Raw genomic sequence first — 230,686 nt, 5'->3', positions numbered from 1 at the left:
TCGATTCCATCGCCTGTCAGCACTTCGGCTTCCAGGCCATTGGCAGCCAGGGTCAGGCGACTGCTGGCGGTGGCGAAGGCATCGACGTCGAGCATGATCACGTTGTTGTGCGGGTAGCGACGTTTCACCGCCGCGCCGAGCACACCGGCGCCGCAACCGAAGTCCAGCAACTGGCCGCTCGGCAGTTTGTCCAGGTGTTCGAGGAGCAGGGCGCTGCCCCGATCCAGCCGGCCATGGCTGAAGACGCCTGGCAGGCTGACCACCTTCAACGGGCCTTCCGTCAGCGCCAGTTCATAATGCCGGGCCAGGCTTTCCAGCGGCTTGGCCGTCGGTGCCTCGGCCACGCTGACCTGCCACAGTTGGCAATGCCGGGCGCTGTCGAGCTTGCGCGGCTTGCCGAAGGGCGTCAGTTGCTTGGCCGCGCCTTCGATGCCGCTGCGTTTCTCGCCGACCAGGAACACATCGCCGCCGGGCAGCCGCGAGGCGACGGCATTGAGCAGGTAGTCGGTCAGGTCCTTGGACTTGGGCAGGAACACCACGGCGGCGTCGAATGCGGGCTCCGGCAGGTTCACGCCGAAGTGGCTGCGCCCGGCGAAACGGGCGTCCAGCGCCGCCTGGTCGCCGGCGTGCCAGCACCAGCCGTGGGCATTGGGCAGGCGACCGAGCAGATCGTCGGCGGGCAAGCCCACCAGCAGCAGCTTGCCTTGAAAGTATTCAGCCTGACGAAGCAGTACTTCACTGCGCGGATCCATGGTCTGCTCCCTGAAAAAAAGTGCGGCAGTTTATCAACTGACGACCCGCAGCGCTGCACCGCTGAAGAAACCCCGGGCATTTTCCGCGAGCTGGCCGACGATGCGTTGGCGGGCTTCGCGACTGCCCCAGGCGTTGTGCGGTGTGACGATCAGGCGCGGGATGTCGCCGGCCAGCAGGGGGTTGCCGGCACTCGGCGGCTCGACACTCAGCACGTCGGTCGCGGCGCCGCCGAGATGGCCGTTGCGCAGGGCGTCGGCCAGGGCCTGTTCGTCGATCAGCCCGCCGCGCGCGGTGTTGACGACAAATGCCCCGGGCTTGAGCCGGCTCAGTTCGGCGGCACCGATGAAGTGGCGGGTGTGTTCGTTCAGTGGACAGTGCAGGGTCAAGGCATCGACCTGTGGCAGCAGTTCCGCCAGGGGCACACGATCGGCGCGGGCCGGGCGACCGGGAATCTGCCCCAGCAGCACGCGCATGCCGAAGGCTTCGGCCAGTCGCGCCACGGCGCCCCCCAATTCGCCGTGGCCGAGCAGGCCGAGGGTCTTGCCTTCCAGTTCGAAGATGGGGAAATCCAGCAGGCAGAACTGCGTGGCCTGCTGCCAGCGACCTTCGCCGACGGCTTTCTGGTAGTCGCTCAGGCGGGTCGCCAGGGCCAGCAGCAGCATCAGCGTGTGCTGGGCTACCGAGGGGGTGCCGTAACCCTGGCAGTTGCTCACGGTGATGCCCTGGGCCCGGGCGGCCGTCAGATCGACGTTGTTGGTGCCCGTGGCGGAAATCAGGATCAGTTTCAGCTCGGGGCAGGCCGCCAGCGTCTCGGCGTTCAGCGCGATCTTGTTGCTGATCGCGACAGTGGCGCCGGCCAGGTGCTCCACCACGTTCTGTGGTGTGGTCCGGGCACACAGGCGCAGTTCGTCGAAGCAGGCCCGTAGCGGTTCGAGGTCGAGATCGCCGAGGTCCAGGGAAGGGTGATCGAGAAATACCGCGCGGCGAGGGTGGCTCATCAACTGTACCTTTTGTGCTGTCGAATGAAGGCGTAAGGTAGCCAGCCTATCAGATGACATATTTAGTTACCGAGGAGCCCACGGACGTGTCCATGTACCTGACTGAATTCTTGACCGTTGCGCTGATTCACCTGCTGGCGGTGGCCAGTCCCGGCCCGGACTTTGCCGTGGTGGTGCGCGAGAGCGTGACCCATGGTCGTCGTGCCGGCACCTGGACGGCATTGGGGGTCGGTACCGCGATCTTCCTGCATGTGGGCTATTCGCTGCTGGGCATCGGCCTGATCGTGTCGCAGTCGATCATGCTGTTCAATGCCCTGAAGTGGCTGGCGGCGGCGTACCTGCTGTATATCGGCTTCAAGGCGATCCGCGCCAAGCCGGCCCGGCCGACAACGGATGACCTGGCGTTGCAGGTGGGCGAGCGCACGGCGCGCGGGGCCTTTACCTCGGGCTTCGTGACCAATGGCCTGAACCCCAAGGCGACCCTGTTTTTCCTGTCGTTGTTCACCGTGGTGATCAACCCGCATACCCCGCTGATGGTCCAGGCCGGCTACGGCGTGTACCTGGCGGCGGCGACCGCGCTGTGGTTCTGCCTGGTGGCGATGCTGTTCAGCCAGCAGCGGGTGCGCGCCGGTTTCGCCCGCATGGGCCACTGGTTCGATCGGACCATGGGTGCCGTGCTGATCGCCATCGGCGTGAAGCTGGCCTTTACCGAGATGCATTGATACCGCTGAACTGGGTCAGGTTGACGACATAGTCCCGCGGGCTCTCTCCGAGCAGGCGCTGAAACATCGCACTGAACGCCCGGGCACTGCCATAGCCCAGGACCTTGGCCACGTGCTGCACGCTTTCGCCGGCCAGCAGCCGTGGCAAGGCTTCCATCAGGCGTAGCTGCTGGCGCCAGGCATTGAAGTTCATCTGCATTTGCTGCTGGAACAACCGGGCCAGGGTCCGGGTGCTGGCACCGACCTGCAATGCCCAATCCTCCAGGGTGTTGGGGTGATCCGGGGTTTGCAGCAGCGCCAGGCAGATCCTTTGCAGGCGCCGGTCCGTCGGCATCGGAATGTGCAGCGGCAGGTTTTCCAGGGAGGCAAGCTCTTCCAGCATCAATTGCTGGATCAGCGGATTCTTCGCCTGTTTCGGGCCCTGTACCGCCCGTACGATCAGTTCGCGCAACAACGGTGTGACCGCGAGTACGCAACAGCCTTGCAGGTTGGCCGGCGAATGTTCGGCGGCGATGAACAGCGAGCGCATGCGTACCTCGCCACTCATGAAGATCTCATGCTCCACCAGCGGTGGAATCCACACCGCCCGGGTCGGCGGGATGACCCAGGCGCCCTGGCTCGTGACCAGGCGCATCACCCCGCACACCGCGTACAGCAACTGTGCTTCCTCGTGTCGGTGCAGCGCCTGGTGAGCACCGTCGGCATAGTCGCGTGGGTGCGCGCTGACGGGGCCGTGCAGGAAGTGACTGATCAACATGTCCGGTTCTTCCAGTCTGTCTGGTTTGATGAGTTATATGGCAGGAATGCACTTTACCGCCAACTTAGCATAAGGCACCGATAACCCTTCTGAAGCGTGCCGTGATGAATCAACCCAGAAACGTAATCCGCTACATCAATGCCGCCCATGTGATCGATCACATGTTCATGCTGATCTTCCCGGCGGCCGTGCTCGGCATGGGCCAGGCCTTCGGCCTGGATTTCGCCGCCATGATCGGCTTGTCCCTCGGCGGTTTCATTGCCTTCGGCGCCTGTTCGCTACCGGCGGGCTGGTTGGGTGATCGCTGGAGTCGGCGCAGCATGATGCTGCTGTTCTTTTTCGGTATCGGCGCGGCCTCGGTGTTTACCGGGTTGAGCAGCACCGCACCGATGTTGACCCTGGGCCTGACCCTGATCGGTGTCTTTGCCGCGATCTATCACCCGGTGGGCACGGCGATGCTGGTCAGTTATGCCGAGAACCGTGGTCGGGAAATTGGCCTCAACGGTATGTGGGGCAACCTCGGTGTGGCGTTTTCCGCCTTGGTCACCGGGCTGCTGGTGGCACATTTCGGCTGGCGCGCGGCGTTTATCCTGCCGGGGGCGATCTCGCTCCTGCTGGGCGTGCTGTTTGCCTTGCAGGTGCGTGAGGAGCCGATTCCCGTGCGCCCTCATGTGAAACTCAAGGGCGCCAATGGCCAGCAGATTTCCATGGTCATGGTCTTCACCGTCCTCGCCCTGGTGACCGCCACGGGCGGCGTGGTCTTCAACGCCACCACCATGACCTACCCGAAACTGTTCCAGGAACGTCTGCATGAGTTGTTCGCGTCGCCGCAGACCCTGGGCCTGATCGTCAGCCTGGCCTATGCCTTTGGCGCTGTCGCGCAGTTGAGCATCGGCCGGGTGATCGACCGTGTCAGCCTGAAGTGGCCGTTCGTGCTGCTGACCCTGTGCCAGGCTCCGCTGCTGTTCGGCCTGGCCCATGTCGACGGCCTGTCGGTGATGGTCCTGGGGGCGGCCTTGATGTTCGTGGTGTTCGGCCAGGTGACGGTGAATGATGCCATGGTCGCCAACTTCGTCGCCCCGCAATGGCAATCGCGGGTGTTTGCCCTGCGTTACTGCCTGTCGTTCGGTGCCAGCGCCACGGCGATTCCCTTGATCGCCTATGTCGAGCCGCGCCAGGGTTTTGCCGGGTTGTACCTGATTCTGGCAGGGTTCGGCGCCTTGACCTTTATCGCCGCGCTGGTGTTTCCAAGGACCCCTGCCCAGGTACCTGCCGGCCAGGTCGCCTGAAACCGGACAGCTCCGCCGTGGATGCTGGCTCAAAGCTAGCATTCACGTCCGTCTGCAAATCATTCCTTTGGGTGATTTAGCGCGTGCGCGACGGCTCTAGAGTGCCTATCTTTAGCCACGACCGTGCAGTCAGACAAAGGGACGTCCATGTTGCAGACCCGCGTAATTCCACCCGCCGAAGGCGCGTATCAATACCCGCTGTTGATCAAGCGGTTGCTGATGTCCGGCAGCCGCTATGAGAAGACCCGCGAAATCATCTACCGCGACAAGGTGCGCTACAGCTATCCGACCCTCGGCGAGCGTGTCGCCCGGCTGGCCAACGTGCTGACGGCGGCCGGTGTCAAGGCCGGCGATACGGTGGCGGTGATGGACTGGGACAGTCACCGTTACCTGGAATGCATGTTCGCCATTCCGATGATCGGTGCGGTGATCCACACCATCAACGTGCGGCTGTCGCCGGAGCAGATCCTCTACACCATGAACCACGCGGTCGACCGCTTCGTGCTGGTCAACAGCGAGTTCGTCGGGCTGTACCAGGCGATTGCCGCGAACCTGACCACGGTGGAGAAAACCCTGCTGCTGACCGATACCGACGCCACCACCGCCGACCTGCCGAACCTGGTCGGCGAGTACGAGCAATTGCTGGCGGCGGCGAGCCCGGTCTACGACTTCCAGGATTTCGACGAGAACTCGGTCGCCACCACGTTCTACACCACCGGTACCACCGGCAACCCGAAAGGCGTGTACTTCAGCCATCGGCAACTGGTGCTGCACACCATGGGCGTGGCGACGATCATGGGCAGTGTCGACAGCGTGCGCCTGCTGGGTACCAACGACGTGTACATGCCGATCACGCCGATGTTCCACGTGCACGCCTGGGGCCTGCCATATGTGGCGACCATGCTCGGGCTCAAGCAGGTCTACCCGGGGCGTTATGATCCGGAGTTTCTGGTGGAGTTGTGGCGCAAGGAAAAGGTCACGTTCTCCCACTGCGTACCGACCATCCTGCAGATGGTGCTCAATGCCAAGGCGGCCCAGGGTACCGACTTCAAGGGCTGGAAGATGGTGATCGGTGGCAGCGCGCTGAACCGCACGCTGTACGAAGCCGCGAAGAGCCGGGGCATCCAGTTGACCGCGGCCTACGGCATGTCGGAAACCGGCCCGCTGGTGTCCTGTGCGCACCTCAACGAGGAGTTGCTGGCGGGCAGCGAGGACGAACGCACCACCTACCGGATCAAGGCCGGCGTGCCGGGGCCGTTGGTGGAAGCGGCGATCATGGACGCCGAGGGCAACTTCCTGCCGGCCGACGGTGAAAGCCAGGGCGAACTGGTGCTGCGTGCGCCGTGGCTGAGTGAGGGGTATTTCAACGAGCCGCAGAAGGGCGCGGAGCTCTGGGCCGGCGGTTGGCAGCACACGGGCGATGTCGCGACGCTGGACAGCATGGGCGTGATCGATATCCGCGACCGGATCAAGGATGTGATCAAGACCGGCGGCGAGTGGGTATCGTCCCTGGCCTTGGAAGACCTGGTCAGCCGGCATCCGGCGGTACGCGAAGTAGCAGTGGTGGGGATCGCCGACCCGCAATGGGGCGAGCGCCCGTTTGCCCTGCTGGTGCTGCGCGAGGGCCATGAGATCGGCGCCCGGGAGCTCAAGGAGCACCTCAAGCCGTTCGTTGAGCAGGGCCATCTGAGCAAGTGGGCCATCCCGAGCCAGATCGCCCTTGTTACTGAAATTCCCAAGACCAGTGTCGGCAAGCTCGACAAGAAGCGCATCCGCCTCGACATCGTCGAATGGCAGGCGAGCAACAGCACCTTCCTCTCGACTCTTTGAGTCGCCCTCGCCACGCCCGAAAGGGTGTGGCAAGCCCACCAAGCAAGCGCTTGCCTTGCCAAATCGGTTTTTTCAGCCATTCTTGCCGAGCCGGAATCGGCGAGCGTGGCGAAAGGGCTGTGCCAGAGTGGTTGGTGACTGCAAATCACACTTTAGAGGGATCAAGCAGTACTACCTGCTGGCTATAGTCCGCTCAAGGATTTTTAAGAACGGAGCAAGCACGCGATACAGCGATGCCACCTTGGGTGATTCAGGGAGTGATGGCTCCCGTATGCCCCGGGCGTTTTTAGGGATCTGCCATAACAATAAAGCACATGGAGTAGCGTCGATGATCTCAGTAAACCAGTTCTGGCGCCGGGCGAAGTTGCCCTTGGCCGTCAGCCTCGCCTCTACGCTCGCCGGCCCTGCATTCGGCGTCAGTTTCAATATCGGGGAAATCGAGGGGAGTTTCGACTCGTCCTTGTCCCTGGGCGCCAGTTGGTCGACCCAGAATCCGAACAAGGATCTGATCGGCGTCAACAACGGCGGCAAGGGGCTGTCGCAGACCTCCGATGACGGGCACCTGAACTTCAAGGCCGGGCAGACTTTCTCGAAGATCTTCAAGGGCATCCATGACCTGGAACTGAAATACGGCGATACCGGCGTATTCGTGCGCGGCAAGTACTGGTATGACTTCAAGCTGCAGGATGAAGACCTGGATTTCAAGAACGTCAGCAACGACAACCGCAAGGAAGGCGCCAAGTCTTCCGGCGGGCAGATTCTCGACGCCTTCGTGTACCACAACTACGCCATCGCCGATCAACCGGGTTCCGTACGCTTCGGCAAGCAGGTGGTGAGCTGGGGTGAAAGTACCTTCATTGGCGGCGGCATCAACTCCATCAACCCGATCGACGTGTCGGCCTTCCGCCGTCCGGGTGCCGAGATCAAGGAAGGCCTGATCCCGGTCAACATGTTCTATGTGTCCCAGACCCTGACCGACAATCTGTCGGCCGAGGCGTTCTATCAGTTGGAATGGGATCAGACCGTGGTTGATAACTGCGGCACCTTCTTCTCGCAGCCGGATGTGGTTGCCGACGGTTGTTCGGACAATCTGCGCTTGCTGTCCAAGCGCTCAACCCTAGCCGCGACTCCTGGTGCCCTGGCGGGATTGGCCCGATTTGGGCTCGATATCAATGAGGAAGGGGTACTGGTCAAGCGCGGTGCGGATCGCGATGCACGAGACAGCGGCCAGTTTGGTGTTGCTTTTCACTATAACTTCGAGCCGCTGGACACCGAGTTTGGTGCCTATTTCATGAATTACCACAGCCGGGCGCCAATTTTCAGCGCTACAGGAGCACCGGCTTCCGTTTACTCGAGTGCCGTCACATTCCTGCCAGGGGCGGCAGCGGCGTTGCGTCCTCTGGCCATCGCGGGTAACTCCAAATACTTTATTGAGTATCCGGAAGACATACGCCTGTACGGGTTGAGCTTTTCCACAACCTTGCCTACCGGTACGGCCTGGAGTGGTGAACTCAGCTACCGTCCAAATGCGCCTGTGCAACTCAACACCACCGATATTCTCTATGCCGGCGTCACCCCGTTACCGAACCTGAGTGCTGCCTCACCGCTCAAAGGCGTGCCGGACCAGGACCTGCATGGTTATCGTCGCAAGGAAATTACCCAGTTCCAGACAACCTTCACGCACTTTTTTGATCAAGTCATGGGCGCCAGTCGCCTTACGCTGGTCGGTGAAGTGGGCGTGACTCATGTCGGTGGCCTGGAAAGCAGTTCGAAGGCGCGTTACGGACGTGATCCGGTATTTGGTCCTGGCGCAGGTCCGCTTTGTGCGACTCTCAACGCAGGCACCATCCAGGGAGCAGGTCCCGGCGCGAGTGCGGACAACCGCACGGCCAATTGCAATAACGACGGCTTCACCACCGCCACCTCCTGGGGCTATCGCGCCCGGGCCATCTGGGAATATCCGGATGTCTTCGCCGGTGTGAACCTCAAGCCGAACGTGGCCTGGTCTCATGACGTCAACGGTTACTCGCCAGGTCCTGGCGGCAACTTCGAGGAAGGCCGCAAGGCCGTCAGCCTGGGCCTCGATGCCGAATACCAGAACACCTACACGGCGAGCCTGGCGTACACCAACTTCTTCGGTGGCGACTACAGCACGGTGGATGACCGTGACTTCGTGGCGCTGAGCGTCGGTGTGAACTTCTAAGTACGCTGAATTTCAGGAAGAACAAGAACATGAAGATAACCAAGAATCTGTTGCAGGTCGGCGTACTCGGATTGTCGTTGCTGGCGACCGGCGTGATGGCGGCGGTGTCCGCCGATGAAGCGGCGAAGCTGGGTACCACCCTGACCCCGATGGGCGCGGAAAAGGCCGGTAACGCGGCAGGCACCATCCCGGCCTGGACGCCGATGGCGAAGAACATTGGCACGGTGGACAGCAAGGGCTTCCTGTCCGACCCCTATGCCAGTGAGAAACCGCTGTTCACCATCACCGCGCAGAACGTCGAGCAGTACAAGAACCAGTTGGCGCCGGGCCAATACGCGATGTTCAAGCGTTACCCGGACACCTTCAAGATGCCGGTCTATCCGTCCCATCGCGGTGCCACCGTACCGGATGACGTGTTCGCCGCCATCAAGGAAAACGCCACCAAGACCAACCTGGTCAGCGGCGGCAACGGCCTGGAGAACTTCAAGACCGCCGTGCCGTTCCCTATCCCGAAAAGCGGCGTGGAAGTGATCTGGAACCACATCACCCGCTATCGCGGCGGCAGCGTGACCCGCCTGGTGACCCAGGCCACGCCGCAAGCCAACGGCTCGTTCAGCCTGGTGTACTTCCAGGACCAGTTCGTCTTCCGCGACAAGATGAAGGACTACGATCCGGCCAACCCGGGCAACATCCTGTTCTACTTCAAGCAGAAAGTGACCGCGCCAGCGCGCCTGGCCGGTGGTGTGCTGCTGGTCCATGAAACCCTCGACCAGGTCAAGGAACCGCGTTCGGCGTGGGTCTACAACGCCGGCCAGCGTCGTGTACGTCGCGCCCCGCAAGTCTCCTATGACGGCCCGGGTACCGCCGCCGACGGCCTGCGCACTTCCGACAACCTGGACATGTACAACGGTGCGCCGGATCGCTACGACTGGAAGCTCGAAGGCAAGAAAGAGATGTACATCGCCTCCGACAGCTACAAGCTCGACGATCCGAAACTCAAGTACGCCGACATCATCAAGGCCGGCCATATCAACCAGGACCTGGCTCGCTACGAGTTGCGTCGTGTCTGGCACGTGGTTGCGACCCTGAAGGAAGGTCAGCGGCACATCTACGCCAAGCGTGACTTCTACATCGACGAAGACACCTGGCAGGCGGCCGTGATCGACCACTACGACGGTCGTGGCCAACTGTGGCGCGTAGCCGAGGCCCATGCCGAGAACTACTACGACAAGCAAGTGCCGTGGTACGCCCTGGAAACCCTCTACGACCTGCAGTCCGGCCGCTACCTGGCGCTGGGCATGAAGAACGAAGAGAAGCAGGCGTATGACTTCGGCTTCACCGCCACCACCAGCGACTTCACCCCGGCTGCCCTGCGTCAGGACGGCGTTCGCTGATACCCGGTTGTAAAGCAGAGGCGCATCCTCTGCCTGAAGGCGCCCCGACTGGTTCGGGGCGTTTTTTTGTCCGGCGGGAAACTGTGGCGAGATATTTCCAGATAAAGGCATTTCGACACAATTGCGATAAAAAGCCTTCAGTGCGGCGATGTTTACCGCTAGTCTGCGCTGATGCGCCCCGCCGATAACAGCCTTCAACAAGAGCCGGCCATGACTGATCTGTCCCGTATGCAAGGGCCCATGGGCCCTGTCATACCTGCACTCGAAGGACGCTTCTACCGACCGCCATTGCCTGAGGGGTATGTGTTGCGGCCGCGCCTGTGCGAACGCTTGAGTGCCGGGCTGGATGGTCGCCTGCTGCTGGTCAGTGCCCCCGCCGGTTTCGGCAAGAGCTCGCTGGCGGTGGAGTTTTGCCAGAGCCTGCCCGATCACTGGCAGAGCCTGTGGCTGGGGCTCAGTTCACGGGACAGCGACCCCGGGCGCTTTCTCGAACGCCTGCTCGACGGTCTTCAGCAGTACTTTCCGAATCTGGGCAGTCAGGCGCTGGGCTTGTTGAAAATGCGCCAGCGGCACCAGCCGTTTGCCTTCGAAGAGTGGCTGGACGGGCTGCTCGATGAGCTGGCGGTGCACCTGTCGGGCAGCACGCCGTTGCTGCTGGTGCTCGATGATTACCATCTGGCCCAGGGCCCGGTCCTGGATCGTTGCCTGCAGTTTTTCCTCAATCACCTGCCGGCCGGATTGCTGGTGCTGGTCACCAGTCGCCAGCGCCCGGAATGGCACTTGGCGCGCTTGCGCCTGTCGCGGCAATTACTTGAATTGAACGAGCAGGACCTGCGCCTGACGCTCTGCGAGTCCATGACCCTGTTCGACCGCCACAGCAGTTCGTTGCGTGGCGAGGCCCTGCAGACCCTGATCGAGCGCAGCGAAGGCTGGGTCGCCGGGTTGCGTTTCTGGTTGCTGGCGGCGGCGCAGGCCACTGACGACAACACCTTGCCCCAGGTCTTGCACGGCGGTGAAGGGTTGATTCGTGATTATTTGCTGGAGGAGGTGATCGACTTCCTGCCGGCGCATGTCCAGGCCTTCCTCTATGACACCGCCCCCCAGGAGCGGTTTTGCAGTGAGCTGTGCGACGCCATCCGCGAATCCCACGACAGCGCGCAGATCCTCGATTACCTGCAATCCCATCAGGTTTTCCTGGTGCCGCTGGATGAGCACGGCCGCTGGTTCCGCTACCACCACCTGTTCTCCGATCTGCTGCGCACCCGTCCCGCCGCCAATCCCCTGGTGCCGACCGCCAGCCTGCATTTGCGTGCCTGCCGCTGGTTCAGCGCCCAGGGCCTGCTGGATGAAGCGGTGGAGCAGGCGTTGCGTGCCGGTCATCTGGATGTGGCGGCCAACCTGGTGCAGAACCTTTCCGAAGAGCAACTGCTGGCCGAACAGAATGTCGGCATGTTGCTGCGTTGGAAAATGGACCTGCCCGACAGCCTGCTGATCAGCTCTCCACGGTTGATCGTGCTGTATGCCTGGGCGCTGGGCCTGGCCTGCCAGTTGGATGCGGCGCAAGAGCTGGCCAGCCACCTGAGCAATTTCCTGCCGGCGCCCTCGGCGACGGCGCAGAAATCCATGCTGGCCCAGTGGCTGGCATTGAGCGGCATCATTGCCCGGGGGCGTGGCGACCGCGAGCTGACCCTGACCTATTGCAGCGAAGCCCTGCTCAGCCTGCCCCACAAGCGCTACGGCCAGCGCCTGGTATGCCTGTCGACGTTGTCCAACCTGGCGATTGCCGAGGGTGACCTGTGGCGTGCACGGGCGCTGAACCGTGAGTCCCTGGAACTGGCCCAGCGGGTCGGCAACCCGCTGTTTGAAGCCTTGGCCCATTACGATCGGGCGCGAGTGCTGCAGGCGCGCGGCGAGGTTTTGCGGGCGCTGGATGAAGTACGCCAGGGCTTGCAGCGCCTGCAGGGCCTGCCCGCGCAACGCCTGTATGCGGCCAGGGCACGCTTGACGCTGTATGAAGGTTATCTGCTGAACCTGCGCCTGCAGCCGGAAGCGGGGCGCCAGCGCCTGCTGGCCGGACTGCATGAAGCGCGGGCCTGCCGTGATATCAGCGTCCTGGTGGGGCATTGCGTGATTGCCACCCAGGAAGGCCGCAATGGCGAGTTCGCCAAGGCCTTTGCCGAGCTCGCCGAAGCCGAACGGCTGATGCATATCTGGGATGTACCGCCGATCTATTACCTGGCGATGATCACCCTGGTGAAATGCGAGCTGTGGTTGGCACAGGGCCGTGTCGATCTGGCCGAAGCCTGGCTCGGACGCCTGGGGCAGACCTACAACGGCGAGCAAGCGGCCGCCGCCCCGGAGTTCCATCCACAACTGCCGGCGCATATCGAGTTGCAGCAGGCGCAACTCGAAGTCCTCCAGGGCAGGCCCGAGGCGGCCCGGCAACGCTTGCTGAAGCTGGTGGAGCAGGGCCAGGCCAGCGGCGGGCAGTTGCTGAGCATGCTGGCCTGGAACCAGTTGGTCATGCTGGAACTGGCCGGATCAAGGGAGGTCCAGGCCCGGGCGCTGTTTGCCCGAGCCGTGGAAGCCACTACCGGTGGCGCCCTGTTGCCGTTCCAGGCCATGGCCACGGCACATCCGGACTGGATGCGCGAGCAACTGCTGCTGGGGCCCGATACGCCGTTGCGCCAGAGCCTGTTGCAGTTGCTGCCGGTACAAGCGGTGCGCGAGCCGGTGGAAAGCCTGCATCACAGTGAGCACCTGAGTACCCGTGAGCTGGCTGTCCTGCACCTGATCGCCCAGGGTTGTTCGAACCAGGAAATCAGCGACCAGCTGTTTATTTCGCTGCACACCGTAAAAACCCACGCCAGCCATATCAACAGCAAGCTGGGGGTGGAGCGCCGCACACAGGCCGTGGCACGAGCACAGGAACTGGGGCTGCTGGGCGAGCCGCGCTGAACAAAGAATCCCGCCCTACAGGGGTGGCTATATGCCTTGTCTGCGCTATAACCAATACACGCCTGAGTTCCTTTGTTGGGCCTTGAGCGCGCTGCACATTCTGCGTCGGCTTGAGGGCTAGGGAGCTTCTCAGCGCTCTTTGATCGTGAGTCACAAGGGAATTGCCTGGGAGCAAGGAATGCGCGAGACCACCTTCAGCCCCGCTCCGGTCGTCCTGATCGTCGATGACCAGAAGACGGATGCGCTCATTCTCAGCGAATCGGTTCGGGACCTGGCGCAGGTGTATGTCGCCACCAGTGGCGAAGAGGCCTTGCGCGTGGCCCGCCAGTGTCGCCCGGATGTGGTCCTGCTCGATATCGAGATGCCCGGCATGAACGGCTTCGAGGTCTGCAAGGCGCTCAAGGCCGACCCCAAGCTGTCCGAGGCGGCGGTGATTTTCGTCACCTCCCATGCCCAGGCCGACTATGAGCTCCAGGCCCTGGGCCATGGCGGCATCGACTTTATCCAGAAACCCCTGAACCTGCCGGTGGCCAGGGCCCATATCAACGCCCATATCACCCTGCGCAACGAAGCCAAGCGCCTGGCCAATCATGACGCCCTGACCGGCCTGCCCAACCGCATGCTGTTGCAGGACCGCGCCGAGCAGGCCTTGAAAATGGCCCGGCGCAATCACGGGCGGCTGGCAATGCTGTTGCTGGATCTGGACAACTTCAAGGCCATCAACGACTCCATGGGCCATTCGGTCGGCGACCAGATGCTCAAGTATGTCGCCACGCGCCTGTCGATGATCCTGCGCGGCATGGACACACTGAGTCGCCAGGGCGGCGACGAGTTCATCATCCTGCTGTCGGAAGTGGACGGTTTCGAGGCCGTGGGCGATTTTGCCGAGCAGGTGCTGAGCACCATTTCCAGCCCGTTCTCGCTGCAGGGCAATCGCTACGACCTGAGCGCGAGTATCGGTATCGGGGTCTTCCCGGAGGACAGCGACGACCTCGAGTCACTGTACCGTCACGCCGATGCCGCGATGTATCAGGCCAAGCAGGCCGGACGTAACTGCTACCAGTTCTTTTCACCCGCCATCGAAAGCGGCATGCGCGCCCGGCACCTGCTTGAACGGCATATGCGTACGGCGATTGAAGAGGGGGTGTTCGAGGTCTTCTACCAGGCCAAGGTCGATGCCCGCGAGCACCGCATCGTCGGCATGGAGGCGTTGATCCGCTGGCACGACGGCAATGGCAACCTGGTGCCGCCGGCGGATTTCATTCCCCTGGCCGAAGAAACCGGCCTGATCATTCCCATCGGCAAGTACGTGCTGCTCCAGGCCTGCAAGGACACCTGCAAGCTCCACGAACTGGGCTATCCGATCTGCGTCAGCGTGAACATCAGCGTCGTGCAGTTTCGCGAAGAGTCGTTCCTCGGGATGGTCAAGGGCATCCTGCTCGACTCCGGCCTGGCGCCGCAATGGCTGGAACTGGAGATTACCGAAGGGGTGCTGGCCCGGGATATCGACAACGCCCGCGAAACCCTGGTGGCGCTCAAGGCCTTGGGTGTGCACGTGGCGATCGACGATTTCGGCACGGGATATTCGAGCCTGGCCTATCTCAAGCGCTTTCCCATCGATGTCCTGAAGATCGACCAGAGCTTCGTGCGCGACATGCTCGCCGACAAGAGCGACCTGGCCATCGTCGAGGCGATCATCAAGCTGGGGCAGGCGCTGGGCCTGGAACTCGTCGCCGAAGGCGTGGAGACCCAGGAGCAGGCCGATCTGCTGCTGGAGCACGGTTGCCGGATCATGCAGGGCTATCTCTACTGTCGGCCGGTGCCCTTCATCCGGATCTGCAGCGTGTTGTCCGCATGGCCGCAAACGCCATGAGCGCGTTGGTAGCGGTTGTCGATAAGCGATGTCCCGGCGTTCGGGACAGTCGTGGTAGCCAAGGGAGCCTGCGTTGAAACGAACCAGCCTGTATGCCCTGAATGGACGTGTCGTGCTGCTCCTGGCCCTCGGGCTGGTGGCGACTATCGTCGGATGCCTGATCCTGCAGCACAGCAACGAACAGCGCACCCGCGAGGCCCTTGGCGCCGCCGCCGAAAGCGCGGTGCAGTCGGTGGCCATGCGACTGCAACTGTACCAGTACGGCTTGCGAGGGACGCGTGGTGCGGTAGTCACCGCCGGCGAGGATGGTATTACCCGGGAGACGTTCCACCGCTACAGTCAGATGCGCGACGTGCCACGGGAGTTTCCCGGTGCCCGCGGCTTCGGTTTTATCCGCCGGGTGCCGGTCCAGGACCTGGATGAGTTCCTGCGACGTGCTCGGGCTGATGGCGCCCCCGATTTCCATATTCGCCAGTTCGCCCCCCACGAGGGCGACCTGTATGTCATCCAGTACCTGGAGCCCCGCAGTGGGCAGGCGCCGGCGTTCGGCCTGGATATCGCCTCGCAGCCTGACCGGGCCGAAGCGGCGCGCATGGCCGCGCGTACCGGGGAGGTGCGACTGACCTCGCCGATTACGCTGGTGCAGGCGGTGGGCAAGCCACAACAATCCTTCCTGATTCTGCTACCGGTCTACAAAAGTGGTGTCGTACCGCAAACCGAGTCGGAGAGGGAGGCTACGCTGGTCGGCTGGAGCTATGCGCCGTTGCTGATCGAAAGTGTCCTCGCCGGCCTGATACCGGAAAGCGAGGCAGTGAACCTGCGGCTCAGGGACATCACCGGACCGGGGCCGGCGGTGCAGTTCTACCAGACGATTCATGAGTCGGACGTGCCGCCGACGGGCTTGCTCACCCACACCGTGGAACGGGACGTTTACGGGCGGCGCTGGCAGATCGAACTGGAAGCCCTGCCTCTGTTCGTGCAGCGCCTGCATCTGCTGTCGCCGACGATGGTGTTTGCCCTCGGTGTACTGGCAAGCCTGCTGGTGGCGGCGCTGGCGGCCATCGCCGGGGTCAGTTCCCAGCGCCGCCTGCAGGTGATAGCCGAACAGGCCCGGTTGGCCTCGATCGTCGAGAGCTCGGCCGACGCGATCATCGGCACGACCCTGCAGGGCGTGGTGACCAGCTGGAACCGGGGGGCGCAAATGCTCTTGGGGTATACCGCCGAGGAAGCGGTTGGCCAGCCGCTGGTGGAACTGATCGTTCCTCCCGAGTTGGCCTCGGAAGAAGTCGAGATCCTCGCGCGCATCGCCCAGGGCGAGACGATCACCAACTTCGATACCCTGCGTCGCTGCAAGGACGATCGCCGCCTCAATGTCTCGGTGAATGTTTCGCCGATCTGCGATGCCGGCGGCCGGGTGAGCGGCGTCTCGAAGATTCTGCGCGACATCACTGCGCAGAAGGCCGCCGAGGTACGGATTCTCGAACTCAACTCCAACCTCGAGGAACAGGTGGCGACACGGACCGCGGAGTTGCGGCGGATCAACCTGCTGTTCAGCAGCGTGCTGCGTTCGGCCTCCGAGGTGTCGATCATCGCCACCGACCTGGACGGTGTGATCAGCGTGTTCAACGAGGGCGCCGAGCAGATGCTTGGCTATCGTGCCGAAGAAGTGCTGGGCAAGACTACCCCGGCAATCCTCCATGTGGCGCAGGAAGTCATCGACCGTGGCGCCGAGCTCAGTGCCGAATATGCGCAGGTGATCGAGGGCTTCCGGGTGTTTGCCCACAAGCCGGAGTTCGAACACTCGGAAATCCGCGAGTGGACCTATGTGCGCAAGGATGGCTCCCATGTACCGGTGACCCTGGTGGTGACTTCCCTGCGCGACGACGAGGGGCAACTGACCGGCTACCTGGGCATCGCCGTCGATATCACCCAGCGCAAGGCCGCCGAGCACCAGCTGGAACTGAGCCTGCAGGCGACCCGGGTCATTCGCGACCAGTTGCTGATGGCCGCCGATGTGGCCGAGCTGGGCATCTGGACCTGGACCCTGGCGGACAACGCGCTGCTGTGGAACGATCGGATGTTCGAGTTCTACAGCCAGCCGACGAGTTTGCGTGACAACGGGTTGAACTATGCCCACTGGTATGAGCGGGTCCACCCCGCGGATGTCGAGGCAGTGGCCGCGCAGTTGGCGGCGGCGGTGGCCGGGGAAAGGATCTATGACCCGATCTTCCGGCTGCTGGGGCCGGACGGTCGGATACGCTACATCCAGGCCGGCGCGCAGATCGAGCGTGATGAACAGGGGCGTGCACTGCGGGTAACCGGTATCAATCGTGATATCACCACCCAGCGCGAGCTGGAGTCGCACCTGTTGCGGGCCAAGGATCGGGCCGACAGCGCCAGTGCGGCCAAGTCGTTCTTCCTGGCCAATATGAGTCATGAGATCCGTACACCGATGAACGCGGTGCTGGGAATGCTGCAACTGGTGCAGCACACCGATCTCAATGCCCGTCAGCGCGACTACGTGGTCAAGGCCCAGACGGCGGCCAAGTCGTTGCTGGGTCTGCTCAACGACATTCTCGACTACTCCAAGATCGAGGCCGGCAAATTGCGCCTGGATCCACATCCGTTCGAACTCGAACCGCTGATGCGCGACCTGGCGGTGGTGCTGGCGGGCAACCAGGGCAGCAAGGAAGTCGAGGTGATGTTCGACCTCGATTCCGACCTGCCCGGCAGCCTGGTGGGCGACAGCCTGCGCCTGCAACAAGTACTGATCAACCTGGCGGGCAACGCCCTGAAGTTCACCCAGCAGGGCCAGGTGGTGGTCAGTGTCCAGCAACTGAGACGGTATGAGGACATGGTCAAGCTGCGGGTCGAGGTGTGCGATACCGGTATCGGTATCAGTGCCGAGCAGTTGCAGCGCGTCTTCGACGGTTTTACCCAGGCCGAAGCCTCGACCACTCGCCGCTTCGGTGGCACCGGGCTGGGCCTGGTGATCTGCAAGCGGCTGGTTGGGCTGATGGGTGGCGAGTTGCTGGTCGAGAGCGAAGTGGGTGTTGGCAGCCGGTTCTGGTTCGATATCAGCCTGGAAGTCGCCCGTGAGGAGCCGCTGCGGCTGTCGTGCCCCGGTGTCGATTCGGCGATGCGCCTGCTGGTGGCCGATGACAACTCCATGGCCTGTGAATTGTTACTGCGTACCGTGCGTTCCCTGGGCTGGACGGCGGACACGGTGAGTGGCGGTACGCTGGCGGTCGAAGGCGTGCGCAAGGCGCAATTGCGTGGTGAACCCTACGACGTGGTGCTGATGGACTGGCGCATGCCGGACATGGACGGCCTCAGCGCCGCCCGCTTGATCAGCCTGCAGGAACAGGCCGTGCCGCCGCCGATGGTGATCATGATCACCGCCTATGGGCGTGAAGTCCTGGCCGATGTGCACCATGAGGGTGACGCACCGTTTGTTGGCTTTCTCACCAAACCGGTGACGCCGCGACAGTTGGCCGATGCGGTCCAGCGGGCCTTCAGCGTGAATGAGGTACCTGCGCAAGACGCGCCTGTGGCCCGTTCCCGACGCTTGGCCGGCATGCGCTTGCTGGTGGTGGAAGACAACACCCTCAATCGCCAGGTCGCCGACGAGCTGCTGGCGGGCGAGGGCGCGCAGGTCAGCCTGGCGGAAGGTGGGCTGGAGGGGGTCAGCATGGTCCTGTCGGCTTCGACGCCGTTCGATGCGGTGCTGATGGATATCCAGATGCCGGATATCGACGGCATGGAGGCCACGCGGCACATCCGCCGGCACCCACAGTTCGCCCTGTTGCCGATCCTGGCGATGACCGCCAACGCCTCCAACAGCGACCGCGAGGCCTGCCTGGCGGCGGGGATGAACGACCACGTGAGCAAACCCATCGACCTGGAAGAATTGGTGCTGGCCTTGCGTATCCAGACCGGACGCGAGACTCCCCGGCCGCTGACGATGAGCGAAACGCAGGAGACTTCGACGGAGACGGTGATCGAAGCGCGTCATTCGATCATGAGCCGCTTCGGCGGCAACTTCGAACTGATCTGCACCGTCTTGTACAGTTTTGGCACGGAGCTGGAAAAGCAGCTGGCGTTGCTCCCCGCGCACCTGCATGACCGTGACGGACCGGCGGTGGCGGCGGTGTTGCATGCGATCAAGGGCAGCTCGGGGACCATGGGCGCGCAGGCACTGTCGGTACGCGCCGGAGCCCTGGAGCGCGAGCTGTTGTATGGCGATGCCGAGGCCGTTGCCCGGGTACTCGGCGATCCGCAATGGCTGCCCGAACTCAAGGAACTGCTGACGCGCAGTGTCGAGCAGTTGCAGGCGGCGTTCGGTGCCGGGGGGCGTGGGGAGTCGCCGCGGGATGCGGCTGCCGGGCCGTTTTCTTGATGGGGCCGGGAGTGGCCCTTATACTTTTCGCGACATGGCCCTTGTCGGTCCATACGCTGCGGCGCCTGGATCGCCCAAGGGCTTTTTATTGCCTGACGAGCCTGTTGCAGGAACCCCTTATGGACCTGGCAAAACCCGCGCTTATCCGCGAAACCTTCCCTGTAGGCCCTTTGCAGTGCAACTGCACGATCATCGGCGATCCGATCACGAAAAAGGCCATCGTCGTCGATCCGGGCGGCAATCACGAGTTGATCCTGGCCCGGCTCGACGCCCTGGGCCTGAAGGTGGTCAGCATCATCCACACCCATGCGCACCTGGATCACTTCCTGGCTTCCGGCCAGTTGAAGGAGAAGACCGGCGCCACCCTGCATCTGCACAAGGATGACCAGTTCCTGTGGGACAACCTGGAGATGCAATGCAGCATGTTCGGCGTGCCCTACACGCCGGTACCAGCGCCGGACCGATGGCTGGCCGATGACGAGGCACTGGCCTGCGGCTGTGGCGTGGCCCTGCATACGCCGGGACACACGCCCGGTTCCATGAGCTTCTGGTTTTCCGAGGCTAGACTGTTGATTGTCGGCGACACGCTGTTTCGTCGCGGTGTCGGACGCACGGACTTGTGGGGCGGTGACCAGGCGACCATCGTGCGGTCGATCAAGCAGCGCCTGTATACCCTGGACGAGGAGGCGACGGTGGTCACCGGACATGGTCCCGACACCCGGCTGGGTGACGAGATGCGGGAAAACCCATTCGTTCGCGCCTGAAAAGTTTCATGGAATTTTTGTCGTCGGTCGTGTTCCAACGCCCGCACAGGTCTATTGCCAACGGCCTCTGCACCCCAAATGAGTAGGAGCTAGATCCATGTTCACCTCGCGTCGTTTGATTATCGTCGCTACCGCCGTTGCCATGCTGTCCGGCTGTGCATCGCAAAACCCGTATGACAACCAGGGACAGGCGGAGCAAGGCTCCTCGGGTATGAGTAAAACCGCCAAGTACGGTGGTCTTGGGGCCCTGGCCGGTGCTGTCGCGGGCGCCGCCATCGATCACAACAACCGTGGCAAGGGCGCGCTGATCGGTGCCCTGGTGGGCGGCGCGGGTGCTGCCGGCTACGGCTACTACGCCGACAAGCAGGAAGCCAAGCTGCGTGCGAGCATGGCCAACACCGGCGTGCAGGTGCAGCGCCAGGGTGACCAGATCAAGCTGATCATGCCCGGCAATATCACGTTCGCGACCAACTCCGATGCGATCGCCAGCAGCTTCTATCAGCCGCTGAACAACCTGGCCAACTCCCTCAAGGAGTTCAACCAGAACCAGATCGAGATCGTCGGCTACACCGACAGCACCGGCAGCCGCCAGCTGAACATGGACCTGTCCCAGCGCCGTGCCCAGAGCGTCGCCAACTACCTGACCTCCCAGGGTGTGAGCGGGGCCAACCTGTCGGCCCGTGGTGCAGGTCCCGATAATCCGGTCGCCAGCAACGCCGATGTCAACGGCCGGGCGCAGAACCGCCGGGTGGAAGTCAACCTGCGGGCCATTCCGGGCCAGCAGTATGGCCAGCCACAAGGCCAGCAGCAGTATCAGCAACAAGGCCAGCCGCAGTACCAGCAGGGCCAGCAATACGGCCAGCCCGTCCAGCAATACCCATGACCCCTGACTGAACCCCAGGTGTGAAAAAGCCCGCCCGATCAATGATCGGGCGGGCTTTTTTATACCGCTCGAAGCCGGGTTACTTCTTCAGGCCGTAATGTTCGTCGAGCATGCCGGGTGCGTTCGGCGCCTTGGGGGCGTAGTCACGCGGCGGTTCCTGGTTGCCGCGAGGCGGTGTCAGTCGTTCCCGTGGTGTCTGCGCCGCATCGGCGTGCAGGGCGGCGAGCAGGCGTTGGCGAGTCAACTCGTCCAGGGCCAGGCGGTTGGCACCCTCGGCGAGGTGGTCTTGAACTTCCTGATAGCTCTGGGTGAGTTTCTTGACCAGTGCGGCGGTGCTGTTGAAGTGGGTGACCACCTCGTTCTGGTAACTGTCAAAACGTTCCTGGATATCGTCCAGCTGACGCTGCGTGCTGCTGGGCGCGGCACTCGGCACCAGACGGGCGACCAGGAAACCAATGGCGACACCGGCAACCAGGGCAAGAGTCGGCAACAACCAAACTAAGAGCGAGTGTTCCACGAGTCCTTCCTCTATAAACGGCTTTGCTTTACGTTAACGGCTCGGACCTGCGCTGTATACCGCGATCTTAAGGTCGCGATGATGTCAGGCAGAGACTTTTAGCTAGACGAGTCGACCCCTTGGGAGGTCACGGAGTTCATTCCTTGCTTATGCGCGAAACCCCTTTGTTCATCGATGGCCCGGTCGGCCAACTGGAAGCCTTGTACCTGGATACCCCCGAGCCCCGTGGGCTGGCGCTGATCTGCCACCCCAATCCGGTGCAGGGCGGGACCATGCTCAATAAAGTCGTGTCGACCCTGCAACGCACCGCCCGCGATGCCGGGTTGATCACCCTGCGTTTCAACTATCGGGGCGTCGGCGCCAGTGCCGGCAGCCATGACATGGGCACCGGCGAAGTCGACGATGCCGAAACCGTCGCGCGGTGGCTGCTGGCGAAACACCCGGACCTGCCGTTGACGCTGTTTGGTTTCTCCTTCGGCGGTTTTGTCGCGGCAACCCTCGGCGGCCGCCTGGAAACCAGCGGTCAGTCGCTCAAGCACCTGTTCCTGGTGGCCGCGGCGGTGATGCGCCTGCGTGCCGTGGATCGACTGCCGGAAGGCTGCCCGCTGACCCTGATCCAGCCGGAAACCGACGAAGTGATCGATCCGCAACTGGTCTACGACTGGTCCGATGCCCTTGAGCGTCCCCATGAGCTGCTGAAAGTGGCAGAATGCGGACACTTTTTTCATGGCAAGTTGACCGATCTGAAGGATCTGATCCTGCCGCGCCTCCTGAATTGATAGCAGTCTGACTAAGCGATTACCCATGACGACTCGTACGCGTATCCTCACCGGCATCACCACCACGGGCACCCCGCACCTGGGCAACTACGCCGGCGCCATCCGCCCGGCGATCCTTGCCAGTCGTGACAGCAATGCCGATTCCTTCTATTTCCTGGCCGACTATCACGCGCTGATCAAGTGCGACGACCCGTTGCGCATCCAGCGCTCGCGCCTGGAAATCGCCGCGACCTGGCTGGCCGGTGGCCTGGATGTGGAGCGTGTGACTTTCTATCGCCAGTCGGACATCCCGGAAATCCCCGAACTGACCTGGCTGCTGACCTGTGTCGCGGCCAAGGGGCTGCTCAACCGTGCCCACGCCTACAAAGCCTCGGTGGACAAGAACGTCGAGTCGGGTGAAGACCCGGATGCGGGGATCACCATGGGCCTCTACAGCTATCCGGTGCTGATGGCGGCGGACATCCTGATGTTCAATGCGCACAAGGTGCCGGTCGGCCGTGACCAGATCCAGCACGTGGAAATGGCCCGGGATATCGGCCAGCGCTTCAACCACCTGTTCGGCCAGGGCAAGGAGTTCTTTGCCATGCCCGAAGCGCTGATCGAGGAAAGTGTCGCCACATTGCCGGGCCTCGACGGTCGGAAAATGTCCAAGAGCTACGACAACACCATCCCGTTGTTCACCAGCGCCAAGGATATGAAGGACGCGATTTCGCGGATCGTTACCGACTCCCGCGCACCGGGCGAAGCCAAGGATCCGGATAACTCGCACCTGTTCACCCTGTTTCAGGCCTTCGCCACGCCTGCGCAAGCCGCCGGATTCCGCGAGGAACTGCTGGGTGGACTGGGTTGGGGCGAGGCCAAGGGCCGCCTGTTCCAGTTGCTGGACGGCGAGTTGGCGGAAAAGCGCGAGCGTTATCACGAACTGATTTCCCGTCCATCGGACCTGGAAGACATTCTCCAGGCCGGCGCGAAGAAGGCCCGTAGCGTCGCCACCCCGTTCCTCGCCCAGTTGCGCGAGGCGGTTGGCTTGCGTTCGTTCGTCAACCAGGTGCAGGTCGCCGAGACCACGAAGAAGAAAGCCGCCAAAGCCGCGCGTTTTGTCAGCTTCCGTGAAGACGACAGCTTCCGTTTCCGTCTGCTGGCGGCCGATGGCGAGCAGTTGCTGCTGTCGCGCAATTTTGCCGATGGCAAGGCCGCCGGTGGCGTGACCAAGCAACTGCAGTCGGGCCAGGCCCTGGATATCCGCAGCGAGGCAAATAGTTTCAGTGTCTGGCTGGAAGGCGAGTGCGTCGCCGACAGTCCTGAGTTCGCCGACGAAACGGCCCGTGACGCGGCCATCGAGGCTTTGCGGATTGCCTTGACCCCGGTTCAAGACTAATCGACCGTCGGCCCGACCAAGGGCCGATTGCCATTCCCACGGGCCGTCGCTAAAGTGACCGCCCGTTTTTGTTACCTTGCTAACGAAATTATGACGCCCCTAGAACGATATCAAGCTGATCTGAAACGCCCCGAGTTCTTTCACGACGCGGCCCAGGAAACGGCAGTGCGCCATTTGCAGCGCCTGTATGACGATCTGGTCGCGGCTTCGCAGAACAAGCCGGGCCTGCTCGGCAAACTGTTCGGCAAGAAAGACCAGGCTCCGGTCAAGGGCCTGTATTTCTGGGGTGGCGTTGGCCGTGGCAAGACCTACCTGGTCGACACCTTCTTCGAAGCGTTGCCGTTCAAGGAAAAGACTCGCACGCACTTCCACCGCTTCATGAAGCGGGTGCACGAGGAAATGAAAACCCTGCACGGTGAGAAAAATCCGTTGGTGCTCATCGCCAAGCGCTTTGCCGCCGAGACTCGGGTGATCTGTTTCGATGAATTCTTCGTCTCCGACATCACCGATGCGATGATTCTCGGCACCTTGATGGAAGAGTTGTTCAAGAACGGCGTGACCCTGGTGGCAACCTCGAACATCGTGCCGGACGGCCTGTACAAGGATGGCCTGCAGCGCGCGCGTTTCCTCCCGGCGATTGCGCTGATCAAGCAGAACACCGAGATCGTCAACGTCGACAGTGGCGTCGACTATCGCCTGCGTCATCTGGAGCAGGCCGAACTGTTCCACTTCCCGCTCAACGAAGCCGCTCACGAGAGCCTGCGTAAAAGCTTCCGTGCCTTGACGCCGGAGTGCACCCAGGCGGTCGAGAACGATGTGCTGATGATCGAGAATCGCGAGATCCGGGCGATCCGTACCTGTGACGATGTGGCCTGGTTCGACTTCCGCGAACTGTGCGACGGCCCGCGCAGCCAGAACGACTACATCGAACTGGGCAAGATCTTTCATGCCGTGTTGCTCAGCGGTGTCGAGCAGATGAGTGTGACCACCGATGATATCGCCCGACGCTTTATCAACATGGTCGACGAATTCTACGACCGCAACGTCAAGCTGATCATTTCGGCGGAAGTCGAGCTCAAGGACCTGTACACCGGTGGTCGCCTGAATTTCGAGTTCCAGCGCACCCTGAGCCGCCTGCTGGAAATGCAATCCCACGAGTTCCTCTCGCGGGCGCACAAGCCGTAAGGTCGTGTTCGTGGCGCCTGCAGGCGCCACGCTCCACCAGCTTTCCCATTCCCGAAGAAACCTACGACGCTGCTGCCATTCAGCCAGCGCCGGGCGTCAGGCCGCCTGCTGGAACTGTTGTCGATACTGGTTCGGCGACAGCTCGGTGTGCTGGCGGAACAGCCGGGCAAAGAAGCTGGCATCGTCGTAGCCGACTTCATAGCTGATGGTCTTGATGCTCTTGCGCGTACCGGACAGCAGGCCCTTGGCGGTCTCGATGCGCAAGCGCTGCAGGTAGTGCAGTGGCTTGTCACCGGTGGCGGTCTGGAAGCGGCGCATGAAGTTGCGGATGCTCATGCCGTGTTCGCGCGCCACGTCCTCGAAACGGAACTTGTCGGCGAAATGTTCCTCCAGCCATTGCTGGATCTGCAGGATGATCACGTCCTGGTGCAGCTTCTGGCCGCCGAAACCGATGCGTCCCGGCGCGTAGCTGCGCTGCACTTCATAAAGGATGTCGCGGGCCACGGCCTGGGCGACGTTGGCCCCGCAAAAGCGTTCGATCAGGTAGATATAGAGATCGCAGGCCGAGGTGGTACCGCCGGCGCAGTACAGGTTGTCGGCGTCGGTCAGGTGCTTGTCCTGGTTCAGTTGGACGTTGGGGAAACGTTCGCTGAAGGCATTGAAGAAGCGCCAGTAGGTAGTGGCCTCCTTGCCGTCGAGCAGGCCGGCTTCAGCGAGCCAGAAGACGCCGGTCGCTTCGCCGCAGAGCACCGCACCGCGGGCGTGCTGTTCGCGCAGCCAGGGCAGGACCTGCGGATAGCGCTGGCAGAGTGTGTCGAAGTCGTCCCAGAAGGCCGGGAGGACGATCACATCGGCATTTTCCAGGCCGCCGTCCACGGGCAGGATGACGTCGCTGAAGCTGCGCACGGAGTTGCCGTCGGGGCTGACCAGGCGCGTCTCGAAGACCGGGGTGAGGCCCTGGCCGAGCTGCTTGCCGTAGCGCAGGCTGGCGAGGTGGAAAAAGTCCTTGGCCTGCATGAGGGTCGATGCGAATACCCGGTCGATAGCCAGGATGCTGACGCGCCGCAAGGGCGTCGAGAGTGGATTAGCCATAATTCCATTGTTCTTATTAGTGGAAAGTTCTTATAGGGGAAAGTGGTCAACAGACGGCTGGATCGTCTTATTTTTTGTCGTATGTGTCCAGTGGTTCCAGGTAAAACACTGGCATAGGCTCAGTGGGCCAATCCCGGCTTCAGCGTGTTTGCAAGGTGCCCGCATGATTCCCAGAACTCTGTTCAGTTCCGAGCACGAGCTTTTTCGCAGCAGCGTGCGCAAGTTTCTCGAGCAGGAGGCGGTGCCTTTCCATGCTCAATGGGAGAAACGCGGCTACATCGACCGTGAGCTGTGGAACAAGGCGGGGGAGGCGGGGATGCTCTGCTCCCACCTGCCGGAAGCCTACGGTGGCATGGCCGCGGACTTTCTCTACAGCGCGGTGGTGATCGAGGAGATCAGCCGCCTGGGTTTGAGCGGGATCGGTTTCTCGCTGCACTCGGATATTGTCGCGCCCTACATCCTGCATTACGGCAGTGAAGCGCTGAAGCTCAAGTACCTGCCGCGACTGGTCAGCGGCGAGATGGTCACGGCCATCGCGATGACCGAGCCGGGTGCCGGTTCCGACCTGCAGGGGGTGAAGACCACGGCGGTGCTGGATGGCGACGAATACGTCCTCAATGGTTCGAAGACCTTTATTACCAACGGCTTTCTCGCCGACCTGGTGATCGTGGTCGCCAAGACCGATCCGAAGGCAGGGGCCAAGGGCACCAGTCTGTTTCTGGTGGAGGCCGATACACCGGGCTTCGCCAAGGGCAAGCGCCTGGAGAAGGTCGGGATGAAGGCTCAGGACACCTCGGAGCTGTTCTTCCAGGATGTCCGGGTGCCGAAGGAGAACCTGCTGGGCCAGGCCGGCATGGGCTTCGCCTACCTGATGCAGGAGTTGCCCCAGGAGCGCCTGACAGTGGCCGTGGGTGGCCTGGCGTCGGCCGAGGCGGCGTTGCAGTGGACGCTGGAATACACCCGTGAGCGCAAGGCCTTCGGCAAGTCGATCGCGGACTTCCAGAACACCCGCTTCAAGCTGGCGGAAATGGCCACCGAGATCCAGATCGGCCGGGTCTTCGTCGACCGCTGCCTGGAGCTGCATCTGCAAGGCAAGCTCGATGTGCCGACGGCGGCCATGGCCAAGTACTGGGGCACGGACCTGCAATGCAAGGTGCTCGACGAGTGCGTGCAGTTGCATGGCGGTTACGGCTTCATGTGGGAATACCCGGTGGCCCGGGCCTGGGCGGATGCGCGGGTGCAGCGGATCTACGCGGGGACCAATGAGATCATGAAGGAGATCATTGCCCGTTCGCTGTGACAGGTGGAGGGCGCAATCCCTGTAGGAGCGAGCTTGCTCGCGAAGAGGTCCTTGAGAGCGATAGGCACTTCGGGGGCAAGCCCCCTCCCACAGTCATCTGGCATCGGTGGGAGGGGGCCTGCCCCGAGCGGCACGGGCGGTCGCTTACGGCGCGGGGTTCGGATGATCCTTGTGGATCGCCTCGATCCCGGCCAGCACTTCATCAGACAATTTCAACTCGGCGCTGGCGATGTTGCTGTCCAGCTGTTCGAGGGTGGTTGCGCCGATGATATTGCTGGTCACGAACGGCTGCTGGGTCACGAACGCCAACGCCATCTGCGCCGGATCCAGGCCGTGTTCACGGGCCAGGGCAACGTAGCGGCTGCACGCGGCTTCCGACTGCGGGTTGAAGTAGCGGCTGAAGCGACTGTACAGGCTCAGGCGAGCATTGTCCGGACGCGCGCCGCCTTCGTATTTACCCGACAGGAAGCCGAACGCCATCGGCGAATAGGCCAGCAGGCCGCACTGTTCGCGCAGGGCGACTTCCGCCAGGCCCACTTCGAAGCTGCGGTTGAGCAGGTTGTAGGGGTTCTGGATCGACACCGCCCGCGGCCAGCCGCGACGTTCGGCTTCCAGCAGGAACTTCATGGTGCCCCATGGCGTTTCGTTGGACAGGCCGATATGGCGGATCTTGCCGGCCTTGACCTGCTCGTCCAGCACTTCGAGGATTTCCTCGATCGGCGTGAAGTCCTCGTCGGCCTTGTGCTTGTAGCCCAGTTGCCCGAAGAAGTTGGTGCTGCGCTCCGGCCAGTGCAACTGGTAGAGGTCGATCCAGTCGGTCTGCAGGCGCTTGAGACTGGCGTCGAGGGCTTCAACGATATGCTGGCGGTTGTGCTTGAGGTTGCCGTCGCGAATGTAGCCGATGCCGTTGCCCGGTCCGGCGATCTTGCTCGCCAGGATCCAGTCGGCACGATCACCGCGCTGCTTGAACCAGTTGCCGATCATGCGTTCGGTACTGGCGTAGGTTTCGGCCTTGGGCGGCACCGGGTACATCTCCGCGGTGTCCATGAAGTTGATGCCGGCGGCCTTGGCGCGCTCGATCTGGGCAAAGGCTTGATCCTGGGTGTTCTGCTCGCCCCAGGTCATGGTCCCCAGGCAAATTGCGCTCACGTTCAGATCGGTCCGGCCTAGCTGACGGTATTCCATTGGCTGCTCCTGTGGGAAAACGATCATAAAAGCAGGTTGAAATTTTTTTCGCAATCTGCATAATTACGCACCTCTTTATGCAGTGGAAGTGATGCGCCGCCGCCAAAGAATCTTGCCGTTGAACGGACGCGCCGACCCGAGCCCCCGAAAGCGTCTGTATCCGGCTGCCTTTGACCTTGTCAAAGTACGCACTATTCAGTAAGATCCGCCGTCTTATTTACAGGCGGCCCCTGAGGCTATAAAGAATGAAAACTTTTACTGCTAAACCGGAAACAGTTAAGCGCGACTGGTTTATCGTCGACGCTGCTGGTCAGACCCTGGGTCGTCTGGCCACCGAAATCGCGAGCCGCCTGCGTGGCAAGCACAAAGCCGAATACACTCCGCACGTTGACACCGGTGACTACATCGTTGTTATCAATGCCGAGCAAGTTCGTGTTACCGGTGCCAAAACCACCGATAAAATGTACTACTCCCACTCCGGTTTCCCGGGCGGCATCAAGTCGATCAACTTCGAAAAGCTGATCGCCAAGGCGCCAGAGCGCGTGATCGAGACCGCGGTCAAAGGCATGCTGCCTAAGAACCCGCTGGGTCGCGACATGTACCGTAAGCTGAAAGTCTATGCGGGCGCTGTGCACCCTCATACCGCTCAGCAGCCTCAAGAACTGAAGATTTAACGGAGTAGTTCAATATGTCGGCGACTCAAAATTACGGTACTGGCCGTCGCAAGACCGCAACTGCGCGCGTCTTCCTGCGTCCGGGTACTGGTAACATCTCCATCAACAACCGCACCCTGGACACGTTCTTCGGTCGCGAAACTGCCCGCATGGTAGTTCGCCAGCCGCTGGAACTGACCGAGACCACCGAGAAATTCGACATCTACGTCACTGTCATCGGTGGTGGTGTGAGTGGCCAGGCTGGCGCAATCCGCCACGGTATCACTCGTGCCCTGATGGACTACGACGAGACTCTGCGCGGTGCTCTGCGTAAAGCCGGCTTCGTAACCCGCGATGCCCGTGAAGTTGAACGTAAGAAAGTCGGTCTGCGTAAAGCGCGTAAGCGTCCGCAGTACTCGAAGCGTTAATTCGCTTTCGGCTTCAGAAAAAGCCCGGTTCCCTTGTGGAGCCGGGCTTTTTTTATGGGCGAAATATTTGCTGTGACAACTTGCCACATCCGTAGACCCCCTATACTACAAGGCTTGGGGCAGTGTGGGTCCGGTAATTACCTTGTCAGAGGTGGGGCTTTTCATTACCATTCGGCAAAATTTTTATAAGTACAAAGTTTTTACTTAGTAGACGCCTGATTTAACAGGCCACAAAGCTGATGGGAGAGGACTGAATGAGCAATGACGGCGTGAATGCAGGCCGACGTCGCTTCCTCGTAGCAGCCACGTCCGTGGTAGGGGCTGCAGGAGCGGTGGGGGCTGCGGTCCCGTTCGTGGGGTCATGGTTTCCCAGTGCCAAGGCGAAAGCCGCAGGCGCACCGGTGAAAGTGAATGTCAGCAAGATCGAGCCAGGACAGCAGATGATTGCTGAATGGCGTGGCCAGCCGGTATTCATCGTTCGCCGAACCCCGGAAATCATGGGTAATCTGAAGAAGATCGAAGATCAACTTTCCGATCCCCAGTCCAAGAACTCGACACAACCAACCTACGTTGACCCGGAGACGCGTTCGATCAAGCCGGAAATTCTCCTGCTGATCGGTATCTGTACGCACCTGGGTTGCTCACCGACATTCCGTCCGGAAGTGGCACCTGCCGATCTGGGGCCCAAGTGGGTAGGTGGCTATTTCTGCCCTTGCCACGGCTCCCACTACGATCTGGCGGGGCGCGTCTACAAGTCCCAGCCCGCGCCTTTGAACCTGCCGGTTCCGCCGCATTCCTATGAGACCGAAGAGCTTATCGTCATCGGCGTCGACAAGGAGAACGCGCAATGAGCAAGTTCATGGATTGGGTGGATGCGCGCTTCCCCGCGACCAAGATGTGGGAAGACCATCTCAGCAAGTATTACGCGCCAAAAAACTTCAACTTCTTCTACTTCTTCGGCTCCCTGGCACTCCTGGTGCTGGTCAACCAGATCGTTACCGGTGTCTGGCTGACCATGAGCTACACCCCTTCGGCGGAAGAGGCATTCGCCTCCGTCGAATACATCATGCGTGACGTCGAGTACGGCTCGATCCTGCGCCTGCTGCACTCCACCGGCGCTTCGGCGTTCTTTATCGTGGTCTACCTGCACATGTTCCGTGGCCTGCTCTACGGTTCGTACCAGAAGCCGCGCGAGCTGGTGTGGCTGTTCGGCATGCTGATCTACCTGGCGCTGATGGCCGAGGCCTTCATGGGCTACCTGCTGCCGTGGGGCCAGATGTCCTACTGGGGCGCGCAGGTGATCATCTCGCTGTTCGGTGCGATCCCGGTCATCGGCAACGACCTGACCCAGTGGATCCGTGGTGACTACCTGATTTCCGGGATCACCCTGAACCGCTTCTTCGCCCTGCACGTGGTGGCCCTGCCGATCGTGATCCTCGGCCTGGTGGTGCTGCACGTACTGGCGCTGCACGAAGTCGGTTCGAACAACCCGGACGGCGTCGACATCAAGAAGCACAAGGACGAGAACGGCGTACCGCTGGACGGCATCGCCTTCCATCCGTACTACACCGTGAAGGATATCGTCGGCGTGGTGGTGTTCCTGTTCATCTTCTGTTCCATCGTGTTCTTCTTCCCGGAAATGGGGGGGTATTTCCTCGAAAAACCGAACTTCGAACAGGCCAACGCCTTCAAGACGCCGGAGCACATTGCCCCTGTCTGGTACTTCACGCCGTTCTACGCGATCCTGCGAGCGATTCCCGACAAACTCATGGGCGTGATCGCCATGGGGGCCGCGATTGCCGTGTTGTTCGTCCTGCCATGGCTCGATCGCAGTCCGGTCAAGTCCATGCGCTACAAGGGCTGGATGAGCAAGATCTGGCTGGTGGTGTTCTGTATTTCGTTCGTGATCCTGGGCGTGCTGGGCGTTCTGGCGCCGACCCCCGAGCGTACGTTGCTGTCGCAGGTCTGTACCTTCCTGTACTTCGCCTACTTCATTCTGATGCCGTTCTATACCCGGCTCGAGAAGACCAAACCGGTTCCGGAAAGGGTGACTGGCTGATGAAAAAACTATTTGCTGTTTTGTTGCTTGCGGCGCTGCCGGTACTGTCTTTTGCCGCCGAACATGGTGGTCCGGAACTGGAAAAAGTCGATATCGACGTTTCCGACAAGGCTGCCATGCAGGATGGTGCGCGGACCTTCGCCAACTATTGCATGGGTTGCCATAGTGCCAAGTTCCAGCGCTATGAGCGTGTGGCCGATGACCTGGGGATTCCCCATGACCTGATGCTCAAGAACCTGGTGTTCACCGGCGCCAAGATCGGCGACCACATGAACATCGGCATGCAGCCGGCGGATGCCAAGGCCTGGTTCGGTGCGGCTCCCCCCGACCTGACCCTGGTGGCGCGGGTGCGGGGTACCGACTGGCTCTACGGCTACCTGCGCTCGTTCTACGAAGATCCGGCACGCCCGTGGGGTGTGAACAACAAGGTCTTCCCGAATGTCGGCATGCCGAACGTGCTGGTGGGCCTGCAAGGTCGCCAGGTCGTCGGTTGCAAGCAGGTCCAGATCGTCGAGGACGGCAAGAAGCAGTATGATCCGTTGACCGGTACGCCATTGACCCATGAGGCGTGCGACCAACTGACCATCGTGCCGAAAAGTGGCAGCCTGACCGACGAGCAGTTCGATGAGAAGGTCAAGAACCTGGTGACCTTCCTGGCCTACTCGGCCAACCCGGTGAAGCTGGAGCATCAGCGCATCGGTACCTACGTCTTGCTGTACCTGGCCTTCTTCTTCGTGTTCGCTTATCTGCTCAAGCGCGAATACTGGAAGGATGTGCACTGATAACGTTGTAATATAGCTGTCAATCGTGCGCGCCCAAGGGTGCCTCTGAAGATGTAGCAAGTGGGACAAGCAGGATGCGGCCGGCAACGGTTGCATTCACTGCCGGTTCTGCCGCTACGGGAGGCTTCCCTTGGGCGCGCGCGTTTTCCGTTTCCGATAATTTCAACAAGCGAGGAGGACCGCCATGGGCGTGACCAACCGGTTGGCCTGTTACTCCGACCCCGCCGACCACTATTCCCATCGAGTGCGCATCGTGCTGGCGGAGAAGGGTGTCAGCGCCGAGATCATCAGTGTCGAGGCGGGTCGTCAGCCGCCGAAGCTGATCGAAGTGAACCCTTACGGCAGCCTGCCAACCCTGGTCGATCGTGACCTGGCGTTGTGGGAGTCGACGGTGGTGATGGAATATCTGGATGAGCGCTACCCGCATCCGCCGTTGCTGCCGGTTTATCCTGTAGCGCGGGCCAATAGCCGCCTGCTGATGCACCGCATCCAGCGCGACTGGTGCGGGCTGGTGGATCTGATCCTGGATTCGCGGACCAAGGAGCCGGCGCGCGTGCAGGCTCGCAAGGAATTGCGCGAGAGCCTCACCGGCGTTTCGCCGCTATTCGCCGACAAGCCATTCTTCCTCAGTGAGGAGCAAAGTCTGGTGGATTGTTGTCTATTACCGATACTCTGGCGTCTACCGATTCTGGGTATTGAATTGCCGCGGCCGGCCAAGCCGTTGCTCGATTATATGGAGCGCCAGTTTGCGCGTGAGGCTTTCCAGGCGAGTCTGTCTGGTGTCGAACGCGATATGCGCTAAGGAGCAGTTTAATGAATTCCAGTCGTCCTTATTTGGTTCGTGCCCTGTACGAATGGATAGTGGATAACGATTGCACCCCGCACATACTGGTCAACTCCGAGTACCCCTCGGTCCAGGTGCCGCAGGGTTTCGCCAGTGACGGCCAGATCGTGTTGAATGTCTCGCCGAGTGCCGTGCGTCACTTGCATATGGATAACGAAGCGATCAGTTTCGAAGGGCGTTTTGGCGGTGTGCCGCATACGCTGTACGTGCCCATTGGTGCCATTCTCGGGATCTACGCCCGGGAGAATGGCCAGGGCATGGTGTTCGACCTCGAGTCGCCCCTGGAGGACGATGAAGAAGTCGAGCCGGATGATGACGGTCCGCCGTCGGGGTCGGAGCCGCCGCGTCCCAGCGGTCGGCCGAGCCTGAAGGTAGTGAAGTAACAAGCAGTAGCAAAGTAATAAAAAAGGCGCCTCATCCGAGGCGCCTTTTTTGCGTCCGGAGGTGTCGGGTCAGTCGATGTACTCGAAGAGCTTGACGATCTTCTGCACGCCACCAACGCCCTGCACCAGGTTGGTGGCGCGCGTCGCTTCCTGTTGGGTGACCAGGCCCAGCAGGTAGACGATGCCGTTCTCGGTCACCACCTTGATGCGTGAGCCGGGGATGGTGTTGTCGGTCAGCATCTGTGTCTTGATCTTGCTGGTCAGCCAGGTGTCGCTGCTGCGGGCGGCGAACGAAGAGGGCTGGAGGACCTGCAGTTCGTTGTTCACTTTCTTCACGCGTTGAACCGCGGCGGCGGCTTGCTCGGCCTTGGCCTTGAGTTCTTCGCTGGGGGTCTGGCCGGCCAGCAGGACGATGCCGTTGAAGCTGGTCACGACGATATGAGAAGACACTTCCAGGGCCGGATCGGCCTTGGCCACGTTGACCTCGACCTTGGTCTGGATCAGCGAATCGTCGATCTTGCTACCGAAGGTGCGGGTTCCCCGATCGTCATTGATCGGCTCGTCGCGGGTTGCGGTCAGTACCGAGCTGCAACCACTGAGGCCCAGGCACAGGGTCAAGGCCAGCAGGCTAAGGCGATTAACGGTCATTCTTCACTCCCGAACAGTTGGCTGTCGATCAGATCGCACAGGCAGTGGATCGCCAGCAGGTGGACTTCCTGGATACGTGCGGTGACGTTGGCGGGGACGCGGATTTCCACGTCCTCGGGCAGCAGCAGCGAAGCCATGCCGCCACCGTCACGTCCCGTCAAGGCTACGACAACCATTTCGCGATCATGTGCGGCCTGGATTGCCTGAATAATGTTGGCGGAGTTGCCGCTGGTGGAAATCGCCAGCAGCACGTCGCCGGGTTGACCGAGCGCGCGGATCTGCTTGGAGAAGACTTCGTTGTAGCTGTAGTCGTTGGCGATCGAGGTGATGGTCGAGCTGTCGGTGGTCAGGGCGATGGCCGGCAGGCTCGGTCGCTCGCGCTCGAAGCGGTTGAGCAGTTCCGAGGAAAAGTGCTGGGCATCACCCGCCGAGCCGCCATTGCCACAGGAAAGCATTTTGCCTTCGTTGAGCAGGGCGTTGACCATGATCTGGCTGGCTTGCTCGATGTGAGGTGCAAGAACGTCCATCGCCTGTTGCTTGGTGTCGATACTGGCCTGGAAAAGCTGGCGAATTCGGGATTGCATGTCCATCTATGTGACCTTAAGTAGGGCGGCTGGTCGAGCGCTGTCCGGGTTTTCCCGGAGGCTGCCCGGCACAAGAATGTGCAGCCCGCAAAGCAAAGAGCAAAATCAGTGAATGAAAAGTAACCGGCTCGACAACCGGGAGTCAGCTGTCGAAGGCATTCCGTAGCCAGTTCAGCTGGGGTGCTGCTTCCAGGTCGCCCTCTATGGCGATCACATCGAAACGGCAGGGGCGACTGGCCCAGCGTGACTCGCGTTGCAGGAAATACTGCGCCGCGAATATTAACTTCTTGCGCTTGCGGGCATCGATGCTGCCCACGGCGCCACCCCATTGGGTGTTTTTTCTATAACGAACTTCGACGAATACTACTGTATCGCCGTCGAGCATGACCAGATCAAGCTCGCCGCGTTTGCATAACCAGTTCTGCGCCAGCAGGCGCAGCCCTTGCTGTTCGAGATGCCGGAGCGCGAGGCTCTCGGCATCCTTGCCGCTTTTCAGGTGCAGGCCATCCGGCATCAGCGCGGAGTGTCCGGCAGGCGCTGGACCTGGCCGCTGACGAACTGGGCCCATGGCAACTGGCGCTCGACCCGTTGTCCCTGATCCATGCTCAGGCTGCCGGAGAGGCCTTCGATGCGGCTGTCCGGCAGGGCCTTGAGTTGACCCAGGCGCGGGGCCAGGCGATAAGCATCGACACCCATGGCGTACAGGCGTCCCAGGCTGCCGCCGGCTTGCGGCCATTGGGCGGTGACCTGTTTGCGCAGTGGGTCGTTGGCATCCAGCAGCCATGGGGTTTCGCAGAAGCGAATACCGTTCATGTCGTTGTACTGGTTGATATCGCCCGTGGCGCTGAACAGGTGGGAAGTGGCATACACCGGCACATCACCGGCGTACTGGAAGTTCAGTGTCGGTTTGATCTGCTGGGCTTGCTGCGGTGTCGCGGCCAGGAAGATGAACTCGATGTCCTGACGGCGCGAAGGCTGGGCGGCTACCTGGCCGCCTACCGTGCTTTGCAGGCTCTTGGCGCGGCCCTCGCTCTGGCGCAACTGGAACAGGTCGGCAATCTGTTGGGCCAGGGCAACCGGCTGATCGACGTGCTCGACGCCGACCACGGTGCCGCCGTTGGCTTCCCAATCCTGGCGGAAGGCTTTCAGTACGCGATCGCCCCATTCGCCCTTCGGCACCATGGCCGCGGCGCGGTGCAGGCCGTCGGCACGGGCGCGACGGGAGACTTCGCGGGCTTCGTCTTCGGCAGCCAGGCCGAACTGGAACAGTTGCGGCGGGTTCTGCGTGCTTTCGCTGTAGTTCAGCGCCAGGGTGGTGATCGGCAGTTGCGGGCGGGCACTGAGTTGTTTGACCAGCGGTTTTTCCAATGGCCCGATCACCAGTTGCACGCCGGCGGCCTGGGCCTTGCGATAGAAATCATCCAGGGAGCCCAGGCGCGAGCTGTCGTAGAACTCGATGGCTGGCGGCTTCTGCCCGGCCTGCTGGGCCTGGTAGTGGGCGGCCATGAAGCCTTCACGCAGGGCCTTGCCGACGGAAGCCAGCGGGCCGTCGTTCGGCAGCAGCAGGGCGATCTTGTTCAGTGGCTGGCTGGCCAGTTCCTTGAGCTTGACCAGTGGCTGCGGCAGTTGCAGGGCGGCCGGGTGTTTCGGGTTCTGCGCGCGCCAGGTATCGATGGCGGCCTGCTGTTGTTCCAGGGTGCCGGAAGTCTTGACCGCCAGGGCCAGGCTGAGCCAGCCGCTGAGGTCATCGCTGCCGGTCGGCTGCAGTTGATCGGTCGGCAGTGCCGCGATCAATGCCCAGATCGCTTCGTGGTTGGCACGGGCGGCGTCACCGCTGAGCAATGGCGCGATGAAGATACGCTCGCGAGCGGCGGCCAGGGTCTGACCATCGGCCTCGAAGGCGCGGGCGCGAACGGTCTGGGTGCGGATCTGTTGGTCCACCGGCAGTTCGCCAAGGCGTTCCAGGCTCGGGTGGCTCAAGGCGGCGAGGGCGGCCTTGGGCTGGTTACGGGTCATCGCCAGTTCGGCGGCCAGGGTGCTGGCAAAGACCTGCTGGGCCGGCTTGAGCTGGTCCAGCGGCACCTGGGCAAGGATCTGCGAGGCGCGACCGGTGTCTTTCTGGCGGTAGGCCAGGTCGGCAGCGGTCAGTCGCAGCAATGCGGCCTTGTCTGGTGTTTTGCTGGCGGAGGCTTGTTCGAGCAGTTGCTCGATGCTGGCATCCGGGGTCCGTGGAAGTTCGCCAAGGCTGGAGGAGGGCGAGCTGGCGCATGCCGCCAACAAGGCAGCAAGGCAGAGGGCAGAGAACAGCCGCAGGCAAGCGATCATGTAAGTGTTCCTGATACTCGATCAAATTAGCGTGGAATTGTACCCAAGCACTGGCCGGGGCGCGATGTTGCTGGCGTGAAACCGTCAAATTAGGTCGTACAAAGCGTGTCCGGGACTGCAAATTCCCCGGTCGGAAGAGCCGGGCCTGCAGCTGTGGAGCATATCGGCAGGGCCTCTACGCGCTACAATGGGTTTTTCGTTCTTCTTGAGGTGTGCGCTTTGACTGCTCCAGGTGCTTTGAATTCCGCGATGGGCTCGCTTTATGTGGTGGCGACACCCATCGGTAACCTGGATGACATCAGTGCGCGTGCCATGAAAGTGCTGCGCGATGTGTCGCTGATCGCGGCGGAAGATACCCGGCACTCGCTGCGGCTCTTGCAGCACTTCGGTATTTCGACGCCGCTGGCTGCCTGCCATGAGCACAACGAACGTGATGAGGGTAGCCGCTTTATCGCCAAGCTGTTGGCCGGCGAGGATGTGGCATTGATCTCCGACGCCGGTACGCCGCTGATTTCCGATCCCGGCTACCACCTGGTGCGCCAGGCCCGTGCCGCGGGAGTCAAGGTGGTGCCGGTGCCCGGTGCCTGTGCGTTGATCGCGGCGCTGTCGGCGGCGGGGCTGCCGTCCGACCGGTTTATCTTCGAGGGGTTCCTGCCGGCCAAGGCGGTCGGTCGCCGCTCGCGCCTGGAGCTGTTGAAGGAAGAACCACGGACCCTGATCTTCTATGAGGCGCCGCACCGGATCCTTGAATGCCTGGAGGACATGGAACTGGTGTTCGGGCCGGAGCGTCCGGCGTTGCTGGGGCGTGAACTGACCAAGACCTTCGAGACGCTCAAGGGCTTGCCGTTGGGTGAGTTGCGCGGTTTTGTCGAGGCCGACAGCAATCAGCAGCGTGGTGAATGCGTGGTGCTGGTCGCCGGCTGGACGGCGCCTGAAAGTGACGATGCGGTCGGTGCCGAGGCCATGCGGATCCTCGACCTGCTGCTCAAGGAGATGCCACTCAAGCGTGCTGCGGCCCTGGCGGCGGAAATCACCGGTGTGCGCAAGAATGTGCTGTATCAGGTCGCGCTTGAGAAACAGAAAAACGACTGATTTATTTTGATGTGGGTCTAGTCTCTTGCAGATGTCGGATTTTTCCCTGATGGCACAACCGGAGGCTGTGTGGCCGGGCTTGTCGGGACAGTGGCGGCTTTAAAGCTTGTCCTTCGTGTCATGTGCCGGTAACCTGCGCGGCGGAGAGTCGATTGGACAGTCGCTGCCCTCTATGAAAATTAGGGGGGGGAGGAAAGTCCGGGCTCCATAGGGCGGAGTGCCAGGTAATGCCTGGGAGGCGTGAGCCTACGGAAAGTGCCACAGAAAATAACCGCCTAAGCACTTCGGTGCCGGTAAGGGTGAAAAGGTGCGGTAAGAGCGCACCGCACGTCTGGCAACAGTTCGTGGCTAGGTAAACCCCACTCGGAGCAAGACCAAATAGGGTTCCTAGGCGTGGCCCGCGCTGGAACCGGGTAGGTTGCTAAAGATGTCCAGTGATGGCCATCGTAGAGGAATGACTGTCCTCGACAGAACCCGGCTTACAGATCGACTCTCCACCTCTTTCCTTCCCTGCTCGCAATCGCTGGCAGAAGCGCATTTGTAATACCGAAAAAATCTTACTCTTAACAAATCACTTTAACTTCAGATCTCAAATTTTTGAGTCGCATGAAGTTTGTCTGGCAAAACCCTCTCCGAATTGCCCCAAAGTCTCCTTTTATGCTCCTAAATCTCCGTTCTGTAAGGCTTTTCCTTAGGACCGCGCCTTGACGGTGTGGTGGGCGCATTCCTATAGTGTGCACAAGTGGCGGAAAGTGGCATGAAGTGGGTTTTTTGAGCGTAAAACGCTAATATTTGGAGAAACGCATCTGTGTTTCGCGGAGCTAACGCTATCAGTCTCGACGCAAAGGGCCGTCTCGCCATGCCGAGCCGGTACCGTGACGAGCTCGATTCGCGTAGTTCCGGACAATTGATCGTCACCATTGATGCGGTAGATCCCTGCTTGTGCGTGTACCCGCTCGACGAGTGGGAACTGATTGAAACCAAGTTGCGTGCGTTGCCGTCGCTGCGGGAAGAGAACCGCCGTCTGCAACGTTTGCTGATTGGTAATGCCGTCGACCTCGAACTCGACGGCAGCGGCCGTTTCCTGGTGCCACCGCGCCTGCGCGAGTACGCGAAGCTGGACAAGCGCGCGATGCTGGTGGGTCAACTGAACAAGTTTCAACTGTGGGACGAGGACGCCTGGAATGCTGTATCTGCAGCTGACCTGGCAGCCATTCAACAACCGGGCGCGATGCCTGATGAACTGCGTGATCTGATCCTGTGACTATTGATAGCGGCTTTAACCACATCACCGTACTGCTTGACGAAGCCGTCGAGGCTCTCGCCGTACGCCCTGATGGCTGCTATCTGGATGGCACCTTCGGTCGAGGCGGGCATAGCCGCCTGATTCTCAGCAAGCTCGGGCCCGATGGCCGACTTCTCGGTTTCGACAAGGATCCACAGGCGATTGCCACCGGGCAAGCGCTAGCGGCCGAAGACGGCCGCTTTGTCGTTGTGCAGCGCAGCTTTGCCGAGCTGGGTTCGGCGATCGTCGAACGCGATATGGCCGGCAAGGTCAACGGTATCCTGCTCGACCTCGGCGTGTCCTCGCCGCAACTGGATGATCCGGAACGCGGCTTCAGTTTCATGAACGACGGCCCGCTGGACATGCGCATGGATCCGTCGCGCGGGATCAGTGCCGCCGAGTTCATCGCCACGGCTCCGGCGGAGGAAATCGCACGCGTCTTCAAGGAGTATGGCGAAGAGCGCTTCTCCGGCCGCATGGCCCGGGCCGTGGTCGAGCGTCGTGAAATCAAGCCTTTCGAGCGTACCGCCGATCTGGCCGAAGTGCTCAAGATCGCCAACCCGGCCTGGGAAAAGGGCAAGAACCCGGCGACCCGGGCTTTCCAGGGCCTGCGCATCCACGTCAACAACGAATTGGGCGATCTTGAAACCGGCCTCGAAGCGGCGCTCGACGCCCTGGAAATCGGTGGGCGCCTGGTGGTGATCAGCTTCCACTCGCTTGAAGACCGCATCGTCAAACTGTTCATGCGGCGCCTGGTCAAGGGCGAGGGCGACAACCTTCCGCGCAATCTGCCGGTACGCCATCAGGCATTCGAGCCGCGTATCAAGGTGCACGGCAAGGCGCAGTTCGCCTCCGAAGCCGAGCTCAAGGCCAACCCGCGTGCGCGCAGCGCCGTCATGCGGGTCGCGGAGAAGTTGCGGTGAGCAAGCTCTACGCCAAGCCACTCCCGGGCGGGAGCTTTTTCATGTTCCTGCTGTTTATCGCCGTGCTGGTGTCCGCCATCGGCGTAGCGTACAGCGCGCACTGGAATCGTCAGTTGCTCAACTCGCTGTATGGCGAGCTGAGCGTGCGTGACAAGGCCCAGGCCGAATGGGGCCGCCTGATCCTCGAACAGAGTACCTGGACGGCCCACAGCCGGATCGAGACCCTGGCCACCGAACAACTGAAGATGCGCATCCCCAGCCCGTCCGAAGTCAGGATGGTGGCGCCATGATGAAACTCGAGGGCGCACTCTATCCGTGGCGCTTCCGCGTGGTCCTCGGCGCGCTGGCGATCATGGTCGGCTATATCAGCTGGAAGATCGTCGACCTGCAGGTCATCGACCGGGCGTTCCTGATCGGCCAGGGCGATGCGCGCAGCATGCGGCATATCCCGATTCCGGCGCACCGCGGCCTGATCACCGACCGTAATGGCGAGCCCCTGGCCGTGAGTACGCCGGTGACCACGTTGTGGGCCAATGCCAAGGAAATGCAACTGGCCAAGGACCGCTGGCCGGCGCTGGCGATGGCGCTCGGGCAGGATCCGAAGCTGCTGACCGAACGCCTGGAACAACAGGCGAACAAGGAATTCATCTACCTGGTCCGGGGCCTGACCCCGGAGCAGGGCCAGGCCGTCCTCGACCTCAAGGTTCCCGGTGTCTATGGCATCGAGGAGTTCCGGCGGTTTTACCCGGCCGGTGAAGTGGCGGCCCATATGGTCGGCTTTACCGACATCGACGACCACGGTCGCGAAGGGGTGGAGCTGGCCTACGACGAATGGCTGGCCGGGGTGCCCGGCAAGCGACAGGTGATCAAGGACCGGCGCGGCCGGTTGATCAAGGATGTCCAGGTAACCAAGAACGCCAAGGCCGGCAAGCCCTTGGCGTTGTCGATTGACCTGCGCCTGCAATACCTGGCCAACCGCGAACTGCGCAACGCCCTGGTGGAAAACGGCGCCAAGGCCGGCAGCCTGGTGATCATGGACGTGAAGACCGGTGAGATCCTCGCCATGGTCAACCAGCCGACCTACAACCCTAACAACCGTCGCAACCTGCAGCCGGCGATGATGCGCAACCGCGCGATGATCGACGTGTTCGAGCCGGGTTCGACCATGAAGCCCATCTCCATGAGTGCCGCCCTGGAAACCGGGCGCTGGAAGCCCACCGACACGGTCGAGGTCTATCCGGGCACCCTGCAGCTGGGCAAATACACCATTCGTGACGTGTCCAAGACCGAAGGCCCGGTCCTCGACCTGACCGGCATCCTGATCAACTCCAGTAACGTGGGGATGAGCAAGGTCGCCTTCGATATCGGTGGCGAGGCTATTTTCCGCGTGATGCAGAAAGTCGGCCTGGGTCAGGACACCGGCCTCGGCTTCCCCGGCGAGCGTGTCGGCAACCTGCCGAACTACCGTGAGTGGCGCAAGGCCGAGACGGCGACCCTGTCCTACGGCTACGGCCTGTCGGTGACCGCCATCCAGCTGGTGCACGCGTTCTCGGCCCTGGCCAACAACGGCAAGATCGTGCCGCTGACCCTGATCAAGACCGACAAGATGCCCGAGGGTACCCAGGTCATCCCGGAAAATGTCGCCAAGACCATGCAAGGCATGCTGCAACAGGTGATCGAGGCGCCGCGTGGTGTCTGGCGCGCCAAAGTCCCGGCCTATCATGTCGCCGGCAAGTCCGGTACCGCTCGCAAGACTTCGGTCGGCACCAAGGGCTATGCCGAGAACTCCTACCGCTCGCTGTTTGCCGGTTTCGGCCCGATGAGCGATCCGCGCTACGCCATCGTGGTGGTGATCGACGAACCGAGCAAGGCCGGTTACTTCGGTGGCCTGGTATCGGCTCCGGTCTTCAGCAAAGTGATGTCCGGCACGCTGCGGCTGATGAACGTCAGCCCGGATGACCTGTCGAGCATTCCTCAGCAGCAAGCCATTGCCGCACCCGTACCTGTCAAAGGAGGGCGTGGTTAATGTCCTTGAGCCTGAACAAGATCTTTCCTCACGCCGGCCGCGATCTGCTGATTCGCGAGTTGGCGCTCGACAGCCGTAAAGTGCGTGCCGGTGACCTGTTCCTGGCGGTGCCGGGCGGCAAGGTCGATGGCCGCAGCCATATCGCCGATGCCTTGCAGCGTGGCGCGGCGGCGGTGGCCTATGAAGTGGAAGGCGCCACCGTCCTGCCGATCACTGATATCCCGTTGATCCCGGTCAAGGGCCTGGCGGCACAGTTGTCGGATATCGCCGGGCGTTTCTATGGCGACCCTAGCCGTCAGTTGAACCTGCTGGGCGTCACCGGGACCAACGGCAAGACCAGTGTCACCCAACTGGTTGCCCAGGCCCTGGACCTGCTCGGCCAGCACTGCGGGATCGTCGGTACCCTGGGTACCGGTTTCCATGGTGCCCTGCACAGCGGGTTGCACACCACGCCGGACCCGATTGCCGTACAGGCGACCCTGGCTGACCTGAAGAAAGCCGGTGCCAAGGCGATCGCCATGGAAGTGTCCTCCCACGGCCTGCATCAGGGGCGTGTCAGCGCACTGGCGTTCGACGTGGCGGTGCTGACCAACCTGTCTCGCGATCACCTCGATTACCACGGCACCATGGAAGCCTATGGTGCCGAGAAGGCCAAGCTGTTCAGCTGGACCGACCTGAGCTGCCGGGTGATCAACCTCGATGATGATTTTGGTCGTCGGTTGGCGGCACATGAGCATGAGTCCCGGTTGATCACCTATAGCCTGGAAGACAGCAGCGCCTACCTGTATTGCCGCGACGCGCAGTTTGGCGACGAAGGCGTGCGTGCCACGCTGGTCACCCCGCAAGGCGAGCATCATCTGCGCAGCGCACTGCTCGGTCGTTTCAACCTGAGCAACGTGCTGGCGGCAGTGGGCGCATTGCTGGGACTGGATTACGCGCTGGATGAAATTCTCCGGGTGCTGCCACAGCTCGAAGGCCCGGCCGGTCGCATGCAGCGCCTGGGCGGCGGCGCCCGTCCCCTGGTGGTGGTGGATTACGCCCACACCCCGGATGCCCTGGAAAAAGTCCTGCTGGCCCTGCGCCCGCATGCCAAGGGGCAGTTGCGCTGCCTGTTCGGCTGTGGCGGCGACCGTGATCGCGGCAAGCGCCCGCTGATGGCGGAAGTGGTCGAGCGCCTGGCCGATAGCGTACTGGTAACCGACGACAACCCCCGGACCGAAGATGCCCTGCGGATTTTCGACGATATCCGTGCCGGTTTTGTCGCTGCCGATGCCGTGCGCTTCGTGGCCGGTCGCGGCCTGGCCATTGCCGAGCTGATCGCCGCGGCCAAGGCCGACGACGTGATCGTCCTGGCCGGCAAGGGCCATGAGGATTACCAGGAAATCAATGGCGAACGCCATGCCTTCTCCGACCTGGTAGAGGCATCGAAGGCACTGGATGCCTGGGAGGCCGCGCATGCTTGAAGCGATGAAGTTGAGTAACGTCGCCAATGATCTGTCGGGCCGTCTGGTCTCGGCCGATGCGAGTTTCTCCGGGGTAAGCATCGACAGCCGGGCGATCCAGCCGGGCCAGCTGTTTGTCGCCCTGACCGGCCCGCGTTTCGACGGGCACGATTACCTGAACGATGTCGCGGCCAAGGGCGCTGTCGCGGCACTGGTCGAGCGGGAAGTGCCGGGTAGCGGGCTGCCGCAGTTGCTGGTGCGTGATACCCGCCTGGCGCTGGGTCAGTTGGGCGCCTTGAACCGTGCCCGGTTTACCCGGCCGGTGGCGGCGATCACCGGATCCAGCGGCAAGACCACGGTCAAGGAGCTTCTCGCGAGCATCCTGCGTACCCGTGGGCTGGTGCTGGCGACCAGGGGCAACCTGAACAACGAACTGGGTGTGCCGTTGACCCTGCTCGAACTGGCGCCGGAACACAGTGCGGCGGTGATCGAACTGGGTGCTTCGCGCATTGGCGAAATCGCCTACACCGTCGCCATGACCAAGCCCCATGTGGCCATCTTGAACAATGCGGGAACCGCCCATGTCGGTGAGTTCGGCGGTCCCGACAAGATCGTCGAGGCCAAGGGCGAGATCATCGAAGGGTTGCAGGCTGATGGCGTGGCCGTGCTCAATCTGGACGACAAGGCCTTTGCCATCTGGAAAGCCCGAGCCGGTGCGCGCAAGGTGCTGAGTTTTGCCCTGGGCAACAGCGCCGCCGATTTCCACGGCAGTGATATTTCCCGCGATGCGCGTGGCTGTCCGCAGTTCGTACTGCACGGTCCCGACGGCGCGGCCCCAGTACAACTGAACCTGTTGGGCAGCCATAACGTTGCCAATGCCCTGGCCGCCGCCGCGGCTGCCCATGCGCTGGGGATTTCCCTGCCGGGCATCGTCGCCGGGCTGGAAGCTGTCCAGCCGGTCAAGGGCCGGGCGGTCGCGCAACTGGCCAGCAATGGCCTGCGGGTCATCGATGACACTTACAACGCGAACCCCACCTCAATGTGTGCGGCCGTTGATATACTCGCCGGCTTTTCCGGCCGCACCGTTCTGGTGCTCGGAGATATCGGCGAGTTGGGCGAGTGGGCGGAGCAGGGACATCATGAAGTAGGGGCTTACGCTTCAGGCAAGGTTTCAGCGCTTTACGCGGTGGGACCGATGATGGTCCACGCCGTCAACGCATTCGGCCAGCACGCTCGTCATTTCGCCAGCCAGGCCGATCTGATCGAGGCGCTTGGCGCCGAGCAAGACACCAATACCACCATTTTGATCAAGGGTTCGCGCAGCGCGGCGATGGAAAACATCGTCGCGGCTTTGTGCGGACCTGTGCCTCATGTGCATAAGGGAGAGACGCATTAATGCTGCTGCTGCTAGCGGAGTATCTGCAACAGTTCTACAAAGGCTTCGCGGTCTTTCAGTACCTGACCCTGCGCGGGATTCTCGGGGTGCTGACCGCGTTGTCTCTGTCGCTGTTTCTCGGCCCATGGATGATTCGTACCCTCCAGAGCCTGCAGATCGGTCAGTCGGTTCGCAACGACGGCCCGCAATCGCACCTTTCCAAGTCCGGCACGCCGACCATGGGTGGCGCGCTGATCCTGTCGTCCATCGGTATCAGCACCCTGCTGTGGGCCGATCTGCATAACCGCTATGTCTGGGTGGTGCTGCTGGTCACCCTGCTGTTCGGGGCCGTCGGCTGGGTCGACGATTACCGCAAGGTAATCGAAAAGAACTCCCGTGGCTTGCCCAGTCGCTGGAAGTATTTCTGGCAGTCGGTGTTCGGTCTGGGCGCGGCGATTTTCCTGTTCATGACCGCCCAGACCCCGGTGGAAACCACCCTGATCGTGCCCATGCTCAAGGATGTGAGCATCCCGCTGGGCGTGGGCTTCGTGATCCTGACCTATTTCGTGATCGTCGGTTCGAGCAACGCGGTCAACCTCACCGATGGCCTCGATGGCCTGGCGATCATGCCGACAGTGATGGTCGGCGGCGCGCTGGGGATCTTCTGCTACCTGTCGGGTAACGTGAAGTTCGCCGAATACCTGCTGATTCCCTATGTGCCGGGCGCGGGCGAACTGATCGTGTTCTGTGGCGCGCTGATCGGTGCCGGCCTGGGCTTCCTCTGGTTCAACACCTATCCGGCCCAGGTCTTCATGGGTGACGTTGGCGCACTGGCGCTGGGCGCTGCCCTGGGCACCATCGCGGTGATCGTCCGGCAGGAAATCGTCCTGTTCATCATGGGCGGCGTGTTCGTGATGGAAACCCTGTCGGTGGTGATCCAGGTGGCCTCTTTCAAGCTGACCGGTCGCCGCGTATTCCGTATGGCACCGATTCACCACCACTTTGAACTCAAGGGCTGGCCCGAGCCGCGCGTGATCGTCCGTTTCTGGATCATCACCGTGATTCTCGTGTTGATCGGCCTTGCCACCCTGAAGCTGAGGTAGAACACGTGTCGCTGATCGCTTCTGACCACTTCCGCATCATTGTCGGCCTCGGCAAGAGCGGCATGTCCCTGGTTCGCTTCCTGGCGAACCGGGGCGTTGCCTTTGCGGTGGCCGACACGCGGGACAATCCACCGGAGCTGGCCACGTTGCGCCGTGACTATCCGCAGGTGGAAGTGCGTTGTGGCGAGCTGGACGTGGAATTCCTCTGCCGTGCCGACGAGCTCTACGTGAGCCCCGGCCTGGCCCTGGCGACCCCGGCCCTGCAGGCGGCCGCGGCCCGTGGCGTGAAGCTGTCCGGCGATATCGAGCTGTTCGCGCGTAACGCGAAGGCGCCGATCGTCGCCATCAGCGGTTCCAATGCCAAGAGCACCGTGACCACCCTGGTCGGCGAGATGGCCGCGGCGGCCGGCAAGCGCGTGGCGGTCGGCGGCAACCTCGGGACCCCGGCGCTGGACCTGCTCAGTGACGATGTCGAGCTGTACGTGATGGAACTGTCGAGCTTCCAGTTGGAAACCACCGATCAGCTGGGCGCCGAAGTGGCGACCGTGCTCAATGTCAGTGAAGACCACATGGACCGCTACAGTGGCCTGCCGGCTTATCACCTGGCCAAGCACCGGATCTTCCGGGGCGCGAAACAGGTGGTGGTCAACCGCCAGGACGCGCTGTCCCGTCCGCTGATGAGTGAAGGCCTGCCGTGCTGGACCTTCGGCCTCGGCAAACCGGATTTCAAGGCCTTCGGCCTGCGTGAAGAAGATGGCGAGAAATACCTGGCCTTCGAGTTCCAGAACCTGATGCCGGTGCGCGAACTGAAGATCCGTGGTGTCCACAACCAGGCCAATGCCCTCGCGGCGCTGGCACTCGGGCATGCCGTGGGGCTGCCGTTCGACGCCATGCTTTCTAGCCTGAGGACTTTCGCCGGTCTTGAGCACCGCTGCCAATGGGTGCGCGAACTGCACGGCGTGAATTACTACAACGATTCCAAGGCCACCAATGTCGGTGCTGCCCTGGCCGCGATCGAAGGCCTGGGCGGCGATATTACCGGCAAGCTGGTGTTGATCGCCGGTGGCGATGGCAAGGGCGCTGACTTCAGCGGTCTGCGCGGCCCGGTCGCGGCCAATTGCCGGGCGGTGGTCCTGCTCGGCCGGGATGGCGAGCTACTGGCCAAGGCCCTCGGCGATGATGTGCCGCTGGTCCGTGCACAGACCCTGGACGAGGCTGTACAGCGCTGTGCCGAACTGGCCGAGTCGGGTGACGCGGTATTGCTGTCGCCGGCTTGCGCCAGTTTCGACATGTTCAAGAACTACGAAGAACGCGGGCGCCTGTTCGCCCAGGCCGTGGAGGGGTTGGTATGAATTTCAACATCATCAAACCTTATCCATCGCCGCTCATTACCGGACGTGGCGTCGACGTCGACTTCCCCATGCTCGCCGGTTGCCTGGCGCTGCTCGGGCTCGGACTGGTAATGATCACCTCGGCCTCGTCCGAAGTCGCAGCCGTGCAGTCGGGCAACGCGCTGTATCACATGATTCGCCACCTGATCTATCTGGTCATCGGCCTGGGCGCCTGTATCGCCACGATGATGGTGCCGATCGCCACCTGGCAGCGCATGGGCTTCATGATGCTGGTGGGTGCGTTCGGTTTGCTGGTGATGGTGCTGCTGCCGGGCATCGGCCGCGAAGTGAACGGCTCGATGCGCTGGATCGGCTTCAGTTTCTTCAACGTGCAGCCTTCGGAAATCGCCAAGGTCTTCGTGGTGATCTACCTCGCCGGTTATCTGGTGCGGCGGCAGAAGGAAGTGCGGGAAAGCTGGATGGGCTTCTTCAAGCCGTTCATCGTATTGCTGCCGATGGCCGGCCTGTTGCTGATGGAGCCGGACTTCGGCGCCACCGTGGTGATGATGGGTGCGGCCGCGGCGATGTTGTTCCTCGGCGGCGTGGGCTTGTTGCGCTTCGGTCTGATGGTCCTGCTGGCGGTGGTCGCGGTGGTGGTGCTGATCAAGGCGCAACCTTACCGGATGGCGCGTCTGACCACCTTTACCGACCCCTGGGCCGACCAGTTCGGTTCCGGTTACCAGTTGACCCAGGCGCTGATCGCCTTCGGTCGTGGGGAGTGGCTGGGTGTCGGCCTGGGCAACAGCGTGCAGAAACAATTCTACCTGCCGGAAGCCCATACCGACTTCGTGTTCTCCGTGCTGGCGGAAGAGCTGGGCGCCGTCGGCTCCCTGTGCACCGTCGCGCTGTTCGTGTTCGTCAGCGTGCGGGCGATGTACATCGGCTTGTGGGCCGAGAAGGCCAAGCAGTTCTTCGCCGCTTATATGGCCTATGGCCTGGCATTCCTGTGGATCGGTCAGTTCCTGATCAATATCGGCGTGAACGTCGGTCTGCTGCCGACCAAGGGCCTGACCTTGCCGTTCCTCAGTTATGGCGGCAGCTCGCTGGTGATCTGCTGTGCCTGTCTCGGCCTGTTGCTGCGTATCGAGTGGGAGAGTCGGACCCACCTGGGCAGCGAAGAGATGGAATTCGATGAAAGCGACTTTGCGGAGGACACTCCCCATGGGCGCTAACGTACTGATCATGGCCGGCGGTACCGGCGGCCACGTGTTCCCGGCGCTGGCCTGTGCCCGTGAGTTCCAGGCGCGGGGCTACACCGTGCACTGGCTGGGCACGCCACGGGGCATCGAAAACGAGCTGGTGCCGAATGCCGGCTTGCCGCTGCACCTGATCAATGTCGCGGGGCTGCGGGGCAAGGGCAAGCTGTCGCTGCTCAAGGCACCGTTTGTCCTGCTGAAAGCCGTCTGGCAGGCGCGCAAGGTGATTCGCCAACTGCAACCGGTCTGCGTGCTGGGCTTCGGTGGTTATGTCACCGGTCCCGGTGGCGTTGCCGCGCGGTTGGCCGGGGTGCCGGTGATCGTGCATGAGCAGAATGCCGTGGCGGGTACCGCCAATCGGCTGCTGGTGCCCTTGGCGGCCCGGGTCTGCGAAGCTTTTCCGAATACCTTCGGCGCCTCTGGAAAACGTCGGACCACCGGTAATCCGGTGCGTACCGAACTGTTCCTGGAAACCCCGCGCCAGGCCCTCGCCGGACGTCGCGCGCGCCTCCTGATCCTTGGCGGCAGCCTCGGTGCCGAGCCGTTGAACAAGTTGCTGCCGGAGGCCCTGGCCCAGGTGCCGGCCGAGTACCGCCCGGAAGTGTTCCACCAGGCCGGGCGCAATCATGACGAAGTCACCGCCGAACGCTACAAGGCGGCTGGCGTCGAGGCGCAGGTGGCACCGTTTATCAAAGACATGGCCCAAGCCTATGGCTGGGCCGACCTGGTGGTCTGTCGCGCAGGCGCCTTGACCGTCAGTGAACTGGCTGCGGCCGGTCTGCCTTCGTTGCTGGTGCCCTTGCCCCATGCGATCGATGACCACCAGACCCGCAATGCCGAATATTTGGCCGGGGAGGGCGCCGCCTTCCTGCTGCCGCAAAGAACGACTGGCGCCGCCGACCTGGCGGCACGCCTGACAGAGGTTTTGATGCAACCGGAACGACTGAACACCATGGCGAGCACCGCACGCCGCCTGGCCAAGCCCGATGCAACCCGCACCGTCGTCGAGATCTGCCTGGAGGTGGCCCATGGTTGAGAATCAGAAAGCCATGCCGCAACCGGAAATGCGCCGTATCCGCCGTATCCACTTCGTCGGTATCGGCGGCGTGGGCATGTGCGGGATCGCCGAAGTGTTGTTGAACCTGGGCTATGAAGTGTCCGGTTCCGACCTGAAAACCTCGCCGGTCACTGACCGGCTCGAATCGTTTGGCGCGCAGATCTTTATCGGTCACCGCTCCGAGAACGCCGCCAGCGCCGATGTGCTGGTGGTTTCCAGCGCCGTGAACAAGTCCAACCCGGAAGTCGCGACCGCCCTGGAGCGGCGTATCCCGGTGGTGCCACGGGCCGAGATGCTCGCCGAGCTGATGCGTTATCGCCACGGGATTGCCGTTGCCGGTACCCACGGCAAGACCACCACCACCAGCCTGATCGCCTCGGTGTTCGCCGCCGGCGGCCTGGACCCGACCTTCGTCATCGGTGGCCGCCTGAATGCCGCGGGTACCAATGCCCAGCTCGGCACCAGCCGCTACCTGATCGCCGAAGCCGATGAAAGCGACGCCAGCTTCCTGCACCTGCAGCCGCTGGTCGCGGTGGTCACCAACATCGACGCCGACCATATGGACACCTACGAGGGGGACTTCAACAAGCTGAAGAAGACCTTCGTCGAGTTCCTCCACAACCTGCCGTTCTACGGTCTGGCAGTGGTCTGCCTGGACGATCCGGTGGTGCGCGAGATTCTTCCGCAGATCGCCCGTCCGACCGTGACCTACGGGGTTCACGAAGACGCTGACGTGCGCGCGATCAATATCCGCCAGGCCGGCATGCAGACCCACTTCACCGTGTTGCGTCGCGACCGCGAGCCGCTGAACGTCTCGGTGAACATGCCGGGCAACCACAACGTGCTCAACTCCCTGGCGACCATCGCCATCGCCACTGACGAGGGCATCAGCGATGAAGCCATCGTCCAGGGCCTGTCGGGCTTCCAGGGCGTCGGTCGACGCTTCCAGGTCTACGGCGAATTGCCGGTGGACGGCGGCAGCGTGATGCTGGTCGACGACTACGGCCACCACCCGACCGAAGTCGCGGCGGTGATCAAGGCCGTGCGCGGTGGCTGGCCGGAACGCCGCCTGGTGATGGTCTACCAGCCGCACCGCTACACCCGTACCCGCGACCTGTATGACGATTTCGTCCAGGTGCTGGCCGACGCCAATGTACTGTTGCTGATGGAAGTCTACCCGGCTGGTGAAGAGCCGATCCCGGGGGCGGACAGCCGTCAGCTGTGCCGCAGTATCCGTCAGCGTGGCCAGCTCGACCCGATCTACATCGAGCGTGGCGTGGAACTGGCCCCGCTGGTCAAACCGCTGTTGCTGCCGGGCGACATCCTGCTGTGCCAGGGCGCCGGTGATATCGGTGGGCTCGCCCCGCAGTTGCTCAAGAGTGCGTTGTTCGCCGGCGCCGTTGCAGCAGTCAGCCCGGGGAAAACGAAATGACCGCTGCCTACGCCAACCTGTTCTCGACCCTCGAACCGAAAACTTTCGGCCGGGTCGCCGTGTTGTTCGGTGGCAAGAGCGCCGAGCGTGAAGTCTCGCTGAAGTCCGGTAACGCAGTGCTCGAAGCCCTGCAGAGCGGCGGTGTCGATGCGTTCGGCATCGACGTGGGCGACGACTTCCTGCAGCGCCTGCTGCACGAAAAAATCGACCGCGCCTTTATCATTCTTCATGGCCGCGGTGGCGAAGACGGCAGCATGCAGGGCCTGCTGGAGTGCCTGGGCATTCCTTACACCGGCAGCGGCATTCTCGCTTCGGCCCTGGCCATGGACAAGCTGCGCACCAAGCAGGTCTGGCACAGCCTGGGGATTCCGACGCCGCGTCATGCCGTGTTGAGTTCGGAGGCCGACTGTATTTGCGCCGGCGCGGAACTGGGTTTCCCTTTGATCGTCAAACCTGCTCATGAAGGCTCCAGTATTGGCATGGCCAAGGTGACCGGCGTCGATGAACTGATCGTCGCCTGGAAAGCCGCCGCCACCTACGACTCGCAAGTGTTGGTCGAACAATGGATCCAGGGTCCGGAGTTCACCATCGCCACCCTGCGCGGGCAGATCCTGCCACCGATCGCCCTCGGCACCCCGCATTCGTTCTATGACTACGACGCCAAGTACCTGGCTTCCGATACCCAGTACCGGATTCCGTGTGGCCTCGACAGCGACAAGGAAAAAGAACTGATGGACCTCACGGCGAAAGCCTGTGAGGCGCTCGGTATTGCCGGTTGGGCGCGTGCCGACGTGATGCAGGATGCCGATGGGCAGTTCTGGTTCCTGGAAGTCAACACCGCCCCGGGCATGACTGACCACAGTCTGGTGCCCATGGCGGCACGGGCGGCCGGTCTCGATTTCCAGCAGTTGGTGCTGGCGATCCTGGCGGAAAGTGTCGCCAGTCACGTAGAGCCGCGAGGTTAAACCATGCACGGCGCGCAGATTCGTCATCAGCCACCCGCACCCGGCCGTAACAAGCCGGTGCCGCGGGGTGCCAGCCGAATGGTGGCTAAAGAGCCGATGTCGGTGCGCCTGCCAAAAGCCAACTTCGGCTTTTTGAAGCGCCTGATGTGGCCGGTGTTGCTGGTGGCCCTGGGCTTCGGCACTTATGAAGGCGCCCAGCGCCTGTTGCCCTATGCGGATCGGCCGATCAGCAAGATCAACGTCCAGGGCGACCTCAGCTACATCAGCCAGCAGGCGGTGCAGCAGCGGATCGCGCCGTACGTCGCGGCGAGCTTCTTCACCATCGACCTGGCGAGCATGCGCGCCGAGCTGGAGACCATGCCGTGGATTGCCCACGCCGAGGTCCGGCGTGTGTGGCCGGACCAGGTGGTGATCCGCCTGGAAGAACAGCTGCCCGTGGCGCGCTGGGGCGACGAAGCGCTGTTGAACAACCAGGGCCAGGCGTTCGCGCCACGGGAACTGGCGAACTACGAACATCTGCCGCAGCTGTTCGGCCCGCAGCGGGCTCAACAGCAGGTGATGCAGCAGTACCAGGTCCTGAGTCAGATGTTGCGCCCGCTGGGCTTCTCCATCGCCCGGCTGGAACTGCGTGAGCGGGGCAGCTGGTTCCTGACCACCGGCGCAGGAAGCGCGGGGCCGGGTATCCAGTTGTTGTTGGGCCGCGACCATCTGGTCGAGAAGATGCGCCGTTTCATTGCCATTTATGAAAAAACGTTGAAAGAACAGATTACGAACATTGCCAGCATCGATCTGCGTTACTCCAACGGCCTGGCCGTCGGATGGCGGGAACCTGTGGCGCCCGTGACGGCCAAACCCGCCGTTGCGAAGAATTAAGAAGAGGCAGGACCATGGCAAACGTGCAAAGCGGCAAAATGATCGTCGGACTGGATATCGGTACCTCCAAGGTGGTGGCGCTGGTAGGCGAGGTCGCGGCCGATGGCACGCTGGAAATCGTCGGTATCGGTACCCATCCTTCGCGCGGCCTGAAGAAGGGCGTGGTGGTGAATATCGAGTCCACCGTGCAGTCGATCCAGCGCGCGGTAGAAGAAGCGCAACTGATGGCCGGTTGCCGGATCCACTCGGCGTTCGTCGGCGTGGCGGGCAATCACATCCGTAGCCTGAATTCCCACGGCATCGTCGCGATCCGTGATCGCGAAGTCAGCTCGGCGGATCTCGAGCGTGTACTGGACGCGGCCCAGGCCGTGGCGATCCCGGCTGACCAGCGGGTCCTGCACACCCTGCCGCAGGACTACGTGATCGATAACCAGGAAGGTGTTCGCGAGCCTCTGGGCATGTCCGGCGTACGCCTGGAAGCCAAGGTCCACGTGGTCACCTGCGCGGTGAACGCGGCACAGAACATCGAGAAGTGCGTGCGTCGCTGCGGCCTGGAAATCGACGACATCATCCTCGAGCAACTGGCCTCCGCCTACTCGGTGCTGACCGACGACGAGAAAGAGCTGGGCGTCTGCCTGGTGGACATCGGCGGCGGTACCACCGACATCGCGATTTTCACCGAAGGCGCCATCCGCCACACCGCCGTGATCCCGATTGCCGGTGACCAGGTGACCAACGACATCGCCATGGCGCTGCGCACCCCGACCCAGTACGCCGAAGAGATCAAGATCCGCTACGCCTGCGCCCTGGCCAAGCTGGCCGGTGCCGGTGAGACCATCAAGGTCCCGAGCGTCGGCGATCGTCCGCCGCGCGAGCTGTCCCGCCAGGCCCTGGCCGAAGTGGTCGAGCCGCGCTACGACGAGTTGTTCACCCTGATCCAGGCCGAGCTGCGTCGCAGCGGCTACGAAGACCTGATCCCGGCCGGCATCGTCCTGACCGGCGGTACTTCGAAGATGGAAGGCGCGGTCGAACTGGCCGAGGAAATTTTCCACATGCCGGTGCGTCTGGGCGTGCCGCACACCGTCAAGGGGCTGTCGGACGTGGTCCGCAACCCGATCTATTCAACTGGGGTAGGGCTGTTGCTGTACGGGCTGCAAAAGCAGTCGGACGGCATTTCCCTGTCCGGCTACAACGGCGGCAACAGAAACGACTATCGCGATGAAGAACAGAAAGCACCGGTGCTGGAGCGTTTGAAACGCTGGGTACAGGGCAACTTTTAAAGTTTCAAAGCAGTAGAAGTAGGCGAAAAAACTAGAGAATGAAAGGAGAGGGAACATGTTCGAACTCGTAGACAACGTCCCACAAAGTCCGGTAATCAAGGTTATCGGCGTCGGCGGTGGCGGCGGCAACGCTGTCAACCACATGGTCAAGAGCAACATTGAAGGCGTCGAGTTCATCTGCGCCAACACCGATGCCCAGGCGCTGAAGAACATCGGCGCGCGGACCATCCTGCAACTGGGCACCGGCGTGACCAAGGGCCTTGGCGCTGGCGCCAACCCGGAAGTCGGTCGTCAGGCCGCCCTGGAAGACCGCGAGCGTATCGCTGAAGTGCTGCAAGGCACCAACATGGTCTTCATCACCACCGGCATGGGTGGCGGTACCGGTACCGGTGCGGCCCCGATCATCGCCGAAGTGGCCAAGGAAATGGGCATCCTCACCGTTGCGGTGGTGACCCGTCCGTTCCCGTTCGAAGGCCGCAAGCGCATGCAGATCGCCGATGAGGGCATCCGCGCGCTGAGCGAAAGCGTCGACTCGTTGATCACCATTCCCAACGAGAAGCTGCTGACCATCCTGGGTAAGGACGCCAGCCTGCTGTCGGCTTTCGCCAAGGCGGACGATGTACTGGCCGGTGCCGTTCGCGGTATCTCCGACATCATCAAGCGTCCGGGCATGATCAACGTCGACTTTGCCGACGTACGCACCGTGATGAGTGAAATGGGCATGGCGATGATGGGCACTGGCTGTGCCAGCGGTCCGAACCGTGCACGTGAAGCCACCGAAGCGGCGATCCGCAACCCGTTGCTCGAAGACGTGAACCTGCAAGGTGCACGCGGCATCCTGGTGAATATCACCGCCGGTCCTGACCTGTCCCTGGGTGAGTACTCCGACGTCGGTAGCATCATCGAAGCCTTCGCTTCCGAGCACGCCATGGTCAAGGTCGGTACCGTTATCGATCCGGACATGCGCGACGAGCTGCACGTGACCGTGGTCGCCACCGGCCTGGGCGCGAAAATAGAGAAGCCGGTCAAGGTGATCGACAATACCCTGCAGACCACTCAGTCCGCCGCCGCACCAGCACCTGCCCGTCAGGAACTGCCGTCGGTGAACTACCGTGACCTGGATCGTCCGACCGTCATGCGCAACCAGGCCCAGGCCGGTGCTGCGACTGCCGCGAAGATGAACCCGCAAGACGACCTGGACTATCTGGACATCCCGGCTTTCCTGCGTCGCCAGGCCGATTGATGGAATGTATCAGGAGTATTAGGGTGATTGGTGTTCAGCAAAGGCCTGGTCTGCTATCATCGCCAGCCTTTGTTGATACCTGTTCGCAATTTGCGCTGAAGCGGCCCATGCCATGATTAAACAACGCACCCTGAAAAATATTATCCGTGCTACAGGTGTCGGCCTGCACTCCGGCGAGAAGGTCTACCTGACCCTCAAGCCAGCGCCTGTGGACACCGGCATCGTGTTTTGTCGCGCCGACCTCGACCCTGTGGTGCAGATCCCTGCGCGCGCGGAAAACGTTGGCGAAACCACTATGTCGACCACGTTGGTCAACGGTGACGTCAAGGTGGACACGGTGGAGCACTTGCTCTCGGCCATGGCCGGCCTGGGCATCGATAACGCCTACGTCGAGCTCTCCGCGTCCGAAGTCCCGATCATGGATGGTAGCGCCGGACCCTTCGTATTCCTGATTCAATCTGCCGGCCTGGAAGAACAGGACGCAGCCAAGAAGTTCATCCGCATCCTGCGTGAAGTCACAGTGGAAGACGGCGACAAGCGCGCCACTTTCGTGCCTTTCGAAGGTTTCAAGGTGAGCTTCGAGATCGATTTCGATCACCCGGTGTTCCGTGACCGCACCCAGAGTGCCAGCGTGGATTTTTCCAGCACTTCGTTCGTAAAAGAAGTCAGCCGCGCCCGGACCTTTGGTTTCATGAGTGATATCGAGTACCTGCGCAAGCACAACCTCGCACTCGGCGGTAGCGTGGAAAACGCCATCGTGGTCGATGCAGACGGTGTTCTGAACGAAGACGGCCTTCGTTATGAAGACGAATTCGTGAAGCACAAGATCCTGGACGCCATTGGTGACCTCTACCTGCTGGGCAATAGCCTGATTGGTGAGTTCAAGGGCTTCAAGTCGGGCCACGCACTGAACAACCAGCTCCTGCGCAAGTTGATTGAGCAGACCGATGCCTGGGAAGTCGTGACCTTCGAAGACGCCAGCACCGCGCCGATCTCTTACATGCGTCCTGTTGCGGCCGTGTAACGACTCTCTCCTTTTGTTGTTTTTAAAAGCCGCCTTCGGGCGGTTTTTTTTATCCGCCGACAGGGATATGCAACGCCCGGTCGCGTTTCAGGCAGGATCACGGAAAACTCTTCGCCGCCATAATGCGCCGCGATGTCGCCAGGGCGGCGAATGCCGTCGCTGATCACCCGTGCCAGGCGTTTCAGCGCTTCATCACCGAGCGGATGACAAGGTTTATTGACGCATACATAGATTCCACGCAAGAAAAAGGCCAGTTCCAAGGTGCCGGCCCTCTGAGTTTTCGGGGAGCATTGTTCAGGCCGGCAGGTAGATCCCGAAGGTATTGATGCCGTCGCCGCTGCGCACGAACACATCGCCGCCATGCATCAGTGCGATCGCCTTGACGATAGCCAGGCCCAGACCGTGGTTGGCGCCGCTGTTGCTGCGCGAGGCGTCGACCCTATAGAAACGCTCGAACAGGCGTGACAGGTGTTCGCTGGCGATGGTTTCCCCGGGGTTGGACACGGCGATTGCCACCTGCTCGCCCTCCTGGCTGATACGCACCACGATCACCTGTCCAGGCGCGGTGTGTTGCACCGCATTGCTCAACAGGTTGATCAGGGCCCGGCGCAGGTGGGCGATCTCGATCTGCACCTGGGCATCGCCGCTGACCTCGACCCTCACCTGGGCGTCTTCGAGGATGAAGTCCAGGTAATCCAGGGTCGTCGCGACTTCCCCGGCCAGGGACGTGGTGATCAGCTTGGTGGCCTTGCTGCCCTGGTCGGCGCTGGCGAGGAACAGCATGTCATTGATGATCGAGCGCAGCCGCTCCAGCTCTTCGAGGTTCGATTGCAGCACTTCGAAATAATGCTCCGCGGAACGTCCGCGGGTCAGCGCCACCTGGGTCTGGCCGATCAGGTTGGTCAGTGGCGAGCGCAGTTCGTGAGCGACATCGGCATTGAACGATTCCAGTCGCGAATAGGCCTGCTCCACCCGTTCCAGGGTCGAGTTGAAGGAGTTGACGAACTGGCTGAGTTCCGGCGGCAGCGGCGACAGTTGCAGGCGTCCGGTCAAGCGTGGCGGTGCCAGCTTGCGGGCTTCCTGGGACAGCTTGATCAGCGGCTTCAGGCCGATCCGCGCCACCCAGTACCCCAGGGCCGAAGCCAGCAGAACGCCGACGATGGCCAGGCCGATCAGAGCGATCAGCAACTGATGCTGGGTCTGCCAGAACGTCTCGGTATCGATGGCGATCAGGAACTGCAGCGGCGGCCGTTGATCCTTGGCCGGCATGGTGTTGAGCAAGACCTTGAACGGGTAGGCGTGTCCCGGCAGGCGCAGGTCGCGCATGCCCTTGGGGCCGGCGGCGAAGGCGCGGATCTGCGCATCGGGATTACCGTATTCATAGTTGGGATCACTGCTGACCACCCAGAAGCGGATGCGCTTGTCTTCTTCGCCCAACTGCTTGAGCTTGGCGTTGATCTTCACCCAGTGGTCCGGGGTGCCGAAGCGATTGACCGAGGATTCGAGCACGCTGTAGCGCGCATCCAGTTCGGCCTCGGGCAACAGGCCCAGGCCCTTGTCGACCTGCTGGTACAGGGCCCCGCCGATCAGCAGGAACACCAGCATCGCCACCAGGCTGAACAGCCCGCTCAGGCGCAGGGCGATGGAGTTAGTCGACACTGCGACTCTCCAGCACATAGCCCATGCCCCGGATGGTGTGCAGCAGTTTCTGTTCGAACGGCCCGTCGAGCTTGGCCCGCAGGCGCTTGATCGCCACCTCGACGACGTTCGCGTCGCTGTCGAAATTGATGTCCCAGACCATTTCGGCAATCGCCGTCTTCGACAGGATTTCGCCCTGGCGCCGGGCCAGCACGCTGAGCAGCGAGAACTCCTTGGCGGTCAGGTCCAGGCGGCTGCCGGCACGGCTGGCCTTGCGGCTGATCAGGTCGACCCACAGATCGGCGACGCTGATCTGCACGGGCTCGTGGCCGCCGCCACTGCGCCGGGTCAGGGCCTGCAGGCGCGCCACCAGTTCAAGAAAGGAAAACGGCTTGCCCAGGTAATCGTCGGCGCCGTCGCGCAGGCCGCGGATACGATCCTCGACACGCTCGCGGGCGGTGAGCATGATCACCGGCGTCTGCTTGCGCGCCCGCAGTGCCTTGAGTACGCCGAAACCGTCGAGCTCCGGCAGCATCACGTCGAGGATGATCACCGCGTAGTCGCTTTCCAGCGCCAGGTGCAGCCCACCGACACCGTCACGCGCCAGGTCGACGGTATAACCCTGCTCCGTCAGGCCGCGATGCAGGTAGTCGGCGGTCTTCTCTTCATCTTCGATAATCAGAACACGCATGACCCAGCCTCAATGAGTGATCGCCGGCACGCTTGCCGGTTGGGGCCGATGGAATAGCCGCTCGAGCCACAAGTATATGACGGGTGTGGTGAACAGCGTCAGCGCCTGGCTTACCAGCAGGCCACCGACCACGGCGATACCCAGGGGTTGGCGCAGCTCGGCACCGGTACCGTGGCCGAGCATCAGCGGCAGGGCGCCGAGCAGGGCGGCCAGGGTGGTCATGATGATCGGTCGGAACCGGGTGATACAGGCCTTGTAGATCGCTTCCTCCGGTGACAGGCCGCCACGCTGGGCTTCCAGGGCGAAGTCGATCATCAGGATGCCGTTCTTCTTCACGATACCGATCAGCAGCACCAGGCCGATCAGCGCCATGATCGAGAAGTCCTGGCCCAGCAGCCACAGCATGATCAGCGCGCCGAGACCGGCGGACGGCAGGGTGGAGATGATCGTCAGCGGGTGCACGAAACTCTCGTAGAGCACCCCGAGAATGATGTAGACCGCCACCAGCGCGGCGAGGATCAGCCACGGCTGGCTCGCCAGGGAACTCTGGAAGGCCTGGGCCGCGCCCTGGAAACTGCCGCTGATGGAAGCCGGCATGCCGATCTCGTTCTTCGCCTGGTTGAGCATCAGCACCGCGTCGCCCAGGGCTATGCCGGGCGACAGGTTGAACGACAGGTTGGCGGCCGGGAACATGCCGTCATGGGCGATGGACAGCGGGCCGCTGGTGGGTACGTCGAAACGCGCCAGGGCCGACAGCGGGACCATTTCGCCGGTCAGTGGCGAACGCAGGTAGAAGTAGTTCAGGCTTTCGGCCTTGCCGCGCTGGGCCGCATCCAGTTCGAGGATCACGTTGTACTGGTTGGTCTCGGTCTGGTACTCGTTGATCTGGCGCTGGCCGAAGGCATCGTAGAGGGCTTCGTCGACATCGCTGGCGGTCAGGCCGAAACGCGCGGCGGCACTGCGGTCGATATTGATATGGGTGATGCTGCCGCCCAGTTGCAGGTCGTTGGACAGGTCGCGGAACGCCGGGTTGGCCCGCAGTTTCTCGGTCAGACGCTGGGTCCAGGTGTTGAGCGTGTCACCGTCGTTGCTCTTGAGCACGTACTGGTACTGGGCCCGGCTCGGTCCGGAACTGAGGTTGATGTCCTGGCCGGCCCGCAGGTAGAGGACGATGCCGGGGATCCTCATCAGTTGCGGACGGATCCGGTCGATAAAGGCGCTGGCGGAGACATCCCGCTGGTCCTGTGGCTTGAGGGCGATCCAGAAGCGACCGTTGGCGATGGTCTGGTTACTGCCCGAGACACCCACCGAATGGGAGAACGCCTGCACCGCCGGGTCGGCCGCGACGATCTCGGCGAGGGCCTTGTGCTTGGCGACCATATCGGTGAAGGACACATCGGCGGCGGCCTCGGTGGTGCCGAGGACGAAGCCGGTGTCCTGGACCGGGAAGAAACCCTTGGGAATGAACACATAGCCGGCAATCGCCAGGCACAGGGTGACGCAGAACAGCCCGAACATGGTTTTCTGGCGCGCCAGGGCGCGACGCAGGTTGCGCTCGTAGGCGGCCAGCAGGCGTTCGCCGAAGGTCGCTTTCGAATGTTCGTGGTGCACCGGCGCGCGCATGAACAGCGCGGCCAGGGTCGGTGCCAGCGTCAGCGAGACCACCACCGAAATCAGGATGGTCGAGGTGGCGGTCAGGGCGAACTCCTTGAACAACCGGCCGACCACACCGCCCATGAACAGCAGCGGAATGAACGCGGCGATCAGTGAGAAGCTGATGGACACCACGGTAAAGCCGATTTCCCCGGCGCCCTTGATCGCCGCCTCGCGCATGCCGTCACCGGCCTCGAGGTGACGGTGGATGTTTTCCACGACGACGATGGCATCGTCCACCACGAAACCCACGGCGATGACGATCGCCACCAGGGTCAGGTTATTCAGGCTGAAGCCCATCACGTACATCAAGGCAAAGCTGGCCACCAGCGAGACACCGAGCACCGAGGAGACGATCAGGGTTGCCGACAACTGGCGCAGGAACAACGCCATCACCGCCACCACCAGCATGATGGCGATCAGCAGGGTCATTTCCACTTCATGCAGCGAGGCACGGATGGTCTGGGTGCGGTCGATCAGTACCTTGACCTGCACCGAGGCCGGCAGCATGGCTTCCAGGCCGGGCAGGGCGGCCTGGACGCGGTCCACGGTCTCGACAATGTTGGCCCCCGGCTGGCGGAAAACCACCAGGTTCACCCCTGGCTCGCTACCGGACCAGGCTTGCACGTAGGCGTCCTCGGACCCGCGGATGACCCGGGCGACATCCTTGAGCTGGACCGGTGCACCGTTCTTGTAGGAGACGATCAACTGGCCGTACTCCTCCGGCTGGAACAACTGGTCGTTGGTCGACAGGGTGGAAATGCTCGACTTGCCGTAGAGCGCGCCCTTGGCCAGGTTGAGGCTGGTCTGCTGGATCGCCAGGCGCACGTCCGCCAGGGTCAGGCCCACGGCCGCCAGCTTGTCGGCCGACGCCTGGACGCGGATCGCCGGGCGCTGCTGGCCGGTAATGGAAATCTGGCCGACGCCGTCGATCTGGCTGAGCTGGCGCGCCAGCAGGGTTTCAGCGTAGTCACTGAGCTCGGTGCCGGGAATCTGGCTGGAACTGACGCTGAAAATCAGCACCGGGCTGTCCGCCGGATTGACCTTGCGCCAGGTGGGCAGGGTCGGCATGTCCTTGGGCAGCTTGCCCGAGGCGGTGTTGATCGCCGCCTGGACTTCCTGGGCGGCGGTATCGATGCTCTTGCTGAGGGTGAACTGCAGCGTCAGGGTGGTCGACCCCAGGGCGCTGCTGGAGGTCATCTGGGTCATGCCCGGGATGGCGCTGAACTGCACTTCCAAGGGTGTTGCCACCGAGGACGCCATGGTCTGCGGGCTGGCACCGGGCAACTGGGCCGAGACCTGGATGGTCGGGAACTCAGCCTCCGGCAATGGCGCCAGGGGCAGGCGCGGGAAGGCGATCAGCCCGAGCAGGACCAGGGCGAAGGTGAGCAGGATGGTCGCCACCGGATGATCGATGCACCAGGCGGAAACGCCGCGACTTTCCTTGATCATGGCTTGGGCTCCACCGCCACGGCCTGTTCAGCCAACTTGGGTTCGCCGAGGATTTCGACCTGGGAGCTGGGCTTGAGCCGCGACTGGCCATCGCTGACCAGCACATCGCCGGCCTGCACGCCCTTGATGATATTCAGGTCGCTGTCCTGGTAGGGCATTTCCACCGGGACGATTTCCACGCCCTTGTCCTTGACCCGGTAGACGTAGTAACCGTCCAGCCCGCGCTGTACCACTGAGGGCGGAACGACCAGGGCGCCATGGTCGAGGGCGGTCTGGATCTTGATGTTCACCAGTTGGCCCGGCCAGAGCTTCTGGGCCTCGTTGCTGAATTCGGCCTTGGCCTTGATGGTGCCGGTGGTGGCCGCGACCTGGTTGTCGATCAGCGTCAGGTGACCCGCGCCGAGCAGCGTTCCGGTGTGCCCGTCGTCACCCAGGTAGGCATCTACCGTGGCCGGCTTGGCTGTACCGAGCAGGCCTTGCAGGGTCGGCAGCATCTGCTGGGGGAGGGAGAACTCCACGGCGATCGGATCGATCTGGGTCACGGAGAACAGGCCCTGGGCATCGCTCATGCGCAGGAAGTTGCCTTCGTCCACGGCGCGGATACCGACCCGGCCGGTGACCGGCGAATGAATCTGGGTGTAGGAGAGCTGTACCTGGGCAGCGGCAATCGCTGCCTGGTTGCCCTGGGCGGTGGCCTTGAGCTGATTGACCAGGGCCTGTTGCTGATCGTAGGTCTGTTTCGAAATGCCGTTGTCGACGGTCAGCAGCTTGTAGCGCTTGAGATCGATTTCCGCGACCTGCAACTGCGCCTGGCTTTGCGCCAGCTGGGCCTTGGCCTGGGACAGGCTGGCCTGGATCGAACGGTCGTCGAGGGTCGCCAGCAGGTCACCTTCCTTGACCAGCTGCCCTTCCTTGACCAGCAGCCGGGTGAGGATGCCGTCGATCTGCGGACGGATCACCACGCTGTGCAGCGACAGCACCGTGCCGATACCAGTGGCGTAGCGCGGCACATCCCGTTGCGCGACGTTGATCACCTTGACCGGTATCGCCAGGTTGCCGGCCTGTTTGGTATGGGCCGGACGGGTCAGTGCCCAGGCCGCCCCGGCGGCCACGACCAGAATCACGACAAGGCCCAACACGGTTTTTTTCTGGATGTGCATGCTGTCAAAACGCCGGGACAAGGAATGGGAAGGTGAATGCTGGCAGAACAGTAGCCTCTTTATAACCCCATGACCCGGTCAGCACGGTGACGGCTAACTGACACGGCTGTCAGCCAGGGGCTCGCGGCAAGCCCGGTACGAAGTGGCGAGGGAGACCATTAAAGGAATGGTGGGCATGGACGATAACCGGATAAGTACCCCAGCTTATTCAATAGCCTGTTTTCCAAAGATATGTATTTCGCGGAGCAGTGCTATCAAGGTACTGGCGTGTTTAATCGAATATAAAAAGTCCTACGGATATTCCCCGTTTTTCAGTGGAGTGCTTTCAAGTGGGCTTTACTTGATAAGGGGTTCCCCAGGTTTGGGAGTACTGGATATGAAATACACATTGTCGTTGTTCGGTATCTTGCTGTTGATGGGAGTTTGCTCCACGGTACAGGCGGCCGCGCTCAATAGCGGGCAGATCCGATTTACCGGACAGATCGTCGAGGCCGCCTGCGAAGTGTCGTCGTCGGGTTCGGCAAATGCCCACGGTGTTTTACAACGCATCCAGGTAGCGCCGGGTGTCGTAGTGTCGGTCGACACTGCGGACAATGCCTGCAGCGGCGGTGCCCGGCCCTTCAATGCAAGTTACCAACCCTTGTCGAACGGGGCTTCCAGCATCACCACGGTCTCCCCCAAGGGCATTGTGGTGATCACGTACTTGTAGAACTGTACGTGTGGCGAAGCATAAGCGCTGCCTGGACCGTATACAGTCGGGCGGCGTGCCCTGAAATATCCGGCGTGAAGTTGACTCTTCGCAGTGATGTCGCTGATCAGCAAGAGCAACTTGTTGATCGGTATAATTAAAGTGGCTCCGGGAAGTTTCGGTGATTTATGGATATTTCGTTTAATTTCGACGATTTTCATCTTTTTGTTTTTAATCTTAAACACTGCTCTGGTCATTTTTCTGTGTCCGCCGAATGACATGTTTCTCTGACAGAGGCAGATGTCCTGCTTTCGCGTTAAATCGGCTGCCTGAATCAGGCCCGGTCTGATAGTTCGATTCACGATCCACGACTATATTGGCCGCCACCCAAGTGATGGGTGCAAACGATTAACTCGAAGGATTGTGTTCGCATGAAAAAGATTTCCCTGACGTTGGCTTTATTGGGTGCCGCCCTGGGCGTGACCGGCTCCGCCCACGCCGCCAACGGTGGCACGCTGAACTTTACCGGTGCACTGACCAATACCAGTTGCGATGTGTCGTCCGGCGGCGGGTCCGCCGACAATATTCCGGTCGACCTCGGGCGTGTTTCCTTTGCCGATATCGGCAACCGCACCGAATCCCGTCTGGGCACGGCCAAGGACATCGATCTGTTGGTGACCTGCCTGCAACCGGCGGCGGAAAACACGGTGCACATGTCATTCCGCCCGGCCCAGGTCGACCAGAATGACGCTTACCTGCTGACCACCGCCGGTGCGGCCAAGGGCGTGGGTATCGGCCTGATACGCCGGGACAACGATAACTTCCTGAATATCCAGGACCCCACCGACACCATCGACGGCATTCTCCAGCCCAGCGGCAGCGGTTCCAGCGGCACCCTGGCCTTGCGGGCGGTGTTCGTGAAGAACGGCGTGGCCACGGTGCCGGGCGCGGCCACCGGTACAGTGCCTTTCGTACTGACCTACAACTGAGTGGTTGTTTCGAACGGAGCTGCAAAGCTCCGTTTTTTTATTGGCTATAGATGGGTCGCAACATGTGCAAGTTGATGACGTCGATGATCGGCATGGCGTTGGTCGTGTGGACAGGAGTCCATGCGCAGGCGGGGATTGTGCTCAATGCCACTCGGCTGGTGTACCCGGCACAGCACAAGGAAGCCGTGCTCAGTGTCTTGAACAAGAATCGCTCGACGATCCTCCTGCAGTCCTGGCTGGAGGCCGAGGATCCCGCGGATGGAGAGTTGCCCTTTGCCGTTGTGCCACCCCTGGTGCCGCTGTCCGGAGGCGGGCGGCAAACGGTACGGATCATTCACTCGGGTGCCGAGATGCCGACCGACCGGGAATCGCTGTTCTGGCTGAATGTCCAGGAAGTACCGCAGGCGAGCGAACAGGAGAACGTGCTGCAGATCGGCATTCGCCAGCGGATCAAGGTGCTCTATCGTCCTCGCCAGATTATGGCCGATCCGGAACAGGCGCCCCGGCAATTGCGTTGGCGCCTCAAGCCCGACGGCACGCTGGTGGTGAGCAATACGGGGCCGTTCCACGTCAGCCTGGTGGATATCGAACTGTTCGGTGTCGCTGGCCGTTTGATACACCGCAAGAACGCGATGCTGGCTCCCGGGCAGGCGCAGGTGTTCGAACTGCCTGCCCCGGTGACGGAGCAGCAGGCGCGGCTGAGCTTCAAGAGCATCAATGACCACGGTGCCGTCGTGCCTTATCAGCTTTCCAGCCGCGACTGGAAAACCGGCCAGGCCTTGTGGGTCGAGAATTAGCGCGCTCGCGCTGAGCATCTCTTTCAATTTCAAGTTCGCCGCACCCTCGCAAGAGCCCGTGCGCGAAGGCGTTCGCCTTTGACAAATACCTCGAGACATTGAGTGAAGGTTACAAATGGACTGGCTTTATCGAAGAACAAAGGAAGTTCTGGTGTCATCGTGTCGTGGGAAAAGGGAGGCCGCGACACGCCCTCTGTTGCAACACATGAATCGCCAGGCGGTCATCCCCCTGGGCCTGTGCCTGCTGGTGCCGGACCTGACCTTGGCGGACCCGGCCGTTGCGGACTCGGGCGGCGAGTCGGTCAGGTTCAATACCGCCTTTATCCATGGCGGCGAGCAGCCGGCGGATATCAAGGCGTTCCTGGAGGGCAACAGCGTCTTGCCCGGCCTCTACCGGGTGGATATCTACCTGAACCGCGTACTCAGTGCCCGCCGGGATGTGCGTTTCAGTCGCGATACCCTCACAGGAAGGGTGGAGCCGTGCCTGACCCTGGCCCTGCTGCAGGACCTCGGGCTTGATCCCGAGCGGCTCAAGGCCCTGGCCGAACTGCCGGAGCAGGCGGCCCCCGAACACTGTTTCGACCTCGGCAAGCTGGACCAGGCCAGCGTCGACTACCAACCCAATACCCTGGCGCTCAACCTCAGCGTGCCGCAGATCGCACTGCGCCGCAGCGCCCGTGGCTACCTGTCGCCGGAGTTGTGGGACGAAGGGGTCGGCAGCGGCTTTATCAGCTACAGCTTCAGCGGCAATCGCCGCGAACTCGATCGACAGAAAACCGACAGCTATTACTTGGGCCTGCGCAATGGCCTGAACCTCGGCGCCTGGCGTTTGCGCAACGAGTCCTCGCTGGTGCGCTCGGACCGGCAATCCTCGCGCTTCACCAGCAACCAAACCTATGCCCAGCGCGACCTCACCGCCTGGAAAGGCCAACTGACCCTCGGCGAGACCTACAGCGATTCACGGGTGTTCGACAGCATACGTTTCCGCGGCGCCCAGGTGGCCTCGGACGACGGCATGCTGCCCGACAGCGCACGGGTCTATGCGCCGACCATCCGTGGCGTGGCGGAAAGCAACGCGACGGTGGAGATTCGCCAGAACGGCTACCTGCTGTACAGCTCGAACGTACCGCCCGGACCGTTCGAGATCAGTGACTTCTACCCCAGCGGCTCCAATGGCGACCTGCTGGTGACGGTGATCGAGGCGGACGGTCGCCGTCGCACCTTTATCCAGGCATTCGCCTCGCTGCCCTTGATGCTGCCCAAGGGCACTTTCAGCTACAGCGTCGAAGCCGGGCAATACGACAGCAACGACGACCGCGACGAGAATCCGGGCTTTGCCAGCACCACGCTGATCTACGGCCTGAGTGAACTGATCACCGGCTTCGGTGGCGTACAACTGGCCGAGGATTTCCAGGCCAGCAACCTTGGCCTGGGGGTCAATACCGGCCTGGGCGCGGTGTCGGCGGACCTGACCCATTCGGTCAGCCGCCAGGCCACCACCGATATCGGCGGGCAGAGCGTGCGCCTGCGTTATGCCAACACCCTGAATGCCACGCGGACCACCTTTGCCCTGGCGGGCTATCGCTACTCCAGCGAGCACTACCGCAGCTTCGACCAGCATGTCGACGAGCGCAGCAACCTGGTACAGAACCAAGTCGGCCGGGCCCGCGATCGTTTCGATATCACCCTGAGCCAGCCCGTGGCGACCGGGACCTTCAGCTTTACCGCGCTCGAACAGCGGTTCTGGAACCTGCCCGGCAAGTCGCGCCAGTTCAACGCGACCTATGGCGGGTACTGGCGCGACCTCAGTTACAGCCTGTCGGTGGATCGAACCCAGGCCATGGCTATCAATGGCCGGGTCGACACCGATCATCAGTTCACCTTGACGCTGTCATTGCCCCTGGGACGTCATGAAAGCTCGACCCGTGCCTCGCTGACGGCGGTGCGCGACAGCCAGGGCGACTCCAGTGCCATGGCCGGCCTGAGCGGGCGCGTGCTGGAGCAGAATGCGTTCTATTCGGTGCTGGCCGGCAATGACGGTTCCGGTGCCCGTGCCGGTTCCGCCAGTGTCAACGCCACGACCTCGGTCGGGCGTTTCGAGGCCGGCTACAGCCATGGCGAGGACTTCAACAGCTGGAACATCGGTGCCCGTGGCTCGCTGGTCGCCCACGGTGGTGGCGTGAACCTCGGGCAATCCCTGGGCGACACCTTCGCGCTGGTTGAGGTGCCGGGTGTGCGTGGGGCGCGTTTCAACAACTTCAGCGGGGTCGAGACGGGGCGCAATGGTTATGCCGTGCTGCCTTATGCACAGCCTTACCGCGCCAACTGGATCAGTCTGGATACCCGCGACCTGGGCGCGGACGTGGAGGTCGAGAACGCCATCGCCCAGGTGGTGCCGCGCCGTGGTTCATCGACCCTGGTGCGCTTCAACGCCAGTGCCGGTCGCCGGGTGCAGTTCGAGCTGAGCCTGGCCGATGGCAGTGCGCTGCCGTTGGGGGCCAGTGTCCAGGATGCCGACGGCAAGCAACTGGCGGTGGTCGACCCGACCAGCCGGGCGCTGGTGCTCAGTGACCGGGAGGAGGGGACGTTGCAGGTGAAAGGGTCGGGACAGAGTTGCCAGTTCCATTTCCGCCTGCCACCGCGAGACCCGCAACTGGCCTATGACCGGGTCAAGGGGGTCTGCCAATGAAGCTCGTGCAGGTATTGCTTCTGATGTTGAGCCTGGCTGCGTCGGGGGCGGTCCAGGCAACGGTATCCCTGAGCGGCACGCGACTGGTGTTCGACGGACGCTTCACCGATGTGAGCATCGAGGCGCGCAACCAGGGGCGCCAGGAGGTGTTGCTGCAAGCCTGGCTGGAGGCGCGGGACGACTCGGGGGCACGTTCGAACGACTTGCCCTTTGTGCTGACCCCGCCGATTTCGCGGCTGGCGCCCGACGGTCGGCAAGCCCTGCGGCTGATGTACGAGGGGCGGGGGATGCCGACGGACCATGAGTCGCTGCTGCACCTCTATGTCATGGAAATCCCCCGGACCCGCCCCGGTGACGGCCAGTTGAGCATCGCCATCCGCCAGCGGATCAACGTGCTGTTCCGCCCGCCGGGGCTGGCCGGTGATCCGGCGCTCACCCCGGAGCGCCTGCGCTGGGTCCTGGAGCCGGACGCCAGCGGCGTGCCCCGGCTGAAGGTGGAGAACCCGACGACCTTTCATGCGGCGTTGTTGAGTCTTGAGCTGGCCGGCGAGCAAGGTAGCCAGCCACTGGGCGACGACCTGCTGGTGCCGCCGGGAGAGCACCGGGAAGTACTGCTGGCCACCCGCACCCTGGCGACCCGCCAACGCCTGCTGCGGTTCAATGCCCTGACCGATTACGGCGGCCAGCGCGTCTACAGCGCGCGTTTCGATGTCGGCATCCCTTTCAGTGCGTCGCTGGTGGGCGACGCTTCCTCCCTTGCAGAACGGACTTCCCCATGACCAGGACGCTTCATCTCGCATTGCTGCTCGGGCTGCTGAGCCCCGCCAGTTGTTTTGCCCTCAGTTGTACCTTGCAAGGCAGCGGTTCGCTGATTGCCAACGCCGACCTCGGCAGTACCGTGGCGATTCCCGCGTCGGCCCCCAACGGCACGGTGGTCTGGCGTTCGGAGCCGATCAACCTGGCGGTCGACTGTGCCAGGTCAGGCGTGCCGGGTCCCCAGGAAGAGGTCTATATCCACCTGAACCCGGCCCATCAGGTGGTCGGCCAGGGGATTCGCGTCGGCTTGAGCCACGAGGGGATCGATCATCGCCAGAGCAACGGTCGCATCGCCACCGGCCGCAGCGTGCCGCCCTGTGTCGACGCGCAGGCCTGTGGAACCCTGAGCTTCAACCTGGGTTTTTCGGTGTTTATCGAGAAGTTCGGGCCGACGCCGCCGTCGGGAGTGGCCAGCCGCTTGCAGGATTACCGCCTGTTCCAGCTCGACGGCAGCAGCGGGCCGGGCACCGTCGGCGACTCGCTCAACTATGTGATCAACAACCTCAGTGGCTTGCGCTTCGTGGCCTGTGATGCGCAATTGCAGGTGATCCCCGACACCGTCGATTTCGGCCGGATCGCCATCCAGAACGTGGTGGTGGGACAGGTGGCCGAGCGCCGGCCGTTCGCCCTGCACACCAGTCGTACCTGCGACAGCGCCTTCAGCCTGGACGCGCGGCTGAAGCCCGTGTCGGGCAGCCTGGCCGGCGAGTTGCTGATTCCCAGCGGCAATGACGGTGTCGGTATCCGCATCGTCAGGGCGGGCGGCGGGGTGATCCCGTACAACCGTTCCTTCCACCTGGCCGAACTGCTAGGCGATACCCATGCCGCCATGGCCCAGTTCGACGCCGAACTGTTGTGGCACAGCGACCGGCCCAGGGCGGGGCCGTTCTCGGCCGGGGTGGTGATCGATTTGTTCTATAAATGACCGTCGGCGGCGGCGCGGGCGGGGCGCTCGCAGGTATACTGCGGTCTTTCGGTTCGACCTGATCCGTCCCGTCTTTCGGAGCTTCCATGACTTCCCCTGAACAACCGTCCGTTTCCGCCAACCCGGATCAAGCGCCTGTGGTCGAGGCTGAGCTGGCGGTCGGCGAAAAGCCGGTCATCCCGGCCTTCAGCTTTCCGTTCAAGCCCGCCGAATTCGCCGCCGCGAAAAAAACCGGCCAGGCCTGGCACCAGAAAAATGGCAAGGACGGCCATCACGAGAGACCGGGTCGCGCACCTAATGGTACGCGTCGCTCCATGGGCAAGCGCTGAGTTCCGTGCCTGTCCCTGTCGGCGCGCTCACCGGCTGACAGGGATGCCCGTCATCAGGTTCATGGCTAAATGCCAAGAACCTGAGCTGGATCAGTGTTTCGCTTTTCCGTGCGCTTAGAGTCGACGCCCTGCCGACTCCTCTCAACTCTCCGAGCGCGCTTTCCATGAAGATCAATCTCCCGATTACCGGGCGAAATGTCGACGTCGCCTTTGATGCCAACATCCTTTCGACCACCGATCTGGACAGCACGATTACTTACGCCAATGCCGACTTCATCAGGATCAGCGGCTACAGCCGCGAGGAACTGATGGGGTCGCCGCATAACCTGCTGCGTCATCCGGACATGCCCGGCGAGGCGTTCGCGCATATGTGGCAAACCCTCAGGGACGGGCGCTCATGGATGGGCCTGGTGAAGAATCGCTGCAAGAACGGCGATCACTACTGGGTCACTGCCTATGCCACGCCGGTGACCCGCGACGGCCAGACGGTGGAATACCAGTCGGTGCGGACCCGGCCCGACGCCGCGCAGGTCGAGGCGGCCGAGCGCTGGTACGCTTGGTTGCGCAGCGGGCGTTTGCCCTGGCGCCAGCGTTTGCCCGGCCTGCGCTTGCCGACCCGGCTATGGGCACAGGCCAGCGCCGCGTTTGCGCTGGTCCTGGCGCTGGGACACGCGGCTGGCGGGCAGTCGCTGGAGGTTGAGTTGGGACTCTGGGCGCTGGGGAGCGTATTGGTCGGCATCCTGACCCACCTGTCCCTGCGCCCGCTTTCCCGGCTGACGGCGCGGGCCCGGGAGATAGCCGACAACCCCTTGAGCCAGGCGATCTACACCGGTCGTAGCGATGAGTTCGGCCAGATCGGGTTTGCCCTGAACATGCTGGAGGCGCAGGTCGGAGCCGTGGTTGGGCGAATAGACGATGCCTCGCAGCGCTTGTCCGGGCATGCCCAGGCGCTGGCCCGGCATATCCAGAGCAGTCACGGCAGTACCCTGGATCAGCAGGCCGAAACCGATCAGGTGGCGGCCGCCATTCAGCAGATGAGCGCCAGCGTCGCCCAGGTCGCCAGCAATGCCCAGCAGGCCTCCGAAGCGGCCGACCAGGTCGGCAACGAAACCCGCGACGGGCATCAACTGGTGGGCGAAAGCCGTAGCGCGGTGCTGCGCCTGGCCAACGAACTGGCACGCGCCACCGAGGTGATCATGCACCTGGAAAGCCATAGCACCGAAATTTCCACGGTACTGGAGGTGATCCGCGGGATTGCCGACCAGACCAATCTGCTGGCGCTCAATGCCGCCATCGAGGCCGCCCGCGCCGGAGAACAGGGCCGCGGCTTCGCGGTGGTGGCCGACGAGGTGCGCGGGCTGGCCCAGCGCACGCAGCAGTCGACCAACGAAATCCAGCGGATGATCAGTAACCTGCAAGACGGTGCGCGCAATGCGGTGGAGGTGATGCAGCACAGCAGCCAGCAGGCCGAGGACAGTGTGCAGCAGGTTCAGCAGGCGGCCGATGCCCTCGCCGGGATCAGCCAGCGGGTCAGCCGGATTACCGCGATGAGCCAGCAGATCGCTTCAGCGGTGGAGGAGCAGAGCACTGTCAGCGAGGACATCAGCCGTAATATCGTCAGCATTCGCAATGCCTGCGAGGCGCTGGTCAATGTCGGCCAGCAGAGCCATCTCAATTCGGGCGATGTGGCGGGGCTGGCGGACGACCTGCGTTCGCTGTCCCGGGAGTTCTGGCGCAAGCGTTGTTGAACAAGCCTTGACCCCTGTAGGAGCTGGCAAGCCGGCTCCTGCATCAGGTAGGTAGTGCGTCTCTCATGATCAGGCCGCCTGCAAGGCGATAAAGGTGTAGGTCGTCGGTACGTCACTGACCACCCGGGCTCCTGCCGCCTGCAACTGTTCGGTGATGGTCGGCCCCGAGACATGAAAGCTCCATTCGCTCGCCGCCGGCCAGGACGTCAGCTGTTGCACCTGGTCGACGGCCGCCGCGAACGCCGGCATCTGTGGCAGGTAGGCGGTGAAACCGTCGCCCTTGAGCGCCGTGGTGCGAATGCCCAGCCGTTCGCAGATCAGCGCCTTGGCCTGGATATCGTCACGGTCGGCCTGGCGCGAGTCTTCGATTATCCGCGCCAGCTCGGTATCCACCAATTGTCCGCCGCTGATCAGCAACGGCTGGCCGGCCTGCCACGCCTGCGGCGGACAATCCTTGGCTTCGGGCCGCAGCGGGATATGTGGATTGATTTCCATCGGGTAGATGCGGCACACCAGCGGTCGGCGCTCGTAGATCCGGCAGCGCTGTTCTTCGTCAAGATTCCGGCAGGGGCCGACGTTGTAGGCAGCGAAGGTGATCGCCACGCGGGCTTCGGTGCTGCCACTGGGAACGCCCCAGGAGCGGCGTTGCGCGTGTTCGCGCTGGGCCTGCGGCAGGCCGAGGCCGCCCGGCAGGAAGGCTTCAACCAGCACGATCACTTGGCCGCCGTCCGCCGCCCACTGGCGGGCTTCGACCAGGGTCAGCGGCACATGGTGATCGGTGCAGCATTTGCCGCACCCTACGCAGGAAAAATGGGTGTTCATGGACCGACCGACGGCAAGGGAAAGGCTGGGGCGGTGACACAAATCCGACAGGCAGGCACCGCATGAGCCTGGAGCGAAGCAAGTTGTGCGCCAGTCCCTCAGTTGGTGCGTGCTGGCATCACCGAGTCCCACTCGGTCACGGCGGCGGTCTTGCTCTTCTTGTTGTACAGGCACAGCTCGGTGCCCGGCTGGTTTTTCATGTGGGCCTGCGGGTAGCGGCCATGCAGCAGCACGGCGGTGTAGCCGACCTTGTCATCGAACTGCGCCGGGTTGCCCACCGGCTTCACGCTCTTGAGGCTGCTGGCCTTGGTGCAACTGGCGAGCACGGCCTTGTTGTAGGCAATCCAGGCATCGGGACTGGAGGCCTGGGCCTGGGTCGCCAACGCGGCGAGGCTGATGAAAATCAGGGTAGAGGCTTTCATGGCAGGTCTCCTGAAGGTGCATCCGGCAAAAAACGGATTATGCCTGAGCCGGGCTGACTTCATAGCGCTGGATAAAGCGCATGCCGGCGCTGTCGTACAGGCGCCGGGCAGGCAGGTTGTTTTCCATCACCTTGAGGTCGACGAAGGCTTCGCCCCGCGAGGAGAAAACCTGGAAGGCATGGCGCAGCAACGCCAGGCCCAGGCCCTGGCCGCGAAGGCGTGGATGCACGACCAGGTCCTTGATATAGGCGCTGGTCCAGCACTGGGCGACGCCCGCAAGGCCCCGGTCGTCCATGGCGATCAGGCACAGCGTCGGATCGAACTCGGCATCCGTGGTGAACTGCTCGCGCCAACCGGCGAAGTCCGCAACCGGGATGCCGCCGTCCCGGTAGCCGAGCACCAGCAGGTCGTGCACGGCCTTCATCAGCTCCGGCCGCAGCACACCCAGGCGAATCCCGGACGGCCATTGCGGCACCTCCAGCAGATCGTCGAGGTCCTTGCGCAGCAGCAGGCAATGACGGTCGGACATCTCAGATACCTTGGGCGGCCACGGTCCTGGCCGCCTGGATCAGGCATTTGGTCAGTTCCGGTGAAGAGAACTTGGTCAGTACCGCGTTGGCCCCGGCCAGGCGGGCCTTCTCGCTGTTCATGGCGCTGTCCAGCGAGGTGTGCAGGAGAATGTAGAGGTCCTGGAAGTCGGGGGTTTCGCGAACGGTGCGGGTAAAGGCGTAGCCGTCCATTTCCGACATCTCGATATCCGAGACCACCACGTTGATCTGCTCGGCGGTGCCTTGCAGGTCCAGCAGGCAGCCGATGGCGTCCTTGGCACTGCGGGCGGTGTGGCAGGTCAGGCCGAGGTTGCGCAGGGTGTGTACCGATTGCTGCAACGCTACCTGGCTGTCATCGACCACCAGGATGCGCGCGTGACCGAGGATTTCCGCTTCTTCCATGGTCAACTCGGTCGGTGCGACTTCGATCTGCGTCGGGGCGATGACATGGATGACCTTTTCGATGTCCAGCACCTGCACCAGCGTGCCGTCGACCTGGGTCACCCCGGTGATAAAGGAGCGCACCCCGCCGGAGCCGAAGGGCGGCGGACGGATATCGGTGGTCAGGCAATGGACGATCTTGCTCACGGCCTGGACATGCAGGCCCTGTTTGGAGCGACTGACATCGGTGACGATCAGGCAACCGCCGTCGGGGTCCACCAGGGGACGTTCGCCGATGGCCCGGCTCAGGTCGATCACCGACAGCGAGGCGCCGCGCAGGGTGGCGATGCCTTTTACATGAGGGTGGGACTCCGGCAGCTTGGTCAGCGGCGGGCAGGGAATGATTTCGCTGACTTTCAGCAGGTTGATCGCCATCAGCTTGCCGCTGCGCAAGGTAAAGAGCAGAAGTGACAGTGAGTCTGCGCGGGCTTTGTTGGAAGACATAAAAACCTTCTGTGGGAAAAGCTGCTTCAGGGCAGGTTAGCCCGGAACAGGTATCGATGACGGGTTATCGACCTGAGCCGGGCGGGCTTTAGGTGAATCTCCAGATGATGATCGTTCCCACGCTCTGTAAGACGATCGTGCCGATCGTTCCCACGCTCTGCGTGGGAATGTCTCTCTGGACGCTCTGCGTCCGCTGTAGACCTGTGACGCGGAGCGTCACGGGTTGCATGCCCACGCGGAGCGGGGGAACGATCAGAAGCTTCGTGGCGGTGCGGCGATCCGACAAGCCCGCTCCTACATAGCCTTGGCTCACTTCAAGCCCAGGCGCTTGGCCATCCGGCCCAGGTTCGCCCGGTCCAGGCCCAGTTCCCGGGCGGCGCTGGCCCAGTTGTTCTGGTGTTTTTCCAGGCAGTTGCCGATCAGTTGCCGCTGGTAGTGCTCGGTGGCCTGGCGCAGGTCGACTCCGCTTTCCAGGTGCGGCAAGGTAATGGCCTGCGCTGGCGGAGCTTCGGCTGTCGCCGCCGGCAGGTCCAGGTCGGCAGCACCCAGGCTGAGGATCTTCGGCCGTTCCCGGCAATTGCCCAGGGCCTTCAAGGCGCTGCGACCGATCAGGTGTTCCAGTTCACGGACATTGCCCGGCCAGTTGTACGCCAGCAGCGCCGCCTGGGCATCGGGACTCAGGCGCAAACTGCCAAGGCCCATGCGCGAGCGGTTCTGCTCGAGGAAAAAGCCGCTCAGCAACAAGACATCGCGTCCGCGCTCGCGCAGCGCTGGCACTTGCAGTGGATAGACGCTCAGGCGGTGGTAGAAGTCGGCCCGATAGCGTCCGCTGCGCACCTCTTCGGCGAGGTCGCGGTTGGTGGCGGCGATCAGCCGTACGTCCACCTGATGCTCGCGGTCCGAGCCGAGTCGCTGTAGCTGGCCGCTTTGCAGCACCCGTAGCAGCTTGGCCTGGACGCTCAGCGACAGCTCGCCGACTTCGTCGAGAAACAGCGTGCCGCCATTGGCCAGCTCGAACTTGCCGCGCCGATCGTTCACCGCGCCGGTGAAGGCGCCGCGTACGTGACCGAACAGCTCGCTCTCCACCAGGGTATCCGGCAGGGCGGCGCAGTTGAGGCTGATGATGGGCTTTTCCGCGCGGGGGGACGCGGCATGAATCGCCTGAGCCACCAGCTCCTTGCCGACCCCGGTTTCACCGGTGATCAGTACTGTCAGGTCGCTGCCGCCGACCAGGTTGATCTCTTCCACCAGACGCTTGTGGGCCTTGCTCTGGCCGATCATTTCGCGATTCTGCGGGTTGCTGGCCTGGCGATAGAGCTCGGCACGCTGATGCTCGTCCTCGACGCGCAAGGCCAGGCGCTCGATGCGTTCGGCGGCGCTGACGGTGGCCGCCGCAAGGCTGGCGAAGGCTTGCAGCGCGTCCAGTTCGATTCGCTCGAAGCGTTCCGGATCGAGGGCGTCGAGGGTCAGCAGGCCCCAGGGGCGTTCGTCGATAAATAGCGGGCAGCCCAGGCAGTCATGGACTTCCAGGTGCTCGGTCAGACCATCCACCAGGCCGTCATAAGGGTCCGGCAATTCACTGTCGCTGTCGAAACGGGTCGGTCCGTGGCTGCCCAGGAGGATCTGGAAGCGCGGATGCTCGCTGACCTTGAAGCGTCGGCCGAGGGTATCGGTGCTCAGGCCATCGACGGCGAGCGGCACCAGCCACTCGCCGTCCAGGCGCAGCAGCGCGGCGGCATCACAGGGCAGCAGGGCGCGCATGGCTTCGAGCAGGCGTCGATAACGTTCGCTTTCCGGCAACTCCCGCGAGAGATCCGATACCAGCGGCAGCAGGGTGGTCAGCAAGGATTTTGCAGTCATATTGACTCCTGTGGTGTCAGACTGACTATAAAGTGGCTGTAGTCTTTGTGACTAATATTATTTTAATTTATTGATTTATAAGGTTTTTTATTTTGGCATGGCGCGTGAATAGTCAAAGTCAATCCAGGCAATACCTCAAATCCAGGAGTTGACCCCATGCTGAGCGTTCAAGACCGTGCCATCGTCAAGTCGACTGTCCCGCTGCTGGAAAGCGGTGGCGAAGCGCTGATCACCCATTTCTACCGGATGATGCTGTCCGAGTATCCGCAAGTGCGTCCGCTGTTCAACCAGGCCCACCAGTCCAGCGGCGACCAGCCCCGGGCTCTGGCCAACGGCGTGCTGATGTACGCCCGGCATATCGATCAGCTCGACCAGTTGGGTGACCTGGTGGCGAAGATCATCAACAAGCACGTCGCGCTGCAGATTCTGCCGGAGCACTACCCGATCGTCGGCACCTGCCTGCTGCGGGCCATTCACGAAGTGCTCGGCGAGGAGATCGCCACGCCCGAGGTGATGAATGCCTGGGGCGCGGCCTATAACCAGTTGGCCGATATCCTGATCGGCGCCGAGACCGCAATCTATGACGAAAAGGCCCAGGCGCCGGGCGGCTGGCGTGGTGCCCGGCCGTTCAAGGTCGCGGCCAGGGTCGAGGAGAGCGCGGAAATCACTTCGTTCTATTTCGAACCGGTGGACGGCCAGGCCATCCTCGCGTTCGAGCCGGGGCAGTATATCGGCCTGAAGCTGGTCGTCGACGGCGAAGAGCTGCGCCGCAATTACTCCCTGTCGGCCCTGGCGAAGGCCGGGCAGTATCGCATCAGCGTCAAGCGCGAGGCCGGCGGCCGCGCATCGAACTACCTGCACGACCAACTGGCGGTCGGCCAGACCCTGGACCTGTTCCCTCCCTCGGGAGAGTTCATCCTGACCGCCAGCGACAAGCCGCTGGTGCTGATCAGTGGCGGTGTCGGCATCACCCCGACCTTGCCGATGCTCGAAGCGGCACTGGCTACCGAACGGCCGGTGCATTTCATTCACTGCGCACGCAACGGCGGCGTGCATGCTTTCCGTGACTGGGTCGATGATCTGGCCGAGCAGCATCCGCAGCTCAAGCGCTTCTACTGCTACGCCGAGGATGACGGCGTGAGCCCGGCGGCGCACAAGGTCGGGTTGTTGAGCCAGGAACAGTTGGCCGAGTGGCTGCCGGAGCAGCGTGACCTGGACGCCTACTTCCTCGGGCCCAAGGGCTTCATGGGCGCGATCAAGCGCCATCTGAAGGCGCTGGGCGTGCCGGAGAAGCAGAGCCGCTATGAATTCTTCGGCCCGGCTGCCGCCCTGGAGTAAAGCACCTTTTATGATCGTTCCCACGCTCCGCGTGGGAATGCAGCCCGTGACGCTCCGCGTCACAAAGCGGACGCAGAGCGTCCAGTGAGGCATTCCCACGCTGGAGCGTGGGAATGATCAATCGGTACGGGAGCGATCACTCGATCAGCACTGCTCCCCATAATCCGAAAATTCCTTCAACGGTTAATCCGCCTTTAATCAGCCTGTCGTTAATTCCCCAGGGCTGATTCCAACAACAGGTTCCGAGCTTGCGGCACTTGCGGGAGCACTTTGCCGCGTGCTCAATACATTCAAAGGTCATGACCTGCGTGTAGACTTCCCGGCCACGGATATTGATCGGATCGACCACGTTCGGATGATGGCCAAAGCGGCCTGTCGAAGACAACCTCGGCTTGATGCAGCCGCTGCCCGCGCTGCCCTCCGGCTGATCCAATAACGAGTCAAAGGAAAACGGGATGAATGACGAAATGATGCGGCTGGGACGGGAACGGCGCTTTCTCGTCCTGCTCGGGGTGATCTGCCTGGCCCTGATCGGCGGTGCACTCTATATGCAGGTGGTGCTGGGCGAGGCGCCTTGCCCGCTGTGTATCCTGCAGCGCTATGCCTTGCTGTTCATCGCCATCTTCGCTTTCATCGGCGCCAGCATGCGCACTCCGCGCAGTCTCACGGTGCTGGAAGTGCTGACGTGGTTGAGCGCGCTCGCCGGTTTGGCCGTGGCGGGTCGGCATGTGTATATCCAGGCGTTTCCGCAGGTCAGTTGCGGGATCGACGTGCTGCAACCGATCGTCGACAGCTTGCCGCTGGCCAAGCTCTTCCCGCTGGGGTTTCAGGTCGACGGTTTCTGCGAGACCCCGTACCCGCCGGTCCTGGGCCTGTCCCTGGCGCAATGGGCGCTGGTGGCCTTTGTGCTGACCGCGGTGCTGGTGCCGCTGGGTATCTACCGCAATCGCCAGAAGAACCGCTGATCCCGGTCAGCCTTTTCAGTAGGGCATGACCGACAAAAACGCCCCGGCTTCCTGCATGAAGGCCGGGACGTTTTTGTGTCCGTGCACCCTGTAAAAGTACTGTGATGGGCGGCAGTAAAACGTGCGAAAAAAGTGCGACATATTGTCACGTCGCGGCTGTCGCAGGGGCACGTTGCAAGCATTGACTGACCCTGCAATCGACAACAATTCTCAGGAAAGTTCCCTTGTCACCTTTCCCTTCCGAGGCCACGGGCGGAGCGCCTTGCAGCGTGGCAAATACCTGCTATAAGCCCCGTTTTTCTTGGGGCAAGGCCGCCGGAGTCGCGTATTTTCAGCGTCCCGGGGGCGTATCAGGTTGTCCGGCAGAAGGGCGTATCAGAGCTTTTTGTTGAGAATGAAAAGCGATACGATTAAGGATCGTTGCAAAAACGGTGAATCATTGTTGCGCGTTTGGATAAAAAATATTTCAGGATGAGACATGGTTTATAAAACGCTACCTAACTACAATCGCCCGCACTGAATGTCCGGCGCTGCTCATCCCTGAGCGCACGAGGGCGATCGAGGGGCTGAAAGGTGCCATGCGATCCCGGGTGCTGGCAACCTCCAAGTATCCGCACCAAATGGAATTGGTCTGTAACAAGGCCTTTGACCGACAAAATCGAATAAGAACTCACTGCCAGCTCCAGATGTGCCGATCAGCGATTAGCGCGAACAGGGCAGGCCCTTATTCAATTGAAGAAAAAATGCCAACCCTTGGCAGGGTGAAGTGTTGGCGATCAAAACCCAACTGCATTGCGCAAGCTGCTTTAGAGGTCGTGAGATGAGTAAAACAAGGTACCCCAGATTCCTAGGCTTATTGCCGCTGCTCGGCACGTTGTTGCTGGGAGGGTGCAACATGACCTTGCTCGACCCGAAGGGTCAGGTGGCACTGGACGAACGTAACCTGATCATCACTGCCACGCTGCTGATGCTGTTGGTCGTGGTGCCGGTCATCCTGATGACCTTTGCCTTCGCCTGGAAATACCGCGCGTCCAACAAGGACGCCACCTATGCGCCGAAATGGAGTCACTCGACCAAGATCGAAATCGTGATCTGGGCCGTCCCGGCGATCATCATCCTGTTCCTGGGCATCGTCACCTACAAGTCGACCCACGCCCTGGACCCTTATCGTCCGCTGGAATCCGACGTCAAGCCGATTGAAGTACAAGTCGTCGCGCTGGACTGGAAGTGGCTGTTCATCTACCCGGAACAAGGCATCGCCACCGTCAACAAGCTGGTGTTCCCGGCCAAGACCCCGGTGAACTTCAAGATCACTTCCGACAGCGTGATGAACTCGTTCTTCATCCCGGGCCTGGGCGGTCAGATCTACGCGATGGCCGGCATGCAGACCAAGCTGCACCTGATCTCCAACGAGAATCATGAGTACGAAGGGATTTCCGCCAACTACAGCGGCGCCGGCTTCACCGGTATGAAATTCAAAGCGACCGCAACCAGCCAGGCGGATTTCGATGCCTGGGTAGCTGAGGTCAAGAAGGCACCTAAACAGCTTGAACAAGCTGAATACGCGGACCTTTCCAAGCCGAGCCAGGACAACCCGGTCGAGCTTTATTCCACCGTCACGCCGAACCTGTTCCAGATCATCGTCGACAAGTACGAAGGTATGAAAGCAGGCAAGCCGGTCGAGCACGAGAAGAAAGAAGTCGCCGCAACGGAAGGTTCGCATTCAGCTGCCGGGGCAGAGGAGTAAACGATGTTTGGTAAATTAAGTTGGGAAGCGGTCCCGTTCCACGAGCCGATTGTCATGGTGACCCTTGCCATGATCGCGCTCGGCGGTCTGGCGTTGTTCGCGGCGATCACCTACTTCAAGAAGTGGACCTACCTGTGGACCGAGTGGTTGACCTCCGTCGACCACAAGAAAATCGGTGTCATGTACATCGTCGTCGCCATGGTCATGCTGCTGCGCGGTTTCTCCGACGCCATCATGATGCGTACCCAGCTGGCCATGGCCACCGAGGGTTCGCCGGGCTACCTGCCTCCTCATCACTATGACCAGATCTTCACCGCCCACGGTGTGATCATGATCATCTTCATGGCGATGCCTTTCTTCACCGGCCTGATGAACATCGTCGTGCCGCTGCAGATCGGTGCGCGTGACGTTGCCTACCCGTTCCTGAACTCCCTGAGCTTCTGGCTGCTGGTCTCCGGCGTGGTACTGATCAACGTGTCCCTGGGTGTCGGCGAATTCGCCAAGACCGGTTGGGTTGCCTATCCGCCGCTGTCGGGCCTGCAATACAGTCCGGGCGTGGGGGTCGATTACTACATCTGGGCGCTACAGCTATCAGGGTTGGGTACGACGCTGACCGGGGTGAACTTCCTGGCCACCGTGCTGAAAATGCGTACCCCTGGCATGAAGCTGATGGACATGCCGATCTTCACCTGGACCTGCACCTGGGCCAACGTGCTGATCGTTGCTTCGTTCCCGATCCTCACCGCCACACTCGCTTTGCTGACGCTTGACCGCTACATGGATTTCCACATTTTCACCAATGAACTGGGTGGAAATCCGATGATGTACGTCAACCTGTTCTGGGCCTGGGGTCACCCCGAGGTGTACATCCTGATCCTGCCGGCGTTCGGGGTTTTCTCCGAAGTCATCTCGACCTTCTCCGGCAAGAAACTGTTCGGCCACCACTCGATGATCTACGCCAGTGGCGCGATCTCGGTGCTGGGCTTCATGGTCTGGCTGCACCACTTCTTCACCATGGGTTCGGGTGCCAACGTCAACGCCTTCTTCGGCCTGGCGACCATGCTGATCTCGATCCCGACGGGGGTGAAGCTGTTCAACTGGCTGTTCACCATCTACCGTGGACGTCTGCGCATGACCAGCCAGGTTCTCTGGACCCTGGGCTTCATGGTGACCTTCGCCATCGGCGGCATGACCGGCGTACTGCTGGCCATCCCGGGTGCTGACTTCGTCCTGCACAACAGCCTGTTCGTGATCGCGCACTTCCACAACGTGATCATCGGCGGTGCGGTATTCGGCTACATCGCCGGCTTCAGCTTCTGGTTCCCGAAAGCGTTCGGCTTCAAGCTGCACGAAGGTTGGGGCAAGGCCGCGTTCTGGTTCTGGATCTCGGGCTTCTTCGTCGCGTTCATGCCGCTCTATGCACTGGGCTTCATGGGCATGACCCGTCGCCTGAACTCCAGCACCAACCCTGAGTGGGTGCCTTACCTGTACGTCGCGCTGTTCGGTGCGGTGCTGATCGCCTTCGGTATCGCTTCGCAACTGATCCAGATCTACGTCAGCGTGCGTGATCGCAAGCAGAACCTGGACGTGACCGGCGACCCATGGAACGGCCATACCCTGGAATGGTCGACCTCGTCGCCACCACCGTTCTACAACTTCGCCGAACTGCCGAAAGCCGATGAGGTCGACGCGTTCACCGAAGCCAAGGAAAACGGTACCGCGTACTCGGTTCCAAAGCGCTACCAGCCGATCCACATGCCGAACAACACCGCGACCGGCCTGGTCATGGGCGCGCTGTTGACCGTCTTCGGTTTCGCGATGATCTGGCACATCTGGTGGCTGGCCATCTTCGGCCTGGCCGGTACCGTGATCTATTTCATCATCCATGCCGCCCGTGACGACCAGGGCTACATGGTGCCGGTAGAGACCATCGAACGCATCGAAGCCGAGCAGCACAAGGTGCTGGTAGAGGCCAAGGCAATTGCGGCCAATGCTCGTGTTGAAACCTCGTTGGAAAAGGCTTAAACCATGTCGAATGCAGTGACTCATGCTGGACACGCCCATGGTCATGACCATGGGCACGATGACCATCACCACGACTCGGGCGAGATGACCGTATTCGGTTTCTGGCTCTACCTGATGACCGACTGCATCCTGTTTGCGTCGATCTTCGCAGCGTACGCGGTACTGGTTAACAACGTAGCGGGTGGCCCGTCGGGCCACGACATCTTCGAACTGCCTTACGTGCTGGGCGAAACCGCCTGCCTGTTGCTCAGCTCGATCACCTACGGCTTCGCCATGCTGGCGTTGTTCAAGGGCAAGAAAAGCCAGGTACTGGGCTGGTTGGCGATCACCTTCCTGTTCGGCCTGGGCTTCATCGGCATGGAAATCAACGAATTCCACAAGCTGATCGAAGAAGGCTACGGCCCTAACCGCAGCGGCTTCCTGTCCGGGTTCTTCACCCTGGTCGGGACCCACGGTGTGCACGTCACCAGTGGCCTGATCTGGATGGCCGTGATGATGTACCAGGTCTGGAAAAACGGCCTGACGCCGACCAACATCACTCGCCTGAGCTGCCTGAGCCTGTTCTGGCACTTCCTGGACGTCGTGTGGATCTGCGTATTCACCGTTGTTTACCTGATGGGGACTCTGTAAATGGCTAATGCACACCATTCCAGTGATGCCAACCACGGCAGCGTAAAGTCGTACATGATCGGTTTTGTCCTGTCGATCATCCTGACTGCCATCCCGTTCGGCCTGGTGATGTACCCGTCGCTGCCGAAGGCCGCGACCCTGTGGATCGTGCTGATCTTCGCCGTGATCCAGGTGCTGGTGCACCTGGTGTACTTCCTGCACCTGGACCGTTCCGCCGCGCAGCGTAACAACGTGATTGCGTTTATCTTCGCGGCGCTGGTGATCGTCCTGCTGGTAGGCCTGTCACTGTGGATCATGTTCAGCATCCACGCCGTCATGATGGCGAAGTGAGGTAGACCCGATGTCGCTCAAGCACTTTATCCAAATCACCAAACCGGGGATCATTTTCGGTAACGTGCTTTCTGTGGCGGGTGGCTTCTTCCTGGCCTCCAAGGGGCATGTCGATCTGGCCATCTTCCTGGCGGCCATGATCGGCACTTCGCTGGTGGTGGCGTCCGGTTGCGTGTTCAACAACTGCATCGACCGCGACATCGACCTGAAGATGGAACGCACCAAGAACCGGGTGCTGGTCCAGGGGCTTATCTCCCTGAAACTGGCCCTGGTCTACGCGACCGTCCTCGGCGTCGCCGGCGTGGCTCTGCTATACCGCGTCGCCAACCCGTTGGCGGCGCTGTTCGCGGTGATCGGCTTTGTCATCTACGTCGGCTTCTACAGCCTGTACTTCAAGCGCAAGTCGGTTCACGGCACGCTGATCGGCAGTCTGTCGGGGGCGATGCCTCCGGTGATCGGCTACGTGGCGGTGAGCAACAGCTTCGACATGGCTGCACTGACGCTGCTGGTGATGTTCAGCTTGTGGCAGATGCCGCATTCCTACGCGATCGCGATCTTCCGCTTCAACGACTACCTGGCCGCATCGATTCCGGTGTTGCCGGTGAAGCGCGGGATCCTGGTGGCCAAGAAGCACATCCTGCTCTACATCCTGGCCTTCCTCGGCGCGACGTTGATGCTGACGTTCAGCGGTTATGCCGGCATGAGCTACCTCGCGGTGGCCGCGGCCATGGGCATGTACTGGTTGTACATGGCCTGGACCGGCTACAAGGCGGTGGATGACACGGTCTGGGCACGCAAGCTGTTCGTGTTCTCGATCTTCACCATTACCGCGCTGAGCGTGATGATGTCCCTGGACTTCAAGGTGCCGACCGAGTTGTTGCTGACTTACGCGCACTGAGTGACCCGTCAGACGAAAAAGCCCCGCCTTCGGAAGAAGCGCGGGGCTTTTTTTCGCCTGTCTTCGTGGTGAGACACAAACTTGTGGGAGCCGGCTGGCCGGCGATGACGCCCGGACAGGCAGTGCAAGGCTTGAAGGCCTCTTCGCTGGCAAGCCAGCTCCTACACAAGCCAGCTCCTACGCAGGGCATGGTGGCAACGATATTGTGTGGTGAGGCGCGATCTTGTGGGAGCCGGCTTGCCGGCGATGGCGCCCGGGCAGGCAGTGCAAGGCTTGAAGGCCTCATCGCTGGCAAGCCAGCGCCTACACAAGCCAGATCCTGCATGGATTGTGACACTCAGCTATCCAGCAGGCGCATGAACCTCTCCCGCACACGTGGGTCATCGCTATGGGCGACGTTGAACCGCAGGAAGCTCACCGCATCGTCGGCCGTGCTCAACAGGGTTCCAGGGGCCAGCACGATGTCATTCTCCAGGCCCTTGCGCGCCAGTGTCTCGGCGTTCATCCCGGCGGGCAGGCGGGTCCAGAGAAACAGGCCCTCGCCCGGACAGGATGACAACGCGCAGCCCGCTTCTGCCAGCCATTGCGCGACCCGGTCGTTCGACTCGTACAAACGGTCGACCAGCCGCCGCGCATGCTTGGTGTAGCTGCCGTCGCTGAGCATCCGGTAGGTCATCTGCTCGGCCAGCTCCGAAGTCACGCCGCCGCTCATCATCTTCAGGGCGATCATCCGCGCCGCCAGTTCCGGCGTCAGCACGGCATAACTGACCCGGCTGTTGGCGCTCAGGGTCTTGGTGAAACCCGAGACATAGCTGATGTTTTCCAGCCCGCCGGCCGCCGCCAGCCGCGGTGTGCGCTTCTGCTGGATATCGCAGTACAGGTCGTCTTCGACGATATGGAAACCGTAGCGGTGACTCAACTCCAGCAAGCGATACACCTGGGCTGGCGAGAACGAATGCCCGGTGGGGTTATGCAGGGTGGTGTTGGTCAGGTAAAGCACCGGCCGGTGGCTGTCGAGCAGTTGTTCGAGCCGGGTGAAATCCACGCCTTCGCAGTCGCGGGCGATGCTGATCACCTTGGCGCCATGGAGCAACAGGTTCGAACGCAGGTTGAAGTAGCACGGATCGTCCAGCAGCACCGTATCGCCGGGCTTGATCAGCAGGCGCATCAGCATGTCGATGGCCTGCACGGTGTTGGCGGTGGTCACAATCTGCTCCACCGGGACCTCGATGCCGAAGGTCGCCAGTTTCACCCGCAGGGCCTGGCGCAACGGCAGATAGCCGGCGGGGACACCGGCCTCGCCCATGCGCAGGGTGGTGGAGCGCAGGGTGCCGCGCGCGGCCTTGAGCAGTTCTTCGCCGGGCAACCAGGACGAGGGCAGGAAACCACAGCCGGGCCGTAGGGCACCGTTGTCCAGCAGCAGGGCACGGCGCACCACGCTGAGGGTGTCCTGGGGCAGCAGATCACGGCCGACACCGGCATGCGCCGCCGCGCTGAGACGGGTGACATAGTGCCCCGAACCTTGGCGCGAGGCGACCAGGCCCTTGGCCCGCAGGCGGTCCAGGGCCTCGACCACCGTCGACTTGCCCACCCCCATCAGTTCCGACAGTTCACGGATCGGCGGCAACTTGGCGCCGTGCTGCAGGCCACCCTGGCTGATGGCCGCGGTGAAGCGCTCGACGATCTGCTGTACCAGTGGCGCGCCGGATTCGAACTCGATAGCGGCGATCACGGCTCTTTGCGCCTGCATTTTACTGGTCATCCGAGCAATAAAGTTCGGAGGATTCTAGTCTAACTTGCTCTGATCAAGAAGACCTCCGCTCACTAGTATCGACGCCATCGCCCTGTGCATCGTTCTGATCGAAGAGGTTTTCCATGAGTGTTGAAACAACTGCCGGTATTGCCAAGCCGGCCGTTAACGTCCGGCTGTTCGTCATCCGGATCATTACCGCCGTATCGCTGTTCGCGGTTCTGGGCAAGGCCAACGTCTGGCTCGACACCGCGACCAACAGTATTCTCGCCCTGGGTTACCGCGCGCTGCTGTTGCTCTTGCCTTTGACGCTGCTGTTCCTCGGCCGCCGCTCCCTCAGCGTCACGCTGCTGTGTGCCACGGCCGGCCTGGTGCTGCTGGCACTGACCAAGGACCAGGGCATCGTCATGTTCGGCGCGGCGCTGTTCGCCTACGGGATTGCCATCGCCGGGTACCTGATCAAGAGCGAGGCGGCGCAGACCAAGGAAGGCGCGGCCTACAATCGTGTGGCGATGAACATGGGCAGCCTGATCGCCGGCCTGATCCTGCTGTCGCCGCAGCTGACCCCGACCCTGTTTTTCCTCGGCGCCGCCGGCTTCGTGCTGATGTGCCTGCCGGTCGCCATGGGCGCGACCCTGCAACTGCCGACCATTTCCTCGCCTTCGAAGGCCCAGGGCGGTTCCGGCTGGCTGGGCAAGCTGCCGTGGGTGATCGCCGGGATCATCATGGGCATCAAGCTGTTCGGGGTGTTCTCGATCCTGCCCCAGGCGATCCTGCGGGAAACCGGCGAACTGCCGTCGTGGTACGGCCTGATGCTGATCCTCAACAGCGCCGTGGTGGTGTTCCTGCAAGTGCCGGTCATGCGCGTGATCGAACTGACCGGCCGTTTCAAGATATTTGCCGTGATCGGCATCATCTTCGCCGGGTTCCTCGTGCTGTCCTCGCCGGCCGCCTTCCATGTGGAAACCCTGATCGGCGCATTCATCTGGGTCACCCTGCTGTCCATCGCCGAATGTGCGTTCAGCTACCTGGACTACTTCTCCGTGAAGCAGAACAGCATGTTCGCCAAGGAAGTGTCCCTGGGGGTCGGCGCCGGCCTGACCGTGCTGCTCATGCGGGCGCTGCCCGACCCTTATAACGCCTATGTCCTGGGGGTGATCGGTGCCCTGGGGATCCTGGCCTGGTACTACCTCAATCGCAGGCTCAACGCACCGCTGCATGACTGAGCCCATGGCAGGCGTCCGCGCAAAGAGTGCGTAACAAGAAGGGGATATCCGATATGAGTACAAAACCCTGTGTGATCGTGGTCGGCTACAACGGCAACCGCGTCCGTGACATCGGCAAGCTGCGCGAGCTGTGCCGGTCGCTCTACCAGGCGACGCTGATCCTGCTGGTGGAAAAGGTCCAGCTGGAAGACTACGAAGTGGCGGACTACGTCTGGACCACTTCCCTGGCCGTGGAAAACCTCGATGCGGCGCTGAACGCGGTGTCCAGTTGCCTGGCGGCCGATGAGTGGGACCTGATCGGCGTGTTGCCGTTTTCCGATCGCGGGGTATTGCTCGGTGCCGGCCTGGCGACGCGCCATGGCTTGCCGGGCATCACGCCCGAGCAGGCCCGGGCCGGCCTGGACAAGGAAATCTTCCGTCAACTGGAGGCCGCGGCGCCGACCTCGCCGGCGAGTTATCAACCGGTGTTTTCCTGCCGGGTCGAGAACCTCGACGAACTGCGCCAGCGGGTCGCGGCGCTCGGCGGCAAGGCCTTTATCAAGCCGGCCTGCGAAGGTGCCAGCCGGGGTTGCCGGGTGATCCACTCGCCGGCCGAATGCGAAGAGGCCTGGGTGGGTCTGGAGCAATACCGGGCGGGCGGCATCATTGTCGAAGAACTGGTACAGGAGGCTCGGGAATACAGCTGGGACTGCGTGGCGGGGCGTTCCTGGGTGACCGAGAAGACCACCACCGAAGGGGCTTATCGCGCCGAAATCCAGCAGGTCGTTCCCGCGCCATTGACGGGGACGGCACTGACGGCCATCGCTTCGGCGGGCGAGCACATGCGCCAACTGGTCTCCCTGGACAATGGCGCCTATCACAACGAGGTCTTCTTCAAGCAGGACGGCATGACCTCGGCCGTGGAAACCAATATGCGTCCGGCGGGCATGCATATCTGGGACCTGGCCCGTAAAGCCTTCGCTACATTTGATCCCTGGGAGAGCTGGGTGCGCTGGGCGGTCGAAGGGCGCATGGCCCAGGTCGAGCCGGTCGCGCAGGGCTACTGCGGGATCCGCCTGGTGAGCGCGCCGGCCCACGGCACCTTGCAGCAGCTGCCGGATATCCAGGCCTTGGCCGCCAGCCTGGGTATCGAGGTGATCGAGGGCTGCTACAGCAAGGACGTGGGTGACCGGGTGTCGGCCCTGGTGACCGACAACACCTCGTTCATCGGCCACGTGATTCTCTTCAACCCCGACTACCCGACGCTCAGCCAGCAACTGCTGCAACTGACGCAGGCCATCGAGTCGGCGATCGTGGTTTCGCAGTTCGAGCCGGTACGGCACCTCGAAGAGGCACTGTCGTGAACCCCGAACCGCCCTGGCCTGACGCGTTGCTACCGGTGCTTGCCCATCCACAGAAGGAAGTCATGTTGATGTCGTGTGATGAACGTTTTATCGCCATTGCCCAGGAACTGGGTTATGACATCTACGGCGAAAACACCGCCGGAGGTCATTACTCGCCGGTGATCCGCCTGCATGACCAGGTCTACGTCAGCGGCCTGGTGCCGATGATGAGCGGCAGGGTGATCCTGCCCGGGCGCGTCGGTGCCAACCTGAGCCTGACCGAAGGGCAGAAAGCCGCGCGCATCAGTGCGATGCGCGGGCTGGCGCTGATCCTGCAGACCATCGGTTCGCTGGATCGCATAAAGACCCTGGTGCGGGTGACGGTCTACGTCAAGTCGACGGAAGACTTTCCCGAGCTGAGCGAAGTCGCCAATGGCGCTTCGGATGTGCTCCATCGGGTGCTGGGCGATGCCGGCCGGCATACCCGGACGACCATCGGCGTGTATCAATTGCCGAAGAATGCCGCCATTGAAGTCGATATCATTGCCGCGGTTAGCGAAGGGGCGTTGCGCCAGCTATAAATTCAATGTCTGTGTGGCGAGAACGGTACGCCGCACGAAAAAAATGGAACGACACATGGATACCTTCAAGGGCAGCTTTTTCACCTATCAGGATTTCCGCAACAGCCTGCAAGGGTCATCACCCAAGCCTCAGGTCTGGAAAGGCTCGGACCTGGCGAGCCTGCAACGGGACATGCAGCCCAGCGATACCGATATTGTCGCGCTGTCGAGCGAGTCGAGCATCGGCGGTTGCGAAATCCTGCCCGGCACCGTGATCTCGATGCAGTGGCTGAACCCGGGGACCACCCTGAATGGGCATGCCCATACCTGGTGGCACCTGTTCATCATCCAGTCGGGCCGGGGCGAGTTGACCCTGGGCGATGCCGAGGCGGTAGCGGTCGGCAGTGGCGACGTGATCGTGGTGCCGGCCTGGAACCCGCATGGTTTCGTCAATGGCTCCGTGGACGAGCCGTTGGTGATGCTCAATATCAGCAACATGCCGCAGGTGGCGGCACTGTCGAATTTCGCTGATCAGAACGGGCGGATCGGCGTGGTGAAGTAACCCGTCGCGATCTCTCCCCGCCGATGTTCCTGTCAGGGAGCCAACGTTCGTTGGCTCCCTGATTGCATTTCTGCTGCCGGTTTTTGTGCCTGGTACTTTCCTGCTGCCTCACCTTCGCCTGCTCCAGGGCAATCGGCTGCCTGATGCTACCGATGTATCCGCTTGTCCGTGGGCCATCTGTATCGATGCAAACAGGCATTTTCTGTATCTATCGAAGGGGCTTGCAGTTATCTACGATCCTTTCCGTAGATAACAGCGCTGAATCAATTTGAGTGATGGGCAGTCCGGCATATTGCTGCGCATTGTCCTGTTGTCTATCTGTCAGGCAGTTTTTGCAGTCGAAACATTCGATTGAAACTATTCAACTATTTGAATCTGGAAAGGAACATCCTGTGGCTGATCAATCATTAACCCTGTATGTCGGCGCGGACTTTGTCAGTGCCTTTGCGTTGTCGGCATTTGTTGCCTTGAAAGAAAAGGAACTGCCGTTTGATATTGTCACCGTCGATCTCAAGCAACGGGACAACTACTTGCCGGCTTATCGCGACCTGTCGCTGACCTGCAAGGTGCCGACCCTGGTCCATGACGGTTTTGCCCTGACCGAGTCCTCGGCCATCGCCGAATACCTCGACGAGGCCTTTGCCCATGCCGGTCATAAACAGGTTCTGCCCCGTGGCCTGCAGGAACGTGCCCGCGCTCGTCAACTGCAGGCCTGGTTGCGCAGCGACCTGCTGGTGATTCGCCAGGAGCGTCCGGCCGACCTGATCTATTTCGGCAAGAAAGACCAACCCCTGTCCGATGGGGCAAAGGCTGCCGTAGAGCGCCTGTACCGGGTTGCCAGTACCTTCCTCGGCGACAGCGGCGGGCATCTGTTCGGTGACTGGAGCATTGCCGACACGGACCTGGCAATCATGCTCAATCGCCTGCTGGCCAATGGCGACGAGATGCCCGAGCACCTGGCGGCCTACGTACGTCGGCAATGGAGTCGCGACAGCGTCCAGGCCTGGGTCGGGCAAGAGCGTGTGGCGCCGTTGCCGGCGAAGTGAACACAGCCGTGATCGGTCCGTTGGGGACAATGATCGATTGACCGTGATGAATGATCGAAAAGATTCGAATAAGCACTGTATCGCTGTCAGTGGTTGATAACCATTACTGAACAAGACCGAACTTGCCGCGTTGAACAACGTTAAAGGCAACAGGCTTGCGTTTGTCTGTGATTGCTGAATAAACGCAGTGCGAAACAGTCCGGTTGAAAGCGATATGCAAGGTGAACTCATAACAGAATCGTCAGGAGCGCTGTCATGCAGGGAATGTCCGAACCACAGAAGTACAAGCCTTATAATTCACGCACTATTCGCGATACGGTGTATTGGCAGAAGTTGACCCCGGAGTTGCAGGAAGCAATGACGGTAGTGTCCAAGGTCATGCCGTTTCGTACCAACGATTATGTGCTCAGTACGTTGATCGACTGGAACAACATTCCGGACGATCCGATCTTCCGCATGACCTTTCCTCACCGCGACATGCTGCACGCGCATGAGTACGAGGCCCTGAAGGCGCTGATCGACGGCGATGACAGCGCGGCGGTCAAGCGTCAGGTCGAGGAGGTCTGGCAGCGGATGAACCCGCACCCGGCCGGCCAGTTGACCCACAACACCGTGACCCTGGATGGCAAGCCGTTGTCGGGTATCCAGCACAAGTACCGGGAAACCGTGCTGTTCTTTCCCGGCGCGGGCCAGACCTGCCACGCCTACTGCACCTTCTGCTTCCGCTGGGCCCAGTTCATCGGCGAGGAAGAACTCAAGTTCAACGCCCGTGAATCCCAGGAACTGGCGGCCTACCTGCGGGTACACACCGAGGTGACCGATGTACTGATCACCGGCGGCGACCCGTTGATCATGAACACCCGTTCCCTGGCCGAGTACATCGAGCCGTTGCTGGCGCCGGACATGGCGCACATCAAGAGCATCCGCCTGGGGACCAAGTCGGTGGCTTACTGGCCGCAGCGCTTTGTCACGGACAAGGACGCCGATGCCCTGATCGATCTGTTCAAGCGTGTGGTGGCGACCGGCAAGAACCTCTCGGTGATGGGGCACTACAACCATCCGGTGGAGATCAAGCAGGACATGGCCCGCCAGGCGATCCAGCGGATCCGCTCCTCCGGGGCGACCTTGCGGATCCAGGCGCCGTTGATTCGTCATATCAACGAAGACCCGGCCGACTGGGCGGCGCTGTGGACCGAAGGCGTGCGCCTCGGCGCCATTCCGTACTACTTCTTCGTCGAGCGCGATACCGGCCCCAGCCATTACTTCGCAATGCCGTTGCACCGTGCCTTCGAGATCTACCAGTCGGCCTATCGCACCGTCTCCGGGCTGGCGCGCACGGTCCGCGGGCCATCGATGAGCACCTTCTACGGCAAGGTGGTGATCAACGGGATCGAGACCGTCGGTGGCGAGAAAGTCTTCGTCCTGCAGTTTCTCCAGGCCCGTGATCCGCAGTGGGTATTGCGCACCTTCTACGCCAAGTTCGACCCGCAGGCGACCTGGTTCGACGAACTGGTCCCGGCCTTTGGCGAGGAATTCTTCTTCTTCCAGAACGAAAGCGTCGCGCCGCCGAAACTGATCCCTGTGGTGCTGGAAGCCGTTTGATCTCAACCTATTCGATGGAATGAACACCATGCTCTATCTGAATCCGCACACCGCCCGCCAGGTCTGCGCGCAGGCGGTCAAACGCCGCGGCGTGTCGGCCGAACACGCCAACTGGTTCGCCAATGCCCTGGTCGACACGTCGCTGATGGGCGTCGACACCCATGGCCTGCGCCTGCTGCCGCTGTACCTGCGGGAACTGGACGAAGGCCGCAGCCATGCGATGCCGAACATCAACGTGCAGCGTCGCAACGGCAACGTGATTATCCTCGACGCCGACCAGGCGCTCGGCACCGTGGCCGGCATGTACGCGGCCAGGCTGGCGGTGCAGGAGGCCCGCAACAGTGGTATCGCCGCGGTCGGCGTGGGTAACTCCAACCACTTCGGCGCCGCGTCGGTATACGGCCTGGAAATTGCCAACAGCGGCATGATCGGCATCGTCACCACCAGCGCCGCGGCACGCATGGCGCCGTTCAAGGGTAAGCAGCCGATGTTCGGGACCAACCCGATCTGCTTCGCCGCTCCGGCGGACGGCCAACCTTTCGTGCTCGACATGGCGACCAGCCAGATCTCCTATTCCCAGGTCAAACACTACCGCAAGCTCGGTCTGTCGCTGCCCCTGGGCTGGGCGCTGGACCAGGACGGCAACGACACCGCCGAACCGGATGAAGTGGTGTCGCTGTCACCGTTGGGCGGCTACAAGGGCCAGGGCCTGGCGATGATGGTCCAGGTGCTCAGTTGCCTGCTGACCGGCATGCCGCTGGATCACCAACTGGACCATCTGGACACCGGCTCCTTCAGCAAGGGACGGCAGATCGGCCACTTCATGATCGCCCTGGATATCGCCGCCTTCACCGACCTGGGCGGCTTCCAGAACAGCCTGGCCGGCCTGATGGAAACCATTCGCGCCACCCCGGCCCAGGCGGGCGAGCGTATCAGCGTGGCTGGCGATCCCCAGGCCCATACCCGGCGCAATCGCCTGATTGCCGGTATCCCGGCTTCCGAAGAAGAAGCCGGTGTCCTGATGGCCGAAGCCCGCCTCGGCGGACTGAATGTGGCCAGTGTCCTGATGAACACCGCGGAGGTGAGTGTATGAGCGGCCCGACAGCGATTCCTTTCGATCAGCGCGACGGTTATATCTGGCTCGACGGCGAGTTCGTCGAGTGGAAGGACGCGAAGATCCATGTCCTGACCCACGGGCTGCACTACGCCAGTACCGTCTACGAAGGCGAGCGGGTCTACGACGGGAAGATCTTCCAGTTGCGGGCGCACTCCGAGCGTTTGTACCGCTCCGCGCAGTTGATGGATTTCACCATCCCTTATGACCTGCAAACCCTGGAGGCCGCCAGCCATGCCTTGCTCGAACGCAACGGCGTGACCGATGGCTACCTGCGTCCGGTGGCCTGGCGCGGCAGCGAGATGATCTCGACCTCGGCGCGGTTCAACAGCGTGCACCTGGCGATTGCCTGCTGGCAATGGCCGAGCTACTTCGACCCGGCGGCGCGCATGGCCGGAATCAAGTTGAAGACCGCGACCTGGCGGCGTCCGCCACCGAGCAGCAGCCCGTTCGAGGCCAAGGCGTCGGGGCAGTACATGATCGCCACCCTGAGCAAGCACGATGCGGAAAACAGCGGCTACCACGATGCCCTGATGCTCGACTGGCGCGGCCATGTGGCCGAGGCCACCAGCGCGAATATTTTCTTCGTCAAGGGCCGGCAACTGCACACGCCGGTGCCGGACTGCTTCCTCAACGGCATCACCCGCCAGACCGTGATCCGGCTGGCCCGGGCGCTGGACTACGAGGTGATCGAGCGAACGCTGTTGCCTGATGATCTCGGTGATTTCGACGAGTGCTTCCTGACCGGTACGGCCGCCGAAATCACCCCGGTGCGCAGTATCGATGACCTCCAGTATGAGCCCGGCCGGGCCTGTCGCGACCTGATCGACGCCTATGCCGCCGCCGTCATCGCCTGACCAGACAAAAGGACTTTCGTCATGTTGGAAGAAACCCTTGTAAACGACCCAGCCGCGGCTGCGCGGTACGGTTTGAGCCATCACCGGCGTGAGCTGGCCGAGCAGGGCTGGACCCTGTTGCAGCCGGGTGAACTCAGCACCGACCTGTACGAGACGCTGGCGCCGTTCGGCCGGGTGATCCCGCAGTTCAACGGCCTGGACACCTTCGAAGTCACCCTGAAACCGGGCTTCGACGACCTGCCGTACTCCCAGAGCATGAACGGCATCGGTCCCCACACCGAGGCCCCGGTCTATGACCCGCCGCCGCGTTACCTGGTGCTGCACTGTCATCGCCAGGCGACCTGCGGTGGCGGGCATACACAATTGGCCGACGGCCTGGCCTTCCTCAAGACCCTGCCGGCCGACCTGCAGGCGTGGATCGAGGGCAACCCCGTCGCGTTCAACGCCACGGCCAAGCCCGGTGAAACCACCCGACGCGTGCTTGAGGAATACATCTTCAAACCTGCGGCCGACGGCGACATCTTCCGCTTTAGCTACAACCAGTTTCACTACGGCGATGTGAACCCGTCCCAGGAGGACCTGAGCGCTCCCGAAGGCCGCAACAGCGGCACACCCCTGGGGCGTATCGCGGCTTTGGGCGAGCAGTTCTTCCTGGAGCACTGCACGCCGTTGCTGATCCCCGATGGCTGCGTGCTGATCTGGGACAACTGGCGCCTGATGCATGCCCGCAGCCAGTACCGCGATCCCCAGCGGCACCTGACCCGCTACTGGCTCGCCTGACGCGCGAATGCGTCCCGCGGTTTTCCCCTTTGCACCCGCGCACGGACTCCGTGCGCGTCCTACAGGTATCACGTCATGCAACAAGCCATTGTCATCGCCAAGGTCGACCACAAGCTGGTCGTGCAACTCAACAAGGCCTGGACCAAGCGGGCGACCGTCTGCGCCGGCGACAAATTCCCGCTGACCGACGAGTTCGACCCGAGCAAGCCGGATTACCCGATCGCCATGGTCCCGTTCTTCCACCATCCGAAGTTCCAGGCGCTGAGCGAGGAACTGAAAAGTGCCGTGCTGACCTGGGGCTGGATCGGCTACAACCTGCGCACCGTCACCGCCGAGGAGTGCGTGGTCAATCCGGCCCTGAGCGTCATTGCCAACCAGTACCTGGGCAAGGACGACTGGCACTTTCGCGAAGCCATGCAGCAGACCCTGATCGACGAGCACTACCACACGCTCATGCACTTGCGGGCGATCCAGCGCAGCAAGGCCGATCGCAACCTCGAGCAGGACCTCGACCTGCCGCCCTCGGTCACCTACCTGCGCTTGCAGGCGCTGTGCGCGCAATTGCCCCATGCCTGGCAACGGGACCTGGCCGCGATCACCTTTGCGGTGGTTGCCGAGATCAGCGTCAACGCCTACCTGGACATGCTCGCCGACGACCAGAGCATCCAGCCGCAAAACCGTCGGGTCGCCGAGTTGCACAACCGTGACGAATACGCCCACAGCAAGGTGCTCGCCGAAGTAGCCAAGGTGATGTACGAGCACATGGACGCCGAACAGCGCCGCTTCTTCGTGCAGACCCTGCCCGAGGCGCTGAATGCCTTTGTCGCCCAGGACTATTCGATGTGGGAGGCGATCCTGGCGCAGCTCGGCGTGGCCGATGTCGACGTCATCATCGGCGACACCCGCGAGGCCAGTCGTGGCAGCGCGATCATGCGTGACTACAGCGGCCTGTATCGACTGGCCGAGGACCTGGGGATCACCGCCGACATGGACTTCGATTTCAGTTCCACCGTCAAGGCGGCGCCTGCCGCGCAACCGGCCTGAGGAGCGCAAGCACATGCCGAATCCATCGCTGTCCCCGGTCTATGAAGTCTTTGCCATCCGCGTCGGCGCCAACTCCCAACGCACTGCGCGGGAGAACTTTCTCTATGATGCCTGCTGCGGCGATCCCAATGCGCCGATGCCGCTGGACTACTATTTCTGGGTGATCCGCAACGACCAGCACGTGGTGGTCGTGGACACCTGTTTCCAGCCGGCCACGGCCGACCGACGCAATCGCGAAATGTACCGTTTGCCGGAGGAGTCGTTGCAGCAACTGGGTATCGACCCGGCCCAGGTCGAGACGCTGATCCTGACGCACCTGCACTGGGATCATGCCGGCAACCTGGGGTTGTTTCCCAAGGCCACCATTCACTTGCAGGAAGAAGAGTTGCGCTTCTGCACCGGGCCGAAGATGACCCACCACGCGATCAACAAGACCTACGAAGTGGACGACGTGATGTCGGCGATCCCGCCGTTGTTCGAAGGGCGCCTGCGCCTGCATCGTGGCACCGTGGAGATTGTGCCGGGCGTAACGATTCACGCGGTGGGCGGGCATACGCCGGGCAGCCAGGTGGTGCGCGTGCCGACCCAGCGCGGCTGGGTGGTGCTGGCCTCCGACTCGGCGCACCTGTGGGCCAATATCCGTTTGCGCAGCCCGTTCCCGATTCTCGATGACATGGCCCAGACCCTCGAAGCCTTCGCGACCATCGACGGCCTGGTGGATGGCGAGGACCATGTCATTCCGGGGCACGATCCATTGATTGCCAAGCGTTTCCCCCATTGGCAGAACGACCCGCACATCATCTGCCTGCATGAGCATCCGGTAGACCGGATGTAGTGAGTGCCGGGGAGGTCTCTGGGTGACCAGCAGGCCTCCCCGACACGGTTCGTTCAGCCTTGTCGTGCAATCAATCGCCCCAGGGTCGCCACGGCATTTTCAATGCGCGGTGAATAGGGCGTGCCACAACCGATGCGGATGAAGTGATCGAAGCTTCGCGAGTTGGAGAAGATCATTCCCGGCGAAATGTAGATACCTTGCTGCAACGCCTGGTGAAACAGCTCCAGGGACGAATGCCCCTGGGGCAACTCCACCCACAGCAGGGTCCCGCCCTTGGGGTTGGTGATCTGCGTGCCCGCCGGGAAGTATTGCGCAATCGCCGCGCTCATCTGCTTTCGCTGCATCGTCAACTGTCCTCGCAGCCTGCGCAGGTAACGTTCGTAGGACGGCGTCTTCATAAAGGCATCCACCGCCAGCTGCGGCAGCATTTCGCAGTTGCGTGACTGGGTGTGCTTGAGCATCTCGACCCGGTCGTGCCATTTGCCGGCGGCGATCCAGCCCAGGCGCAGGCCGGGTGCGAGTGTCTTGTTCAGCGATGCGCAATAGATCAGGTTGTCGTTGCGGTCCCAGCTTTTCAGGGCCGACAACGGCTGCTCGGTATCGGCCAGGTCGGAGTAGGTGTCGTCTTCGATCAGTACCGTGTCGTAGTCCGAGCACAGTTGCACCAGCAACGCCTTGTGCGCATCGGGCATCACGCTGCCCAGGGGATTGTGCAGGTTGGGAATGACGATCAACGCCTTGATCCGTTCCGGGCCCTGGAGCAGTTGTTCGAGGGCGAACAGGTTGATCCCGGTCTTGGCGGTCGTGGGTACTTCCAGTACCCGCAGGTTCAGGCTTTCGAGAATCTGCAGGAGGCCGTAGAACGTCGGTGATTCCACCGCGACGATATCACCCGGCTGGGTGACGGCCCGCAGAGCGAGATTGATGGCTTCCGTGGCACCGTTGGTGATGACGATCTTGTCGGCGGTGACGCTGATCTTCGAGCCCAGTGCCCGTCGAGCCAGCAAATCGCGCAGCGGGCGGGCGCCGCTCGCCGGGGACGGGCTGCCGATCAGTTGCGGATCCTGGCGCAGGGCCTTGATCATATGGTCCTGGAGCGCTTTGAGCGGGTAGATCTGCGCGCCGCAGTAGGCACTGGCGAGGTTGACCTGGATCGAGGCCTTCTGGCTGGCCTTGACCACGGCTGACACCTGTTCGTGGATACCGACATAGTGGCTGGTATCCAGGGGCAACAGCGGCTCGCGGTCGGTGGATAGCGCAACGGGTTTGGCAGGCTGGCGAATGAAATTGCCGGAGCGGGGGCGGGCTTCCAGGACACCGTAGTCTTCCAGCTGGCGACAGATCTGGACGGCGGTGGAAAGGCTGATGGCGTGTTTTTCCATCATCAGGCGAATGGATGGGAAACGCTCACCGGTTTTCAGGGTTCCTGCCTGAATCGCGTTGAGGTAGTGATTGGCGAGTTGGCGGTAGAGAGGAGGCGAGTTCATATTGACCATCGAAATCGCATCACTGAAGTCGTGACTGTAAGGCGAACGGCGTGTTTGCAGGCGGACCCGTGATGCTGGGAGGGTGGAGGGAGGTTCTTGGCACACAACCGTGGGGCATCACCTATCCATGGGGCTACCCTCCTGGTCAGGTACGCGGGGAGTTTCTGCGGGGCCGCCAGGCGCAGCAGTCTCGGACTTTACAAGGTCGCAGGCCATCAGGCGCGATGGCCCGTCTCCGACCCGATGATCACCTGTTGTTGGGCCGAGCGGGGGATGGGCGTCAGCCGGTGGGCCGGAGCGTGTGAGCGGGCCGGTCGGGATATGGCGAAAGGCTTACAGACGGACACCGAGATCTCCTCTGTTGCGCTTTTGTCGCAGGGCTTAATCTTTACCCATCGCTGCTGCACAAGGATGTGCACAGAGTCATGGAAGATTGACCCAGGCCAGGACGGTCGACGACAGGGAGTTGTAATGGTCAACAAAAAACCCGCTTCGGCGGGTTTTTTGTGGCCGATGGAAAAGCAATGTTTCACTTAACTCCCGCGCACCTTGGCCTCAAGATCAAATTGTGCCTTGCAGCACAATAGCCTATTGATAGCACCCATCCTCGTTTTTCCGAAAGTCCGTTCAAGTTGTCATACAACTTGCCGATAGCCTGCCAGTTGTCGGTCCCTGCGCCGACGCCCCCCACTTCGGATTCCTACAAGAAAAGGCTGCCGTCATGTTTCTTCGTCAATTGAATATCGCGCCTCGCGCAGCGCTCGGGTTTGCCCTGATTGCCCTGCTGGTGGCCTTGCTCGGGGTGTTCGCGCTGGAGAAGATGTCGAGCATCCGCGACAGCGAAGTGGCGGTGGAAACCCAATGGCTGCCGAGCATTCGTGGCGGTGACGAGATTCGCGAGATCATGCTGCGCATCCGCACCATCTCCCTGCGCATGGCCCTCGATCCGGACCCGAAGAACGTTGCCGTGTACCGTGGCCAGATGGACACCCGGGACAAGGAACTGAGCGACAAGATCAATGCCTACGACAAGCTGGTCACCACTCCCGAAGCCAAGGTGTTGTATGACCAGTTCAAATCGACTTTCGCCGCTTACCGTTCCGGTATCGCCCAGTCGTTCACCCTGGCGGAACAGGGCCGTCGTGACGAGTTGATCAAGCTGCTGCTGGTGGACATGAAAACCGTGGTCGATGGTTCGGGCAAGCAGCTCACCGACCTTGCCGACCTGTTCAGCAAGCAGGTCGCGGCCGAGAGCCTGAAATCCGAAGCGTATTACACGGGCTCGCGAATGATCGTCAGCCTGTTTATCGTGCTGGCGGCCCTGGCTACCGTGGTCCTGGCGATGCTGCTGACCCGCAGTATCGTCAAACCGCTGGGTGAAGCCCTGAACGCGGCGCAGAACGTGGCGCGTGGCGACCTGACCCAACGTATCGAAGCCCATGGCAATGACGAAGTGAGTCGCCTGCTGGAAGCCCTGGCAACCATGCAGCAGACCCTGCGCAACACCTTGCAGGGCATCAGCGGTTCCGCCGCGCAACTGGCGACGGCGGCGGATGAGTTGAACGCGGTGACCCTCGGCAGCACCCGCGATATGCAGCAACAGAACAATGAAATCGAGCAGGCGGCCACCGCCGTCACCGAAATGACTACCGCCGTGGAGGAGGTCGCGCGCAATGCCGTGTCTACCTCCGAGGCCACCCGCGAGTCGAGCGATTCGGCGCGGCTGGGCCAGGAACGGGTCAGCGAGACGGTCGAGGCGATCAATGCCCTGGCCGGTGAAGTGGAGCATACCGGCGAGCTGGTACAGTCACTGGCCGCCCAGTCCCAGGACATCGGCAAGGTGCTCGATGTGATCCGGGCAATTGCCGAACAGACCAACCTGCTGGCGCTCAACGCCGCCATCGAAGCGGCCCGTGCCGGCGAGAGCGGGCGCGGCTTTGCCGTGGTGGCGGACGAAGTGCGGGCCCTGGCGCACCGCACCCAGCAATCGACCCAGGAAATCGAGCAGATGGTGCAGGGCATGCGCAATGGTTCGACCCAGGCTCTGGATTCGATGCAGGCCAGTTCCCGCCGTGCCGCCAGCACCCTGGCCCTGGCCGAGCGGGCCGGCGAGGCCCTGCAGACGATTACCAGCTCGGTGCATCAGATCCATGAGCGCAACCTGGTGATCGCCAGTGCCGCCGAGGAGCAGGCCCAGGTTGCCCGCGAAGTGGATCGCAACCTGGTGAACATTCGCGACCTGTCGTTGCGTTCGGCGACCGGCGCCGACCAGACCAGCGCCTCCAGCCATGAGCTGTCGCTGCTGGCCAACTCACTGCGGGGGATGGTCGGGCAGTTTCGCGTCTGATTGACGGGCCTCATGCTGGCCGCGCAGGTGCCTGATCAGCGCGATGCCCGCCATCAGCAGCACCACGCCGATGATGATGGGTAGGCGATAGGGCTTGAGGTTGCCGAGCATCTGCTCCAGGAACTCGCCGGCCCAGCAGCCGTAGGTGGCGAGCAGGTAGGTGAAGTCGATGTGTTCGAACATAGGTGGCTGTGGGTCCGTATCGCGGTCGCTGGGCTGCGCGGCCTGCACACGGGCTGGTAGGCAAGGCTCTTGTTGGGTCTGATCGACGGGCCGGGCGAAAGTGCCCTAGCGTGCCGGGCGGAGCATCGTGACGAGCAGCGGTACCTGGCCTGCGTTGATCTGGCGGGTGATTTCGAAACCATGATGTTGATAGAAACCGATGTTCTTCGGATTCGACGACCACAGGTACGCCGCCAGATGCTGTTCGTCACAAGCCCGCAGGCCATGCTTGAGCAGGATCGCGCCGTGCCCCCTTCCCTGAAGGGCGGCATCCACGCCAAGGGTCGAGAGGTACCAGTGTGGTTCGTCCGGGCGGTCGAGGTCGGTCTGGCCGAGGGCCGCGCCGATCCGCTCCTGCTGGTCCTGACTGATGCTGCGATCCAGCACCGCCTGGATCGGCGCGGGATCACCGACAACCCCCGGCGGCAGCCAGAGGGCAATCGCCGCGCCGTCCCTTGTACGGTGCGCACCGCCGGCTGCCAGCGAATCGACAGCAACAGCTTCGAACAACTGCGGTGCGTAGCGCAGATAGTCATGACCCCGGGGGTAGATCCAGCGCATGAACGGATCGGCGTCGAAGGCCAGGGCGAGCGTCGCGCCGGCCTGTTGCAGTGCTTCTGTGCCGGTCAATGGCAGGACGTCTTCTGGGTACATGGGCATTCCTGGATTCGAAGGGAGTTGGGGACAGAACGTCCGGGCGGTGGTTTTTATTCAGGCCGACTGTCGTGCCAGCCATTCCCGCGGGCTTTCGCCGATCTTGCGGCGAAACGCCCTCGCCAGTGCCGACGGGCTTTCGTAACCGACCTCATCGGCGATCAACGCGATAGGCCGGCCTTCGCGCAGGCGCTTCTGCGCGAGGCTGACGCGCCAGCTCAGCATATAGTCGGCCGGCGTCTGGCCGACCACTTTGTGAAAGTGCGCGGCGAAACTGGCCCGCGACATATTCGACTCCAGCGCCAGTTCGGCCACGGTCCAGGGCCGCTCGGGGCTGTTGTGCATCATGGTCATGGCCCGGGCCAGGCGCAGATCGGCCAGGCCGGACATCATCCCGGTGGTCATGCTGTGGTAGGCCATCATGTGCCGCAGGAACTGGATCACCATCAATTCGAACAGGCGGTTCATCACCGCTTCCCGGCCACAGTGCTCGGCAAAGGCTTCGCCGAACAGCCACTCCAGCGTGCCTTCGAGCATGGGTACCGCCGCGAGCGGCATGACGATGGTGTCGGACAAGGCCACGGACAAGGGATTGTCGATACCGCCATCGAAACGCAGCGAGGCACACACCAGTTCGGCGGCGTCGGCCTCGCTGGCGATCAGGCGGTGGGGCAGGGGGCGGGGAATCAGGACCAGGCTCGGTTCTTCGATGCGCAGCACCTTGCCCCCTGCCTCCAGGCTGACACGACCGCTTTTGAGCAGATGCACATGGCCGCGCGGTTGCGCTCCGTCGACCTCGGCCTTGCCCCGCAGGACGCCGCTGTGGAAGGTGTCGGCGGCAATGCCGAAGTGAGTGAGCAAGGTCGACAGGCGATCCATGGATTCAATCTCATCAAAATACAGGTTTAGACGATCTGGCGCATATCATCGACAAAAAGGCGCCATTCGTAAATCGGTATTGCCCATCATGGCACCACGTTCAGCGATCTGGACGTCGCCGCTACCGGCGGATCCGCCACTTCAAGCACGAGGAAACACCGATGCAAACGTCCCGTATTTCTGCTGTCTCGAAACTGTTCGCCGCTGTTGCCATCGCCGCCGGTGCCCTGTCGCTGGGCTGGTCGGGGTCAGCCTCGGCCGCCACGGAATCCGCCAGGAAAGCCACCGTGGTCCTGGTGCACGGCGCCTTTGCCGAGTCGTCCAGCTGGAATGGGGTGATTGCCCGTCTGCAAGCCAAAGGCTATCCGGTTATCGCCGTCGCCAACCCGCTGCACAGTGTGAAGAGCGATGCGGACTATGTCGCCGATATCGTCGAGCACACGCCGGGTCCGGTGATTCTGGTAGGGCATTCCTACGGTGGTTCGGTGATTTCCAACGCGGTCCATGGCCAGTCCAACGTCAAGGCCCTGGTCTATGTCGCGGCCTTTGCCCCGGAAAAAGGCGAGACCGCCGTCGAGCTCTCCGGCCGTTACCCGGGCGGCACCCTCGGCCCGACCCTGGCGCCACCGGTGCAGTTGAAAAATGGCACCGTGGACCTGTTTATCCAGCAGGACAAATTCCCTGCCCAGTTCGCCGCCGACGTGCCGGCGAAAGAAGCCGCGCTGATGGCCGCGACCCAACGTCCGATTGCCGAGGCCGCGCTGAAGGAGCCGTCCGGTGATCCGGCGTGGAAAACCCTGCCGTCCTGGTTCATCTACGGTTCGGCGGACAAGAACATTCCCGAGGCGGCACTGAAGTTCATGGCCGATCGTGCCGGCTCGAAGGAGACCGTGGATATCAAGGGGGCGTCCCACGTGGTGATGGTGTCTCATCCGGACAAGGTCGCGGCGATCATCGAAGACGCGGCCAAGGCCACTGCCAAATAATCTCCTCTCTGATCGTTCCCGCGCTCTACGGCTGATCGTTCCAACGCTCCGCGTGGGAATGCAGCCCGTGACGCTCTGCGTCACAAAGCGGACGCAGAGCGTCCTGAGAGGTATTCCCACGCAGAGCGTGGGAACGATCTTGTGTTGGGCGTGGGAATGATCTTAAGGCTTGGCCCACTTCTCCAGCGCGAACTCCACGAAGCTGCGCAGCTTGGGCAGCCGGTAGCGATCCTGGGCATAGAGCAGGTTCATCGGCCGACAGGGCAGTTTGTAGGTCCCCAGGATCGGCACCAGCCGACCCTCGCGCAGATCGTCGCGCAACAGTGCATCCGGCAGCATCACGATACCCATGCCGGCGAGCGCCGCCTGGTACAGCGCCGACGAACTGTTGACGGTCATCGGTCCACTGACTGGCACCAGGATTTCTCCCTCCGGGCCACTCAGGCTCCATTGTTTTTCCACCGTCCGCCAGTCATCTCCCGCCGGGTAGGTGAACGCCAGGCAATCATGTTGTTCGAGATCCTGGGGGATCATCGGTGTCCCGCGCCGTTGCAGGTATGACGGCGATGCACAGACCGTCAGCGCGTAGTTTTCCAGTGGCCGGGCAATCAAAGCGGATGGCTCGGGTACGCCCAGGCGGATCGCCACGTCGAAACCGCTGTCGATCAGGTCTTCACGCTGGTTGCTGAGCATCACATCGAGCTTGATCCGTGGATAACGCGCGACGAACTCACTGAGGGCCGGCGCCAGGCGTTCGGAGCCAAAGGTCAACGGCGCGGTGATCCGCAGGGTGCCGCTCGGCTCGCCCTGGACCTGTTCGGCCAGGCGCTCGGAATCGGCCAGCAGTGCCAGCACTTCGAGGCAGCGCTGATAGTAGGTCGAACCGAACTCGGTCAGGCGCTGGCGCCGGGTCGTGCGGCTGAGCAGGCTGACCCCGAGTCGCTGTTCCAGCGAACGCAGATGATTGCCGACCATGGTGGTGGAAATACCGCATTCCAGGGCGGCCGCGGTCATGCTGCCGCTCTCCACCACCTTCACGTACACCTGCATCGCCTGGAACAGGTCCATTATCAACCCCTGATTTAAAATGATTGAAGTGGCGACGAGTTTATCCAGCTCTGGTGGCTAACGATACTGCCAGCACCACCCTGATGCCTGGAGCTCGATGCCATGACCGCCGCTTGCCTGATGACCACCTATCAACCGCTCGACCTGGGGTTTGTCAAAGGCCTGGGCACGCGACTCTGGGACCAGGGCGGTCGCGAATACCTGGATGCCGTGGCGGGTGTGGCGGTGACCAATGTCGGCCATTCCCATCCCCGGCTGGTCAGTGCGATCAGCGAGCAGGCCGGCCTGCTGCTGCACACCTCGAACCTCTACAGTATCGACTGGCAGCAACGGCTGGCGCGGCAGTTGACCGAGCTGTCCGGCATGGACCGGGTGTTCTTCAACAATTCGGGTGCTGAAGCCAATGAAAGCGCACTGAAGCTGGCGCGCCTGCATGCCTGGCACAAAGGCATCGAGCAGCCGCTGGTGGTGGTCATGGAGAACGCCTTTCACGGGCGCACCCTGGGTACCCTGTCGGCCAGTGACGGCCCGGCGGTGCGCCTGGGTTACCACGCGCTGCCGGGGGATTTCATCAAGGTGCCGTTTGGCGACCTGCCGCTGCTGCACAGCCTGGCCCGCAGCCATGGTCAGCGTATCTGCGCGGTGTTGATGGAGCCGATCCAGGGTGAAAGCGGGGTGCAACTGCCGCCGCCGGGCTATCTCAAGGCCGTGCGCGACCTGTGCAAGCGCCGCTCCTGGTTGCTGATGCTCGATGAAATCCAGACCGGTATCGGCCGTACCGGCCAATGGTTCGCCTTCCAGCATGAAGGCATCGTCCCGGACGTGATGACCCTGGCCAAGGGGCTGGGCAATGGCATTCCCATCGGCGCCTGCCTGGCGCGGGGCAAGGCAGCGGAACTGTTCACGCCGGGCAGCCACGGCAGCACCTTCGGTGGCAATCCACTGGCCTGTCGGGTCGGTTGCACGGTGCTCGATATCATCGAGGAGCAGGCCCTGGTCGCCAATGCCGGGCAACAGGGCGAATACCTGCTGGCGCGTTTGCGCAGCGAACTGAGCAACCACCCGCAGGTCCTGGAGATCCGTGGCCGCGGGCTGATGATCGGCATCGAGCTGCGGCAGCCGATTCGTGACCTGGCGCTGATCGCTGCCCGTGACCATGGCGTGCTGATCAATGTCACGCGGGGCAAGACCATCCGCCTGCTGCCGCCATTGACGATCGATGCGGCCGAAGTGGAGATGATCGTGGCGGGCGTGTGCGGGGTGCTGGCTGCCGCACCCTGCGCGCCGGTCGAGAAAGCCCTGGCCTATGGCTAAAGGCTTACACGCCGTGCCGGTGATCACGTCTTGGCCTGCCACGGCGAGAGGCCTAATCTGAACCTACTTCTGCTGCGCAAGGATGCGTGCAGGATCAAGGACGATCGACCTGGCCAGGATGGCCGCTGACAGGATGTCGGAAGGTCAAAGGAAAAACCCGCTTCGGCGGGTTTTTTTGTGCGTGCAGGAAATGTCCGGGCAATCAGTCCGAGATCATGTTCTTGCCCGCGGCCTTCGACCGGTACAGCGCCTGGTCGGCCCGTCCCATCAGGGCCGCCATCTGTTCACCGTCGAGGCGTTCGACCACGCCAAAACTCATGCTCAGGGAAATCGTGCCCCTGGGCCGCAGTTTCAGGATCATCCGGCGTATCCGCCCGGCCAGGGTCGTCGAGGTCGCCCGGGTGCCGTGGGGCACCACCACGATGAACTCGTCGCCCCCCCAGCGCGCCAATACGTCGACATCGCGCAGGCAGGCCTGGATGCACTCGGCGACCTCGATCAGCACCGCATCGCCGCCGAGATGGCCGTGCCGGTCGTTGATCAACTTGAAGTCGTCGATGTCCATGGCGATCAGCGACAACGGCTGGCGAAAGCGCTGGGCACGTTCACATTCCTTGCGCAGCACCTGTTCCAACCGGTAGCGATTGGCGACGCCGGTCAGTGAGTCGCTGTGGGCCAGCTTGCGGTTTTCCTCGAGCTGCAACTGCAACTGATGATTGACCCGTGACAGCTCGGCGGTCCGCTCGCTGACCAGGGCTTCCAGGGAATGGGTGCGCACCTCGAATTGTTCGAGCAGGCGTCGCTTGTCTTCGATACTGCGGTGCGCACCGATCATGCGGGCCACGGAGCCGTCGTCATTGCGGGCGATCACATAGCCGCGGTCCTCGATCAGGATGTAGTCGCCTTCGCGATTCTTGAGACGATATTCGGCCTGATAACCCTGGGTATGACCATGGAGATGGTTGTCGAAGTGCGTCATGACTTGGGGATAGTCGTCGGGATGGACCAGGTTTTCCCAGGTGAACACGGTATTGGGCAGCGCATGGGGGGCATAGCCGAGCATTTCATACCAGCCGGGATTGCGGTAGACGAAACCGGTATTGGCATTCCAGTCCCAGATGCCATCGCTGATCAGCTCGAGGATCGCGTGCACCACTTCTTCACTGATATCGCTGAGATTGATATTCCAGGGGCCGTTCTTGGGTGCATTGGCCATCATCGCTCACTCCCTTGGCGTTGTTGATCTTGGGCTTTGCAGGCCAACAACAAGGCACGATGTCCTATGGCGAGGTGATACTGTACCGGTTGAGATGAAAGGAGAGAAGAAGGCCTTTTTCATCTTTCAAATCGCAGGGCATAAGGGCTGGGGTGGGCGGCGGATGAGCAGCGAAACGGTGAAACGCATCCTCGTGAGTCTGTTGCTGTTGATGGGGTCATGTGCTCTGGCCGATCAATTCGTCGATTTGCCGGTCTGTGGCGATGCCAGTCTCTATGTTCCACCGATCGCGAGTCCGGGGCCGGCTGCCGCGCCTCGTGCTTGCCCGTTACCGACAGCCAGGACCTACGAGCCCCGCCATCGCGGTCTGGGCTACGAGATCCTGATGCTGGAGTCGCAGGCCTGTTTCGTGCCGGACGAGAGTTTTCGCCTGCTGGACTCGCTGATCGATCAGGCGCGGGATTCGCTGGCTGCCCGGCCCGGCGCAAAGGCCGACTGGCAAGCGCAGGCCCGGGCCACGTTCACGGTGGCAGGGGCCACGCTCGTCGACAACGGCTTCCAGTTGTACGTCCCGACCGAAACCCTGGGCGATGCCCTGGCCTCGCGCACGCTGCCCGGAGGCGGGCGGCATATCGCCGACTGTGACACCAGCGCGTTCCTGTATCTGTCGGTGGCCGAGTCCCTGTCGCTGCCCATGAGCCTGGTGGAAATGCGCCTGCCCGATGGCGAGAGCCACAACTACCTGCGCTGGACGCCCCGCCACGGTCCGGCGATGGACTGGGACACCAATGGCCGCGCCCAATGCCGCACGCCGGCGGGTCTGCCGGCCTGGCAGGGGCGAAGCCTGTCGCGCGACGAAGTGCTGGGGTACGCGACCTTGTTGCGTGGCGAGTCCTGGCACAAACAGGGCAAGCTCGACGAGACCCTGGCGGATTACCGCACGGGTGTGCGGCTCTATCCCCAGTCGCCGAAGGGGCAGAACAACCTGGCCTGGATCATCGCCAGCACGGCCGCCTTCAAGACCCCGACCCTGCTGGCCGAAGCCCAGGTCGCGGCGCAACGGGCCGTGGCGCTGGAACCCGGAGCCAATGCCCTGGATACCCTGGCTTGCGTCAAGGCGCGGTCGGGGGACTTTGTCGGCGCGCTGGCGGCTGAAGAGCAGGCGCTGGCGCTGAAGCCGGGAAGCCCGGATTTCCTTGCGCGCAAAAGTCGATTCAGCGCCGTGCCGGCCCGGGACTGCACGGGGCTTTAACTGTCACGACTCAGTTGCCGTTCAGGCCGCTGTCGCGTGTCAACAGGCGGACTTTCCAGTGATTTTCCTTGTCGCGCATTTCGTCGGCGCCAGTGTGTTTGTCGGCGATTTCCAGGATGGAAAAGTGGAACTTCTCCGAGAAACTGCCACCGCGCACGGCTTCGAGATCCACCAGCCGCACGTTGCCGCCATGACCCGAATGCGCGTAGGTCACCCAGCGTCCCCAGATGCCATCCATGCCGGTGGCACTGCCCACGTAGAGCTGGTTCTGTTCCCGGTCGGAGATCAGGTAGACCCCGGCGACGCTGGACAGCGCCGTGCGCCAGGACTCCAGCTCCTGATTGACGATCAACCGCAGTTCCGGGTAGCTGACATTGACGTCCTTGAAACCGGGGAACGGGCCGATGGTGAGCCGTTCTTCGCGAATTTCCGACAGCTGCAGTTCATGGAGGCAGGTTTCCAGGTTTCGATAGTTGGCCCGGGCCGTCTTCTCATGGTGAATGACCAGTCGCCCCTCCAGTGGCCTGAAGGCTTCGACCTTGCGGTAGCGGTAGTGATACTGCAGGGGCGGATACTCATCGTTGGGAATCGCTTCCAGCGAATCGTAGGCGCCGACAAACAGCCACTTGTTCCAGCGCGGCATCTGCACCAGCGACAGCAACAGCGGTCGTTCGAAATTCTTCTGGCGTTGCCAGGCCTGCCAGTCATCGAACTTACCGGCGAAGTACACGTCCAGTGGATCGTCCGAACCATTGTGCTGGGCGAAATGGATCTTGGTCTGTTCCGGGTCGAAGCCGGGGTAAACGCTGGTCAACAGGGGCTGAAGCATACGAGGTCCGTTTTCGAATGGGATCGGCATGGCAGGGCTGGAGGAAAAGTCGCGTTGTCTGCAGCGCTCATGAAGCAAAAAGGGCGGATCTGTTCCCCGGCACGTCGCACCTCGTAACACATCCACCCTTTCCCACCACGGCTTCGATCAAGCCATCGCGGTTTTACTGCTGAACGATGCTGTAGCCGGAAAACGCCGTCTGCTGCTGGATCGCGGTGACGATGTTCTTGCGTGTCGCCGGTTGTTCGTTGCCTTCGTTGTCCACAAAGGTTTCGCTCAGCAGTTCGGCCAGGTCGCCATGACCGGCAAAGGCGAAGCCCAGGAACTCGTAGGCCTCGCGATCGGCGTTGGCCTTGGCGCGTGGCGTGCGCAGCGGGAAGTTGACGCTGCTGCCGTCCTTGCTGATCACGAACACTTCGGCTTCTTTCTTGGGGCGTGCTGCCTTGCCCTTGCCGGCATTCGGGTTGCTCACCGCCTGATGGGTCTGGTTCAGCACCTTGAGCGCCAGGCCATAGACCAGTTCCTGGAACGCCGGGTCGTCCTTGTAGCTGGAAAGGATCCGGGTGATCGGGAATTTCGTGCTCAGGTCTTCCAGTGCGGCGATATCCGCGGCCTCGGCGTCCTTGAGTTGCTTGAGCTGGCCCATGAGTTCGTAGGCTTTGTCGTCGTCAAAACGGTCGTGCGCCTGGCGGATCGCCATGCGCAACTGGCGAATCTCGTCGCTTTCCTTCGAGGTGTGGAAAGCGTCGAGCACCATTTCACTGATGGTCTTGGCCTGGGCCACATGCTGGGAAAGATTGATCGCGTTTTCGTACTCGTGCTTGGCGGACAAGGAGGTTACGGCTTCATCGGTATGGGAGTCAGGCATCGAAGTTTCGCTATTTCATTTAACAGGGTGTGAGGCGCGAAATGCCTTGGGCATTTCCGGGCGCCTAATCTATTGGACCGACGCGCCGTTGTCACGGATCAACAGGCGAGTGGCTCGCGCAGGAGCAAAGACCTTCCATGCATTCAATAACTTACAGTTTGCTCGCCAAAATATTGGCGATGCTGGCGCGCTCCCTGAATAAAATCAATTAGACTCCAAAATAATGACGCAATCATATTGATATCACCTCTGGGGGGAGGGCAGTCAGGGAACAACGGAGTGTATTACCAGGGTTGGTGCTAGTCCCTTTGGATGCTCGTTTTGAACCTTTTTGCACAAAGGGATACCAAGATGCACCGTTCAGACGATATCGCGAATCTGTTCCAGAGATTCGGCGGGAGCGCGGACAGCTATCGGGAAATCGATCCGTCCTACGACTACGCCGAAGAGACCGTTACACCCTTCACACCCGCCCTGAGCGAACCTCAGCCGCTGGACACGGTGTCCCCGGTCGAGGCCTTGGCGCTGCCTGTCGAGACACCCGCTGTAGTTCAAGCACCGGGCACGCTCCCGGTCGTCGAGTCATCGCCCATTGCCCGGGAGGTTGCCCCGGCAGCTCCCGGCAACTCCACATCCCTGAGTCGCCTGTTGGCGGAAATCGAGCAACAACGTGAAGCGGTTGTCGTTGATGTCCCAGTCCCCAGCGCTACTCATCCTACCCTGAAAGCCAAGGTCATTGCCGTGATCTCGGCCAAGGGCGGTGTCGGCAAGAGCACCCTGGCCGGTGCCCTCGCGAGTGCGATCAAGCGCTCCGGCGGACGCACCCTGGCGCTCGATCTCGATCCGCAAAATGCCCTGTGCCTGTATCTGGGGGGCAACGAGCAATGGCCGGGTATCGCCCAGGATGACCCGCAGCAGCAGGATTGGCGCCAACTGATCCGCGAGGGTTTTGCCGCCAGCCACTGCCTGGCCTACGGAGTGGTCAGCGAAGAGGAGCGCCTGGATTTCGAAAACAGCCTGCGTGCCGATCCCACGTGGCTGGCCCGTCATCTGGTCGACATGGGACTCGGTGAGCGCGATACGGTGATCATCGACACCCCGTCCGGAGCGACGGCCTACCTGGCCCAGGCCCTGGCCATCGCCGATATCGCCCTGGTGGTGACCCACGCCGATGCCGCGTCCTACACCAGCCTCAACCAGATGGAGCGGCTGCTCGCGCCCTACCTGCAACGGGACAAACCGTTGCAATGCAAATACGTCATCAACCAGTTGGATACATCCCGCCAGTTCAGTCTCGACATGTGCGAAGTGCTGAAAAAAACAACAGGCAACCAGCTGCTCGGAGTGATCCGCCAGGATCATTTCCTCAGCGAAGCATTGGCGTACGACCGTAACCCGCTGGCGCACACCCCAAGCACCCGAGGCTGCCAGGACACCCTCGATATCGCAGGCTCGCTGTGCGAACTGCTCATGCAAGGTACGCAAGAGTCCCATTTGTCATGACCCGCGATCCAAACCTCACGTCCCATCTCCCGGGGCGCCCCGAACTGCGCCTCAACGGTTGGCTGGGCCGCTTCAATCAATGGCCGGGCGCGCTGCGTCGGGTGCTGATTTTCGGCGGTGCGCTGGTCGCCGGCCTGTTGCTGGTAAGCATCATCAGCGCGCCGCTGGACCTCTACACCCAATGCCTGTTCGCCGCGCTGTGCTTCGGTTCGGCCTTGCTGATCAAGCGTCTGCCGGGGCGCCTGCCGATCCTGGCGCTGATCGTGCTGTCGCTGGTGGCCTCGTTGCGCTACCTGTACTGGCGCCTGACCGACACCCTCGGTTTCGATGGCTGGTTGGACATCCTTTTCGGCTACGGCCTGGTGCTGGCCGAGATCTATGCGCTGGTGGTGCTGGTCTTCGGTTATGTGCAGACCGCCTGGCCACTGCGTCGCCGCCCGGTGCTGCTGGCGGGCGATCCTGGGGACTGGCCGACGGTGGATGTATTCATCCCCACCTACAACGAAACCCTGAGCATCGTGAAGCTGAGCATCTTCGCCGCCCAGGCGATGGACTGGCCGAAAGACAAGTTGCGGGTGCATGTGCTCGATGACGGTCGCCGTGATGAGTTCCGTCGCTTCTGCCAGAGCATCGGCGTCAACTACATCACCCGCGCCGACAACTTCCACGCCAAGGCCGGCAACCTCAACGAGGCGCTCAAGGTCACCGACGGCGAATACATCGCCATGTTCGACGCCGACCACGTGCCGACCCGGTCCTTCCTGCAGATCGGCATGGGCTGGTTTCTCAAGGATCCACAGTTGGCGATGTTGCAGACGCCGCACTTCTTCTTTTCCCCTGACCCGTTCGAGAAGAACCTCAACACCTTCCGTGCCGTGCCCAACGAGGGCGAGCTCTTCTATGGGTTGGTGCAGGACGGCAATGACCTGTGGAACGCCACGTTCTTCTGTGGCTCCTGCGCCATTCTGCGTCGCAAGCCGCTGGAAGAGATTGGTGGGGTGGCGGTCGAAACCGTGACTGAGGATGCCCACACCGCGCTCAAGCTCAACCGCGCGGGCTACAACACCGCCTACCTGGCGATCCCCCAGGCGGCGGGCCTGGCGACGGAAAGCCTGTCGCGGCATATCAGCCAGCGGATCCGCTGGGCGCGGGGCATGGCGCAGATCTTCCGTCTCGACAATCCGCTGGCGGGCAAGGGCCTGAACCTCGGCCAGCGCATCTGCTATGCCAACGCCATGCTGCACTTTTTCTACGGCCTGCCACGGCTGGTGTTCCTGACCGCGCCGCTGGCCTACCTGATCTTCGGTGCGCAGATCTTCCATGCCTCGGCCCTGATGATCACCGCCTACGCCTTGCCGCACCTGTTCCATTCCAACCTGACCAACTCCTGCATCCAGGGGCGCTTCCGGCATTCGTTCTGGAACGAGGTCTACGAGACGGTCCTGGCCTGGTACATCATGCCGCCGGTGCTGATGGCGCTGGTCAACCCGAAGTTCGGTGGCTTCAACGTCACCGACAAGGGCGGGATCATCGACAAGGAATACTTCGACTGGAAGCTGGCGCGGCCCTACATCGTGCTGCTGGTGCTGAACGTGACCGGCCTCGGTTTCGGTATCCACCAACTGCTCCGGGGTGATCCGGATACGGCCATCACGGTGCTGATCAACTGTGTCTGGACGCTCTACAACCTGATCATCACCAGCGCCGCGGTGGCGGTAGCCAGTGAGACCCGCCAGGTGCGCGCCGAGCCCCGGGTCCGCGCCGAGCTGCCGGTGAGGATCGAGCTGGCCGATGGCACCGAGGTCTATGGCACGACCCAGGATTTCTCCCAGCGTGGCCTGGGCCTCAAGTTGCCGGCGGGAACCACGGTGGCGGCAGGGGAGCGGGTGCGGGTGTCGTTGTTCCGCAACTCGCGCACCAGCCAGTTCGATACCACGGTGGTGTTCAGCAAGGGCCAGTACCTGGGCGCGCTGTTCGATCCGCTGAGCCTGCGCCAGCAAAGCGAACTGGTGCGCATGACCTTCTCCCGCGCCGATACCTGGGCCAGCAGTTGGGGCAGCGGCAAGCTCGACACGCCGCTGTCGGCCCTGCGTGAAGTCAGTGTCATCGGCCTGGTCGGCATGGGCTCGCTGCTCAAGGCCGTTGCCCTGCAAGCCCGTGATCGCCTGGTCGCCAGATCCGCTCCTTCGCAACCGCTCGAACCCCTTATGGACAAGTCATGATCAGCAAATCTTCAGCATGCAGCGCCGCTCGCGGCCCCCGTTATCCGTTCATGCGCCGGCCTTTGGTGCTGGCTTCGACGATAGTGTGCCTGGGCGGCATGGTCCCTATGGCCCATGCCGATACCGCCCCGGCCAGTGCTCCGGTCAGTACGGCGATTGAGCCGGCCGCGGGCAGCTACAACCGCGACCTGACCCTCAAGCAGTTGGGCCGGCTGGACACCATGAACCTGCAAGGCGTCGAAGCGGCCGACGGAGTCAATTTCGATATCCGCGCCGACGAAGTGGTCAACGGTGCGCAACTGGTGCTGCGCTACAGCTACTCGCCGGCATTGCTCGCCGACCTGTCGCAGATCAACGTGCTGGTCAACGACGAAGTCGCCGCCAGCCTGGCGCTGCCCAAGGAAGGCGCCGGCCAGCCGCAACAACAGGTGGTGCAGATCCCGCCGCACCTGATCACCGAATTCAACCGCCTGCGCCTGCAATTTATCGGGCACTACACCCAGCAGTGCGAGGATCCGCAGCACAGCAGCCTGTGGGCCAAGATCAACAACAGTTCGCAGCTCAAGCTCAGCGTTTCGCCGATCCAGCTCAAGGACGACCTGTCGATCCTGCCGCTGCCGTTCTTCGATCGCCGCGACTCGCGCCAGGTCAACCTGCCGGTGGTGTTCGCCCGGCAACCGGATAACGTCGCGCTGGAAGCGGCGGGCGCGCTGTCGTCCTGGCTCGGTGGCCTGGCGGCCTATCGCGGCGCCCGTTTCACCAGCAGCCTGGGCCAGCTTCCGCAGCAGGGCAACGCGATTGTCCTGATCGAAAGCCAGGAAGCCGTGCAATTGGGCAGCCTGCAGGTGCCGGCGCCGAAAGGCGCGACCGTCACACTGCTGACCAATCCCAACGATCCCCACGGCAAGCTGCTGCTGGTCGCCGGCCGCAATGCGGCGGAACTCAAGCTGGCCGCTACCGCGGTGGCGGTGGGCAGCAAGGCGTTGGTGGGCAATAGCGTGGTGATCGATCACCTCGATCCGCTGAGCCCGCGTAAACCCTACGATGCACCGAACTGGCTGCCGTCCGACCGGCCGGTGCGCCTGGGCGAACTGATCGACACCCGGCAACTCAGTGTGTCCGGCTACAACCCCGGCAACATCAATATCCCCGTGCGCCTGCCGCCCGACCTGTTCAACTGGCGCGAAGCGGGTGTGCCGCTGGACCTGAAATACCGCTACACCCCGCAACAGGAATCGGCCAATTCTTCATTGCTGGTGAGCCTGAACAACACCTTCATGAAGTCGATGCCGTTGCCATCGCTCAAGAGCCTGGACGGCGGCGAGAACCTGCTGGCGTTGCTCAAGAAGGATGAAAGCCTGCCCCGCGAGGCGAATGTGCTGCTGCCCCTGGGCGTGGCGTCGCCGCGCTCGCAATTGCAGCTGCGCTTCATGTTCGACTACGTCAAGCAGGGTGAATGCCGCGATATCATCATCGACAACATGCGTGGCCTGATCGACCCGGATTCGAGCCTCGACCTGCGTGGTTTCAACCACTACATCGCCTTGCCCAATCTCGGCGTGTTCAACGACAGCGGCTTCCCGTTCACCCGTCTGGCGGACCTGTCGCAAAGTGCCGTGGTACTGCCCGACGGCAGCGGCCCGCAAGAGTGGGGCGCGTACCTGACCGTGCTCGGCCGCTTCGGCGAGTCCACCGGTTACCCGGCGACGGCAGTGACCGTGGTCCAGGCCAGGGAGGTGCAGACGGTCAGCGACAAGGACCTGCTGGTGTTCGCCTCGGGGGCCAACCAGCCGTTGCTGGAGCAGTGGGCCGATCGCCTGCCCGCCAGCACCAGCGGTAACAGCCATCGTTTCAACCTGTCCGACCTGACCTTGCGCCTGCGCGACTGGATCAGCCCGGATGCCCAGGCCAACCAGCGCAAGCCGCGCTTGCAGGTGACTTACAGCGGTGCCAACAGCAGCACCTACCTGGCCGGTTTCGAATCGCCGCTCAAGCCTGAGCGCAGTGTGGTGGTGATTGCCAGCGGCAAGCCGGAAGGCCTGGCCGATGCGACCGCCGCCCTGATCGGCGGCGACCCGTACAAGGACAGTATCCAGGGCAGCCTGGCGGTGGTGCAGGACACGCGGATCACCTCGCTGGTGGCCGACGAGCAGTACTACGTCGGCGACCTGAGCCTGTTCAAGCGGGTGCAATGGACCCTCTCGCAGAACCTGTTGTGGATGTTGCTGGTGACCGTGGCCGGCCTGGCGCTGGTGAGCGTGCTGCTGTTCCTGTTCCTGCGTTCACGGGCCCGGAAGCGACTGTCATGATGCCGGGCAGGATAAAGATCGCACATTCATGCAGGAGCTGGCTTGCCAGCGATGAGGCCCTCAAGAGCACCACAACGTCATGCGACCTCATCGCCGGCAAGCCGGCTCCTACGGGCCGTGCGTGGCGTCTGCTGGGCGGCTGGCTGTTGTCTCTGTCGCTGTGGGGGCCGACGACGGTGCACGCCGAGGGCTGCACCGTACAGAACTGGCCGCTGTGGAAAAGCTACGCCGAGCGTTTCGTGCAGAAGGACGGGCGCATGCTCGGTTCGAGCATGGACCCCAACCAGAGCAGTTCCGAAGGCCAGTCCTACGGGATGTTCCTGGCGCTGGTGGGCAATGATCCGGTGACCTTCGATGCGCTGTGGCGCTGGACTCGGGACAACATGGCCGGTGCCGATATCGCCCGCAACCTGCCCGGCTGGTTGTGGGGACCGACGCCGGCCGGCACCTGGGGCGTGCTCGACAAGAACTCGGCCAGCGATGCCGACCTGTGGTTCGCCTACGCACTGCTGGAGGCCGACCGCCTGTGGAAAAAGCCGGCGTACCGCAGCGATGCGCAACACATTCTGGACAACGTGGAAAAGACCCTGATCCGCGATATTCCCGGGCTCGGCAAGATGCTCTTGCCCGGGCCGGTGGGCTATGAGCATCCGGATCAACTGTGGCGCTTCAATGCCAGCTACACGCCGATTCCGCTGCTGCGCCGCTTCAGCAGGGAGACGCCGTCCAGCCCCTGGAAAGACGTCGCCGAAAGCACCGCGAAGATGATCGCCGACAAGAACATGAACCGCTTCGGCTTTGTCCCGGACTGGGTCGGTTATCGCGGCACGGACGTCAACAAGGGCCTGTTCGTGGTGGACAAGTTCACCAATGCCCAGGGTAGCTATGACGCCATTCGCACTTACCTGTGGGCCGGCCTGACGTCTCCAGCCGACCCGCTGGCCAAGCCGCTGCTCGACAACCTCGACGGCATGGCGCAGGCCACGGCGTCCACCGGCGTGCCGCCGGAAAAGGTCCAGGTGCTGACCGGTGCCAGCGAAGGTATCGGTCCCTACGGCTTCTCCGCGGCATTGGTGCCATACCTGCGGGCCAAGGGCCTGCCGCTGCTGGCGGACCAGCAGCAGCGCCTGGTCGACCAGGCAATCGCGCACTTCAGCGACCCGGCCGATCCGGCTTATCAACAGCACCAGTATTACCACGTGATGCTGAGCCTGTTTTCCCTCGGCTGGAGCGAGCACCGCTATCAGTTCAATAAAGACGGCACCGTGAAAGTGTCCTGGGAGGCCGCATGCGCCAGCAAACCCTAGCCCTGGCGGTGTGTGCCGCCCTGGCCTCCGGTGCCGGGTTCGCCGCCGACAGCGGTACCCCGCAGTCGTTGCTGATCCAGCAGGGCTATTACTGGCAGGCCAAGGAAAAGCCCGACCGTGCGGCCGAAGCCTGGACCCGGCTGTTGAGCCTGCAGCCCGAGCAACCCGACGCCTTGTATGGCCTGGGCCTGATCGACCTGCAACAACAGCGCCTGGCCGGCGCGCAGAATTACCTGGCCCGGTTGCAGGCGATCAAGCCGTTGCCGCGCCTGGCGTTGCAGCTCGAACAGGACATCTCCCTGAGCCCGCCGGACAAACAGCAACTGCTGGAAAAGGCCCGCGAACTGAGCGATGCCGGCGAGCGCGACAAGGCCGTCGAGGCCTATCGGCAGTTGCTGGCGGGCCATCAACCGCAGGGCCTGATCGCCCGCGAGTACTACAACACCCTGGGCTTTGCCACGGGCGGCTGGCCCGAGGCGCGGACCGGACTGGAGCGGCTGCGCCGCGAGCGCCCGGATGACGCGATCCTCGACCTGTGGCTGGCCTTGCACCTGGCGCGCAACCCCGACAGTCGCCCGGAAGGCATCCGTGCCCTGGCGCGGCTGTCGCATAACCCGGATATCGGCGGCAACGCCGACGAGACCTGGCGCTTCGCCCTGGTCTGGCTCGGCCCGCCGTCGCGGGACCAGGTGTCATTGTTCGAACAGTATCTGCAGGCGCATCCGAACGACACGGAAATCCGTGCGCTGATGGACAAGGGCATCGCCCAGGGCCGCAGCGGTTCCGGCTGGCAGCGTGATGCCCATGTCGCCCGTGGTCTCAAGGCCCTCGATGCCGGTGACCTGAGCACTGCCGAACAGGAATTGCAGGCGCGTCTCAAGGACAAGCCCGGTGACTACGACGCCCTCGGTGGCATGGGCATCCTGCGCCAGCAGCAGAAACGCCTGGGCGAAGCCGAGAACTATCTGCTGCAGGCGACCCGCACCGCCGGCGGCGGGCAATGGAAAAGTGCCCTTGAGGATGTGCGCTACTGGATCCTGCTCGACAAGGCCGGCGAAGCCCAGCGCAACGGGCGGCAGACCCAGGCGCGGGAATTGATCGAGCAGGCCATTGCCAAAGACCCGGTGGAACCCGCCGGCCCGACCGCGCTGGCCGGCTTGCGGGCCCAGGCCGGGCAACTGGACGCCGCCGAAGCCGGTTATCGCCAGGTGCTGGCACGCACGCCGAATTACCCGGATGCCTTGAGCGGATTGATCGCCGTGTTGTCGCGGGCGGGCAAGTCCGATGAGGCGCTGCAACTGATCGACGGCCTGTCGCCGACGGAACAGGCAGGCCTGGCGCCCAGCGTGCACATCCGCGCGCTGCAGGCTATCCAGGTGGCCAAGCTGGCCGAGCGTCGCGGTGACCTCGCAGCCGCGCAGAAAGCCTACAAGGAAGCCCTGGCCGACGACCCGAAAAATCCCTGGACGCGTTTTGCCCTGGCCCGCGTCTACCTGCGCAACGGCCAGGCCCAGGTCGCCCGTGACCTGATCGACGAACTGCTCAAGCAGCAACCCGACCAGCCGGACGCGTTGTACACCAGCACCTTGCTCTCCGCCGAACTGGGCGAGTGGAGCAAGGCCCAGCGCACCCTGTCGCGGATTCCGGCCGCCAGGCGCAGCGCCGACATGAACGAGATGGACCTGGATATCCGTCTGCATATCCAGACCGAACTGGCGGTGGATGTCGCCCGTCGCGGTCAGCGCCAGGAAGCCTGGGCACTGCTGTCGCGCTGCGAACCGCTGGCCCAGGGCAAGCCCGAGCGGCTGGCGGTGCTGGCCAGTGCCTACGCCGAAGCCGGCAACCCGGACCAGGCGGTGAGCCTGATGCGCGGCCTGCTGGATAAATCCCCCTCGACGCCGGACCTGCAACTGCTCTATGCGGGTGTGCTGCTCAAGGCCGACCAGGACGCCGAGGCCAGCGATATCCTGCGCCAGTTGCAGGGCAAGCCACTGAGCGAAACCGCGAGCAAGCGCTATGAAGACCTGGTGTTTCTCTACCGGGTCAAACAGGCCGACGAGCTACGGGAAAAGAATGACCTTGTGGCCGCCTACGACATGTTGTCGCCGGCCCTGCAACAACGTCCGAATGACAACCTGGCGGTCTCCTCGCTGGCACGCATGTATGCCGCCAGCGGCAATGTCGCCAAGGCCCGGCAACTCTATGAGCCGCTGATCAAGGCCGACCCGGGCAATGCCAAGTTGCAATTGGGCCTGGCCGATATCGCCGTGCAGGGTCGGGACTATGCCCTGGCCGAAAGCTCGGTAAAAAAAGCCCTCGAACTGGAACCGGGTGTGCCGCAGACCCTGACCGCTTCCGCGCGGATCTATCGCAGCATGGGCCGCACCGGCGAAGCGAGCCAGCTGTTGCGCAAGGCCATCGAGATCGAAAACAACCAGCGCAGCGACACCTATGTCGTCACCTCCGCCGGCTCGGCCGCTTCGTCCAATCCCTTTGTCGGGCTGGCCGGGCAGCGGCGCCAGACCACCGCGCTGGCCCAGGCAACGCTGATTCCGCCACCGGTGGAGGGGCCGGCGACGGGGCTCAGCGCGGGAGATCCGGAACGGGTTCCGGCACCGGTCGGGCGCAAGGCCCAGGCCGTTCCCGCGGCCAGCGGCAGCGTCAATCCGTTCGACGAAACCTATGCGCGCGACACCGCTCCACAGGCGGGGCTGAGCCCGGCGCAACTGGCCCTCGACGATATCCTCCAGGACCGCAGTGCCTATGTGGTCCAGGGCCTGAGCGTGCGCAGCAACAACAGCGAAAAAGGCCTGGGCAAGCTGACGGATATCGAGACGCCGTTCGAGGCCAGCATTCCCGTGGATAGCGAGACGGCCAGTATGGCGTTACAGATCACCCCGGTGTCGCTGTCTTCGGGCAGTCCGGACAACTTCGCCCAGGCTCGTTTCGGCACCAGCGGCCTGAATCCGGTCGGCTCGCAGAAAGACAGTGGCGTTGGCCTTGCCGTGGCCTATCGCAACAAGGATGAAGGCCTCAAGGCGGATGTCGGGGTCAGCCCGCTGGGCTTTACCTACAGCACGCCCATTGGCGGGGTCAGCCTCAACCGACCGTTCGCCGCCAACTCCAATTTCAGCTACGGCGTCAGCGCGTCGCGGCGGGCGGTGACCGACAGCCTGACCTCGTTCGCCGGCTCCCGCGATCCGCGTACCGGCGAGAAGTGGGGCGGTGTCACCGCCAATGGCGTACGCGGCGAGCTGGGTTACGACAACCAGAAATTCGGCGCCTACGGTTACGGCTCGGCGCACCGGCTGGTGGGCAACAACGTCGATGCCAACGACCGCTTCGAGCTGGGCAGCGGCGTCTACTGGTACCTGCGCAACACCCCGGGCAGCATCCTGACCCTGGGCCTCAGCGGCTCGGCCCTGAGTTACTCGGATAACCAGGACTTCTACACCTACGGCCATGGCGGTTACTTCAGCCCACAGACCTTCTTCGCCCTGGGCGTGCCGGTCAGCTGGTCACAACGCACCGAGCGTTTCACCTACCGGATCAAGAGTTCGGTGGGAGTCCAGCACATCGGCCAGGACAGCGCCGCGATCTTCCCCGGTCACGGTGAGCTGCAACCGAACGCCACGGCGGCCGGGCTGACGCGTTATGAGGGCGAAAACAAGACGGGTATCGGCTACAGCCTCAACGCTGCCGGCGAATACAAGTTCGGTTCGAACTTCTTCCTCGGCGGCTCGCTGGGCGTGGACAACGCCAGCGACTACCGCCAGGTCGTCGGTGGCCTGTACCTGCGTTACACCTTCGAGGACATGACCGGTCCGATGGACTTGCCGGTCAGCCCCTTCGGTTCTCCCTATTCGAATTGATTCAACGAGGAATGGTTCATGGCTTCTTCTGTGCTCGCTGGTTTGACGTTGCTCGTGATTGGCGAAAGCCACATGAGTTTTCCCGACTCACTGATGAACCCGCTGTATGACAACCTTACCCAGCAGGGCGCGCAGGTCCATGCGATCGGTGCCTGTGGTGCCAACCCGGCGGACTGGGTCACGCCGAAACTGAAGCTCGACTGCGGCGCCACCCGCGATCCCGGCGAGAAGATCAAGGTGATGAGCCGTGGCACCCTGGACACCCAGCCAATCAAGGAAGTGATCGCCAAGGACAAGCCGGACCTGGTGGTGCTGATCATGGGTGACACCATGGCCTCCTATAAAACCACGCCGTTTCCCAAGGTCTGGGCCTATCAGAGTGTCACCGCGCTGACCCAGCAGATTGCCGACAGCGGCGCCAGGTGCGTGTGGGTCGGGCCGGCCTGGGGCAAGGCGAATGGCAGCAACACCAATGAAAACACCTACGGCAAGAACCAGGTGCGCACCCAGCTGGTGGCCGGCACCCTGGCGAACATGGTTGCGCCTTGTACCTATATCGACTCCACGAAGTTCTCCAAGCCGGGCGAATGGATCACCTCCGACGGGCAGCACTTCACCATCGCCGGCTACAAGTCCTGGGCGGCGGCCATCGGCAAATCCATCAGTGAACTGCCCGCGAGCGCGGTCAAGGGAGCGAAACAGTGAAGCGGACCTTCAGCCTCGTTGCCGGCCTGCTCGGCGCGACCCTGAGCAGCAGCGCGTTCAGTGCGCAGATTGCCCTGTATCCCACCGGTCCGGCGCAGGACTCGGCCTACCTGCGTTTCGTCAACGTCTCCAGCAGCGCCCTGGAACTGACGCCGGAAGGGGCGAAGACCGGCCTGAAGCTGGAAGGCGACAAGGCGATCAGCGGCTTCATTCCGGTGCCCGGTGGCCGGCCGGTCAAGGGCACGCTGACGCGTGACGGGCAAAGCGTGCCGTTGCAGGTGCAGGTCGCGGCGGGGGACTTCACCACGGTGTTTGCCCTGGACGACGGCCACCAGGGCATCCGCCAGTTGGTGGTCAATGAAGCCTTCGACATCCCCAACCAGCTCAAGGCATCGCTGGCCTTGTTCAACGCCGATGCCGCTTGCGCCGACGCGCGAATCAACCTGGCCGGGCGCGACGTCGACCTGTTCCAGAAGGCCCCGGCGGGTAATCCGCGTCGCCAGGAACTCAATCCGCGGGCTTCGCTGGCGGTGCAACTGCTTTGCGCCGGCAAGGCGGTTGGCGCGGCGGTCGAGTTGGGGGTACTGGAACCGAACAAACGCTACAGCTTGCTGGTGCTGCCTTCGTCGACGGGGCCACGCCTCGTCACCGCCACGGATAGCGTGTCCAACTGAATCGGAAGCACCCGTCGCCATGGTTTTCGCCTCGCTCGAATTTCTGACGCTGTTCCTGCCTGCGTTCCTGCTGGTCTATGCCCTGGCCAGACCGGCCTGGCGCAATGTGATCCTGTTGATCGGCAGCTGGTTGTTCTACGGTTGGCTGAGCCCGTTGTTCCTGTTCCTGCATATGGTGCTGACCGTGCTGGCCTGGGTCGGTGGCCTGCTGGTGGACCGTTCGCGGGAAGACGGGCGCGGACGGATGCGCCTGCTGATTGCGCTGATCGTGATCAACACCGCGGTGCTCTGCTGGTACAAATACGCGAATATCCTCGCGGGTACCTGGAACGACCTGATCATTTATTACGGCGCCATGCCCATGGCCTGGCAGCGGGTGGCGCTGCCGGCGGGCCTGTCGTTCATTGTGCTGCAGGCGATTTCCTATCTGGTCGACGTGCATCGGCACGTGGTGCCGGTGGAGCGCAGCTTCGTCAACTACGCGACCTACATTTCCATGTTCGGCCACTCGATTGCCGGGCCGATCATCCGGTATGACTGGGTCCGCCGCGAGCTCAACCAGCGTTATTTCAACTGGCTGAACTTCTCCCTCGGCGCGCGCCGCTTCATGATCGGCATGTGCATGAAGGTGCTGGTGGCGGATACCCTGTCGCCGCTGGTGGATGTGGCCTTCCACCTGGAGTCGCCGTCCTTTGTCGATGCCTGGATCGGCTGCCTGGCGTACTCGCTGCAACTGTTCTTCGACTTCGCCGGCTATAGCGCCATGGCCATCGGCCTGGGCCTGATGCTGGGCTTTCACTTTCCGGAAAACTTCAACCGACCGTACCTGGCCTACAGCATCCAGGACTTCTGGCGGCGCTGGCACCTGTCGTTGTCCAGCTGGCTGCGCGACTACCTGTATATCGCCCTTGGCGGCAATCGCAAGGGCACCTGGAAAACCTATCGCAACCTGTTCCTGACCATGGCCATCGCCGGTTTGTGGCATGGCGGCGACAGTTGGAATTACCTGCTGTGGGGCTCGGCCCATGGCGTGGCCCTGTGCGTCGATCGCGCCTGGTCGCGCTCCAGCCTGCCGGGGCTGCCGCTGTGGGCTTCGCATACCGCGACGCTGTTGTTCGTATGCCTGGCATGGACGCTGTTCCGCTCGCCGGATTTCGCCACGGCCCTGAGCATGTATGGCGGCCAGTTCGGCTGGCATGGCTTCGCCCTGGGCGATGCGCTGGCGGTGACTCTGCGCCCGGTGCACGGTCTGGCGGCCCTGCTGGGGCTGGTGTGTATCCTCGTGCCCTTGTTGCAGGCGCGTTGTGAAAGACGATTCGCCGACAGTGCGTGGTTCGCACTGGCAGCGGCCCTCTGGCCCGTGCTCGGGTTCATCCTGTCGTTCGCTCTGATCGCCAGTCGTGAAGCCGTGCCCTTTTTGTACTTTCAATTCTGATGACCCAGCCAACGCAATCCCCGTCGACCGCGCCCACGCCTCCCACCGAACTGGCGCTACGCGTCAGCCCGCTGGCCGGGGTGATCTTCACCCTGTTCCTGTCCCTGGGTTTCCTGTCCTGCGTCTGGTTGATGCTCAAGGGCTCGATCGAGTTCGTGCCCAAGGCGGTCACCCAGGACATGCTGTTGCATGGCGATATCACCCATCGTTTCGCCAAGACCCTGTCCGACGCCCCCGCGCCGAAGCAGGCCGCCGACCTGGAGCGGGGCGCCAGTTGGCTGGCGTTTGGCGACCTCGGCCCGCGGGTGCGTGAAGGCTGCCCTGACTGGTTGTTCCTTACCGATGAGCTGCGGGTGAACCACAACGCCACGTTCAATGCCCGGGCCAAGGCCCAGGCGGTGATCGAGCTGCAACAAGGGTTGGCCAGGCGCGGTATCCAACTGGTGGTGGCGGTGGTGCCGGACAAGAGCCGGATTGTCGCGACACAGTTGTGCCAACTGACCCGCCCGGCCTTGCTGGCGCCACGTATCGGTGAGTGGCTGACGCTGTTGCAGGGCGCCGGCGTGCCCGCCCTGGACCTGACGCCGACCTTGCAGGCGGTGGGCGAGGGCGCTTATCTGCGCACCGATACGCACTGGAGCGAGGCCGGCGCCAGGGCGGCGGCGGGGCAGGTTGCCCAGACGGTCACAGGGCTGAAGTTCACGGCGACGCCGCACAAGAACTTTGAGCTGGTGACGCAGGCGAGTGCGCTGCGGCCGGGCGACCTGGTGCGCCTGGCGGGGATCGACTGGTTGCCGCTGATGTTGCAGCCTCGAACCGAAAGCGTGGCGGCGACGCAGGTGAAGGAACAGGCTGAAGAGGCGACAGGCGCCGACAATCTGGACGACCTGTTTGGCGATGACAACCTGCCCAATACGGCGCTGATCGGCACCTCGTTTTCGCGTAACTCGAATTTTCTCGGTTTCCTGGAAGCGGCGGTGGGCGCGCCTGTGGGTAACTTCGCCAGGGATGGCGGCGAGTTTTCCGGGGCGGCCAAGGCCTACTTCGACAGCCCGGCGTTCAGGCAGACACCGCCCAAGCTGGTGGTCTGGGAGATTCCCGAGCGGGATTTGCAGACGCCGTATGGTAACGATATACGGCTACCCTGAGGGTTGATTGAGCGGACCGGCCAGACGCAGCGTGCATGCCAGGGTGCCGGCCGTCTTACCCACCCGGACGAGAGATCCATGTCGATCCACCTGAACATTTCGCCGACCCGGCCATTCATCGCCCTGGCGACCCTGATCGGCCTGTTGCTCAGCCCGCCGGCCCAGGCGGACTTTGCTATTCCGGGTTTCGAGCTGGTGCACAGCGTTCCGCTGGCGACGGACCTCGCCACCCCGGACCTGCGCCAGCCCGGCGAGGTCTGGAGCGAACTGTTCGACGGTGCGCAAAGCCGTATCGATATCGGCCAGTTCTATACCGCCGACCATCCCGGCTCGGTCATGGACAAGGTCCTCGAAAGCCTCGAGGCCGCAGGCCAGCGTGGCGTCAAGATCCGCTTCCTGCTGGAAGAAAAGGGCCTGGCGCTTTCCGATGAAACGACCCTGGCGCGGCTGCGCAAGATTCCCAACCTGACGTTCCGCGTCCTGCCCTACGCGCGCGTGAGCGGCGGCATCATCCACGCCAAGTACCTGGTGGTGGACGGACGCCAGGCCTTTATCGGCAGCCAGAATTTCGACTGGCGTTCGCTCGAACATATCCACGAGACCGGTTTGCGTATCAGTGACGAGACCCTGGTCGGCCAGGTGCAGGCGATCTTCGACCAGGACTGGAAGGCCCAGGCCGCGCTGGCCGAGAACAAGCCGGTGCCGTTGCCCAGGGCCGGGAAGGAGCCGGCGCGTACCGGCAATTACCTGGTCGCCAGTCCGCAACGCTACAACCCGCCTGGCGTCGGCGACTCGCAACTGGAATTGCCGCGCCTGCTGGCCGAGGCGAAACACGAAGTGCGCGTGCAATTGCTCGACTATGCACCGTTGTCATCCGGCCCGGACGACTCCCGTCCGTACTACGCGGTGATCGACAATGCCTTGCGGGCAGCAGCGGCGCGCGGGGTGTCGATCATGCTTTAGCTGACCGGGCGGGCCGAGCCCTTCGCCAGGCGCAGGCGATAGAGGCCGTAGATGAACAGCACCCACACCGGCATCACGTACACCGATACGCTGATGCCCGGGATCATCAGCATCACGCCGAGGATCAGGGCGACAAAGGCCAGGCACAGGTAGTTGCTGAACGGTGTCCAGAACGCCTTGAAGCCCGGCACCACGCCTTGCTGCTCCATGGCCTTGCGGAATTTCAGGTGGGTCAGGCTGATCACGATCCAGTTGATGATCAACGAAGCCACTACGAGCGCCATCAGCAGTTCCAGGGCCTCATGGGGCGCCACGTAGTTAACCACCACACACAGCAATGTCACCAGCGCCGAGACGCCGATGGCCCGCACCGGTACACCCTGCTTGTTCAGCTTCATCAGCGATTTCGGCGCGTCGCCTTGCTCGGCCAGGCCGAACAGCATGCGGCTGTTGCAGTACACGCCGCTGTTGTACACCGACAGGGCGGCGGTCAGCACCACCACGTTGAGGATCTGCGCCGCGGTGTCGCTGCCGATCAGGGCGAAGATCTGCACGAACGGGCTGCCGCTGTAGGCATCGCCGGAGGCGCCGAGGGTGGTCAGCAACTGGTCCCATGGGTATAGCGACAGCAGCACGGTCAGCGCGCCGACGTAGAAGATCAGGATCCGCAACACCACCTGGTTGATCGCCTTGGGGATCACCTTGCGCGGTTCGCTGGCCTCGGCGGCGGTGATGCCTACCAGCTCCAGGCCACCGAAGGAGAACATGATGAAACACAGGGCCATCAGCAGGCCGCTGAGGCCGTTAGGGAAGAACCCGCCGTGGCTCCACAGATTGCTCACCGTGGCCTGCGGGCCGCCGGCGCCGCTGATCAGTAGATAGCAGCCAAGGGCGATCATGCCGATGATCGCCACCACCTTGATGATCGCGAACCAGAACTCGGTTTCACCGAAGGTCTTCACGTTGGTCAGGTTGATCAGGTTGACCAGGACGAAGAACACCGCAGCGCTGACCCAGGACGGCACCTCGGGCCACCAGAACTGCACATACTTGCCCACGGCCGTGAGCTCGGCCATGCCCACCAGCACATAGAGCACCCAGTAGTTCCAGCCGCAGAGAAAACCCGCGTAGCCGCCCCAGTACTTGTGCGCGAAGTGGCTGAAGGAGCCGGCGACGGGCTCTTCGACGATCATCTCGCCCAGCTGGCGCATGATCAGGAACGCGATAAAACCGCAGATCGCGTAGCCGAGGATCATCGCCGGACCGGCCGACTTGAGCACCCCGGCGGAACCGAGGAACAGCCCGGTACCGATCGCCCCGCCCAGGGAAATCAGCTGGATATGGCGGTTCTTCAGGCCGCGCTTGAGCAGACCCGGTGTCAGGTTGTCACCCGTCATTGCTTCACCTTCTCTAGTTTTTCTTCTCAGTGGGGCCCTGAGCGGGTCAGGTGTGCAACCGGTACTGAGTGCTCGACATAAGCGGCGTGGATATTAAATCCCGAAGGTGGGGGGCTCAAGTATTACGCGGGCTCGAGGGCAAATTAGCGGTGGAATCGGAGGTTTCCGACAGGGGCGTGGCTGGAACCTCGAAGCGGTCTATACAGATTTCGCCGGTTTCTCAACGCGCCTTGCGAAAACTGCCCGGTGTCACCCCGACCACCTTCTTGAAGGCCCGGGCCATATGGCTCTGGTCAAAGAAGCCGCAGGCGAAGGACGCTTCGGCGATCCCGGTACCGAGGCGCAGCAGGTGCTGCACCCGGGCGATTCTTCGCTGGATCTGGTACTGGTGCGGGGACACGCCGACAGTGGCGCGGAACACCCGGATCAGGTACAGCGGGTCCATGTCCACCAGCCTGGCCAGTTCTTCCAGGGGAATATTGCACTCGAACTCGTCGTCGAGTTTCTGCTTGATCCGGGTCACCGCGTCTCGTTCGATCGCCGGTGACGGGACCACGCCGACGCCGTTGCGCTGGAACAACTGGCTGACCAGCTCCAGCAGGGTGGTCTCGCGCTCCAGCGTCTGACCGGACTGTTCGATCAACCGGTGGGCCGAGAGAAACACCTGGGCGAAATTCGGGTCGTGGGTGATCGCCTGGTGGAACAGGTGGATATGGTCCGCGGCAAAACGCTGGCCCAGCACGCTCTCGTTCAGCCAGGTCGGGTCGATATACAGCATCCGGTACATCCAGCCCGCGTCGCAGCCGGCCAGGCCGTCATGGATTTCCCCTGGACTGATGGTCACCACGCTGGACTGCCCGCCCAGGTAATACCCGCCGCGGTAGTAGAGCTTCTCCACGCCGCCGCTGATCACGCCGACGGCGTAGCGCTCGTGGGAGTGACGGCCGAACGACTGGCTGCTGTAGCGCGCCGACAACAATTCGCAGTCGCCTTCGCTGATTCGCCAGAAGCGCGAGAAGTCCCGGCCGGCAGGGTCAGGCGTTGCTGGAAGCTGATGCTCGCTCATGACCCTGTCCAGTTTTGTGCAATACGGGGGAAAGAAGGGCCGATAAATTTAGCACCCACTTCATTGCGCAAGCCAGGTAAAAAACAATGTCGACAACGCTCGTTATCGGGGACTACAACAGCTCTTCGTGGTCTTTTCGTGCATGGCTGGTCCTCAAGGTCGCCGGTGTTTCCTTCGAGGTCGTCCAGGTCAAACTGGGCCAGGAAAACACCCGCGCGGCGATTCTCCAGTATTCGCCCTCGGGCAAAGTTCCGGCATTGCTGACCGAGGGCGTGGTCATCAACGATAGCCTGGCGATTGCCGAGTACATCGCGAACCTGCATCCCGAGGCCCAGCTGTGGCCGCAATACCCGATCCCCAAGGCCCTGGCCCGGGCGGCCGTGGCGGAAATGCACTCGGGCTTCACTCATCTGCGCACGCAAATGTCCTTTGGTTTATCCACAGGGGACATCGCGCAAACGCTGACGGTCGAGACGAAGCAGGAGATCCAGCGCATCTTCAGTCTCTGGAGCGACCTGCGGACCCGGAGCGATTCCCATCGCTTCCTCTGCGGCGAGTTCGGCATCGTCGACGCGATGTTCGTGCCGGTGGTGTTCCGCTTCCGTCGTTATGGCGTCGCGGTGCCCGAAGCGCTGCAGGACTATGTGGCGCACGTGCTGGAGCACCCGCTGGTGCAGGAATGGCAGCAACTGGCCGCCAAAGAAGCCTAAGGGTGCAGGGGAAGTCGCATGTCCAATAAACGGGCGGTACTGGAACTGACGGTGGGCGGCTTGATGCTGAGCCTGTCCGCGCTCGCAGTGGCCTTTGCCCATATCGGCGCCGGTGGTGCCGGTTTCTACCGGATGCTGTTCGCCTCGGTGCTGTTCTACCTGTTCCTCAAGGTGCGCAAGGTGCCGGTCTGGCTGAAGGACCCCAAGGCCCGACGCTACACTGCCTGGGCGGGGGTGTTCCTGGCGATCGACCTGATCCTCTGGCACCAGAGCATCTATATCGTCGGGCCGGGCATCGGCTCGATCCTGACCAACTGCCAGGTGTTCTTCATGACTCTGCTGGGCCTGTACCTGCTGAAGGAGCGGCCGTCGGTGTATTTCGTGGTGTCGATCAGCCTGGCGTTTCTCGGCCTGTACCTGCTGTTGTTGCCGGAGATGGCCACCACCGTGGGTATCAAAGGCGTGGTCTACGGCGTGCTTTCCGGGCTGGCCTATGCGGTGTGCGTGTACTTCCTCAAGGTCAACACGACCTTGCCGGAACAGGGCGGGGACAAGATCGCGCAGATGCTCAATCTCAGCCTGTGGGCCGCCCTGGTACTGCTGGCCTATGCCCTGGTCAACGGCGAAAGCCTGGCGATCGTCGACGGCCAGACCCTGGTGATGCTGATCGTCTATGGCGTGCTGGTGCAATTTGTCGGCTGGCTGATGGTCAACCGTTCGATCGGCGCCATCAGCCTCGGGCTGGCGGGCTTGATCCTGCTGCTGGAGCCGGTGATCACCTACTTCATCGACGTGGTGTTCCTGCACAAGGCCACTTCACTGATGCAGATGACCGGCGCGGCGGTGACGGTGGTCGCGGTGTACATCGGTTCGATCAGGCCACCGGAGAAGGCCCCGGTGCTGAACTGACGACAGGTCGGTGGCAAGTGGTGCGGCGACGTGTGGGCTGATATATAGTCTTGCCTGAATCGGCACAAACGTGCGTAATCGGGCATAAACATGCAAAACCTTCACCACGCCTCCGAACTGCCGCACGTGCGGCGGCAGAAGATCCTGTTGTTGCTGGAGCGCGACGGCAAAGTCATGGCCTCGGACCTGGGCCAGCATTTCGCGGTGTCGGAAGACACCATCCGTCGCGACCTGGCGGAACTCGCCCAGGCCGGGCTGTTGCAGCGGGTGCACGGCGGCGCCCTGCCGCGGCCCAAGGACACGGGCAAGGACTACTTCACCCGCATCGCCGAAACCAACGAAGTGAAACGCTACCTGGCGCAACTGGCGGTGCGCCGCATCGAAGACGGCCAGATCGTCCTGTTCGACTCGGGCAGCACCACCTTGCAGATCGCCCAGTCGTTGCCCTCGGGCATGTCCATCACTGCGGTCACCTGTTCACCGATGATCGCCATGACCCTGGCCGAGCACAAAGGCGTCACCGTGATCCTCGCCGGGGGCACGCTGAACCCGCTGACCATGGCGGTGGGCGGGCATGAAGCGGTGCGGCTGATCCAGGGGATCAAGGCTGACCTGCTGTTTACCGGCGTTTGCGCGATTCATCCGGAAGTCGGCATCAGTTGCCTGCGTTACGAAGAACTCGCGGTGAAACAGGCCCTGCTGGACAGCGCCTCCCATGTGGTGGCGGTCACCACCGCCGACAAGCTCGGCGCGGTGGAGCCGTTCGTAGTGGCGCCTTGCTCGCGGCTGCAGACGATGATTACCGAGCATCAGGTGAGCGATGATATCGAGACGTATCGGCGCATGGGGATCGAGGTGGTGCAGGCGCAGGTTTGACGGTTACTTCTCGTCAAGCTGGAGCGTACTGGCACTAATCCGGCAGGCGTCTAGTCTCAGCCCAGTCATGGACGTTGGAGGCTGATGCAATGGACTCGAAAACCCTTTCCGCCGCACGTATTTTTCTCCATTCGATCAATACGGGGGCTAACCGCCGATTGTTTTACCCCGGCTCAGGTAATGACGTGGGCTGTTCGGTGGGGTTGTTCTGGAATATCTGTGACAGCTTCTATCTGATCGATCCCTTTCATGCTCCGGTGGCACAACTGACCTCGGGACTGCTGGCGCAAATGGCGCAAGGCAGCGCCGGATATATGGAGGGTATGCGGGTTGCCCACTCCAGTTACGAGGATGGCTTTATCGAAGGGAGCCAGCCTTGTCGCCGTTACCAGGTATCGCTCCAGGGCGAGCTGGCGCGTAAACGGCTGTGTTTTGTCACCTGTGGCACCAACGAGTGGCTTGAGACGACGCCCAACGTGCGCTACAACGTTGCTATCTGCAAGGATTACGCAGGCATCGAGGAAGGTGTGGATAACGACTATCCCTACGCTGAAATATGGGGGCGCCTCAATCGACATGGCATCTTCGCCGAAACCATCGGTGCCCAGCGCTCCATCGAAGCCTTCAACTTCGCCAAATATCAGTTCTATGGTTTCAGGCCACTGTTCAAGGTCGTCACTGCATCGAACGGGCGCATCGGCTTCGGTGATGGATACTGCCTGTTCCAGAAAGTCGACTCGGCAGACGCCCAGGATTATCGAAATCGACTCGATGCCATGGGCGATCTGGCGGGGCAAATCATCGAGGCGCTGGACCCCTTTTATGGCGCGGACAACTACACGCCTTCGGCCCTGCAGCACAAGGATCATGTCAACGCTCAAAACACCGCGTTGCATAAAATCATGACCGAAGGCGTTATCTCCAATTGGGCGCAGCTGCGGCAATCCCCGCTGTTCATCAACTGGATGAAGGCGCGCATCGACACCCCCATCAGCGATGAACTGTTATTCGAGTTGCTGGCGCCTTTCCGGCTTGAAATGCTTGGAAGTTGGTGAGGCCGCGAAGATCAGGCTTCTGCCCCAGCAACGCCCGTCGCCGCGGGGCTCGATTTTCGCGCGTGGCAGGGTATGCTTGGGCACCGTTCGACAACTTCTCCCGCTTGATTCCCTGACGTTCCCGCGAGCCGACAGCGTTCCATGATCAGCCACCTTGCCCTGTTCCTCTGCACCCTGGTCGCCATGGAGGGAGTCGGCTACCTGGCGCACAGGTACGTCATGCATGGCTGGGGCTGGTTCCTGCACCGTTCGCACCACGAGGAACACCTGGGGGCGTTCGAGAGCAACGACCTCTACCTGCTGGTGCTGGCAGCGGTGGCGATCACCCTGATCGTGCTGGGCAATACGGGGCACGATCCCTTGCAGTGGATCGGCGCCGGCGTCGCGGCGTTCGGGATCATCTACGTGGTGGTGCATGACGGCATCGTGCACCGCTACTGGCCGTTCCGCCCGCGGCCGCGCAATCGCTACCTGAAACGCCTGTACCAGGCGCACCTGCTGCACCACGCGGTGAAAGGGCGCAAGGACAGTGTGTCGTTCGGCTTCCTGTATGCGCCGCCGTTGCGCACGCTGAAGCGCCAGCTGCGCGAATCGCGGCGTGGCGTTGAGTGTCGTGCTGAGGCGGGCGAGCAGGCCTGAGTCGGGACGAAAAAAAACCGCCTTAGTAGGGCGGTTTTTTGCGCAAAGCCAGTATGAAACTGATTTGCTGATCTCATAGAGACCTTCACGTGGACGGTTCAATGTTACTGAGACTCTTAGTGTTGTGCAACGCTCATCCACCGGGAGGGTTGGCTGGAACAAAGACTGGCTCAGTCTGAAATGTCTTGATTGAACTTCGCCGAAAAAAAAGCCTGATGGAAACATCTGACGACTGGCGCTCGGATACGATGTCGGCGCTCTCACGTTAAAGGAGTGTCATGAGGCAGCCAGGCCTGCGCGCGCATTTTCGGACCCCCTGACACGGCTTAGTAACCCGTGCCGGATTCGCTCAGGGGGCCATCCGCCTGGCCGCCTCATGGAGTCCTTCACGTGGACTTGAAGGCGTACGTGTTCCGGTAAGTACGCCGGAGGTTTGGCCCACCTTGGGGGGCCGAAGTATGTCAAAGATCCTGCGACGTACCTGGAGCCTCGTAGTGAACGCATTGCGGGCTTATCGCCTGTATGAGTTTCTACGGGATCACTTCGATAACCAGCGGTAAGGGTTGTTGAGGTGGCCTGCCCCGACTTCGGTCGGGACGGGTTTAGAATTATCGCTGGCTACCAACCGCCATCCCCAATTGCATCGTTCACTGAGCCGCCGCCGGTGTCTCGCTCTGTTCGTCGCCGAAAAGTCGGGGGCGAAAAAAAACCGCCTTAGTAGGGCGGTTTTTTCCGCAAAGCCGGCTTCTTGAAGTCAGTTTGCTTGTCTCATAGAGATCGTTAGCGCGCGGTCGATTTTACGGGGACCACGTGCATCTCGCAATACCTTGCGATATTGCTGCCTTGGCAATCGTTGAGGCACGCGCAACCTCGAAATGTCTTGATTCAGGTTTGCTGCCAAACCGGCCTATTCAGCGGCAGAAGCTTGGATATTATGTCTGCGCTCCCTCACTGCGGTACTTTCAAAGACGGCCAAGCCTGCGCGCGCATTTTCGGACCCCCTGACACGGCTTAGTAACCCGTGCCGGATCTACTCAGGGGGCCACCAGCCTGGCCGCCTCATAGAGCATCGTTAGCGCGAGACTTGAAGGCGTACGTGTTCCGGTAAGTACGCTGGAGGTTTGGCCCACCTTGGGGGCCAAAGTATGTCAAAGATCCTGCGACGTACCTGGAGCCTCGTAGTGAACGCATTGCGGGCTTATCGCCTGTATGAGTTTCTACGGGATCATTTCGATAACCAGCGGTAAGGGTTGTTGAGGTGGCCTGCCCCGGCTCCGGTCGGGGCGGGTTTTAATTCGTACAAAGTTCGCAGAACACTCCTGCAAATACTTTGTAACACTCGGACCTGTAGGAGCCGGGCTTGCCCGCGAAAGCGCCGGCCCAGACGGCGCGGACCTGAAGTGAACACCGAAAAATCCCGACCGTACCCATCCTCCTTTAGTCGTAAACCCCAGCCCGGCCAGTGGACGCGGTAATGCCAAAATAGTAGCGTCGCCCTCAAAGCCCCCGCTACTGGCGTGCCAACGCGCCAATGCCCCAGGCCTTCATGTTCGTTAAGGAAGACGTAGTGAACTGCCTGTCGGGTACTGATCACCTTCAGCCCGCCCCCTGGCAGTCACTTTTCAAGGATGAGTGATGGCTGCCAAATCGCCCCACAACCACCAGCAGAAGCACCTGGCCGTGCTGATCGATGCCGACAACGCCCAGGCGGCGATTGTCGAAGGCCTGTTCGAGGAAATCGCCAAATACGGCATCGCCAGCGTGAAACGCATGTACGGCGACTGGACCTCACCGCAACTGGGCAGTTGGAAAAAGCTGATGCTGGATCACTCCATCCAGCCTATCCAGCAATTCGCCTACACCAAGGGCAAGAACGCCACCGACAGTTCGCTGATCATCGATGCGATGGACCTGCTCTATACGCGTCGGTTTGATGGGTTCTGCCTGGTCTCCAGCGACAGCGACTTCACCCGGCTGGCCGCGCGCTTGCGTGAGGAAGGGATGACGGTCTATGGCTTCGGTGAAGAGAAAACGCCCAAGCCGTTTGTGTCCGCTTGCGACAAGTTTATCTATACCGAGATTTTGCGGGCTGAGGTGGCGGTTGAGCAGGGCGGGCAGGGGGAGAAAATACCTGCGGCGGCTCACCCTGTTGCTGAGGTAGAGAAGCCATCGCCTCCCCCAACCTCGGCCAAACAGCCGAAGGTGCCGGTGGAGTTCATCGCGAAGATCCTGGATGACATTGCCGATGAGGACGGATGGGTGCCTCTCGGAGCGTTGGGTAACAACATCAGCCAGCTACGTTCCGATTTCGACTCTCGGCTGTATGGGCACACCAAACTCAGTGGTTTGATTCGCAGCCAAAGCAAATCGTTTGAACTGGAAAGTCGAGGGGGGCATCAGGTAGTACTGTTTTGTACGTTCGTAATAAGAAAGTTGGTAATGATTGTCCATCTCACTAAATTATAGGTGGCGGCACTATTGTGAGCTGCTCTCTTATATTTTAATTTTTATCTTATGTACAGTTCAATTGGTGGTGCGTGCGAGGTTTATAATGAATTCGTTACAAGAAAATATTGGTGGAGAACTTCATTATGTTTCAAGTTTTGAAGAGGAGATTGAAAGGTTAGGTGGCGGGGTCTTAACAGATAGCGCATTTTCAGATGCTCGTGATGCCCTATGTTCTGCGATTTGCAATATTTGCCACCTGAATGGTCATTACTCAGGCGAAAATATTGAGCGTGTATTAGGTAAGATTGAAACGGCGTCGGAGGGGCACCGCACTGCGGTTTTATTGCTGATTAGAGCTTTGTCAGTGGAGGGGTTGCTTCAGTTGGAGGAGCCTCATAGCCAAATTCCAAGAAAGATAATAAATCTTGTAGAGACACATACTCCTGAGATAAAAAAACAATGCAGGCTTGAAAGGCAGCAAACATTCGAAAAAATACATCTGATAAAAGCATTTCATGGTCGTGCCTGTGATAACTTAAAGATTCTCTCGGGGTTGCCTAATGAATTAGGAGGAATTGGGAATCAGCGAGATTTGATTCTAAAGGCATTAAGGCAGGGACAATTTCAGAGCTATCTCCAGCCATTCAACTATTCAATTATTAAGCCAAGGTTGGAAACTATCTGTGAAAAAATATATTTATTGAATTCTTGTGTTGGTGCAGGTTATAAGGAAATATTTGATGATTTGTGCCTCTTAGTGTCGAATACTCAGGATGCTTTGAGGGTCTATACTTCTTTTTTATCGAGGGATTTTGTAAAGCCATTTTTAGCGTCGGTTTCAATTGCCTTGGATAATATAAAGGATACATCATCTAGCCAGTTTAAGTCAGTTATTGAACCGCTAAGGAACCCACCTAAAGCGGCCGCTAAGCGCTACCCTTTACATCAGGAAGATAAAAGTTTAATTATTTCTATTCCTATGATTAATAAGGGGCCGAGTACTGCAATTGATGTAAGAGTTGAGGTTGATTGTGGGGCGGATAATCAGAGCCTGATTTTTGATAATGAGCAGCTGCACTTGGGGGACGTTCCTGTCGGGGAGTTTTCAATTTCCGTTAGAGCTTGCGTGGTCTCTTCTTCGAAGTTAATAAAGATGACCATTCAGATTAACTGGAGAGAAGTTTTTGATGAGTCTGATGGAACTATTTTTGATGTCCATGTTGAAGGCCAAGATCCAGATGTTGATTGGTCTTCATTAGAACGGCTTGAGCCATATAGCTTGGAGGTTGCGGAAGGGGAGATGTTTGTCGGTCGCACAGTAAAGGTTAGCGCTATTGGTAATAAGCTGCTAAAAAAACCAATGGCTTCAACTTACATAACGGGACAAAAAAGAATCGGAAAAACTTCCTTGGCAAGAGCGGTTTTGAATTATTTGGAGCAGCAGAGTTCTGATTTTAGAACGCTATATCTCGAGTATGGGGAGTATTGTTCGACGTCACCTGAGAAAACCCTTAAGTCATTGGGTGAAAATATTTACGCGTTTTTACATGATTCGTTGCCCGCCGCCGATAGCTTTGATCCGGATTTTACGGAGTCTATTTCAGCCCTTAATCAGTCTGCTCGTCTGCTTGAAAAAAAGCACCCGCAACTTCGTTTTATAATTGTTTTAGATGAGTTTGATGAGATACATCCTGAAATGTATCGAATAGGGCCGTTAGCTGAAACTTTCTTTGCTAATCTCAGAACTTTAGCAGCAAAAAATAATTTGGCGTTTATTCTGGTTGGAGGCGAGCGGATGCCATTTATTATTGGCGCTCAGGGTGATCAGCTTAATAAATTTTCACGTGAGCCGTTAGATTTTTTTTCAAGGGTGAGCGAGTGGAATGAATATGTTGAGTTGGTAACAAAGCCTGTGGAGGGGAAACTGAATTGGGATGATGCAGCCATAAATTTTTTGTTTACGCTTACTAATGGGCATCCCTATTATACAAAGTTGCTGTGTTCAAAAATTGTATCTGATGCGACAGTTGAGAGAGATACGGAAATTATAGTTTCAGATGTTGAGCATGGATTGAGTATTTTGCTGTCTGAGCTGGATACGAATTCTTTTGCTCATATGTGGAAGGATGGGATTAATGCGGAGAGAGAGCAGGCTGAAGTTACTGAGCTGAAACGCCTTAGAGCTTTGGTTTCTATAGGGAGGGCTTTAAGGTCAAAGAATCCAAGTATTTCAGGGGTAAAAGATAATATAGACAGGGTTAGACTTCAAGAGCATGAGGTTCAGCCTTTGATTGATGATTTTTTACGAAGGGACATACTTAGGGAAAGACACGGGGAGCTGTATTTTACAGTTCCAATTTTTCAGCGATGGCTGATGGATTTTGGAGTTTCTAAACTTATCACAAGTACCTACGCTGATGAGCTTGAAGCTGGGATTAAAGAAGCAGAGGATCAGGCCTTCGTCAAATCTGGAGAGATTCAGGAGCTTACCGATACGTGGCCTTTATATAAATCACAAAAAATCAGTAGCGAACATGTGAGGGCTTGGCTTGATCAGGTAGGTGATTTTCAAGATCAAAGATTGCTTTTTAAGATTTTGCAAAACATTCGATTTTTTTCTTCTGCGGAAATAGAAGAAAAGTTTAAAGATGCCCATGATCGCTTTGTTAGGCCAATAATAGGTGCGGCAACAATGACGAGGCGGACGGATAAACGAAGTGATGTTTGGATTTCATATGTTGATGGGGTGGGTAAGAGCGGAGCACAATGTGCTAGAGACTACGCAAAAATAAACTCTATCTCAACAACGCGGATAATTGAACCTGCAAATATTTTCAAGAGGCTTTCTGGAAAAGAAGTATCCCAATATGATGCGCCAAAGGCAGTTATAATAATAGACGACGTTGTTGGGACGGGGAAGACGTTGTCTGATGGGTTGTCAGATTTTACAAGTACTTGCGGCGAGTTTCTTGAGAGATTAAACGTTCCTGTTTTGGTTGTAATGTTGATATCTACTGAGGAGGGGGAGCGGAAAATTGAGAAGGATAATATTTTTTATAATATAAAATATCATGTTTGTGAGTATCTTTCGCACGATGCCTATGCTTTTCCTAATGAAGATAATGGGCTGTGGAGTAGTGATGAGGAGAAATTCAGGGCGAAGGCGCTTTGTTCAAAAATAGGATTGCGGCTTTATAAGTCTCCTTTGGGGTATAAGGATCAGGGGTTGTTGTTGGTGTTGCCATATACTTGTCCAAATAACTCGCTACCAATTCTTTTTAAATCTAGCGTTGATAGCCCTCCTTGGAATGCTTTGTTTCTTAGACCCGTTACTTAAGTGTTGGTGGTTTTTTGGAACTTTAGAATTTTGATTTTAATGTGCCGGCGGTACTTGTCTGGAGGGCGCGTAAGCGGGATTTCAAAGCGATAGCTTTTACCATCGGCTTTGAAATATCTCGCCTCAAACGCTTCCTTGAATGCTCTCGGCATCACGCTACCCTTGAATTGTCGCTGCCAATCCAGCGACCAGGCCTGGAAACCTGTGGAACAATAGGCGCATAGGCGCCACCATTCATCACGACTGCTGGTGCTTTTTTGTGCCAGTATCTCCGTGTTATGGCGGCTGTGCGCGGGAGGCCTTTGGGTCTGCCGGGTTTTCCTATTGGCCCGGTTTCCAGCCTGCGTACAGCTGCCACCCACTCGCCTGGAAACGAACGTGGTAGCTCTCTCACATTAGGAGCCAAGCGTATGAGTGTTTCTTGTCAGTCGAGTTTTCAGGTTGTAACCCCCAGCACCCAGGCATTCGCCGGAGGTGCCCAATGACCACGCAACCCCCCATCAAAACCCTCGGTGCCGTCACCTTTTCTTCCTGCGGTTCCCAAGGCCGTGAGCTGTTTCGCGTGAATGCCGATGTGCCGATCCATGGAGGCCATGGAGCACGCTTCCATCCTGTTGTATTGCGCCAAGGTACTGTCCCTGGATGCTGCTCTGGAAACCGACGGCGAGCGTTATGCCTGGGCCTCGCATTACCTGGGGGAAATGGGTAAGGCGGTAATTGATGATCTGACGCAGGGGATGTTGCGTGAGGCGTCGGTGTAGGCGGGTGATGTCCGTTTGAGATGCAGATTGGCGGTGAGTGTCGGCAGGCTCACCGCGTCATCGTTCTTCGCGAGCAAGCTCGGCTAGTACCGGTGTGTGCGGCAATGGCCGAAATCACCAGTCTTCCGCACGCTCCGTGCGTTGGTGGAGGGCGCGCAATATCTGGACTTCGCCATGAATCACGCGGTACGGGGCGATGAAGGGGAATCTGGATAGAACCAACTCTCTGACACCCGGCTGTTGGGAGGCTCTGCCTAATCCTGTAAAGGTTTCCAGTTGTTCCAATGCCTCAAAAATCTGAGCGACCACGCCATCGGCGAATGCTGCGCCCAAGCGTGATGCGTAGTACTCATGAATCGCCTCTAAATCACTGTCCGCTTTGTCCGTCAACGCGATGTTTGGCACGGTTCACCCACTTGGCCTTGATGGTTTTCAGATCGGTCAGGTGACCCGCGTCTGCGTCGGCGACGCCCTCGGCAATGGCATGGATGTGCCAGGATTCGGCTTCGATGTAACGGGCCAAGGCGCGCTTGAGGTGGTACTGGCGATCTCGATCAGTTGCCGCTGACAACTGATCGAGCTGTTCGACCAACACCTCGTCGACGCGAAATGACAGCACAGGGGAAGCCATGGTTGAGCCCTCGTCAGCTGATGTATACATCGTATACAGATGTTTTGAATGTATACCCTTGGAGGCGTGTATTTCAACCGCTGGCTGAACTGCCGGACGAACGATCTCTTTGTCCCCGATAGTGAATACGAACGGGACTCACAGTCTCAGCCGTAAGGTTTCAAAAAGCTGCCGACATTCCTTTTGCGCCGCAGACGCATGGCGCGAGTGGTCAACGTTGAATACGGCAGGAAAGCCCCTTGGCCGATCTTCAGCCAGCCAAGGAGCAATCCCAGCGGACAGCGCGAACCTAGGCCTCCCACCCCGCGCCACTGACCGCTTCCTGCGCCAGTGGATGCAGGTCCGCGCCTTGATGCGTGGTTTGCCAGGCCAGCAGTTCCTTGCGCATCCCCGGCGTCCAGAACATCTGCAGATGGTTGCGTACGCCCAGCACAGCCTGGTGCTGGTCCGGTTCGCTGGCGAAGTACTGGGCGATCTGGTTGGCCATCTTGATCAGGTTTTCAGTGCTCATCGGCGTACCTCCGCTTTTGCTCCGGCACCGCGCGCATGGCGGCGTTCGTCGAGCAGGCGTTGCTGTTCGTCACTGAAGGCCTGGAAGCGTTTCTGCCACTCGGAAGGGTGATACACGCGGCTGACTTCCACGGCGGTGACCTTGTACTCCGGACAGTTGGTGGCCCAGTCGGAGTTGTCGGTGGTGATGACGTTGGCCCCCGATTCCGGGAAGTGGAAGGTGGTGTACACCACGCCCGGCGCCACTCGTTCGGTGACCCGCGCACGCAGTACGGTCTGGCCCGCGCGGCTGCCGATGCCGACCCAGTCGCCTTCGTTGATGCCCCGGCTCTCGGCGTCGGTCGGGTGGATTTCCAGGCGGTCTTCGTCGTGCCAGGCGACGTTGTCGGTGCGTCGGGTCTGGGCACCGACGTTGTATTGGCTGAGGATGCGTCCAGTGGTCAACAGCAGCGGGTAGCGGTTGTTGACCTTTTCCTCGGTGGGCACGTAGCCGGTGAGCATGAAGCGCCCCTTGCCGCGCACGAATTGCTCGATGTGCATGGTCGGCGTGCCGTCCGGCGCCGCGGCGTTGCACGGCCATTGCAGGCTGCCATGGCTGTCCAGGGCGGCGTAGCTGACGTGGGTGAAGGTCGGCGTCAGGCTGGCGATTTCATCCATGATTTGCGACGGGTGCTGGTAGTTCATCGGATAGCCCAGGGCGTTGGCCAGGGCCACGGTGCCTTCCCAGTCGGCCTTGCCACCCAGCGGTTCCATGACCTTGCGTACCCGCGAGATGCGCCGCTCGGCGTTGGTGAAAGTGCCGTCCTTTTCCAGGAACGAGCTGCCCGGCAGGAACACGTGGGCGAACTTGGCGGTTTCGTTGAGGAAGATGTCCTGCACCACCACGCACTCCATGGCCGACAGCGCCGCAGTGACGTGCTGGGTATTCGGATCGCTCTGGGCGATGTCTTCGCCCTGGCAGTACAGGCCCTTGAAGCTGCCGGCCAGGGCGGACTCGAACATGTTGGGAATGCGCAGACCCGGATCGGGTTGCAGGGTGACGTTCCAGGCCTGTTCGAACTGCGCCCGTACCACTTCGTTGGAGATATGCCGGTAGCCGGGCAGTTCGTGAGGAAAGGAGCCCATGTCGCAGGAACCCTGGACGTTGTTCTGCCCCCGCAGCGGGTTGACGCCGACGCCTTCGCGGCCGATGTTGCCGGTGGCCATGGCCAGGTTGGCGATGCCCATGACCGCGGTGCTGCCCTGGCTGTGTTCGGTGATGCCCAGGCCGTAGTAGATCGCCGCGTTGCCGGCGCCGGCGTAGAGGCGGGCGGCGGCACGGATGTCGGCCGCGTCGACGCCGCAGATCAGGCCAAGGACTTCCGGCGAGTTTTCCGCGCGGCTGACGAACTCGCTCCAGCGGGCGAAGTCGCTGCCTTCGCAACGGGCGTCGATAAAGGCCTGGTCGAGGAGGTTTTCAGTGACGATGACGTGGGCCAGGGCGTTGAGCATGGCGACGTTGGTGCCCGGGCGCAGCGCCAGGTGCAGGTCGGCGCGGGCATGCACCGCGTCCACCAGGTCGATGCGCCGTGGGTCGATGACGATCAGCCGGGCACCCTCGCGCAGGCGACGCTTGAGCTGGGAAGCGAATACCGGGTGGGCGTCGCTGGGGTTGGCACCCATGACCAGGATCACATCGGCCTGCATTACCGAGTCGAAACTCTGGGTGCCGGCGGATTCGCCGAGGGTCTGTTTCAGGCCGTAGCCGGTGGGCGAGTGGCAGACCCGCGCGCAGGTGTCGACGTTGTTGTTGCCGAAGGCCGCGCGCACCAGTTTCTGTACCAGGTAGGTTTCTTCGTTGGTGCAGCGGCTGGAGGTGATGCCGCCGATGGAGTCGCGACCGTATTTCTGTTGCAGGCGGCGGAATTCGCCGGCGGCGTAGGTCACCGCTTCATCCCAGCTGACTTCCTGCCAGGGATCGCTGATGTGCTTGCGGATCATCGGCTTGGTGATGCGATCCGGGTGGGTGGCGTAGCCCCAGGCAAAGCGGCCCTTGACGCAGGAGTGGCCGTGGTTGGCCTGGCCGTTCTTGTCGGGAACCATGCGCACCAGTTGGTCGCCTTTCATTTCGGCGCGGAACGAGCAGCCCACGCCACAGTAGGCGCAGGTGGTGATCACGGCATGCTCGGGCTGACCCAGTTCGACCACGCTTTTTTCCATCAGGGTCGCGGTGGGGCAGGCTTGCACGCAGGCGCCACAGGACACGCATTCCGAGTCGAGGAAATCTTCGCCCCCGGCGGCCGAGACCCGCGATTCGAAACCGCGTCCGGTGATGGTCAGGGCAAAGGTGCCCTGGGTTTCTTCGCAGGCGCGTACGCAGCGGTTGCAGACGATGCACTTGCTCGGGTCGTAGTCGAAGTAGGGATTGGAGGTGTCTTTCTTGTCGGCGAGGTGGTTTTCACCTTCGTAGCCGTAGCGCACCTCCCGCAGGCCGACCTGGCCGGCGACGGTCTGCAACTCGCAGTTGCCGTTGGCCGAGCAGGTCAGGCAGTCCAGCGGGTGATCGGAGATGTACAGTTCCATGACGTTGCGCCGCAGGGTGGCGAGCTTCGGCGTCTGGGTGTGCACGGTCATGCCTTCGCTGACCGGCGTGGTGCAGGACGCCGGGTAGCCGCGCATGCCGTCGATCTCCACCAGGCACATGCGGCAGGAGCCGAAGGCTTCCAGGCTGTCGGTGGCGCACAGTTTCGGAATGCTGGTGCCCAGCAACGCGGCGGCGCGCATGACCGAGGTGCCTTCGGGCACGCTGATGCTGCGGCCATCGATGGTCAGGGTGACCTGCACCTGGCTGTCGCGGGCAGGGGTGCCCAGGTCGATATCGGTTTTCGGGTCGAAGAGAGTGATCATTGGTCGGCCTCCGAGGGCTGCAGACCGAAGTCGGCGGGGAAATGCTTGAGGGCGCTGGCCACCGGATAGGAGGTCATGCCGCCCAACGCACACAGCGAACCGTATTGCAGGGTGTCGCACAGGTCCTTGAGGATGATCGCCTGTTCATCGCGACCACCCTGGTCGGGTGCGGCCAGCAGGCGATCGATGACCTCCACGCCGCGGGTGGAGCCGATGCGGCACGGGGTGCATTTGCCACAGGATTCCTCGGCGCAGAACTGCAGGGCGAAGCGCGCCATGCGGGCCATGTCGAGGCTGTCGTCCGCCACCACCACGCCACCGTGGCCGAGCATGGCACCGATGGCGGCGAAGGCTTCGTACTCCAGCGGCGTGTCGAATTGCCCGGGTGGCACCCAGGCACCGAGAGGGCCACCGACCTGGGCTGCCTTCAGCGGCCGGCCACTGGCGGTGCCGCCGCCATAGTCTTCCACCAGCTCGCGCAGGGTCAGGCCAAAGGCCCTTTCGACCAGGCCGCCGTGACGGATGTTGCCCGCCAGCTGGAAGGGCATGGTGCCCAGGGAGCGGCCCATGCCGTAGTCGCGATAGAACTGCGCGCCCTTGGCCAGGATCAGTGGCACCGAGGCCAGGGTCAGCACGTTGTGTACCAGGGTCGGCTGGCCGAACAGGCCTTGCAGGGCGGGGATCGGCGGCTTGGCGCGGACGATCCCGCGCTTGCCTTCGAGGGAGTCCAGCAGCGCGGTTTCCTCGCCACAGATATAGGCGCCGGCACCGACGCGGACTTCCAGGTCGAAGGCCTGGCCGCTGCCGCTGACATTGGCGCCGAGGTAGCCGGCGGCGCGGGCGATGTCCAGGGCTTCGCGCAAGGTCGCCACGGCCTGGGGATATTCCGAGCGTACATAGATGTAGCCGTAGCTGGCCCCGACGGTGAGGCCGGCAATGGCCATGCCCTCGATCAGCAGGAAGGGGTCGCCTTCCATCAGCATACGGTCGGCGAAGGTGCCGGAGTCGCCTTCGTCGGCGTTGCAGACGATGTACTTTTGCGCAGCCTGGGTACCACGCACCGTGCGCCATTTGATCCCGGCGGGGAAGGCCGCGCCGCCACGACCGCGCAGGCCGGAATCGAACACGGCGGTAGCGGTCTGCTCGTCGCCGAGGGCGATGGCCCGGGTCAGGCCCTCGAAGCCGCCGTGGGCACGGTAATCCTCCAGGGACAGCGGTCGGGTAATCCCGGCGCGGGCGAACAGCAGGCGTTGCTGGGTTTTCAGGTAGGGGAGTTGTTCCACCAGGCCGAGGGCCAGTGGATGGGTGGAGGGATCGCCTTGCAGGGCGTCGAGCAGCGACGGCACATCGGCGGCAGTCAACGGGCCGAAGCCGAGACGGCCTTGCGGGCTGTCGATTTCCAGCAGTGGTTCGAGCCAGTACAGGCCTCGGGAACTGGTGCGTTGCAGATCCAGCGGCAGATGGCGTTCCTTGGCCTGGGCGGCAAGGGCCGCGGCGACGTCATCGGCACCGACGGCGCGGGCCAGGGAGTCGGCGGGCAGGTAGAGGCTGGGCATCATGCATCCTCCCGACAGGCGTCGAGCAGGGCATCCAGGCGTTCGGCGCTGAGCCGTGCATGCACCTGGCCATCCAGTTCGAGGGCGGGGGAGCAGGCGCAGGCACCGAGGCAATAGACCGGGCGCAGGCTGATGCTGCCGTCGGCGCTGCTGCCGTGATCGTCTAGCTGCAGGCGCTCGCGCAGCTGCGCTGCCAATTGCTCGGCCCCGCGGCTCTGGCACGACTCGGCGCGGCACAAGCGCAGGATATGTCGGGCCGGGGGCGCGGTGCGGAAGTCGTGGTAGAAACTGATCACCCCGCGAACTTCGGCCTGGCTCAGGTTGAGGGCGTGGGCAATCTCGGGGATGGCGGCATCGGGGATGTAGCCGATGCCCGCCTGAATCTCATGAAGGATCGGCAACAGCGCGCCGGGGGAGCCTTTGTGGCGCTCCAGCAGGCTGTTGACCATCGGCAGGTGCAGCATCTCATCAGGCATACAGCATTCCTCACGGTCACGGACAAACCACAAGGTCGTCGGTTGTCCGAAAGTGTCGGCTGCGGCATTCACGCCACGTCACGGTATCGTGGCATTGTCGGCCGTTGGCCAGGCACCCTGAGCGGGCATCTTGTTGGGCCCGGTACGGTCTTTGCCGCACCTCTTCAGGGCATAAGGGGCAGCTTGCCACGCCGCCCTGGGTTCATCGGCACCAAAGCGACGTGCACGGTTCTTTCCGCGACTACCGTTGAGTATAGAAGGGTGTTGCCCGGGGCATGGGGCGGGCGGGGGAATCGGCAAAAAAACGAGGCGAAAAAAAACGACTTAGCATGGCTTCCGCCTGATTCATGAGAGGGGACGGTGAGCGCAGCTCATCACTGAATGTCTTTCAGGTAGTCCTTGAGCAAGACGAGCGGAGCATTCATTTCTTCGGTGGTCCGCGCCTGGCTGAAATCCGTTGCCAGTCTGTGCAGTTCGCGCCCCAGGGGCTTGTCCGTTCCACCCACGGCGTCCAGCGCCACCGTTATGCACGCATTCATCTTCCGCTGGATAGCGCCGACATCGCGGTTGCGCACCAGCAAGTCGAACACGTCCCGCTGATAGTCACTCATGACCGGATCGTCGCGCAAAATCGGGCTCTGGCCTTCGCTTTCATAAGCCAGCTTGAGGGCAAAAAGAGCGACTGTTTCCAGTGACGATTCCATGATGCAGGGTCCTCTGTCGTCGTGTGTGGCGGACGATGGCCGCTTTTCTGCAGACGAAAAAAAAGACCTTGAAATTCAAGGTCTTTTTTAATTTTGGTGCCCCGAGGGAGACTCGAACTCCCACTCCTTTCGAAAACGGATTTTGAATCCGCCGCGTCTACCAATTCCGCCATCAGGGCTCAATGGCGGCGAAGTATAGAGACGCGATTACCGTTGGTCAATCGCCTTTCATGGTCAATTTTGGCGAATTCCGCTAAACTTTCCGGCCCTGCTAGACGAACCCCATCATGCGCGTCGCTGACTTTACTTTCGAGCTCCCCGATTCCCTGATCGCTCGCCATCCGCTGGCCGAGCGTCGCAATAGCCGCCTGCTGACCCTGGATGGGCCCAGCGGCGCGCTGGCACACCGTCAATTCACTGATTTGCTTGAGCATTTACGCCCCGGCGACTTGATGGTGTTCAACAATACCCGGGTCATTCCAGCCCGTCTTTTCGGCCAGAAAGCTTCCGGCGGCAAGCTGGAAATCCTTGTGGAGCGGGTGCTCGACAGCCACCGCGTGCTGGCCCATGTGCGCTCCAGCAAGTCGCCCAAACCCGGCTCGAAGATCCTCATCGAAGGCGGTGGCGAGGCCGAGATGCTGGCCCGTCACGACACCCTGTTCGAACTGGGTTTCGCCGAGGAAGTGCTGCCCCTGCTGGAGCGCGTCGGTCATATGCCGTTGCCTCCTTATATAGACCGTCCCGACGAGGGCTCGGACCGCGAGCGTTATCAGACGGTCTATGCCGAACGCCTGGGCGCCGTGGCCGCGCCGACTGCCGGCCTGCATTTCGACCAGCCGCTGCTGGAGGCCATTGCCGCCAAGGGCGTCGAGACCGCGTTCGTGACCCTGCATGTCGGCGCCGGTACCTTCCAGCCGGTGCGCGTGGAGCGGATCGAAGACCACCATATGCACAACGAATGGCTGGAAGTCAGCCAGGACGTGGTGGATGCCGTCGCGGCCTGCCGCGCGCGCGGTGGCCGGGTGGTCGCGGTGGGCACCACCAGCGTGCGCTCGCTGGAAAGCGCCGCCCGTGATGGCGTGCTCAAGCCGTTCAGTGGCGATACCGACATCTTTATCTACCCGGGCCGGCCGTTCCATGTGGTCGACGCCCTGGTCACCAACTTCCACCTGCCCGAATCCACGCTGCTGATGCTGGTTTCGGCCTTCGCCGGTTACCCCGAAGCCATGGCCGCCTACAAGGCCGCCGTGGACAACGGCTACCGCTTCTTCAGTTACGGTGATGCGATGTTCATCACCCGCAACCCCGCGCCGACCGGACCCCAGGAATCGGCACCCGAGGATCAAGCATGAGTCGCACCAGTCGTATGTCGTTCGAGTTGCTCGCCACCGATGGCAAGGCCCGTCGCGGTCGCCTGACCTTCCCGCGCGGCACCGTCGAGACCCCGGCCTTCATGCCGGTGGGCACCTACGGCACGGTCAAGGGCATGCTGCCACGGGATATCGTCGCCACCGGTGCCGAGATCATCCTGGGCAACACCTTCCACCTGTGGCTGCGTCCGGGCACCGAAGTGATCAAGAAACACGGCGACCTGCATGACTTCATGCAGTGGAAAGGCCCGATCCTTACCGATTCCGGCGGTTTCCAGGTGTTCAGCCTGGGCGCCATGCGCAAGATCAAGGAGGAGGGCGTGACCTTCGCCTCGCCGGTGGACGGCGCCAAGGTGTTCATGGGGCCGGAAGAGTCGATGCAGGTCCAGCGCGACCTGGGCTCGGACATCGTGATGATTTTCGACGAGTGCACGCCGTACCCGGCGGATGAAGACGTCGCCCGGGTCTCCATGGAACTGTCGCTGCGCTGGGCCCAGCGTTCGAAGAACGCCCATGGCGACAACACCGCGGCGCTGTTCGGTATCGTCCAGGGCGGCATGCACCAGAACCTGCGCATGCGCTCCCTCGAAGGCCTCGACAAGATCGGTTTCGACGGCCTGGCCATCGGCGGCCTGTCGGTGGGCGAGCCCAAGCACGAGATGATCAAGGTGCTGGATTACCTGCCGGGCCAGATGCCCGCTGACAAACCTCGTTACCTTATGGGCGTTGGCAAGCCGGAAGATCTCGTGGAGGGTGTCCGCCGCGGGGTGGACATGTTCGATTGCGTGATGCCGACCCGTAATGCCCGCAACGGGCATCTGTTCGTCGATACCGGCGTGCTGAAGATCCGTAACGCGTTCCATCGCCATGATGATTCGCCGCTGGATCCGACCTGCGATTGCTACACCTGCCAGAACTTCTCCCGTGCTTATCTGCATCATCTGGACAAGTGCGGCGAAATGCTGGGGAGTATGTTGAATACCATCCACAATTTGCGCCATTACCAACTGCTTATGGCTGGTTTGCGCGAGGCTATTCAACAGGGTACATTGGCCGCCTTTGTCGATGCCTTCTACGCCAAGCGCGGGCTTCCCGTGCCGCCTTTGGACTGAGTTTTCAGACCTTAGAATCAATTTTGCAACTGGAGTGCTACATGAGCTTTTTCATCTCTTCCGCCCTGGCGGACACCGCTGCACCTGCCGCCGCAGGTCCGATGGGCGGTGGTTTCGAATGGATTTTCCTGGTCGGCTTCCTGGTCATCTTCTACCTGATGATCTGGCGTCCACAGGCCAAGCGTGCCAAGGAGCAGAAGAATCTGCTGGGCAACCTGGCCAAGGGTGACGAAGTGGTGACCACCGGTGGTATTGCCGGCAAGATCCTGAAAGTGACCGACGATTTCGTCGTGCTGGAAGTTTCCGACACCGTCGAAATGAAGTTCCAGAAGGGTGCCATCGCGGCCACTCTGCCTAAAGGCACGCTGAAAGCGATCTAAGTTTCAACATTCAACAATCGACGGGGCGCGCAAGGCGCCCCGCGTCATAAGCGGGCGGCGTGATGCTGAACAAATACCCTCTGTGGAAATACGTACTGATCCTGGCGGTGCTGGCGGTCGGTTTTATTTATTCCGCTCCCAATCTCTACCCTGACGATCCGGCGATCCAGGTCAGTGGCGCCAGCACGGCGCTGCAGGTCAACCAGGCCGATCTGGACCGGGTGAGCAAGGCGCTCACCGAAGCCGGCATCGCCGTCAAGGGCGCGACCCTGGCCGCCAACGGCAAGGACGGCCTGCTGCGCCTGACCAGGCAGGAAGACCAACTGCCGGCCAAGGACGTGGTGCGTAAAGCCCTCGGCGACGACTACGTAGTGGCCCTCAACCTGGCACAGACCACCCCGCAATGGCTGCGCAGCCTTGGCGCGCACCCGATGAAGCTGGGTCTGGACTTGTCCGGTGGTGTGCACTTCCTGCTGGAAGTGGACATGGACAAAGCCCTCGATGCCCGCCTGAAAGTCTACGAAGGCGACGTCAAGAGCCTGTTGCGCAAAGAGCGTGTGCGTTATCGCAGCCTGCCGCAGCTCAATGGCGCCATCCAGCTGGGCTTCTCTGACAATGATTCCCGCGAACAGGCCCGTGCCCTGATTCGCAAGAGCTTCAACGATTTCGACATTGTTCCGGCCGACCTGAATGGTCAGGCGGTGCTGCGTCTGGCGATGACCCCGGCCAAGCTGGCGGAAATCCGTGAGTACTCCATCAAGCAGAACTTGACCACGGTCCGTAACCGCGTCAACGAGCTGGGTGTGGCCGAGCCGCTGGTGCAGCGCCAGGGTGCCAATCGCATCGTGGTCGAGCTGCCGGGCGTGCAGGACACGGCTGAAGCCAAGCGTATCCTCGGCAAGACCGCCAACCTCGAGTTCCGCCTGGCCGCCGAGCCGGGTGCGTCGAAGGCGACTTCCGAAGAGTTCGAGTTCCGTGAAGGCAACCGTCCTCCCGCGTTGATCGAGCGCGGGCTGATCATCACCGGCGACCAGGTGACCGATGCCAAGGCCGGTTTCGGCGAGCACGGTACCCCGGAAGTGAACATCCGCCTGGATGGTCATGGTGGCGAGCTGATGAGCCGTGCCACGCGCTCCAACGTCGGTCGCCAGATGGCCGTGATCTTTATCGAGCAGCGTCCGGTCACCACCTACACCAAGCAAGTGGTCAACGGCGTCGAGAAAGACGTGCCGGTGCAGACCTTCAAGGAAGAGAAGAAGATCATCAGCCTGGCGACCATCCAGTCGCCGCTGGGCGCGCAGTTCCGCATCACCGGCCTGAACGGTCAGGGCGAATCCTCGGAACTGGCCCTGCTGCTGCGTGCCGGCGGTCTGGCCGCACCGATGTACTTCGCTGAAGAACGTACCATTGGCCCGAGCCTGGGTGCCGACAACATCACCAAGGGTATCGATGCGTCGCTGTGGGGAATGCTGTTCGTCTCGCTGTTCATCATCGCGATCTACCGCTTCTTCGGCATCATCGCCACCGTGGCACTGGCCTTCAACATGGTCGCGCTGCTGGCCCTGATGTCCTTGCTGGGGGCGACGCTGACCCTGCCGGGTATCGCCGGTATCGTTCTGACCATGGGCATGGCGGTCGACGCCAACGTACTGATCTTCTCGCGGATACGTGAAGAGATCGCGGCGGGCATGACGGTTCAGCGGGCGATCAACGAGGGCTTCAGCCGTGCCTACACGGCGATTGTCGACGCCAACCTGACCACCTTGCTGGTGGGCGGCATCCTGTTCGCCATGGGTACCGGTCCGGTCAAGGGCTTTGCGGTGACCATGTCCCTCGGGATCTTTACCTCGATGTTCACGGCCATCATGGTGACCCGCGCGATGGTCAACCTGATCTTCGGCGGTCGTGACTTCAAGAAGTTGTGGATTTAAGGGGCTGCCATGTTACGTACTATCAACTTCATGGGCGTTCGCAACGTTGCGTTCGGCGTCACCGTGCTCCTTACCGTTCTGGCGTTGTTCAGCTGGTTCCATAAGGGCCTGAACTACGGTCTGGATTTCACCGGCGGTACGCTGATCGAGCTGACCTACGAGCGTCCGGCCGATGTCACCAAGGTTCGTGAGCAACTGGTCACGGCCGGTTATCACGAAGCGATCGTGCAGAGCTTCGGCGCGACCACCGACCTGCTGGTGCGGATGCCGGGCGAAGACCCGCAACTGGGCCACCAGGTGGCGGACGCGCTGCAAAAGACCGGCGGCGACAACCCGGCGCAGGTCAAGCGCGTCGAGTTCGTCGGCCCGCAGGTGGGTGAAGAGCTGCGCGACCAAGGCGGCCTCGGCATGCTGATGGCGCTGGGCGGCGTACTGATCTACCTGGCCTTCCGCTTCCAGTGGAAGTTCGCGGTCGGTGCCATCGTCTCGCTGATCCATGACGTGGTCGTGACCGTGGGTATCCTGTCGTTCTTCCAGATCACCTTCGACCTGACGGTGCTGGCGGCGGTACTGGCGATCATCGGTTACTCACTCAACGACACCATCGTGGTATTCGACCGGGTTCGCGAGAACTTCCGGGTGCTGCGCAAGGCCAGCCTGATCGAGAACATCAACATCTCGACCACCCAGACCCTGCTGCGGACCATGGCGACGTCGATCTCCACCCTGCTGGCGATCGCGGCCTTGCTGTTCTTCGGCGGCGACAACCTGTTCGGTTTCTCCGTTGCGTTGTTCATCGGCGTGCTGGCGGGTACCTACTCGTCGATCTACATCGCCAACGTGGTACTGATCTGGCTGAACCTGAACAGCGAAGACCTGATTCCTCCGGCCAACACCCAGAAGGAAATCGACGACCGTCCTTGACGATCACTTTTCCTCCGGTTGTCACCCTGAAAGGCGCGAGTATTGAACTCGCGCCTTTTTTCATGCTCCAAGGCTAGGAGAGATGCGGATATTTCCCGCTGTGATGGTCAGGAGGTTCACGTGAACAAGTCGTTGCTGGTGGGTGCGGTATTGGGTGCTGTCGGTGTCACCGCCGGAGGTGCTGTTGCGACCTACAGCATGGTGAAGAGCGGCCCTGAGTATGCGCAGGTCTTGGCGGTCGAGCCGGTCAAGACACAGATCAAGACCCCGCGCCAAGTCTGTGAGGACGTGGCGGTGACCCGGCAGAAGCCGGTCCAGGATGAGCATCGCCTGGCGGGTACGGCGCTGGGTGCGGTGGGCGGTGGCCTGCTGGGCAGCCTGGTCGGTGGCGGCAAGGGCAAGACGCTGGCAACGGTGGTCGGTGCGGTCGGTGGTGGTTATGCCGGCAACAAGGTGCAGGAGGGCATGCAGGAGCGTGATACCTACACCACGACCCAGAAGCGCTGCAGCACGGTGAATGATGTCAGCGACAAGCTGGTGGGTTATGACGTGCGTTACCAGCTCGACGGCAAGGAAGGCAAGGTGCGCATGGATCGTGATCCGGGCAATCAGATCCCGGTCGACAAGGAAGGTCGCCTGATCCTCAGTCAGAATCAGCCCGGCCAATAAGCCTGATCGTTCCCACGCTCCGCGTTGATCGTTCCCACGCTCCGCGTGGGAATGCAGCCAGTGACGCTCCGCGTCACATCCCGGGCCAACCCCGCGAGTCGCAGACACAAAAAAAGCACCCCTCGGGGTGCTTTTTCATTGCCGGGCGCTTAGCGCTTCAGCGAAGCCGGCAGGTGCGGCTGGATTGCGGTCAGCACGGCCTTGAAGCACTTGGTGTTGCCGGCGACGATATGGCCTTTCTCAAGGAAATCGTGACCGCCGGTGAAGTCGCTCACCAGGCCGCCCGCTTCCTGGATCAGCAGGGCGCCCGCTGCCATGTCCCACTCGGACAGGCCCGATTCCCAGAAGGCGTCGAAACGACCAGCAGCGACGTAGGCCAGGTCGAGGCTCGCAGCACCGGCGCGGCGAATGCCGGCGGTCTGGCCGACCAGGGCGCGGAACATGCCCAGGTAGTTGTCGATGTTGTCCATCTGGTCGTCGCGGAACGGGAAGCCGGTGCCCAGCAGGGCGCCGTCGAGGCTGGTGCGACCGCTGACGCGCAGGCGACGGCCGTTCAACTGGGCACCGCGGCCACGGCTGGCGGTGAATTCTTCCTGGCGAACCGGGTCCAGAACCACGGCGTGCTCAAGGCGGCCGCGGTATTTGCAGGCAATGCTGACCGCGAAGTGCGGGATGCCGCGCAGGAAGTTGGTGGTGCCATCAAGTGGGTCGATGATCCACAGGTATTCTTCGCCTTCACCGCTGCCGGCATGGAAACCGGTTTCTTCGCCGCGGATGGCGTGGGTCGGATACGCTTTGCGCAGAGCGTCGATGATTTTCTGCTCGGCAGCACGATCAACCTCGGACACGTAGTCCTTGGCGTCTTTTTCGTCGACCTTGATGGTATCCAGGCGCTCGATGGAGCGGAAAATCAATTCACTGGCGCTGCGGGCGGCGCGCAGCGCGATATTCAGCATGGGCTGCATGGACGTTTCACCTAGAGTGTTAAAGAAAGCCGAACATTCTAACAGAAAAGTGTTATCGGTGAAGGATGACATTCAGTTTCGTGGCGCAAACCCGAGTGCTTCTGTAAGATTTGCTCCCCTTTGCCCTGTCCGAGAGCGCCTGCCCGTGCTGCAAAATATTCGAGTCGTTCTGGTCAATACCAGTCATCCGGGCAATATCGGCGGGGCTGCGCGAGCCATGAAGAACATGGGCTTGTTACGCCTGATACTGGTCGAGCCGCGCATTTTCCCCTCCCATGAGGCTGATGCCCGTGCCTCCGGCGCCACCGATATCCTTGAAAACGCCCAGGTCGTCGCCACCTTGGAGGATGCGTTGGTCGGCTGCAACCTGGTGTTCGGCACCAGTGCGCGGGATCGACGGATTCCCTGGCCGCTGCTGGATCCTCGCGAGTCCGGGGTGAAAGTGGTCGAGGAGGCGGCGCAGGATGCACAGATCGCCCTGGTATTCGGTCGGGAAGATTCCGGCCTGACCAACGACGAACTGCAGCGATGTCATTATCACGTGCATATCCCATCGGACCCTGAGTTCAGTTCGCTGAACCTCGGGGCGGCGGTGCAGGTGTTGAGTTATGAGGTGCGTATGGCCTGGTTGGCGGCTGAAGGCCGGCCACACAAGATCGAGAAGGATGAAGTGGCGTCGACCCGCAGTGGCGAGTTGGCGACCATGGATGAGTTGGAGCGATTCTATGAGCACCTGGAGCAGACGCTGGTGGCCATCGAGTTCCTCGATCCGGAAAAACCGCGGCACCTGATGGCGCGCCTGCGTCGCCTTTACGGACGTAGCTCGGTCAGCCGGGCGGAAATGAATATATTGCGTGGCATCCTCACGGAAACCCAGAAAGCGGCCCGTGGCGAGCTTCTTAAGCGGAAGGATTAATGATGTTCGAGCGTTTGCGTGAAGATATCCAGAGCGTATTCCATCGTGACCCGGCGGCGCGCAATGCCTTTGAAGTCCTGACCTGCTACCCCGGCATGCACGCCATCTGGCTGCATCGCCTGAGTCATTCGCTGTGGGGCATGGGCTGGAAGTGGCTGGCGCGCGTGGTGTCGAACTTCGGTCGCTGGCTGACCGGTATCGAGATTCATCCGGGGGCCAAAGTCGGGCGGCGTTTCTTTATCGACCATGGCATGGGCATCGTTATCGGTGAAACCGCCGAGATCGGCAATGACGTGACCCTCTACCAGGGCGTGACCCTGGGGGGAACCAGCTGGAACAAGGGCAAGCGCCATCCGACCCTGGAAGATGGCGTGGTGGTCGGTGCCGGTGCCAAGGTGCTGGGGCCATTCACCGTCGGCGCCGGGGCCAAGGTCGGTTCCAATGCGGTGGTGACCAAGGCGGTGCCGCCGGGGGCAACGGTGGTGGGGATTCCGGGGCGGATCATCATGAAGTCCGACGACCAGCAGGAGGCCAAGCGCAAGGCGATGGCCGAGAAGCTGGGGTTCGATGCCTATGGCGTCAGCGAAGACATGCCGGATCCTGTGGCGCGGGCCATCGGCCAGATGCTCGATCACCTGCAGGCGGTCGATGGGCGCCTGGAAGGTATGTGCGGTGCGCTGAAGGACCTGGGCAGCAGCTACTGCGCCAAGGATCTGCCGGAGCTGCACTGTGAAGGTTTTGTCGAAGTGAAGGATGAGGGTGAGGTCAAGGCGGGTTGAGCCTCGTCGGGCTTGCTGGCCTCATCGCCGGCAAGCCAGCTCCTGCAAGGGATTTGTGGGCGCACTTGGATATTGTGGGAGCCGGCTTGCCGGCGATGGCGTCCTCGGGAGCAGCAGGAAGCCATCGGTCTAGCCCGGTGCCATTACGCCAGGGACTTTGCTACAATACGCGCGCTCTTTTACGGGTAATCCCGACTAAAGTACTAGGTCTTATAGTTGACTTAAATACTCGGGAATAGCATACTCGTCCTCATTCCGTAACTCCGTGGTAATTGTCCATGCGACTGACTACAAAAGGCCGATACGCCGTGACCGCCATGCTCGACCTGGCGTTGCACGCGCAACACGGGCCGGTGTCCCTGGCCGATATCTCCGAGCGCCAAGGCATCTCCCTGTCCTACCTCGAACAGCTTTTCGCCAAATTGCGTCGCAGCAATCTGGTGTCCAGTGTCCGTGGTCCGGGCGGCGGCTACCAGCTGTCGCGCGACATGCAGGGAATCCAGGTTGCCCAGGTGATCGACGCAGTGAATGAATCGGTCGACGCCACCAAGTGCCAGGGGCTCGGTGATTGCCACTCCGGCGACACCTGCCTGACCCACCACTTGTGGTGTGACCTCAGCCTGCAGATCCACGAATTTCTCAGTGGTATCAGCTTGGCGGACCTTGTGACTCGCCGTGAGGTACAAGAAGTCGCCCAGCGTCAGGATCAGCGCCGCTGTAATGGCAAGGCGCCACGCCTGGATAAGATCGAAGCGTCCGCCGTCGAATGACAGCCAAAGAGCCCGCGGTGCGCCAGCCAGCCTGATTTAGGAGATAGTCCATGAAATTGCCGATTTACCTTGATTACTCAGCGACCACCCCGGTTGATCCGCGTGTCGCGCAGAAAATGAGTGAATGCCTGCTGGTCGACGGAAACTTCGGTAACCCGGCTTCGCGTTCCCACGTGTTCGGCTGGAAAGCCGAGGAGTCGGTCGAGAACGCTCGGCGCCAGGTCGCCGACCTGGTCAATGCCGACCCGCGTGAAATCGTCTGGACCTCTGGTGCCACCGAGTCCGACAACCTGGCGATCAAGGGTGTTGCGCATTTCTACCACACCAAGGGCAAGCACCTGATCACCAGCAAGATCGAGCACAAGGCGGTCCTCGACACCACTCGCCAACTGGAGCGTGAAGGTTTCGAAGTCACCTACATCGAGCCGGGTGAAGACGGTCTGATCACGCCGGCCATGGTCGAAGCCGCCCTGCGCGACGACACCATCCTGGTTTCGATCATGCACGTGAACAACGAAATCGGTACCGTCAACGACATCGCTGCCATCGGTGAACTGACCCGTTCGCGTGGCGTGCTGTTCCACGTTGACGCCGCCCAGTCGACCGGCAAGGTCGGTATCGACCTGCAGACGCTGAAGGTCGACCTGATGTCCTTCTCGGCCCACAAGACCTACGGTCCCAAAGGCATCGGCGCGCTGTACGTCAGCCGCAAGCCGCGTGTGCGCCTCGAAGCGACCATGCACGGCGGCGGTCACGAGCGTGGCATGCGTTCCGGCACCCTGGCGACCCACCAGATCGTCGGCATGGGTGAGGCTTTCCGCGTGGCCAAGGAAGACATGGCTGCCGAGAACGTGCGCATCAAGGCCCTGAGCGACCGCTTCTACAAGCAGGTCGAGCACCTGGAAGAGCTGTACATCAACGGCAGCATGACCGCCCGCGTACCGCACAACCTGAACCTGAGCTTCAACTACGTCGAAGGCGAGTCGCTGATCATGGCGCTCAAGGACCTCGCGGTTTCCTCCGGTTCCGCCTGCACCTCGGCTTCACTGGAGCCTTCGTACGTACTGCGCGCCCTGGGCCGCAACGACGAACTGGCACACAGCTCGATCCGCTTCACCTTCGGTCGCTTCACCACCGAGGAAGAAATCGATTACGCCGCGCAGAAAGTCTGCGAGGCCGTGACCAAGCTGCGCGCCCTGTCGCCGCTGTGGGACATGTTCAAAGATGGCGTCGATATCTCGAAGATCGAGTGGGCGGCACACTAACTATAGAAGCCGCCGGATACAGCTCCTGTAGCGACGCGGCGACTGACGCAAGCGCAACTACAGGGGCTCAAGAGCGGCCCTGATGAGTGAGGATTAAGTACCATGGCTTACAGCGAAAAGGTCATCGACCACTACGAAAACCCGCGTAACGTCGGCAAGATGAATGCCGAGGATCCGGATGTCGGTACCGGCATGGTCGGTGCTCCGGCGTGCGGTGACGTGATGCGCCTGCAGATCAAGGTCAACGAGCAAGGCATCATCGAAGACGCCAAGTTCAAGACCTACGGTTGCGGTTCGGCTATCGCCTCCAGCTCCCTGGCGACCGAGTGGATGAAGGGCAAGACTCTGGATGAAGCAGAGACCATCAAGAACACTCAGTTGGCCGAAGAGCTGGCCCTGCCGCCAGTGAAAATCCACTGCTCGGTACTCGCCGAAGACGCCATCAAGGCTGCCGTTCGCGATTACAAGCAGAAGAAAGGCCTGATCTAAACGATCCGGCGTTCAAGCGATTAGTAAGGAGTCACGATGGCTATCAGCATGACAGAAGCGGCTGCTCGACACGTGCGACGCTCCCTTGACGGGCGCGGCAAAGGTGAAGGGATTCGTCTGGGTGTTCGCACCACGGGCTGTTCCGGCCTTGCCTACGTGCTGGAGTTCGTCGATGAGGTGGTAGCGGAAGACCAGGTGTTCGAGAGTCACGGCGAGAAAGTGATCATCGACCCGAAAAGTCTCACGTACCTGGACGGCACCGAGCTGGATTTCGTCAAGGAAGGGTTGAACGAAGGCTTCAAGTTCAACAACCCCAACGTGCGCGGTGAGTGTGGCTGCGGCGAAAGCTTCAACATCTGAGGCTATTCGTGGGTACTCCTTGTCATTTCGCTTTATTCGAGTTGCAGCCGAGTTTCACGCTGGACCTCGAACAGTTGGCCGCGCGCTACCGAGAGTTGGCGCGCGCCGTTCATCCGGACCGCTTTGCCGACGCTTCCGAGCGTGAGCAACGGCTGGCCCTGGAGCAATCCGCGAGCCTCAACGAGGCCTACCAGACGCTCAAGAGCCCTCCCAAGCGTGCGCGCTACCTGCTCGCCATGGGCGGTCGCGAGCTGCCGTCGGAGGTCACGGTGCACGATCCGGACTTCCTGATGCAGCAGATGCAATGGCGCGAAGAGCTGGAAGACCTGCAGGACGATGCCGATCTGCCGGGTATCGCCGCGTTCAAGCGGCGCCTGAAAGCGGCCCAGGATGAATTGAACGACAGCTTCGCAGCCTGCTGGAACGATGCCGCGCAACGCGAACAGGCCGAGCGCCTGATGCGGCGCATGCAGTTCCTCGACAAGCTCACCTACGAAGTGCGCCAGCTAGAAGAGCGCCTCGACGATTAACCCAGTGCTGCCCGTGTTGCACGCCTGATAGACAGATAAGACCTGATTACCATGGCTCTACTGCAGATCGCCGAACCCGGCCAAAGCCCTCAACCGCACCAGCGTCGCCTGGCGGTCGGGATTGACCTGGGCACCACCAATTCCCTGGTTGCTGCCTTGCGCAGCGGCCTTTCCGAGCCTCTGGCCGACACTGACGGGCAGGTGATCCTGCCGTCCGCGGTGCGCTATCACGCCGACCGCGTCGAAGTCGGCCAGTCGGCCAAGCTGGCGGCTGCCAGTGATCCGCTCAATACCGTGCTGTCGGTGAAGCGCCTGATGGGCCGTGGCCTGGCGGACGTCAAGCAACTGGGCGAGCAACTGCCTTATCGCTTTGTCGGCGGTGAATCGCACATGCCGTTCATCGACACTGTGCAGGGTCCGAAAAGCCCGGTTGAAGTCTCCGCCGATATCCTCAAGGTGCTGCGTCAGCGCGCCGAGGCGACCCTGGGTGGCGAACTGGTCGGCGCGGTGATCACCGTGCCGGCCTATTTCGACGATGCCCAGCGCCAGGCGACCAAGGACGCGGCCCGACTGGCCGGCCTGAACGTGTTGCGCCTGCTCAACGAGCCGACCGCCGCGGCCGTGGCCTATGGCCTGGATCAGCATGCCGAAGGTCTGGTGGCGATCTACGACCTGGGCGGCGGTACTTTCGACATTTCTATCCTGCGCCTGACCGGCGGGGTTTTCGAGGTCCTGGCAACCGGCGGCGACAGCGCTCTGGGCGGTGATGACTTCGATCACGCGATCGCCGGCTGGATCATCGAGCAGGCGGGTTTGTCCGCCGACCTCGATCCGGGTGCCCAGCGCAGCCTGTTGCAGGCGGCCTGCGCGGCCAAGGAAGCGCTGACCGATGTGGCTGCGGTCGAGGTGGTCCATGGCGACTGGCGTGCCCAGTTGACCCGTGAGGCCTTTGACGCGCTGATCGAGCCGATGATCGCCCGCAGCCTCAAGGCTTGCCGGCGTGCGGTACGTGACTCGAATGTCGAGCTTGAAGACGTGCATGCGGTGGTCATGGTCGGCGGTTCGACCCGTGTACCCCGCGTACGCGAGGCGGTCGCCGAGATGTTCGGTCGCCAGCCGCTGACCGAAATCGACCCGGATCAGGTGGTGGCCATCGGTGCCGCGATCCAGGCCGATACATTGGCCGGCAACAAGCGCGACGGCGGCGAACTGCTGCTGCTCGACGTGATTCCGCTGTCCCTCGGTCTGGAGACCATGGGCGGGCTGATGGAGAAGGTGATTCCACGCAACACCACCATTCCCGTCGCCCGTGCCCAGGACTTCACCACCTACAAGGACGGCCAGTCGGCCATGGCGATTCACGTGCTGCAAGGTGAGCGTGAACTGATCAGTGACTGCCGTTCCCTGGCGCGCTTCGAACTGCGCGGTATTCCGGCAATGGTCGCCGGTGCGGCGAAGATCCGCGTGACCTTCCAGGTCGATGCCGACGGCCTGCTCAATGTCACGGCCCGCGAGCTGGGTTCGGGTGTGGAGTCGAGTATCCAGGTCAAGCCGTCCTACGGTCTGACCGATGGCGAAATCGCCCGGATGCTCAAGGATTCGTTCCAGTATGCCGGCGACGACAAGGTGGCCCGTGTGCTGCGCGAGCAGCAGGTCGATGCCCAGCGCCTGATCGAAGCGGTGCAGGGCGCTCTCGAAGCCGACGGCGAGCGCCTGCTCGATGCCGAGGAGCGCATGGTCATCGAGCTGCAGATGCAGGAATTGAGTGAATTGATGAAAGGCACCGATGGTTATGCCATCGAGCAGCAGACCAAGCGTCTGTCGCAAGTGACCGATGCCTTTGCCGCCCGCCGCCTGGATTCGACGGTGAAAGCCGCCCTGGCGGGACGCAACCTGAATGAGATTGAGGAATAACGATGCCGCAGGTCATTTTTCTGCCCCACGAGAAGTTTTGCCCGGAAGGGTTGGTAGTAGAGGCTGAGCCCGGTACTTCGATCCTCGATCTGGCGCATGAACACCATATCGAGATGGAAAGCGCCTGTGGCGGCGTCTGCGCCTGCACCACCTGCCATTGCATCATCCGTGAAGGTTTCGATTCGCTGGAAGAGGCCGATGAGCTGGAAGAGGACTTCCTGGATCGTGCCTGGGGATTGGAGGCGCAGTCGCGCCTGGGTTGTCAGGCGATTGTCGGCACCGAAGACCTGACGGTCGAGATTCCCAAGTATTCGCTCAACCACGCCGCGGAAGCCCCACACTGATTTTGAGGAACTACCATGAGTCTGAAGTGGACTGATGTGTTGGAAATCGCCATCCAGCTGGCGGAAAGCAAACCCGATGTCGACCCTATGTCGGTCAATTTCGTCGATCTGCGCAAGTGGGTCATGGAGCTGCCGGAGTTCGACGACAAACCGGAACATTGTGGCGAGAAGATCCTGGAGGCCATTCAGGCTCACTGGATTGAAGAGCGCGACTGATCCCGCGTTGCAAGTTAGGCAATACCCAAGAACCCGCGTATAATTCGCGGGTTTAATTTTTCGCAAATTATCGTTTCTGGAGTTACACCATGGCTGTTCAACGTACTTTCTCCATCATCAAGCCTGACGCTGTTGCAAAAAACGTCATCGGCGAGATCACCACCCGTTTCGAAAAAGCCGGCCTGCGCGTTGTTGCTTCGAAACTCAAGCAACTGTCCAAAGCCGAAGCCGAAGGCTTCTACGCTGAGCACAGCGCTCGTGGTTTCTTCGGCGACCTGGTTGCCTTCATGATCTCCGGTCCTGTTGTTGTCCAGGTTCTGGAAGGCGAAAACGCTATCGCTCTGAACCGTGAGCTGATGGGCGCCACCAACCCTAAAGAAGCCGCTGCCGGCACCATCCGTGCTGACTTCGCCGACTCCATCGACGCCAACGCTGTACACGGTTCGGACTCCGAAGCCGCTGCTGCTCGCGAAATCTCGTACTTCTTCGCAGCTACCGAAGTAACCACTCGCTAAGCAAAGGCTTTCGAGTGAGGGTGAAACCATGACTACATCGATCGGCAAAACAAACCTGTTGGGTCTGACTCAACCGGAAATGGAAAAATTCTTCGACTCAATCGGGGAGAAGCGTTTCCGTGCCGGTCAGGTCATGAAGTGGATTCACCACTTTGGCGTCGATGATTTCGACGCCATGACGAACGTCAGCAAGGCCTTGCGCGAAAAGCTCAAGGCTGTTGCTGAGGTTCGCGGTCCTGAAATCGTCAGCGAGGACATTTCCACCGACGGCACCCGTAAGTGGGTGGTGCGCGTGGCGTCCGGCAGCTGCGTCGAGACCGTCTACATTCCCCAGGGCAAACGCGGCACCTTGTGCGTTTCGTCCCAGGCAGGCTGTGCCCTGGACTGCAGTTTCTGCTCCACCGGCAAGCAAGGCTTCAATAGCAACCTCACCGCCGCCGAAGTCATTGGCCAGGTGTGGATTGCCAACAAATCCTTCGGCAGCGTCCCGGCCACCATCGACCGTGCCATCACCAACGTGGTGATGATGGGCATGGGTGAGCCGCTGCTGAACTTCGACAATGTCATCGCCGCCATGCGCCTGATGATGGACGACCTGGGCTACGGCATCTCCAAGCGCCGCGTGACCCTGTCGACCTCCGGCGTGGTGCCGATGATCGACGTGCTGGCCGAGCACATCGACGTCTCCCTGGCGTTGTCGCTGCACGCACCGAATGACGCATTGCGTAACCAATTGGTGCCGATCAACAAGAAGTATCCGCTTAAGATGCTGCTCGAATCGTGCCGTCGCTATATGTCGACCCTCGGCGAGAAGCGTGTCCTGACCGTCGAATACACCTTGCTCAAGGACATCAACGACCAGGTCGAACACGCGGTCGAGATGATCGAGCTGCTCAAGGATACACCGTGCAAGATCAACCTGATCCCGTTCAACCCGTTCCCGCATTCGGGCTACGAGCGCCCGAGCAACAATGCGATCCGGCGTTTCCAGGATCTGTTGCACCAGGCCGGTTACAACGTCACGGTGCGTACCACCCGTGGTGAAGACATTGATGCTGCCTGCGGGCAGTTGGTCGGGCAGGTGCTGGATCGCACCCGCCGCAGCGAACGTTATATCGCGGTGCGTGAACTGAGCGCCGACGCCGATATGCCGAAAAGCGCTTCGAACTGAACCCGAGAGAGGATCTCCATGACCGTGCGCACTGCGCTCCTTGTACTCTTTGCCGGCCTGCTGGCCGGCTGCGTTTCTTCGGGCAATATCGACCCGATGAGTACCAGCAAGGGGCGTGATGAAGCGCGTACGGCCTATGTGCAACTGGGCATCGGCTACCTGCAGCAGGGGCAGACCGAGCAGGCCAAGGTCCCGCTCAAGAAGGCCCTGGAGTTGAACAGCTCCGATCCCGACGCCAACGCGGCCCTGGCCCTGGTGTTCCAGTCCGAGATGGAGTGGGACCTGGCGGACCAGCATTTTCGCAAGGCGCTGTCGTCCCGTCCGGGCGATGCGCGGATCCTCAACAACTACGGTGGCTTCCTGTACGAGCGCAAGCAGTACAAGGAGGCTTACGAGCGTTTCGAACAGGCGGCTGCCGACAGCCTGTATCCCGAGCGTTCGCGGGTCTACGAGAACCTCGGCCTGACCGCCCTGGCCCTCGGCAATCGCGACGACGCGCGGCAGAACCTGGAAAAATCCCTGCGCCTGAACCGACAACAGCCACGCGCCTTGCTGGAAATGGCTGAGTTGTCTTACGAAGACAGGCATTATGTGCCCGCACGCGATTATTACGATCGCTTTAGCCTGCTGAGCGAGCAGAATGCACGTAGTCTGTTGCTCGGTATTCGACTGGCGAAGATTTATGAAGATCGCGACAAGGTCGCCAGTTACGGCCTGCAATTAAAACGACTCTATCCCGGTACGCCGGAATATCAGCAATACCTGTCGGAGCAATGATGAAAGCGGCGCATCCAGAAGTTGTAGCAGCGACTCGCGTAAACCCCGGTGAGACCCTGCGTCAGGCCCGCGAAAGCAATGGTTGGACGTTGGCCGAGGTGGCCCTGAAGCTCAATCTGACCACGACGTCGTTGAGTAACCTGGAGGCCGGAGCCTTCGACAAGCTGCCGGGGCATACCTTTGCTCGCGGTTACATCCGTGCCTACGCCAAGCTGCTGGGCATGGACCAGACCGTGCTGGTGCAGCAGTTCGACCAGTGCACCGGGACCGACTCCCAGGGTAGCAACGTGCATGCGCTGGGCCGGATCGAAGAGCCGGTGCGGGTTTCCCATACCATTTTGCGGATTGTCAGCCTGTTGCTGCTGATTGCCGTGATCGGCGGCGGTTTTGTCTGGTGGCAGGACCAGGCCAGCCTGCGCTCCAAGGACCAGGCCGCGATCAGCATGGAGCACGTCGAAGTCGAAAGCGCCGACGGCACCACCCAGATTCATCCGATCGACGAGCCGGAAGACCAGGCTGTCGCGCAAAACCAGTCCAACCCTGAAGCGACGCCGGCCGAGCCTTCGAGCGAAACCCAGGCCGAAGCCCCGGCACCGACTGCTCCAGCGGCCCCGGCCACGCCGGCCGTAGTACCGGTTCCGCATGCCGCGCAGTCGCTGGTGGTACCACCGCAGCCTGCGCCGAGCCCGGTTTCGCCGGTGTCGCCGAGCGCACCGGTCAATGGTGCACCGGCCGCCGCACCGGTAGCGGGTGCCGGGCAGATCCATGTGACTTTTGTTGCCGATTGCTGGACCCAGGTCACCGATGGCAGCGGCAAGGTATTGTTCAGCGGCCTCAAGCGCAAGGGCGATACCCTTGAAGCCAGTGGCAAGCCGCCGTTCGCGGTGCGCCTGGGCTACGCCAAGGGTGCACAGATCACGTACAACGGTCAGGCGGTCGATATCGCACCGTTCACCAGTGGCGAGACCGCTCGCCTGAAGCTAGGTCAATAAGTCATGCACGGCGAATCTCCAATCAAGCGTCGCGAATCGCGTAAAATCTGGGTCGGCTCGGTGCCGGTGGGCGGCGATGCGCCCATCGCGGTGCAGAGCATGACCAACAGCGACACCAACGATGTGGCCGCAACCGTGGCCCAGATCAACCGCCTGGAAGCCGCGGGCGTCGACATCGTCCGGGTTTCCGTGCCGGACATGGACGCCGCCGAGGCCTTCGGTCGGATCAAGCAACTGGTCAAGGTGCCGCTGGTCGCCGATATCCACTTCGACTACAAGATCGCCCTGCGCGTGGCCGAACTGGGTGTGGATTGCCTGCGGATCAATCCGGGCAACATCGGTCGTGAAGACCGTGTGCGCGCGGTGGTCGATGCCGCCCGTGATCGCGGGATCCCGATCCGTATCGGCGTCAACGCCGGTTCCCTGGAAAAGGACCTGCAGAAGAAGTACGGTGAGCCGACCCCGGCGGCGCTGGTGGAGTCCGCGCTGCGTCATGTCGAGCACCTGGAGCGCCTGAACTTCCAGGACTTCAAGGTCAGCGTAAAGGCTTCCGACGTGTTCATGGCCGTCGCTGCATACCGCCTGCTGGCCAAGGAAATCGTCCAGCCGTTGCACCTGGGCATCACCGAAGCCGGTGGTTTGCGTTCAGGCACGGTGAAATCGGCGGTTGGCCTCGGTATGCTGCTGGCCGAAGGGATTGGCGATACTATTCGCATCTCGTTGGCGGCCGACCCGGTCGAGGAAGTGAAAGTCGGCTACGACATCCTCAAGTCCCTGCATCTGCGGTCCCGTGGCATCAACTTCATCGCCTGCCCGAGCTGCTCGCGGCAGAACTTCGATGTGGTCAAGACCATGAACGAGCTGGAAGGGCGCCTGGAAGACCTGCTGGTGCCGCTGGATGTCGCGGTGATCGGCTGCGTGGTGAACGGTCCCGGTGAAGCCAAGGAAGCCCATATCGGCTTGACCGGCGGCACACCGAACCTGATCTACATCGACGGCAAGCCGGCGCAGAAACTGACGAATGACAACCTGGTGGATGAGCTGGAAAGGCTGATCCGGCAGAAGGCGGCCGAAAAGGTCGAGGCCGACGCGGCGCTGATCGCCCGCGGCTGAAACGAAGAATTTAAGGAAAATCTGTGAGCAAGTCTTTGCAAGCCATTCGTGGCATGAACGACATCCTGCCCGAGCAGACGCCGCTGTGGCGTTATTTCGAGGGCACCGTCGCGCGTTTGCTGGATAACTACGGTTACAAGCAGATCCGCATGCCGATCGTCGAGTTCACCGAACTGTTCAAGCGTTCCATCGGTGAAGTGACCGACATCGTCGAAAAAGAGATGTACACCTTCGAGGACCGCAACGGCGATTCCCTGACCCTGCGTCCGGAAGGCACCGCGGCCTGTGTGCGTGCAGTGCTGGAGCACGGTATCACCGGTGGTGGCCAGCCACAGAAGCTCTGGTACATCGGCCCGATGTTCCGTCACGAGCGTCCGCAGAAAGGTCGTTATCGCCAGTTCCACCAGATCGGTTGCGAAGTCTTCAATATCGACGGTCCGGACATCGACGCCGAGCTGATCGTGCTGACCTGGCGCCTGTGGGGCCTGCTGGGCATCCGCAACGCGGTCAAGCTCGAACTCAACAGCCTGGGCACCAGCGAGTCCCGTGGCCGTTATCGCGAAGCGCTGGTGGAGTTCCTCTCGGCGCGCCTCGAACAGTTGGACGAAGACAGCCAGCGCCGCTTGAAAACTAACCCGCTGCGCGTGCTCGATACCAAGAACGCCGATACCCAGGCGGTCTTGGTCGATGCACCGAAGCTCGCCGATTACCTCGACGAAGAATCCCGCCTGCACTTCGAAGGCCTCAAGGCCCGCCTGGATGCCGCCGGTATTCCGTACGTGATCAATCCGAAGCTGGTGCGCGGCCTGGATTACTACAGCAAGACCGTTTTCGAATGGGTCACCGACCAGTTGGGCGCCCAGGGCACCGTGTGTGCCGGTGGTCGTTATGACGGCCTGGTGGAACAGATGGGCGGCAAGCCGACCCCCGGCGTGGGTTTTGCCATGGGCATCGAGCGCCTGATCCTGCTGCTGGAAACCCTGGAGCAGGTGCCGCAAGAGATTGCCCGCCAGGTCGATGTCTACCTGTGCGCGTTCGGCGAGGCTGCCGAACTGGCGGCACTGGCCCTGAGCGAGAAAGTCCGCGACCAGTTGCCGAACCTGCGTCTGCAGGTCAATGCCGGCGCCGGTAGCTTCAAGAGCCAGTTCAAGAAAGCTGACAAGAGTGGTGCGCTGTACGCCTTGATTCTCGGAGACGACGAATTGGCTCAGCAAGTGGTAGGTTTCAAACCCCTGCGTGGCCAGGGCGAGCAACAAAGCATTGCCTGGGATGCTCTTTCCGAGCACTTGTCCACCTGCGTCGTGCAGGGTTGAAGCTGTAAAAACAGCCGATTTAGAGAATAAGGAGTATTGGGGTGTCGAGTTCCGAAGATGATCAGCTGGCGGAGTTGAAGGACTGGTGGCAGCGCAACGGCAAACCCCTGGTCACCGGCGGCCTGTTGGCGCTGGTGGTGGTGTTCGGCTGGCAGGCATGGCACAAATATCAGGGCAACCAGTCGCAAGGCGCCTCGGTGCTCTATCAGGAGCTGCTGGAGTCCACGCTGACGCCTGACGGCAAGCCTGACCCTGCGCGCGTCGCGGACCTGGCCGGCAAGCTCAACACCCAGTTCGGTGGCAGCGCCTACGCGCAGTACGGCAGCCTGTTCGTCGCGAAGGTCGCGGTCGACACCGGCAAGCTGGACGATGCCGCCGCCGAGCTCAAGGCCGTGGTCGACAAACCGGTCAATGCCACCCTGGGTGAAGTCGCGCGTCAGCGCCTGGCCCAGGTGATGGCGGCACAGAACAAGGTCGACGACGCACTGAAACTGCTCGACGGCGATGCTGACAAGGCGTTCCTGGCCAGTCGCGAAGAGCTCAAGGGGGACCTGCTGGTTCAACTGGGTCGTACCGATGAAGCCCATGCTGCGTACCAAAAGGCCAAGGCGGCGCTGTCTGATGAAGCGGCGGTCGGTGGCTTACAAATCAAGCTCGACGACTTGGCCAAAGGGGATGCGTGACGTGATCCGTTGGAAACATGCAGCATTGCTGGCTCTGGCCATTCTGGCCGCGGGTTGCAGCAGCAACAGCAAGAAAGAACTGCCACCGGCCGAGCTGACTTCCTTCAAGGAAGAAGTGGTTCTGCAGAAGCAGTGGAGCCGCTCCATCGGTGATGGCCAGGGCAAGATCTACAACATGCTGGTGCCGGCGGTTGACGGCGATACCATCTACGCGGCCGATGCGACCGGCGTGGTGGTCTCGATGGACCGCATGAACGGCGACGTGAAGTGGAAAAAAGACCTGGAACTGCCGGTTTCCGGTGCGATCGGCGTCGGCTACGGCCTGGTGCTGATGGGCACTCTCAAGGGTGAGATCATTGCCCTGGATTCCAGCAGCGGCGAAGAGAAATGGCGCGCTCGCGTGACCAGTGAAGTCCTCGCTCCGCCGGCCACCAACGGTGACGTGGTGGTGGTACAGACCCAGGATGACCGCGTGATCGGCCTCGATGCCGCCACCGGCAACCAGCGCTGGTTGTACGACAGCACCCCGGCGGTACTGACCCTGCGTGGTACCGGTGCGCCGATCGTGACCAACCGCCTCGCGGTGGCTGGTCTGTCGAGCGGCAAGGTGGTCGCGCTGGATACCCAGAACGGCGTGCCGGCCTGGGAAACCCGCGTGGCGATCCCACAAGGTCGTTCGGAACTGGAGCGCGTGGTCGATATCGACGGTGGCCTGCTGTTGTCCGGCGGCACCCTGTATGTCGCCAGCTACCAGGGCCGCATGGCCGCACTGGACCTGGAAAGCGGTCGCGTACTCTGGCAGCGTGATGCTTCCAGCTATGCGGGTGTCGCCCAGGGCTTCGGCAGCGTCTACGTTGCCTTGGCGTCCGGTACCGTGGAAGGTGTCGACGAGCGTTCCACCACCGCGATCTGGAGCAACGACTCCCTGGCTCGCCGTCAGCTGTCGGCTCCGGAAGTGTTTTCCAGCTATGTGGCGGTCGGTGACTTCGAAGGCTACCTGCACCTGCTGAGCCAGGTGGACGGTCGCTTCGTCGGTCGCGAGCGTATCGACAGCGACGGCCTGCGTGCCCGTCCGCTGGTGGTAGGTGACATGATTTACGTGTATGGCAACAGCGGCAAACTGGAAGCCCTGACCATCAAGTAGTTTTTAGCTCCTGAAGTCGCCGAGCGAAGATCAGGCAAGGCGAAGATTAGTGAGCAAGCGGAGTTGACGTCTGTCAATGAGCATTGCGAACTGATCTTCAACGCCGCATGATCGAGCGCAGGCACTTCAGGCGCAAAAACAGGTTTGACTATGCTTGGGGGTAACCCCAGGCGGCCTCGTTTCACGAGGTTTGCGGCACCCTTCGGTGCTGCCCCGAGCACCAGCCGCTGCCTCGCAGCGGCTTTTGTATTTTCTGAAATAACGAAGTGGAGAGCCGCATGGTTCCCGTAATCGCCCTGGTGGGCCGACCGAACGTCGGCAAGTCCACCTTGTTCAACCGCCTGACCAGGACTCGCGATGCCATCGTCGGCGACTTGTCCGGTCTGACCCGTGATCGCCAATACGGTGAGGCAAAGTGGCAAGGGCGCTCCTATATCCTGATCGACACCGGCGGCATCTCCGGCGACGAGCATGGCATGGACGAAAAAATGGCCGAGCAGTCGCTGCTGGCCATTGAAGAAGCCGATGTCGTGCTGTTCCTGGTGGATGCCAAGGCCGGCTTCACCGCCGCCGACCAGATGATCGGCGAGCACCTGCGCAAGCGTAACAAGCGTTCCTACGTGGTCGCCAACAAGGTCGACAACATCGACCCGGACATGGCCCGCGCCGAGTTCAGCCCGATGGGCCTGGGTGATGCGATCCCGATCGCCGGTGCCCACGGTCGCGGTATCACCCAGATGCTGGAAATCGCCCTGCGCGATTTCCCGAAAGACGACGAGGAAGAGCCGGAAGACGGCGAAGCCGAAGAAGTCGCCGAGGGTGAAGAAGCCAAGCGCATTCCTGGTCCGAGCGAGAAGGATGGCATCAAGATCGCCATTATCGGTCGGCCGAACGTCGGCAAGTCGACCCTGGTCAACCGCATGCTCGGTGAAGACCGGGTTATCGTCTACGACCAGCCGGGCACTACCCGCGACAGCATCTACATCCCGTTCGAACGCAACGAGGAGAAGTACACGCTGATCGACACCGCCGGTGTGCGCAAGCGCGGCAAGATCCACGAGGAAGTCGAAAAGTTCTCCGTGGTGAAAACCCTGCAGGCGATCAAGGACGCCAACGTCGTGATCTTCGTCATGGACGCCCGGGAAGGGGTGGTCGACCACGACCTCAACCTGCTCGGTTTCGCCCTGGAGTCCGGTCGTGCGCTGGTCATCGCGCTGAACAAGTGGGACGGCATGACCCCCGGCGAGCGTGATTTCGTCAAGATCGAGCTGGAACGCCGGCTGTTCTTCGTCGACTTCGCCGATATCCACTTTATCTCGGCCTTGCACGGCACGGGCGTGGGCAACCTGTACCAATCGGTGCAGAACTCGTTCAAGTCGGCGGTCACCCGCTGGCCGACCAGCCGCCTGACCCAGATCCTCGAAGATGCGGTGAGCGAACATGCGCCGCCCATGGTCAACAGCCGCCGGATCAAGCTGCGTTACGCGCACTTGGGTGGGGCCAACCCGCCGCTGATCGTGATCCACGGCAACCAGATCGACAAGGTGCCGAAGTCGTACGTGCGTTATCTGGAAAATACCTACCGTCGCGTGCTGAAGCTGGTGGGGACGCCGATCCGCATCGAATTCAAGGGCGGCGATAACCCGTACGAAGGCAACAAGACGGCACTGACCGACCGCCAGGTCAACAAGAAGCGCCGGATGATGTCGCACCACAAGAAGGCCGATAAAAAGCGTCGCGACAAAAAACGCTGATACAGGGCTGGAAAACGGGCGCTCAGGCGCCCTTTTTCATGCCTGGCGGATACGTTATCCTCGAAGCCTCCCGTGCCGTCGTAGAGCCGGGTGTTCAGCAGGGAAAACGGCCCCATGATCACCAGCAAGCTGCCGAATGTCGGCACCACTATCTTTACCCGGATGTCCCAGCTCGCGGTGGAAACCGGCGCGCTGAACCTGTCCCAGGGCTTCCCTGACTTCGATGGTCCGCAAGCCCTGCGCGATGCGGTTGGCCGGCATATCGCCAGTGGCCACAACCAGTATGCGCCAATGACCGGTCTGCCGGCCCTGCGCCAGCAGGTGGCGGCGAAGGTCTCCCGTAGCTACGGCGTCCATGTGAACGCCGATGCGGAGGTGACCATCACCCCCGGCGCGACCCAGGGGATCTTCTGCGCAATCCAGGCGGTGATTCATCCTGGCGATGAAGTGATCGTCTTCGACCCCAGTTATGACAGCTACGAACCTTCGGTGGAATTGGCCGGTGGGCGTTGCGTGCATGTGCAACTCGGGCTGGATGACTTTTCCATCGACTGGCAGAAGCTCACCGATGCGCTGAGCCCGCGCACCCGCATGATCATCCTCAACAGTCCGCACAACCCCAGTGGTGCGCTGATCAGCCATGCCGAGCTGGATCAACTGGCAACGCTGATCGCCGACCGCGATATCTATGTGGTCAGCGACGAGGTCTATGAACACCTGGTGTTCGATGGCGTGCCCCACGCCAGCGTGCTGGCCCATGAGTCCCTGTATCAGCGCGCCTTTGTCGTCAGCTCGTTCGGCAAGACCTATCACGTCACTGGCTGGAAGACCGGCTATGTGATTGCGCCGCCAGCCTTGACCGCCGAGCTGCGCAAGGTGCACCAGTACGTCAGCTTCTGCGGCGTGACCCCGCTGCAATATGCCCTGGCCGATTACATGGAGGCGCATCCCGAGCATGTCGAGCAACTGCCGGCGTTCTATCAGCAGAAGCGTGACCTGTTCTGTGACCTGCTCAGCCAGTCGCGCTTCAGCTTCAAGCGGGTGGCGGGGACCTACTTCCAGTTGGTCGACTACTCGCGGATTCGTCCGGATCTGAACGATGTCGACATGGCGGTATGGATGACCCGCGAGCACGGTGTGGCGGCGATTCCGGTCTCGGTGTTCTATCAGCATCCACCGGAAGGCCAGCGTCTGGTGCGTCTGTGTTTTGCCAAGCGCGAAGAGACGTTGCGTGAAGCTGCGGAGAAGTTATGCGTGATCTGAGTTCATTGCCTGACCTGAAAGTGGCGCTGGTGCAGACCACCCTGGCCTGGCACGACCGCCAGGCCAACCTCGAACATTTCGAGCTGCTGCTGGAGCAGGCCGCGGGGGCGGATCTGGTGATCCTGCCGGAGATGTTCACCACCGGTTTTTCCATGGAGTCGCAGACCCTGGCCGAAGCCGAAAACGGTCCGGCCAGCGACTGGTTGCGCGAGCAGGCACAAAAGCTCGATGCGGTGATCACCGGCAGCGTGATTATCCGCGCCGCCGATGGCAGTCACCGTAACCGCCTGTTGTGGGCGCGGCCGGATGGCGAGGTCTTGCACTACGACAAGCGCCACCTGTTCCGCATGGCTGGCGAGCACAATCATTACACCCCGGGTGAGCGTCAGGTACAGTTCGAGCTCAAGGGCTGGCGGGTTCGTCCGCTGATCTGCTACGACCTGCGTTTCCCGGTCTGGAGCCGGGATGCCCAGGACACTGACCTGTTGCTCTACACTGCCAACTGGCCGGGAGCACGGCGCCTGCACTGGAATCGCCTGCTGCCGGCCCGGGCGATCGAGAACCTGTGCTACGTGGCGGCCGTGAACCGCATAGGCACGGATGGCAAGGGTTTCTCCTATACCGGCGACAGCCAGGTGCTGGATTTCCAGGGTGAATCGTTGCTGGGTACCGGCGAGGCCGACGGGGTCTTCCAGGTGACCTTGAGCGCGGCGGAGTTGGCCGCTTATCGTGAGCGTTTTCCGGCCAACCTGGATGCCGATACCTTTGTGTTGAATCAGTAACGCCGCGTTATCGTTCATTGCCAGCAAGCCGGCTCCCACAAGGGATTCGTGGCGCAGGCTGATCTGCGGTTTGGCATGCTCTCCTGTGGGAGCCGGCTTGCTGGCGATGGCGTTCGAATAGTCGCAGCAGGGCTTGCGGGCCTCATCGCCGGCAAGCCAGCTCCTACAAAGTCCTGGAGGCGCTGGTATTCTGCGGCAAAGCCCCTACCTGTGGGAGCCGGCGATGGCATACTCGAACGCACAAAAAGGCCCCGGGGGTTTTCACCACCGGGGCCTTTTCATTGCAGTCGGCGTTTATGCCGCCTTGGTGGCATCCACCTGACTCAGCGAGCGGTTCAGCGCGCTGAACAGGGCCTTGAAGCTGGCGGTGGTGATGTTTTCATCGATACCCACGCCGTGTACCGCACGTTCGCCGTTCACTCGCAGCTCGATATAGGCCGCTGCCTTGGCATTGGTCCCGGCACCGATGGCGTGCTCGTTATAGTCCATGATTTCCACCGGAACCGGCAGGCCGGCCACCAGGGCTTCCAGGGCGCCGTTGCCTTTGCCGCGCCAGTGCAGGTTGGTTTCGCCCTGGCCCTTGCCGGAGACTTCCACTTCCACGGCGCTGTGACCGTTCTCTTCCTGCAGGCGATGGCTGACCAGCGCGTACGGGGTGTTGGCCTGCAGGTATTCGCTGTGGAGCAGGGCGTGGATCTGCTGCGCGGTCATTTCCAGGCCGAGGCGATCGGTTTCGCGCTGCACCACCTGGCTGAACTCGATCTGCATGCGACGTGGCAGGCTGATGCCGTATTCCTGTTCCAGCAGGTAGGCGATGCCGCCCTTGCCCGACTGGCTGTTGACACGGATCACCGCCTCGTAGCTGCGACCGATGTCGGCCGGGTCGATCGGCAGGTACGGCACTTCCCACAGGCCATCGGCTTTCTGTTGGGCGAAGCCCTTGCGGATCGCGTCCTGGTGGGAGCCGGAGAACGCGGTGTGCACCAGGTCGCCGACATACGGATGACGTGGGTGCACCTGGATCTGGTTGCACTCCTCGACGACCTTGCGCACGCCATCGATATCGGAGAAGTCCAGCTCGGGGTTGAGCCCCTGGGTGTACATGTTCAGGGCCACGGTCACCAGGTCGACGTTACCGGTACGTTCGCCGTTGCCGAACAGGCAGCCTTCGACACGGTCGGCGCCGGCCATCAGGCCCAGCTCGGTGGCGGCTACGCCGGTGCCACGGTCGTTGTGGGTGTGCAGGCTGATGATCACGCTGTCACGACGGCTGATATGGCGACCGAACCACTCGATCTGGTCGGCGTAGATGTTCGGCGTGGCGCATTCGACGGTGGCCGGCAGGTTGAGGATCACCTTGTGCTCGGGCGTCGGGTTCCAGACCTCGATCACCGCGTCACAGACTTCCTTGGCGAACTCCAGTTCGGTGGCGCTGAAGGTTTCCGGCGAGTACTCGAACTGCCACTGGGTTTCCGGCTGCTGGGCGGCGTATTTGACGAACAGCTTGGCCGCGTTCACCGCGATGTCCTTCACGCCTTGCTTGTCCTGGTTGAAGACGATGCGGCGGAACGACGGGCTGGTGGCGTTGTAGAGGTGCACGATGGCCTTCTTGGCACCGCGCAGGGATTCGAAAGTGCGGGCGATCAGGTCTTCACGGGCCTGGGTCAGCACCTGGATGGTGGTGTCGTCCGGGATATGGCCTTCTTCGATCAGCGTACGGACGAAGTCGAAGTCGGTTTGCGAAGCGGCCGGGAAGGAGGCTTCGATTTCCTTGACGCCAACGCTGACCAGGGTTTTCCAGAAGCGCAGCTTCTTCACCGCGTCCATCGGTTCGATCAGCGACTGGTTGCCGTCGCGCAGGTCGGAGCTGCACCAGATCGGTACGCTGGTGATGGTTTTCGACGGCCAGGTGCGATCCGGGAGGTTGATGGTCGGGAACGCGCGGTACTTCGAAGACGGGTCTTTGAGCATGCTCATGGAGAAAATCCTTGTGGTCAGGGCCGAGAAGAGGCGGCCAGCCGGTAAAACGTTGTCAGGGAGAAACCTGGGGATGAGGCACCGCGATTCAGCCCGGCAGTCGTGCACTGACGAGGCAGAGGCTGCGGTGTTGACGGCGCTGAATGAGGGTGTGAGATGTTTTCATGCTTTCAACCCTAACCACTGGGGTGAAAGATGGCAAGCCTGTGAGGAAAATTGAGAGGAATACCTGGAAAATAGACTTATACGAGATTTTATTTTGCGCGAGCGGCGGAAAGTCTAGAACAATTGCGCACTATTTTGGCGCCGCGCAATCTTTCTTGGCGGTGCTGCTGGTCGCAGATGCCGATCTGCGCGGCGAGTACGCTCCTTGTGGGAGCCGGCTTGCCGGCGATGGCCCCCGCAAGATCGATGCAAGGCGCAAGGGCCTCATCGCTGGCAAGCCAGCTCCTACAAAGTCCTGGAGACGCTGAGATTCTGCGGTGAGGCCTCGACCTGTGGGAGCCGGCTTGCTGGCGATAGCGTCCGAATAGTCGCAGCAGGGCTTGCGGGCCTCATCGCTGGCAAGCCAGCTCCTGCAAAGGGGGCGTGGGCCCTTGGGATCAGGGTTGGAACGCGCCGATAAAGATCGCCGGATCGACCCGTGTTTCATTGAGGCTGATATTCCAGTGCAGATGCGGCCCTGTCGCCCGCCCGGTCGCACCGACCAGGCCGACCAGCGCGCCGCGTGCCAGTGACTGGCCTGCTTTGACGTCGATCCTGGAAAGATGGCAGAACATGCTGATAAAGCCCTGGCCGTGGTCGACGAACACGGTGTTGCCATTGAAGAAGTAATTGCCGGTCAGGATCACCTTGCCGGCGGCCGGTGCCTTGATCGGCGTGCCGGTGGGCACGGCGAAATCCAGTCCCGCGTGTGGGTTGCGCTCTTCGCCATTGAAGAAGCGCCGTACGCCGAACTTGCTCGACAGCGGACCGTTCACCGGTTTGTCCAGCAGTAGGTTGCTCGGGACCACGGGACTGAAGGTGCGATAGGCCGCCAGTTGCGCAACCACCTCCGCGTCAATGCGTTTGACATCCTCGGGGTTCGGATTGACTTGGCGCTTGTTTTTCAGGGTGATGTGCTGTTCCTGGTATTTCTTGCTGCCAACGCTGAAGCTCAGGCTGCGATTACCCGAACTGACCTGCTGGGTGCCGGGCTTGACGGTCAGCGGGATACCGACAATCGCCAGCCAGTTGCTCTGTTCCTTGACCACCAGTACCGGCTTGCCCTGGTAGCTGGCCTTGGGCGCCTGGGCCGCCGGGCCGAGATCGACCACGGCCACGCCGCCGGGCACCGGTTTGTTCAGTAGTCGGGTGATATAGCTGTCCGCATGGGCGTTGAAGGCCAGGCCCAGCACCAGCAGGGTGGCAAGAAAACGGGGCATGCTCGGATCCCTTGAAATTTCAGTCCAGTAGCGAAAGAGTGACGGGCGTCAGGTGGTTGTCTTCGACCCGCACCTGCAGTTCGCCTTCCGCCAGTTTCGCCTTCAGGCGCTGGCCAGGGCGGGTCTGTCCGGCACTGCGGATCGCCTGGCCACGCTCGTCCAGCAGGATACTGTAGCCACGGCCCAGGGTTGCCAACGGACTTACTACATGAAGTGTCTGCACCTGGCTTTGCAGTTGCAGGCGCCGGGCCTTGAGGCCTTCGCGCATGGCCCGGGGCAGGCGTTCGGACAGACTCTCCAGGCGCTGGCGCAGCAAGGCCAGCTGGCGTCCCGGATGTTGCCCGGCGAGGCGGGTTTCCAGGCGGATCAGTTTTTCCCGGCGGGTATTGAGCTGGCGTTCGAACGCCCGGCGCAGGCGCATATCCAGGTCATCCAGGCGCTGGGCCTGCTGGCGCAGGCGTTCGCCCGGATGGCGCAGACGCCGGGCGAGACCGTCGAGGCGCAGGCGGTCGCGCATCAGCCGATCGCGGATACGCATCACCAGACGGCGATGCAGGCTCTCGACCCGGCGTTGCAGGTCGCTGGAGTCGGGTGCCAGAAGTTCGGCCGCCGCCGAAGGAGTCGGGGCACGGACGTCGGCCACGAAGTCGCTGATGGACACATCGGTTTCATGGCCGACGGCGCTGACGATGGGCGTTACGCAGGCATCCACGGCGCGGGCCACGGCTTCTTCGTTGAAGCACCAGAGGTCTTCCAGCGAACCGCCGCCGCGGGCCAGGATCAGCGCGTCGAAGCCCTTGGCATCGGCGATCTTCAAGGCGCGGACGATCTGCGTCGTGGCTTCACGGCCCTGGACCGCCGTGGGAATCAACGTCAGTTCGACTTGCGGCGCGCGGCGGCGGAAGACGCTGATGATGTCGCGGATCACCGCGCCGGTGGGTGAGCTGATGATGCCGATCCGCTGCGGATGCGCGGGCAGGGCAACCTTGCGTTCGGCGCTGAACAGGCCTTCGCCGCTGAGCTTTTCCTTGAGCGCATCGAACGCCAGGCGCAGGGCGCCATCGCCGGCGGGTTCCACGGTATCGAGGATCAGTTGGTAGTCGCCGCGCCCCTCGAACAGCGAGACCTTGCCACGCACCTTGACTGCCAGGCCATCCTTCAACGCCTGGCGAACACGGGCGGCGTTCTGCCGGAACAGCGCGCAACGCACCTGGGCGCCGCTGTCCTTGAGGGTGAAATAGATGTGGCCGGAGGCCGGGCGGGCGAGGTTGGAGATTTCGCCTTCGACCCAGATATTGGTGAACACGTCCTCCAGCAACACCCGCGCGCGACCGTTGAGCTGGCTGACAGTAAGGACTTCGCGGTCGAGGCCCAGGCGTGAAAAGGGATCTTTAATCATGGGCCGCATAATAAAGGCATTTGACCGGCAATCACCATTGCTGTGAACACTCCCCGTGTAGGAACCGGCTTGCCGGCGATGGCGTCCGAATGGCCGCTGCCAGGCTTGCGGGCCTTATCGCCGGCAAGCCGGCTCCTACAGGGGACTGTGGTGTTTTCAGGAGCTGTGCAGGTCTTCGCGGAAGCGCTCGACGAATTGCGCCACCAGCGGCGTCGGGGGCTGGCGGCAGGCCAGGGCCAGGGTGCTCTGGCAATCCGGATCCTTGAGGGGCAGGAAATGGATATTGGCCGGGGCGATGTCGCGCATCGACTCGGGCAGCAGGGCGATGCCGAACCCCGCCTGGATCAACTGCAACTGGGTGGTCTTGCGCGACACTACCCGCGCGGCCTGGGGAAAGAAGCCCTGGCGCATGCACAGTTCGGCCGACAGGTAACTCAGGCCGCCGCGCTGAAGCTGCCGGATTCGACAATCTCGACGAAGTAGCGCAGTTGGCGGGTGGAAATCACAAGTCATGCCTTTTTGAGATGGGTGGCTGGCTTTGAATATATTAGTCGCAAGACTCGCGACTGGCTAAAGTCAATCGAACCCCTTGTGGAAGTGTTCTTCATGAGTCTTGTTGCGCTGTTGAACCAATGGCCGTTCAGTGCCACCGATTGGCTGGTGGTGGAACTGGGCATCGCTCTGGCCTATATCGTCTTTGGCGTGGCCGGGTTCGGTACGGCGCTGGTGGCGGGGCCGATCCTGATCCTGTTCATGCCGTTGTCGAAGATCGTGCCGTTGCTGGTGCTGCTGGACTTCGTCGCGGCGTTCGGCAACCTGCTGCCGTCGCGCAAGGATGTCGCCAGGCCCGAGTTGCTGCGGTTGCTGCCGTGCATGGCCGTCGGCTGCACACTGGGCGTGGTTTTTCTGCTGAACCTCCACTCCGATGTATTGCTGCTGTTGATGGGCCTGTTTATCAGCGCCTATGCGATCTATAGCCTGCTGATCAAGGTCCGCCCCGGGCAGTTGGCGGCGGGCTGGGCGGTGCCCATGGGCACGGTGGGCGGAATGTTCGGCGCGCTGTTCGGCAGTGGCGGTTTTCTCTATGCCATTTATCTCAATAGCCGCCTGCCCAAGGACGCGGCACGGGCCACCCAGAGTACGCTGATCAGTTGCAGCACGGTGGTGCGTCTGTCGCTATTCATCATCGCCGGGGTCTATGCCGAGCTACCCTTGTTGCTGTTGGCGGTGTGTTTGTTGCCGGCAATGGCGCTGGGCTTGTGGATCGGCCGACGCCTGACCCGGAGGTTGTCACGCGAAGCCTTCGTGCGCCTGGTGACCTGGCTGGTGCTGGCCAGCGGGATTGCCCTGATCACCCGCTATTTCAGCACTTGACCTGAGAATGGCAGGGATTAAGCTGCCGGGTCGCAAACGCTCCAGGCCGTCCCCATGAACTCGCAAAGCATCATCGTCCCGAAAATTTCCACCTTGCCGGTCCATGAACCAAGGGCTCGGGCCATCGTGCGCTGGCTGGTGCGCAAGAACATCATCGAGCAAGAGCTGACCACCTGCGGTCGCACCGGCAACCGCATGGGCCATGCCATCGCACCCGGCGCCACCGAGGTGGTGCTGCATCCCGAGGCGTTGCCATTTGGCGAGCCGATCAACGGCCTGGAGATCATCACCAAGCGCTGCATCTATACCCCGGCCAAGGGCTTTCTCGAGGAGGCCGGGTGCGCGGAGTGCCGCAAGGAAGTCGGCGAGGCCTTGTTCGACAGCCTGGAAGACTGGATGCCGGGGCGCACCGAAAACTTCATCTGCCCGTTGTGCGGGCATGAAGACGATATCAACGGTTTCCTGTTCCTGCAGGCGTGCGGCTTTTCCAACCTGGGTTTCATCTTCAATAACTGGGCGGAAGCCGGCTTCAAGCAGGCTTTTCTCGATGAGTTCGCCGACTGGCTGGATCAGCCGGTGGCCTGGGTGAAAGTCGAGCTGTAAATAGGCCAAGGTTTACATTGAGCCCAGGGCCTTGTATGAGTATAATGGCGCGCTTCCATTTTCCCGCTCGGGAGCCCCCGCGATGCTGCGTATCAGCCAAGAAGCTCTGACCTTCGACGACATTCTCCTAGTGCCCGGTTATTCCGAGGTGCTTCCTAACGAAGTCAGTCTCAAGACCCGTCTCACCCGTGGCATCGAGCTGAATATTCCGCTGGTTTCCGCCGCCATGGACACCGTGACCGAAGCCCGTCTGGCCATTGCCATGGCCCAGGAAGGCGGTATCGGCATCATCCACAAGAACATGACCATCGAGCAGCAGGCTGCCGAAGTGCGCAAGGTCAAGAAGTTCGAAGCCGGTGTCGTCAAGGACCCGATCACCATCGAGGCGGATGCCTCGGTACGTGACCTGCTCGAACTGACCCGCATGCACAATATCTCCGGTGTGCCGGTGCTGCACGACGGCGACCTGGTCGGCATCGTCACCTCCCGTGACGTGCGTTTCGAAACCCGCATGGATGTCCCGGTTCGCGAAGTGATGACGCCCAAAGAGCGCCTGGTCACTGTCCGCGAAGGCGCCAACAAGCACGAAGTCCGCGAGCTGCTGCACAAGCACCGCCTGGAAAAAGTGCTGATCGTCGACGACAAGTTCGCCCTCAAGGGCATGATGACCGTCAAGGACATCGAGAAATCCAAGGCCTGGCCACTGGCGAGCAAGGACGACCAGGGTCGCCTGCGTGTCGGTGCCGCGGTCGGTACCGGCAAGGACACCGCTGATCGCGTTGCCGCGCTGGTCAACGCCGGTGTCGACGTGGTGGTGGTCGACACCGCCCACGGTCACTCCAAGGGTGTGATCGACCGCGTTCGCTGGGTCAAGGAGAACTTCCCGCAAGTGCAGGTGATCGGCGGCAACATCGCCACCGGCGCTGCCGCCAAGGCCCTGGCCGAAGCGGGCGCGGATGCGGTCAAGGTCGGTATCGGCCCAGGCTCGATCTGCACCACTCGTATCGTCGCCGGTGTCGGCGTGCCGCAGATCAGTGCCATCGCCAACGTCGCCGCCGCCCTCGAAGGCACCGGCGTACCGCTGATCGCCGATGGCGGCATCCGTTTCTCCGGTGACCTGTCCAAGGCCATCGTTGCCGGTGCTTCCTGCGTGATGATGGGCTCGATGTTCGCCGGTACCGAAGAAGCGCCGGGCGAGATCGAGCTGTTCCAGGGCCGTTCCTACAAGGCCTATCGCGGCATGGGTTCGCTGGGGGCGATGTCGCAGTCCCAGGGTTCCTCCGACCGTTACTTCCAGGACTCCTCCGCGGGCGCCGAGAAGCTGGTGCCGGAAGGTATCGAAGGTCGCGTGCCGTACAAGGGCACCCTGACCGCCATCGTCCATCAACTGATGGGCGGCCTGCGTTCCTCGATGGGCTACACCGGCAGCGCCAACATCGAGGAAATGCGCACCAAGCCTGAGTTCGTGCGTATCACCGGCGCCGGCATGGCCGAATCTCACGTCCACGACGTGCAGATCACCAAGGAAGCTCCAAACTATCGCGTAGGTTGATAGTGATCGCCTCCAGGCGCTGGTCTGGAGGCGATTGATGAATTTGAACCGGGGCTGTTGATGACAGCCCCGTGTTGTTTCTGATTTCACAGACGAGAATGACCCATGGCCCTCGACATTCACGCCCACCGCATCCTGATCCTCGACTTCGGTTCCCAATACACCCAACTGATCGCCCGCCGCGTGCGTGAAATCGGCGTGTACTGCGAACTGCATCCGTTCGACATGGACGACGAAGCGATTCGCGAATTCGCTCCCAAAGGCGTCATCCTCGCCGGCGGTCCCGAGTCCGTGCACGAAGCCAACAGTCCGCGCTGCCCGCAAGCGGTGTTCGACCTGGGCGTGCCGGTCTTCGGTATCTGCTACGGCATGCAGACCATGGCCGAGCAGATGGGCGGCAAGGTCGAAGGTTCCGAGCTGCGTGAATTCGGTTATGCCCGTGTCGACGTGGTCGGCAAGAGCCGCCTGCTGGACGGCATCGAAGACCACGTCGACGCCGACGGCCTGTTCGGCCTCGACGTGTGGATGAGCCACGGTGACAAGGTCACCCGGATGCCGGAAGACTTCCACATCCTGGCCAGCACCCCGAGCTGCCCGATTGCCGGCATGTTCAACGACGATCTCGGTTACTACGGCGTGCAGTTCCACCCGGAAGTGACCCACACCAAGCAGGGCGGTCGCATCCTGTCGCGCTTCATCCTCGATATCTGCGGCTGTGAAGCGCTGTGGACCCCGTCGAAAATCGCTGAAGACGCCATCGCCCAGGTGCGTGCCCAGGTCGGTACCGACAACGTTCTGCTGGGGCTGTCCGGCGGCGTCGACTCTTCGGTGGTCGCGGCCCTGCTGCACAAGGCCATCGGCGACCAGTTGACCTGCGTGTTCGTCGACAACGGCCTGTTGCGCCTGCACGAAGGCGAGCAAGTGATGGCCATGTTCGCCGAGAACATGGGCGTCAAGGTGATCCGTGCCAACGCCGAAGAGCAGTTCCTGAACAACCTGGCCGGCGAGTCCGACCCGGAGAAGAAGCGCAAGATCATCGGCCGGACCTTTATCGACGTGTTTGATGCCCAGTCCAACAAACTGGAGAACATCAAGTACCTGGCCCAGGGCACCATCTATCCGGACGTGATCGAGTCGGCTGGCGCGAAAAGCGGCAAGGCCCACGTGATCAAGTCCCACCACAACGTTGGTGGCCTGCCGGAAGAGATGAACCTCAAGCTGGTCGAGCCGCTGCGTGAGCTGTTCAAGGACGAGGTCCGTCGTCTTGGCCTGGAACTCGGCCTGCCGTACGACATGGTCTACCGTCACCCGTTCCCGGGCCCGGGCCTGGGTGTGCGGATCCTGGGTGAAGTGAAAAAGGAATACGCCGACCTGCTGCGTCGCGCCGACCATATCTTCATCGAAGAACTGCGCAAGGCCGACTGGTACCACAAGGTCAGCCAGGCCTTCGTGGTGTTCCAGCCGGTGAAATCGGTGGGTGTAGTGGGTGATGGCCGTCGTTACGCCTGGGTCGTGGCCCTGCGCGCGGTGGAAACCATCGACTTCATGACCGCCCGTTGGGCACACCTGCCGTACGAGTTGCTGGAAACCGTCAGCGGCCGGATCATCAACGAGATCGAAGGCATCTCCCGCGTCACCTACGACGTGTCGAGCAAGCCACCGGCAACCATCGAGTGGGAATGATCCCAGCTTGATGTAGGTCTCAAGCGTTGAAAGCTAAGGCGGTCTATACCTCGGTATTGACCGCCTTTGTCGTTTCGGGCAGTAAGAAAATTCGCCATCCTTGCCCTCGCAATATCCCGCAAACACATTGATCTACCAAGATTTTCTGTCTCCCTACACTCCAGAAGTCGGCGCGGATTGCAGTGCCGTTCGAGTCATTTTTTGTCGATAAATGGACTTGGTTGTCAGTTGACAACTTTTTGTTATGGCGAGAGACTGGAGGCTATGGATGGCTAGAGCAAGACACCCGATCAAGGTGATCGAGAATGTACTGCGTCATGCAGAGGAATGTGGCTGGCGAATCAAGGTCGGCGGTTCCCATGCCTGGGGAAAGATGTACTGCCCATTCAACAGCGAACTGTGCCGCTGCCAGGATCACTGTGCCACCAGCATCTGGAGTACACCGCGCAGCTCGTTCAACCATGCCCGCAACTTGCAGCGGGTAATTGACGGCTGCGTCATGAATCGCGCCGATGCCGATCCCCTGGTCGCACCTCCCAAGGAGTAGAACCGTGGAATATGACTTTACCCTGAGATACCAACTCTCGGAACACAATGATGATCAGGATGCGTTGATCGAGCGTCTATATGAATGCGGCTGTGATGATTCGCTGATCGGCAGTGGCGTTCCTGGGCGGCTGGCGCTGAAATTCTGCCGGGATGCCGAGAGCGCCGTGCAGGCATTGCTCAGCGCTTTGCAGGACGTCAAGCGCGCCATCCCGGATGCCCGGCTCATAGAAGTCGTGCCGGACCTGGTCGGCCTTTCGGATATCGCCGATATCGTCGGTGTTTCGCGGCAGAACATGCGCAAACTCATGCTCAATCATTCGGCGTCCTTTCCGCTGGCCGTCCACGAAGGCAGTTCTTCAGTCTGGCACCTGGCGGAAGTCCTGGGCTGGCTCGAGGGTCGCGGTTATGACCTTGAGCCCCAGATGATCGAAACCGCGCAGGCCGCCCAGGATATCAATCTCACAAAAGCCACCAGCAAGCTCGGCGCGGTAAACCCGGAGTGGCTGGCGCTGGTGCTGTGAGCCGTCGCAAGGCGTTGTTTCAGCGCCTCGCCACATCCGAAAAGTAGAACTTGTCCAGGGTATGCCGCGACTCGGTGTATTCGAATTGCCGGCCGTCCTGCAGGAAGGTCTGGTTCTTCACCACGATCACGTGGCTGGCGCCGTCCAGGTCCAGGTGTTGCTGGTCGTCCTTGCTGCAGCGCGCCGCTTCGATGGTGCGCTGGGCGAAACTGATGCTCAGTTGCAGGGTCTGCTCGATATAGGCGTAGATCGAGTGCTCGGCAATGTCCCGGGTCAGGCCGGGGATCAGGTCGGCCAGGAAGTAGTTGATGTCGAGAATGATCCGCTTGCCGTCGATCCGCCGTACCCGCTTGATGCGGATCACCGGGCTGCCGGGCTCGGCGTGCAGACGCTCCTGCAGGGCGCCCGCCAGCGGGATTTCGCTGAACTCCACCACTTCCGTGCCGATATTGCTGCCCATGCTCGAATGGGCTTCCTGGAAGCTGACGATGCCGCCGAGCTGGAATTCGATCGGGCTGCGTGACAGCACGAAAGTACCCTTGCCATGGATCTTCTGCGCGAAACCACGCTCCTGCAATTGCTCGATGGCCTTGCGCACCGTGCCGCGACTGGCTTGATAGCTGTCCATCAGTTCGGTTTCCGAGGGCAGCCGGGCACCTTTTTCCAACTGCTCGGTGGTGATGCTGGCAAGCAGATCGCTGTAGATCTGGTTGTATTTACTCATGGTGTTCGCTCTGGATCGGAAGTCGCCGACTAACAGCGTAGCCGGGGTGCTGTCCCAAGGCATGGAACCTTAAGGGCAGGTCGAGGGTTTGTCCATTTGTCGGATCATTTACCAAGAAACGCTCAACTCGTACAGACGAGTTGTTGCTTTAACTCGTACAGACGAGTATTTTTTGTTTCTGTGTGCTGCCAACCATTTCCAATAACAAGAAACAGCGGAAGAAAAAGCATGAGCCACGACTATCCGAATATCGCCCGCGAGCTGCTGCAGAGCCTCGGTGGCGCCGAAAACCTCGAGCAGGCCGCTCACTGTGTCACCCGTCTGCGGCTGGCGCTCAAGGACCCGAATAAAGTCGACAAGGCCACCTTGGCCGGTATCGACCTGGTCAAGGGGTCGTTCTTTACCGGTGGCCTGTTCCAGGTCGTCATCGGTCCTGGCGAGGTGGAAAAGGTCTACGCCGCCTTGCGTGAGCTCACCGGCCTGGCGGTCTCGACCATTGCCGACGTCAAGCAGAAGGGCGCCGACAAGACCAACGCCATGCAACGCCTGGTGCGGGTGTTCTCCGATGTGTTCATGCCGATCCTGCCGGCGCTGATCATTGCCGGCCTGTTGATGGGGGTGAACAACCTCATGGGCGCCAAGGGCATGTTCATCGACGGCAAGACGCTGCTCGAGGCCTACCCGTCGCTGGACGGCCTGTGGAGCCTGATCAACCTGATGGCCAACACCTCCTTCGTGTTCCTGCCGGCGCTGGTCGGCTGGTCGGCGGCCAAGCGCTTTGGCGGCAGCGAAATACTCGGCATCGTCCTCGGCCTGATGCTGGTCCACCCCGATCTGCTCAATGCCTGGAACTACGGCAAGGCAGTCGCCGGCCTGGACGGCCAGAGCCTGCCGTACTTCGATATCTTCGGCTGGTTCCGCATCGAGAAAGTCGGCTACCAGGGCCAGATCCTGCCGATCCTGATGGCGGCCTATGTCATGAGCGTGATCGAGAAATGGCTGCGGGCGCGGGTGCCGAATGCCATTCAACTGCTCGTGGTACCGATCACCACCATCGTCGTCACCGGTGTCCTGGCCCTGGCGATCATCGGCCCGGTCACCCGTCACCTGGGCATCCTGATCACCGAAGGCGTGGTCTGGCTGTTCGACGTGGCGCCGGCACTCGGCGGCGCGATCTTCGGCCTGCTCTATGCACCGCTGGTGATCACCGGCATGCACCACATGTTCCTCGCGGTGGACCTGCAACTGATCTCCGGTCATGGCGGCACCTTCATCTGGCCGATGATCGTCATGTCCAACCTGGCCCAGGGCAGTGCGGCCCTCGCGGTGTTCTACATGAGCCGCAATGCCCGCGACCGCAGCATGGCCTCGACCTCGGCGATCTCCGCCTATTTCGGCATCACGGAACCGGCGATGTTCGGTGTGAACCTGCGCTACAAGTTTCCGTTCTATGCCGCGCTGATCGGTTCGGCACTGGCCAGCGTGTTTCTCTCGCTGAACAAGGTGCTGGCCTCGGCCATCGGCGTCGGCGGCCTGCCGGGATTCATCTCGATCATTCCGCAATTCATCCCGATGTTCGTCGTCGGCATGGTCATCGCGATTGTCGTGCCCTTTGTCCTCACCTGCGGGTTGAGCATGAAGATCGTCCGCCCCGGCTATCGCGTCGCCTGATCGCGCCAGCTCGATACAGACTCTACTGATTACAAGGGAATTCCCCATGCAAGACTGGCAACGTTCGGTGATCTACCAGATCTACCCGAAGAGCTTCTACAGCCACGCAGGCCAGGCCACCGGCGATCTGCTGGGGGTAGTCGACAAGCTCGACTACCTGAAGTGGCTGGGCGTCGACTGCCTGTGGATCACCCCGTTCCTGCGTTCGCCGCAGCGTGACAACGGCTACGACATCAGCGACTACTACGCCATCGACCCGAGCTACGGGACCATGGCCGATTGCGAGTTGCTGATCGCCGAAGCCGGCAAGCGCGGCATCACGTTGATGCTCGATATCGTGGTCAACCACACGTCCATCGAGCACGCCTGGTTCCAGCAGGCCCGCAGCAGTCTGGACAACCCGTACCGCGACTTCTACATCTGGCGCGACCAGCCGAACAACTGGCAGTCCAAGTTCGGTGGCAATGCCTGGGAATACGAGGCGCAAACCGGCCAGTATTTCCTGCATCTGTTCGACCACACCCAGGCCGACCTGAACTGGGACAACCCCAAGGTGCGCCAGGAAGTCTTCAAGATGATGCGCTTCTGGCGCGACAAGGGCGTCGGTGGTTTCCGTCTCGACGTGATCAACCTGATCTCCAAGCCGGCGGACTTCCCCGAGGACGCCACGGACGGTCGGCGCTTCTACACCGATGGCCCGAACGTCCATGAGTACCTGCAGGAAATGCACCGGGAAGTGTTTGCCGGCCATGACCTGATCAATGTCGGCGAAATGTCCTCCACCAGCCTGGAGCACTGCATCCGTTATTCGCGTCCGGAGTCGGACGAGCTATCGATGACCTTCAACTTCCATCACTTGAAGGTCGATTACCCGAACATGGAAAAGTGGGTGCACGCCGATTTCGACTTCCTCGAACTCAAGCGCATCCTTTCCGACTGGCAGCTCGGCATGCAGGCCGGTGGCGGCTGGAATGCCCTGTTCTGGTGTAACCACGACCAGCCGCGAGTGGTCTCGCGCTTTGGCGATGACGGCGAGTACCGCGTGGTCTCGGCGAAGATGCTCGCCACCGCGCTGCACTTTCTCCAGGGCACGCCCTACATCTACCAGGGTGAAGAGCTGGGCATGACCGACCCAGGGTTCGACACCATCGACCAGTACCGTGATGTCGAAACCCTGAATATCTACCGCATCAAGCGCGAGGCCGGCGAGTCCGAAGCGCAGAGCATGGCGGCGATCATGCAGAAGTCCCGCGATAACGGTCGGACGCCGATGCACTGGAGCGCGGGCCCGAACGCCGGTTTCAGTTCGGCGCAGCCGTGGATCGACGTGCCGGCGAATGCGGCCCGGATCAACGTCGAGCAACAACTCGATGATCCGGATTCGGTACTGCATCACTACCGCAGCCTGGTGGCCTTGCGTCGCACCGAAACGCTGATGGTCGAAGGGGTCTACCGCCAGTTGCTGCCCGAGCATCCGCAGGTCTGGGCCTATGTGCGTGAAGGGCAGGGCGAGCGCCTGCTGATCGTCAACAACTTCTACGCCGACAGCTGCGAGATCCTGTTGCCTGAAGGGGTGTTCAGCGCGGACCAGGAGCAGCGCGTGGTGATCAGCAACTATCAGGATTGTCCTGCGCGTGGTCGTGAATTGTTCCTGCGGCCTTATGAGTCTTTTGCGCTGTATCTGTCAGAAAAATAGGAAATATCGTTCGTCAAACGCAGTTCGCATCACATCGTGCGCGGGGAGGCTGCGCCCGACAATCGAGCATTGATCACAATAAAAATAATGGGGTGGTTCATGAAAACAATAATAAATCGAAGCCTTGTGGTGTCCTGCGTCTGCATGGGGTTGCCGTTCTCGGCCCAGGCCCTGGAGTTCGCCGGATACCTGCGCAGCGGCTTGGGGAGTTCGGTCAACAGCAGTTCGCAAAGCTGTTTCCAGTTGCCGGGGGCACAGTCCAAATACCGTCTGGGCAACGAGTGCGAGCAATACGCGGAACTGGAACTGCGCCAGGATCTGCTGACCCTCGACGATGGTTCGGTATTCAGTGTCGATGCCATGGCATCGCTCTACAACAAGTACGACCGTGACCTGCGCTTCCAGGGCGATGATCACGGTTCGGCGCGCATGCCGCAGATGTATGCGCAATGGTCGAACCTGCCGTCGCTCAATGGCGGTTCCCTGTGGGCGGGGCGCCGTTACTACAAGCGAAACGATATCCATATCTCCGACTTCTACTACTGGAACCAGAGCGCCACCGGCGGTGGTATCGAGGACGTGCGGATCGGTGACCTGAAGTACAGCTATGCCTTTTCGCGCAAGGACAACCTGTACCAGAAAGACTATATCAATCGTCATGACTTCAACGTCGCGGGCTTCAAGACCAACACCGATGGCGAGCTGGAGTTCGGTTTCAGCTACATCGATGCGCCACAGCGCCGTGATACCCATCAGGGCTGGGCGATCACCGCGCAGCATGTGCAGAAGAACTTCCTCGGCGGCAAGAACAAGTTCGCTCTGCAATACGGCGAGGGGCCGGGCACCGGCCTGGGCTATACCGGCGATCCGCACCTGGATACCAGCAACAAGAGCTACCGCGCCTTGGAGTTTTTCGACTGGCAGGTGACCCCGCGTTTTGGCGGGCAGGTCGAGGCGGTCTATCAGAAGGATATTCGTCCCGATGGCCAGGATCAGACCTGGATGTCCCTCGGCGTGCGTCCCTCCTACGCCATTACCGAACAATTCAAGCTGGTCACCGAACTGGGCCACGACCAGGTCGAGGCACCGGGCGGTACCCGCAAGCTCAGCAAATTTACCTTCGCTCCGACCTGGTCACCCAAGGGCCCGGATTTCTGGGCGCGTCCCGAAGTCCGTCTCTATTACACCTACGCCAGCTGGAACAAGGCGGCGCAGCGGGCGGCCAACGAGTTGGCGGCGGGCTCGGCGCTGTCGGATACCGGCGCTTTCGGCAATGCGCTGAATGGCGCCAACTTTGGCGTGCAGGTCGAGTACTGGTGGAAATAAGTCCATGCTGGCGGGGCAGTTGCTCCGCCGGCGTTTCAAAGAACAACGATAAAAGGTGATGTCATGACCGCAACCCCCTCCCTGGAACTGCTGGCGCCGTTGTCAGGGCTGCTGATGCCGCTGGATCAGGTGCCTGATCCGGTGTTCTCCAGTCGCCTGATCGGTGATGGCCTGTGCATCGATCCGACCTCCAGCGTGCTCTGTGCACCGCTGGCCGGGGTGATCAGCAATGTCCAGGACAGCGGGCATGCCATCAGCATTACCGATGACCGTGGCGTGCAGGTGCTGATGCATATCGGCCTGGACACCGTGAACCTGGCGGGCAAGGGCTTCACCGCGCGGGTTCGCGAGGGCGAGCAGGTCCAGGCGGGACAGGTGCTGATCGAGTTCGATGCGGACTATCTGGCGCTGCATGCCCGCAGTCTGCTGACCCTGGTGCTGGTGGTCAGTGGCGAACCCTTTACCTTGCTGGTGCCCGCTGATGGTCTGGTGGAAAGCGGCCAGCCGCTGCTGAGCCTGAGCCCGGCAGCGACGACCGTTACCGCGCCAGTCGAAGAGGAGGGCGAGGCGCTGTTCTCCCGACCCCTGAGCCTGCCCAATGCCAATGGCCTGCATGCCCGTCCGGCGGCGGTGCTGGCCCAGGCGGCAAAAGGTTTTGCCGCCAGTATCCATCTGCATAAGCGCCAGGACAGCGCCAACGCCAAGTCGCTGGTGGCGATCATGGCCTTGCAGACCGTCCATGGTGATGTGTTGCAACTGAGTGCCGTGGGCGAGGATGCCCAGGCGGCTCTCGATGCGCTGACGGTGCTGATTACCGAAGGTTGTGGTGAAAGCACCACGACCGAGGCCGGCGTGGAAACCTTCGACGCTCCCGAGGAATCGTCCGCGACCCTGCTGCGGGGTGTCTGCGCCTCGCCGGGTTCGGCCTTCGGCAAGGTGGTCCAGGTTGCCGAGCAGGTGCTGAATATCCCGGAGACGGGTGCCGGTGAAGACCACGAACGGGCGATCCTCGCCCGCGCCTTGACGGAGGCGACCCTGGCCCTGCAAGCCTTGCAGGACAATGCGCTGGGTAGCGCCCAGGCGCAGATTTTCCGTGCCCACCAGGAGTTGCTGGAAGACCCGAGCCTGCTGGAGCAGGCCCAGTTGCTGGTCGTTCAAGGCAAGAGCGCGGCCTTTGCCTGGCGCGCGGCCACCGAAGAGACCGCCGCCTTGTTCAAGCGTCTCGGCAGCGAACTGCTCGCCGAGCGCGCCCTCGATCTGATGGATGTCGGCCAGCGTGTCCTGCGCTTGATCCTGGGTGTCCAGGAACAGGCGGCGGAGTTGCCGGACGATGCGATCCTGATCGCCGATCAACTGACCCCTTCGCAAACCGCCGGGCTCGATACCCGCAAGGTGCTCGGTTTTGCCACGGTCGGTGGTGGTGCCACCAGCCATGTCGCGATCCTGGCCCGGGCCTTTGGCCTGCCGGCGTTGTGCGGGCTGCCGGTGCAGATCCTGAACATTGCCAGCGGCACCCAGGTGCTGCTGGACGCCGACCTCGGGCAATTGCACCTCAAACCGGAGGAAGCGGACGTCCAGCAGTTGCTGGTCAAGCGCCAGCAGCAGCGCCAGCGTCGCCAGCGCGAAATCGAACAGTCCCATCAGGTCGCGCGCACCCGCGATGGTCATCATGTCGAGATCACGGCCAACGTCGCTTCGCTGGAAGAAGTGGAGCAATCGCTGACGCTGGGCGGCGAAGGTGTCGGCTTGCTGCGCTCGGAGTTCCTCTATCTCGATCGCAGCAGTGCGCCGACTATCGAGGAGCAGGGTGCCACCTATTCGGCGATTGCCCGGGCCCTGGGGCCGGAGCGCAACCTGGTGGTGCGTACCCTCGATGTCGGTGGTGACAAGCCGCTGGCCTATGTCCCGATGGACAGCGAGGCCAACCCGTTCCTCGGCATGCGCGGCATTCGCCTGTGCCTGCAACGTCCGGAACTGCTGCGCCAGCAATTGCGGGCGATCCTCGCCTGCGCGGGAGAGACGCGACTGCATATCATGCTGCCGATGATCACCCAGCTGTCCGAGCTGCGTCAGGCCCGTCAGTTCCTGGTCGAGGAAACGCGGGCGCTGGGGCTGGACGAACTGCCGAAGCTGGGGATCATGATCGAGGTGCCCTCGGCGGCGCTGATGGCCGATCTGTTTGCCCCGGAAGTGGATTTCTTCTCCGTCGGCACCAACGACCTGACGCAGTACACCCTGGCGATGGACCGTGATCATCCGCAGTTGGCGAGCCAGGCCGACAGCCTGCACCCGGCGGTGCTGCGCCTGATCGCCACCACCGTGAAGGCCGCCCATGCCCATGGCAAGTGGGTGGGCGTCTGCGGCGCGCTGGCCTCCGAGGCGCTGGCGGTGCCGGCCCTGCTGGGGCTGGGGGTGGATGAACTGTCGGTCAGCGTGCCGTTGATCCCGTCGATCAAGGCGGCGGTGCGCGAGGTCAACCTGGATGAATGCCAGGTATTGGCGCAACGGATTCTCGGCCAGGAAAGCGCGGAGCAGGTCCGTGAGCTGCTGCGCCATCATCAACAAGTAACGGCGGCTGCGCCGGTCCTGGAGAACTGAGCATGTTCGATACATTGAAGCGGGCGTTCTGGAAGGCCCTGACGCCGGATCTGGTGCAGGATCAGTCGACGGTCGTCAGTACGGCGGCTGTGGTGGAAGACATTGCCGCGCCGATACTGGCGGCCCTGGGCGGGGCAGCCAACCTCAAGTCCCGGCAGCGGGTGGCGCTGACGCGGTTGCGGGTCGAGTTGCAGGATCCGACCCGCCTCGATCAGCCGGCCCTGAAGGCGGCGGGTGTGCCGGGGGTGATGACGCTGCCCGGTGGCGTGGTCCATTTGCTGGTGGGACTGGGCTGACACCATCGCCGGCAAGCCGGCTCCCACAATGTCCGGGTTGTACTCGAAATTTGTTCACGAGCGCAAACCTGTGGGAGCAGGCTTGCCAGCGAAGAGAGCCTCACTGACACAACCCGCCTGCGGCCCATCGCCACCCCGCCCTTACTGTTTCTCAACTGCGGGTGTATCGTATTCGCCTTTTGTGGCCTATGGGCCCGCGGTTGATTCGGTGAGGTGGTTGGGTTCATGTCTTTTTCCCGTCGGCAAATACTCGGTGGCCTGGTCGGTCTGGCAGTGGTAGGCGTGGGCGCCGGCGGTGCATCGCGGTACTGGCTGGGCAAGATGGCCGATGCCGAAGCCGGTCATGACTACGAACTGATCGCCGCGCCGCTGGATGTCGAGCTGGTGGCCGGACACCAGACCCCGGCCTGGGCCTTCGGTCCCTCGGCACCGGGTACCGAGTTGCGGGTGCGCCAGGGCGAGTGGCTGCGGGTGCGGTTCATCAACCACCTGCCGGTCGCTACCACCATTCACTGGCACGGCATCCGCCTGCCGCTGGAAATGGACGGTGTGCCCTACGTATCGCAACTGCCGGTACTGCCGGGCGAGTATTTCGACTACAAGTTCCGCGTGCCGGATGCCGGCAGCTACTGGTATCACCCTCACGTCAACAGCAGTGAGGAACTGGGGCGCGGGCTGGTCGGTCCGTTGATCATCGAGGAGCGCGAGCCCACCGGTTTTCGCTACGAGCGCACCCTCAGCCTGAAAAGCTGGCATGTCGATGAAGAGGGCGCCTTCGTGCCCTTCAGCATTCCCCGGGAGGCGGCGCGGGGCGGGACGGCGGGACGTCTGGCGACGATCAATGGCACGCCGCAGGCCGTGGTCGACCTGCCGGCCGGGCAGATCACCCGCGTGCGCCTGCTCAATCTCGATAACACCCTGACCTACCGCATCAATATCCCCGGCGCTGAAGCGCAGATCTATGCCCTGGATGGCAATCCCGTGGCGCCACGGCCCCTGGGCAAGGAATACTGGCTCGGGCCGGGCATGCGCATCTGCCTGGCGATCAAGGCACCGGCGGCGGGCGAGGAGTTGTCCCTGCGCAACGGCCCGGTGCGCCTCGGCACCTTCCGTTCGGTGACCAACACCGACGCCCCGACCGACTGGCCGGCGGCCTTGCCGGCCAATCCGATTGCCGAGCCGGACCTGGCGAATGCCGAGAAGCTCAACTTCAATTTCGAGTGGGTTGGCTCGGTCTCGGTGAACGTCGATAATGGCCGCCCGCCGAGCCTCTGGCAGATCAACGGCAAGGCCTGGGACATCACCGACAAGACCTGCGCCGACCGGCCCATCGCCAGGCTGGAGAAGGGCAAGAGCTACATTTTCGAATTGAAGAACATGACCCAGTACCAGCACCCGATCCACTTGCACGGCATGAGCTTCAAGGTCATCGCCTCGAATCGCAGGACGATCACCCCGTATTTCACCGACACCTATCTGCTGGGCAAGAACGAGCGCGCGCGTGTGGCCCTGGTGGCGGATAATCCGGGGGTGTGGATGTTCCATTGCCATGTGATCGACCACATGGAAACCGGCCTGATGGCCGCCATCGAGGTGGCGTGATGCGCCAGATTCGTCCCGCCGCGATCATCGATCGCAGCCGTGACCAGGATTTCATGCGTGAAGCCCTGTTGCTGGCCGCCGAGGGTGCCGCGTTGGGCGAGGTGCCGGTGGGCGCGGTGCTGGTCCAGGACGGCGAGATCATCGGGCGCGGCTTCAATTGCCCGATCAGCGGCAGCGATCCGAGCGCCCATGCCGAGATGGTCGCCATCCGTGCGGCGGCCCGGGCGGCGAGCAATTACCGGCTGCCGGGCAGCACCCTCTACGTGACCCTGGAACCGTGCAGCATGTGCGCCGGGCTGATCGTGCATTCGCGTATCGCCCGTGTGGTGTACGGCGCGCTGGAGCCCAAGGCGGGCATCGTGCAGAGCCAGGGACAGTTCTTCACCCAGGATTTTCTCAATCACCGGGTGCTGTTCGAAGGCGGGGTGCTGGCCGAGGAGTGCGGGGCGATTCTCAGCGAGTTCTTCAAGGCTCGCCGCAGTAAGGCCTGAGTGTGGGGCTGGCTTGACGGCCTCTTCGTGGGCAAGCCCACTCCCACAGGTTTTGTGTCGTGCGAAAGATCCAGGTACGGCTCAGTCACTGTGGGAGCGGGCTTGCCCGCGAAGGCGGCCTGAAGGTCGCTAAAAGCTTCGCTGCGATTCCTACAGACGGTGTGCGGTTTCGTCTATTTACGTGCGACGATCACCGCGCGCATCGGCGCGGGCAGCCCTTCGATGGTCTTGCTGTGATCCTCGGGGTCGAGGAAGTCGCTCAGCGACTGGTACTTCATCCACTCGGTCCCGCGCTGCTCCTGCACCGTGGTCACGCTGACGTCCATGCAACGCACATCGCTGAACCCGGCACGCCGCAACCAGCGCTCCAGTGCCGGCACCGAGGGCAGGAACCAGACGTTGCGCATCTGCGCATAACGATCCTCCGGCACCAGCACCTGATTCGCGTCGCCTTCCACCACCAGGGTTTCCAGCACCAGCTCGCCGCCCTTGACCAGGCAGTCCTTGAGCGCCAGCAGGTGTTCGATGGGCGAGCGCCGATGATAGAACACGCCCATGGAAAACACCGTGTCGAAGCCTTCCAGGTTGGCCGGCAAGTCCTCGAAGGGGAACGGCAGGTGCCATGCCGCGGGTTGCGACAGGTAGCGCTGGACCGCCTGGAACTGGCAGAAGAACAGCCAGTTCGGGTCGACCCCGATCACCGTGTCCGCGCCGGCACCGAGCATGCGCCACATGTAGTAGCCGTTGCCACAGCCGACATCGAGGATGCGCTTGCCCTTGAGGTCCAGGTGCGGGGCGACCCGCGACCATTTCCAGTCCGAGCGCCATTCGGTGTCGACATGCACGCCGAACAGGTCGAACGGCCCCTTGCGCCAGGGGCTCAGGCCCATCAGGGCGCTGCGCATCTGCACGCGGGTGGCGTCGTCGCAGTCACTGTCGAGGGTCAACCCGTCGAGCAGATCGACCTTGCTCGGCTGGAGCTTCGGCAGAGCGTCGAGCGCACTCTGCCAGCGCTGCAGGTCGCCATGACCTTTCTCCATCCGGGTATCGAGCCGGGCTTGCAGGCCATTGGCCCAGTCGGCCAGCGGGGTATGCGCCAGACGGCGGGCGAGGGGCGACAGATCAATCATGGCAGGGCAATCAACGAGGCAAAGTTAAGACACTGGAACCACGGCACGACTTTCGAGAACCCCGCCGCCAGCAGGCGTTCGCGGTGTTCTTCGAGGCTGTCGGGCTTCATGACGTTTTCGATGGCACTGCGTTTCTGGGCGATTTCCAGTTCGCTGTAGCCGTTGGCGCGCTTGAAGGCGATATGCAGGTCGGTGAGCAGCGCATGCTCCGCGGCATCATTGAAGCGCAGCTTCTCCGACAGGATCAGCGCGCCGCCGGGCAGCAGGGCCTGGCGAATGCGGCCGAGCAGGGCCAGGCGTTGCTCGGGGGCGATGAATTGCAGGGTGAAGTTCAGCGCCACCACCGAAGCGGGCTTGAAGTCCAGGGCGAGGATATCGCCTTCGACCACTTCCACCGGCAACAGCTCCTGGAACATCGAGTCCTGGCCATTGAGGTACTCACGGCAGCGTTCGACCATGGCGCTGGAGTTATCCACAGCGATCACCCGACAGCCGTCGGTGCGCACATGTCGGCGCAGGGCCTGGGTCACCGCGCCGAGGGAACTGCCCAGGTCATAGAGCACGCTGCCCGACTGGGCGAACTGCGCGGCGAGTACGCCAAGGTTCTCGACAATGGTTGGGTAACCGGGCACCGAACGCTTGATCATGTCCGGGAACACCCGCACCACGTCTTCGTTGAAGGCGAAGTCCGGCACCTGGGGCAGGGGCTGGGCGAAAAGGCGGTCGGGTTCTTTGCTCACGGCGGTTCCGGCGACGATCGGGGAAAAAGGGTCGGCATTTTAGCCAAGTTGGCGCCGGGATGCGCGGTTTGTCGGATAAAGCGTTTGGCGCCGCAGGCGGGCTTCAGATGAAGCCCGGCTCAGCTTTGCGCGGTTGCCGGGAAAACGCCGAGGCGGCAATGCCCCACTGGCCGAGCCAGTAGGCGAGGATGATCAGGTACGGCGCCGCGGCGAACTTGAGGACAAACCGGTCGATGCCGATCAGGCTGTCGGAGAAGGCGAACACCAATGCGCCGCCCGCGGCCAGTTGCGCCGAGCGCTTGGGCACGTCGCTGCCCAGGCGGGCCAGGGCCCGCCACAACATGGCGCTGATGGCCAGGGCATAGACGCTCACCGGGATCAGCAGATCGCCGAGGCCCTTGGACATCAGCACGCCCAGCAGCGCCGCACCGAGCAGCAGCGCCAGTACCAGTTGGACGGGGGCGAGACGGCGGCAGTCGCCCAGATAAGCTTTGAGATAACACAGGTGGGCGACCAGAAAGGCCCCCAGGCCGAACACGAACAGGTCACCCGGCCAGGCCAGCAGGATGTCGCCTAGCAGGGAAAACACCAGGCCCAGGCCGATCCAGCGGCGATACTCGCCCCCCGGTGCGTCATGCAGCCAACCCAGCAGTGCCAGCACCGGCAAGGGCTTGGTCAACAGGCAGATCAGTGGCGAGTCGATACTCACCCCATACAGGAACGCGACGGCGCCCATCAGGGCGAGAATCAGCCAGGGCATGTCAGTTCACCACGATCGGACAGTCGAAGCTTTGCACGGGCGGGACTTCCGGTGCCCAGGGCTGCTGGTAGGTCAGGCGCAGGCGCCCGGTGCCGGCGGCGAAGGCCTGGAAGCGCCAGGTCGACTGGCCGGCGGCGCCGATCACATCACTGTTCTCCGGGTTGCGATAGACCTCCGGTCCGAGGCTTTTCAGCACGCCGCCGGCGGAATCCTGGATGGCCCAGCGATAACCGGTGGTGGGGTTGCTTGGCAGGCTGAGGATCATGTTCTGCCCGGTCTTGAGTTGCATCGGGCATTCACGCTGGTTTTCCACCGTCACGTTCTGGCGGGGTTGCTGCGCACAAGCGGTCAGTAGCACAAGGCTCAACGGAAGCAACAGGCGAATCGGGGTCATAGTGTCTCCAATCATTACAGCGATGACGGAGCATAACCCAAGATTCGCCCGCTGCCATTGCCACCGGCATCTGATCGTTCCCACGCTTCGCCACAGTCGCCTGATCGTTGTGGGAATGTCTCACTGGACGCTCTGCGTCCGCTCCCGGTTTGTGACGCGGAGCGTCACGGGCTGCGCGCCCACGCGGAGCATGGGAGCGATCATCGGCTCCAAGTTTCGCACCGATACCTGATCGTTCCCACGCTCTGCGTGGGAATATGTCACTGGACGCTCTGCGTCCGCTTTGCCGCCCTCAGAACAATACCTTCGCCACATCGGCGAAACGCTTGGCGAAGTGCACGGTGATGCCTTCCTTCAGGTAGTCCGGCAATTCCTCGAAGTTGCCCCGGTTCGGTTCCGGCAGGATCAGTTCGTGAATCTTCTGCCGCCGCGCCGCAATCACTTTCTCGCGCACGCCGCCAATCGGCAGTACGTGCCCGGTCAGGGTCAGTTCGCCAGTCATGGCCACGCCTTTCTTCGGTGGCTGGTTGCGGGCCAGGGACAGCAGGGCGCTGGCCATGGTCACCCCGGCGCTCGGGCCATCCTTCGGCGTGGCGCCTTCGGGGACGTGCAGGTGGACAAAGGCCTCGTCGAAGAACCGCGGATCACCCCCGAACTGCTTGAGGTTGGAGCTGACGTAGCTGTAGGCGATCTCCGCCGACTCCTTCATCACCTCGCCCAACTGTCCGGTCAGCTTGAAACCGCGATTGAGGGTATGGATCCGCGTCGCCTCGATCGGCAGGGTCGCGCCGCCCATGCTGGTCCAGGCCAGGCCGGTAATCACCCCGGTGCCGCTCAGCACCTGCTCGTTGCGAAACACCGGCATGCCGAGGGACGCTTCGAGATCCTTGTTGCCGATCTTGATCGTGCTGTCCGGCGCATCCAGCAGCTTGACCACCGATTTGCGCACCAGCTTGCCCAGCTGTTTTTCCAGCTGGCGCACGCCGGCTTCGCGGGCATAGCCGTCGATCACCGCGCGCAGGGCGCTGTCGCTGATGGACAGGCTGCTTTTCGCCACGCCGGCCTTCTCCAGCTGCTTGGGCCACAGGTGGCGCTTGGCGATCGCCAGTTTTTCCTCGGTGATATAGCCCGACAGGCGAATCACTTCCATGCGATCCAGCAATGGGCCTGGAATCGAGTCCAGGGTGTTGGCGGTGCAGACGAACAGCACCTTCGACAGGTCCAGGCGCAGGTCCAGATAATGGTCGAGGAAGTCGACGTTCTGTTCCGGATCGAGGGTTTCCAGCAGCGCCGAGGCCGGGTCGCCCTGGAAGCTCTGGCCCATCTTGTCGATCTCGTCGAGCATGATCACCGGGTTCATCACCTCGACGTCCTTCAACGCCTGCACCAGCTTGCCCGGCTGGGCGCCGATGTAGGTGCGGCGATGGCCCTTGATCTCGGCCTCGTCGCGCATGCCGCCGACGCTGAAGCGGTAGAACGGTCGCCCGAGGGATTCGGCGATGGATTTGCCGACGCTGGTCTTGCCCACGCCTGGCGGGCCCACCAGCAACACGATGGAACCGCTGATCTCGCCTTTATAGGCACCGACCGCGAGGAACTCGAGAATCCGCGACTTGATGTCATCCAGGCCGGCATGGTGCTGGTCCAGGACCTTGCGCGCATGCTTGAGGTCGAGCTTGTCCTCGCCGTAGACGCCCCAGGGCACGGAGGTCGCCCATTCCAGGTAGTTGCGGGTGACGGCGTATTCCGGCGAGCCGGTCTCGAGGATCGACAGCTTGGCCATTTCCTCGGTGATGCGCTTCTGCGCCTGGGACGACAGGACCTTGCCCTGCAAGCGCTGCTCGAACTGTTCGATATCGGCGCTGCGGTCGTCCTTGGTGAGCCCCAGCTCCTGCTGGATGACCTTGAGCTGTTCCTTGAGGAAGAACTCGCGCTGGTGCTCGCCGATCTTGCGGTTCACCTCGGCGGAGATTTCCTTCTGCAGGCGCGCGACCTCGACTTCCTTGCGCAGCATCGGCAGGACTTTCTCCATGCGCTTGAGCATCGGCACGCAATCGAGGACTTCCTGCAGCTCATTGCCGGTCGCCGAGGTGAGGGCGGCGGCGAAGTCGGTCAGCGGCGACGGATCGTTGGGGCTGAAGCGGTTGAGGTAGTTCTTCAGTTCTTCGCTGTACAGCGGGTTGAGCGGCAGCAGTTCCTTGATCGCATTGATCAGTGCCATGCCGTAGGCCTTGACCTCGTCGGTCGGCTCGCTCGGCTGGTGCGGGTACTCGACTTCCACCAGGTACGGCGGACGATGATGCTTGAGCCAGGTGCGGATGCGCACGCGGGTCAGGCCCTGGGCGACAAACTGCAATTTGCCGCCGTCGCGGCTGGCGTGATGGACCTTCACCAGGGTGCCGTACTCCGGCAGGCTCTTGGTGTCGAAATGCCGGGTGTCTTCGGTCGGTGTGTCGACGAAGAACAGCGCCAGGGAGTGATGCTCGGACTTGCTCACCAGCTCCAGGGTTTCGGCCCAGGGTTCTTCGTTGACGATGACCGGCAGGACCTGCGCCGGGAAGAACGGGCGGTTGTGGATCGGGATGATATAGACCTTGTCCGGCAGGTTCTGTCCCGGCAGTGCCAGGCCGGTACCGATGCTCGCGTTGGTCTCGGCGCTGTCTGCGTTGCGCTCGGCGTCGGCCTGTTGGGTCGGATGGTCGGGGAATTCTTGCTGGTTGCTCATGGGGCACCTGCACAGTTGAGTATGCAGGTTAGATGGGGCGAGGCCGCGGTGGTTTCAATGGTTCGGGGCTATAGCTTTGTTCAATCCGGCCGATAGTCAGGGAAGAGACTTGTACATGTTTGTTTTTGATGTAGAGGTTTTTTCGAGGTGATGGTCGTTCGTCGGGTCGCTGCAAATAGTGGCTAAAGGCCGCATTTATCCCGTGATCTTCTGTGCAACGCCCGGTACTCTGCACTCGCTGAATCCTTTATGCCAAGGCAGGCCATCCTTATCTTATGACTTTGTGAGTAGTTGCTGCATGGCCCGCCCGACCTCGCTGTTTGGATTGTTTCTGTGTGTTGCCGGCTTGCTGTCGAGCGGTCTGAGTCAGGCCGCCGGCTTCCAGGCCGAGATGGTCGACCAGCAGGGCAAGCCTCTGGTGGGCGCGGTGGTGACCTTGCAGGGCAATGCCGGAACCACCGCCTATCCGCTCAAGGCCGATATGGACCAGCGCGACAAGCAGTTCGCCCCCCATGTCCTGGCGGTGCACACCGGCACCCAGATCAAGTTTCCCAACAGTGACAACATCCGCCACCAGGTCTATTCGTTCTCGCAACCCAAGCGCTTCGAGCTGCGCCTCTATGAAGGCACGCCGTCGGACCCGGTGCTGTTCGACAAGCCTGGGATCGTCGTGCTGGGTTGCAATATCCATGACTGGATGCTTGGCTACGTTTATGTCACCGATGACCCCTGGTTCGCGGTCAGCGATGACCAGGGCCGGGTCGTGTTCGACAAACTGCCGGCCGGCCATTACCGCGTGACGCTCTGGCACCCCCAGGTTGCGGATATGCAGCCGCAACCGGGAGGCGAAATCGAGGTGCCGGCCACGGGCTTGAAGCAGCATTTCAGCCTGACGATCCAACCGCTGTCGCCGGATGCTCCGTCGGCGCCCGCTCCGAGTGCCTTTGGCGATGCCTTCAATAAAGCTCTCAGTGAAACTGCGCAGTAGTTTTCAGGCACGGGTCGCCTGTGTCCTGATCCTGCTGCTGCTGGTGGTGGTCGGCGCGCTGTACTTCAGCGTCAAGGCAGCCACCAACGATGCGGTACGCAGCCAGGCCCGCGAGCAACTGGACGTCGGCGCACGGGTCTTCGAACGTCTGCTGGACGTGCAGAGCCGGCGTCTGGGCGACGGGGTGCAACTGTTGGCATCCGACTTCGGCTTTCGCGATGCGGTGTCCAGCGGCGACTCGGCGACCATTCGCTCGGTGTTGATCAACCACGGCAAGCGCATCAACGCCAGCGACATGATCCTGCTGAGCATGGACGGCAAGGTCCTGGCCAGCACCCTGGCGGACCAGCCCGACGGCACGCCGTTCCGCTACGACCAGGCCCTGCGCGAGGCGCGCCGCAACAAGCAGGCGACCCTGATCGTGCCGTTGCAGGGCAAGCCGCACCTGCTGGTGGAAGCGCCCGTGCTGGCACCGCTGCCGATTGCCCGGGTGGTGATGGGCTTCTCCATGGACAACGCCTTCGCCTCGGAACTGCGCTCGCTGACCAACCTCGAAGTGTCGTTCCTGACCGTCGATCACCAACAGCCTGGGGAACTGGTCAGCACCCAGCTCGGCTCATTGGCGTCGAGCATTGTCCGCTTGATGCTCGAGGCCTCCCAGGGCCGGCAGTTGCAGATGACCGAGCACCTCAACCAGAGCTTCCTGAGCCAGTCGCTGATGCTCGCCAGCAGCACCGAGAGCAACGACAGCCAGGTCATCGCACTGCTGCAAAGCCCGTTGGATGCGGCCATGCAGGCCTTCGCCCCGCTCGATCAGAAAATTCTCCTGATCGCCTTGATCTCGCTCCTGGCCTCGCTGGCCGGCGCGCTGTTGTTGGCGCGCAGCGTGTCGCAGCCGGTGCGCTCCCTGGCGCAAGCGGCCGAGCGTATCGGCCAGGGTGACTACCAGACGCCGCTGGCGTTGCAGCGCAGTGACGAACTGGGTTTGCTGGCAACGGCCTTCAACGCCATGCAGAGCGAGATCGCCGAGCGCGAGCAGGAGTTGGCGCACAATGCCCTGCACGATCGCCTGACCGGCCTGCCCAACCGCGCGCTGGCCATGGAGCGCCTGGGCAGTGCAATGGCCGCCGGACGCCCGGTGGCCCTGGTCTACCTGGAAATCGACAACCTGCGCTCGGTCAACGACACCGGCGGCCCTGGCGCCGTCGACCTGATGCTGCAGAATGTCAGCCAGCGCCTGCAAGCCGCCTTGCGCCCCGGCGATACCGTCGCCCACCTGATCGCCGGTGAATTCCTCTTGCTGCTGCAGAATGTCGGCAGCGATGGCGCGGTGGCCACTGCCGACCAGATCCAGCAACTGCTGCTCAAGCCCCAGCGCATTGCCGGCCACGATATGGCCCTGGATTGCCGGATGGGCATCGCCGCATTCCCGGCCGACGGCCAGGCTCCGGAAGAACTGCTCGGGCGCGCCGCCATCGCCATGAAAGACGCCGAGCAGATGCCCGGACGCCTGCAGATCTACCAACACGGGCGCGACCTGGCCCACCGCCGCCAGATCACCCTGATCCGCGACCTGCGCCATGCCGCGGCCAATGGCGAACTGTTGCTGCATTACCAGCCCAAGCTGGATATCCGCCAGGGCCGCGTGCGCCAGGCCGAGGCCTTGCTGCGTTGGCAGCATCCGCAGTTCGGTATGGTTTCGCCGGCGGAGTTCATCGTGTTGGCCGAGCGCACCGGCAGTATCCAGGTGCTGACCCGCTGGGTGATCGAAGAGGGCATGCGCCAGCTCGCCGAGTGGAATGTGCGTGGCTTGCGCCTGCAACTGTCCCTGAATATTTCCGCGGATGACCTGCTCAGCGGCGACCTGGCCGACCGTGTGTCGGCGCTGCTCAAGATCTACCGCCTGCCGGCCGAACAGCTGATCTTCGAGATCACCGAAAGCGCGGTGATGCGCGAGCCGGAGCAGGCGCTCAAGGTGCTGCACCGCTTGCGCGAGTGCGGCATCAGCCTGTCGGTGGATGACTTCGGTACCGGTTATTCGTCGCTGGCGCACTTGAAGCGCCTGCCGGTGCAGGAACTGAAGATCGACCAGTCCTTCGTGCGCAACCTGGATGAAACCAGCGAGGATGCGGTGATCGTCCGCTCGACCATCGAGATGAGCCATAACCTGGGGCTGAAGGTGGTTGCCGAAGGCGTCGAATACGAACACAGCCTGCGCCTGCTGGAGCGCTGGCACTGCGATACCGCCCAGGGTTACCTGATCAGTCGTCCGCTGACCGCGACGGCGTTCGAGGCCTGGGTTGCCCTGCCTTTGAGTTCACCGTCCGTCATGGTTCATTGAGTGATATGAAACGTCGTTTTCCTGTGTTGTGCCTGTTGGGTCTTGCTTGTCTGGGCGCGGACGTCGCCCTGGCCGATAACGGTCGCCTGATCGCCACCGGCGGCGCCAGCAGCCTGGAAGGCGCTGCGGGCGGCGGCATCACGCCGTGGGCGGTACTGACCGGCTACGGCGAAGAGAACGAATGGAGCGCCACGGCGTTCGCCACCACGGTCAATGTCCCGGATTACCGGCTGGATGTGGCCGGGGTCGCGGCGTCCTATGACAACCGCGTGGAAGTGTCCTTCGCCCGCCAGCGTTTCGACCTGGGGTCGCTGGTGCACAAGCTCAACCTGCCCGAGGACCATCTGGGGCAGGACATCATCGGCCTCAAGGTGCGCTTGTTCGGCGACCTGATCTACGACCAGTTGCCCCAGGTATCCCTGGGCCTGGAGTACAAGCACCAGACCAACTTCGATATTCCCGAACTGGTGGGCGCCAAGCGTGACCAGGATGTCGAGGGCTACCTGACCGCCAGCCGCCTGTTCATGGGCGCGGCCTTCGGCTACAACGTGCTGGTCAACGGCGGCGTGCGCTACAGCCGGGCCAACGAACTGGGGCTGATGGGCTTTGGCGGCGACCGTCGCGACACCCGCAGCGTGCTCAAGGAGGGCTCGGTGGCGGTGCTGTTCAATCCGCGCTGGGCCATGGGCGTGGAATACCGGCAGAAGCCGGACAACCTGTCGTTTGCCGGGGAAAGCGACTGGGCCGACCTGTTTGTCGGCTACTTCCCGACCAAGCATGTGTCGCTGGTCCTGGCCTACGCCCGGCTGGGTGAAATCGCCACCCTGGACAACCAGAACGGTCCTTACCTGTCCGTACAGGGGAGTTTCTGATGCGTGTCCTGAAACTGCTGGCGATCATGGTCCTGCTGGCCGGTTGTGCCCAGCAGCCGCCCAAGGATGACAGCCTCTATCGCGACCTCGGCGAGCGCGCGGGGATTACCCGTATCGTCGAAGGCACGCTGATCAACATTGCTCATGATTCACGGATTGCCGAGCGCTTTCGCAAGATCGATATCCAGCGTCTGCGCGACAAACTGGTGGAGCAGTTCTGCGTCGAGGCGGGCGGGCCGTGCGTGTACACCGGCGATACCATGGCCGAGAGCCACAAGGGCCAGAACGTCAGCCGCAGCGACTTCAATGCGCTGGTGGAAGACCTGATCGCCGCGATGGATGCCCAGGGCATCCCGGTACCGGTGCAGAACCGCCTGATTGCGCGGCTGGCGCCGATGCGCGGTGAAGTGATCGACCACTAGGTTCTGACGTGGTCAATGCGGTCGCTTGTGCAGGCCATGTGGGAGCTGGCTTGCCAGCGAAGGCGTGCGGGCGGGCAGGGCTCAAGGTCCCCTTCGTGGGCAAGCCCACTCCCACAATGAGTACCGCGTCAGGCGCACATCTTGTGCACGCCGCGATCCTTGTGGGAGCTGTGTACGAGCGCGGCTGCCGTTGGTCAGGACTGTCATTTCTGACAGTAGAGTCTTGTCTCGCGTTCTTCTAGGGTCTTGCTCAACAGGCAGCCTGTTTAAGCGTCCAATCGGTTGGATGCCTTGCCGTCGCAGGTGTCGCGTAGCCGGGAGCCAGTGTCATGGGCGACGAAATGCTTTTAACGCAAGGCGGGCGTGGAACTGCCGTGAAGATTGCGGCATTGCTGGGATGGCTTACGTTGCTCCTGCAGCTGTATCTGATTCTGGCTTCGCGCTGGCAGAGCGGTCAAAGCCTGCTGGGTGGGGTGGATATCTTCTTCAGTTACTTCACGGTGCTGACCAACCTCCTGGTGGCGATCGTGCTGACCTGCGCGGCGACATCAGGGGATTCAGCGTTGCACCGTTTCTTTCTCAAACCCACTGTGCAAAGTGGCGTGGCCGCCAGCATCGTGCTGGTCGGACTGGCGTACAACCTGCTGTTGCGCGAGACGTGGAGCCCCGAGGGCTTGCAGTGGGTGGCCGATGAATTGTTGCACGACGTGATGCCGGTGCTGTTCGTGATCTATTGGTGGTTCTGCGTGCCCAAGGGCACCTTGCACTGGCGCGATCTGTGGCCGTGGTTGCTGTATCCGGCGGTCTATTTCATCTATGCCCTGGTGCGTGGTCACCTTGTCGGTTCCTACCCTTATCCCTTTATCGAAGTGGCCAAACTGGGTTATCCACAGGTGTTTATCAATGCCGCGATGATACTGGTGGGGTTTGTGGCGGTGTCAGTGGTGGTGATTGCGGTGGATCGCTGGCGTGGCAAGCGCGATCGTCTGTCTCCAGCCGCTGTTGGATAAATCTTTTCCCAGCCCGCGAGGTATCCTTGATGCCGATATTGGAATTTTGCTAGCTGCTTGAAAAATACTGTTGAGTGTCTGGTTGTATTGGGTTTTTGGGTGCTTATACAGCAGAGTGTACTCTTGTGATTGACTAAGCACTCTTGGTGCGGTTTTGCGCTATTTCAAAACTCCTCATGTTGGATGTGGTGCCGGTTGTTTGCAGTTTTTATCGTGCTGGCGGTTTGCTGATGAGTAACTGTGCATGTTTCAGGTCGAGGTTTGCGGTGGCTTGATGTCGTCTGGTCGGTATGGTCGTCATTCTGGTTTGTTGAGGGTCCCGGTTTTATTGAGCTGGAGATTCATGATGAATATCACAGATGTCGAGTCATCGGGTTGGGATTCGGATTATAGTGTGGTTGATTCGTATAAGGCTGGTGGGAAAGAGTTTTTGTATTGCTATAAACCGGATACCGGAGAGTGGTTCACCCGATACATTGATGGGGTTTATGGCAAGATTGGGATGGGGGATGTGCGTAATGGTGTTTTGGAGCGCGCCAGGTATGTCCAGTTTATTTACACCGTTCAGACCATGAACTTCCTTTATCTTTACAGTGAGAAAGAGTTGGCCTGGTCCATCAGGCGGCTTAATGACGATGGTTCAGTGGGAGATGTCACGGATTACGGGGTATGGCCCGGTGGGAATATATGGTGGCACAATCATGTCTGCTATTGGGTGGATGATAAGCTGTTTGTGCTTTTGCATAACATAGACAGTCAGACCTGGATGACTTATGAACTTCTTTCAAACGGTACGATAGACAGGGCTGAAAGAGCTAGTGGGACACTAGAGAGAAATTATACCGGACTCTACGCCTGTCGAGCGGGTTCGCGCAGTTACCTGTACGCTCAGACCAGCCACTACGAACCGGGAGCCGATAACCAGGCTTACACTTTGAGAGCTCTGACAAGAGACGGTACCTTGGGCCAGGTGACGGAAGATGCAGGCTTTATGCAGTGCCCGCCAAAAGTTCAGATTTTTACTTCTAATGGTAAAGATCACCTGTTCGGTTATTATCCGGATAGTGGGCTTTATTTTGCGCGAGAAATAATGCCTGGAGGAACTGTTTCCACAGATCAAGTGTTGTCTGGGTATATGGAGCCTGGCTACGGGAAGGCGTTCAAGTTGTTTAGTGGCTTGAAAGGAGTTGAATGATGTCAAATTTCATATTTGCAATCGATTCGAATACCCGCAGAAGTCTGGTCAAGGAGATTGTGGGTGATGTTGTGACTCCTCCGCCCAACAGCGCTGCCGTGAATGTCTGGTCGTATCGTGGCAAGGAGGAGGCGTGGGGGCATGCCTCCCTCACCTTGTCCGATGGTACCTATATCAGTTGGTGGCCTCAGGGGATGGGTAGGGAAAGTATTCCCTTTGTTTCACAGGTTTATAGCGCGCCGGCGATAGTTCCAAGAAGCTTTAATGATGATGTCCGGGGTGAGGGTGTTGTTCCAGATGTGTTTGTCTATATCCCAGCCACTCATCTTAATGAGGCGAATATAAAGAGTTGGTGGGATGGGTTTTCGGCCAATCCTGATAGTCGCTGGCAAACATTGCAGCAAAATTGCTCGACGACGGTAAAGGATGCACTGGTGGCTGGAGGTGCCTGGGATATATTGGGAGGTAGGGCGTTTGATAATTGGGGTGATATCTTTGTCTGGTCTCCAAATGATATAGAGCGTTTTGCAACGGCTATTCGAGACAAGATTGCGTGACAGGACCCGTTGATAAAAAGATGGCTACCAGAAGGTAGCCATCTTTTTAAACTGCCTGAAAGTTACTCTGATAACTTGTACGCCAGCACGTAGTCCCCTTGCTTCGTCCCCAGCGACCCATGTCCGCCGGCCATGACCAGCACGTACTGCTTGCCGTCCTTGCCGGTGTAGGTCATCGGCGTGGTCTGGGCGCCCGCCGGCAGGCGGCCTTCCCAGAGTTGCTTGCCGTTTTTCACATCATAGGCGCGCAGGTACTGGTCCAGGGTGCCGCTGAGGAAGGCCACGCCACCGGCGGTGGTGAAGGTCCCGCCCAGGCTCGGTACGCCCATGCTCAGGGGAATCGGTACCGGTGAGCTGTCGCGCACGGTGCCGTTCTTGTGCATCCAGATCGTCTTGTGGGTGGTCAGGTCGACCGCCGCGACATAGCCCCAGGCCGGCGCCTGGCACGGCAGGCCCATCGGCGACAGCAGGGCTTCGAGAATCACCCCGTATGGCGCGCCCTTGTTCGGCTGCACGCCTTCGGTTTCGCTCTTGCGCGGGCCCTGGGCAGCGATGTCCGCGGCCGGAATCAGCTTGGAGCGGAAGGCCATGTAGCTCGGGTTGACGAAGGCGATCTGGCGCACCGGATCCACCGAGATGCCGCCCCAGTCGAACACGCCGAAGTTGCCCGGATAGACGATCGAGCCCTGCAGCGATGGTGGGGTGAACGGACCGTCATAACGCAGCGACTTGAAGTCGATCCGGCAGAGCATCTGGTCGAACGGGGTCACGCCCCACATGTCGCGTTCCTTGAGGGGCGGCGGCATGAAGTTGAGGTCGGACTTCGGCTGCGTCGGTGAAGTATGATCGCCGGCGACGGCACCTTGTGGCACCGGCACTTCGTTGATCGGCACGATCGGCTGGCCGTTGCTGCGGTCGAGCACGTAGATGCTGCCCTGCTTGGTCGAGGCCAGGACGGCCGGCTTCACGCCATCGGCGGTCTTGATGTCCATCACCGTCGGCTGGCCGCCCACGTCCATGTCCCACAGGTCGTGATGGGTGAACTGGAAGGTCCAGCGCACATGGCCGCTGTCGATATCCAGGGCGGTCAGGCCGGCGCTGAATTTCTCCGAATCCGGGGTGCGTGCGCCGCCGAACTGGTCGGGCGTCTGGTTACCCATCGGCAGGTAAAGCATGCCGAGTTTTTCATCGACGGCGAACATCGACCACATGTTGGGCGAGTTGCGGGTGTAGGTCTTGCCTGGGGCAATCGGCGTGGTGTCGTCCGGGTTGCCGCTGTCCCAGTTCCACACCAGCTTGCCAGTGTGCACGTCGAAGGCACGGATCACGCCGCTGGGCTCGTCGGTGGAGACGTTATCGGTGACATGGCCGCCGATCACCACCAGGTTGCGGGTCACCGCCGGTGGCGAGGTGGAGTAGTAGCCGCCAGGGGCGAAGGTGCCGATATTGGCGCCGAGGTCGATCTGGCCCTTGTCGCCGAAGTCTTCGCACATCTTGCCGGTGTCGGCGTTCAGGGCGATCAGGCGGGTGTCGGCGGTCGGCAGGAAGATGCGCCGTGGGCACTGGTTTTCCTGGCCGCTGGCGGTCAGTTGGCCGGTCGGCGCGCTGTTGCTGTCGACTGACGCGGTGGCGGCAACGGCCGGTGCCGATGAGGTGGTCGCGGCGATATAGGCGTTGTCATCGTGATACGCCACGCCACGGCAGGTCATGTGCGCCCATCCCTTGAAGTTCGCCGCCTTCTGCGTCGAGAGCTTCGGATCGAAGCGCCAGATTTCCTTGCCGGTGTCCGGGTCGAGGGCAATCACCTGGCTGTGTGGCGTACACACGTAGAGCATGCCGTTGACTTTCAGCGGGGTGTTTTCCGCGGTGGTTTCGCCCGGGTCGTTCGGCCCCGGGATGTCGCCGGTGCGATAGGTCCAGGCCGGCACCAGCTTGTGGGCGTTCTGCGGGGTGATCTGCGCGAGGGGTGAGTAACGGTCGCCATGGGCGCTGCGGCCGTAGGAGTTCCAGTCGCCGTCGGCCATGGCCGGCGCGGTGTTGCTCATGCCGGGGACGCTGTCGCGATCCAGTTGGCCCTTGATTTCACCGGGGTGGGTGAACTGGCTGGCAACGGCGGCGGCACCCGCCAGGACTACGGCGATGCCGAGCGCGCCGGTGCCCATCGGCGCCGCCCCGCTGTGCAGCAATGGACGGCGAAACCACGGCAGCAACATGACGATGCCCAGGGCGAACAGCAGGGCCAGGCGCGGTACCAGTTGCCACCAGTCCAGGCCGACTTCCCACAGGGCCCATAGCGTACTGGCGAACAGCACCAGTGCGTAGAGGCCCAGGGCGGCGCGGCGGGCGGTCAGCAGCAGGCCGCCGGTCAGCAACAGGCCCATACCGGCCAGCAGGTAGTACAGCGAGCCGCCGAGCAGGCTCAGCTTGATCCCTCCGGCCAGCAGGGCCAGGCCCATCAGCAGCAGCACGATGCCGAGCAGGCTGGGCAGCAGGCGGCTGCGACTCGAAGCAGGGTCAGTGCTCATAGTGTGGTTTCTCCGTGACGGTTAAGGTGTCCCGCGCTGTTATCACTGTAGATGACGATCTGGCGCGGGCTTGGTTCAATCGGTGGCGCGGCCGGGCGGGCGCACGGCGGCACGAGGGGGCTGCGCGCAGGTCGGTAAGTCGGGGATAAAACCGGGAACCGGGTCGTTTCCTGCCGAAGTAGCAGTAGATGAAACGTTTCAGTTGTTAGCTTGCTAAGGATAAAGCCAGGGTGGGAGGGGAAACAGGGCGTTCCCTGAGATGGATTATTGTTGGATTGGTAACAGTGCGCTTAGTGCCGGGGGGTGAACCGGTTTTTTTGTAGGAGCGGTGCTTGTCGGGATGCAGCACCGCCGCGAAGAGGCCAGCAAGAGCTTCGGGGGCAAGCCCCCTCCCACAGTAAGCTCGCGCAGGCCTGAGGGAGGGATGTCATTGTTAGAAGGTGGTACGCAAGCCGAACTCGACGCTGCGTCCCGGTGCCGGCGCGATATCGCGCAGGATCGAGCTGGCGTAGCGCACGGTCTGGTTGGTCAGGTTGTCGCCCTTGACGAAGGCCAGCCACTGGCTGCTGCCGATATCGAAGTGATAACCGGCGCTGGCGCCGAAGGTGGTATAGCCCGAGGTGCCTGATTCGTTGGCCGGTACCCGACCCTGTCCCGCCGCGTGTTCGACATCGATGCGCGCCTGCCAGCGCTCCAGTTCCCACAGCAGGCCGCTGTTCAGGCGCAGCGGTGCGATACGTGGCAGGGCCTCGCCGGTATCGAGGTTGGTGGCGCGGGTGTAGTCCCCGGACAGTTCCAGGGCAAACTTGCCGTAGGCGCTTTCGCCGAGCTTCCAGTGATCCTGGGCCTCGAAGCCGGCGAAGCGTGCCCGCACGCCCGAGTAGCGGTATTCGGGAATCCCGCCGGCATCCTCCTGGCCCTCGTCGTTGAGGGTGCGTCCGCTGCCCAGCAGGCCGATGTAGTTGGAGAAGCGGCTGTAGAACACGCCGAAGCTGCCCTTGTGGGTGCCGTTGTCGAAACGCAGGGCCAGGTCGCTGGACACCGCTTTTTCCTTTGACAGGTTGGCATCGCCGACTTCGTAGGTGCCGGTGGCCACGTGGGCGCCGTTGGCATACAACTCGTAGAAGGTCGGCGCGCGTTCGGTGTAGCCCAGGGTCGCGGCCAGCGACCAGACCGGTGTCAGGGTGTAGACCGCGCCGGAGGACAGGCTGCCGGCGGTGAAGCTGTTGCTGCGGTCGGCATTGGCAAAACGCTCGTTGCCCTTGCTGTCCGGGTCGACCGTGGTGTGTTCCAGGCGGCCGCCCAGGCTGAAGGTCAGGCGGTCGGTGGCCTTGAGTTCTTCGAGCAGGAACAGCGCACCGCTGTTGGTGTCGGTCTGTGGGACGAAGGCTTCCTCGCCCAGGGCGGAGAACTCGTTGCGCGTGACCTGCGCGCCGATCACCCCGTTGAACGGACCGACCGGCAGGTGACGGGCCTCGATCCGGGCTTCATAACCCTTGTTCTTGAAGATCGTGCCGACCTCGCCGCCTTCGATTTCCCGGTGCTCGTAGTCGGTGTAGCCGGCATCCAGTTTCACCGAACTGAAGGGGCCTTGCAGGTTGCGGATTTCCGAGGCGAAAGCGTAGTGGTCCTGCTGCATGCGGATGCGTACATCCTGCTCGGCAGGGGAGCCGTAGTTGCTGTCGTAGTTGCTGTAGGACAGACCGGCATAACCGTCATCCCAGGTGTAGGAGCCGCCGACTGCACCACCGTCCTGGCGACCGTCGCTGTTGCCCAGGCGGCCCTTGCGGCCATCGCCGTCTTCACTGGCCGGGGCATTGCGGCTGCGGGCGTAACCGGGAATGCGCAGGTCATTGAACTCGCGGGCGTTGGCGTCCAGGTGCAGGGCAAAGCTGCCGTCGCCGGCTTCCAGTTTGCCGGCGCTGCTGCGGGTGGTGTCGGCACCGCCGTAACGCAACTCGCCGGCGCCGTGGATACCATCGATGGGGCTGGTGGGAATCCGGTTGTCGAAGGTGTTGACCACCCCGCCGATGGCGCTGCCGCCGTAGAGCAGGGCGGCCGGGCCGCGGACGATTTCGATCCGCTCGACATTGACCGGGTCCAGGGGCACCGCGTGGTCATAGGACAACGCCGAGGCGTCCAGCGCACCGACGCCGTTGCGCAGCAGGCGGATGCGGTCGCCGTCCTGGCCACGAATGATCGGGCGGCTGGCACCCGGCCCGAAGTAGGACGACGACACCCCAGGCTGCTTATTCAGGGTTTCGCCGAGGCTGCCTTGCTGTTGCAGGGTCAGGTCGTCGCCTTCGAGCACGGTGCTCGGGGCGGCGGTCTGGGCGCTGCCCAGCGGGTTGGCGGTGATGACCTGGGGTTGCAGCTCCAGGGCATGCACCGGGCCGGCCATCAGCAAGGCGGCGGCCAGCGGAGTCAGATGAGTACGCAGGGGAGAGGAGAGGGACATCGATATTTCCTTGGCAAGCGAGGTGCAATGGGCACCTTTGAGTCGAAAGAACAGGCTGAAAACGGCGGGGTTTTGGCCGATGAATGGAATTGTGTTGTTATAACGTAACATATTTATCAGCCAGGAAATACTTCCCACGGCATCGGGCCGTTCTGACGCTAGACTCAATCCAGAGCGGTTTGTGTGTAATTGCAGGGTTGCAAACCCGTATCGCCCGTCGCGGCTCTTCCCCCTGGCGAAGGCCTCGGCTAAGGTGCGCGGCTTGTTCCATTTCCTCACTGAAGGTTCGGCATGACCGAGACACCCAACAACCCGCTGCACGGGGTGACCCTGGAGCAGATCCTCAACGCCCTGGTGGCTCATTACGAGTGGGAAGGCCTGGCCGAACGGATCGACATCCGTTGCTTCAAGAGCGATCCGAGCATCAAGTCGAGCCTGACCTTCCTGCGCAAGACCCCGTGGGCGCGGGAGAAGGTCGAGAAGCTGTACGTGAAGTTGATGCGCACCAAGCGCTGAGACCGCGTCGTGGAGTTCAAGGGCATGCCTGACCATCAAGGCACTGCGCGCGGTTGCCCGCGCCTCGCACTGCAGGTTGCGGCGCTGCTGGGCTGGAGCGGCCTGAGCATCCAGCTGTACCTGATCCTGATTTCGCGCTGGCAGGTCGAGGCGAGCCTGTTGGGTGGGCTGCTGACATTCTTCAGTTTCTTTACCGTGCTGACCAACACCCTGGTGGCGGTGGTGTTGACCTGGGAAGTGACGCCGCGTGAGTCGGCTGCCCGAAGGTTTTTTCTCAGGCCTTCGGTGCGTACGGCGATTGTGGCGAATATCGTGGTGGTGGCGCTGGCGTACAACCTGTTGCTGCGACCCCTGTGGCATCCCCAGGGCTTCCAGTGGCTGGCCGATGAGTTGTTGCACGACGTGATGCCGCTGCTGTTCGTGGCCTATTGGTGGCGCTGCGTGCCGAAGGGCACCTTGCGCGGGTGGCAGGTGCTGCCGTGGATGATTTATCCGCTGGTATATTTCGCCTATGTGCTGTTGCGCGGCCATCTGATCGGGGCGTATCCGTACCCCTTTGTCGATGTCGACACCCTGGGTTATCCACAGGTGCTCATCAATGCCGGGCAGATCCTGCTGGGGTTTGTGCTGGTGTCGCTGTTGTTGATCGGGGTGGATCGCTGGCGTGGGCGATAGCGGTAACTGTGGCGAGCGGGCTTGCCCGCGCTCGGTTGCGAAGCGGCCCTGAAACCGGTAATCGCGGTGTATCAGGTAGACCGAGATGATCGTTCCCACGCTCTGCGTGGGAATGCATCTCGTGACGCTCAGCGTCACAAAGGCGGACGCAGAGCGTCTTGGGCGGCATTCCCACGCGGAGCGTGGGAACGATCGATACGGTCAGTCTTCGGCGCTGTCATCCAGCCGCCAGTAACCCACGGCCTTGATGAACGCTTCGTCCAGGCCATGGGTGGCGAGCAACACCTTGCGCACCTTGCGCGACAGCGCCGCCTCGGTGGCCACCCAGGCGTACAGGCTGCCGGACGGGATGCTCAAGTGTTCGACCGTCTGCAGCAGATCCTGCTCCGGCGCATCGCGCCGTACCCAGATCACTTCTACCTGCGCCGGGCTGTGCAGTGGCTGCTGTTCCGCCGCGTTCTCCACCTCGACCACCACCAGCGCCCGCCGGTTGGCCGCCAGGCCTTCCAGACGCCGGGCGATGGCCGGCAGGGCGGTCTCGTCGCCGATCAGGAGGTAGCTGTCGAAGATATCCGGCACCACCATCGAACCGCGCGGCCCACCCATGTTCAGGACCTGGCCGGGTGCGGCCTGGGCGGCCCAGGTTGAGGCAGGGCCGTCACCGTGCAGGACAAAGTCGATATCCAGCTCGCCGATTTCCAGATCATAGCGCCGCGGTGTGTAGTCCCGCATGGCTGGCATCGGACCGTTATCCTTGGCGCCAGGAACCCAGGCATCCAGTGCGGCCTGCTCGGTGGCATTCTGCGGGAACATCAGCTTCACGTGATCGTCCGTGCCGAGGCTGATAAAGCCTGCCAGCTCCGGCCCGCCGAGGGTGATGCGACGCATGCGCGGCGTCAGGTCGACCACGCGCAGCACTTCCAGGCGGCGGCGCTTGATCTCGTGCATGACACGGTGAATCCCTTGTTGATTGACTGCATTCATTGCGGTTTCTCCGAGCAGGATGGCGTGGCGACAGGCCCATCGACGATGGCTTTGGCGGTGTTGTTGAGCAGGTCGCGCACGCGCAGGATTTCTTCCGCGCTCCAGCGTCCGTGATGCAGTTGCAGGGCGTGCCGCAGGTTGTGCACGGCCTCGTGGATTTCCGGTGGGCGGTCATGCCCACGTAGGGAACGCTTGCTGACATCGATGCGCATGCGCACGCCATCCAGGGCGATGGCCTGGTCGGCCAGGGACTGGCGCCCATTGTCGGTCACGCTGTAGCGCTTTTTCCCACCTTCCGCGTCGCCGACGATCAGTTCGCTTTCTTCCAGGAAGGTCAGGGTCGGATAGATCACGCCGGGGCTTGGGCTGTAGGCACCATCGAACATGCCTTCGATCTGGCGAATCAGGTCGTAGCCGTGGCAAGGCTGTTCGGCGATCAGCGCCAATAACAGCAGTTTCAGGTCGCCGGGGGCGAAGACCCGTGGGCCGCGACCGCCACGCTCGCGTCCGGGACGACGTTCGAAACCGTCATGGCCGTCGCCGAATTCGCGGTGGGGGTGATGGTGATGCTCTCTCATTTTCTCTTTCTCCTGTCTTGGTAAGATATACCTTAAGATATATCTTAATGGCAGTGCAAGAAAAACGACGAGCGTCATCGAGGCTGTGAGGAGAGCCCGGGAGCCGTGATCGGGTCATGGAGATGCCTGGTCTTGCTACGGGGGAGCGGAGGTTTTCGCGTGTTTTCCTAGGATATTTCCTACGTAAAGCTGAGAAAAGCACTCTGAGCAAGCCCTTGGCTGCTCCGTACCATGCCGCCTGATGTTCACAAAGGCGACGTTTATCATGTCCAGGTCAGTGTTGGCTGTATTGTTATTGATGGTGTTGGGAGGCTTCTGGCCGGCTCACGCCACCCTCAAATCAGCGAAAAATTCTTCTGCCAAGACCACTCAGGTCCGGATCACCGATGGAGCATCCATCGACAGCGTCATCGACCGTGCGCACCAGTTGATCGGTACGCCTTATCGTTGGGGCGGCATGTCGGTCAAGGGCTTCGATTGCAGTGGCCTGCTGGTTTATCTGTTTCAGAACGAGGCCGATATCAAGTTGCCGCGGACCACCGTGGGGATGCGCCGCTCCAGCGCCAGGACCATCCAGCGCGGCAGCCTGAAGCCTGGCGATGCGGTATTTTTCAACCGTAATGGCCAGGGCAGCGTGAGCCATGTCGGGCTCTATGTAGGGGGGGGCAAGTTCATCCACTCACCGCGCAGTGGCAAGACCGTGCGTATCGACTCCCTGAGCAATTCCTACTGGAAAAAGAGCTACACCCTGGCCAAGCGTTTTCATCCCGGTAATTGAGGTTTGTGCGACGTGCGTGGCGGTACACAACGTGCTGCTGCCCGGTTGCAGATAAGGCGTGAGGATCGGTGCCATGCCCTTGAGCACCTGGACCGGCAAGGCCGAGGTGAACTTGAAGGTTTCGGCCGAACGCCCCGGAACGAAGGCGGTCAGGGTGCCGAAATGGTGGTCGCCGATGTAGAAGACAAAGGTCGCCGTGCGGTTGATCGACTTCGAACTCAATACCCGTCCGCCCGCGCCGATGGCCTCGATCCGGTTGTCCCCGGTGCCGGTCTTGCCGCCCATGGCCAACGGGGTGCCGTCCGGCTGTTTGAAACTGCCGGACACGCGCCGGGCGGTGCCCGCATCCACCACTTGTGACAACGCCAGGCGCAAGGCCGTGGCGACTTCCGAGGGCAGGACCCGCTTGCCCTTGCCCGGATCGTTGATCAGCTGTGTTTCGTACGGCGTGTTGGCGGCGAAGTGCAGGCTATCGATGCGCAGGATCGGCATGCGCACACCGTCGTTGAGGATGATCCCCATCAGTTCGGCCAAGGCCGCCGGGCGGTCGCCGGAGCTGCCGATGGCGGTCGCCAGCGACGGTACCAGGTGATCGAAGGGATAACCGACCTGTTGCCAACGCTGGTGGATATCAAGGAACGCCTCGATCTCGACCATCACCCGGATCCGGCTGTCGCGGGCGCTCTTGTGCTTGCTCTTGAACAACCAGCCATAGACTTCCTGGCGTTCGTACTCGCTGGCGGTGACCACCTGGCTGAACTTGGCCTGGGGATTTTTCAGCAGGTAGCCCAGCAACCACAGGTCCAGCGGGTGGACCTTGGCGATATAGCCCTGGTCCGGCAGGTCGTAGGTCCCCGGACCGTAACTCTTGTAGAGCTTGGCGAGGCGTTCGTCGGTGACCTTCTCGGTTTTCAGGTGGGCCCGGACAAAGGTGTTGAAGGCCGCCTGCGGGGCTTCCGGCAGCAGGTAGCGGTGTACCGCCGCCAGGCGAATCGGTGTCGGATGCATGCTGTCGAGGAAGGTGTCCAGGCGTTCCTGGGAGTCCTTGTTCTGGTACTTCTTCCAGAAACGCAGCATGAAGGCCGTGCCTTCACGGTCGGCGAAGCGTGCCAGGTATTCCTGGCGACGCGGATTGTCATCGTCCTTGAGCAACTCGGCGCTGTTGTTCGGTCCCTGGTAGGTGCTGTAGCGCACCAGGTCGCGCATCAGCCGGATGAACGGCAGGTTGATTGACTCGCGCAGGGCCTCGAGCAAGGTCGGGTTGCGGCCGTTGTCTTCGTTGCGGAAGTTGTGGAAGTGATGCAGGCCGCCGCCGGTAAAGAAGCTTTCGCCGGGGCTGGCCGAATACTGGCGGTTGAGCGCCGCCTCAAGCATCTTCGGCAGGTTCTGGTCGCTGTTCTGTATCAGGTAGTCGAGGGCCCAGCGGGTGATGCGATCCTGGTCGTTGACCTCGACTTTCTTCAGCACGGCGGGTGATTGGCCGGCGTACTTGTCGTGCAGTTCCGAGATGATCTGCAGGTAAGTGGTCAGCACCCGCAACTTGGCGGTGGAGCCCAGTTCAAGCTTGCTGCCCTCGTTGATATCGAAGGGCTGGTCGGTGCTGTCGGTCTGCACCCGCACCCGGTAGCTGTCCGGCGTCAGTTCGAACAGGGTGAAGCTGTAGCGCACCTGCTGGGTGCTGCTGGCGGTCAGCAGGCGTTCCCCCAGCAGACCGATGGCGTTGGCGAACTCCGGATTCGCCAGGCGCCGCAGATAGTCACTGACCTGGCCTTGCAGGTCCGATTGCAAGGTGCTGGTGGCCGACAGGTCGAGGCGGTCGAGGTCGTACAGCGGACGGTTGAGCATCGCCGCCAGTCGGCTGCGGGCGACGCTGATGCCCTTGTTCGACTCCACCGGCTGGATCGTCGGCTCTTGCAGCCAGTCCCGATAGCTGACCTTGCTCGCCAGCGCGGCGGCGGCCAGCGGGGCGTCGATCACGCCGTTCTGGGCCAGCAGGCGCAGGTGGCTGTCGGTCAGTTCGGCCAGTTCATCGCGACCCCGCGCCAGGTAGTGCGACGGCCGCCGCTGGGCGATCATCAGCGACAGCACTTCACGCAGCGCCAGCCCGCGTCTGGCCAGGCTCTGCGGGTCGCTGGCGGTGCTGCTCAATTGTTCGTTGATCTTGGCGAAATCCGCGCCATACCAGACCCGCAAGCCTTCGGCCATGCCATGCACTTCACCGTGGCCGGGCACCGCCGACAGGGGCACGCTGTTGAGGTAGTCACGGACCACGTTCTGCCGCACCTCCAGGGTTTGCGGCCCGTCCTGATAGGCCCGCACGCTGGCGGAAATCATCTGGCGGATTTTCTCGCCGCCGGACAGGGTCAGGCCATCCGGCGAGTGCCGGTACTTCTCCAGTTGCGTCGCCAGGGTACTGCCGCCGGCGGTCTGGCCGCCGACATGCAAGACCTTGGCGATCTGCGACAGCACCGCCTTGCCGAAGCGTGGCCAGTCCACGGCGGGGTTGGCCATGGGTTGGGAAGGGTCGAGCAGATCGCGGTTTTCGATGAACAGCAGGCTGTTGACCACCAGCGGCGGAATGGCCGCGAAGTTGGCATAGAGCTGTTGCGGGTAGTTGTACTGGTAGAGGTCGGCGCCCCGGCAGTCGGTGATCGACAGGCCGGCCTGGATCTTCTCCACATAGGGGACGAAGAAGCCGGCCTTGCTGTAGTCGAGCAGGGCGGGGGAGAAGCGCGCCTGCGCCTCGATCAGGTAGCCGCGCTTGGCCAGCCGGGTGAGAAACGTCCCCAGGTCGCTGTAGCCCAGGCGTTTGTCGAAGGGGCCTTCGCCGGGGTACAGCAGTGAATCGCTGGGGCCGGAGGCGAGGGAATAACCCAGGTCGCCGGCAAAACGGCTGAATTCCCGGGCCTGGAGCTTGGAAGTGCGCATCTCGCGGGAGGCGGCGACGGCGAGCAGAACCAGGGCAATCAGCACCACCAACCAGAACAGACGCCACCAGGGCCTGCGTTTGCGGGGTTTTTTCGGTAAAGGCGCCTCATCCGAACTGTTGGTTGGCACCACAGTCTTGGTCGAATCGGAGTTCCATTGAGCACCCATAGTCGATTCATCCATTCACGCAGATTGATCGCACTTGCCTGAAGCTTAGACGCTGGCAGAAGGCGAGGAAAATTTTGTGAGGGCGGTCAGGTATTTCCGACCGGTAACGGTTTGCCGGCGGGGATATGCCGGGAACACGACGTCAGGCGTATTGCCTGGCCAAGGGCTGACAGGCTTGGGATAGAGCCTTGCGCAGAGTAGGGCCGGTCCGGGTGGGAGGCATGACGATGCACCATTGTTGTGCAATACTCCGGCCGTTTTTTGTATTGCTCGCCCACTGACCCTGCAGGTTTGCCCTGCGGGACGGCTTCGCTCACGAAGCGCAGCCGGCATCCGGGAGTCCGGGCCTACCCGCCCGTCGCTCCTTTGCCCGGTGGTTCATATCCAATAACAAGATGAGGTTGTTCCCATGCCAGTTGGCACCCACCTGCCCCCCGGCGAGACCGCTCAAGGCGGTCCGCTCAAACGCGAACTCGGTGAACGGCATATTCGCCTGATGGCGCTCGGCGCCTGTATCGGCGTCGGTCTGTTCCTCGGTTCCGCCAAGGCCATCGAAATGGCCGGTCCGGCGATCATGCTGTCCTACATCATTGGTGGCCTGGCGATCCTGGTGATCATGCGCGCCCTTGGTGAAATGGCCGTGCACAATCCGGTCGCCGGTTCCTTCAGCCGTTATGCCCAGGACTATCTCGGTCCGCTGGCCGGCTTTCTCACCGGTTGGAACTACTGGTTCCTGTGGCTGGTGACCTGCGTCGCGGAAATCACCGCGGTGGCGGTGTACATGGGCGTCTGGTTCCCCGATGTGCCGCGCTGGATCTGGGCCCTGGCGGCGCTGGTCAGCATGGGCACGATCAACCTGATCGCGGTGAAGGCCTTTGGCGAATTCGAGTTCTGGTTCGCCCTGATCAAGATCGTCACCATCATTGCCATGGTCATCGGTGGCGTCGGCGTGATCGCCTTCGGTTTCGGCAACGACGGCGTGGCCCTGGGCATTACCAACCTGTGGAACAACGGCGGCTTCATGCCCAACGGCATCAGCGGCGTGCTGATGTCCCTGCAGATGGTGATGTTCGCCTACCTCGGCGTGGAAATGATCGGCCTGACCGCCGGCGAGGCGCGCAACCCGCAGAAAACCATCCCGAATGCGATCGGCTCGGTGTTCTGGCGCATCCTGCTGTTCTACGTCGGCGCGCTGTTCGTGATCCTGTCGATCTATCCCTGGAACGCCATCGGCACCCAGGGCAGTCCGTTCGTGATGACCTTCGAACGCCTGGGGATCAAGACCGCCGCCGGTATCATCAACTTCGTAGTGATCACCGCCGCGCTGTCCTCCTGCAACGGCGGCATCTTCAGCACCGGGCGCATGCTCTACAGCCTGGCGCAGAACGGCCAGGCGCCGGCGACCTTCGCCAAGACATCGAGCAACGGCGTGCCCCGCCGCGCACTGCTGCTGTCCATCGGCGCCTTGCTGCTGGGCGTGCTGCTCAACTACCTGGTACCGGAGAAAGTCTTTGTCTGGGTGACGTCCATCGCCACCTTCGGCGCGATCTGGACCTGGGTGATGATCCTGCTGGCACAGCTGAAATTCCGCCAAGGCCTGACGGCTTCGCAACGTGCCGGCCTGCAGTACCGCATGTGGCTGTACCCGGTCAGTTCCTACCTGGCGCTGGCGTTCCTGGTGCTGGTGGTCGGCCTGATGGCGTACTTCCCCGATACACGTGTCGCGCTGTATATCGGCCCGGCGTTCCTGGTGCTGCTGACGCTGCTGTTTCATGTGTTCAAGCTGCAACCGAACAGCGTTTCGGACGGTGCAGCCAGTTCGGCTTCTTAGGTGCCATAGCGAAATGAAAAAGCCCGCAGGCGAGTGCTCGGCTGCGGGCTTTTTGTTGGCGCTGTCGCGGTTCTACGCCGTCACTGCCCGGGCCGGTTGCCCCAGTCGCTTGTTGAAATCCAGCCACGCCCCCAGCAGGGCCATCAGCCCGGCACCGACCAGCGCGGTGAACACCTGCATGGCGAAGGTATCGTCGGCCATGGCGTTGATCATGTCCGCCAGCGGCGCCAGCAATACGCCCAGGCAGAACACTTCCAGCGAGTAACGACCCATGCGGCAGGTCTGTTGGGCCAGCCAGTGATGTGTCCAGTTGCCCTTGGGCAGCACCTTCGCGGTGACATAGGCCAGCGCCAGGAAGTGCAACAGGCGCACCGGCGACAGATCGGTCTTGCTGATGGGGTAGATCAACTCGCTCAGCGCCGCCGGCACCAGGGCATCGTGGATTTGCGGCCAGCGCCAGGCAATGGTGAGCACGGCGCACACCAGCACATAGATGGCTGCGACGATAAACAGCGGCTGGCGGGACAGCGTCGGTGCCTGCGCGGGCTTGGGTTGCCGCGTGTAAATCGCCGCCGCGCCACCGAGTATGAACAGCAACTGCCAGGTGACGGGATTGAAGTACCACACGCCGTCGGCAATCGCCGCCAGGTTCCAGCCCAGCCTTGGCGCCAGCAGGTACACCGTCAGCGACGCCAGCACCACCAGCCAGGTCTTGCGCAGTAGCAACGGCAGCACCAGCGGCAGGCCGCCCAGCAGCACGATATATAACGGCAGCGGGTCCATCAGGTTCGGTTTGAAGCGCAGCAGCAGTTCATCCACCAGGGCCTGTTGCGGGTGGGTGACGAAGTGCGTCAGGCCCATTTCCTGGACCAGGTCACGCGTCTCCACATGGCTGTTGGCGAAGAACACGATGCCCATCAGCATCGCCAGCAGGAAAATATGCACTACGTACAGCACCCAGGTGCGACGGAGGATTTTCAAGGTAGCGAACCAGTAACCGTCGCGTTGCAGGATCTTGCCGTAGGCGAGGATCGCCGCGTAGCCGGCAAGGAACACGAAGACCTCGGCCGCATCGCTGAAACCGATGTTGCGCAGGGTGATCTGGCCAAGTGGGTTGTGGGGCACGTGATCCCAGAAAATGAAGATCAGCGCCAGTCCCCGAAAGAAGTCGATGCGCGGGTCGCGTCCGTTCAGCATGGCAGCGGGCTCTGTGGGCGAATGTTGAATATGACCGGCGCGGCTGTCGGAAATTGCACACCGCAGGTCGGCGGCGCGCAGGGTGGCGTGATTTTCCGGGAATTGCAAAAGCGGGCTATTACCAAATGTCACATTTTTCTGCTCACGCGCGCGGAGCGAGCCTTTCCGCGCGCGGGCAGGTCAGGTTGATTACTTGTCGTCGAGGAAGTGCAGGAGGGCGGTATTGAAGAATGCCGGGTCCTGCAGGAACGCGAAGTGGCTGGCATTGGGCAGGATCAGCAGGCCCGCGCCGGGAATGGTCGCCGCCATGTACTCGGTATTCTCGCGCTTGATCGCCTCGTCGTGGTCACCGTCGACGATCAGCACCGGGGTCTTGATCTTCGCCAGATCGGCGTCCGTCCAGTTCGGCTGGCTGGCCCACATATGGCTGATCTGCTCGACGAAGGCATCATATTCCTTCGGTGTCGGCGACAGCTTGGCGTACTCCTTGCCGGCTCGCTCGATGTAGGCGGCGAAGGTCGGGTTCTTCTCGACACTGTCTTTCACCCCCGCGGTCGTGCTGTTGGCGGCGAAGGCAAAGATCTTGCCGACACGGCTCGGATGACGCATGGCCAGGTCCAGGCCGAGGATTGCACCATCACTCCAGCCGACGATATCGGCCTTGGGGATTTTCAGGGTGTCGAGCACCGCGACCACATCATCGGCCATCAGGTCGTAGCCGTAGGGTTGCGCATCGCGCGAGCTGCGCCCATGGCCACGGCTGTCAATGCTGATCACCGTGTGTTTCGCCGCCAGGGCCTTGACCTGGTTGCCCCAGTAATCGGAGTTGCCGAGGCCGCCGTGCAACAGCACCACGGGCGAGCCATGACCGGTCTTTGTGTAGTAGAGCTTGATGCCGTTGACGGCGGCATAACCGGTTTTTGCTCCGGCGACAGGCGTCGGTGTCGGCGGCAGGATTTCCCAGCGCTCGGCGGCCTGGGCCAGGTTGAATGACAGCGACAGGCAGACAGCAACCAGCAAGCGATTTAGCATCGTGATCTCCAGCGTGTGAGAGGGCGGGATTAGCGGCGCCATGGGCGGATGAAAGGATGGCGCCGCTTGATCATAGAACCGATGCCACCCGTAAACCGAGGCCTGGGCTGCATTGTTTATAAAAAGTTTAACAGGCCGCCCTCAGTCGCCGGCCAGGCTGTCGAAGTGCCGGCCCGATCTCAGGCCGCGACCACTTCGTGGGGTTCGAAGCTGTCGGCCCGGGCCATCTGCCACATACGTGAATAGAACTCGCCGTTCACTTCGCCGGTGAGCAACTCGCCCGGCTTGAGGAACACATGCAACTGCGAGAACAGCTTGATCTCGGTGGCCGACATCCGTCGTACCAGATGCTTGGCTTCCAGCTGGGACGGGTGATCCAACCCCGCCGCCGCCAGCATTTCCGCCAGGGCCTTCAGGGTATTGCGATGGAAGTTGAATACCCGCTGGGCTTTGTCCGGTACCACCAGCGCCCGCTGGCGCAAGGTGTCCTGGGTGGCGACGCCGGTCGGGCACTTGTTGGTATGGCAGCTCTGCGACTGGATGCAGCCGATGGCGAACATGAAGCCGCGCGCCGAGTTGGCCCAGTCGGCGCCGATGGCCAGGACGCTGGCGATATCGAAGGCGCTGACGATCTTGCCGCTGGCTCCGAGCTTGATCTTGTCCCGCAGGTTCAGGCCGACCAGGGTGTTGTGTACGAACAGCAGGCCCTCGCGCATCGGTACGCCGATATGGTCGGTGAACTCCACCGGTGCCGCGCCGGTACCGCCTTCCTTGCCGTCGACCACGATGAAGTCGGGGTAGATGCCGGTCTCCAGCATCGCCTTGGCGATGCCCATGAACTCCCACGGATGGCCGAGGCAGAACTTGAAGCCCACCGGCTTGCCGCCGGACAGTTCACGCAGTTGGGCGATGAACTGCATCAATTCGAGGGGGGTCGAGAAGGCGCTGTGGCGTGACGGTGAAACGCAGTCTTCGCCCATCATGATCCCGCGCGTCTCGGCGATTTCCTTGGTCACCTTGTGCTTGGGCAGGATGCCACCGTGGCCGGGCTTGGCGCCCTGGCTCATCTTGATTTCGATCATCCGCACCTGCGGGTTCTGTGCCTGGGCGGCGAAGCGCTCCGGATCGAAGCGACCGTCGGCGGTACGGCAGCCGAAATAGCCGCTGCCCAGTTCCCAGGTCAGGTCGCCGCCGTTTTCCCGGTGGTAGGGGCTGATGCTGCCTTCGCCGGTGTCATGGGCGAAGTTGCCGAGCTTGGCACCCTGGTTCAAGGCCCGGATGGCGTTGGCACTGAGGGAGCCGAAGCTCATCGCCGAAATATTGAACACCGAGGCCGAGTACGGCTGTGTGCATTGCGGCCCGCCGACGATCACCCGGAAGGCGCTCGGGTCGCTCAACGGCGCCGGGCGCATCGAGTGGCCGATGAATTCGAAACCCGATTGGTACACGTCGATCAGGGTGCCGAAGGGCTTGTCGGCGCTTTCGTTCTTGGCCCGCGAGTACACCAGCGAGCGTTGGGCGCGGGAGAAGGGCAGGGCGTCGCTGTCGGATTCCAGCAGGTACTGGCGGATTTCCGGGCGGATGCCTTCGACCAGGTAACGGATATTGCCCAGGATCGGGTAGTTGCGGCGTACCGCGTGGGGACTCTGCAGCAGGTCGAACAGGCCCAGCAGGCTGAGCAGGCCGGTGACCAGGGTGAACGGCCAGAGCCAGTCATGTTCCAGGAACGGCAGGCTGGCGAGGGTAAAGATCACGCAGCCGGCAAAGAAGGCGTAGCGGCTCAGCAGGGACAGGCTCATACGGTTTCCTTGGGTTCGGACTCATCAGGTCGGTCAGGCATTCTGCGCCTGGAGAAAAATCGAGAACAACTCGGATTGGGATTTGATTCCCAGCTTGCTGTACATGTGTTTCTTGTGGACTTTCACGGTTTCGATGGAGATTTCCAGCTTGCGGGCGATTTCCTTGCTCGAACAGCCACTGAGCATCAGGCGTCCGACATCCAGCTCGCGGGCGGTCAGTTGCGCACCCTTGAGCTGTTGCACCGAGGCTTCCAGCTGGATGCGCCAGTCACCCTGTTGCGGTGTCGCCGGTACGGCGGTCTCTTCATGGACCTCATGGGGCAGGCGCTGGCGCAACAGGCCCAGCACCCAGGGTTGAATCAGTGACAGCAGGGCGATCTGTTCGGCGTTGAAGCGGCTGGTGGAGCCCAGCGACAGGCACAGGGTGCGGTCGTCGTCGAGCTGGCAATTGAACTGGATTTCGTCGGCCACCACATTCAGACGAAAGTAGCGCTGGTAGTACTCGGTCAGTTCGAAATGCTCCGGTGCCACTTCGGCCAGGCGATACAGGCCGGTGCGCGCGTGTTCGCGGCTGGCGATGTAGAACGGGTCCAGCAGGTACAGCCCCTTGAGGTAATCCTGGAACAACTGGTCGGGGCTGCCGTCTTCCCCCGGGCATTCGGCGAACACTTCCGGGCGCCGCTGGCTGCTGAACAGCAGGACCACCCAGCTGTCGAACGTCACGTACTGATCGAGCAGGCGCACCAGTTGCGTCCAGAAGTTCGGCCGGTCGAGGGCTTCGATCATTTGCCCCACCGAGCGGTGCCAGGCGATGTCATCCAACGACAGTGTCATTCGTCTACCCCTATCGAGTTACCCCGGCCGCGTAATTCCCATGGCCCGGCATGGGTGCGCATACTGAGGCCACACACAATGGCCGGGCACTTATTCTGCCAGCTCGGCGCCGTCATTGAGCCTGGCCGGCAACAGAAAACAAGGAATACCCATGAAAGTCGAACTTGCCCAGCTGGCTGGCCGGGACAACGATACAGCTTACAACCTCGAGCGGGCACTTGCCGCAATCGCTGCCTGCGCCGCCGATACCCAGTTGATCGTGTTTCCGGAAACCCACCTGATGGGCTTCCCGTCCGCCGAAACCGTGGCCGGGATCGCCGAGCCGCTGGACGGCCCGACCGTGCAGGCGGTGCGGCAGGCCGCCCGCGAGCGCAACCTGGCAGTGGTCATCGGCATGGCCGAGAACGATAACGGCCAGTTCTACAACACCACCCTGATGATCACCCCGCAAGGCATCGCCCTGCGTTATCGCAAGACCCACCTGTGGGCCTCGGATCGCGGCGTGTTCAATCCGGGCGATCGTTATGTGACCTGCGAGTGGAACGGCGTGCGCGTCGGCCTGCTGATCTGCTACGACATCGAATTCCCGGAAACCGCCCGCGCCCTGGCGCAGTTGGGCGCCGAGCTGCTGATCGTGACCAACGGCAACATGGACCCCTATGGGCCGACCCACCGCACCGCCATCATGGCCCGCGCCCAGGAAAACCAGGCCTTCGCGCTGATGGTCAACCGGGTTGAGGAGGGCGACGGTGGCCTGTTGTTCGCGGGTGGCAGCGCCCTGGTGGACCCGTTCGGGACCCTGCTCATGGAAGCCGGTCGCGAAGAGGGCCGGTTCAGCGTGGAATTGGACCTGGGCCAACTGGCCGCCGCACGCCGGGACTATCGTTACCTGGACGACCAGCGCCTGCGTTTGCCGGGCGAGGTCATCGAGCATGCCAACGGCGTGCGGGAATTGTTGATTCCGCAGATCTGATCGAGGGAGGCCCGGGCAGCGCTGTTGTGCTTCAGGGCCTCTTCGCGGGCAAGCCCGCTCCCACAGTGGCAGTGCAAGGCCTGGAGGGATGGGCCTGTCTGCCGTGGCGATGAGGGCCTGAAGGGATGGGCCTGTCTGCCGGGGCAGTGCGAGGCCTGGAGGGATGGGCTTGCCTGCAGGGCGTAATGCAAGGCCTGGAGGGATGGGCTTGTCTGCAGGGCGTGATGCAAGGTCTGGGGGGCTGGACGGGTCTGCAGGGACGATGCAAGGCCTGTGGGAGTGGGCTTGCCCACGAAGGCGCCGGCCCCGACACCACAGGATCTGAATGCTGCACTCATAAGAATTTTGTAGTACCGCTGCACCTTTGCCGAACTCGGCTCTGCCATAAATCCAATAACATTCGGAGTAGTCGCCTCATGGCTCGTTTGCAACGCACCCTTTCGTTGGGGTCGGTGGTGCTGTTCGGCATCGCCTACATGACACCGATCATTGTCCTCGGCACGTTCGGCATTCTCGCTCAATCCACCGCAGGCATGGTGCCGGCGGCGTATCTCGCGGCGCTGGTGGCGATGTTTTTCACCGCCATGAGCTACGGCCGCATGGCCGCGGCCTTCCCGGTGGCCGGCTCGGCCTACAGCTATGTACGCAAGGCCATCAGCCCGAAACTCGGTTTTATCGCCGGCTGGGCGGTACTGCTCGACTATCTGTTCCTGCCGATGGCGATCTGGCTGATCGGCGCGGCTTACCTCAACTCGGCGTTTCCCTCGGTACCGCAGGCAATCTGGGTATTGGCCTTTATCGTCATCACCAGCCTGATCAATATCGTCGGCCTGCGCCTGGCCAACGGCATCAATGCGCTGCTGATGCTGGTGCAGTTCCTGGTGCTGGTGGCGTTTGTCGCCCTGGCGATCCACTACATTGGCGGCGACGCCAGCAAGCCGCTGTGGACCCTGGCACCGTTCTTCAATGGCGACATGCAGATGCCGCTGGTGATGAGTGGTGCGGCCATCGCCTGCTACTCGTTCCTGGGCTTTGACGCGGTCAGCACCCTGACCGAGGAGACCCGCGATCCGCGCCGCACCATTCCACGGGCGATCATGCTGATCACCCTGATCGGTGGCCTGATTTTCGTCGGCGTGTCGTACTTCGTGCAGTTGGCTCATCCGGCGTTCGTGTTCGACAACGTCGACTCGGCGGCCTACGAGATCGCCCGCAATATCGGTGGCGACCTGTTCGTGACGATCTTCCTGATCGGCCTGATCGTCGGCCAGTTCGCGTCGGGCCTGTCAGCCCAGGCCAGTGGTTCGCGCCTGCTCTATGCCATGGGGCGTGACGGGGTGTTGCCGAAGTCGTTCTTCGGTGCCTTGAGCGAACGTTTCGGCACTCCGATCAACAGCATACTGCTGTGCGCCGTGGTGGCCTTGCTGGCGCTCAAGCTGGACGTGACCACTTCGACCTCATTCATCAACTTCGGCGCTTTCCTGGCCTTCAGCCTGGTCAACCTGTCGGTGATCTTCCACTACTGGATCGGCGGCGAGAAACGCGGTCCGCGCGAGCTGCTGCTGTTCCTGATCTGCCCGCTGATCGGCCTGCTGGCGGATTTGTGGCTGATGATCAGCCTCGATCACCTGGCGATCTACCTGGGCGTCAGTTGGTTGGCGATCGGCCTGGTGTACCTGGCGTTCCTGACCGGCGGCTTTCGCAAGCAACCACCGGAGATGGATTTCCAGGAAGCCAACTGAGCCAGGGCCCGGCCCTTGCTTGATCGTTTCCACGCTTTGCGCCCGCTTTTGTGACGCGGAGCGTCACGGGCTGCATTCCCACGCAGAGCGTGGGAACGATCATGCCCACGCAGTCCGCGGGAGCGGTCATGTGCCGGTCTTGCTCTGGCGGATCGGCAGCTCGACCCTGAAGGTCGTACCTGTTCCCAGCGCGCTGCGTACCGAAATCTGCCCGGCATGTTTCCGCACGATGCCATAGGACAGTGACAACCCCAGTCCGGTGCCCTGGCCAATGGGCTTGGTGGTGAAGAACGGGTCGAAGATCTTCTGCACGGTTTCCGGCGCCATGCCGGAACCGGTATCGGCCACTTCCAGCCAGACCCGCTCTCCCGACGCCCCGCCGCGCAGACTGATGGTGCCACGCTCAGGGCCTATCGCCTGGGCGGCATTGACCACCAGGTTCATGATGACCTGGTTGATCTGTGAGGGCAGGCATTCGATTTCCGGCAGTTCGGCGTAGTCCTTGATCACATCGGCCTTGTACTTGAGTTCGTTGGCGACGATGTTCAGGGTCGACTCTATCCCTTGCTGGAGATTGCTCCACTGCCACTCCTGGTTCGAGTCGACCCGGGAGAAGTTCTTCAGGTCCTTGACGATCTGTCCGACCCGCCCGATGCCCTCCTTGGACTCCTTGATCAGCAGCGGGATATCTTCCTTGAGAAAATCCAGTTCGACCTTTTCGCGCAAAGCCCGCAGGCGTGCGAGCAGTTCCTGCGAGGCGATGCCTTCCTCGGCGCTGCGGTAGGCGTCGAGCATCTCCTGCAGTTGATTGAAATAGCCGTCGAGAGTGCCGAGGTTGGAGCCGATGAAACCGATGGGGTTGTTGATTTCATGGGCGACCCCGGCGGCCAGCTGGCCGAGGGAGGCGAGCTTCTCCGACTGCACCAGCTGGCTTTCGAGCTGCTTGCGCTCGTCGATCTCGTGCTGCAGGGCCTGGCTTGCCTGCTTGAGGGCCTGGGTACGCTGTTCCACCAGCTCTTCGAGGGTGTGCATCTGCAGGTTGGCGCGCTGGGTCATTTCCCATTTGTTGGTCAGGGTATTGGCCAACTGCTGGACTTCGATATTGTCGAAGGGCTTTTTCAGGATCAGCAGCCGATCATGGCCATGCAGGCGCTCCAGCAAGTCTTCCCAGGAGTAGTCGGTATAGGCGGTACAGACCACCACTTGCAGGTTCGGGTCGACTTGCCACAGGTGCTCGATGGTTTCGGCGCCGTCCCAGCCCTGGGGCATGCGCATATCGACGAACGCCAGTGCATAAGGCTGTTCGTGGGCCAGGGCGTACTCGACCTTGGCCAGGCCTTCCTGCCCGCCATACGCGGAGTCGAGTTCAAACGGCTGGCTGCCGCCGGTCCTGGCCTCCTGGCCGAACAGTGCCGCTTCCATCAGGTCGAGGTCCGGGCTTTCGTCCCGTGCGGGCATCAGTATCTTGCGAAAGTCATCGTGGATCGACGGTGTGTCGTCCACCAGCAGGATGCGACGGTTCGAGTGTGTTGTCATGGGACCCCCACAGCGGTTTTCAAAGGTAATTCGAGGGTGAAGACCGCACCTTTTCCAGGGCCGTCGCTATGGGCGGTGAGGTGTCCGTTCATTTCGATCGCGGCCAGGGCGCAGCTGTGCAGGCCGAAGCCGTGGCCGTCCTTGCGGGTGGTGAAACCGTGGGCAAAGATGCGTGTCATGTTCTCCGGCAGGATGCCTTCGCCGTCATCCTTGACACTGATATGCAGGGTAGAGCCTTCGACTATCCGCACTTGCAGGGTCAGTTTGCGGGCGCGGTCGGACAGGCTGGACATCGCCTGCTTGGCGTTGCTGATCAGGTTGATCAGGATCAGCAGCATGCGGTGCTTGTCGGCCATGACCTGGGGCACCTCCTCGTAGTCGCGGACCACGGTGACATTGTGTCGGGTCAGGGCGCCGGAGTTCATGCGCAAGGCA

General features: G+C 61.9%; 196 protein-coding genes, 1 tRNA gene, 1 other RNA gene and 6 pseudogenes (2 of these 204 only partly in view). 142 read left to right on the top strand and 62 right to left on the bottom strand.

Annotation, left to right across the window (positions count from 1 at the left end):
- Both HX851_RS40790 and HX851_RS40785 read right to left on the bottom strand, forming a co-directional pair.
- A protein-coding gene (locus HX851_RS40790) for a methyltransferase (RefSeq protein WP_177061441.1) crosses the window boundary here: on the bottom strand, positions 1-752 show its 5' portion. It extends 247 nt beyond the left edge of the window; the window shows 752 of its 999 coding nt (coding positions 1-752); the start codon lies at positions 750-752; the stop codon falls past the left edge of the window.
- 33 nt (positions 753-785) lie between these two features.
- Positions 786-1,751, bottom strand: a complete 966-nt coding sequence (locus HX851_RS40785) for a 2-hydroxyacid dehydrogenase (protein ID WP_177061443.1) — start codon at positions 1,749-1,751, stop codon at positions 786-788.
- 92 nt (positions 1,752-1,843) lie between these two features.
- Here HX851_RS40785 and HX851_RS40780 point away from each other — a divergent pair, with 92 nt between their 5' ends.
- A complete protein-coding gene (locus HX851_RS40780; RefSeq protein ID WP_177065110.1) occupies positions 1,844-2,473 on the top strand; it encodes a LysE family translocator in 630 nt (209 codons plus the stop codon).
- On the opposite strand, the gene HX851_RS40775 is transcribed toward HX851_RS40780, so the two are convergent.
- Complete coding sequence (locus tag HX851_RS40775; RefSeq protein ID WP_177065112.1) at positions 2,457-3,230, bottom strand: AraC family transcriptional regulator; 774 nt, start codon at positions 3,228-3,230, stop codon at positions 2,457-2,459. The two genes, HX851_RS40780 and HX851_RS40775, sit on opposite strands and share 17 nt — an antisense overlap.
- Before the next feature lie 104 nt (positions 3,231-3,334).
- Between HX851_RS40775 and HX851_RS40770 the strand changes: the two genes are divergently transcribed.
- From HX851_RS40770 to HX851_RS40730, 9 genes are all read left to right on the top strand, one after another.
- The gene (locus tag HX851_RS40770; protein ID WP_177061449.1) at positions 3,335-4,519 is read left to right on the top strand and encodes an MFS transporter; all 1,185 of its coding nucleotides are present in this window, start codon (positions 3,335-3,337) and stop codon (positions 4,517-4,519) included.
- A 147-nt stretch (positions 4,520-4,666) separates the two neighbouring features.
- Positions 4,667-6,349: a fatty acid--CoA ligase gene (locus HX851_RS40765; protein ID WP_177061451.1), complete on the top strand. Its 1,683-nt coding sequence runs from the start codon at positions 4,667-4,669 to the stop codon at positions 6,347-6,349.
- 328 nt (positions 6,350-6,677) lie between these two features.
- Positions 6,678-8,552, top strand: a complete 1,875-nt coding sequence (locus tag HX851_RS40760) for a DUF1302 domain-containing protein (RefSeq protein WP_177061453.1) — start codon at positions 6,678-6,680, stop codon at positions 8,550-8,552.
- 29 nt (positions 8,553-8,581) lie between these two features.
- On the top strand, positions 8,582-9,946 hold the full coding sequence (locus HX851_RS40755; protein WP_177061455.1) for a DUF1329 domain-containing protein: 1,365 nt from the start codon (positions 8,582-8,584) through the stop codon (positions 9,944-9,946).
- Positions 9,947-10,156: 210 nt separating this feature from the next.
- A complete protein-coding gene (locus tag HX851_RS40750; protein WP_177061456.1) occupies positions 10,157-12,904 on the top strand; it encodes a winged helix-turn-helix domain-containing protein in 2,748 nt (915 codons plus the stop codon).
- Between the two features lie 178 nt (positions 12,905-13,082).
- A complete protein-coding gene (locus HX851_RS40745) occupies positions 13,083-14,777 on the top strand; it encodes a two-component system response regulator (RefSeq protein WP_177061458.1) in 1,695 nt (564 codons plus the stop codon).
- Positions 14,778-14,850: 73 nt separating this feature from the next.
- Positions 14,851-19,176: a hybrid sensor histidine kinase/response regulator gene (locus HX851_RS40740; protein WP_177065114.1), complete on the top strand. Its 4,326-nt coding sequence runs from the start codon at positions 14,851-14,853 to the stop codon at positions 19,174-19,176.
- A 119-nt stretch (positions 19,177-19,295) separates the two neighbouring features.
- Positions 19,296-19,940: an MBL fold metallo-hydrolase gene (locus tag HX851_RS40735; protein ID WP_177061462.1), complete on the top strand. Its 645-nt coding sequence runs from the start codon at positions 19,296-19,298 to the stop codon at positions 19,938-19,940.
- Between the two features lie 97 nt (positions 19,941-20,037).
- A complete protein-coding gene (locus HX851_RS40730) occupies positions 20,038-20,823 on the top strand; it encodes a YiaD family glycine zipper/OmpA-like lipoprotein (RefSeq protein ID WP_177061464.1) in 786 nt (261 codons plus the stop codon).
- Positions 20,824-20,902: 79 nt separating this feature from the next.
- Here the strand turns inward: HX851_RS40730 and HX851_RS40725 are convergent, their stop codons facing one another.
- Entirely contained in the window at positions 20,903-21,340 is a 438-nt protein-coding gene (locus tag HX851_RS40725; protein WP_177061466.1) for a Z-ring associated ZapG family protein, read from the bottom strand.
- Between the two features lie 149 nt (positions 21,341-21,489).
- On the opposite strand from HX851_RS40725, the gene HX851_RS40720 reads away from it, so the two are divergent.
- The 3 genes from HX851_RS40720 (at position 21,490) to zapE (ending at position 24,682) form a co-directional block, all read left to right on the top strand.
- Positions 21,490-22,119: an alpha/beta hydrolase gene (locus HX851_RS40720; protein ID WP_177061468.1), complete on the top strand. Its 630-nt coding sequence runs from the start codon at positions 21,490-21,492 to the stop codon at positions 22,117-22,119.
- 25 nt (positions 22,120-22,144) lie between these two features.
- Entirely contained in the window at positions 22,145-23,497 is a 1,353-nt protein-coding gene (locus HX851_RS40715) for a tryptophan--tRNA ligase (protein WP_177061470.1), read from the top strand.
- Between the two features lie 90 nt (positions 23,498-23,587).
- Positions 23,588-24,682 carry a cell division protein ZapE gene (zapE, locus tag HX851_RS40710; RefSeq protein WP_177061472.1) on the top strand — a complete coding sequence of 365 codons (1,095 nt, stop codon included), beginning with the start codon at positions 23,588-23,590 and terminating at the stop codon, positions 24,680-24,682.
- A 96-nt stretch (positions 24,683-24,778) separates the two neighbouring features.
- On the opposite strand, the gene HX851_RS40705 is transcribed toward zapE, so the two are convergent.
- Entirely contained in the window at positions 24,779-25,699 is a 921-nt protein-coding gene (locus HX851_RS40705) for a GlxA family transcriptional regulator (protein ID WP_177061480.1), read from the bottom strand.
- Positions 25,700-25,937: 238 nt separating this feature from the next.
- Here HX851_RS40705 and HX851_RS40700 point away from each other — a divergent pair, with 238 nt between their 5' ends.
- Entirely contained in the window at positions 25,938-27,074 is a 1,137-nt protein-coding gene (locus HX851_RS40700; RefSeq protein WP_177061474.1) for an acyl-CoA dehydrogenase family protein, read from the top strand.
- Between the two features lie 144 nt (positions 27,075-27,218).
- Here the strand turns inward: HX851_RS40700 and HX851_RS40695 are convergent, their stop codons facing one another.
- The gene (locus tag HX851_RS40695; protein WP_177061476.1) at positions 27,219-28,259 is read right to left on the bottom strand and encodes an NADP(H)-dependent aldo-keto reductase; all 1,041 of its coding nucleotides are present in this window, start codon (positions 28,257-28,259) and stop codon (positions 27,219-27,221) included.
- A gap of 245 nt (positions 28,260-28,504) precedes the next feature.
- Here HX851_RS40695 and rplM point away from each other — a divergent pair, with 245 nt between their 5' ends.
- The 7 genes from rplM to HX851_RS40660 all read left to right on the top strand — a co-directional run bounded on the left by rplM (position 28,505) and on the right by HX851_RS40660 (position 33,408).
- Positions 28,505-28,933 carry a 50S ribosomal protein L13 gene (gene rplM, locus HX851_RS40690; RefSeq protein ID WP_017123588.1) on the top strand — a complete coding sequence of 143 codons (429 nt, stop codon included), beginning with the start codon at positions 28,505-28,507 and terminating at the stop codon, positions 28,931-28,933.
- 14 nt (positions 28,934-28,947) lie between these two features.
- Positions 28,948-29,340 (top strand): 30S ribosomal protein S9, encoded by a 393-nt coding sequence (rpsI, locus tag HX851_RS40685; RefSeq protein WP_103494515.1) that lies wholly within the window; start codon positions 28,948-28,950, stop codon positions 29,338-29,340.
- 254 nt (positions 29,341-29,594) lie between these two features.
- Positions 29,595-30,191 (top strand): ubiquinol-cytochrome c reductase iron-sulfur subunit, encoded by a 597-nt coding sequence (petA, locus tag HX851_RS40680; protein ID WP_177062365.1) that lies wholly within the window; start codon positions 29,595-29,597, stop codon positions 30,189-30,191.
- A complete protein-coding gene (locus HX851_RS40675; protein ID WP_017123591.1) occupies positions 30,188-31,399 on the top strand; it encodes a cytochrome b in 1,212 nt (403 codons plus the stop codon). The genes petA and HX851_RS40675 overlap by 4 nt, the downstream gene beginning before the upstream one ends.
- Positions 31,399-32,181: a cytochrome c1 gene (locus HX851_RS40670; protein WP_177062363.1), complete on the top strand. Its 783-nt coding sequence runs from the start codon at positions 31,399-31,401 to the stop codon at positions 32,179-32,181. Before HX851_RS40675 ends, HX851_RS40670 begins: the two co-directional genes overlap by 1 nt.
- A gap of 184 nt (positions 32,182-32,365) precedes the next feature.
- Positions 32,366-32,983: a glutathione S-transferase N-terminal domain-containing protein gene (locus tag HX851_RS40665; RefSeq protein ID WP_017123593.1), complete on the top strand. Its 618-nt coding sequence runs from the start codon at positions 32,366-32,368 to the stop codon at positions 32,981-32,983.
- 11 nt (positions 32,984-32,994) lie between these two features.
- A complete protein-coding gene (locus HX851_RS40660; protein WP_177065116.1) occupies positions 32,995-33,408 on the top strand; it encodes a ClpXP protease specificity-enhancing factor in 414 nt (137 codons plus the stop codon).
- A gap of 69 nt (positions 33,409-33,477) precedes the next feature.
- On the opposite strand, the gene HX851_RS40655 is transcribed toward HX851_RS40660, so the two are convergent.
- The 4 genes from HX851_RS40655 to HX851_RS40640 form a co-directional block, all read right to left on the bottom strand.
- Positions 33,478-34,056, bottom strand: coding sequence for a BON domain-containing protein (locus tag HX851_RS40655; RefSeq protein WP_177062361.1), 579 nt, complete (start codon positions 34,054-34,056; stop codon positions 33,478-33,480).
- Complete coding sequence (locus HX851_RS40650) at positions 34,053-34,646, bottom strand: phosphoheptose isomerase (protein ID WP_017123596.1); 594 nt, start codon at positions 34,644-34,646, stop codon at positions 34,053-34,055. Before HX851_RS40650 ends, HX851_RS40655 begins: the two co-directional genes overlap by 4 nt.
- Before the next feature lie 136 nt (positions 34,647-34,782).
- Entirely contained in the window at positions 34,783-35,154 is a 372-nt protein-coding gene (locus HX851_RS40645) for a YraN family protein (RefSeq protein ID WP_177062358.1), read from the bottom strand.
- Entirely contained in the window at positions 35,154-36,965 is a 1,812-nt protein-coding gene (locus HX851_RS40640; RefSeq protein WP_177065118.1) for a penicillin-binding protein activator, read from the bottom strand. Before HX851_RS40640 ends, HX851_RS40645 begins: the two co-directional genes overlap by 1 nt.
- A gap of 249 nt (positions 36,966-37,214) precedes the next feature.
- Between HX851_RS40640 and rsmI the strand changes: the two genes are divergently transcribed.
- The 18 genes from rsmI (at position 37,215) to lpxC (ending at position 56,672) form a co-directional block, all read left to right on the top strand.
- Positions 37,215-38,057, top strand: coding sequence for a 16S rRNA (cytidine(1402)-2'-O)-methyltransferase (rsmI, locus tag HX851_RS40635; protein ID WP_177062356.1), 843 nt, complete (start codon positions 37,215-37,217; stop codon positions 38,055-38,057).
- A 144-nt stretch (positions 38,058-38,201) separates the two neighbouring features.
- Positions 38,202-38,555: RNase P RNA component class A (gene rnpB / locus HX851_RS40630), an RNA gene on the top strand.
- 310 nt (positions 38,556-38,865) lie between these two features.
- Complete coding sequence (gene mraZ, locus HX851_RS40625; protein WP_026013246.1) at positions 38,866-39,321, top strand: division/cell wall cluster transcriptional repressor MraZ; 456 nt, start codon at positions 38,866-38,868, stop codon at positions 39,319-39,321.
- On the top strand, positions 39,318-40,265 hold the full coding sequence (gene rsmH, locus HX851_RS40620; RefSeq protein ID WP_438362403.1) for a 16S rRNA (cytosine(1402)-N(4))-methyltransferase RsmH: 948 nt from the start codon (positions 39,318-39,320) through the stop codon (positions 40,263-40,265). Before mraZ ends, rsmH begins: the two co-directional genes overlap by 4 nt.
- Positions 40,262-40,555 carry a cell division protein FtsL gene (gene ftsL, locus HX851_RS40615; protein WP_017123603.1) on the top strand — a complete coding sequence of 98 codons (294 nt, stop codon included), beginning with the start codon at positions 40,262-40,264 and terminating at the stop codon, positions 40,553-40,555. Before rsmH ends, ftsL begins: the two co-directional genes overlap by 4 nt.
- Entirely contained in the window at positions 40,555-42,291 is a 1,737-nt protein-coding gene (locus tag HX851_RS40610; protein WP_177062371.1) for a peptidoglycan D,D-transpeptidase FtsI family protein, read from the top strand. Before ftsL ends, HX851_RS40610 begins: the two co-directional genes overlap by 1 nt.
- Complete coding sequence (locus tag HX851_RS40605; protein ID WP_177062355.1) at positions 42,291-43,754, top strand: UDP-N-acetylmuramoyl-L-alanyl-D-glutamate--2,6-diaminopimelate ligase; 1,464 nt, start codon at positions 42,291-42,293, stop codon at positions 43,752-43,754. The genes HX851_RS40610 and HX851_RS40605 overlap by 1 nt, the downstream gene beginning before the upstream one ends.
- Positions 43,747-45,129, top strand: coding sequence for a UDP-N-acetylmuramoyl-tripeptide--D-alanyl-D-alanine ligase (locus HX851_RS40600; RefSeq protein ID WP_177062354.1), 1,383 nt, complete (start codon positions 43,747-43,749; stop codon positions 45,127-45,129). The genes HX851_RS40605 and HX851_RS40600 overlap by 8 nt, the downstream gene beginning before the upstream one ends.
- On the top strand, positions 45,129-46,211 hold the full coding sequence (mraY, locus tag HX851_RS40595; protein WP_017123606.1) for a phospho-N-acetylmuramoyl-pentapeptide-transferase: 1,083 nt from the start codon (positions 45,129-45,131) through the stop codon (positions 46,209-46,211). The genes HX851_RS40600 and mraY overlap by 1 nt, the downstream gene beginning before the upstream one ends.
- Before the next feature lie 5 nt (positions 46,212-46,216).
- Positions 46,217-47,563, top strand: coding sequence for a UDP-N-acetylmuramoyl-L-alanine--D-glutamate ligase (gene murD, locus HX851_RS40590; protein WP_177062353.1), 1,347 nt, complete (start codon positions 46,217-46,219; stop codon positions 47,561-47,563).
- The gene (gene ftsW / locus HX851_RS40585) at positions 47,560-48,774 is read left to right on the top strand and encodes a putative lipid II flippase FtsW (RefSeq protein WP_177062351.1); all 1,215 of its coding nucleotides are present in this window, start codon (positions 47,560-47,562) and stop codon (positions 48,772-48,774) included. The genes murD and ftsW overlap by 4 nt, the downstream gene beginning before the upstream one ends.
- Positions 48,764-49,834: an undecaprenyldiphospho-muramoylpentapeptide beta-N-acetylglucosaminyltransferase gene (gene murG, locus HX851_RS40580; RefSeq protein ID WP_177062349.1), complete on the top strand. Its 1,071-nt coding sequence runs from the start codon at positions 48,764-48,766 to the stop codon at positions 49,832-49,834. Before ftsW ends, murG begins: the two co-directional genes overlap by 11 nt.
- Complete coding sequence (gene murC, locus HX851_RS40575) at positions 49,827-51,287, top strand: UDP-N-acetylmuramate--L-alanine ligase (RefSeq protein WP_177062347.1); 1,461 nt, start codon at positions 49,827-49,829, stop codon at positions 51,285-51,287. Before murG ends, murC begins: the two co-directional genes overlap by 8 nt.
- Positions 51,284-52,252, top strand: a complete 969-nt coding sequence (locus HX851_RS40570; protein WP_177062345.1) for a D-alanine--D-alanine ligase — start codon at positions 51,284-51,286, stop codon at positions 52,250-52,252. The genes murC and HX851_RS40570 overlap by 4 nt, the downstream gene beginning before the upstream one ends.
- Before the next feature lie 3 nt (positions 52,253-52,255).
- Positions 52,256-53,125, top strand: coding sequence for a cell division protein FtsQ/DivIB (locus tag HX851_RS40565; RefSeq protein ID WP_177062343.1), 870 nt, complete (start codon positions 52,256-52,258; stop codon positions 53,123-53,125).
- Positions 53,126-53,139: 14 nt separating this feature from the next.
- Positions 53,140-54,405, top strand: coding sequence for a cell division protein FtsA (gene ftsA / locus HX851_RS40560; RefSeq protein ID WP_017123612.1), 1,266 nt, complete (start codon positions 53,140-53,142; stop codon positions 54,403-54,405).
- A 55-nt stretch (positions 54,406-54,460) separates the two neighbouring features.
- Positions 54,461-55,648 (top strand): cell division protein FtsZ, encoded by a 1,188-nt coding sequence (ftsZ, locus tag HX851_RS40555; protein ID WP_017123613.1) that lies wholly within the window; start codon positions 54,461-54,463, stop codon positions 55,646-55,648.
- 112 nt (positions 55,649-55,760) lie between these two features.
- Positions 55,761-56,672 carry a UDP-3-O-acyl-N-acetylglucosamine deacetylase gene (gene lpxC / locus HX851_RS40550; RefSeq protein WP_007939852.1) on the top strand — a complete coding sequence of 304 codons (912 nt, stop codon included), beginning with the start codon at positions 55,761-55,763 and terminating at the stop codon, positions 56,670-56,672.
- Between the two features lie 76 nt (positions 56,673-56,748).
- Here lpxC and HX851_RS45485 read toward each other — a convergent pair.
- The 5 genes and pseudogenes from HX851_RS45485 to HX851_RS40525 all read right to left on the bottom strand — a co-directional run.
- Positions 56,749-56,878: pseudogene (locus tag HX851_RS45485) on the bottom strand (diguanylate cyclase); the annotation flags it as partial.
- A gap of 88 nt (positions 56,879-56,966) precedes the next feature.
- The gene (locus HX851_RS40540) at positions 56,967-58,331 is read right to left on the bottom strand and encodes a heavy metal sensor histidine kinase (protein WP_177062341.1); all 1,365 of its coding nucleotides are present in this window, start codon (positions 58,329-58,331) and stop codon (positions 56,967-56,969) included.
- The gene (locus HX851_RS40535; protein WP_177062339.1) at positions 58,321-59,001 is read right to left on the bottom strand and encodes a heavy metal response regulator transcription factor; all 681 of its coding nucleotides are present in this window, start codon (positions 58,999-59,001) and stop codon (positions 58,321-58,323) included. Before HX851_RS40535 ends, HX851_RS40540 begins: the two co-directional genes overlap by 11 nt.
- Positions 59,002-59,010: 9 nt before the next feature.
- On the bottom strand, positions 59,011-62,106 hold the full coding sequence (locus HX851_RS40530) for a multidrug efflux RND transporter permease subunit (RefSeq protein WP_177062337.1): 3,096 nt from the start codon (positions 62,104-62,106) through the stop codon (positions 59,011-59,013).
- Complete coding sequence (locus tag HX851_RS40525) at positions 62,103-63,266, bottom strand: efflux RND transporter periplasmic adaptor subunit (RefSeq protein WP_177065131.1); 1,164 nt, start codon at positions 63,264-63,266, stop codon at positions 62,103-62,105. The genes HX851_RS40530 and HX851_RS40525 overlap by 4 nt, the downstream gene beginning before the upstream one ends.
- A 376-nt stretch (positions 63,267-63,642) precedes the next feature.
- Here HX851_RS40525 and HX851_RS40520 point away from each other — a divergent pair, with 376 nt between their 5' ends.
- From HX851_RS40520 to HX851_RS40485, 9 genes and pseudogenes are all read left to right on the top strand, one after another.
- Positions 63,643-63,975 carry a type 1 fimbrial protein gene (locus tag HX851_RS40520; protein WP_177062333.1) on the top strand — a complete coding sequence of 111 codons (333 nt, stop codon included), beginning with the start codon at positions 63,643-63,645 and terminating at the stop codon, positions 63,973-63,975.
- A 410-nt stretch (positions 63,976-64,385) separates the two neighbouring features.
- Positions 64,386-64,943: a fimbrial protein gene (locus HX851_RS40515; protein WP_177062331.1), complete on the top strand. Its 558-nt coding sequence runs from the start codon at positions 64,386-64,388 to the stop codon at positions 64,941-64,943.
- Between the two features lie 62 nt (positions 64,944-65,005).
- Positions 65,006-65,740 (top strand): fimbrial biogenesis chaperone, encoded by a 735-nt coding sequence (locus HX851_RS40510; RefSeq protein ID WP_256262761.1) that lies wholly within the window; start codon positions 65,006-65,008, stop codon positions 65,738-65,740.
- A 205-nt stretch (positions 65,741-65,945) separates the two neighbouring features.
- Positions 65,946-68,429: a fimbria/pilus outer membrane usher protein gene (locus HX851_RS40505; RefSeq protein WP_177062327.1), complete on the top strand. Its 2,484-nt coding sequence runs from the start codon at positions 65,946-65,948 to the stop codon at positions 68,427-68,429.
- The gene (locus HX851_RS40500; protein WP_177062325.1) at positions 68,426-69,208 is read left to right on the top strand and encodes a fimbrial biogenesis chaperone; all 783 of its coding nucleotides are present in this window, start codon (positions 68,426-68,428) and stop codon (positions 69,206-69,208) included. Before HX851_RS40505 ends, HX851_RS40500 begins: the two co-directional genes overlap by 4 nt.
- Positions 69,205-70,170: a fimbrial protein gene (locus HX851_RS40495; protein WP_177062323.1), complete on the top strand. Its 966-nt coding sequence runs from the start codon at positions 69,205-69,207 to the stop codon at positions 70,168-70,170. Before HX851_RS40500 ends, HX851_RS40495 begins: the two co-directional genes overlap by 4 nt.
- Before the next feature lie 86 nt (positions 70,171-70,256).
- Positions 70,257-70,499 carry a hypothetical protein gene (locus tag HX851_RS40490; protein WP_177062321.1) on the top strand — a complete coding sequence of 81 codons (243 nt, stop codon included), beginning with the start codon at positions 70,257-70,259 and terminating at the stop codon, positions 70,497-70,499.
- Positions 70,500-70,663: 164 nt separating this feature from the next.
- Positions 70,664-70,945, top strand: a pseudogene (locus tag HX851_RS45480) (PAS domain-containing protein); the annotation flags it as partial.
- Positions 70,946-71,200: 255 nt separating this feature from the next.
- The gene (locus tag HX851_RS40485) at positions 71,201-72,247 is read left to right on the top strand and encodes a methyl-accepting chemotaxis protein (protein WP_439899226.1); all 1,047 of its coding nucleotides are present in this window, start codon (positions 71,201-71,203) and stop codon (positions 72,245-72,247) included.
- 69 nt (positions 72,248-72,316) lie between these two features.
- On the opposite strand, the gene HX851_RS40480 is transcribed toward HX851_RS40485, so the two are convergent.
- From HX851_RS40480 to norR, 5 genes are all read right to left on the bottom strand, one after another.
- Entirely contained in the window at positions 72,317-73,069 is a 753-nt protein-coding gene (locus HX851_RS40480) for a YkgJ family cysteine cluster protein (RefSeq protein ID WP_177062317.1), read from the bottom strand.
- Positions 73,070-73,167: 98 nt separating this feature from the next.
- Entirely contained in the window at positions 73,168-73,491 is a 324-nt protein-coding gene (locus HX851_RS40475; RefSeq protein WP_177062315.1) for a hypothetical protein, read from the bottom strand.
- A gap of 37 nt (positions 73,492-73,528) precedes the next feature.
- A complete protein-coding gene (locus HX851_RS40470) occupies positions 73,529-74,020 on the bottom strand; it encodes a GNAT family N-acetyltransferase (protein ID WP_177062313.1) in 492 nt (163 codons plus the stop codon).
- Position 74,021: 1 nt separating this feature from the next.
- Positions 74,022-74,924, bottom strand: coding sequence for a chemotaxis protein CheV (locus tag HX851_RS40465; RefSeq protein WP_177062311.1), 903 nt, complete (start codon positions 74,922-74,924; stop codon positions 74,022-74,024).
- Between the two features lie 309 nt (positions 74,925-75,233).
- Positions 75,234-76,784 (bottom strand): nitric oxide reductase transcriptional regulator NorR, encoded by a 1,551-nt coding sequence (norR, locus tag HX851_RS40460; RefSeq protein ID WP_177065137.1) that lies wholly within the window; start codon positions 76,782-76,784, stop codon positions 75,234-75,236.
- A 156-nt stretch (positions 76,785-76,940) separates the two neighbouring features.
- Here norR and hmpA point away from each other — a divergent pair, with 156 nt between their 5' ends.
- Positions 76,941-78,122: an NO-inducible flavohemoprotein gene (gene hmpA, locus HX851_RS40455; RefSeq protein ID WP_177062307.1), complete on the top strand. Its 1,182-nt coding sequence runs from the start codon at positions 76,941-76,943 to the stop codon at positions 78,120-78,122.
- Positions 78,123-78,258: 136 nt separating this feature from the next.
- On the opposite strand, the gene HX851_RS40450 is transcribed toward hmpA, so the two are convergent.
- On the bottom strand, positions 78,259-78,555 hold the full coding sequence (locus HX851_RS40450; RefSeq protein WP_177062306.1) for a hypothetical protein: 297 nt from the start codon (positions 78,553-78,555) through the stop codon (positions 78,259-78,261).
- Between the two features lie 22 nt (positions 78,556-78,577).
- On the opposite strand from HX851_RS40450, the gene HX851_RS40445 reads away from it, so the two are divergent.
- From HX851_RS40445 to cyoE, 6 genes are all read left to right on the top strand, one after another.
- The gene (locus HX851_RS40445) at positions 78,578-79,087 is read left to right on the top strand and encodes a disulfide bond formation protein B (RefSeq protein WP_177062305.1); all 510 of its coding nucleotides are present in this window, start codon (positions 78,578-78,580) and stop codon (positions 79,085-79,087) included.
- A gap of 820 nt (positions 79,088-79,907) precedes the next feature.
- A complete protein-coding gene (gene cyoA, locus HX851_RS40440; RefSeq protein ID WP_177062304.1) occupies positions 79,908-80,834 on the top strand; it encodes a ubiquinol oxidase subunit II in 927 nt (308 codons plus the stop codon).
- Positions 80,835-80,837: 3 nt separating this feature from the next.
- Positions 80,838-82,859 carry a cytochrome o ubiquinol oxidase subunit I gene (cyoB, locus tag HX851_RS40435; protein ID WP_177062303.1) on the top strand — a complete coding sequence of 674 codons (2,022 nt, stop codon included), beginning with the start codon at positions 80,838-80,840 and terminating at the stop codon, positions 82,857-82,859.
- A gap of 3 nt (positions 82,860-82,862) precedes the next feature.
- Positions 82,863-83,489 (top strand): cytochrome o ubiquinol oxidase subunit III, encoded by a 627-nt coding sequence (locus tag HX851_RS40430; RefSeq protein ID WP_042934322.1) that lies wholly within the window; start codon positions 82,863-82,865, stop codon positions 83,487-83,489.
- Complete coding sequence (gene cyoD / locus HX851_RS40425; RefSeq protein WP_177062302.1) at positions 83,490-83,819, top strand: cytochrome o ubiquinol oxidase subunit IV; 330 nt, start codon at positions 83,490-83,492, stop codon at positions 83,817-83,819.
- Between the two features lie 10 nt (positions 83,820-83,829).
- The gene (gene cyoE, locus HX851_RS40420; protein ID WP_017123636.1) at positions 83,830-84,717 is read left to right on the top strand and encodes a heme o synthase; all 888 of its coding nucleotides are present in this window, start codon (positions 83,830-83,832) and stop codon (positions 84,715-84,717) included.
- 337 nt (positions 84,718-85,054) lie between these two features.
- Here the strand turns inward: cyoE and HX851_RS40415 are convergent, their stop codons facing one another.
- Positions 85,055-86,467 (bottom strand): aminotransferase-like domain-containing protein, encoded by a 1,413-nt coding sequence (locus HX851_RS40415; protein ID WP_177062301.1) that lies wholly within the window; start codon positions 86,465-86,467, stop codon positions 85,055-85,057.
- Between the two features lie 125 nt (positions 86,468-86,592).
- Between HX851_RS40415 and HX851_RS40410 the strand changes: the two genes are divergently transcribed.
- The 11 genes from HX851_RS40410 (at position 86,593) to HX851_RS40360 (ending at position 97,415) form a co-directional block, all read left to right on the top strand.
- Complete coding sequence (locus tag HX851_RS40410; protein WP_177062300.1) at positions 86,593-87,693, top strand: hypothetical protein; 1,101 nt, start codon at positions 86,593-86,595, stop codon at positions 87,691-87,693.
- Between the two features lie 53 nt (positions 87,694-87,746).
- Positions 87,747-89,036, top strand: a complete 1,290-nt coding sequence (locus HX851_RS40405; RefSeq protein ID WP_177062299.1) for an ATP-grasp domain-containing protein — start codon at positions 87,747-87,749, stop codon at positions 89,034-89,036.
- A gap of 68 nt (positions 89,037-89,104) precedes the next feature.
- Complete coding sequence (locus tag HX851_RS40400) at positions 89,105-89,596, top strand: RidA family protein (protein ID WP_370590647.1); 492 nt, start codon at positions 89,105-89,107, stop codon at positions 89,594-89,596.
- Positions 89,597-89,651: 55 nt separating this feature from the next.
- Positions 89,652-90,137, top strand: coding sequence for a cupin domain-containing protein (locus HX851_RS40395; protein ID WP_177062298.1), 486 nt, complete (start codon positions 89,652-89,654; stop codon positions 90,135-90,137).
- A 392-nt stretch (positions 90,138-90,529) separates the two neighbouring features.
- A complete protein-coding gene (gene yfcF, locus HX851_RS40390) occupies positions 90,530-91,183 on the top strand; it encodes a glutathione transferase (RefSeq protein WP_177062295.1) in 654 nt (217 codons plus the stop codon).
- Between the two features lie 255 nt (positions 91,184-91,438).
- Positions 91,439-92,785 (top strand): KamA family radical SAM protein, encoded by a 1,347-nt coding sequence (locus HX851_RS40385; protein ID WP_177065139.1) that lies wholly within the window; start codon positions 91,439-91,441, stop codon positions 92,783-92,785.
- A 28-nt stretch (positions 92,786-92,813) separates the two neighbouring features.
- Positions 92,814-93,878, top strand: coding sequence for an Ldh family oxidoreductase (locus HX851_RS40380; protein WP_256262760.1), 1,065 nt, complete (start codon positions 92,814-92,816; stop codon positions 93,876-93,878).
- Positions 93,875-94,756: a branched-chain amino acid aminotransferase gene (locus tag HX851_RS40375; protein ID WP_177065143.1), complete on the top strand. Its 882-nt coding sequence runs from the start codon at positions 93,875-93,877 to the stop codon at positions 94,754-94,756. The genes HX851_RS40380 and HX851_RS40375 overlap by 4 nt, the downstream gene beginning before the upstream one ends.
- Positions 94,757-94,777: 21 nt before the next feature.
- Complete coding sequence (locus HX851_RS40370; protein WP_177065152.1) at positions 94,778-95,536, top strand: TauD/TfdA family dioxygenase; 759 nt, start codon at positions 94,778-94,780, stop codon at positions 95,534-95,536.
- Positions 95,537-95,611: 75 nt separating this feature from the next.
- Positions 95,612-96,580, top strand: coding sequence for a diiron oxygenase (locus HX851_RS40365; RefSeq protein ID WP_177065154.1), 969 nt, complete (start codon positions 95,612-95,614; stop codon positions 96,578-96,580).
- Between the two features lie 13 nt (positions 96,581-96,593).
- Complete coding sequence (locus HX851_RS40360) at positions 96,594-97,415, top strand: N-acyl homoserine lactonase family protein (RefSeq protein ID WP_177065156.1); 822 nt, start codon at positions 96,594-96,596, stop codon at positions 97,413-97,415.
- A 53-nt stretch (positions 97,416-97,468) separates the two neighbouring features.
- Here HX851_RS40360 and HX851_RS40355 read toward each other — a convergent pair whose 3' ends face one another.
- On the bottom strand, positions 97,469-98,902 hold the full coding sequence (locus HX851_RS40355) for an aminotransferase-like domain-containing protein (protein WP_177062282.1): 1,434 nt from the start codon (positions 98,900-98,902) through the stop codon (positions 97,469-97,471).
- Between the two features lie 721 nt (positions 98,903-99,623).
- On the opposite strand from HX851_RS40355, the gene HX851_RS40350 reads away from it, so the two are divergent.
- The gene (locus HX851_RS40350) at positions 99,624-101,249 is read left to right on the top strand and encodes a methyl-accepting chemotaxis protein (protein ID WP_177065158.1); all 1,626 of its coding nucleotides are present in this window, start codon (positions 99,624-99,626) and stop codon (positions 101,247-101,249) included.
- Here HX851_RS40350 and HX851_RS40345 read toward each other — a convergent pair.
- From HX851_RS40345 to HX851_RS40335, 3 genes are all read right to left on the bottom strand, one after another.
- Positions 101,214-101,432 (bottom strand): hypothetical protein, encoded by a 219-nt coding sequence (locus tag HX851_RS40345; protein WP_256262552.1) that lies wholly within the window; start codon positions 101,430-101,432, stop codon positions 101,214-101,216. The genes HX851_RS40350 and HX851_RS40345 overlap by 36 nt on opposite strands.
- Before the next feature lie 105 nt (positions 101,433-101,537).
- Positions 101,538-102,125: a GNAT family N-acetyltransferase gene (locus HX851_RS40340; protein ID WP_177065160.1), complete on the bottom strand. Its 588-nt coding sequence runs from the start codon at positions 102,123-102,125 to the stop codon at positions 101,538-101,540.
- Positions 102,126-102,182: 57 nt separating this feature from the next.
- Entirely contained in the window at positions 102,183-103,004 is an 822-nt protein-coding gene (locus HX851_RS40335; RefSeq protein WP_177065162.1) for an AraC family transcriptional regulator, read from the bottom strand.
- Positions 103,005-103,165: 161 nt separating this feature from the next.
- Between HX851_RS40335 and HX851_RS40330 the strand changes: the two genes are divergently transcribed.
- Positions 103,166-103,990: an alpha/beta fold hydrolase gene (locus HX851_RS40330; protein WP_177062274.1), complete on the top strand. Its 825-nt coding sequence runs from the start codon at positions 103,166-103,168 to the stop codon at positions 103,988-103,990.
- A 162-nt stretch (positions 103,991-104,152) separates the two neighbouring features.
- Here the strand turns inward: HX851_RS40330 and HX851_RS40325 are convergent, their stop codons facing one another.
- The gene (locus tag HX851_RS40325) at positions 104,153-105,058 is read right to left on the bottom strand and encodes a LysR family transcriptional regulator (RefSeq protein ID WP_177062272.1); all 906 of its coding nucleotides are present in this window, start codon (positions 105,056-105,058) and stop codon (positions 104,153-104,155) included.
- A gap of 102 nt (positions 105,059-105,160) precedes the next feature.
- Here HX851_RS40325 and HX851_RS40320 point away from each other — a divergent pair, with 102 nt between their 5' ends.
- Positions 105,161-106,372: an aspartate aminotransferase family protein gene (locus HX851_RS40320; RefSeq protein ID WP_177062270.1), complete on the top strand. Its 1,212-nt coding sequence runs from the start codon at positions 105,161-105,163 to the stop codon at positions 106,370-106,372.
- A gap of 202 nt (positions 106,373-106,574) precedes the next feature.
- Here the strand turns inward: HX851_RS40320 and HX851_RS40315 are convergent, their stop codons facing one another.
- A complete protein-coding gene (locus HX851_RS40315) occupies positions 106,575-107,588 on the bottom strand; it encodes a sensor domain-containing diguanylate cyclase (RefSeq protein ID WP_177065336.1) in 1,014 nt (337 codons plus the stop codon).
- A gap of 163 nt (positions 107,589-107,751) precedes the next feature.
- Here HX851_RS40315 and HX851_RS40310 point away from each other — a divergent pair, with 163 nt between their 5' ends.
- Positions 107,752-108,840 (top strand): hypothetical protein, encoded by a 1,089-nt coding sequence (locus HX851_RS40310; protein WP_177065164.1) that lies wholly within the window; start codon positions 107,752-107,754, stop codon positions 108,838-108,840.
- 10 nt (positions 108,841-108,850) lie between these two features.
- On the opposite strand, the gene HX851_RS40305 is transcribed toward HX851_RS40310, so the two are convergent.
- Positions 108,851-109,669 (bottom strand): GIY-YIG nuclease family protein, encoded by an 819-nt coding sequence (locus tag HX851_RS40305; RefSeq protein ID WP_177065166.1) that lies wholly within the window; start codon positions 109,667-109,669, stop codon positions 108,851-108,853.
- 163 nt (positions 109,670-109,832) lie between these two features.
- Positions 109,833-110,537 carry a hypothetical protein gene (locus HX851_RS40300; protein ID WP_177062256.1) on the bottom strand — a complete coding sequence of 235 codons (705 nt, stop codon included), beginning with the start codon at positions 110,535-110,537 and terminating at the stop codon, positions 109,833-109,835.
- Between the two features lie 351 nt (positions 110,538-110,888).
- On the opposite strand from HX851_RS40300, the gene bcsQ reads away from it, so the two are divergent.
- From bcsQ to HX851_RS40250, 10 genes and pseudogenes are all read left to right on the top strand, one after another.
- Entirely contained in the window at positions 110,889-112,040 is a 1,152-nt protein-coding gene (gene bcsQ / locus HX851_RS40295) for a cellulose biosynthesis protein BcsQ (RefSeq protein WP_177062254.1), read from the top strand.
- Positions 112,037-114,262, top strand: a complete 2,226-nt coding sequence (gene bcsA, locus HX851_RS40290; protein ID WP_177065168.1) for a UDP-forming cellulose synthase catalytic subunit — start codon at positions 112,037-112,039, stop codon at positions 114,260-114,262. The genes bcsQ and bcsA overlap by 4 nt, the downstream gene beginning before the upstream one ends.
- On the top strand, positions 114,259-116,571 hold the full coding sequence (bcsB, locus tag HX851_RS40285) for a cellulose biosynthesis cyclic di-GMP-binding regulatory protein BcsB (protein ID WP_177065170.1): 2,313 nt from the start codon (positions 114,259-114,261) through the stop codon (positions 116,569-116,571). Before bcsA ends, bcsB begins: the two co-directional genes overlap by 4 nt.
- A gap of 146 nt (positions 116,572-116,717) precedes the next feature.
- Positions 116,718-117,878, top strand: a complete 1,161-nt coding sequence (gene bcsZ / locus HX851_RS40280; protein ID WP_256262551.1) for a cellulose synthase complex periplasmic endoglucanase BcsZ — start codon at positions 116,718-116,720, stop codon at positions 117,876-117,878.
- The gene (locus HX851_RS40275) at positions 117,860-121,750 is read left to right on the top strand and encodes a cellulose biosynthesis protein BcsC (protein ID WP_177065172.1); all 3,891 of its coding nucleotides are present in this window, start codon (positions 117,860-117,862) and stop codon (positions 121,748-121,750) included. The genes bcsZ and HX851_RS40275 overlap by 19 nt, the downstream gene beginning before the upstream one ends.
- Positions 121,751-121,768: 18 nt before the next feature.
- Complete coding sequence (locus HX851_RS40270) at positions 121,769-122,455, top strand: SGNH/GDSL hydrolase family protein (RefSeq protein WP_177062246.1); 687 nt, start codon at positions 121,769-121,771, stop codon at positions 122,453-122,455.
- Entirely contained in the window at positions 122,452-123,129 is a 678-nt protein-coding gene (locus HX851_RS40265) for a cell division protein FtsQ (protein ID WP_177062244.1), read from the top strand. The genes HX851_RS40270 and HX851_RS40265 overlap by 4 nt, the downstream gene beginning before the upstream one ends.
- Before the next feature lie 19 nt (positions 123,130-123,148).
- The gene (locus HX851_RS40260) at positions 123,149-124,564 is read left to right on the top strand and encodes an MBOAT family O-acyltransferase (protein ID WP_177062242.1); all 1,416 of its coding nucleotides are present in this window, start codon (positions 123,149-123,151) and stop codon (positions 124,562-124,564) included.
- Complete coding sequence (locus tag HX851_RS40255; protein ID WP_177065174.1) at positions 124,564-125,712, top strand: alginate O-acetyltransferase AlgX-related protein; 1,149 nt, start codon at positions 124,564-124,566, stop codon at positions 125,710-125,712. Before HX851_RS40260 ends, HX851_RS40255 begins: the two co-directional genes overlap by 1 nt.
- A 78-nt stretch (positions 125,713-125,790) precedes the next feature.
- Positions 125,791-126,672: pseudogene (locus HX851_RS40250) on the top strand (phospholipase D-like domain-containing protein); the annotation flags it as partial.
- Here HX851_RS40250 and HX851_RS40245 read toward each other — a convergent pair.
- Both HX851_RS40245 and HX851_RS40240 read right to left on the bottom strand, forming a co-directional pair.
- Positions 126,672-128,072 (bottom strand): amino acid permease, encoded by a 1,401-nt coding sequence (locus HX851_RS40245; protein WP_177062238.1) that lies wholly within the window; start codon positions 128,070-128,072, stop codon positions 126,672-126,674. The pseudogene HX851_RS40250 and the gene HX851_RS40245 sit on opposite strands and share 1 nt — an antisense overlap.
- A 220-nt stretch (positions 128,073-128,292) precedes the next feature.
- Positions 128,293-129,138, bottom strand: coding sequence for a helix-turn-helix transcriptional regulator (locus HX851_RS40240; protein WP_177065176.1), 846 nt, complete (start codon positions 129,136-129,138; stop codon positions 128,293-128,295).
- A gap of 86 nt (positions 129,139-129,224) precedes the next feature.
- On the opposite strand from HX851_RS40240, the gene HX851_RS40235 reads away from it, so the two are divergent.
- The 8 genes and pseudogenes from HX851_RS40235 to HX851_RS40200 all read left to right on the top strand — a co-directional run bounded on the left by HX851_RS40235 (position 129,225) and on the right by HX851_RS40200 (position 139,873).
- A complete protein-coding gene (locus HX851_RS40235) occupies positions 129,225-129,848 on the top strand; it encodes a glutathione S-transferase family protein (RefSeq protein ID WP_177065178.1) in 624 nt (207 codons plus the stop codon).
- A gap of 18 nt (positions 129,849-129,866) precedes the next feature.
- Positions 129,867-130,757 (top strand): DMT family transporter, encoded by an 891-nt coding sequence (locus HX851_RS40230; RefSeq protein WP_177065180.1) that lies wholly within the window; start codon positions 129,867-129,869, stop codon positions 130,755-130,757.
- Between the two features lie 90 nt (positions 130,758-130,847).
- Entirely contained in the window at positions 130,848-131,633 is a 786-nt protein-coding gene (locus tag HX851_RS40225) for a DeoR/GlpR family DNA-binding transcription regulator (RefSeq protein ID WP_177062230.1), read from the top strand.
- An 89-nt stretch (positions 131,634-131,722) separates the two neighbouring features.
- A complete protein-coding gene (locus tag HX851_RS40220; protein WP_177062227.1) occupies positions 131,723-132,688 on the top strand; it encodes a hypothetical protein in 966 nt (321 codons plus the stop codon).
- A 141-nt stretch (positions 132,689-132,829) separates the two neighbouring features.
- Complete coding sequence (locus HX851_RS40215) at positions 132,830-133,327, top strand: sterol desaturase family protein (protein WP_177065189.1); 498 nt, start codon at positions 132,830-132,832, stop codon at positions 133,325-133,327.
- A 1,635-nt stretch (positions 133,328-134,962) separates the two neighbouring features.
- A pseudogene (locus HX851_RS40210) lies at positions 134,963-135,786 on the top strand (NYN domain-containing protein).
- A 92-nt stretch (positions 135,787-135,878) separates the two neighbouring features.
- Positions 135,879-139,112, top strand: a complete 3,234-nt coding sequence (locus HX851_RS40205) for a phosphoribosyltransferase-like protein (protein ID WP_177065191.1) — start codon at positions 135,879-135,881, stop codon at positions 139,110-139,112.
- A gap of 481 nt (positions 139,113-139,593) precedes the next feature.
- Positions 139,594-139,873 (top strand): annotated as a pseudogene (locus HX851_RS40200) (DUF3077 domain-containing protein).
- Positions 139,874-139,987: 114 nt separating this feature from the next.
- On the opposite strand, the gene HX851_RS40195 reads toward HX851_RS40200, so the two are convergent.
- From HX851_RS40195 to HX851_RS40160, 8 genes are all read right to left on the bottom strand, one after another.
- Positions 139,988-140,278, bottom strand: a complete 291-nt coding sequence (locus HX851_RS40195) for a type II toxin-antitoxin system RelE/ParE family toxin (RefSeq protein WP_177065193.1) — start codon at positions 140,276-140,278, stop codon at positions 139,988-139,990.
- Entirely contained in the window at positions 140,241-140,504 is a 264-nt protein-coding gene (locus tag HX851_RS40190; protein ID WP_177065195.1) for a CopG family ribbon-helix-helix protein, read from the bottom strand. The genes HX851_RS40195 and HX851_RS40190 overlap by 38 nt, the downstream gene beginning before the upstream one ends.
- Positions 140,505-140,793: 289 nt before the next feature.
- A complete protein-coding gene (locus tag HX851_RS40185) occupies positions 140,794-141,015 on the bottom strand; it encodes a formate dehydrogenase subunit delta (protein ID WP_177065196.1) in 222 nt (73 codons plus the stop codon).
- Positions 141,012-143,900 carry a formate dehydrogenase subunit alpha gene (fdhF, locus tag HX851_RS40180; protein ID WP_177065198.1) on the bottom strand — a complete coding sequence of 963 codons (2,889 nt, stop codon included), beginning with the start codon at positions 143,898-143,900 and terminating at the stop codon, positions 141,012-141,014. Before fdhF ends, HX851_RS40185 begins: the two co-directional genes overlap by 4 nt.
- On the bottom strand, positions 143,897-145,459 hold the full coding sequence (locus HX851_RS40175; protein WP_177065200.1) for a formate dehydrogenase beta subunit: 1,563 nt from the start codon (positions 145,457-145,459) through the stop codon (positions 143,897-143,899). The genes fdhF and HX851_RS40175 overlap by 4 nt, the downstream gene beginning before the upstream one ends.
- Positions 145,456-145,932, bottom strand: coding sequence for a formate dehydrogenase subunit gamma (locus HX851_RS40170; RefSeq protein ID WP_017123685.1), 477 nt, complete (start codon positions 145,930-145,932; stop codon positions 145,456-145,458). The genes HX851_RS40175 and HX851_RS40170 overlap by 4 nt, the downstream gene beginning before the upstream one ends.
- 374 nt (positions 145,933-146,306) lie before the next feature.
- Positions 146,307-146,636 (bottom strand): hypothetical protein, encoded by a 330-nt coding sequence (locus tag HX851_RS40165; protein ID WP_177065202.1) that lies wholly within the window; start codon positions 146,634-146,636, stop codon positions 146,307-146,309.
- A gap of 94 nt (positions 146,637-146,730) precedes the next feature.
- Positions 146,731-146,815: transfer RNA gene (locus tag HX851_RS40160), tRNA-Leu, on the bottom strand.
- A 108-nt stretch (positions 146,816-146,923) separates the two neighbouring features.
- Here HX851_RS40160 and queA point away from each other — a divergent pair.
- From queA to HX851_RS40130, 6 genes are all read left to right on the top strand, one after another.
- Positions 146,924-147,988 (top strand): tRNA preQ1(34) S-adenosylmethionine ribosyltransferase-isomerase QueA, encoded by a 1,065-nt coding sequence (gene queA / locus HX851_RS40155; RefSeq protein WP_177057864.1) that lies wholly within the window; start codon positions 146,924-146,926, stop codon positions 147,986-147,988.
- A gap of 14 nt (positions 147,989-148,002) precedes the next feature.
- Complete coding sequence (gene tgt / locus HX851_RS40150; protein ID WP_167331613.1) at positions 148,003-149,118, top strand: tRNA guanosine(34) transglycosylase Tgt; 1,116 nt, start codon at positions 148,003-148,005, stop codon at positions 149,116-149,118.
- A 41-nt stretch (positions 149,119-149,159) separates the two neighbouring features.
- Positions 149,160-149,498, top strand: a complete 339-nt coding sequence (gene yajC, locus HX851_RS40145; protein ID WP_017123690.1) for a preprotein translocase subunit YajC — start codon at positions 149,160-149,162, stop codon at positions 149,496-149,498.
- A gap of 62 nt (positions 149,499-149,560) precedes the next feature.
- Positions 149,561-151,429 (top strand): protein translocase subunit SecD, encoded by a 1,869-nt coding sequence (gene secD, locus HX851_RS40140; protein WP_177057863.1) that lies wholly within the window; start codon positions 149,561-149,563, stop codon positions 151,427-151,429.
- A gap of 9 nt (positions 151,430-151,438) precedes the next feature.
- The gene (gene secF / locus HX851_RS40135; protein WP_177057862.1) at positions 151,439-152,353 is read left to right on the top strand and encodes a protein translocase subunit SecF; all 915 of its coding nucleotides are present in this window, start codon (positions 151,439-151,441) and stop codon (positions 152,351-152,353) included.
- A gap of 120 nt (positions 152,354-152,473) precedes the next feature.
- Positions 152,474-153,022: a glycine zipper 2TM domain-containing protein gene (locus tag HX851_RS40130; protein WP_177057861.1), complete on the top strand. Its 549-nt coding sequence runs from the start codon at positions 152,474-152,476 to the stop codon at positions 153,020-153,022.
- Positions 153,023-153,171: 149 nt separating this feature from the next.
- On the opposite strand, the gene suhB is transcribed toward HX851_RS40130, so the two are convergent.
- Positions 153,172-153,987: a type III secretion system regulator SuhB gene (gene suhB, locus HX851_RS40125; protein WP_017123694.1), complete on the bottom strand. Its 816-nt coding sequence runs from the start codon at positions 153,985-153,987 to the stop codon at positions 153,172-153,174.
- A gap of 145 nt (positions 153,988-154,132) precedes the next feature.
- Between suhB and trmJ the strand changes: the two genes are divergently transcribed.
- The 21 genes from trmJ (at position 154,133) to HX851_RS40020 (ending at position 173,077) form a co-directional block, all read left to right on the top strand.
- Positions 154,133-154,903, top strand: coding sequence for a tRNA (cytosine(32)/uridine(32)-2'-O)-methyltransferase TrmJ (trmJ, locus tag HX851_RS40120; RefSeq protein ID WP_177065204.1), 771 nt, complete (start codon positions 154,133-154,135; stop codon positions 154,901-154,903).
- A 2-nt stretch (positions 154,904-154,905) separates the two neighbouring features.
- Positions 154,906-155,682: a serine O-acetyltransferase gene (gene cysE, locus HX851_RS40115; RefSeq protein WP_177065206.1), complete on the top strand. Its 777-nt coding sequence runs from the start codon at positions 154,906-154,908 to the stop codon at positions 155,680-155,682.
- Positions 155,683-155,960: 278 nt separating this feature from the next.
- Positions 155,961-156,452 carry a Fe-S cluster assembly transcriptional regulator IscR gene (iscR, locus tag HX851_RS40110; protein WP_026013140.1) on the top strand — a complete coding sequence of 164 codons (492 nt, stop codon included), beginning with the start codon at positions 155,961-155,963 and terminating at the stop codon, positions 156,450-156,452.
- Positions 156,453-156,502: 50 nt separating this feature from the next.
- Positions 156,503-157,717: an IscS subfamily cysteine desulfurase gene (locus HX851_RS40105; protein ID WP_177065208.1), complete on the top strand. Its 1,215-nt coding sequence runs from the start codon at positions 156,503-156,505 to the stop codon at positions 157,715-157,717.
- A 102-nt stretch (positions 157,718-157,819) separates the two neighbouring features.
- A complete protein-coding gene (gene iscU / locus HX851_RS40100; RefSeq protein WP_007929523.1) occupies positions 157,820-158,206 on the top strand; it encodes a Fe-S cluster assembly scaffold IscU in 387 nt (128 codons plus the stop codon).
- A gap of 36 nt (positions 158,207-158,242) precedes the next feature.
- On the top strand, positions 158,243-158,566 hold the full coding sequence (gene iscA / locus HX851_RS40095; protein ID WP_010565230.1) for an iron-sulfur cluster assembly protein IscA: 324 nt from the start codon (positions 158,243-158,245) through the stop codon (positions 158,564-158,566).
- Between the two features lie 8 nt (positions 158,567-158,574).
- Positions 158,575-159,096 carry a co-chaperone HscB gene (gene hscB, locus HX851_RS40090; protein WP_177065209.1) on the top strand — a complete coding sequence of 174 codons (522 nt, stop codon included), beginning with the start codon at positions 158,575-158,577 and terminating at the stop codon, positions 159,094-159,096.
- Between the two features lie 51 nt (positions 159,097-159,147).
- Positions 159,148-161,010: a Fe-S protein assembly chaperone HscA gene (gene hscA, locus HX851_RS40085; protein WP_177057858.1), complete on the top strand. Its 1,863-nt coding sequence runs from the start codon at positions 159,148-159,150 to the stop codon at positions 161,008-161,010.
- A 2-nt stretch (positions 161,011-161,012) separates the two neighbouring features.
- On the top strand, positions 161,013-161,354 hold the full coding sequence (fdx, locus tag HX851_RS40080) for an ISC system 2Fe-2S type ferredoxin (RefSeq protein ID WP_177057857.1): 342 nt from the start codon (positions 161,013-161,015) through the stop codon (positions 161,352-161,354).
- 15 nt (positions 161,355-161,369) lie between these two features.
- Positions 161,370-161,570: a Fe-S cluster assembly protein IscX gene (gene iscX / locus HX851_RS40075; protein WP_017123703.1), complete on the top strand. Its 201-nt coding sequence runs from the start codon at positions 161,370-161,372 to the stop codon at positions 161,568-161,570.
- A gap of 89 nt (positions 161,571-161,659) precedes the next feature.
- The gene (ndk, locus tag HX851_RS40070) at positions 161,660-162,085 is read left to right on the top strand and encodes a nucleoside-diphosphate kinase (protein ID WP_007916882.1); all 426 of its coding nucleotides are present in this window, start codon (positions 161,660-161,662) and stop codon (positions 162,083-162,085) included.
- 28 nt (positions 162,086-162,113) lie between these two features.
- Positions 162,114-163,256 (top strand): dual-specificity RNA methyltransferase RlmN, encoded by a 1,143-nt coding sequence (gene rlmN, locus HX851_RS40065; RefSeq protein WP_177057856.1) that lies wholly within the window; start codon positions 162,114-162,116, stop codon positions 163,254-163,256.
- Between the two features lie 18 nt (positions 163,257-163,274).
- Positions 163,275-164,033: a type IV pilus biogenesis/stability protein PilW gene (pilW, locus tag HX851_RS40060; RefSeq protein WP_177057855.1), complete on the top strand. Its 759-nt coding sequence runs from the start codon at positions 163,275-163,277 to the stop codon at positions 164,031-164,033.
- Positions 164,033-165,025 (top strand): RodZ domain-containing protein, encoded by a 993-nt coding sequence (locus HX851_RS40055; protein ID WP_177057854.1) that lies wholly within the window; start codon positions 164,033-164,035, stop codon positions 165,023-165,025. The genes pilW and HX851_RS40055 overlap by 1 nt, the downstream gene beginning before the upstream one ends.
- 3 nt (positions 165,026-165,028) lie before the next feature.
- The gene (gene ispG, locus HX851_RS40050; RefSeq protein WP_177057853.1) at positions 165,029-166,138 is read left to right on the top strand and encodes a flavodoxin-dependent (E)-4-hydroxy-3-methylbut-2-enyl-diphosphate synthase; all 1,110 of its coding nucleotides are present in this window, start codon (positions 165,029-165,031) and stop codon (positions 166,136-166,138) included.
- Positions 166,139-166,161: 23 nt separating this feature from the next.
- Positions 166,162-167,451 (top strand): histidine--tRNA ligase, encoded by a 1,290-nt coding sequence (hisS, locus tag HX851_RS40045; RefSeq protein WP_177065212.1) that lies wholly within the window; start codon positions 166,162-166,164, stop codon positions 167,449-167,451.
- A 41-nt stretch (positions 167,452-167,492) separates the two neighbouring features.
- A complete protein-coding gene (locus HX851_RS40040) occupies positions 167,493-168,134 on the top strand; it encodes a YfgM family protein (protein ID WP_177057851.1) in 642 nt (213 codons plus the stop codon).
- A complete protein-coding gene (gene bamB / locus HX851_RS40035) occupies positions 168,127-169,278 on the top strand; it encodes an outer membrane protein assembly factor BamB (RefSeq protein WP_177065214.1) in 1,152 nt (383 codons plus the stop codon). Before HX851_RS40040 ends, bamB begins: the two co-directional genes overlap by 8 nt.
- Positions 169,279-169,556: 278 nt before the next feature.
- Complete coding sequence (der, locus tag HX851_RS40030) at positions 169,557-171,032, top strand: ribosome biogenesis GTPase Der (RefSeq protein ID WP_177057849.1); 1,476 nt, start codon at positions 169,557-169,559, stop codon at positions 171,030-171,032.
- A gap of 114 nt (positions 171,033-171,146) precedes the next feature.
- Positions 171,147-172,295 carry a pyridoxal phosphate-dependent aminotransferase gene (locus tag HX851_RS40025; RefSeq protein WP_177057848.1) on the top strand — a complete coding sequence of 383 codons (1,149 nt, stop codon included), beginning with the start codon at positions 171,147-171,149 and terminating at the stop codon, positions 172,293-172,295.
- On the top strand, positions 172,283-173,077 hold the full coding sequence (locus tag HX851_RS40020) for an amidohydrolase (protein ID WP_177065216.1): 795 nt from the start codon (positions 172,283-172,285) through the stop codon (positions 173,075-173,077). The genes HX851_RS40025 and HX851_RS40020 overlap by 13 nt, the downstream gene beginning before the upstream one ends.
- Positions 173,078-173,371: 294 nt before the next feature.
- On the opposite strand, the gene leuA is transcribed toward HX851_RS40020, so the two are convergent.
- Positions 173,372-175,054, bottom strand: coding sequence for a 2-isopropylmalate synthase (gene leuA / locus HX851_RS40015; RefSeq protein WP_177057846.1), 1,683 nt, complete (start codon positions 175,052-175,054; stop codon positions 173,372-173,374).
- 164 nt (positions 175,055-175,218) lie between these two features.
- On the opposite strand from leuA, the gene HX851_RS40010 reads away from it, so the two are divergent.
- Positions 175,219-175,527, top strand: coding sequence for a hypothetical protein (locus tag HX851_RS40010; RefSeq protein ID WP_177065218.1), 309 nt, complete (start codon positions 175,219-175,221; stop codon positions 175,525-175,527).
- Positions 175,528-175,656: 129 nt separating this feature from the next.
- Here the strand turns inward: HX851_RS40010 and HX851_RS40005 are convergent, their stop codons facing one another.
- From HX851_RS40005 to HX851_RS39995, 3 genes and pseudogenes are all read right to left on the bottom strand, one after another.
- Positions 175,657-176,478, bottom strand: coding sequence for a peptidoglycan DD-metalloendopeptidase family protein (locus tag HX851_RS40005; protein ID WP_177065220.1), 822 nt, complete (start codon positions 176,476-176,478; stop codon positions 175,657-175,659).
- Positions 176,479-176,497: 19 nt separating this feature from the next.
- The gene (gene xseA, locus HX851_RS40000) at positions 176,498-177,877 is read right to left on the bottom strand and encodes an exodeoxyribonuclease VII large subunit (protein WP_177057844.1); all 1,380 of its coding nucleotides are present in this window, start codon (positions 177,875-177,877) and stop codon (positions 176,498-176,500) included.
- A 156-nt stretch (positions 177,878-178,033) separates the two neighbouring features.
- A pseudogene (locus tag HX851_RS39995) lies at positions 178,034-178,327 on the bottom strand (LysR substrate-binding domain-containing protein); the annotation flags it as partial.
- A gap of 156 nt (positions 178,328-178,483) precedes the next feature.
- On the opposite strand from HX851_RS39995, the gene HX851_RS39990 reads away from it, so the two are divergent.
- The 6 genes from HX851_RS39990 (at position 178,484) to HX851_RS39965 (ending at position 184,159) form a co-directional block, all read left to right on the top strand.
- Positions 178,484-179,251, top strand: coding sequence for a sulfite exporter TauE/SafE family protein (locus HX851_RS39990; protein ID WP_177065222.1), 768 nt, complete (start codon positions 178,484-178,486; stop codon positions 179,249-179,251).
- Between the two features lie 54 nt (positions 179,252-179,305).
- On the top strand, positions 179,306-179,854 hold the full coding sequence (locus tag HX851_RS39985) for a sugar ABC transporter ATPase (RefSeq protein WP_177065224.1): 549 nt from the start codon (positions 179,306-179,308) through the stop codon (positions 179,852-179,854).
- Between the two features lie 82 nt (positions 179,855-179,936).
- The gene (guaB, locus tag HX851_RS39980) at positions 179,937-181,406 is read left to right on the top strand and encodes an IMP dehydrogenase (RefSeq protein ID WP_177057840.1); all 1,470 of its coding nucleotides are present in this window, start codon (positions 179,937-179,939) and stop codon (positions 181,404-181,406) included.
- A gap of 105 nt (positions 181,407-181,511) precedes the next feature.
- Complete coding sequence (gene guaA / locus HX851_RS39975) at positions 181,512-183,089, top strand: glutamine-hydrolyzing GMP synthase (RefSeq protein ID WP_177057839.1); 1,578 nt, start codon at positions 181,512-181,514, stop codon at positions 183,087-183,089.
- Between the two features lie 268 nt (positions 183,090-183,357).
- Complete coding sequence (locus tag HX851_RS39970) at positions 183,358-183,636, top strand: hypothetical protein (protein WP_177057838.1); 279 nt, start codon at positions 183,358-183,360, stop codon at positions 183,634-183,636.
- Positions 183,637-183,640: 4 nt separating this feature from the next.
- Positions 183,641-184,159, top strand: coding sequence for a helix-turn-helix transcriptional regulator (locus HX851_RS39965; RefSeq protein ID WP_177065226.1), 519 nt, complete (start codon positions 183,641-183,643; stop codon positions 184,157-184,159).
- Positions 184,160-184,178: 19 nt separating this feature from the next.
- On the opposite strand, the gene treR is transcribed toward HX851_RS39965, so the two are convergent.
- Positions 184,179-184,883, bottom strand: coding sequence for a trehalose operon repressor (gene treR, locus HX851_RS39960; RefSeq protein WP_177057836.1), 705 nt, complete (start codon positions 184,881-184,883; stop codon positions 184,179-184,181).
- Between the two features lie 228 nt (positions 184,884-185,111).
- On the opposite strand from treR, the gene treP reads away from it, so the two are divergent.
- The 7 genes from treP (at position 185,112) to tadA (ending at position 194,563) form a co-directional block, all read left to right on the top strand.
- Complete coding sequence (treP, locus tag HX851_RS39955; RefSeq protein ID WP_177057835.1) at positions 185,112-186,554, top strand: PTS system trehalose-specific EIIBC component; 1,443 nt, start codon at positions 185,112-185,114, stop codon at positions 186,552-186,554.
- Between the two features lie 46 nt (positions 186,555-186,600).
- Complete coding sequence (treC, locus tag HX851_RS39950; RefSeq protein WP_177057834.1) at positions 186,601-188,250, top strand: alpha,alpha-phosphotrehalase; 1,650 nt, start codon at positions 186,601-186,603, stop codon at positions 188,248-188,250.
- A 99-nt stretch (positions 188,251-188,349) separates the two neighbouring features.
- Entirely contained in the window at positions 188,350-189,576 is a 1,227-nt protein-coding gene (locus HX851_RS39945) for a maltoporin (RefSeq protein ID WP_177065228.1), read from the top strand.
- A 63-nt stretch (positions 189,577-189,639) separates the two neighbouring features.
- Positions 189,640-192,174 carry a phosphoenolpyruvate--protein phosphotransferase gene (gene ptsP / locus HX851_RS39940; RefSeq protein ID WP_177065230.1) on the top strand — a complete coding sequence of 845 codons (2,535 nt, stop codon included), beginning with the start codon at positions 189,640-189,642 and terminating at the stop codon, positions 192,172-192,174.
- Between the two features lie 2 nt (positions 192,175-192,176).
- Positions 192,177-192,470, top strand: a complete 294-nt coding sequence (locus HX851_RS39935; protein ID WP_177057831.1) for a PTS sugar transporter subunit IIB — start codon at positions 192,177-192,179, stop codon at positions 192,468-192,470.
- Positions 192,471-192,695: 225 nt separating this feature from the next.
- On the top strand, positions 192,696-194,072 hold the full coding sequence (locus tag HX851_RS39930) for a multicopper oxidase family protein (RefSeq protein WP_177057830.1): 1,377 nt from the start codon (positions 192,696-192,698) through the stop codon (positions 194,070-194,072).
- Positions 194,072-194,563, top strand: a complete 492-nt coding sequence (gene tadA, locus HX851_RS39925) for a tRNA adenosine(34) deaminase TadA (protein WP_177065232.1) — start codon at positions 194,072-194,074, stop codon at positions 194,561-194,563. The genes HX851_RS39930 and tadA overlap by 1 nt, the downstream gene beginning before the upstream one ends.
- 173 nt (positions 194,564-194,736) lie before the next feature.
- Here tadA and cmoB read toward each other — a convergent pair whose 3' ends face one another.
- The 5 genes from cmoB to lon form a co-directional block, all read right to left on the bottom strand.
- Positions 194,737-195,693, bottom strand: coding sequence for a tRNA 5-methoxyuridine(34)/uridine 5-oxyacetic acid(34) synthase CmoB (gene cmoB, locus HX851_RS39920; protein WP_177065233.1), 957 nt, complete (start codon positions 195,691-195,693; stop codon positions 194,737-194,739).
- Entirely contained in the window at positions 195,690-196,433 is a 744-nt protein-coding gene (gene cmoA / locus HX851_RS39915) for a carboxy-S-adenosyl-L-methionine synthase CmoA (RefSeq protein ID WP_177057827.1), read from the bottom strand. The genes cmoB and cmoA overlap by 4 nt, the downstream gene beginning before the upstream one ends.
- 103 nt (positions 196,434-196,536) lie before the next feature.
- The gene (locus HX851_RS39910) at positions 196,537-197,193 is read right to left on the bottom strand and encodes a lysoplasmalogenase (protein ID WP_177057826.1); all 657 of its coding nucleotides are present in this window, start codon (positions 197,191-197,193) and stop codon (positions 196,537-196,539) included.
- Position 197,194: 1 nt separating this feature from the next.
- Positions 197,195-197,587 carry a protease inhibitor I42 family protein gene (locus HX851_RS39905; RefSeq protein ID WP_177057825.1) on the bottom strand — a complete coding sequence of 131 codons (393 nt, stop codon included), beginning with the start codon at positions 197,585-197,587 and terminating at the stop codon, positions 197,195-197,197.
- Between the two features lie 292 nt (positions 197,588-197,879).
- A complete protein-coding gene (gene lon, locus HX851_RS39900; protein ID WP_256262400.1) occupies positions 197,880-200,312 on the bottom strand; it encodes an endopeptidase La in 2,433 nt (810 codons plus the stop codon).
- Between the two features lie 298 nt (positions 200,313-200,610).
- On the opposite strand from lon, the gene HX851_RS39895 reads away from it, so the two are divergent.
- The 7 genes from HX851_RS39895 (at position 200,611) to HX851_RS39865 (ending at position 207,697) form a co-directional block, all read left to right on the top strand.
- Positions 200,611-201,300 (top strand): methylamine utilization protein, encoded by a 690-nt coding sequence (locus tag HX851_RS39895; protein WP_177057824.1) that lies wholly within the window; start codon positions 200,611-200,613, stop codon positions 201,298-201,300.
- Positions 201,284-203,641 carry a bifunctional diguanylate cyclase/phosphodiesterase gene (locus HX851_RS39890; RefSeq protein WP_177065234.1) on the top strand — a complete coding sequence of 786 codons (2,358 nt, stop codon included), beginning with the start codon at positions 201,284-201,286 and terminating at the stop codon, positions 203,639-203,641. Before HX851_RS39895 ends, HX851_RS39890 begins: the two co-directional genes overlap by 17 nt.
- A gap of 5 nt (positions 203,642-203,646) precedes the next feature.
- A complete protein-coding gene (locus tag HX851_RS39885) occupies positions 203,647-204,513 on the top strand; it encodes a DUF3034 family protein (RefSeq protein ID WP_177065235.1) in 867 nt (288 codons plus the stop codon).
- Complete coding sequence (locus HX851_RS39880) at positions 204,513-204,935, top strand: group I truncated hemoglobin (protein WP_177065236.1); 423 nt, start codon at positions 204,513-204,515, stop codon at positions 204,933-204,935. The genes HX851_RS39885 and HX851_RS39880 overlap by 1 nt, the downstream gene beginning before the upstream one ends.
- Positions 204,936-205,264: 329 nt before the next feature.
- Positions 205,265-205,945, top strand: a complete 681-nt coding sequence (locus HX851_RS39875) for a Pr6Pr family membrane protein (protein WP_177065237.1) — start codon at positions 205,265-205,267, stop codon at positions 205,943-205,945.
- Positions 205,946-206,291: 346 nt separating this feature from the next.
- Entirely contained in the window at positions 206,292-207,140 is an 849-nt protein-coding gene (locus HX851_RS39870; protein ID WP_177065238.1) for a hypothetical protein, read from the top strand.
- Positions 207,140-207,697, top strand: coding sequence for a hypothetical protein (locus HX851_RS39865; RefSeq protein ID WP_177057818.1), 558 nt, complete (start codon positions 207,140-207,142; stop codon positions 207,695-207,697). Before HX851_RS39870 ends, HX851_RS39865 begins: the two co-directional genes overlap by 1 nt.
- A 62-nt stretch (positions 207,698-207,759) precedes the next feature.
- Here HX851_RS39865 and HX851_RS39860 read toward each other — a convergent pair whose 3' ends face one another.
- Complete coding sequence (locus HX851_RS39860; RefSeq protein WP_177057817.1) at positions 207,760-210,222, bottom strand: glucose/quinate/shikimate family membrane-bound PQQ-dependent dehydrogenase; 2,463 nt, start codon at positions 210,220-210,222, stop codon at positions 207,760-207,762.
- Positions 210,223-210,655: 433 nt separating this feature from the next.
- A complete protein-coding gene (locus tag HX851_RS39855; protein WP_177057816.1) occupies positions 210,656-212,680 on the bottom strand; it encodes a TonB-dependent receptor in 2,025 nt (674 codons plus the stop codon).
- A 291-nt stretch (positions 212,681-212,971) separates the two neighbouring features.
- Here HX851_RS39855 and HX851_RS39850 point away from each other — a divergent pair, with 291 nt between their 5' ends.
- A complete protein-coding gene (locus tag HX851_RS39850; protein ID WP_017126370.1) occupies positions 212,972-213,196 on the top strand; it encodes a VF530 family protein in 225 nt (74 codons plus the stop codon).
- Positions 213,197-213,220: 24 nt separating this feature from the next.
- Entirely contained in the window at positions 213,221-213,871 is a 651-nt protein-coding gene (locus HX851_RS39845; RefSeq protein ID WP_177065239.1) for a Pr6Pr family membrane protein, read from the top strand.
- 201 nt (positions 213,872-214,072) lie between these two features.
- On the opposite strand, the gene HX851_RS39840 is transcribed toward HX851_RS39845, so the two are convergent.
- Together HX851_RS39840 and HX851_RS39835 are read right to left on the bottom strand one after the other, a co-directional pair.
- Positions 214,073-214,855 carry a siderophore-interacting protein gene (locus HX851_RS39840; RefSeq protein WP_177065240.1) on the bottom strand — a complete coding sequence of 261 codons (783 nt, stop codon included), beginning with the start codon at positions 214,853-214,855 and terminating at the stop codon, positions 214,073-214,075.
- Entirely contained in the window at positions 214,852-215,433 is a 582-nt protein-coding gene (locus HX851_RS39835; RefSeq protein WP_177057812.1) for a PadR family transcriptional regulator, read from the bottom strand. The genes HX851_RS39840 and HX851_RS39835 overlap by 4 nt, the downstream gene beginning before the upstream one ends.
- A 265-nt stretch (positions 215,434-215,698) precedes the next feature.
- Between HX851_RS39835 and HX851_RS39830 the strand changes: the two genes are divergently transcribed.
- Entirely contained in the window at positions 215,699-216,211 is a 513-nt protein-coding gene (locus tag HX851_RS39830) for a C40 family peptidase (protein ID WP_177057811.1), read from the top strand.
- Here HX851_RS39830 and HX851_RS39825 read toward each other — a convergent pair.
- A complete protein-coding gene (locus HX851_RS39825) occupies positions 216,113-219,307 on the bottom strand; it encodes a transglycosylase domain-containing protein (protein ID WP_177057810.1) in 3,195 nt (1,064 codons plus the stop codon). The genes HX851_RS39830 and HX851_RS39825 overlap by 99 nt on opposite strands.
- Positions 219,308-219,716: 409 nt before the next feature.
- On the opposite strand from HX851_RS39825, the gene HX851_RS39820 reads away from it, so the two are divergent.
- Positions 219,717-221,138, top strand: coding sequence for an amino acid permease (locus HX851_RS39820; protein ID WP_177065241.1), 1,422 nt, complete (start codon positions 219,717-219,719; stop codon positions 221,136-221,138).
- 72 nt (positions 221,139-221,210) lie between these two features.
- Here the strand turns inward: HX851_RS39820 and HX851_RS39815 are convergent, their stop codons facing one another.
- The 4 genes from HX851_RS39815 to HX851_RS39800 all read right to left on the bottom strand — a co-directional run bounded on the left by HX851_RS39815 (position 221,211) and on the right by HX851_RS39800 (position 226,000).
- Positions 221,211-222,335, bottom strand: a complete 1,125-nt coding sequence (locus HX851_RS39815; RefSeq protein WP_177065242.1) for an OpgC family protein — start codon at positions 222,333-222,335, stop codon at positions 221,211-221,213.
- Between the two features lie 189 nt (positions 222,336-222,524).
- On the bottom strand, positions 222,525-223,367 hold the full coding sequence (locus HX851_RS39810; RefSeq protein ID WP_177065243.1) for an alpha/beta fold hydrolase: 843 nt from the start codon (positions 223,365-223,367) through the stop codon (positions 222,525-222,527).
- A gap of 179 nt (positions 223,368-223,546) precedes the next feature.
- Positions 223,547-225,166 (bottom strand): FMN-binding glutamate synthase family protein, encoded by a 1,620-nt coding sequence (locus HX851_RS39805; protein ID WP_177065244.1) that lies wholly within the window; start codon positions 225,164-225,166, stop codon positions 223,547-223,549.
- Between the two features lie 33 nt (positions 225,167-225,199).
- Positions 225,200-226,000 carry a helix-turn-helix transcriptional regulator gene (locus tag HX851_RS39800; RefSeq protein ID WP_177057803.1) on the bottom strand — a complete coding sequence of 267 codons (801 nt, stop codon included), beginning with the start codon at positions 225,998-226,000 and terminating at the stop codon, positions 225,200-225,202.
- A 151-nt stretch (positions 226,001-226,151) separates the two neighbouring features.
- On the opposite strand from HX851_RS39800, the gene HX851_RS39795 reads away from it, so the two are divergent.
- The gene (locus HX851_RS39795; RefSeq protein ID WP_177057802.1) at positions 226,152-226,973 is read left to right on the top strand and encodes a carbon-nitrogen hydrolase family protein; all 822 of its coding nucleotides are present in this window, start codon (positions 226,152-226,154) and stop codon (positions 226,971-226,973) included.
- 416 nt (positions 226,974-227,389) lie between these two features.
- Entirely contained in the window at positions 227,390-228,715 is a 1,326-nt protein-coding gene (locus tag HX851_RS39790) for an APC family permease (RefSeq protein WP_177057801.1), read from the top strand.
- A 126-nt stretch (positions 228,716-228,841) separates the two neighbouring features.
- Here HX851_RS39790 and HX851_RS39785 read toward each other — a convergent pair whose 3' ends face one another.
- Together HX851_RS39785 and HX851_RS39780 are read right to left on the bottom strand one after the other, a co-directional pair.
- Positions 228,842-230,251 carry an ATP-binding protein gene (locus HX851_RS39785; protein WP_177065245.1) on the bottom strand — a complete coding sequence of 470 codons (1,410 nt, stop codon included), beginning with the start codon at positions 230,249-230,251 and terminating at the stop codon, positions 228,842-228,844.
- Positions 230,248-230,686: the 3' portion of a DAHL domain-containing sensor histidine kinase gene (locus tag HX851_RS39780; protein ID WP_177057799.1), read on the bottom strand. 1,376 nt of this gene lie beyond the right edge of the window; 439 of the gene's 1,815 nt are visible here — the last part of the coding sequence; its start codon lies beyond the right edge, outside the window — the gene reads right to left on this strand; the stop codon is at positions 230,248-230,250. The genes HX851_RS39785 and HX851_RS39780 overlap by 4 nt, the downstream gene beginning before the upstream one ends.

It is taken from the genome of Pseudomonas gingeri (assembly GCF_013385635.1).
In the GTDB taxonomy this organism is placed as follows: domain Bacteria; phylum Pseudomonadota; class Gammaproteobacteria; order Pseudomonadales; family Pseudomonadaceae; genus Aquipseudomonas; species Aquipseudomonas gingeri_A.
This window is presented reverse-complemented; position numbering and strand designations above follow the sequence as displayed.

Excerpts from the sequence above, each read along its gene's own strand:
- HX851_RS40375 (WP_177065143.1), top strand. The coding sequence starts at position 93,875 with ATGAGCGGCCCGACAGCGATTCCTTTCGATCAGCGCGACGGTTATATC.
- HX851_RS40215 (WP_177065189.1), top strand. The coding sequence starts at position 132,830 with ATGATCAGCCACCTTGCCCTGTTCCTCTGCACCCTGGTCGCCATGGAG.
- HX851_RS40640 (WP_177065118.1), bottom strand. The coding sequence starts at position 36,965 with ATGATCGCTTGCCTGCGGCTGTTCTCTGCCCTCTGCCTTGCTGCCTTG.
- lon (WP_256262400.1), bottom strand. The coding sequence starts at position 200,312 with ATGAGCAACCAGCAAGAATTCCCCGACCATCCGACCCAACAGGCCGAC.
- cmoB (WP_177065233.1), bottom strand. The coding sequence starts at position 195,693 with ATGATTGATCTGTCGCCCCTCGCCCGCCGTCTGGCGCATACCCCGCTG.
- rpsI (WP_103494515.1), top strand. The coding sequence starts at position 28,948 with ATGTCGGCGACTCAAAATTACGGTACTGGCCGTCGCAAGACCGCAACT.
- HX851_RS40510 (WP_256262761.1), top strand. The coding sequence starts at position 65,006 with ATGTGCAAGTTGATGACGTCGATGATCGGCATGGCGTTGGTCGTGTGG.
- treP (WP_177057835.1), top strand. The coding sequence starts at position 185,112 with ATGAGCCACGACTATCCGAATATCGCCCGCGAGCTGCTGCAGAGCCTC.
- rlmN (WP_177057856.1), top strand. The coding sequence starts at position 162,114 with ATGACTACATCGATCGGCAAAACAAACCTGTTGGGTCTGACTCAACCG.
- HX851_RS40205 (WP_177065191.1), top strand. The coding sequence starts at position 135,879 with ATGAATTCGTTACAAGAAAATATTGGTGGAGAACTTCATTATGTTTCA.
- HX851_RS39910 (WP_177057826.1), bottom strand. The coding sequence starts at position 197,193 with ATGCCCTGGCTGATTCTCGCCCTGATGGGCGCCGTCGCGTTCCTGTAT.
- secF (WP_177057862.1), top strand. The coding sequence starts at position 151,439 with ATGTTACGTACTATCAACTTCATGGGCGTTCGCAACGTTGCGTTCGGC.
- ndk (WP_007916882.1), top strand. The coding sequence starts at position 161,660 with ATGGCTGTTCAACGTACTTTCTCCATCATCAAGCCTGACGCTGTTGCA.
- norR (WP_177065137.1), bottom strand. The coding sequence starts at position 76,784 with ATGACTGCAAAATCCTTGCTGACCACCCTGCTGCCGCTGGTATCGGAT.
- fdhF (WP_177065198.1), bottom strand. The coding sequence starts at position 143,900 with ATGATCACTCTCTTCGACCCGAAAACCGATATCGACCTGGGCACCCCT.
- HX851_RS40720 (WP_177061468.1), top strand. The coding sequence starts at position 21,490 with ATGCGCGAAACCCCTTTGTTCATCGATGGCCCGGTCGGCCAACTGGAA.
- HX851_RS40270 (WP_177062246.1), top strand. The coding sequence starts at position 121,769 with ATGGCTTCTTCTGTGCTCGCTGGTTTGACGTTGCTCGTGATTGGCGAA.
- HX851_RS39840 (WP_177065240.1), bottom strand. The coding sequence starts at position 214,855 with ATGAATGCAGTCAATCAACAAGGGATTCACCGTGTCATGCACGAGATC.
- hscA (WP_177057858.1), top strand. The coding sequence starts at position 159,148 with ATGGCTCTACTGCAGATCGCCGAACCCGGCCAAAGCCCTCAACCGCAC.
- HX851_RS40655 (WP_177062361.1), bottom strand. The coding sequence starts at position 34,056 with ATGACCGTTAATCGCCTTAGCCTGCTGGCCTTGACCCTGTGCCTGGGC.
- HX851_RS39875 (WP_177065237.1), top strand. The coding sequence starts at position 205,265 with ATGGGCGACGAAATGCTTTTAACGCAAGGCGGGCGTGGAACTGCCGTG.
- HX851_RS39990 (WP_177065222.1), top strand. The coding sequence starts at position 178,484 with ATGAGTCTTGTTGCGCTGTTGAACCAATGGCCGTTCAGTGCCACCGAT.
- HX851_RS40020 (WP_177065216.1), top strand. The coding sequence starts at position 172,283 with ATGCGTGATCTGAGTTCATTGCCTGACCTGAAAGTGGCGCTGGTGCAG.
- suhB (WP_017123694.1), bottom strand. The coding sequence starts at position 153,987 with ATGCAGCCCATGCTGAATATCGCGCTGCGCGCCGCCCGCAGCGCCAGT.
- HX851_RS40535 (WP_177062339.1), bottom strand. The coding sequence starts at position 59,001 with ATGCGTGTTCTGATTATCGAAGATGAAGAGAAGACCGCCGACTACCTG.
- cyoA (WP_177062304.1), top strand. The coding sequence starts at position 79,908 with ATGAGTAAAACAAGGTACCCCAGATTCCTAGGCTTATTGCCGCTGCTC.
- HX851_RS40775 (WP_177065112.1), bottom strand. The coding sequence starts at position 3,230 with ATGTTGATCAGTCACTTCCTGCACGGCCCCGTCAGCGCGCACCCACGC.
- yajC (WP_017123690.1), top strand. The coding sequence starts at position 149,160 with ATGAGCTTTTTCATCTCTTCCGCCCTGGCGGACACCGCTGCACCTGCC.
- HX851_RS40105 (WP_177065208.1), top strand. The coding sequence starts at position 156,503 with ATGAAATTGCCGATTTACCTTGATTACTCAGCGACCACCCCGGTTGAT.
- HX851_RS40300 (WP_177062256.1), bottom strand. The coding sequence starts at position 110,537 with ATGCCTGACTCCCATACCGATGAAGCCGTAACCTCCTTGTCCGCCAAG.
- secD (WP_177057863.1), top strand. The coding sequence starts at position 149,561 with ATGCTGAACAAATACCCTCTGTGGAAATACGTACTGATCCTGGCGGTG.
- HX851_RS39905 (WP_177057825.1), bottom strand. The coding sequence starts at position 197,587 with ATGACCCCGATTCGCCTGTTGCTTCCGTTGAGCCTTGTGCTACTGACC.
- HX851_RS39830 (WP_177057811.1), top strand. The coding sequence starts at position 215,699 with ATGTCCAGGTCAGTGTTGGCTGTATTGTTATTGATGGTGTTGGGAGGC.
- HX851_RS39820 (WP_177065241.1), top strand. The coding sequence starts at position 219,717 with ATGCCAGTTGGCACCCACCTGCCCCCCGGCGAGACCGCTCAAGGCGGT.
- HX851_RS40010 (WP_177065218.1), top strand. The coding sequence starts at position 175,219 with ATGCTTTCAACCCTAACCACTGGGGTGAAAGATGGCAAGCCTGTGAGG.
- HX851_RS40645 (WP_177062358.1), bottom strand. The coding sequence starts at position 35,154 with ATGCCGGATGGCCTGCACCTGAAAAGCGGCAAGGATGCCGAGAGCCTC.
- HX851_RS40380 (WP_256262760.1), top strand. The coding sequence starts at position 92,814 with ATGCTCTATCTGAATCCGCACACCGCCCGCCAGGTCTGCGCGCAGGCG.
- ftsZ (WP_017123613.1), top strand. The coding sequence starts at position 54,461 with ATGTTCGAACTCGTAGACAACGTCCCACAAAGTCCGGTAATCAAGGTT.
- HX851_RS40530 (WP_177062337.1), bottom strand. The coding sequence starts at position 62,106 with ATGATCAAGGAAAGTCGCGGCGTTTCCGCCTGGTGCATCGATCATCCG.
- fdx (WP_177057857.1), top strand. The coding sequence starts at position 161,013 with ATGCCGCAGGTCATTTTTCTGCCCCACGAGAAGTTTTGCCCGGAAGGG.
- guaA (WP_177057839.1), top strand. The coding sequence starts at position 181,512 with ATGGCCCTCGACATTCACGCCCACCGCATCCTGATCCTCGACTTCGGT.
- HX851_RS40770 (WP_177061449.1), top strand. The coding sequence starts at position 3,335 with ATGAATCAACCCAGAAACGTAATCCGCTACATCAATGCCGCCCATGTG.
- HX851_RS39835 (WP_177057812.1), bottom strand. The coding sequence starts at position 215,433 with ATGAGAGAGCATCACCATCACCCCCACCGCGAATTCGGCGACGGCCAT.
- HX851_RS39895 (WP_177057824.1), top strand. The coding sequence starts at position 200,611 with ATGGCCCGCCCGACCTCGCTGTTTGGATTGTTTCTGTGTGTTGCCGGC.
- HX851_RS40345 (WP_256262552.1), bottom strand. The coding sequence starts at position 101,432 with ATGTTCGAACACATCGACTTCACCTACCTGCTCGCCACCTACGGCTGC.
- HX851_RS40515 (WP_177062331.1), top strand. The coding sequence starts at position 64,386 with ATGAAAAAGATTTCCCTGACGTTGGCTTTATTGGGTGCCGCCCTGGGC.
- HX851_RS40600 (WP_177062354.1), top strand. The coding sequence starts at position 43,747 with ATGCTTGAAGCGATGAAGTTGAGTAACGTCGCCAATGATCTGTCGGGC.
- HX851_RS40715 (WP_177061470.1), top strand. The coding sequence starts at position 22,145 with ATGACGACTCGTACGCGTATCCTCACCGGCATCACCACCACGGGCACC.
- HX851_RS40765 (WP_177061451.1), top strand. The coding sequence starts at position 4,667 with ATGTTGCAGACCCGCGTAATTCCACCCGCCGAAGGCGCGTATCAATAC.
- HX851_RS40495 (WP_177062323.1), top strand. The coding sequence starts at position 69,205 with ATGACCAGGACGCTTCATCTCGCATTGCTGCTCGGGCTGCTGAGCCCC.
- HX851_RS39850 (WP_017126370.1), top strand. The coding sequence starts at position 212,972 with ATGACCGAGACACCCAACAACCCGCTGCACGGGGTGACCCTGGAGCAG.
- HX851_RS40500 (WP_177062325.1), top strand. The coding sequence starts at position 68,426 with ATGAAGCTCGTGCAGGTATTGCTTCTGATGTTGAGCCTGGCTGCGTCG.
- HX851_RS39860 (WP_177057817.1), bottom strand. The coding sequence starts at position 210,222 with ATGAGCACTGACCCTGCTTCGAGTCGCAGCCGCCTGCTGCCCAGCCTG.
- HX851_RS40780 (WP_177065110.1), top strand. The coding sequence starts at position 1,844 with ATGTACCTGACTGAATTCTTGACCGTTGCGCTGATTCACCTGCTGGCG.
- HX851_RS40185 (WP_177065196.1), bottom strand. The coding sequence starts at position 141,015 with ATGAGCACTGAAAACCTGATCAAGATGGCCAACCAGATCGCCCAGTAC.
- HX851_RS40695 (WP_177061476.1), bottom strand. The coding sequence starts at position 28,259 with ATGGAATACCGTCAGCTAGGCCGGACCGATCTGAACGTGAGCGCAATT.
- mraY (WP_017123606.1), top strand. The coding sequence starts at position 45,129 with ATGCTGCTGCTGCTAGCGGAGTATCTGCAACAGTTCTACAAAGGCTTC.
- HX851_RS39810 (WP_177065243.1), bottom strand. The coding sequence starts at position 223,367 with ATGCTAAATCGCTTGCTGGTTGCTGTCTGCCTGTCGCTGTCATTCAAC.
- HX851_RS40505 (WP_177062327.1), top strand. The coding sequence starts at position 65,946 with ATGAATCGCCAGGCGGTCATCCCCCTGGGCCTGTGCCTGCTGGTGCCG.
- der (WP_177057849.1), top strand. The coding sequence starts at position 169,557 with ATGGTTCCCGTAATCGCCCTGGTGGGCCGACCGAACGTCGGCAAGTCC.
- HX851_RS40385 (WP_177065139.1), top strand. The coding sequence starts at position 91,439 with ATGCAGGGAATGTCCGAACCACAGAAGTACAAGCCTTATAATTCACGC.
- hmpA (WP_177062307.1), top strand. The coding sequence starts at position 76,941 with ATGCTGAGCGTTCAAGACCGTGCCATCGTCAAGTCGACTGTCCCGCTG.
- HX851_RS40490 (WP_177062321.1), top strand. The coding sequence starts at position 70,257 with ATGACTTCCCCTGAACAACCGTCCGTTTCCGCCAACCCGGATCAAGCG.
- xseA (WP_177057844.1), bottom strand. The coding sequence starts at position 177,877 with ATGATTAAAGATCCCTTTTCACGCCTGGGCCTCGACCGCGAAGTCCTT.
- guaB (WP_177057840.1), top strand. The coding sequence starts at position 179,937 with ATGCTGCGTATCAGCCAAGAAGCTCTGACCTTCGACGACATTCTCCTA.
- HX851_RS40305 (WP_177065166.1), bottom strand. The coding sequence starts at position 109,669 with ATGCTTCAGCCCCTGTTGACCAGCGTTTACCCCGGCTTCGACCCGGAA.
- HX851_RS40760 (WP_177061453.1), top strand. The coding sequence starts at position 6,678 with ATGATCTCAGTAAACCAGTTCTGGCGCCGGGCGAAGTTGCCCTTGGCC.
- HX851_RS39970 (WP_177057838.1), top strand. The coding sequence starts at position 183,358 with ATGGCTAGAGCAAGACACCCGATCAAGGTGATCGAGAATGTACTGCGT.
- HX851_RS40055 (WP_177057854.1), top strand. The coding sequence starts at position 164,033 with ATGAAAGCGGCGCATCCAGAAGTTGTAGCAGCGACTCGCGTAAACCCC.
- HX851_RS40370 (WP_177065152.1), top strand. The coding sequence starts at position 94,778 with ATGTTGGAAGAAACCCTTGTAAACGACCCAGCCGCGGCTGCGCGGTAC.
- tgt (WP_167331613.1), top strand. The coding sequence starts at position 148,003 with ATGTCGTTCGAGTTGCTCGCCACCGATGGCAAGGCCCGTCGCGGTCGC.
- HX851_RS40320 (WP_177062270.1), top strand. The coding sequence starts at position 105,161 with ATGACCGCCGCTTGCCTGATGACCACCTATCAACCGCTCGACCTGGGG.
- rplM (WP_017123588.1), top strand. The coding sequence starts at position 28,505 with ATGAAAACTTTTACTGCTAAACCGGAAACAGTTAAGCGCGACTGGTTT.
- HX851_RS40005 (WP_177065220.1), bottom strand. The coding sequence starts at position 176,478 with ATGCCCCGTTTTCTTGCCACCCTGCTGGTGCTGGGCCTGGCCTTCAAC.
- HX851_RS40430 (WP_042934322.1), top strand. The coding sequence starts at position 82,863 with ATGTCGAATGCAGTGACTCATGCTGGACACGCCCATGGTCATGACCAT.
- HX851_RS40470 (WP_177062313.1), bottom strand. The coding sequence starts at position 74,020 with ATGTCCGACCGTCATTGCCTGCTGCTGCGCAAGGACCTCGACGATCTG.
- HX851_RS40175 (WP_177065200.1), bottom strand. The coding sequence starts at position 145,459 with ATGATGCCCAGCCTCTACCTGCCCGCCGACTCCCTGGCCCGCGCCGTC.
- HX851_RS39825 (WP_177057810.1), bottom strand. The coding sequence starts at position 219,307 with ATGGGTGCTCAATGGAACTCCGATTCGACCAAGACTGTGGTGCCAACC.
- treC (WP_177057834.1), top strand. The coding sequence starts at position 186,601 with ATGCAAGACTGGCAACGTTCGGTGATCTACCAGATCTACCCGAAGAGC.
- bcsA (WP_177065168.1), top strand. The coding sequence starts at position 112,037 with ATGACCCGCGATCCAAACCTCACGTCCCATCTCCCGGGGCGCCCCGAA.
- zapE (WP_177061472.1), top strand. The coding sequence starts at position 23,588 with ATGACGCCCCTAGAACGATATCAAGCTGATCTGAAACGCCCCGAGTTC.
- HX851_RS39795 (WP_177057802.1), top strand. The coding sequence starts at position 226,152 with ATGAAAGTCGAACTTGCCCAGCTGGCTGGCCGGGACAACGATACAGCT.
- HX851_RS40220 (WP_177062227.1), top strand. The coding sequence starts at position 131,723 with ATGGACTCGAAAACCCTTTCCGCCGCACGTATTTTTCTCCATTCGATC.
- ftsA (WP_017123612.1), top strand. The coding sequence starts at position 53,140 with ATGGCAAACGTGCAAAGCGGCAAAATGATCGTCGGACTGGATATCGGT.
- HX851_RS40225 (WP_177062230.1), top strand. The coding sequence starts at position 130,848 with ATGCAAAACCTTCACCACGCCTCCGAACTGCCGCACGTGCGGCGGCAG.
- queA (WP_177057864.1), top strand. The coding sequence starts at position 146,924 with ATGCGCGTCGCTGACTTTACTTTCGAGCTCCCCGATTCCCTGATCGCT.
- HX851_RS40705 (WP_177061480.1), bottom strand. The coding sequence starts at position 25,699 with ATGCAGGCCAAGGACTTTTTCCACCTCGCCAGCCTGCGCTACGGCAAG.
- HX851_RS40170 (WP_017123685.1), bottom strand. The coding sequence starts at position 145,932 with ATGCCTGATGAGATGCTGCACCTGCCGATGGTCAACAGCCTGCTGGAG.
- cyoB (WP_177062303.1), top strand. The coding sequence starts at position 80,838 with ATGTTTGGTAAATTAAGTTGGGAAGCGGTCCCGTTCCACGAGCCGATT.
- iscX (WP_017123703.1), top strand. The coding sequence starts at position 161,370 with ATGAGTCTGAAGTGGACTGATGTGTTGGAAATCGCCATCCAGCTGGCG.
- HX851_RS40570 (WP_177062345.1), top strand. The coding sequence starts at position 51,284 with ATGACCGCTGCCTACGCCAACCTGTTCTCGACCCTCGAACCGAAAACT.
- HX851_RS39880 (WP_177065236.1), top strand. The coding sequence starts at position 204,513 with ATGCGTGTCCTGAAACTGCTGGCGATCATGGTCCTGCTGGCCGGTTGT.
- HX851_RS40605 (WP_177062355.1), top strand. The coding sequence starts at position 42,291 with ATGTCCTTGAGCCTGAACAAGATCTTTCCTCACGCCGGCCGCGATCTG.
- ptsP (WP_177065230.1), top strand. The coding sequence starts at position 189,640 with ATGACCGCAACCCCCTCCCTGGAACTGCTGGCGCCGTTGTCAGGGCTG.
- HX851_RS40340 (WP_177065160.1), bottom strand. The coding sequence starts at position 102,125 with ATGTACCCAGAAGACGTCCTGCCATTGACCGGCACAGAAGCACTGCAA.
- HX851_RS40520 (WP_177062333.1), top strand. The coding sequence starts at position 63,643 with ATGAAATACACATTGTCGTTGTTCGGTATCTTGCTGTTGATGGGAGTT.
- HX851_RS39870 (WP_177065238.1), top strand. The coding sequence starts at position 206,292 with ATGAATATCACAGATGTCGAGTCATCGGGTTGGGATTCGGATTATAGT.
- HX851_RS39985 (WP_177065224.1), top strand. The coding sequence starts at position 179,306 with ATGAACTCGCAAAGCATCATCGTCCCGAAAATTTCCACCTTGCCGGTC.
- cyoD (WP_177062302.1), top strand. The coding sequence starts at position 83,490 with ATGGCTAATGCACACCATTCCAGTGATGCCAACCACGGCAGCGTAAAG.
- HX851_RS39800 (WP_177057803.1), bottom strand. The coding sequence starts at position 226,000 with ATGACACTGTCGTTGGATGACATCGCCTGGCACCGCTCGGTGGGGCAA.
- HX851_RS39935 (WP_177057831.1), top strand. The coding sequence starts at position 192,177 with ATGTTCGATACATTGAAGCGGGCGTTCTGGAAGGCCCTGACGCCGGAT.
- HX851_RS40245 (WP_177062238.1), bottom strand. The coding sequence starts at position 128,072 with ATGACGGGTGACAACCTGACACCGGGTCTGCTCAAGCGCGGCCTGAAG.
- HX851_RS40315 (WP_177065336.1), bottom strand. The coding sequence starts at position 107,588 with ATGGCCAATGCACCCAAGAACGGCCCCTGGAATATCAATCTCAGCGAT.
- HX851_RS40365 (WP_177065154.1), top strand. The coding sequence starts at position 95,612 with ATGCAACAAGCCATTGTCATCGCCAAGGTCGACCACAAGCTGGTCGTG.
- HX851_RS39945 (WP_177065228.1), top strand. The coding sequence starts at position 188,350 with ATGAAAACAATAATAAATCGAAGCCTTGTGGTGTCCTGCGTCTGCATG.
- lpxC (WP_007939852.1), top strand. The coding sequence starts at position 55,761 with ATGATTAAACAACGCACCCTGAAAAATATTATCCGTGCTACAGGTGTC.
- HX851_RS40330 (WP_177062274.1), top strand. The coding sequence starts at position 103,166 with ATGCAAACGTCCCGTATTTCTGCTGTCTCGAAACTGTTCGCCGCTGTT.
- HX851_RS40785 (WP_177061443.1), bottom strand. The coding sequence starts at position 1,751 with ATGAGCCACCCTCGCCGCGCGGTATTTCTCGATCACCCTTCCCTGGAC.
- cyoE (WP_017123636.1), top strand. The coding sequence starts at position 83,830 with ATGTCGCTCAAGCACTTTATCCAAATCACCAAACCGGGGATCATTTTC.
- HX851_RS40275 (WP_177065172.1), top strand. The coding sequence starts at position 117,860 with ATGCGCCAGCAAACCCTAGCCCTGGCGGTGTGTGCCGCCCTGGCCTCC.
- HX851_RS40465 (WP_177062311.1), bottom strand. The coding sequence starts at position 74,924 with ATGTCTTCCAACAAAGCCCGCGCAGACTCACTGTCACTTCTGCTCTTT.
- iscR (WP_026013140.1), top strand. The coding sequence starts at position 155,961 with ATGCGACTGACTACAAAAGGCCGATACGCCGTGACCGCCATGCTCGAC.
- HX851_RS40565 (WP_177062343.1), top strand. The coding sequence starts at position 52,256 with ATGCACGGCGCGCAGATTCGTCATCAGCCACCCGCACCCGGCCGTAAC.
- cysE (WP_177065206.1), top strand. The coding sequence starts at position 154,906 with ATGTTCGAGCGTTTGCGTGAAGATATCCAGAGCGTATTCCATCGTGAC.
- ftsW (WP_177062351.1), top strand. The coding sequence starts at position 47,560 with ATGAATTTCAACATCATCAAACCTTATCCATCGCCGCTCATTACCGGA.
- HX851_RS40405 (WP_177062299.1), top strand. The coding sequence starts at position 87,747 with ATGAGTACAAAACCCTGTGTGATCGTGGTCGGCTACAACGGCAACCGC.
- HX851_RS40445 (WP_177062305.1), top strand. The coding sequence starts at position 78,578 with ATGAATGACGAAATGATGCGGCTGGGACGGGAACGGCGCTTTCTCGTC.
- murG (WP_177062349.1), top strand. The coding sequence starts at position 48,764 with ATGGGCGCTAACGTACTGATCATGGCCGGCGGTACCGGCGGCCACGTG.
- HX851_RS39885 (WP_177065235.1), top strand. The coding sequence starts at position 203,647 with ATGAAACGTCGTTTTCCTGTGTTGTGCCTGTTGGGTCTTGCTTGTCTG.
- HX851_RS40665 (WP_017123593.1), top strand. The coding sequence starts at position 32,366 with ATGGGCGTGACCAACCGGTTGGCCTGTTACTCCGACCCCGCCGACCAC.
- HX851_RS40325 (WP_177062272.1), bottom strand. The coding sequence starts at position 105,058 with ATGGACCTGTTCCAGGCGATGCAGGTGTACGTGAAGGTGGTGGAGAGC.
- HX851_RS40165 (WP_177065202.1), bottom strand. The coding sequence starts at position 146,636 with ATGGAATCGTCACTGGAAACAGTCGCTCTTTTTGCCCTCAAGCTGGCT.
- HX851_RS40360 (WP_177065156.1), top strand. The coding sequence starts at position 96,594 with ATGCCGAATCCATCGCTGTCCCCGGTCTATGAAGTCTTTGCCATCCGC.
- HX851_RS40310 (WP_177065164.1), top strand. The coding sequence starts at position 107,752 with ATGAGCAGCGAAACGGTGAAACGCATCCTCGTGAGTCTGTTGCTGTTG.
- HX851_RS40610 (WP_177062371.1), top strand. The coding sequence starts at position 40,555 with ATGAAACTCGAGGGCGCACTCTATCCGTGGCGCTTCCGCGTGGTCCTC.
- HX851_RS40700 (WP_177061474.1), top strand. The coding sequence starts at position 25,938 with ATGATTCCCAGAACTCTGTTCAGTTCCGAGCACGAGCTTTTTCGCAGC.
- rsmI (WP_177062356.1), top strand. The coding sequence starts at position 37,215 with ATGGGCTCGCTTTATGTGGTGGCGACACCCATCGGTAACCTGGATGAC.
- HX851_RS40355 (WP_177062282.1), bottom strand. The coding sequence starts at position 98,902 with ATGAACTCGCCTCCTCTCTACCGCCAACTCGCCAATCACTACCTCAAC.
- HX851_RS40735 (WP_177061462.1), top strand. The coding sequence starts at position 19,296 with ATGGACCTGGCAAAACCCGCGCTTATCCGCGAAACCTTCCCTGTAGGC.
- HX851_RS40475 (WP_177062315.1), bottom strand. The coding sequence starts at position 73,491 with ATGAAAGCCTCTACCCTGATTTTCATCAGCCTCGCCGCGTTGGCGACC.
- HX851_RS40350 (WP_177065158.1), top strand. The coding sequence starts at position 99,624 with ATGTTTCTTCGTCAATTGAATATCGCGCCTCGCGCAGCGCTCGGGTTT.
- HX851_RS40190 (WP_177065195.1), bottom strand. The coding sequence starts at position 140,504 with ATGGCTTCCCCTGTGCTGTCATTTCGCGTCGACGAGGTGTTGGTCGAA.
- HX851_RS39790 (WP_177057801.1), top strand. The coding sequence starts at position 227,390 with ATGGCTCGTTTGCAACGCACCCTTTCGTTGGGGTCGGTGGTGCTGTTC.
- HX851_RS40670 (WP_177062363.1), top strand. The coding sequence starts at position 31,399 with ATGAAAAAACTATTTGCTGTTTTGTTGCTTGCGGCGCTGCCGGTACTG.
- HX851_RS40395 (WP_177062298.1), top strand. The coding sequence starts at position 89,652 with ATGGATACCTTCAAGGGCAGCTTTTTCACCTATCAGGATTTCCGCAAC.
- ispG (WP_177057853.1), top strand. The coding sequence starts at position 165,029 with ATGCACGGCGAATCTCCAATCAAGCGTCGCGAATCGCGTAAAATCTGG.
- HX851_RS40255 (WP_177065174.1), top strand. The coding sequence starts at position 124,564 with ATGACCCAGCCAACGCAATCCCCGTCGACCGCGCCCACGCCTCCCACC.
- HX851_RS40755 (WP_177061455.1), top strand. The coding sequence starts at position 8,582 with ATGAAGATAACCAAGAATCTGTTGCAGGTCGGCGTACTCGGATTGTCG.
- HX851_RS40230 (WP_177065180.1), top strand. The coding sequence starts at position 129,867 with ATGTCCAATAAACGGGCGGTACTGGAACTGACGGTGGGCGGCTTGATG.
- HX851_RS40235 (WP_177065178.1), top strand. The coding sequence starts at position 129,225 with ATGTCGACAACGCTCGTTATCGGGGACTACAACAGCTCTTCGTGGTCT.
- HX851_RS40650 (WP_017123596.1), bottom strand. The coding sequence starts at position 34,646 with ATGGACATGCAATCCCGAATTCGCCAGCTTTTCCAGGCCAGTATCGAC.
- iscU (WP_007929523.1), top strand. The coding sequence starts at position 157,820 with ATGGCTTACAGCGAAAAGGTCATCGACCACTACGAAAACCCGCGTAAC.
- HX851_RS40025 (WP_177057848.1), top strand. The coding sequence starts at position 171,147 with ATGATCACCAGCAAGCTGCCGAATGTCGGCACCACTATCTTTACCCGG.
- bcsQ (WP_177062254.1), top strand. The coding sequence starts at position 110,889 with ATGCACCGTTCAGACGATATCGCGAATCTGTTCCAGAGATTCGGCGGG.
- bamB (WP_177065214.1), top strand. The coding sequence starts at position 168,127 with ATGCGTGACGTGATCCGTTGGAAACATGCAGCATTGCTGGCTCTGGCC.
- HX851_RS40525 (WP_177065131.1), bottom strand. The coding sequence starts at position 63,266 with ATGCACATCCAGAAAAAAACCGTGTTGGGCCTTGTCGTGATTCTGGTC.
- petA (WP_177062365.1), top strand. The coding sequence starts at position 29,595 with ATGAGCAATGACGGCGTGAATGCAGGCCGACGTCGCTTCCTCGTAGCA.
- tadA (WP_177065232.1), top strand. The coding sequence starts at position 194,072 with ATGCGCCAGATTCGTCCCGCCGCGATCATCGATCGCAGCCGTGACCAG.
- HX851_RS40480 (WP_177062317.1), bottom strand. The coding sequence starts at position 73,069 with ATGAACACCCATTTTTCCTGCGTAGGGTGCGGCAAATGCTGCACCGAT.
- HX851_RS40410 (WP_177062300.1), top strand. The coding sequence starts at position 86,593 with ATGAGTGTTGAAACAACTGCCGGTATTGCCAAGCCGGCCGTTAACGTC.
- HX851_RS40400 (WP_370590647.1), top strand. The coding sequence starts at position 89,105 with ATGTCGTGTGATGAACGTTTTATCGCCATTGCCCAGGAACTGGGTTAT.
- bcsB (WP_177065170.1), top strand. The coding sequence starts at position 114,259 with ATGATCAGCAAATCTTCAGCATGCAGCGCCGCTCGCGGCCCCCGTTAT.
- leuA (WP_177057846.1), bottom strand. The coding sequence starts at position 175,054 with ATGAGCATGCTCAAAGACCCGTCTTCGAAGTACCGCGCGTTCCCGACC.
- HX851_RS40745 (WP_177061458.1), top strand. The coding sequence starts at position 13,083 with ATGCGCGAGACCACCTTCAGCCCCGCTCCGGTCGTCCTGATCGTCGAT.
- HX851_RS39815 (WP_177065242.1), bottom strand. The coding sequence starts at position 222,335 with ATGCTGAACGGACGCGACCCGCGCATCGACTTCTTTCGGGGACTGGCG.
- HX851_RS40415 (WP_177062301.1), bottom strand. The coding sequence starts at position 86,467 with ATGCAGGCGCAAAGAGCCGTGATCGCCGCTATCGAGTTCGAATCCGGC.
- murC (WP_177062347.1), top strand. The coding sequence starts at position 49,827 with ATGGTTGAGAATCAGAAAGCCATGCCGCAACCGGAAATGCGCCGTATC.
- HX851_RS40750 (WP_177061456.1), top strand. The coding sequence starts at position 10,157 with ATGACTGATCTGTCCCGTATGCAAGGGCCCATGGGCCCTGTCATACCT.
- HX851_RS40660 (WP_177065116.1), top strand. The coding sequence starts at position 32,995 with ATGAATTCCAGTCGTCCTTATTTGGTTCGTGCCCTGTACGAATGGATA.
- HX851_RS39785 (WP_177065245.1), bottom strand. The coding sequence starts at position 230,251 with ATGACAACACACTCGAACCGTCGCATCCTGCTGGTGGACGACACACCG.
- HX851_RS40730 (WP_177061464.1), top strand. The coding sequence starts at position 20,038 with ATGTTCACCTCGCGTCGTTTGATTATCGTCGCTACCGCCGTTGCCATG.
- HX851_RS39930 (WP_177057830.1), top strand. The coding sequence starts at position 192,696 with ATGTCTTTTTCCCGTCGGCAAATACTCGGTGGCCTGGTCGGTCTGGCA.
- HX851_RS39845 (WP_177065239.1), top strand. The coding sequence starts at position 213,221 with ATGCCTGACCATCAAGGCACTGCGCGCGGTTGCCCGCGCCTCGCACTG.
- HX851_RS39855 (WP_177057816.1), bottom strand. The coding sequence starts at position 212,680 with ATGTCCCTCTCCTCTCCCCTGCGTACTCATCTGACTCCGCTGGCCGCC.
- iscA (WP_010565230.1), top strand. The coding sequence starts at position 158,243 with ATGGCTATCAGCATGACAGAAGCGGCTGCTCGACACGTGCGACGCTCC.
- HX851_RS39805 (WP_177065244.1), bottom strand. The coding sequence starts at position 225,166 with ATGAGCCTGTCCCTGCTGAGCCGCTACGCCTTCTTTGCCGGCTGCGTG.
- HX851_RS40335 (WP_177065162.1), bottom strand. The coding sequence starts at position 103,004 with ATGGATCGCCTGTCGACCTTGCTCACTCACTTCGGCATTGCCGCCGAC.
- HX851_RS40240 (WP_177065176.1), bottom strand. The coding sequence starts at position 129,138 with ATGAGCGAGCATCAGCTTCCAGCAACGCCTGACCCTGCCGGCCGGGAC.
- HX851_RS40260 (WP_177062242.1), top strand. The coding sequence starts at position 123,149 with ATGGTTTTCGCCTCGCTCGAATTTCTGACGCTGTTCCTGCCTGCGTTC.
- treR (WP_177057836.1), bottom strand. The coding sequence starts at position 184,883 with ATGAGTAAATACAACCAGATCTACAGCGATCTGCTTGCCAGCATCACC.
- HX851_RS40675 (WP_017123591.1), top strand. The coding sequence starts at position 30,188 with ATGAGCAAGTTCATGGATTGGGTGGATGCGCGCTTCCCCGCGACCAAG.
- HX851_RS39865 (WP_177057818.1), top strand. The coding sequence starts at position 207,140 with ATGTCAAATTTCATATTTGCAATCGATTCGAATACCCGCAGAAGTCTG.
- pilW (WP_177057855.1), top strand. The coding sequence starts at position 163,275 with ATGACCGTGCGCACTGCGCTCCTTGTACTCTTTGCCGGCCTGCTGGCC.